This window comes from Pseudomonas sp. P4_B3 (assembly GCF_056402295.1).
This window is the reverse complement of the sequence record NZ_JBFUHR010000014.1, coordinates 1-222730: the sequence shown is the minus strand read 5'-3', so window position 1 is coordinate 222730 and position 222730 is coordinate 1. Positions and strand designations below refer to the sequence as shown.

The following is a 222730-nucleotide window of genomic DNA, read 5'->3' as shown; positions in this document are numbered from 1 at the left end:
CAAAAGCACAGTCAAAAGATCGCAGCCTGCGGCAGCTCCTACAAAATCAAAAGATCAAAAGATCAAAAGCCTGGCAGGCGTGCCGTGCCGGGCCACTGCCCACCCTCCAGCGTCAGCAACAACGCCTTCGCCTCAAGCCCACCGGCAAACCCGGTGAGCTTGCCCGACGCACCAATCACCCGGTGACACGGCGCCACGATCGAAATCGGGTTCTTGCCATTCGCCGCCCCCACCGCCCTGACCGCCGCCGGGTTGCCAATCTGCTCGGCGATCTGGCTGTAGCTGCGGGTCTCGCCGAACGGGATGGTCAGCAGCGCTGCCCAGACCTTCTTCTGAAATTCCGTACCGGCAAAATCCAGTTCCAGTTCGAAGCGATCGCGGGTGCCGGAAAAATATTCGCGCAACTGCGCAGCCGTGTGAACCAGGATCGGGTTGTCCGGCGCTTCGCTCATCGGCCCCAGGCGAACCCGGCCGGGTTTGTCGTTTTCCCAGAGGATGGCCGCCAGTCGTGAACCGTTCGCGACCAGCTTCAACTGGCCCACAGGTGACGCCACGGTGGTGCAGGTATAGGTCATGCCAGGGCTCGCGCAAAATTGCTGAACAGGCGTTAAGGATACTGTCTCGACGGGGAGGCGCAATACGTAATCCCGACCATACTTGGCTACGGCTTTTGAAGCGTTTTCCTACGAAATAACAAGAAGAGACCGACTCATGAAGTACGAACCTTTTGCCAAATCGCTGATTGCGACCTCGTTGGCGCTCAGCTGCCTGACCGCCCATGCCGCCTCCGTGGCCCCGGCTACCGGGGAAAACGGCATGGTGGTCACGGCCCAGCACCTGGCTAGCCATGTGGGCGTGGATGTGCTCAAGAACGGCGGCAACGCCGTGGATGCGGCGGTCGCGGTCGGCTATGCGCTGGCGGTGGTGTACCCCGCGGCAGGCAACCTCGGCGGCGGTGGTTTCATGACCATTCAACTGGCGGACGGGCGCAAGACCTTCCTCGACTTCCGTGAAAAAGCCCCGCTGGCCGCTACCGCCAACATGTACCTGGACAAGGAGGGCAACGTCGTTCCCGATTTGAGTACCCGTGGCCACCTGGCCGTGGGCGTGCCGGGCACCGTTTCGGGCATGGAACTGGCGCTGTCCAAATACGGTACCAAACCGCGCAAGGAAATCATCGCCCCGGCCATCAAGTTGGCTGAAGACGGTTTTGAACTGGAGCAGGGCGACGTCGATCTGCTGGACTACGCCACCGACATGTTCAAGAAGGACATGAAGGATTCCGGCTCGATCTTCTTGAGCAAAGGCGAGCCGATGCAGGTCGGCCAGAAACTGGTGCAAAAGGACCTGAGCAAGACCCTGCGGGAGATCTCCGAGAAAGGCGCCGACGGTTTCTATAAGGGTTGGGTGGCCGACGCCATCGTCACCTCCAGCCAGGCCAACAAGGGCATCATCACCCAGGCCGACCTCGACAAATACAAGACCCGCGAACTGGCGCCCATCGAGTGCGACTACCGTGGCTACCACGTGGTCTCGGCACCGCCACCGAGCTCCGGCGGCGTGGTGATCTGCGAGATCATGAACATCCTCGAAGGTTATCCGATGAAGGATCTGGGCTACCACTCGGCCCAGGGCATGCACTATCAGATCGAAGCGATGCGCCACGCCTATGTGGACCGTAACAGCTACCTGGGTGACCCGGATTTCGTGAAGAACCCGATTGCCCATCTGCTGGATAAAAACTACGCGACCAAGCTGCGCGAAGCGATCAAACCACAAAAAGCCGCGGTTTCCAGCGAACTCAAGCCCGGCGTAGCGCCCCATGAAGGCAACAACACCACCCATTACTCCATCGTCGACAAGTGGGGCAACGCGGTGTCGGTGACCTACACCCTCAACGACTGGTTCGGTGCCGGCGTGATGGCGAGCAAGACCGGGGTCATCCTCAACGATGAAATGGACGACTTCACCTCGAAAATCGGCGTGCCGAACATGTACGGCCTGGTGCAGGGCGAGGCCAATGCCATCGCCCCCGGCAAGGCGCCGTTATCGTCCATGAGCCCGACCATCGTCACCAAGGACGGCAAAGTGGTGATGGTGGTCGGTACGCCGGGTGGCAGCCGGATCATCACCGCGACCTTGCTGACCATGCTCAACGTGATCGACTACGGCATGAACATCCAGGAAGCGGTGGATGCACCGCGGTTCCACCAGCAGTGGCTGCCGGAGGAAACCAACCTGGAAGCCTTCACCACCAGCCCGGACACGGTGAAAATCCTCGAAAGCTGGGGCCACAAGTTCGCCGGTCCCCAGGATGCCAACCACCTGGCGGCGATCCTGGTCGGCGCGCCATCCCTGGGTGGCAAGCCGGTAGGCAAGAACCGTTTCTACGGGGCGAACGACCCACGGCGTAACACCGGGTTGTCGCTGGGTTATTGAGGCTTGTGTCCGGAGGGGGACGGGCTTATGTTCGTCCCCTGATCCATCGACATCACAAGGAAGGAAATCATGACCACTGCGTTGTTAATCATCGACGTCCAACAGGCTTTGTGTTCCGGTGAGTACGAGTGCTTCGAGATTGGACGGGTCATCAACACCATCAATGACCTGTCTGCCCGGGCGCGCAAGGCGGGAGTGCCCGTGGTGCTGATCCAGCACGAAGAAGCGGGCAGTCCGCTGGCACATGGCGCTGCCGGCTGGCAACTGGCCGAAGGGCTGGAAACCTCGCCCAAGGACCACCGCGTGCGCAAGACCACCGGGGATTCGTTCTACCAGACCAACCTGCAAAAACTGTTGCCGAAGGAGGACTTCGAGCGCCTGGTCATCTGCGGCCTGCAGACCGATTACTGCGTCAACGCCACCGTGCGTCAGGCCCTGAAACTGGGCTACGACGTGGTGCTGGCGGGCGATGCGCATTCCACCGTCGACAACGGTAACCTGACCGCCGAAGACATCATCGCCGAGCACAACAAGGACCTGGCGCACCTGACCGGTTCCGTGGCGCGGATCGATGTGATACCGGCCAAGGACATCCATTTCTGAAACCACCACATTTACCTGTGGGAGCGAGCCTGCTCGCGATGGCGTCATTACAGCCAGCATCGGTGTTGACTGACCCACCGCTATCGCGAGCAAGCTCGCCGGTCAACTGGCCGACGGCCCGCGATCTTCAACCTGGCCTCGGCGGAGGTCTTGCGACCGCAGTTGTACGGACTGAACGGCAGTTTGTAACTGTTGATGTCACGGCAAGCTGGACGCCATTCCCGAGCCTATGGCATCGTCGAAGCACCAGACCATGCAGTGAACGGGATCGCCATGATGGAGGAGGGAAAGAAGGTCGACGATACGTCGATGGCCACGCTGAAGGCGTTCAATCATTGCGTATTGCACCTGGGCCGGCTGGCGCGGGACAGCGGGGCGTCGCGGTTCATCGCCGATGGCCTGCAGGCATTCGGTCCCCTGGTGCCGTTCGCTTCTGCCTGGTGGGGCGAGATGTCTACGCCTGGTCCTGATGTGCCCCCTCAGAGCTGGATGCATGGCAGCATCAATCTCCCCGAATCCTTTGCCGCCGAGTGGCATCCGGTGGCAGCCAATGACAAATTCTCCCACGACACGTTGAATCAGCCCGGCGAGGTATTGCGCGACAGCGGCTTCAACGACCCTTGCGAAGCGGTCAATGAGTTCGCCCGGCGCCATGACCTCTACCACCTGATGTGCATCACCTACGAGTTACCCGAAAGTGGCTTGATGTTCTTTGTCTGCCTGTACCGGGGCCGGCATGAGCAGTCGTTCAGCACAACCGAGGCCGGTTTGTTTGCGGCCTTTTGCGATCACCTGTTCCAGCTGTGGCGGTTCCAGGTGCAAGACATGATTCGCTTCGATTCCGAAAACGGCGCGAGTGATTTTGGCGTCGCGCGCATGGACGGCAGTCTGCTGTATGTGGGCGCCAGGTTGTGCACTGCGATCCAGCGCGAATTGCCTGGCTGGAGCGGTTCGACACTGCCGGTCGAAGTCGTTGCGCAATTGTCGAAAGCCCCCTGTGTGATCCGCCTGGGCCGCTGCGCCCTGACCCTCGCTCCCAACGCCGAACACGTCATCCTCTCCCTTGATGCGCCGTCAGGCGGGGATGGCCTGGCACCACGGGAGCGCACCGCAGCGATGCTGTTCGCCGCCGGCCACTCCTACAAGGAAATCGCCAAAATGCTCGCCCTGAGCCCCGCGACCGTGCGCACCTATTTGCGTAACTGCTACTTGCAACTCGGTGTGAAAAGCAAGGTGGAGCTGGGCTCCGTCCTGCGTTCGCCGGGTGCGCTGGCGGAGTCCGTGCGCCGGGATTAATCCCAGCCGTTTCAACTATTTGCCTGACCCCTCCTCATTTGCAGAGGTCCATTCGAACGCTGCGCCCTATAGGGTAGGCCCTGTCTATCAGAGGCTGGCGCAGTCGCTTCGGACCGCTTCAAAACAATAAGAACAGGGGTGAGGCATTTGAGACTTTCCAGGTTGTTTATCGCCGTTGCGGCGACGACGGCATTTTCCGGCATGGCGTTGGCGGCGACACCCGCTGACACGGTCATGCGCAATGGCTACGTCTACACCGTCGATGGCCAGAATTCCGTGCAGCAGGCCATTGCCATTTCGGGGGGCAAGATCGTCTATGTCGGCAGCGATGCCGGGGTCGACGGCTACATCGGCAAGCAAACACAACTGATCGACCTGGCCGGGCGCATGCTGATGCCGGGCTTCGTCGATGCGCACATGCACCCGGGGGATGGCGGCCGCGCCATGACGCTGTGCGACCTGAAATACCAGACCATGACCCGCGCGCAGTTTCAGGCGAACATCCAGGCTTGCCTCGATGCCGACAAGGACAAGGGGCCGGATGTCTGGCTGGAAGTCGGCAGCTGGGATCGCATGGGCATGACCGGGCTCGATGGCGACGCCGACAAATCGACCCTGGACGCGCTCAAGACCCAGCGTCCGATCCAGGTGCGCTCCACCGACTTCCACACCGTGCTGACCAACTCTCGCGGCCTGGAACTGGCCGGCATCAACAAGAACACCGCCGACCCCGAAGACGGCAAATACCGACGCGACAGCGCCGGCAACCCGAACGGCATCAGTGAAGACGGCGCCGCCGAATCGTTGGCCGCCGTGGTCCCGCCTGCGACCGACGCGGAAAAACTCAATCAGGTTCGAGCAGCCCTCGACGCCATGCGCCAGCAAGGCATCACCAGTTTCTTCGACGCGCTGTCCGGCCCGGAAAACGGCAAAGCCTTCACCAGCCTGCAAAAGTCCGGCGAGCTGACAGCCCGGGCCTTGCTGGCGATCAAGCTGGACCCGGCCGCCGCTGCCGCCGACCCGGTGAAAACCATCGCCGAGGCCAAGGCCCTGGCCAGCACCTACGACCAGGGTGAAGTGCATGTCGCGCCGGGCGTGAACATGCGCCACGTCAAACTGTTCATGGACGGCATCATCAATGCCCCGGCGGACACCGGTGCCATGTTGACCCCGTACCTGCACAACAGCGGCACCGACCAGGCGCCGAAGTGGACGCCGGGCAAGAACCTGGGCGAGCTGTACTTCCCGCCGCAAGTGCTCAATCCGTTGTTGCTGCAAGCGGTCAAGGCCGGTCTCGATCCGCACCTGCACGCTACCGGCGAGCGCGCGGTGCGCGATGCACTGGACAGCGTCGCCTACGTGCGCAAGGAACTGCCCGGTACTGATTTCCGTCCGGCCATCGCGCACGCCGAGTCTGTCGATCCTGCCGACTATTCGCGCTTCAAGGCACTGGACGTCACGGCCACCATGTCGTTCCAGTGGGCACAGCAGGCACCGTCCACGGTCGACGGCACCAGTGATCACCTTGGCGCCGCGCGATTTGCGCGTATGGAACCCTCGGGCAGCATCGCCCATGCCGGCGGTCGAGTGGCGTTTGGCAGCGATTGGCCGGTCGATCCGCTGGATGAATTCCTGGCGCTGAAAGTCGGTGTCACCCGTTCCGGCGACCCCACCAATCCGCACAGCTATGGGCCGAAGTATGCCGGGCGACTCAATGCCGATCCGGCGCTGTCGCGAGCCGAAGTGCTGCGCAGCATCACCCTCGGTTCCGCCGAACAGCTGAAGCTGGACGCGGTGCTGGGTTCGGTCGAAGTCGGCAAGTTCGCGGACCTGATCGTGCTCGACAAGAACTTCATGCAGGTGCCCGAGGAGGAACTGGGCCGCAACGACGTGCTGCTGACGCTGGTCGGCGGCAAGGTCGTGTGGGCCAAGGCGCCGTTCCTCGGGCTTGCGCCACACGTGGTTTCCCAAGCGGTTACTTCCCGATCCGCCCCATAAAAACTAGAGAGCGTTCCGATGCGATTGATTCCAAACCTGTTGGCCGCCGCGCTGGCCTTGTCGTCGGTGCAGGCCATGGCCGCCGCTGACCTGGTGTTGTTCAACGGCAAAGTCTTTACCGCCGAACCCGGCCAGGCACTGGTGCAGGCTGTTGCGGTGCAAGACGGCAAGATTCTGAAAGTGGGCAGCGATGCCGAAATCAATGCCCTGGCCGATGCCAAGACCCAGCGCATCGACCTGGCGGGCAAAGTGTTGATGCCGGGCATGATCGACACCCACAGCCACCCGGTCTCGGGCGCCTTCGACAGCATGAAGGCCAACCTGCTGGACGAGGTCAAACCCTTGCCGGAACTGGAGCAATGGTTGATCGAAGAAGACAAGACCGGGCGTGCCCGCTCCGGTGATGTGATCAGCGTGGCGGGGGTCAGTTCGGCCTACTGGGAGAAAAGCCGTGAACTGGGCAAGGTGTTCAACCAGGGACGCTGGGCAGAACAACCGATTGTGTTCAGCGGCATCGACGGCCACACCGGTTGGGCCAACAACGCGATGCTCAAGCGCTTGAGCATCGACGCGGCACTGGTCAAGAGCCTGCCGGAAAAAGAACGCGGCTACATCGGCCATGAAGCAGACTTCACACCGAACGGCTACTTCGCCGAATCCCGCTGGGACGTGGTGCGCAACGGTATTCCGGCGCCCAGCCCGGAGTCCATGCTCAAGGCCGCTCGCGAGGCGGTGAAGATCAACAATCAATTCGGCGTCACCGCCTGGATGGACGCGGCGGCGAACGGCGGCAGTGAAGATTCGCTGTTCGATTTCCATGCCACCGCAGAAAGTGTCGGCGTGCTGCCGCTGTACAAGGAACTGGCGCAGAACGGCGAACTCAGCGCCCACGTCGCCGCGTTGATGGTCACCAACCCGAAGAGCAAACCTGCCGACCTGGAAGTGATCGCCACGGTGATGAAGCAATTCGAGGGCGTGCCTAACCTGACGTTCCCCGGCATCAAGGTGTTTGTCGACGGCATTCTCGAATTCCCGGGGCAGACCGCTGCGGTCATCGTGCCGTTCAAGAACAGCCATAAAAATGGTCAGTTGCTGACCGACCCAGCGCACTTTGGCGAACTGGTGGTGGCGGCGGAAAAACGCGGCTGGATCGTGCACATGCACGCCGTCGGCGACCGTGCGGTGCGTGAAGCGCTCAATGGCGTGGCCTATGCGCGCAAGCTCAGCCCGACGCCCGTGCCCCACAGCATCGCGCACCTGCAACTGGTCAATCCCAAGGAGTTTCCACGCTTCAAGCAACTGGGCGTGATCGCTTCGATGCAACTGCTGTGGGCCACCGGCGAGTCCTACACCGTCGAACTGGTCAAGCCCTACATCAGCGCCTTTGCCTACGGTTACCAGTATCCCGCGCGGTCCCTGCATAACGCCGGCGCGACGATTGCCGGTGGCAGCGACTGGCCGGTGTCGAGCGCCAACCCGTTCAACGCCATTGCCCAGGCCAGCACGCGCAAAGGTCCGTTGGGCGTACTCAATGCCAAGGAAAGCATCGACCGCCAGACCATGTTCTACGCCTACACCCTCAACGCGGCGAAAACCCTGCGCCTGGACAAACAGATCGGTTCGCTGGCACCGGGCAAACAGGCTGACCTGATCATCCTCGACCGTGATGTGTTCAAGGTCAGCGATGACGACCTGTTCGAAACCAAAGTCCTGAACACTTTCTTCGCCGGCAAGCAGGTCTACGCCCCCGCGTCCTGACCTGCGTACACCCAGCACACGCAAAAAACTGCCAGCCCCTCGTAGCGCGAGGGGCCTGGCATCGCCATGCCTGAAATTCCCCGTACGCCATAACAACAAGAGAACTGTATGAACGCATTTTCAGCATTGACCCTCGCCGCGCTGGCACTGGCCCCCCTGACCAGCCAGGCCCTGGCCCTCAACGATGATTTCAGCCTGGACATGACCCTGGGCGTCGTCAGCGACTACCGTACCCGCGGCATCTCGCAAACCCTGGGCGATCCGGCGGTGCAGGGCGGCGCAACGCTGCTGCACAGCAGCGGCCTGTACATCGGCGCCTGGACCTCCAATGTTGATTTCGGTGGCGGCTTCGATACCCGGCAGGAGCTTGAGTACTACGCGGGTTACTACTGGCAGGCGACCGACGCGATCAGCCTGGATCTGGGCTACATCAAGTACGACTACCCGAAGAATTCAGAATTCAACCTCAGCGAGGTCTACGCCGTCCTCGACCTGTACGGCGTGAAGCTGGGTGCCTATTACTCCAAGGACACGCCGAATTTCTTCGGCGAGGACCAGGACACCCTTTACACCTACCTGGGCTACAAAATCGATTTGCCGGCCGAAGTCGGTCTGGACTTGCGCTTTGGGCGCAACGATGTGAATGACCCCGCGTTCTGGTCCGCCAGTGGCGATAGCCGTGAGTCTTACTACGAGTGGGAAGCCAAGCTGACCCGCGACTTCGTCGGCGTCACCTGGGGCCTGAGCTATATCGACACGGACTTGTCGAAAAGCGAGTGCGCCAGTTGGTACGGCTATGACGACCTGTGCTCGGCCACGGTCGTTGCCAGTGCCACCAAGACCTTCTAAGTTCATCCCCGACAACAAAAACAGTTCCTCAAAGGAAACATCGTCATGAGTGCGCAACGCAGTCCCCTGATCGAGACTCGCTCGATTGATTTCATTCCCGAGGCTGAGCGTCACGGCAGCCTCTACAGCCAGTTCACCCTGTGGCTCGGCGCCAACCTGCAGATCACCGCTATCGTCACCGGTGCCCTGGCGGTGGTACTGGGTGGCGATGTGTTCTGGTCGCTGATCGGCTTGCTGATCGGGCAAGTGTTCGGCGGTGCCGTGGTGGCGCTGCACGCGGCACAAGGGCCGAAGCTCGGGCTGCCGCAGATGATCTCCAGCCGAGTGCAGTTCGGCGTGTATGGCGCGGCGATCCCGATTGTCCTGGTGTGCCTGATGTACCTGGGTTTCAGCGCCACCGGCGCAGTGTTGTCGGGGCAGGCGATTGCGCAGTTGATCAGTGTCAGCGACAGCGCCGGCATCCTGATTTTCGCCGCGTGTATCGCGTTCCTGACGATCTTCGGGTATCGGGTGATTCACCTGGTCGGGCGGGTGGCCAGCGTGCTGGGCATCATCGCGTTCGCCTACCTGTTCACCCGGTTGATGACCCTCAACGACATCGGCCTGCTGCTTGACAATCGTCATTTCGGCTGGAGCACCTTCCTGCTGGCGGTGTCGCTCTCGGCGTCCTGGCAGATCGCCTTCGGCCCTTACGTGGCGGACTACTCGCGCTACCTGCCGAGCAAGACTTCGTCGTGGAAAACCTTCGCCGCTGTCGGCCTCGGCACGGTGCTGGGAGCGCAGACTTCGATGGTGCTGGGGGTGTTCGCCGCCGCACTGGCCGGGGCGAATTTCCGTGGGCACGAAGTGGCGACCATTGTCGGCCTGGGCAGCACCGGGGTGATCGCGTCCTTGCTGTACCTGAGCATTGTGTTCGGCAAGGTCACGGTGTCCACCCTCAACGCCTACGGCAGTTTCATGTGCATCGCCACCATCATCAGTGGCTTTCGTCGTCGCCTGGAGATCACCGCCCGCCAGCGCATGTTGTTCGTGCTGCTGATTATCGCGGCATCCACCACGCTGGCATTGCTGGGGCAGTACTCGTTCCTCAGCTCGTTCAAGTACTTCATCCTGTTTTTGCTGACGTTCTTCACCCCGTGGAGCGCGATCAACCTGGTGGATTACTACTTCATCAACAAGGAGCGTTACGACATCCCGGCGCTGTCCGACCCGGCAGGGCGCTACGGTCGCTGGAACGTCTTGGGGATCAGCGTGTACGTGATCGGCGTGTTGATCCAGTTGCCCTTTGTCGATACCCATTTCTACTCCGGGCCGATGGTTGCGCAACTGGGCGGCGTGGACATTTCCTGGATCGTCGGGCTGCTGGTGCCGGGTGTGATCTATTACGCGCTGGCCAAGCCGTCAATGAGTGCGGTGGTGGTTGAGCGGGGTTAATACCAGCTTTTGTGGCGAGGGGGCCAGCGTTGACTAGCGCTTTGGTAGTTTCCAGCGCTCACGCAACCGTTCGTACTGCGCTTCAGGCAGTTGCACCAGCACCGGGGATTTACTTGGGTTGAGCCAATCGAACAACCGTGCGATGTTCGCCGGGTCCATGGCCGTACAGCCACGGGTCGGCGCCGTGGGGCCGCGCCAGATGTGGAAGAAAATGCACGAGCCGGCGGTGGGAGTGGCCGGGGTGTTGTGCTGGATGAAAATGCCCTGGTGGTACAAGTCATCGCTGCGGCGCATGCGTTCGGAACTGCTCCAGTCCTTGGCAACCACCGAGCCATCGACCAGTTGGTTGTAGCGAGCCGATTGGCTGTCATCCACGCATTCGATGGTCGGTGTCAGCGACAGATAGGGCAGGCGGGTGTCGGCGGAAGGCTCGTAGCCAAATGCCGTACCCAGCTTGAACATTCCAGCCGGTGCCTTGCCGTCGCCTTCCTGTTTGACCGGGCCTTCAGGTTGCCCGGTGTCGAGTTGGCCTTTGCCCCAGCCCATGCCGTTTTTGCCGAGCACCACTGCAAACGGCGCTTCGAACTTTTCAAAGGTCTTGCCGCGCCGTTCATAGCGCTGGGCAGTGGCCTGAACGTCATCCCAGTTTTTGCTGGTGACCACGATCAGTTGGTCGCTGCCGTCGAGTCCCTGGGCCATTGCGGCCAGCGGAAAAAACGTCACCAACAGGGTCTTGAGCAGAATGTTCATGGTGCAAGCGGCGTGATGGGGAAGTCCATGACGTCCGGCTTCTGCGGATTCCCGCTGTACGTGAAGTGCCACCACTCGGCCGAATAACCCACAAAGCCTTCCTTGGTCATGGCACTGGTCAGGCGCTGGCGATTGGCTTTGGCCGTGGCGTTGATCAGCGCCGAGTCGGTGTGGGCCCGCTCATCGAAGCAATCGAAACCGGTGCCCATGTCGAGCGCGCCGTCGTGCCAGCGCTGGCCGTAAGGGGCGGTGCAATCCACTGGCGTGACCGAAGGCGTCCAGGTGTCGGCGAGCAGGGCGTCGGGGCCGGTCAGCGTCAGGTCGACGGTGTTGCCTCGGGAGTGGTTGGACACCCGGGCCACATAACCCAGGCGCCAGAAGTCCTGCTTGTCGACCCGTGGATAGAACTCGGTCTTCAGCGGGTCGCCAGGTTCGGTGGCGAAGCGGCCCATGTCCGCCACCGCGCGCTTGGGTCGATAGCAGTCGAATACCTTCAAGCCGTAGCCTTCGGCTTTCAGTGAGCTTTGCACTCGGGCTAATGCCTTTGCAGCGTCCTCCGACAACAGACACTCCGCCGCCTGATAACCGTCGAGCGGGTGCCCGGTGAAATTGTGCGCGCTGGTGTAGCGGATGTCCTGCTCGATGCCCGGGGCGACGCTGCGCACATACACCATGTGCCCGGGTTTCGCCTCGTCGGCCATGCATGGCGTGGCGAGGCTCAGGCACAGCAGCAACAGACAGGGTGAACGCGACATCGGGAACGGCTCCATGCATGACCAGTCATTCCATCATGGCTTGAAACCGTCCGTACCTCCATGAAGTTGTTGATCGGCGTGATAGGACGAACGCACCAGCGGCCCGGACGCCACGTTCTTGAAGCCCATGCGCGTGCCTTCCTCGGCGAACCAGGCAAAGGTGTCGGGATGCACGAAGCGCTGTACCGGCAAGTGACTGCGGGACGGTTGCAGGTACTGGCCGAGGGTCAGCATGTCGATGTCGTGCTCGCGCATGCGTTGCATGACCTCGATGACTTCCTCGTCGGTTTCGCCCAGGCCCAGCATCAGGCCGGACTTGGTCGGCACATGGGGTACCGCGTGCTTGAATTTTTGCAGCAGGTCCAGCGACCACTCGAAGTCCGAACCCGGCCGCGCGGCCTTGTACAGGCGCGGTACGGTTTCCAGGTTGTGGTTGAACACATCCGGCGGCTCATGGGCGGTGATCGCCAGGGCCACGTCCATGCGTCCGCGATAGTCCGGCACCAGGGTTTCCAGTTGCACGCCGGGCGACAGCTTGCGGATTTCCCGCAGGCAATCGACAAAGTGCCGGGCGCCACCGTCGCGCAAATCGTCGCGATCCACTGAGGTGATCACCACGTATTTCAGGCGCAGTTCGGCGATGGCCACGGCCAGGTTCATTGGCTCGTTGGTGTCCAGAGGTTTGGGGCGGCCATGACCGACATCGCAGAACGGGCAACGGCGGGTGCAGATATCGCCCATGATCATGAAGGTCGCGGTGCCACCGGAGAAACATTCACCGAGGTTGGGGCACGAGGCTTCTTCGCAGACGCTGTGCAGCTTGTGCTTGCGCAACAGTTGCTTGATCCGTTCAACCTCGGGGGAGATCGGCATGCGCACGCGAATCCAGTCGGGTTTGCGCGGGAATTCATCCGTGGGAATGATCTTCACCGGAATCCGCGCGACCTTTTCCGCGCCGCGCAGTTTGGTGCCGACCTCCACTTTGGCCGGGCTGTTGCCGGCCGATTCGACAATGGCATTCATCGTTATTTCCTTGTGCACAGAACCTGTAGGAGCGAGCTTGCTCGCGAAGCACCCAAAGGCACCGCGTTAATCCTGAATGCGCGCGTAATCGTTGGCGACCATCGCGAGCAAGCTCGCTCCTACAGGGGTGTGTGTGGTGTGCTTAGTCGCGGTAGACCGGGAAGTCCGCGCACAGGGCGGCCGCTTGCCGTGCGACATTGGCTTCAATATCGGCATCGCCCAGGTGATCGAGGATGTCGCAGATCCAGCCGGCCAACGCAATGCTCTGCGCTTCCTTGAAGCCACGGCTGGTGATCGCTGGCGTACCGATGCGCAGACCGGACGTCACGAATGGCGATTGCGGATCGTTGGGCACGGCGTTCTTGTTCACGGTGATGCCGGCACGGCCGAGGGCGGCGTCGGCGTCCTTGCCGGTCAGGCCCTGGCGGATCAGGCTGACCAGGAACAGGTGGTTATCCGTGCCGCCGGACACCACGTCGTAACCGCGCTCGATAAACACCTGCGCCATGGCCTGGGCGTTACGGATCACTTGCGCCTGATAGGTCTTGAATGCCGGCTCCAGCGCTTCCTTGAAGCACACGGCCTTGGCGGCGATCACGTGCATCAGTGGGCCACCCTGACCGCCGGGGAACACCGCGGCGTTGAGCTTTTTCTCCAATTCGGGATTGGCCTTGGCCAGAATCAGACCGCCACGCGGGCCGCGCAGGGTCTTGTGCGTGGTGGTGGTGACCACATCGGCGAAGGGCAGCGGGTTCGGGTACAGACCCGTGGCCACCAGACCGGCGACGTGGGCCATGTCGACGAAGAACCAGGCGCCGACCTTGTCGGCGATCTGGCGGAAACGCGGGAAGTCCAGAGTCTTCGAATAGGCCGAGAACCCGGCGATGATCATCTTCGGCTGGTGCTCGACCGCCAGGCGCTCGACTTCGTCGTAGTCGATCAGGCCGGTGCTGGTGTCGATGCCGTACTGCACGGCGTTGTACAGCTTGCCGGAAAAACTCACCTTGGCACCGTGGGTCAGGTGACCGCCGTGGGCCAGGCTCATGCCCAGCACGGTGTCGCCGGCTTGCAGCAGGGCCAGGTAAACCGCGGCGTTGGCCTGGCTGCCGGAGTGCGGCTGGACGTTGGCATAATCGGCGCCGAACAGTTGTTTGGCGCGGTCGATGGCCAGTTGCTCGACCACATCGACGTGCTCGCAGCCGCCGTAGTAACGCTTGCCCGGATACCCTTCGGCGTACTTGTTGGTCAGGCCGCTGCCCTGGGCTTGCATCACCCGTTGGCTGGTGTAGTTTTCCGAGGCGATCAGTTCGATATGGTGTTCCTGCCGCGCATCCTCGGCGTTCATCGCCGCCAGCAGTTCGTCGTCGTAGCCTTTGATCTGGTCGTGCTTGCTGAACATGGTGTGGTCCTTTTGCGGATTCGGGGGGGCTTCAAGCGTCGGCGTGTTCTGCAGTCAGGCGTTCATAGGCGTCTTGATCGAGTAAATCGCTCAACGCCAGGGCATCGACCGGTTTGAAGCGAAAGAACCAGCCTTCGCCCAATGGGTCTTCGTTGACCAGTTCAGGGGTGCTCTCCAGCGTCGCGTTAATCTCGACCACTTCACCGTCCAGCGGCATGCCGATACTGCTGGCGGCTTTCACCGATTCCAGCACCGACACTTCAGCACCTGCATCGAAGGCGCCCAGTTCAGGCACCTGAACGAACACCACATCCCCCAGCGCCTGCTGGGCAAATGCGGTGATACCGACGGTGACCAGGCCATTGCTCTCAAGGCGCAACCATTCGTGATCGACGGTAAAACGCAATTGGCTCATATCAACTCCTTATTGTTTTAAGGCTCGTGGCGGGGCGACGAGCGGGGTTGGAGGAGTGATAGCAAGGGCGGTGCCAATGTTTTTTATTTGTTTTAAATCAATGGCTTGGAGTTATTTTATTAAGTGCGAGAGATTTCATCCGTATTGAAATCAATACAGGCAAGCAGGGCTGTGGGTGCAGACGCCGTAATTGCGTGTGGGAAAGGTTTTGTCTTGATTTCGCTACGCTGTATCGATTTGAAGACGCTGACGTCGCGCAGCTCCTACAAAGAGCCGTGTAATGGCTTCAGGGCTTGGCGGGAATCCCGTACTTGCGCAAGCGAATCGCAATCGCGCTATGGGACGTCTGCAACCGCGCCGCCAACAACCGACTGGACGGGTAGCTGCGATACAGCTGTTCCAGCAGGTTCTTTTCAAAGTCGCCCACAGCCTCTTCCAGGCTGCCGACTTCGCCGTCGTTTTGCCGCTCGACGGCGGTGCGGGCGATGTCGAGGTCATCGATGTCCACCAGCGGATTTTCGCAAATCGCCGCCGCGCGAAAGATCACGTTTTGCAGTTGCCGCACGTTGCCCGGCCAGCGGTTGCCGAGCAGGGCGCTGAAGGTACTTGGTGCCAAACGACACGCCGGTCGCTGGATCTGCGCGCAGGCCTGTTGCATGAAGTGATTGGCCATCAGCAGGATGTCGTGCCCGCGCTCGCGCAGCGGCGGCACCTGCAGGTTGAGCACGTTGAGGCGGTAGAACAGGTCTTCGCGAAAACGCCCTTCGGCGACCATTTTCTCCAGGTCGCGGTGGGTGGCGCTGAGCACCCGCACATTGACCCGGACTTCCTTGTCGCCACCGACCCGGCGGAAGCAGCCATCGCTCAAAAAGCGCAGCAATTTGGCTTGCAGGTACGGCGACATTTCCCCTACTTCATCGAGGAACACCGTGCCCTGATCGGCCAGTTCCAGCAGGCCGAGCTTGCCGCCCCGTTGCGCGCCGGTGAAGGCGCCGGGGGCGTAGCCGAACAACTCGCTCTCGGCCAGGCTCTCCGGCAGCGCCGCACAGTTGAGGGCCAGAAACGGCGCATCGTGCCGTGGGCTGATGGCATGGCAGGCGCGGGCCACCAGTTCCTTGCCGGTGCCGGTTTCACCCTGGATCAGCAACGGCGCGTCGAGGGCCGCCACCCGTTGGGCGCGGGCCTTGAGCGCACGGATCGGCGGCGATTCGCCGAGCAGCGCATCGAAGCCTTCGGCATGGTCATGGTGCAGCGCCGACAGGCGTTCGCCAATGCGATTGGGTTGATACAGGGTGAGCAGGGCGCCGGCGTCGGTGATCGGCATCGCGTCGAGGAGCAGCGTCTGGCCACCGAGGCTGACTTCGTGCATCGGCAGGCGGAAATGCTGAGCGATCAAGGTGCGCTGCAAATCGGCATCGTCGAACAGCGCGGTCAGCGATTCACCGGCCGGTTCGCGTCCGCACAGAGCGATCAGCGCCGGGTTGGCCAGCAACACGTGACCTCGGTCATCCACCGCCAGCACGGGGTCGGAACTGGCTGCCAGCAACGCGTCCAGTTGCAGGCGCCGACGCTGGCCGGGAAGGATGTCGACCATGGTCACTGCCTGCACGCCGCGCACATCAAAAAGGGCTTCGCGCAATTCTTCGAGCACCTCGGCGCCCAGGGTCGGCGCATCGATGTAGACGTTCGGCGGCACCATCTCCACGGCGTCCAGGTTGAAACTGCGACCACCGAGCAGGGCCAGCACTTCCTGGGTGATGCCGACGCGGTCGATGAAGGTGACGTGGATGCGCATGACGGGCCTGCAAGGTTGGCGAACCGAATCAGTATGCCCGGCAAAATTTGAATTTGGCGAGTGTCACATCACGGCTGTCCGGTTTTACGGGCGCTGGCGGCCAGGTCTTCAAGGAACGCCTGGAGGATCGGTGGCGGTGCCGTGCCGCGTCGGGTGATCACGTCGAACGGCGATTTCAAACGCAGACTCCCGGGGGCCAACTGGTGCATCTCACCGCTCTTGACCCACTGGGCGGCGAAGTGCTCAGGCAGAAAGCCCAGGTAGGCACCGGAAATGATCAGGATCGCCGTGGCTTCGATGTTGTCCACGGTGGCGGCCGCCTTGCTCACGCCGAGGTGTTCGAGGTCGTATTGCTGCATGTAGCCGCGCACGACGATCCGCCCGGCAGCGACTTCTTCGAGCAGTTCCTCACCTTCGGCGTGGCTGCCGTACAAGGGGTGACGCCGCCCGCAATACAAGCCCAGGGCTTCCTGGTACAGCGGCGATTGCAGCAACCCCGGCACATGGATCGGGAAGTGCCCGATGGCGAGATGAAGGCGACCGTCGAGCACCCGTTCTTCGAGTTCCGCCGGGGTGCCGACGTACACGTTCAGGTGCACGTCATGCCCGCGGGAGACGAAGCGCTGGGTGGTACGCGGGATCGGCGAGTCCGGGTCGGTGATCGTGGTGTCGATGATCCCCAGGTTGAGCTTGCCGCTGATGTGCTGCTTGAGCACGTCGGCGTCCATGCAGAAGTTTTCCACCGCCGACAGCAGGCGCTGGGTGGCTTCATGAATCGCCACCCCTTGTTCGGTCAGGCGGAAGCCACTGCGCCCGCGCTGGCAGAGTTTGACCCCGAGGCGGGTTTCCAGGTGGGTCATCTGTTCGCTGATGGTCGACTGACCGGCATTGAGCGCCGCCTGCGCGGCCGAGAACCCCCCGCAGCGCACAATCGTGGCAAACACCCTGAGCAGTTTCAGGTCGACATCGTGCAGCTGGATCATCTTGGACCTCCGGCCTGTGGATGCATCGGGAATGCCGATATGAGTATCTGATGTTTAGCATTTTTTCCACGAAAACCTGCGCCCATAGTCTTTCCAACGGCGGTCGCCTTGCAGTCCGCCAGGCCGATAACAAGAAGTGGAGAGGCTAGAAATGTCGAACAACGGTTATGAATCCGGTCGCCTGAACCTGCCATTCGTAGGTCATTGCACCTTTGGCAAATCCCCGGTGTGCACCGATTGGGATGCACTGGATGCCGACGTCGCGGTGCTCGGCGTGCCCAACGACATGGGCACCCAGTGGCGCTCCGGCGCACGCTTCGGACCACGCGGGATTCGCGAAGCATCGACGCTGTTTTCCTTCGGCCACGCCGGCGCCTACGACCACGAAGATGACGTGATGTACCTCACCGCATCGGACGTGCGCATGGTCGACGTCGGTGATGCCGACATCGTCCACACCGACATGGTCACCAGCAACAAGAACACCGAATACGCCGTGCGCAAGATCCTCGATGCCGGCGTGATGCCGGTGGTGCTCGGCGGCGATCACTCGGTGCACGCGCCAGTGATCAAGGCCTTCGAAGGCCGCGGCCCGATCCACATCATTCACTTCGATGCGCACCTGGACTTCGTCGACGAACGCCACGGTGTGCGCTACGGCCACGGCAACCCGCTGCGCCGCGCTTCGGAAATGAACCACATTGTCGGCATGACCCAGATGGGCATCCGCAACGTGTCGTCGTCCAACCGCGACGACTACGAAGCGGCCCACGAAGCCGGCTCGAAAATCCTCTCGGTGCGCGATGTGCGCCGCCTCGGTGTCGAGGGTGTGCTGGCGCTGATCCCGCAGAACATCAACTACTACATCACCATCGACATCGACGGTTTCGACCCGTCCATCGCCCCTGGCACCGGCACCCCGAGCCACGGCGGCTTCCTCTACTACGAAGTGCTGGAAATCATCCAGGCCCTGGCCAAGCGCAGCAAAGGCAACATCGTCGGCATGGACCTGGTGGAAGTGGCACCGGTCTACGACCCGACCGGCATGACCTCGATCCTGGCCGCGCAACTGCTGCTCAACAGCATCGGTTTCATCTTCCACGAGCGTGGCAAGGTGCGGGCAGCCGCCGAGAGCGAAGCCGCATCAGCCTGATCATCGAAACCAGTGACCCGGCAGGCTCTGACTGCCGGGCAGAGAGAACAAAAATGGACACGATCGTCAAAAGTTACCTGCAAAAATTCGGCGTCAGCGAAGCCACCCAGACCTTCCTCAGCAAGGTCCAGAAAATGTTCATCGGCGGCGCCTGGGTCGAAGCCAGCGACGGCCAGACTTCCGATGTGATCGAACCGTCGACCGAAGGCCTGATCACCCGTATTCCCATGGGCACCACCGATGATCTGGACCGCGCCGTGCAAGCCGCACGCGCGCAGTTCGACGGCGGCGCCTGGCGCCAGGCCAAACCGGCCGAGCGCGAGCGCATGATGCAGCGCCTGGCTGACCTGATCGAACAGAACGCCGCCGAGCTGGCTGAAATCGAATCCATCGACATGGGCAAGTCCGTGGCCTTCGCCAAGGACGTGGACATCCAGGGCACCGTCGATACCCTGCGTTACTTCGCCGGCTGGGCCACCAAGCTGCACGGCCGTACCGTCGAGCCTTCGCTGCCGGGCAATTACCTGGCCTATACCCGCAAGGAAGCGGTGGGCGTAGTCGGCGCCATCGTGCCGTGGAACTTCCCGCTGCAAACCATGGCCTGGAAGCTCGGCGCGGCGCTGGCGACCGGTTGCACCGTGGTGGTCAAGCCTGCCGAACTGACTTCGTTGTCGGCCCTGCGTTTCGCTGAACTGGTGCAGGAAGCGGGCATTCCCGACGGCGTGATCAACATCGTCACCGGGCGCGGCAGCGTGGTCGGTGCGGCCATGGCCACCCACCCTGGTATCGACAAACTGACCTTCACCGGTTCTACCCCGGTCGGCCAGACTGTCGGCCGCGCAGCGCTGGATGACATGAAGCGCCTGACCCTCGAACTCGGTGGTAAATCACCGGTCATCGTCTGCGCCGACGCCGACATCCCGGCCGCCGCCCAAGCGGTCGCCAATGGCGTGTTTTTCAACTCCGGGCAGGTATGCGACGCCGGTACACGGGCCTATATTCATAGCAGTGTCTACGACGAATTCCTGCGTGAGCTGATCGCCTACACGCGCACCTTGAAAATGGCCCCGGGCCTGGATCCTGATTGCTTCATCGGCCCGCTGGTTTCTGCCCTGCAAAAGCAGCGCGTGACCGAGTACATCGAAACCGGCAAGGCTGAAGGCGCCGAACTGGTCTACGGCGGCCAACCGGTCGATGGCCCTGGCTTCTTCGTCGAGCCGACCATCTTCGCCAACTGCCGCAATGACATGCGCATCGTCCAGGAAGAAATCTTCGGCCCGGTGCTGGTCACCGCACCGTTCGACGATGAAGAAGACGCACTGGCCCTGGCCAATGACTCGCCCTACGGCCTGGCGGCGGCACTGTATTCCAACGACCTGGGCAAGGTGCACAGCCTGATTCCACGCTTGAAAGCAGGCTCGGTCTACGTCAACGCCCACGGCACCCTCGATCCGTCGATGCCGTTCGGTGGCTACAAACAGTCCGGTTTCGGCAAGGATCTGGGCGCCGAGCAGCTCGATTACCTGCTCGAAACCAAGGCGGTGTGGATCACGCTGCCAAGCTGACGCCACCCCTTTGTAGGAGCGAGCTTGCTCGCGAAGGTCGTTAACGAAAACGCGTGCTTGCCGGTTAAACGCGGCGCTCTTGAGACCATCGCGAGCAGGCTCGCTCCTACAGTCCTGTACGGTTCCAGCAACAACGCCAGGTAGGCACGCGTGAGCTCAGCCCTTGTAGGAGCGAGCTCGCTCGCGAAAGACGTCAGAGCGCCGCGCTCACCCAGGCAGCCCTCGTCATCGTTAACGTTTTTTCGCGAGCAGGCTCGCTCCCACAGGGGAGTCGTTCACCCGAAAGAACGCGGTTATCTCGTCATGATCTTCCAACAATAAGAGTCCATCATGAACACTAACGCCAAGTCCGCCACGAGCGTGTCCAGCCTCGACGAAAAATCCGTCGTCGAGGGGCATTCGATTGACTTCATCCCCGAGAACGAGCGCACTGACAAGCTGGCCAGTCAGGGCCCGTTCTGGTTCCTCGGCAATTTCACCTTCTTCACCATGACCATCGGCTTCGTTGGCCCAAGCGTCGGCCTGACCGCGCTGTGGACTACGCTCGCCGGTACGCTGGGCATCATGTTCGGCACACTGTTCATGGCGTTTCACGGCTCCCAGGGCCCGCACCTTGGCCTGCCGCAGATGATCCAGTCCCGCGCGCAGTTCGGCTATCGCGGGGTGATTTTGGTACTGCTCGCAACGCTGTTCGTGTTCGCCGGCTTCAACATCGTCAACCTGGTGCTGATGATGCAGGGGCTGCATACGCTATTCGGGTTCAACCCGGCGGTGATCGCGGTGGCGGTGACCATACCGGCGGCGGTGCTGGCGATTCTCGGCCATGACTGGATGCACCGCAGCTTCAAATGGGCGCTGTACCTGTCGTTGCCGCTGTATGGCCTGGTGACCGTGGCGGTGGTGATGGGCTGGGTGCCGGATGCAGTGCTGCCGGCGCTAGCGGAGGGCGAAGTGGCCCGGGAGCCGCTGGGTTTCAACTGGACCGGTTTCATCGCGCAGTTTGCGGCGGCCGCCAGCTACAACATCGCCTATGCGCCTTATGTGTCGGACTACTCGCGCTACCTGCCGAAAAACACCTCCAGCGGCAAGTTGATCGCTGTGGTGTTCCTCGGGGCTTCGCTGTCTGGCGCGTGGATGATTTCCGTGGGTGGCTGGCTGGCCGATCACCTGCACTCCACAGACGTGCTGGTGGCCCTGGGGCAAGTCGGCAACACCGTGTCGCCGCTGGTGGGCACGGCGGTGGTGATCGTCACCATCCTGGCGTTCCTGCCGGTGATCGCGATGAACATCTACAGCGCCAAACTGACCACGCTGACCTGCGTCGATTCGATCAAGCACATCGAACCCACCCGCAAGGCGCGCATCCTGGCCATCGGCTTCGTGATCCTGCTGCAGCTGGGCGTGGCCCTGAGCATCCAGAGTTCCGGCAAAGGCCTGTCGGTGCTGGGGATCTACCTGGTGGTGATGCTGTATTTCCTGGTGCCCTGGACCTCGGTCAACCTCACCGACTACTTCTTCGTGCGCAAGGGCCGCTACGCCATCCCGCACTTCTTCATGCCCCACGGCAACATCTACGGCAGCTGGGGCCTGCGCGGTATCGCCGCCTATGCCATCGGTTTTATCTCGATGATCCCGTTCTTCTACATCTTCGACGGCGTTGAACAGCGCGAGGTGTATGTCGGCCCGCTCGCCAAGGCGCTGGGCAGCATCGACATCGCCTGGCTGGTCGGGCTGATCGTGTCGGGCCTGGCGTACTACTGGCTGAGCCGCTCGATCGATCTGAAACGCGAAGAAGCGGTGATCCAGCAGATCGAGAAAACCTCCCCGCAATACACCACCGGCGACACGCTGACCCACAAACAGCAACCACTGCCGGTATTCACTGAATCGACGGTCGGGAGATGACCATGGCTACGCAAAAATACGACTACATCATCATTGGCGCAGGCTCGGCAGGTTGTGTGTTGGCCAACCGTCTGAGCGAAGACCCGGCCACCTCGGTGCTGGTCCTGGAATTCGGCGGCAGTGACAAGAGCGTAGTGATCCAGATGCCGAGCGCATTCTCGATCCCGATGAACACCAAGAAGTACAACTGGCGCTACGAAACCGAGCCGGAGACCCACCTCAACGGCCGACGCATTCACTGCCCACGGGGCAAGGTGCTGGGCGGTTCGTCGTCGATCAACGGCCTGGTGTACATCCGTGGCCACGCGCTGGACTTTGACGAGTGGGAATCCCTGGGTGCCGAAGGCTGGGGTTATCGCAACTGCCTGCCGTACTTCAAGCGCGCCGAAAGCTATGAGTCGGGTGGCGACAGCTATCGCGGGCAAACCGGGCCGCTGCACACCACCAACGGCAACCACATGAAAAACCCGCTGTACGGTGCCTGGGTCGAAGCCGGTGCGGAGGCGGGCTACATCAAGACCGAAGACTGCAACGGCTACATGCAGGAAGGTTTCGGCGCCATGCACATGACCGTGAAGAACGGCGTGCGCTGCTCCACGGCCAACGCCTATCTGCGCCCGGCCATGGGCCGTCCGAACCTGACGGTGATCACCCACGCGATGACGCGCCAGATCATTCTTGAAGGCAAGCGCGCGGTGGGGGTCATGTATGACCACGGTGGCCAGACCCACCAGGTGTATTGCAATCGCGAAGTGCTGATCTCGTCCGGGCCAATCGGCTCGCCGCACCTGCTGCAACGCTCGGGCATCGGCCCGGCGGACGTCCTGCGCAAGGCCGGGATCGGCGTAAGCCATGATCTGCCGGGAGTAGGGGAGAACCTGCAGGATCACGCCGAGGTGTACATCCAGTTCGGCTGCAAGGAACCGGTGACCCTCAACAGCAAGATGGACCCGCTGAGCAAGCTGATGATCGGTCTGCGCTGGCTGCTGTTCAAGGACGGCCTGGGCGCCACCAACCACTTCGAAGCCGGTGGTTTCATCCGCTCCGAGAAGGGCCTGCGCTGGCCGGACATCCAGTTTCACTTCCTGCCGGCGGCGATGCGCTACGACGGCAACAAACCGATCAAGGGCCATGGCTTTATGGTGCTCACCGGGCCGAACAAACCGAAAAGTCGTGGTTATGTGCGGGTGCGCTCGGCGGATCCGTACGAGCATCCGGAAATCCGCTTCAACTACCTTGAGCGGGAAGAGGACCGCGAAGGCTTCCGCCGCTGCATTCGCCTGACCCGCGAGATCATCGGCCAGAAAGCCATGGACCGCTTCCGAGACGGCGAAATCGCCCCGGGCGCGCAGGTGACCAGCGATGAAGACCTCGACGCCTTCGTGCGCGACAACCTGGAAAGCACCTACCATCCCTGCGGTTCGTGCCGCATGGGCGAGGACGACATGGCGGTGGTCGATTCCGAGCTGCGCGTGCGCGGTATCGCCGGTCTGCGGGTGATCGATTCGTCGGTGTTCCCGACCGAGCCGAACGGCAACCTCAATGCACCGACCATCATGCTCGCCGAGCGCGCCTCGGATCTGGTGCGTGGCGTGAAGATGCTGCCGGCGTCGGATGTGCCGGTGGGTCTGGTCGAGGGCTGGGAGAGCAGCCAACGTACTTCGTTGCCGGGTCGGAACGTGCGGGTCTGATCCAAAAGCAAAGATCGCAGCCTGCGGCAGCTCCTACAGGGAAACACATTCCAATGTAGGAGCTGCCGCAGGCTGCGATCTTTTGATCTTGCCTGGAAAAATATCCCTTCCTAATCCACACCATTGCTAGTCTGTAATTCCTCGAGACCGCAATGGAGCACCCTCATGGCTATTCAGGCCCTGCGCGCCGACGCATCGCACATCGACCAGATCGCCCCCTTGTTTGACGCCTACCGGATGTTCTACAAGCAGCCGTCGAACCTTGCGCAATCGCGCGCCTTCATCGCTGAGCGACTCGCCCGGGATGAATCGGTGATTTTTCTTGCCCGGGACCCCGGCGGTGAAAACCTCGGCTTCGTCCAACTGTTCCCGACTTTTTCCTCTATCGACGCCTATCGCACCTGGCTGCTTGGTGATCTGTTCACCACGCCCGCCGCCCGGGGCAAAGGGGTCGGTAAGTTGCTGATGAACACCGCCCGGGATTTTGCGAAGCTGGCCGGCGGCAAAGGCATGACCCTGGAAACCGCCACCGACAACTTCACTGCCCAACGCCTGTATGAATCCCTGGGCTGGGTGCGCGACCCCGGTTACTACACCTATTGCCTGGATCTGAAAAAAGTCTGACTCAGCGATCCTGTTCGCCAAATACCGGGCGCATGAATGAACGCTCGTAGCTGAAGATGAACTTCCTCTCTTCGGCGTACTTGAACGCCGCGATGCACTCCGGATCGTTCATCGACTGCTGCCGGTAATGTTCGTACGCCGCCAGGCTGGGGAAGGTGAACAGCGCCAGGGCGATGTTGTTGGCGCCCTCCGACGGCAAAAAGTAGCCGTGGTGCTGGCCGCCGAACTTTTCCACCAAGGGAATCCACAACTTGCCGTAGTGCTCGAACGCTTCGAGCTGGTAGGGATCGAGCACGTATTTCAGGTAGCAGGTCACCATTGTTTCGTTCCTTGATCAGGTTTTGAGGGCAGTCGCCACTGTAATCAACCGTGGGCGCCCGGCACAGCCGCTTGTTCGACATTGACCGGTAACTTTGCGCCAGAGGCATGCGCTGGCGTCGCCGCACTATTGGTTCAGTCAATAGTCACCATCAAGAATCGCAAGTTCTGTTTTTTGCGCAAAGGCGGAAAATTGCCTGCATTGAACACGCTGCTCAAGGAACCTGCGCGATGAAAATCTTGACCCGACTGGCTGTGATTGCCCTGTTGCTGGGCAGTGTTGCATCCACCGCATCGGCCTACGCCGAGGACGCACGCGCCTGCCATCTGCCGCCCATAACCGGGAGCCAGGGCGGGTTGCAATACGGACAGACGGTCGGGGTGCTCTACAGCGAGAACACCGTGGAAAACCTGCAATACCTTGCGCAATACCACTCGGTGGCCGTGAATGGTGCGAAAAACGCACTGGATGCGCGGATTCGCCAAGCCTTCGTCAACAGCTCCGATCCGGACCTGGCCATCGACTGGCTGATGAGTTCGCTGCACCACACCTTTGTGTCGGTGACGGTCTACGACAACCTCGAAGCCCTGGTGCAGGCCCACCCGGACGTGGTGGTGATGCTCGATACCCACAACCAGTTGCTGACCCAGCGTAACGATCGGGTTGAGGCGCGTTTCGCCGCGCGGTTCTACGACGCCAACCTGCAGTACATCGGCAAGGCCGAAGGCGCGGTGGAAAAACAACTGCCGTCGGTGTGGGTGCATGACAAGGCCGCACCCGAGATCGCCGCACAAATCGAACAACAACGCGACCTGCAACTAAGTGCATTGAAACAGTTCGATGTGTCGTTGAAGGCGCTGGTAACCGCCGGATTAACCGCAGCAACCAATTAACAAGCCCGACGTCCGTTGAACGGCGGGCAACCCAATCCATCGTCGATTTCTTTTCAGGACCTGATTCATGCGCACTTTTTTTGCCCCGACCCTGGCCTTCGCTTCGCTGCTGCTGGCCGGTTGTGCCACGCCGAACGATCCGACGCTGACCTTGCAGACCAGCAAGTCGCCCGAGGAGTACACCCATTGCGTGGTGCCGAAGTTGCAGCACGATGCGCTGGTGCCCACGGTATCGCAGACCCAGCGCAGTTACCGGATCGTCGTCCCGAGCAAAGTGGCGGCGGACAATGTGCTTGAAACCTACAAAGCCTCGAATGGCGGCAAGGTGTTCCTGTACGAGCGCAAGCTGCTGGCCTCGGCGTTCGTGCCGTCGACGTTCGAGCGTGCGGCGCAGGAGTGTCTGTAAGCAGAATTTCAGGCAAAAAAAAGCCACCAGAATTGGCAGCAGAAAAGTAAAGCACGCATTGAATGACTTGATTATGCCGCCCGGTTCATGACGATTCGATGACGGTTTGATGGCCATTCATCCGGATGCCGCAAATCCTGCCACTTGTGGTGTGGGTCAGATCTCCAGGCGGTGTCATCTGGGTGTCATCGAAGCAATGGCAAGATCCTCGCAATCCGTCTTGAGTGCCCGACGGCCGCCAGTCCGCCGGCAGATGAATGTGCAAGGAACCCCCTATGAAAGACGCCCCGCTGTTTGCCGCCATCGACCTGGGTTCCAATGCGTTTCGCCTGATGATTGGCCAGTCGGTAAGACGGAACCAGCAGATGGTCATCCAGGAAGTGAAAACCCTGCGTGAACCGGTACGTCTGGCCGAAGGCCTGCAGGGTGGGGCACTCGATGAGTTGGCGCTGGACCGTGGCTGGCAGGCGCTGGCGCGGTTCGGCAAAAAGTTGCGCGGCTTCGAGGCCGGGCGCGTGCGGGCGGTGGCCACCAGTGCCGTGCGCGAAGCGGACAACGCGCCGCTGTTCCTGGCCAGTGCCGAGCGCCACCTGGGCTTTCGCATCGACGTCATTTCCGGTCACGAAGAGGCGCAACTGGTTTACGCCGGCGTGGCCCACACCTTGCCGGCGCAAAGCACACGGCTGGTGGTGGACATCGGCGGTGGCTCCACGGAAATGATCATTGGCCGTGGCGACCAATTGCTGGTCACCGAGAGCATTGCCATCGGCAGCGGCACCTTCGGTGCGCATTATTTCCACGGCGGGCGGATCATGGCCGAAGCGCTGCTGGAGGCCGAACGCGCGGCCACCGTGCAGTTCGAGCGCATTGCCCGCCGTTACCGCGCCATGGGCTGGCAGCAGGCGATCGGTTCTTCCGGGACGGCGCGGATGCTGGCCAAGGTGCTCAAGGCCAATGGCTTGAATGATGACGACCAGAGCGGCATCACCTACGGTGGCCTGTTGCGCCTGTCGTTGCGCCTGCTGGAAGTCAAACATGTGAAACACCTCAAGCTGGCGGGGTTGCCCACCCATCGCCTGAGCATTTTGCCCGGCGGCCTGGTGTTGATGCTGGCAGCGTTCAAGGTGTTTGGCATCACGCATATGATTGCGTCGGAACCGGGTTTGCGGTTCGGCGTGCTGCATGGATTGATGAGCAAACACTGAAACCCTGCCAGCCGAGGTAACCCCATGACCGACCCACGTCGCGTGCTGTTCGTCTGCGCCAGAAACGATGTCCGCTCACCCATGGCCGAAGCCCTGCTGCGCCATACCGATCCTGCCGATTTCCAGGCCTTCAGCGCCGGGCTTGAGGCCACCGGGATCGATCCACGCACCTTCGAATCCCTCGATCACATCGGCGTCGATGCCAGCGGTCTGCGCAGCAAGTCCCTCGAAGATTTCGAAGGTCAGGCGTTCGACTACGTCATCACCCTGTGCGACAAGTCCTCCGAAGAGGTCTCGCGCATACCGTTTACCGGTGAAGTGATGGTCTGGAGCTTCGAAGACCCGACCACCAGCGAAAGACACGACCCATTCCGTCATACCCTCCAGGAAATCGGCGACCGCATCAAAATGTTTGTCACCGTGAAAACCCGCCCCGTGCCCCAGGCGCCGTCAGTCAGCGATTCCTGAAAACTTTGGAGCACCGTCTACCCTCATCGGTCACAACCATCTTGATGAGGGTCGAAACGGTGATGAAAACGGACAAGGTTGACCCAAACGAAGCTTCGGCGCTGATCGACGAGCGAATCCGGGAGCTGGCCGACTGGCGCGGCGAAACCCTGGCCCACGTCCGCCAGATCATCCGCCAGGCCGACCCCGAAGTGATCGAAGAGTGGAAGTGGCGCGGCGTGCCGGTGTGGTCCCATGCCGGCATCATCTGCACCGGCGAGACCTACAAGCAGGTGGTGAAGATGACCTTCGCCAAGGGCGCTTCACTGGACGATCCGTCGAAGTTGTTCAACTCAAGCCTGGAAGGCAATACCCGGCGTGCCATCGATATCCACGAGGGCGAGCAGATCGATGAAAAGGCGCTGAAAGCGTTGATTCAGGCAGCCGTGGCGCTCAATACATCTCGCACCAAAAAATAAACCAGTGCGCATAACCCCTGTAGGAGCTGGCTTGCCAGCGAAGAGACCATCACATCCAGCAGAGAAGGTGACTGATCCATCGCATTCGTCGGAACGCCGCCCGGAGCAAGCCCGCTCCTACAGAATGCACAGGGCTGGCGGACATGTTCCAATAGCGAGCACTCGCAGACTGGAAACGCAACATGAAGAAAATCGCCGCCCTGACCCTCGCCCTGGCGCTCACCGCTGGCCTGTTCAGCACTCCCTCCCTAGCTGCGGGCGATGCACAAGCCGGGGAAAAACTGTTCAAGCGCCTCTGCAGCGGCTGCCATCAGATCGGCGAGTCGGCCCGTGCGTCCTTCGGTCCGCAACTCAATGGCGTGATCGGTCGCCACTCCGCCGTCACCACGGACTACGTGTATTCCGACGCGATGAAATCCGCCCACCTGGTCTGGGACCGCGAAACCCTGATCGCCTACCTCGAAGCGCCGAAGAAAGTTGTCCCTGGCACCCGCATGATTTTCTGGGGCCTCAGCGACCCGGAAAAAATCGAAGACTTGCTGGCCTACCTGCAAACCTTCCCGGCGCAGTAATCACGCCGTGGTCTGCGGCTCGGCCGCCAGGTTGTCGGCCAGCCACTCGGTGAAGGCCCGGGCCATCGGGATGTTCTCGCTGTCGCGGTGGGTGAGCAGTGCCCAGTTCGGGCCACGGATGGTTTGCTCCACCATCGGCAGCAACAGCCCGGTGGCCCGCGCCTGCCGACTCAGCAACTGGCTCACCAGCGCAATGCCCAGCCCGGTGCAGGCCGCGTCCAGCAGCAACCCCGGATCGGAAAAATTCAGCCCCTGATCCATCTGCCCCACATCAATGCCGGACTCCACCGCCCAGTGGCTCCAGTCCATTTCCCGCTCGCCATGCAGGGTGGTGCGCTGTTCCACGGGCACGGCCAACAGGCTCGGGTGACACGCCGGGTAGAGGCGGTCGGCGTGCAGCACCTTGAAGCTGCATTCGGCCTGGGAACCGATGTCGTCGCGCACCGCCAGGTCGATGGTCTGGCTGGCCATGTCCGGCACTTCATCGGTACTGAAAATCCACAGATCGACCTGCGGATGCTGGCGACGGAAATCCCCCAGGCGCGGCAACAACCAGTGCCGGGCAAACGCCGGGGTGGTGTTGAGCACCAGTTGATTGGGTTTCTGGTATTGCCCCAACCGGCGAATGCCCACCGCCAGTTGCTGCAACAGCGCCTGGGTGGTGCTCAGCAGATCGTGCCCGGCATCGGTCAGGCTGACGCTGCGCCCGCTGCGATGGAACAGCGGTTGTTCCAGGTAGGCCTCAAGGCTGCGGATCTGCTGGCTGATCGCCGATTGGGTGAGGTGCAACTCATCGGCAGCCTTGTGAAAACTGCCCAGCCGGGCGGCGGCTTCGAAGCCGCGCAGGGTGCTCAGGGGCGGCCAGTGTTTGAGCATATCGATAAGTTCCTCTAATCAGTTGCCTGCAAAATCCATCGTTTGTTTGCCTGTTTTTCCAGCCGTAGCATGCATGCCAAGACCGCCAAGGCCGTTTTCATTGAACACAATGACTTAACTCAGAGGTGCTTGTCATGCAGCAGAACGAAATTCAAAACAGCGGTTGGAGGATGCCGGCCGAGTGGGTCACCCACGCCGCCACCTGGATGGTCTGGCCGCATAACAAGACCCTTTGGGAGTCAGGCTGGCGGGTGACGCTGCCACAGGTTCAAGAGGACTTCGCCCGGGTGGCCAACGCCATCGCCCGTTTTGAGCCGGTGAAACTGGTGGTCGATCCGTCATCCGTCGCCAGCGCCAAGGCCTTGTGCGGGCCGAACATCGAGTTGATCGAACTGGCGGTCAACGACAGCTGGTGCCGTGACTCCGGCCCGAGCTTCGTTTGCCATCCACAGCAAGGTCTGGCTGGTGTGAGCTGGCGCTTCAACGCCTGGGGCGGCAAGTCGGCCCACGATCTGGACGAAAGCCTGGCCCGCCGTGCGCTCAACCATTTGGGCCTGGAGTGTTTTGGCACCGCGCTGAGCAACGAGGGCGGCGCCATTCACGTGGACGGCGAGGGCACGCTGATCACCACCGAGTCGGTGCTGCTCAACCCCAACCGTAACCCGGGCGTGACCAAGGCCGAGATCGAAGAGATCTTCAGCCGCCTGCTGGGCGTGAAGAAAACCATCTGGCTGCCGGGCGATCCGGACTACGTGACCGGCGACATGACCGATGGCCACGTCGACGGCGTGTGCGCCTTTGCCCGCCCCGGCGTGTTGCTGGTGGACGCCACCCACGACCAGGACTCTGTGTATGCCGCAGTCGCACGGGAAAACCGTCGCGCTCTTGAACTGGCCACCGATGCCCAAGGCCGCAAGTTCGAGCTGATCGAACTCTATGAAGCCTCCGATGCGGTGGACACCGAGGCCGAAGTGTTCTGCGCCTCCTACACCAACTTCTACATCGCCAACGGCGCGATCATCATGCCGGCCTATGGCATCGATGCCGACAAGGTCGCTGCCGAAGTATTGGCGCAGGCATTCCCGGGGCGCGAAGTGGTGCCGGTGCGGATCAACCATCTGGCTCATGGCGGTGGCGGAGTGCATTGCATCACCCAGCAACAGCCGGCCTGGCCGGTGCGGGGTTGATGCCATGACCTTACTCACCATCGCCACCACCCAGATGCCGTGCACCTGGGACTTGAAACACAACCTCGACCAGGCCGAGCAACTGGTCCGCGAAGCCGCAGCCAAGGGCGCGCAGGTCATCCTGTTGCAGGAACTGTTCGCCACGCCGTATTTCTGCATCGAGCAACACCACAAGCACCTGGCACTGGCCGAGGAGTATCGCGACAGCCACGTGCTCCAGCGCTTTGCCGCATTGGCCAAAGAGTTGGGCGTGGTGCTGCCGCTGAGCTGGTACGAGAAGGCCGGCAATGCCTACTTCAACTCACTGAGCGTGGCCGACGCCGACGGGCGCCTGTTGGGGGTGTACCGCAAGACCCACATCCCCAACGCCATCGGCTATCAGGAGAAGGAATACTTCAGCCCCGGCGACAGCGGGTTCCGGGTCTGGGACACCGCGTTCGGACGCATCGGTCTGGGCATCTGCTGGGACCAGTGGTTCCCCGAAACCGCTCGCTGCCTGGCCTTGATGGGCGCCGAAGTGCTGCTGTTCCCCACGGCCATCGGCTCCGAGCCGGGTTGCGCCACGCTCGATTCCCGGGATCACTGGCAAATGACCATGCGCGGCCACGCCGCCGCCAACCTGCTACCTGTAGTGGTGGCCAACCGTGTCGGCCGGGAAGCGGCGACCACCGACCCGACCCTGCAAATGAGCTTCTACGGCTCGTCGTTCATCTGCAATCACAAGGGCAAATTGCTCGCCGAAGCCGACCGCGACAGCACCGGCGTGCTGGTCCACAGCCTGGACCTGGCGGCCATGCGCGAAGACCGCCTGACCTGGGGCATCTACCGCGATCGCCGTCCGGAAATGTACGGCGCCTTGTTGACCCAGGACGGTCGTCAGATCCACTCACGCTGGGCAACCCAAGGGGTGTGACATGAACATGATCAACAGGCTGTGTCTGGCCATGGGGCTGGCGCTGAGCTGTGCGGTGCCTGCGCTGCACGCCGAGGAGAAAACCCTGCGGCTGTACAACTGGGCCGATTATTTTGCCGAGGACACCCTCAGCAAGTTCACCGCCGAAACCGGGATCAAGGTGATCTACGACGTCATGGACGGCAGTGAAACCCTGGAAGCCAAGATGCTTGCCGGTGGCAGTGGCTACGACCTGATCTTCCCCGGCGACACCGTGGCCGAACGCCTGATGCGCGCCGGCAGCCTGCAACCGCTGGATCAGTCCAGAATCACCGCCATCAACGACGTCGAGCCCGGTTTGCAAAAGCTGCGCTCGCACTATGAGCATTCGAGCAAAGCCACGGTCCCGTATACCTGGGGCACCATAGGCCTGACCTACAACGCCGAGCAGATTACCCAGCGTGCGCCGGACGCGCCGGTCAACAGCCTGGACATGCTGTTCAAACCGGAACTGGCGGCGAAATTCGCCGACTGCGGCATCTCGATGATCGACTCGCCGGACGAAGTGCTGGCGGTGGTGCTCAACTACCTCGGCCGCGATCCGCGCAGCGCCAAACCGGCGGACCTGGCGGCGGCCAGTGACTTGCTGATGAAGTTGCGGCCGTACATCCGCAAGTTCCAGTCGCAACCGGTGACCGACCTGGTCAACGGCAACCTGTGCGTGTCCCTGGGCTACAGCGGCGACATGACCCAGGCGCAACGCACGTCGGACAGTGCCGGCAAGAAAACCACCTTCCACTACCGCATTCCCCGCGAAGGCACCACGGTGTGGATGGACACCATGGCCATTCCCGTCGACGCCCGGCACCCGGAGTACGCCTACGCCTTCATCAACTTTGTCATGCGCCCGCAGAACATGGCAGCCATCAGCAACTTCACCGGCTACCCGACCTCCAACGCCAAGGCCCGCCCGGACGTCGATGCCGCGATGCGCAACAACCCGGACATCTACCTCGATGACGCCACCTACGCACGGCTGATTCCCGGCAAGGACATTCCCCAGGCCGACATGCGGGCACGCATGCGCACCTGGACCAAGTTCAAGACCGCTACAGTCAAATGATCAGCGGCCGGCCCGAGGGCCGGCCAAACCCCGGATTTCAGGAAAACACATGCCGACACGTCGAACATTCATCAAGCAGGTATCGGTCATCGCCGGACTGGGCGCGGTGGCGTCCATGGGACTGGGCTTCGGGTCCATGTCGGCGCGAGCGGCCGGTAAAGGCAATTGGTACATGCCCGATGAAGGTGACAAACACCAGCGAGCCTTCATCGCCTTCGGGGCACAGGCCGCGATCTGGGAGGACTTCACGCCCCACGTGCAAGACGCCCTTGGCCGGATCGCCCGCACCATCGCCGAATACGAGCCGGTCACCGTGTTCTGTCGCCAGAGCGAGCGGCGCCTGGCCGAAGCCAAATGCGGCAGCCACAACACCACCTTCGTGATCGCCGATCTGGATGACATCTGGATGCGCGACATCGGCGCCAATTTTGTCGTCGATGGCAACGGCGACCTCGGTGCCGTGGATTTCAACTTCAACGGCTGGGGCAACAAACAGCAGCATGCGGACGATGCGCAACTGGCCGCCCTGGTCGCTGAAAACGCCAAGGCGGATTACCTGCGCAGCGAACTGGTGGGCGAGGGCGGTGGCATCGAAGTCGATGGCCACGGCACCGGGATCATGACCGAAAGCAGCTGGATCAACCGCAATCGCAATCCCGACTGGAGCAAGGCCGAGGTCGAAGCAGAACTGAAAGAACGGCTGGGCCTGCGTAAAATCATCTGGCTGCCGGGCATCAAGGGCAAGGACATCACCGACGCCCATGTCGACTTCTATGCGCGTTTCGTCAAGCCTGGTGTGGTGATCGCCAACCTCGACAACGACCCTGAGTCCTACGACTACAAGGTCACCCGCGCCCATCTGAAAGTCCTGGAAAACGCCACGGATGCCGATGGCCGCAAATTGCAGGTGCATACCGTGTCGCCGCCGCTCAACCCGCGCAACAGCCAGTTCAGCAAAGACAATCAGGACTTCGCCGCCGGCTACATCAACTACTTCGTGATCAACGGCGCGATCATCGCTGCGCAGTTCGGTGACAAGGAAGCGGATGCCAAAGCCTTCGACCTGTTGTCCAAACTCTACCCGGACCGCGAGGTGGTGCAGGTCGACATCGACGCGATCTCCGCCGGTGGTGGAGGGATTCACTGCGTGACCAGTCATCAACCGATGGTGTGAAGTTTCCAGGCTATACACAAAACCTGTAGGAGCGGCGGTGCGGCGATCCGACTTGCCCGCGAAGGCGGAGTGTCAGACGACATTGATGCTGAATGTGCCGGCCCCTTCGCGGGCAAGCCCGCTCCCACAGGGTAATTTGCTGAGTCAGGCTTTTGTGGCCTTCAGATAAGCCCCCAACCGCCGCCCCATTTCCTCACCCAACGCCTGCAAGCCACTCAACGGTCGCACCATCACTTCAAACTCGACAATCTTGCCTTGTTCATTGAAGCGGATCATGTCGATGCCCTTCAGCTCTTTCCCGCCGACCTTGGCGCTGAATTCGAGAATCACGTTCAAGCCATCCGCCGTCGCCAACTCGCGGAGATAGGCAAAGTCCTCGAACACGTTCATGACCGTGTTGAGGATCATCGACACCACCGGCGCTCCCGGATACGGCGTGTGCGCCATCGGCGAACGGAACACCGCCTGCGGATCGAGCAGTTCGGGCAAGGCGCTCAAGTCGCGCTTGCCGATCATCGCGTGCCACTGCTTAAGGGACGCTGCGACATTGGGGTTCAGGTTCAGCTCAGACATCTTCAACTCCTGTTTTTATTGTTGTGGTGCGAAAGCGTTGGTCGATAGCCCTGGCAGCATCGTCGGCCCATTGACGGTAGAGCATCGGCCCCGGATGAAAACCATCGCTGGCCATCAAGCCCGGTTCGGGTGCCAACGGGGTGGTGAGCATCGTACATTGATCCAGGCGTGCGGCCAGATCCGCCAAATGTGCATTGAAACGACGCGCCCTGAACCCCAGAAACCAGCGCAAGGGTTGCGGCAGCGCGGGGAACAGATGCATCGGCGGAAGCGGCGACATCACGATCTGCCTCACCGCGAACTTGTCGCACAGCAGCGCGATCAAGCGCCGTTGCCGGGCGAGCCACTGATCCAGGTTTAGTGAGCTGGTGACATCGTTGACGCCAATCGACAACAGCACCACATCGAACGGCTCGGGGGCGTGCTGTTCGAGCAGCTCCAGCAACCCTTGCGAATCCAGGCCCGAGCGCGCCCAGAGTTTCCACGCCACCTGATAATCATCGGCCAGGCGCTCCACCAACCGACCGCTGAGGGCCTCACCTTGAGTCGCCGCACCCACGCCTGCAGCGGCGCTGTCGCCGACAATCAACAACCGCAGAACGTCGCCGCTGCCGGCATCGCCCTGACGTTCGCCTTCGGCCTCCGGCAACCTCGGCGTCACCCGCCTGGTGTAGAGACCTTGCGCCAGCAACACCGGGCCGAGGAAGATTTTAGCGAGGATTTCAGTATGGCTCATGGACGGGCGCCTGATTGAAGAGGGAGATTATCCAGCGAACTCATCATCGAAAATGCTCTCAATAGGCAGCGCAAATGCCCGGGCAATCTGAAACGCCAAGGGCAGGCTCGGATCATAGCGGCCATTTTCGATGGCATTGATGGTCTGCCGCGAAACATTCAGCAACGCCGCCAGATCGACCTGAGACCACTTGCGTTCGGCACGCAGTTCCTTGAGACGGTTTTTCATTGGTAGCGCCGCTTGGCAAGTCTGAGCCCGATCATCCACATCAGGCCCATCACTGGCCACACACAGACCCAGGACACGTGCGCAAAGCCGACATTCTCCAGAAAACCGTAAGTGAAGGTCAGCAATGCCGAAGCGGCAAAGGCAAAACCGAGAGCTTCGTACTGAATACGCAAATGCATTTCGTCCAGCGCGCGCATATTGCGCACCACCGCCCAACACATCAGCCCCGCAGGAATCACAGGCAACAGCGTGATGATGATCTTCAGCATCATTGCCATTTCTTGCTGGTCTTTAAGCAAGATCACCGACACCAGCAACAACACGGCGTACAACGTAATCGCGACGCCCATTTCGATGTAGTAGCGTTTCAATGCATCCTCCTGATGTAAAAGCCCCTTTACATATTCGCCGGAGATTTCACGAATGTAAAGGGTGTTTTACATTGTTAGGCCAGCCCATGAAAAAGCCCGGCTGATTGGGCCGGGCTCTTCGTCTGGATCACTTCGCTGTGATCGACTCACAACACACAACTCGCCCGTTGCGCGAGGTAGGCACAGAATAGAGCGTACACAGGTTGGCGGTCAGCCGACTGTCTCCGGTTGCCGCGCAGGCGGAGCCTCTTGTGTACGCAACTGATGGCTCATGTCGTTGCAGTTACGCGACCAGTCCGTCAGCCATGGCGGCATCGACGGCGATTGCTCTGGCAAACCCAGTTCCAGCGCGAATTCACCGGGTGCCACCGTGCCTCTGCCCGCGCGGAACAGACCGCGCATCACCACCACGCCGACCACCCAGCCCTTGCTCACGAAACGGTGCTCCATAAAGGTCCACTTGTCGTCCCAGCCAAGCATGCGGGTATGTATTTCAAAGGCTTCGAACAGGCGCAACTCTCGGCGGAACTTGCCCCAGGTATCGCCGACAATCGGCACGGCCTTATGACGAAGCGCCACGCGAAAGGCGCCGCTGCGCAGTACGTAATCCATTCGCCCGATGTCTGCCAGCGTGAAATAGCGACCGTTGGTGACGTGCCGGTTGAGGTCCAGATCCAGCGGCCACACGCGCATGCACACAACGGTGGTCGCCGAGGCGTCCACGGGGTTGCGCCACGGGCGACGCAACAGCATAAGGAAAAGTCGAAACCAGAGATTCATAAGTGCGCCACCGTTGGGTTGATGGCTGCACTTTAGGCCATGGAAATCGGCTAAGGTAGGTGCGCAAATGACATTTTTCATGCGGAAAGTGCAATGGAGTCGCTATGCACATCACCTTGTTACTGGCCGATCAATGCTCCGCCGCCAGCGCAACCATGGCCCTGGAAGTGCTCAGTGCCGCCAACCTGTTCGCCGATAGCGACCCACCACCGTTCAGGGTGGTCAGCGCTTCGCTCGATGGCGCCGATGTGGCCGCCTGGGGCGGGCAGCGCTTGCATGTGAACCGTTCCACTCGCGAGATCCCGCGAACCGATCTGGTCCTGATCCCGGGATTCCTCTTCACCCTCAAGGACGCCTTACCGGCGTTTTGCGCCTATGGACCTTGGCTGCGTGAGCAGCACGCCCAAGGCGCGGTGGTGGCTTCCATGTGCACGGCGGCGTTCATGTTGGGTGAGGCCGGGCTATTGAACGGCACCCGTGCGACCACGCACTGGGCTTTTGCCGAGCTTTTCCGTCGCCGCTATACCGAAGCGTTGCTGGACGAAGGGCAAATCATTTGCGAGGACAATCGCGTGGTCACCAGTGGCGGCGCGAGTGCGGCCATGGACCTGTTGCTGCACCTGGTGCGTCGCTTTGCGTCACTGGAACTGGCGCAAAAGTGTGGCAAGTACCTGTTGGTCGACTCGGTGCGCAGCGAGCAGTCGGTGTATGTGATGTGGTCAATGCCCAAGAGCCATGGTGATGGCGACATCCTGCGGGTGCAAAACTGGCTGGAAGAACGCTTCGATCAGCCGTTGTTGATCGATGATGTGGCCCAACAATTCGGCTTCGGCGTGCGCAACTTCAAGCGACGTTTCAAGGACGCCACCGGCTACACGCCGATTACCTACCTGCAGACCTTGCGTCTGGAAAAGGCCAAACAGTTGCTTGAATCCACACGCATGACGCTGGACAGCATCACCTATGCCGTGGGCTACGAGGATGGCAACTCGTTTCGCAGGCTGTTTCAACAACGCGTCGGGCTACTGCCGGCGGCTTACCGCAAGCGGTTTCAAGCGGCGGCGAACTGAAGAAGAAAGAGCGTCCATGAAAGCCCGGCCGATTGGGCCGGGCTCTTCGTCTGGATCACTTCGCTGTCATCGACCTACAACGCACAGCTCTCCGGTCGCACGAATCATCGCCTGGCCATGCAGGTAATCCTTGATCAGCGCGGAGCGTTCGGTGGCCAGCCATTGCGGGCAGTTCGGGTCTTTGCGGTAGGGCAGGAAATCGGCGTACTGCTGGAGCAGCAGGTTTTGCAACTTGTCGAGCTTGGGCCGGATGTCGTTAATGAGGTCCGGCCGTGGTGTGTCCGGCGCCTTGTGCGCCGCTTGCCATTGCGCGAGCCGGCCGTATTGCACCAGTTTGCTGGCTTCGATCTGCGCAGCGATGAGGTCGGCGACATCGTCGGGGTCGAGCTGGCGCTGGGTGGCTTGCTGGCGGGCGTTGGCGATGACTTGCGCTTCCCGGGCGTTGTCCTGGACCGGTTTACCGCTGTCCCACTTGGTCAGCGCCACCAGCTCACTGATGTACAGCCGCTCATTCATCGTTGCCAGCAAGGGTTGCAAGGCATCGGGCGCCGGGGGCGTCGCGCTGGCCTGGGCACCGCCAACGAACAAACCGAGCAGGGCGCAGGTCAGCCAGTGCGACAGGCGTGGGAAACGGGGCATGGGCAGAACCTCCTTGGACGCAGAAATCACTGCGGCTTGTGTATCACAAGTGCGGCCAGGGAACGACAGGTTGCGAAGGATTCAGGCCAGCAGCCGTTCAATCTGCGCCAGCTCCCAGGTGCTGAGCAGGCTCACCGGGTCGGTGCCGAAGCGCTGCCCGTTGTCGAACACATATTCACGGCCCTCTGGGCTTTGGCCGTGCAGGCAGTGGCGCAAGTGGCCGGTGTCGACGTCGAGCGTCAGGCGCCAGCCGTCGATGTCGACCCGTACATGGCCAGACTCGCAAGCGTCGTCGACTCGCTTGAAGGTGCAAATGCCCTGGGCGGCATCGCGCAACGGCTGGTAAACCTCGCGGGCGGTGAGGGCGGGCACAGGTGACTCCGGTGTGAAATCGGGGGGCACAGGATAGATCATCGCCATAAAAAACCGACACACCGCAATTCCTGTAGGAGCTGGCTTGCCAGCGAAGGGGCCGGCACGTTCAGCATCAATGTCGCCTGACATACCGCCTTCGCGGGCAAGCCCGCTCCTACAGGCCCTTTATTTGCTGTTCAATGCCGCTTCCGCCGCGGCGATTTCGGCCTGGCGCTTGACGATCATGTCGCCCACCGGTGGCCCCTGGAAGCGCCGGGCTTCAAAACCAAACCAGACGATGGCCGTCAGGATCAGGAAACCGATGGTGATGTACAGCGCCCAATCGTTCGGTGGCTGGATGCCGATGATGAAGATGATCACCATCGACAAGACCGAGAGAATGGCGAACACCGAGTACCAGAATCGCCCCATGTTCCACGGTCCCATGATCGGCCACTTCGACGTCCCATAGGTAAACAGGCCGAGCACGATGGGAATGGCGAAGGAGAAGAACAGGAAGATCACCGTGCAGGACACCACGATCGTATAGACCGGCGTTGCCCCGACCGAGATCACCGACGAGCCCCAGTCGAACAGGACGGCAAGGGTGGCACCGGTCCAGATGGCCGCCACCGGGCTGCGAAAGGTCGGCGAGACGGAGGCCAGGGCTTTGGAACAGGGCAGGCCGCCGTCACGTGAGAACGCGAAGATCATCCGTGAAACCGAGGTCACGGTGGCCAGCCCGCAGAGCACCTGCGAGATGAAAATCGCCACGTGAAGCACCAGTTTCAAGGTCGGGTTGACCTGGGTGTTCATGGCCCAGAAAAACACGTTCCAGCCTTGCTTGGCCGCCTCATCCATGTTCGGCAGCATCAGCACGAACGCGCTGAGCATCAGCCAGCCGAACAGCAACGACCAGACCACCGACATGACCATGCCGCGCGGCACCGACATGGCCGCGTTGCGGGTTTCTTCGGAGGTGTGCGCGGAGGCGTCATAGCCGGTGATGGTGTAGATCGGCAACAGCAGGCCGAGCATGAACACCCAGCCATTGGAGACCTGCGGCCAGACGCTGCCACCCGCCTCACCGGAATAGTTGCTGAAGGTCCACAACCGCGCGAATTCATAGCTGGGTGCCGACATCAGGCAGACGATGGTCAGTGCCAGCGCGGTGGCGAAGATCAGGTAGCCGGAGAAGTCGGTGAGCTTGGCCGTCAGGCCGATGCCCAAGTGGTTACACAAGGCCTGCAAGCCCGTGAGGATCGCCAGGAAAATCACCCTGACCGTGGTCGTATCCTCCATGCCCAGTGCCGGTCCGAAGGCGCCGAAAAAGAAGTAGTAGGTGCCGACGTTGATCGCGCCCAGCACCGTGACCAGTCCCAGCAGGTTGAACCAGGCGGTCAGCCAGCCAGTGAAGCGGTTACCGAGAATCGAGCCCCAGTGGTACAGGCCGCCAGCGGTGGGATAGGCCGAGGAAATCTGCGCCATGGCCATGGCGAACACCCCGGAGATCAGGCAGCCGATCGGCCAGCCGATGCCGATGGATATACCCCCCGCGCCCGAAGTGCCTTGGGCCAGCGAGTTGATGCCACCCGAGAGGATACAGATGATCGAAAAGGAAATCGCAAAGTTGGAGAAAACCCCCATTCGTCGTGAGAGTTGCTGGGCATAGCCCATGCTGTGCAGCACCTTGACGTCATCGTCGTGCGTTTCGGTGCCCGGCTGGCTTGCTGGGTTCATGATGTGTGCCCCTTCAGGTTTTGGACAGGTCGAACTGAGCCGCCGTAGGCTCGACCTTGGTTTTCTGTAGGAGCAAGCTCGCTCCTACAGACGGCCGTGAAACGCCGCGTCGAAAATCTTTGCCACGCCGTCCCGGGTCAATGGCAGCGGGTTACCGCTGGCGCAGGGGTCGACAACCGCCATGTCCGCGATCAGGTCGGCCTGCCGGTCATCCACGCCCAGTTCAAACAGGGTATGGGGCACGCCGATGTCCTTGCGCAGCTTGAGGACGAAGGCCATGAAACTGTCGAAGCCGGGTGAGGGCAGGCGCAGGTACGCCGCCAGGCGGGTGATGCGCTCCTCGATGGCCGTGCGATTGAACTGCAGGACATAGGGCATGAAGGTGGCATTGGTCATGCCGTGATGGGTGTCGTACAGCGCACCCACCGGATGCGAGAGCGCATGCATCCCGCCCAGGCCTTTCTGGAATGCCGTGGCGCCCATCGCCGCCGCCGCGAGCATTTGTGCGCGCGCCTCGAGGTCCGACGGCGTGTGTACCGCCTTCACCAGTGAATTGGCTACCAGGCGCATGCCTTCCACGGCAATGCCGTCGGCCAGGGGGTGAAAACCGGGGGCGCAGTAGGCTTCCAGGCAATGGGATAACGCGTCCATGCCAGTGCCGGCGGTGATTTTCGCCGGCATGCCGACGGTGAGGGCCGGGTCGCTGATCACCACGCGCGGCATCATTTTCGGGTGGAAGATGATGCGTTTGGTGTGGGTACGCTCGTCGATGATCACCGCCGCACGACCGACTTCGGAGCCGGTTCCCGCCGTGGTCGGCACGGCAATGATCGGGGCGATGCGGCTGTCGTCGGCGCGGGTCCAGTAGTCACCGATGTCTTCGAAATCCCAGACCGGGCGGGTCTGGCCGCTCATGAAGGCAATCAGCTTGCCCATGTCCAGGCCACTGCCGCCGCCGAACGCGATCACGCCATCGTGCTGGCCGGCACGCCAGGCGTCGAGCCCGCCGGCCAGGTTGGCTTCCACCGGGTTGGGCTTGAGGTCGCAAAACAGCGCCACGCCAAGACCGGCGGCGCGCAACGCATCCAGTGCCGCTGTGGTGATCGGCGCGCGCGCCAGGCCGCTGTCGGTCACCAGCAAGGGGCGCTGGATGCCCTGGCTGCGACAGACGTCGGCCAGCTCGGCGATGCGCCCGACACCGAACCGAACGCTCGTGGGGTAGCTCCAGTTTCCTGTCAGGTTCATGGTCTACACCTCGTGACGCAGATGAAAGGATTTGGCCCGGGTCAGGTGCTCGTAGCCCAATGGCGACAGGGTGACGCCGCGCCCGCTGTTTTTCACGCCGGTCCAGGCCAGAGCCGGGTCCAGGTAATCGCAGCGGTTCATGAACACCGTGCCGGTGGCGATCTCGTTGCCCAGGCGTTCGGCCGCTGCGAGGTCCTGGGTCCAGATGGAAGCGCTGAGCCCGAACTCACTGTCGTTCATCAAGGCGATGGCTTCTTCATCGCTGTCCACCGGCATGATGCCGACCACGGGGCCAAAGCTTTCGTCGCGCATGACCGACATTTGATGGGTCACGTCCACCAGCACTTGCGGCGCGAGGTAGGCGCTGCCCTGCACGTCGGCGGGAAAGGACTTCGGATCGATCAGCGCTTTGGCGCCCTGGGCCATAGCTTCGGCGATCTGGCCACGAACGAAGAATGCGGCGCCCGGTGTCACCAGCGGGCCGAGGGTGGTGGCTTCGTCCAGCGGGTTGCCCAGCACGTATTGGCGGGTCAATTCGGCGAAGCGCTCGACAAACACCGGGAAGATTTTCTGGTCGACATAAATGCGTTCCACGGCACAGCAACTCTGCCCGGAATTGAAGAAGCTGCCGTCCACCAGATTTTCCACCGCATGTTCAAGGTTGGCGTCTGCCCGGACATAGGCCGGGTCTTTTCCGCCGAGCTCCAGGCCCATGCCGAGAAATTGTCCGCTGGCGACGCTTTCCATGACTTTGCCAGCCTCCACGGAACCGGTGAAGTTCACTTGCTGCACGCGCCCGGAAGTAATGATCGCCCCGGTCGACACATGGTTGAGCAGCAGATTCTGGAACAGCCCTTCGGGCAGTTTTGCGCGACGCATGGCCTCGGCGAAACGCTCGCCCACCAGCAGGGTTTGCGACGCGTGCTTGAGGATCACGCTGTTGCCGGCCATCAGCGCCGGGATGATCGTGTTCACCGCCGTCAGATAGGGGTAGTTCCACGGGGCGACCACCAGCACCGTGCCCAGCGGCTCGCGTTTGATGTAGCGTCGAAAACCCGCCTTGGGCGCAGGCTCTACAGCGGCCAGGGCCCGTGGAGCGATGGCGATCATGTGCCGGGCGCGTTCGGCAAAACCGCGCAGCTCGCCGGCGCCGTAACGCACCGGGCGGCCCATCTGCCAGGCCAGCTCCGGCACGATGTCCGCCTGCATCGACAGCATCGCGTCCACCGCGGCACTGCAATAAGCCGCACGCTCGCTCAGTGAGCGGCGTTGCCATGACGCCTGTGCATTGGCAGCGGCCGTCAGTGCCTGCTCGACCTGCTCCGCATCGGCCACCTCGCGTTCGACATACACCCGGCCATCGACCGGGGAGATCAGTTGTACCTTCTCAGTCATGATGTTCTCAGTAGCGCTCGAAACCGCGCTGCAATTCCCAGTCGGTGATTCGCCGGTCGTACTCCTTCTGCTCCCACTCGGCGGTGTGCACGTAATGGTCGACAATCTCGTCGCCAAACGCCTCGCGCAACATGCTTGAGCTCTTGAGGGCGGCGCTTGCCTCGCGCAGAGTCTTGGACACTTCCGGCAAATGCTCATCGAGGTAGGCGTCGCCTTCGAACGGCGGCGCCAGATCGAGCTTCTCGTCGATACCCGCCAAACCCGCCGCGATCAATGCGGCGAAGGCCAGATAGGGGTTGAGGTCGGCACCGCCGATGCGGCATTCGATGCGAATGGCCTTGCTGCCTTCAGCACACAAGCGAAAGCCGGCGGTGCGATTGTCGCGGCTCCACACCGCCCGTGTCGGCGCAAAAGTGCCAGCCTGAAAGCGCTTGTAGGAGTTGATATAGGGCGCGAGAAAGCAGGTGATGTCGTTGGCGTACTTGAGCTGCCCGGCGACCCAGGCACGCATCAGTTTCGACATGCCGAACTCGGCTTTCGCGTCGAAGAACAGCGGCTTTTTGGCGTTCTTGTCCCACAGCGAATTATGGATATGACTGCTGGAACCGGCGGCGTCGTAGCGCCACTTGGCCATGAAGGTGATCGCCTTGCCCTGCAACTGCGCGATCTCTTTGCAGGCGTGCTTGATGATGACGTGGTGGTCGGCCATGGTCATGGCGTCGGCGTAGCGGATGTTGATCTCTTCCTGGCCCGGGCCCCATTCACCCTTGGAGTTTTCCACGGGAATGCCCGAGGCCTGCAAGTGCTTGCGAATCGCCCGCAGCACCGGCTCTTCGCGGGTGGTCTGCAGGATGTTGTAGTCCTCGATGTAATGGCCGGCGGTTTTCGGTTTGTGATAGTTGCGCTCGTGGATCGCTTCGTAACTCTCATCGAACAGATAGAACTCGAGTTCCGAGGCAAACATGCCGGTATAGCCGCGCTCGCGCAGGCGCTCGACCTGCTTTTTCAGAATCGCCCGCGGGCTGTGGGGCAGGTCCTGGCGATGGTGATGATCGAGCACGTCGCACAGCACCAGTGCCGTGCATTCAAGCCAGGGCACGCGCCGCAGGGTGGACATGTCGGGCTTGAGCACGAAATCGCCGTAGCCCTTGCTCCAACTGGCCGCGGCGTAACCCGGCACCGGCTCCATGTCGATGTCATCGGCCAGCAGGTAGTTGCAGCAGTGGGTTTCTTCGTGGCCGCTGTCGATGAAAAACTCGACCTGGAAGCGCTTGCCGACCAGGCGTCCCTGCATGTCGACCATGCAGACCAGCACGGTATCGATTTCGCCGGCAGCCGCGGCGCGCTTGAGTGCATCAAAACTGAGAAGGGGCTCGGTCATCACGGCAATCCTGCGTGAAAGGTTGGGGCCTGTCTGGGATAGCTGTTGCAGACGCTCTCCAGAAAAACCCAAAACCTGCAGAACCGAGCATCATGAGCAACGAGTTGCTCAAAGCTTAGCCTACCGTTGCAATTGTAGGAGCGAGCTTGCTCGCGATGGACTTGAAGACACCGCGATTAATCAGAACCCCCGCGTCATCGTTGACGACCATCGCGAGCAAGCTCGCTCCTACAGGGTTGGTCGCCTTCACTCCGGCAACCCGGCCAGCCGCAGTCCGTCGACGAAACGGGCGAAGTCTTCAGGCCGTTGAATGGGTAGCCAGTCCTTGAGGGTGCCCAGGCGCAAAGAAGAATCCAGCTTTTGCAGACGTTGCATCGCCCACTTCGCTTTATCCATTCGTCCGCCGAGCGCATGACTGGCCGCCACCAGCGCCGCCGCAACCAGCAGACTGGGCAGGTTGCCCAGTCCCTTTTCCGCCCAGTCCGCAGCGGCATTGAAGTGCCCGGCGAAGAAATGCGCGAGCGCCATCCCGACCTGCATCCTGAACATTTCCGGATCCAGCGGACTCAAGCGAACGGCATGGTTCAAATGCTCGATGGCAGCGTCTGTTTCACCGTGCAGCGCCCGCAGGATACCGCCCAGGAACCAGGCGGGGGCGAGGTTGGGATTGAGCAGGCGCGCCCGGTCGAGCAGTGCAATGCCGCCGTCGACTTCGCCGGCGAGGTGAGCCAGCGCATGTCCGCCTCGGGTCAACGCGACGGCATCATCGCGACCGAGGGTCACCGCCAGCCGCGCCAGCCGTATGCCCTCGGCGATTTCTGCAGGCCGATCGACCATCCAGCCATTGAGCTTGCGCCAGAAGTGGCACCAGGCGGCCATGCCATAGGCCGAGGCAAACTCCGGATCGAGTTCGATGGCCTGGTAGAACATCGGCAGCGCCTGCTCGATGGCTTCCCGGGTGCCGCTGTGCAGTTTGGCCATGGCGCGCAGGTAATAGTCGTAGGCGTCCAGGCTGTCCGTCGGCTTACGCTTGGCGCGTTCGATTTCTGCCCGCTCCAGCTGCGGCGCGATCGCGCCGACGACGCTTTCGGCGATCTGGTCCTGCAGTTCGAAGATATCGTCGAGCAGGCCTTCGAAGCGCTCTGCCCAGATGTGCGCCCCGCTTGTCGCGTCGATCAGTTGTCCGGTAATGCGCACCTTGTTCCCGCACTTGCGCACGCTGCCTTCGAGCACGTAGCGAACGCCCAGCTCCAGGCCAACGCCCTGGGCGTCCACGGCCTGGCCCTTGTAGGTGAAGCTCGAATTGCGCGCGATGACGAACAGCCAGCGAATCCGCGACAGGGCGGCGATGATGTCCTCCACGACGCCGTCGGCGAAGTACTCCTGCTCCGGATCGCCGCTCAGGTTCTGGAACGGCAGGACGGTAATCGAGGGTTTATCCGGCAGGGCGAGCGTAGAGGAGGGGATTTGTTTCGGGGTAGCGGTCGAGCGTTCGTCGATGTCAGGCTGTCGCGCTTCCCCGGTCATGGCGCCGTTGATCCGGCCAACGAAACGGTAGCCCTTGCGGGCGACGGTACGCACCAGGCGCTGCTCCTCACCGGTATCACCGATGGCCTTGCGCACCGCATTGATGTGACTGGTGATCGTCGATTCGGAAACGATCCGGCCGCTCCACACTGAATTGAGCAATTCGTCCTTGCTGAGGACTCGATCGGGATTGTTGACGAACAGCAGCAACAGGTCGAAGACCTGCGGGCCGACGGCTACGACCTGCCCGCGCAAGGTCAGCTCCCGGCGCTCCTGATCGAGTACGTAGTCTTCAAACGCAAATGGCAAGTTGAGCATCCCCTGGCAAAGCGCCCTCAACTCCGTGTCCCAGGCGGCGGGTGGTTGGTAACTGAGGCAGATGATACGGCAGCTCGACACCCGCTGCACCGTCAGCGGCAAGGGAGCCTGGAAGAACCTCAGTAGCTTTGGACATAAATCCAAGCGCTCGCCAAGGTAAACCCAAGCCCGGCGCAAGGACTTGCCTGATGCGCGCAGGCAATCTCTCTACACCGACGCAATGGTTGCAGTCGACAAGTGGAGAAAAGTCATGAAGATCGTCGTCATCGGAGGCTCCGGCCTCATCGGATCGAAACTTGTGAATACACTCCGCGAGCGCGGCCACGACGCGCTCGCCGCCAGCCCCAGCACCGGCGTGAACAGCATCACCCGCGAAGGCCTGGCCGAAGCGATGGATGGTGCTGATGTGGTGGTCGACGTGGCGAACGCGCCGTCGTGGGAGGACCAGGCCGTTCTCGATTTCTTTGAAACGTCGAGCCGTAACCTGCTGGCCGCCGAAGCCGCTGCCGGGGTTCGTCATCATGTTGCCCTGTCGATTGTCGGCAGCGAACGGCTTCCCGATACCGGCTATTTCCGCGCCAAGGTCGCGCAGGAAGCCCTTATCAAGGCGTCCGGCATGCCTTACACCATTCTGCGTGCCACGCAGTTCTCCGAGTTTGCCGGCGGCATTGTCCAGTCGTTCGCCGTTGGCGAGGAAATTCATGCTTCGCCGGCGCTGATCCAGCCGATTGCGTCCGACGATGTGGTAGCGGCGCTGGCCGATGTCGTGCTGGCAGCACCGGTCAATGGCACGGTGGAAGTCGGCGGCCCGGAAGCCATGCCGATCGACGAACTGGCCAGGCGTTATCTGCGGGCGACCCAGGACAACCGCAAGGTCGTGCCGGACGTGCATGCGCGTTACTTCGGTGCCGTGCTCAACGATCAATCGCTGGTCACCGGCAAGAACGCACGCCTGGGTGCGATCCGCTTCGACGACTGGCTGGCCCGGTCGACGGCGCAGTAACGGATCGCACCCTCACATATCCCTACGAATCCAGGAGAAATCCCATGGTTACCCGATTGCTGATGGCTGCTGTTTTCGCCGCGCTCTCGATCAGCGCAGCGGCGGCCGCCGAGCCACCTCCCGGCAAGGTGACGGTGGTGTTTGACCGTCCCATTCCCAACATCCCTGGCAAGAGCATGAGAGGCGTGGTCGTCGAGTATGGGCCGGGTGCCGCGTCGCCGGCTCACACCCATCCGAAAACGGCCTTCATCTATGCAACGGTGCTGGAGGGCTCGTTTCGCATCCAGGTCAAAGGCCAGCCGGAAAAGATCTACAAGGCCGGCGAAAACTTCGTAGAAGAGCCGGGTTCCGTGCACCTGGTCAGCGCCAACGCCAGCGACACCCAACCTGCACGCCTGTTGGCGGTGTTCGTCCTCGACACCGAGGAAAAGGTACTCGTCACACCGATCAAACAGTGAGCCGGTCAACCCGCTCATGAAGGCTCGACAGCCGGGCGGCAGACCCTGCCGCCCAGTGGCTGCGTCAGTTCTTGGCACTGAACAGGAAATGAAAAAATGAACTCGCTCCTGGACAAGGCCGCCATTGCAGCCAGTCCCCCAAGCGTCGTGGCACGACGAAACCTGCACAAAACCATCGGCCTGATGCTGTGCGTCGGTGCCCTGGTGGTCGTGGCAGCCTGGGGGGCGCTGGCGTTTTCAAGTGCTGTGACCTCGACCGACAACGCCTATGTCCGCGGGGATGTCACCTCGCTCGCCGCCAAGGTCGCCGGCTATGTCACAGCGGTCGAGGTCGAGGACAACCAGGCCGTGCACGCCGGTGATGTGCTGTTTCGTATCGATGACAGCGACTATCGCGCCAGACTTGCGCAAGCCGAGGCCAATGTCAGCGCCGCCCAGGCGCGCCTGACCCATGTCGATGCGCAGATCCAGCTTCAGCATGCGCTGATCAGGCAGGCCGAAGCGCAAAGGCGCTCTGCCACCGCCGACATGAGCCTGGCGGCCAAGACCCACGACCGCAGCCGCAAACTGATCGTCAGCAACGCGGTCAGCCAGGCCCTGGTCGATGAAACCGGCACGGCGCAATCCAGAGCCGTGGCCTCGGTGTCGGCCGCTTCGGCCACGGTCGAGGCACAACAGCAACGCATCGCGGTGTTTGTGGCCGAGCGCGAGGCTGCCGTGGCCGCCGTGACCCAGGCACAGGCCGCGCGGGATCTCGCCCGGATCGATCTCGATCACACCGTGGTGCACGCGCCGGTGGATGGCGTGGTCGGCAACCGTCAGGTTCGCCTCGGTCGTTTCGTCACGCCGGGCATCTCCCTGCTCGATATCGTTCCGGTCAACGATGTGTGGGTGGTGGCGAATTTCAAGGAAACCCAGCTCGAACGGATTCGCCCCGGTCAGCCCGTGCGCGTCACGGTCGATGGCTACCCCGATACAGCACTGGCTGGCGTGGTCGACAGCTTTGCACCGGGCAGTGGCTCGGCGTTCAGCCTGCTGCCGCCCGACAACGCCACCGGGAACTTTGTGCGTGTCGTGCAGCGCGTGCCGGTGAAGATTCGCCTGGCCCACAATCCGTTGCCGGGGCGCATCGTACCGGGCCTGTCCGCGCGGGTGGAGGTTGCGCAAGGGGCCGGTTCATGAGCAGCGTTGCCTGTGCCACGCCGAGCAGCGCCAGAACGACGAACGGCGTCCTGCTCATGGTGGGCATCGTGCTGGCGACGTTGACGGAAGCGATCGCCAGCACCGTGCTGGCCCTCGGCCGCAGCGACATCATCGGCGACACCTATGCCACGCCTGACGAGTTCGCCTGGCTGGATGTCGGCTACATCGCGTTCAAGCTGATCGGGTTCATGATTGCCCCTTGGCTGATGCAGCGATTTTCTGCGCGCAACGTGATCATCGGCGCCACCCTGGTCATGGGCCTGGCGTGCTGCGTGGCCGCCGTTACCGCCCGGCTGGAGCTGCTGATCGCACTGCGTATCCTGCAAGGCTTCGCCGGCGGTGCTCTGCTGGTGGCGGGCCAGGCAATCATTTTCCGCGGCTATCCGCGTGCCCTTCAGCCGGTCCTGCAAGCCCTGTTCGCCATGGCGGCCGTGGTCGCGTCGGCGACCCTCGCGCCAGCCCTTCAAGGGTGGTTGATCGACAGCCAGTCCTGGACCTGGATTTTCTTCAGCGTGGTGCCGCTGGCCCTGGCGGCGACGGGGCTCTTGCTCATCGCTGACCACCCCGTGCCCGCCAGGGTCCGGCAACGTTCGTTCGACTGGCTCGGCTGTGCACTGATCGGTGCTGTGCTGTTCTGCTTCACTTACGTGCTCAGCCAGGGCAGCCGCTGGGACTGGTTCGAGGAGCCGCGCATCCTGATACTGACGGTGATCGGCGGCGCCGCGCTGCTGGCCTTTCTCGGCCAACAGGTCCTGGCCAACGGCCAGGGGCTGCTCGACTTCAGCCTGTTCAAAACTAGCGATTTCACCTTTGCCTTTATCGTCAGTTTCGTCGCCGGAGCCGCGCTGTTCGGCAGTGCCTACCTGATCCCGGCGTTCGCCCTGTCGGTACTCGCATTCACACCGACCGATGCCGGCCTGCTCCTGTTGCCCAGTGGCGTTTTTTTTGTCGGATCGCTGCTCATCGCTGCCTGGTTGATCAAGGTCCGCCGCGTACCACCGGTGGCGACCGTGCCCTTGGGCATCCTGCTGATCATGGCGGCGATGTGGATGCTGTCCGGTGCCACCAGCGAAAGCGGCAGCGACGACATGATGGCGGCCATCCTGTTGCGCGGCCTGGGCCTTGGCTTGCTGTTTCTGTCGATCACCCTGATTGCTTTCACCCACCTCAACAGCCGCAACCTGGCCAGCGGCATCGGCCTGTTCAATACGGGGCGGCAACTGGGTGGCTTGATGGGCGTCGCCGGGCTGCAGACCTTGATCGACCATCAGGTTGTCAGCAATGGCGTGGTCCTCGGCGCCAACGTCACCCCGGGAGGAAACGCGCTCATCGAACGGCTGATGACCACAACCGCGATGCTGGCGGGAAAGGGTATGGATCAGGTGGCCGCTGGCCGCGCAGCCACGAGCCTGCTGGGCAAAGCGGTGTCAGGTCAGGCCACGGTAATTGCCTTCGATACGGCGTTCTTCGCCGTGGCCCTGTTGTTCGTCTTTGCCGCGCCCATGCTGGTTGGCATCAAGATCGGCCTCTCTCGACACGCGAAAGTGCACGAACAACCGACCCATTGATGACCCACACGAAAAAGCCCGGCGGGTGAGGCCGGGCTTTTCGTTGAGTCCTGCGGTCAAGCACTGCATTCAGACAGCGCGGCTTTCGATCAGGCGGTCGGAGCCACCTTCGGCGACGCGGTTTTGCAGGAGCTTGTCGGAGCCACCTTCGGCGACGCGGTTTTGCAGGAGCTTGTCGGAGCCGCCTTCAGCGACGCGGTTTTGCAGGAGCTTGTCGGAGCCACCTTCGGCGACGCGGTTCTGCAGGAGCTTGTCGGAACCGCCTTCAGCGACGCGGTTCTGCAGGAGCTTGTCGGAGCCACCTTCGGCAACGCGGTTTTCCAGCAGCTTGTCGGAACCGCCTTCAGCGACGCGGTTTTGCAGCAGTTTGTCGGAACCGCCTTCGGCAACACGTTTTTCCAGCAGGCGATCCGAACCACCTTCGGCCACACGGCTTTCAATCAGACGATCCGAGCCGCCTTCAGCGACCACAGATTGAGCAGAGTTTGCGGCGAAAGCGTTAACTGCGAAAACCGAGAAAGCGATGCTGAGGAGGGTCTGGCGTTTCATGATGGTGTGCTCCGGGGTGCTTATGGGTTGGTATGGAGCAGATGTTACGCCGGGGATTTTTTAAGAGAACTTCATTGAATCAATGGTGACTATCGACGCAGTCAATGGATCGAACCCCCCTGTGGGAGCGAGCTTGCTCGCGATGGCAGTTTCACATTCAACAATTGTGTCGACTGACACACAGCAATCGCGAGCAAGCTCGCTCCCACAGGTTTTCATGCACCTGACAACGGGGTCAAGCCTCACTGATCTGACTCACGCTGGTGATCTGCCCATTCCAGACCATCTCGTAATGAGCCGTCTGCACAATCGACGAAACTGGCCTCGGCGTCATCAACGCCCAGCAATGACTGCCCGGCATCCGCACCGAGTGATAACGCAACCCAGGACAACCGGCATCCCGCACCGCGCGCCCCAGAACACGGGAATGGCTGTAGTCGTCCGGCGCATACACCGGATCGCTCATCGGCAGGGCCGCAGCGTCCTTCATCCCGTCATCGCCAAATGCACAAGCCAACCCACGAAACACAAACCGCTCATAGTTCAGGCTCGGCACCTTCGACCAATACAGAGCCTGGTGATGCCGCACCTCGGCCAGCGCCGCCTCCATCGAATCCGCCAGGTACAACACGCCAAAACGACCATCGCTGAAACGCGAACCCGCCGGGTTGACGTGGGTAAAGGGCGCAATCGCGTAGGAGCAACCCGCGATCCCGAACGGAATCTCGCTGCGCGCAATCAACTCCAGCTGACCCACTTCATTCTTCAACCGCGGATTGGTCAGCGCCTGAATCTCGAACAACAGCTCAAACTCATCCGCGTCCGCCACATCATCAAACAACGCAATGGGCGGAAACTTCGAATTGACCAGGCGATAAGCCTGCAACGACTGACCGGCAAACGCGGCCAGCTCATTCGCCATCACCATAACGCACCCCGCAGCATGTCGATGCGGCGGAAGGTTTCATACAGCGCAATCATGTCGCCCTGCGCCATGATCTCCAGCGGCGAACGCCCGTTGAAAAACTCGTTGTCATTGGCCATTGAGGCAAAGCCATACACGTTGTCCGGGTTGTCGAACACCAGCCGCAACGTCGCGTGAATGTTCAGCACAAAACTGATGCGCTGCATCTGGTCCGCATCCAGCGCCACCGCCCACTCCACATCACGCTGCCGCGCGCGGGTGTAGGTGCTGCGGGAAATGCGCAAGATGCGGCAGGCCTGGTCGCTGGTGGCTTTCCACTTCTCCAGAATGCTCACGGCGGCGCGCAGGCCGGTGACGCATTGGTTTTTGCTGAAGGATTGGGGTTGCAGGGGGACGGCCATGTTCGTGTCCTTGGGTTGCATCTATAGATTCAAATGTAGATTTATTGAGTCTGTAGAGCAATGTTGGTGCGACGGGTGGGCCTAACATGCCAATGCAATAGGGCCGCGATCTTGCTGAAGCTATGTGTTACTGAAACCGACGATGCAGGTCTGGAAAGACATCCTGGGCAAACCAGGCGGGCAGGCCGGGGGTCACGATTCTGGATTTTGGCGTCCGGCTTTCTACCAGGCCGACTTTTATAAGCCTGGATAACTCGTTATCAATGATCGATGGAGGCAACGACTCCGGGGGGAGCCGGGTTCAGCCAGGGTTTCGATGTGATTAAGGACACGGCAGTTTGTATCGTCAGAATTGTCTTCACATTTTATTTCATATAGATAATCGTTTAAAAAGCCTTACTTTGTTGGTTTTTGTATGGCTTTGTGGAGCTATTTAACTGAGTTGCCTTCGCGTTTTATTTCACATTTTTATTTAAAAAACTCCAGGATTCTGGAATGCCGATCGCCAGCAAATACAAATCAGGCGCCCGTATTCAATTACTTCGCTGCGACGCCCTCAAGTAGCGCCTGCACTTGCCTGGCCTGCGGGTTGCCCGCCGTTTTTCCATTGGGAATAAACGCCGCGCCCACGACTGCATCACTGATGAAACGTCCGCCCCAGTGCATTCAGCCGAGTCGCAATAGGCGGCAAACGCCGACTGCTCAACGCCAGCGTCTGCACATCATCCGCCGTGTTCTGCGCAATGCTCTGCACCGACTGCAAGCGCCCGACAAGCTCCCTCGCCACAGGTCTTTTAACGCTGAGCCATTTAAGCAAATCGATTTCCGGCGTGGTCGAGGTGTATTTGAGAAACAGTGGAGGGCGTAGCCCTTGGCCGTCATTCCAGGCGGGTACGACGCCGCTTGTGGAAAAACAATGTCCGATATAGAGGCAGTAATGCCGAATTGACGGGGGGAGTACGACAGACTCCAGTGCAAAGCCTGCCGTACATCCGAGGCAATTACGATTTCTTCGGCGGATAGTTGCTGCGCAAGCGACCGGACTTTTTGCCGGTGGTTTTGCTCGGCAGGTTCGGCACCAGCGGACGGGATCTGGGTTGGGGGTTGGAGCGGCTTTGGGGTTGAGGTTGTTTGCTCATGGTTCGCCTCCTGAATTTTCAGGGATTCGCGAAGTGGTTTACTGATGAAGTTTAGCTAATTGACTGTGGGTTGGGTCGATTGGCTCTTGGGGCGTGTGTTGTGAGCGATCGGCTTTTGTTTTCAGCCCCATTGATAGACCCCCTTACGCAATCCTCGGATTTTGCCTACAACTTCGGCAGGAGTATCCCGCTATTCCAAAGATGAAAAACGGGAAATATTGACGGCGTAGAAAGGGGGGATCACCGGCTGTTCGGGGAGAACCTTTTGAACAGCAAAGCGCGAAGGGATGAGCCATGCTACAAAACGACCGCGACAATCTGGAACTCGATAAGCTGCAACTCGAAATCCGAAGGTCCATGGCCGAAACCCGAAAACTCACGGCAGAAGAACGCAAGCTCAGGCAAGAGACCTTCTGGTACCCGATCGCGGTAGGGGCTGGTATGGTGACCGCTATCGTCGCTGCTGTCAGCCTATGGGCGAAGTTTTGAGCATTCGTACCCGCCACAACAGATACGACTCGTGACCCACACAGGAAGTAGCAGCATGTCCACACAACCTACGAATCAAGCCAGCATTGAACAACTGCACCGCGACGTTGCAGCTTTTGTCGAGGAGATGCGTAGTCCCGCCCCGAACGCGATCCGCTCTACTGTGGTGCCGTTCGGCATCGGTGCCGCCCTGGCACTGGCAATCTTTGTTGTCGCCGCCCTGGTAGTCCGACTGGTCTAGTCTTTTACCCTTGCGCCGATGGTTGGGGCGTTTGGGTGAAACAGGTGTAAATCTGTTTCAGGACTAGACCAAAAGAAGAATACAGGCGCCCTCGGCGCCCAAATGTAGTCACTCTCCCACCTGCGCCCGCAACTGCCGCCCATCATCTTTCGTGCGCGACGTATACAGTAAATATTGAAGTATTGAAAATGCTACGTTGTTGCGGCATAACTTTTGCTCTGTCTATTTTATGGAATTGATATTGTGCATGGAGCGCTATATGCAAGAACCAATTACACATTATTCACCTTTAATAACGCCTGAGTCTCGACAGGTTCAAGCTACAGAAGCCCAAGTTTTTCCTTCAAGCTTCGATAGTGTTTTGTTTTGGGATGGGACTGTCCCGGCAGTTACTACGCCCCATAGTATTGAGAGTACCAAAAACCCCAGTAACGCATACCAAAAATTGGAGGCGATAGGACTTTCGGTGCACGATCAGATAACGAGTGTTTTTTCTGGTGCTACACCGAATGTTCGAGATTATCTAGAAAGACGCATGGTCGCAGCCATTGACGGGCAGGGGTTCAATGCGTTGGAAGCTGCCTTAAAAAAAAGCGATCATTGTAGAACTTCTGCAAAGAGCCAGAATCCATAGATGTTGGCTCGATGCACTACTATATAATGGTTTAGACGCATTGTCGCTAGACAGAAAAATGAGTGCCGCGGTATTTGCATCGAATGCGGATGCAGAAGACGATATGGCAGTGCGACAAAGCTTTTATGAAGAATATCTATTATCGCTAACTGCCGCCTACGTTAAACGAATCCTTGTCGAAGCTATCTCCATTCTGGAGGACGCTTCCACAACTGCAGACGCGGCAATCCATAGCGCCTTGGCAAGGGGCGAAGTCGCTTACACCTACAGGTTACACATTGGTAATGGCATAGAGGCGGGCACTGTGGCGGGTGCCATTGCCATCCATGTCGCCGAAGGTTGGACCTTCGGGGCAGTGATCCATGAAGGCATTAAGTTGTTGGCAGGGTTGGGGGAGGCACTTATCAGTCGGGCCGCTGCTGTTGGGATCGGGGCCTTGTTCTATTCACCTGCTCTTGCTAACGGCGAACGCTTTCCTCAAACCGTTCTCACACTTCCCGGTAGCAATTTTTTGCCAAAGCCGCCGTCAAACCTGAATGAAATCGCCGCTACCGAAGGAACCATTGACCTTCCTTATAGGATTTTTGGCGACCTTAACCAATACACACTCGTTGCAACCCCAGCTGGAGGGAGTGTCTCGGCAAAAGTGCCAGTGCGAGCATTGGCATTCGATCCAACGGCCAGCAGCTACAGTTTCACGTCAAACGATACACCGCCCATTATCCTCAGTTTTCCCATTATGCACTTGGGAAACGGATCGACAACTTCGCCCGCCCGACCTGCGCAAGTACCGACTTACACTGGAGTTACGCTGTCGCCATTGCTTGTGCAGCCTGAAACCTTACCCGCGGTCGAATTGCCTGATTTCAGGGATTGCATTTACTGCTTTCCGATTGAAAGCGGTCTACCGCCAATCTACGTTGTTTTTAATAGTCCTTATGAAGGAGCAACCACGAGGGGAAAATACAGCGGTCGATTTTACAATCCCGCAAAAGCTGGAGGCCCAATACTCGATCTCGAATGGACAAGTGCTGCCGTGACCCAAACGGGTATTGACCTGGTCAAATTACATACGGGACGTTTCAGGTCTTCGGATGCCAATGCCATCATGATTGATCGCTTGAAAAAAATTCTGCTGGGTGAATTGGTCATCACAGATGTGGACAAACGCTTCTATACTCATGAAATCAGAGAGCTCGAACGTTTCAGAGCATTAGGTGTAGCTGACGGTGTAAACTCGGATGACGGTGTTATTTGGAACAATACTCACGCCGCGACGCTGGAGGACTACAAAGTCAAAGATGCTTTTGAACTGCTCTATACGCCTGATGCTATAGAAGCGGATCGAAAACAAAGTGAACGAGAGTACAAGGAACTTGGAGGGGTAAAATAATGAGCGTCATTGCAACCATCGTACTTAACGAAAAACCTGAAGAGGTAATTCTATTTCTTACCAAAAATGAATTAGGCATCTCCTTTCCTCGGCTTGATGGCCTTTATAATCTGGCTAACTGGGCGCATGTGGAGAACAACATAGGGTTATTGAACCTTGTCCATAAAATGTGTGATGCCGGTTTTATCAAATATAGTGGGGGCGGAGTTGTGAGAGGGCCCAACTGGAGAGAGCCGGCATTCATGCTAGAAGGCAAATATACCTTTGACTGACAGCACCAAGTGCCTGAACGCAGGTGCCAGAGAACGGTGACAGTCGCCATCAATTCGTGGTCGTCCGGTTCCCTTGTCCGGTCGTTTAAATCATCGAAGGTTTCCCGGGTTGAGCCGCTGCTGCAGCGGCTCTTCTCTTTGTTACGGGCATATTGAGTAGCTTCGCCTGATTGGTTTTTCGCAGCCTCGAATCAAGCTGAGGGGCAACCCCTTTCTGGAGTAGCAATAAAATGGGCGCAAGAGCACCCATTTTCATTTACTCCGCAGCCTGCGCCCGCAACCGCCGCCCAATCACATCCATCAAATCACAACCATCGCGCAAAGGAATGACCAGCAACTTGGAGAAGTCCTCCAGCACCACGGTGTCGCAACCGAGTTCGGATCGGTAGGCGATGTTTTCCAGTACCTGCGTGACTGTGCGAATGCGGTAATCCGCCATGGCTTGCAGGACGTCGAGTGGGGCTTGGGTGTCGATGAGCAGGGAGGCCGGAACCAGGTCGATTCCGGTGAGAGGCATGTATCGATTCATTTTGAAGATCTCTATTTGATTGGCTTAAGCCGTCACTCAGTCGTCGCCAAACGAGGGTGGCAGCTGTGCGCAGGTTGGCGAACCGGCATAGAGAAAACCGGCAGACCCGAAGGTCTCCCGCGCACAGCCGCCATGACAGCGGCTTTGCGGGTGCGATGATACCTGCAATAAAGCGGATAGCCTTCGCATTCTCTATGATCAGGTCGCCAAACCCGAATCGCCATTTAGGGCGACGGCGCCGACTATAAGCCCCATGAGATCAGCGCGGGAAGGTGAGGCATTCCGAGCTTTGTGTAGGACCTTTGATGATGAAACTTCAGACCTTTCACATAACGTCACTGGAAATATAAACACCGACCTGGGATGTTCACAGCCCCTTGGATTCAGCCACCAACGCTATCCTTAATCATCGCTCCCGCCGTCGAGATGGATCTTCCCGAATGCAAACCCCAACCCCCCAACGCCCCCTCTGGAAAACCTACCTGCTGTTCCTCGCCCCCATGGTCCTGTCGAACTTCCTGCAATCCATGTCCGGCACGGTCAACAGCATCTACATCGGCCAAATGCTCGGCACTCAAGCCCTGGCGGCGGTGTCGGGGATGTTCCCCATCGTGTTTTTCTTCATCGCCCTGGTCATCGGCCTCGGCGCTGGCGCGGGTGTGTTGATCGGGCAGGCATGGGGTGCGCGGGAGACGCATCTGGTGAAGGCGATTGCCGGGGCGACAGTGTTGTTGGGGCTGTTGATCGGGTTGGTGGCGGCGGTGGTGGGGAGTGTGTTTGCGCGGTCGGCGTTGGTGGGGTTGGGGACGCCGGCGGATGTGCTGGACGATGCGGTGGCGTATGCCCATGTGATGTTGTGGATCATGCCGTCGCTGTTGGTGTTTGTGCTGTTCACGCAGTTGCTGCGTGGAGTCAGCGATACGTTGTCGCCGTTGCTGGCGCTGGTGGTGTCGACCATGGTCGGGTTGGCGCTGACGCCGGCGTTGATTCGCGGGTGGTTGGGTTTCGCGCCGATGGGGATTCAGAGTGCAGCGGTTGCCGGGTTGGTGGGTAACCTGGTGGCGATGGGGTTGCTGGCGTGGCGCTTGATTGGCAAGGGCCATCCACTGGCGCCGGACCGGGAGTTCTTTGCCGCGATGAAGCTGGACATGGCGATTCTCGGCAAGGTGCTGCGCATCGGTTTGCCCACCGGCTTGCAGATGGTGGTGTTGTCGCTGTCGGAGCTGGTGATTCTGGCGCTGGTGAACCAGCACGGTTCCCAGGCGACGGCGGCGTATGGTGCGGTGACGCAGATCGTCAATTACGTGCAGTTCCCGGCGCTGTCGATTGCGATTACCGCGTCGATCCTCGGGGCGCAGGCGATCGGGGCCGGGCGCATCGAGCGCATGGGGCCGATTTTGAAGACCGGGCTGATGATCAATGTGTGCCTGACCGGTGGTCTGGTGGTGCTCGGGTATTTGCTGTCGCACTGGTTGCTGGCGTCGTTCCTCACCGAAGAGGCGACGCGAACCATGGCCCAGCACCTGTTGCACATCATGCTCTGGAGCCTGTTGGTGTTTGGTTTCCAGGCGATCATCGGCGGCATCATGCGCGCCAGTGGCACGGTGATGGTGCCGGTGGCGATTTCCATTGTCTGCGTGGTGGGGATTCAGTTGCCGGCGGCGTATCTGCTGGATGCGAAGTTCGGGTTGCAGGGGGTGTGGATGGCGTTTCCGGTGGCGTATCTGGGGATGCTGGTGTTGCAGACGCTGTATTACAAACTGGTGTGGCAGCATCAGAAGATTGAGCGGTTGGTTTAGTGGTTTTTTTGATTGCCTGTTCGCGATTGTGGTGGTTCAGTTGATGTAGAGGTTGACTGTACTGACGTCTTCGCGGGCAAGTCGGATCGCCGCATCGCCGCTCCCACAGGGGTAGCGGTGTTCGTAGTACTTGTGCACGACAGGCATGCCTGCCTGGGGAGGTTTTCATATGAACCCCTTGTCCCATTCCATCCTGCAAGACCGGCCAGCGGCCGGGCGGCGTTTGGTAGAGCCGCTGCAGCCTTACGCTAACCGCCCCGATGTGATCGTTCTGGCCTTGCCCCGTGGCGGCGTGCCGGTGGCTTATGAGGTGGCCACGGCGCTGAAGGTTCGCCTGGACCTGATGCTGGTGCGCAAGCTCGGCGTGCCGTCCCACCCGGAGTACGCCATGGGCGCAATTGCCAGCGGCGGTATCCAGATTCGTAATGAAGAGGCACTGCGGGTGCACCCGATTGATCGCGCTGCGTTCGACGCCGTGGTCGAACGTGAAACCGGCGAACTGCTGCGCCGCGAGAAGGTCTACCGCGGCACGCGGCCGCCGGTGCAGCTCAAGGATCAGGTGGTGATCCTGATCGACGACGGCCTGGCCACCGGCGCTTCAATGAGGGCGGCGATCCAGGCGCTGCGGGTGCAGGCGCCTTCGCGCATCGTGGTGGCGGTGCCGGTGGCACCGATCGAGACGGTGCAGGCGCTGCGCGGCGAGGTGGATGAACTGGTCTGCCCGCTGCTGCCCGAGTGGTTCACTTCGATTGGGCATTGGTACATGGATTTTACCCAGACCTCGGATGCCGAGGTGATCGAGCTGTTGCAGCGGGCGTGGCAACGCGGGGAGTGCGGGTAGCGCTGGCGGCCATCTGCAGGTGGTCGCAAATCGCCGCGTGAGGTGGAATAAAGGCCGGTTGTTTGCTTTAGTCAACTGATGCCACCCCTCGTGTGCGGCACGCCAACTCAACACGGGAGCCCTCCCGGAGAGTGTCATGAACCTTCGATCCGCGCGTTGTGTCGCTCTGGCCGGCACGTTGGTGTTCGGCCTGGTGCCGTTCAGCCTGGTGCCGTTCGCTGAAGCCGTGGAATACAAGAAAGTGAACGCCAAGGCCAGCACCTTGAGTTTCACCTATCAGCAGATGGGTTCGCGAAGCTACGGCACTTTCGGCAAGTTCGAGGCCAATCTCGACTTCGACACCGATAACCCTGGCGCCGCCCATGCCGCGCTGACCATCTACCTGAAGAGCATCGACGCCGGCAGCAGCGACGCCAACACCGAGCTGCAAAAAACGGCGTGGTTTGACACCGCGACTTATCCGGTGGCGACGTTCGAGTCGACATCCATCAAGGCCCTGGGCAATAACCGCTACACCATCACCGGCAAACTGTCCCTGCGGGGGCTCACTCGGGAAGTGAGTGTACCGGTGCTGCTGAAATCGGAGAGCGCCATCGGCATCTTCGAGGGCCAACTGGTGCTCAAGCGTGACGACTTCAAGATCGGCGATGGCGAGTGGGCGGACAGTGTGGTGTCCAACGAGATCAATATCCGCTTTCGGATGGTGGCGCCGCAGCGGTGACTCGGGCTGAACGTTAACTTCCGGTCGACGACATTCCTCCTGTGGGCGCGAGCCTGCTCGCGAAGACGGCAGAACTGTCGAAGAGATGTCGCCTGACACTCCGCCATCGCGAGCAGGCTCGCTCCCACATTTGATCCTTGGTGAATGCCAAATCTGTGTACGACGCCGATTCAATGGTGGGAGCGAGTACGCCGGACAAAAAAAGCGCCCGATCCACATTGCATGGACCGGGCGCTGATCAATCCGCTCTAGTTCGCCACTATTGGCACCGTCACGGTTTTGCCGAAGGCTGATTTGATAGTCGCCGTCGGGCTAGCCGACGGGCCACTGCCGACGGTCGTCACCGCTATATTCCAGCGCGCGCCTGTCGCCGTAGGCGTCAGGGTGGCGGTGCCAAGGTTCGCCGTACCGGTTGCGACCGTGGCAGTCGCCGTGATGGTATTGCCCGTGCCACGCGAGGTGGTGCCGGACAGGACCCAATACCAGCGGCTGTTGCTGCGGGCGGTGACGGTAGCGCTGGTGACGATCAGGCTCTCGTTGACCGCTGCCGAGACCGCCACGGACACCGTTGCCGATGCCGACTCCGCGCCCTTCGTATCGGCGGCTTTATAGGTAAAGGTCGCGGTGAACGGCGCGGGGACCGTGGCCGGTGGTGTGTAGATCACGCGCGCACCATCGGTGCTGACCGTGCCCTTGCCGGAATCCGGTTGCGCCAGGCCCACCACTTTAAGTGGCACGTTACCGTCAGGGTCGCTGTCGTTGGCCAGGACGTTGATGGTCAGTGGTTGGCCGTTGTCGCTGACGGCGCTGTCGGGGTTGGCGATCGGGTTTTTGTTATCGCCATCGTTGACACGGGTATCGCCAGTGCGGAAGGTCGGCAGCGCAGCGGAGTTGACATAGGTGACGCCGTCCCAACCTGGGAGGGGCGTTGGCATCAACTGGAACTGGCCGGGGTGCTCGATATCCCAGCGCAGCAGCATGGCGTTGTCCTCGTGCTGGGTGTTGTGGCAGTGCTCCATGTAGGTCCCGGCAAATTCACGGAAGTGGATCGCCATTTCCACTTCCTGCGAGCTGTCGATGCCCTCGCCGATACGATAGACGTCCTTGCGGGCCCATTTTTCCCATTCTGGTGGCTCCTTGCCATCACGGTGGAGGACGATCCCCTCTTCGAAGTGCACGTGCACCGGGTGGCTCCAGCCGTTGCCGCCGTTCTTGATTTTCCACACTTCCAGGGTGCCGTCGCCGGAGAACCCGGCATCGGTCGGGCCGTTGGCCAGTTGCGGAGCGGCGCTGATCCGGCGTGGGTCCATTGTGTAGCCGAAACCGCCGTCGGTCTTGATGGTCCAGGGGGCTGCGTCGGTGCCGTCGGAGCGACCGAAGATGAACTCACGATGCCGCGCTGCCTTGAGCGTGGCCTGCACCACCGGATCGTCGCGGTTGAGAGTCAGCGGGATCATGACCTTGCCGGCCGCTTTACCCGGTTTGGCGGGTTCGTAGTCGGCGGGGTTCATGCTCACGTCCTGGCCGGCATAAGGCTTGACCACCAGCTGCAGGAACTTGCCCACCACCGGGTCGCCGTTGTCCCATTCCAGTCCTTTGCTGCCCGACTTGAGCACCGCTTTGTACTTCCCGGACAGCACATCGGCCAGGCTCAGCGGTGTAATCTCCGGACCCTTGCCGGTCTGGTGCTCCATCAGGTTGACGAAGTACAGCTTGTCACCGGTGTTGATCCCGTTTTTCGCAAAGTTGACGATGATGTCGTAACGTTCGGCGATGCCTATGGTGGGCAGGATGGCGTTGTGGTCCTGCAGGTCGCCGTCACCGTCCAGGTCCATGCTGCCGTCGAACGGCACGGCGTGTTCCATGAGATTGCCGTCGTTGGCAATCATGTGGAACGGCACGCGGGTATAGGACAGGCCGGAGCCTGCCGGGCCGGGGAATTCGCCACCGGTGCCGACGACTTCACGCACCAGCGCGATCCTGAAGAAACGCGACACCGAGCCGTTGAGGATGCGGAAGCGATAGCTGCGCGCCCGCACGTTCAGGCGCGGCTGGTACTGCCAGTTGACCAGGATCTGATCGCCGAGAAAGCCATCGGTGTTGAACGGGTTGAACCACAGCTGGCCATTGGCGTCCCAGGCCTTGTCGGCAATCATCAGGTTCACATCGTAGTCGCGGTTGCCCCAGGGCAACGCCGAACCGCTGGGCAGGCGCAGGTTGACGCCGTCTTCGAAGGCTTCGTTACCGCGGTCCATGGCGCTGTAGTAATTCATCATCACCGCGTTGCCCTTGTAGACGTTTTGCGCAGTGAAATCGAGCATGTGGTCATGGAACCAGTGGGTGCTCATGGTTTCGTGCCAGTCGCCACGGATCTTGATGCTGCCGTTGTTGCACGTCTTCAGGCCCGGAGTGGCGTCGTCGACAAACAGGGTTTCGCCCGGGGCGCAGGGGAACGCCGCGCGCGGATCCTGAGCGCTGGTGTTGATGGTGTCGTAACCGGCCAACTGGATCGGCCAGCGATAGTCGTAGTACTGCCCCGGAAAGAAAAACGCATTGGCATAGCCGTCGCTTTCAGCCGGGGAGTGGCCGTTGTGTTCGTGGGTGGTGAGGGTGTGCAGGCCAAAACCCATGTTGGCTGACGGATCGATCGGCAGGGCGTTGTAGTGACGCATCAGCACCGGTTGGCCGTAACGCACCATCAACAGTTTTGGCGGAAAGGTGCCGTCAAAGGTCCAGAGCGCCTTGTGGTTCTGAATCGGCATGTTGGGGTGAAAACGGGTATCGATGCCTTTGGTGGTGCCTATTATGACCGGGGCGTCCGAGGTCTGGTTGTAGAGCCCGCCAGGCCCGAACTCACCGACGGCGTAGTTGTGCATTTGCCGGCGATCGCGCATGCCGCCGTTGAGCTTGGCGCCCACTTGAGCGGTTTTAAAGGCGACCTGTGGGTAAAACTCGTTCCAGCGCTGGTGCGACCARCCTTTTCCTGGTGGACGACCTTCGGCCGGCGAGCCGACCGGATGGCGGTTGAGGAAGGCTTCGATCTGCGCTTTCCACGGGTTGCGGTCCAGCGAGTTGGAATACTGCGACGGATACGGGTACAGCCCCGGCTGGCGCATGAAGGCTTCCAGCGCCGCGGCCGAAGGGCCGCTGCGGGCGATGCTGTTCGGGTCCTGCACGGGAGCCGGGCCGACGGTCGGAACCGGGAAGGTCAGCGTGGGCGGCGGCAGTGTCGGGTCGAGTTTCTCCGTGCCGAATTCTTCGAACAGCAGCAGCTGCTGAGAGTACGGCGCGGCCCCGAACAATGGGCTGGGCTTGCCATTGGTGGGGATCTTGAAGGATGTTTGCTGGGCCGGCTGCAGCACGTTGTCGGTCGTTGGCGTGGTGCGGGTGCCGTACATACCGTTGGGCAGGGCGATGGCGCCCTGATTGGTGGGCGGCATGGTCAGTATCGAATCCAGCGCGGCCTTGGGATCGGCCGGCGGGTTGGTATACGCCGATGGATCCGTTGGAGGCGGATAGCTGACATCGTCAAGCGGTACGGCGTTTGCGTTGCCGAGGCTGATGTTGATCAGCATCACAGCGGCGATGCTCGGTTTCCTGAAAAGGCCGAGCGACTTGAGGTTAGGCGTGTTTTTCATTTTGTTGCCCTCGGGGCGCGCCGGTGTGGCTGACGTTGGCAAAACGCTCGATGCAAGAGGTGCGCCAAGCGCGGGGAGATCCGGGGGAGACAAATAGCTGATTGATATCAAACGCTTGATGGATTGGACTTTGGTCGTAGTGGCGCAGTGGGTGGGAATCCTCAAAGTTGGGGGGCTCACCCACCCATTCCCCCCCACTCACACCACAGGCCGGTGTGATGGTGGACGCTTTCGCGAACAGGCTCGTTCCCACAGAAAAACCAGTTGTGGGCAAAACCGCTGTCCCTCTGTGGGGACGAGCCGGCTCGCGAATAGCACAGTTCATCCAGCACAAAGTGTGCCTGACTCACTGCTGTCAGCCTCGAAAACGCAACGCCTCCCGTAGTAACGCAAACGCTGGCGAGGTCAGGCGCGCTATGATAGGCGGCCCTTGCCCCCGGAGCCCGTCACCGCAATGCCCCTGATCAGCCACTTCAAGACCCCGTGCCCCGAGCACATCAATAGCCAGATCCTGCAGATGGTGGTCGACAACCTGACCGACATCAGCATGGTCGCGATCCCGCCCAGCAACCTGCTGTACAACCTTTATCAATACGCGATCGGCTATGAGGTGCACCTGTATCTGGAGGCGCTGAACGGTGAAAAAGGCATTGCCGTGGAGCTGATCGTCGCCACTGATGAAGACGACCCGCAAAAGGTGATTGGCTTTGTGCTGTACCTGCCGGTGCAGGACGACCCCGAGGCGTGTGGCGTGGCGTACATGGCGGTGCAGGCCGAGTATCGGCGCCAGGGCGTGGCCCGGCGGATGCTGCGGGAAATGGTCGGCCGCTATCCCCATGCCGAACTGACCTGCGCGGTGGCCAAGGTGCCGTATTTCGAGGCGATGGGCTTTGAGGTGCTGGGCGTGCGTGCGACCCAGGTGTTGATGAACACCCGCGACCACGCCACCGATGGCTTGATGGCCTTGCTGGATGTGGCGTCGATCTACAGCTCGCTGGAAGTGCGGCAGATTCATACCTACCTGCTGCAAAAGCACGGCAAGCGGGCCATGACCGACGCGGAAAAACAGCGCGACCGGCATCTGGACCAGTTGACGCGCAAGGCCAATGAATTTGTGCGGGGGCGCTTGGGTGACGATGCGGTGCCGGCCGCCGGCCCTCGGTTGCGCCTGGTCTGACCGCATTCTGTTTAACACCACAAATCCCCTGCAGGAGGAATGTGTGGTTTTCAGAGGTAAAAAAAGAGCCTCAAAGCTCTTGATGGGGAGGAAGTGGAGCCGTGAGGCTCAAGATGCGCGTAAAACAAGCGGTGAGCTTGGTAGTGGTTCAGTTCACTCACCACCTACGCAGCGGCTTGAGCAAGCAAGCGGCTGCGTAAGTTCATCCTAGAAAGACCGAGTGTTTCACTCAAGTACCGCTAGTCGCATCCCCCGGCCAGCCGGCGCGACGCAACGCCTTGAGCAACGTTTCGGCATCCAGCCCCGGTACCGCATGCCCGTTGCCTTCGGCGGTGTCGGCGGCGAGCAAGGCATTGATGATGGCTTCTTCCACGGCTTCGGTGGCCGCCAGGAACAGCTCGCTGATGTGATCGTTGTTGACCATGCTCAGGTTGTCGGTGGTCGGTGCTTTCTTGCTCTCATAGGCGGCCGGCGGCACGTGTTCATTGCCGGTGGCGAAGGCGATGAAGATGTCGCCGCTGTGGTCTTCATTGCCGCCGCCGGTGCGGGCCAGGCCGAGGCTGGCGCGCTGGGCCAGGCGGGTGCACTGGTGCGGCAGCAACGGCGCATCGGTGGCCAGGCAGACCACGATCGAGCCCATCCCCGGGTGGGGCAACGAGGCCTTGAGGAACGGCGAATCGACCTGTTCCATGTAGCGCCCGACCGGATACCCATCAACGCGCAGTTCATTGCGAATGCCATGGTTGGCCTGGACAATCGCGCCGACCGTCCAGCCACCCTGGGCGCTGTTCAAGCGTCGCGACGCGGTGCCGATGCCGCCCTTGAATTCGTGGCAGATCATGCCGCTGCCACCGCCGACATTACCTTCGGTCACCGGCCCGCCCGCCGCCGAACGCACGGCCTGGGCCACGTGTTCCGGCTTCACGTGAAAGCCGTTGATGTCGTTGAGCAGGCCGTCGAAGGTTTCCAGTACCACCGGCATGTTCCAGTAGAGGCGCCCGTCATCCGGTTGCTGCTCGCGGTCGAGCACGATCAGCGCATCGCGCACCACGCCCAGGCTGTGGGTGTTGGTGAAGGCGATGGGACTGGTCAGCAAGCCGGCCTCGCGAATCCACTCCAGCCCCGTGGCATCGCCGTTGCCGTTGAGCACATGCACACCGGCAAAGCACGGTTGCTGACTGGTGGAGCCGGCACGCGGTTCGATGACGGTGACGCCCGTGAGGATGTCGCGGCCGGTGGCGGTGCGTCCTCGTACATTGCTGTGGCCGACGCGCACGCCGGGGACGTCGGTGATGGCATTGAGCGGGCCGGATTGCAGTTGGCCGATAGGAATGTTCAAGTTGCGGGCGCGTGGTTTCATGGGTTTTCTCATTTTCAATTTTTGGCAGAAAAATGCGGTCAACACCTGTAGGAGCAGCCTTCGGTAGCTCCTACAGGGGGGGGTTATTGGCCGTTTTTGACCTTGCTCCAGATCCGCGTGCGCACTCGTTCGGTGGCCGGCGGCAGGGGCTGGAGGGTGAACAGGGTGGCCATGGCTTCGGCTGGCGGATAGACGGCCGGGTTGCTACGGGTGGCTTCGGCCACCAACGTGGTCGCGCTACGGTTGCCGTTGGGGTAGTTGAGGTGGTCGCTGACCGGGGCGATGACTTCAGGACGCATCAGGTAGTCGATGAAGGCCATCCCTTGTTCCGGGTGCGGGGCGTCCTTGAGCAGTACCAGCGTGTCGAACCACACAGGCGCGCCTTCCTTGGGCAGGCTGTAGGCGATCTTCACGCCGTTGCCGGCCTGCTCGGCGGTGGACTTGGCTTCGAGCATCGCACCGGACCAGCCGACCGCCACGCAGATGTTGCCGTTGGACAGGTCGCTGATGAACTTCGACGAGTTGAAGTAGGCGATGTGCGGGCGCAATTTCAGCAGCAGCGCTTCGGCCTTCTTGTAGTCCTCGGGGTTGGTGCTGTTGGGCGGCAGGCCAAGGTAGTGCAGGGCCACCGGCAGCATCTCCGACGGCGAGTCGAGCATGGCCACGCCGCATTCGCCGAGTTTGGCCAGGTTCTCTTCCTTGAACACCAGGTCCCAGGAATCCACCGGCGCCTTGTCGCCCAGCGCCGCGCGTACTTTGTCGATGTTGTAGCCGATGCCGTTGGTGCCCCACAGGTAAGGCACGGCGTACTGGTTGCCTGGATCGTTGTTGGCCAGTTTCGCCAGCAGATCGGTGTCCATGTTCTTGAAGTCCGGCATCTGCGCACGGGGCAGGGGGGCGAGGGCGCCGGCCTTGATCAGCGTGGGCAAACTGAAGTTGCTGGCCACCACCACGTCGTAGCCGCTGCGGCTGGTGAGCAACTTGCCCTCGAGCACTTCGGCACTGTCGAAGGTGTCGTAGACCGGTGCAATCCCGGTGTCACGCTTGAAGTCCTGCAGGGTGGTGGGGCCGATGTAGTCGTACCAGTTGTACACGTGCACGGTCGGAGCTTCGACAGCAAAGGCCGACAGCGACACCGTCAGGCAGGCGCCAAACCCCAGATTGAAATACAAGCGGTGACGACTCATGATGCGGCACTCCTGGCCTGTTGCGGCCGGTGGTAATCAGGAGTTTGCAGCGTATCGACCGGGGTGGCCTTCACCCATTCCCATCATGGGTTACTCGAAAGGGGTAGTGCGTGGACGCGTTGTTGAAAGAGTTGCCGGTGCACCAGGGGCTGGCGCGGGTTTTCACGGCGGTGGGGCGGGACAGCTTCTGGCGTGCGCTGGTCGATACCTTGCGCTTGCTGGTGCCGCTGGACAACGCGCTGGTAGCGCTGATGCGCCCGGGTCACGTGCCGCGCCTGCTGATTGACTTCGATGCCCAGGGCAGCCCCGACGAGCATGAAGAACTGGCGGACTACAGCGCTGGCATGTACCTGCTCGATCCGTTCTATCAAGCCGCCTGCGCCGGCATCGCCGACGGCTTGCACAGCCTCGAATCGGTGGCCCCCGACCAGTTCCAGCACAGCGAGTACTACCTGAGTTACTTCAGCACCGTGGTCGGTGGGGACGAGTTGCAGTTCATGGTCAACGTCGACGGCGCTGTGCTCGGCCTGTCCCTCGGGCGTTCGACGCGCTTCATCCTCGAGGAGCAGGGCCGCCTAATTTGCGTGCGTGACTGGGTGCTGGCGGCGATGCGCCGACACCTGGATTTGCTGCCGCCGCAAGGGCCGGTCGCCGAACCACCGGCCGGTGATCTGGCGACCTTGCTCGATCGCTTCGACGCACGCCTGACAGTGCGCGAGATCGAAACCGCGCGCCTGATTCTCCAGGGCTTTTCCAGCAAGGCCATCGCCCAGCAAATGGGCATCTCCCCGGAGACGGTGAAAGTGCACCGGCGCAACCTCTATCACAAGCTCAACGTGAACGGGCACGGCGAGTTGTTTGCGCTGGTGTTGCGGCCGCGTTGAACACCTGTGAGTGCTCGCGAAGGACACGACTCGGTATTACTGCCGAAACACCAACGCCTTCAAACCACACTCCACATCCGCATCCGGAAACTCCGGCGGATTCTCCAGACGCTGCTCGAACCGCAGGCTTGGCGCCTCACGGGTAACACCGTCGATCAGGAAGTCGGCACCAAACGCCGGGTCGTTCATGCAGGCCAACACCGTACCTTCAGGGCTGAGCAATTCAGGCAACCGGCGCAGCACGCGCTGGTAATCCTTGGTCAGCAGGAAACTGCCTTTCTGGAACGACGGTGGGTCGATGATCACCAAGTCGTACGGCCCCTTGCCAATCACCTTGCCCCAGGATTTGAACAGGTCGTGACCGAGGAAGCTGACCTTGCTCATGTCGTGGCCGTTGAGCCGGTGGTTGTCGCGGCCACGGTTCAAGGCGGGGCTCGACATGTCGAGGTTGACCACGTGGCTCGCGCCGCCTTCGATGGCCGCCACCGAGAAACCGCAGGTGTAGGCGAACAGGTTCAGCACCCGTTTGCCCTCGGCATTGGCGCGGACCCAATCGCGGCCGTAGCGCATGTCGAGGAACAGCCCGGTGTTCTGTTTGCGGCCCAGGTCGACCCGGTACTTCAGCCTGCCCTCAGTGATCGTCAGTTCGTCGATCTCTTCCCCGAGCAGCCACTCGGTGGTGCTTTGCAGCAGGTAGCGATGTTGCAACAGCAGCGTGTGGGCACCGGATTTTGCCCACTGTTCAGACTGGGTGATCGTCATCAGCACCTGCTTCAAGTCTTCCAGTTGCGCCGCTTCCGGCTCCTTGAACAGCGCCACCAGCACCACGCCCTGCAACCAGTCCACAGTCACTTGCTCCAGCCCCGGCCAGCAGCGGCCACGGCCGTGGAACAGGCGGCGGGTTTCGGCGGGGACGGCCGCGAGGGCGGTCAGCAGGTGCTGGTTGAGGGTGGCGAGGGCTTCAGCGTTCATTGGTCTGGGTCGGCGAATTTCGGGGGCGGCATTTAACCATAATTGCGCAACCGGCGGAGCACACAAAACCCTGTAGGAGCGAGCTTGCTCGCGATGGTGTGTCAGTCGACACAGCGGCGCCTGATACACCTTCGCGAGCAAGCTCGCTCCTACAAGTATCCGGTGGCAGTTATCACGTTTAATTTAACTTTACGTGAGGATTTGGCGATCTTCCGGCTCCCATAATCGGCTCCAACGAACAACAACCGGGAGCCGGACATGTCGCAGAGCACTGCTTCACCCAAGTCCAGTCATCCACGCTGGCTACGCCTGACCCATTGGCTCAACGCCCTGGCGGTGCTGGTGATGGTGACCAGCGGCTGGCGCATCTACAACGCCTCGCCGATCTATGAATTCAGTTTTCCCAAGTCGATCACCCTCGGCGGCTGGCTCGGTGGCGCGCTGCAATGGCATTTCGCGGCGATGTGGTTCCTGGCGATCAACGGTTTGATCTACCTGGCCTTCAACCTGTTCAGCGGGCGCCTGAAGCGGCGTTTCTTCCCGGTTTCACCCAAAGGTGTGCTGCATGACCTGTGGGCCGCCTTGCGCGGAAAACTCGGGCATGCTGACCTCAGTCATTACAACCAGGTGCAACGGGTCGCTTACCTGTTCGTGATGGTCGACATCACGCTGCTGGTGCTCTCCGGGCTGGTGTTGTGGAAGTCGGTGCAGTTCCCGCTGTTGCGTGAATTGCTGTTCGGTTATGAAGGCGCGCGCCGTGTGCACTTTTTCGCCATGGCGCTGTTAGTGGCCTTCGTGGCAGTGCATCTGCTGATGGTCGCGCTGGTTCCGAAAACGCTGTTGGCCATGATCGTCGGCCGCAAGGAGCAGGTATGAAAAAGCGCATTCAGGTCCCCGGGCTGGACGAGGCTTCGATCCTCACCGACGCCCGCAAGATCCTCGCCCCGCAGATCGAAGATCGCTCGCGCCGTTCGTTCCTGCTGCGTGGCCTGACCCTCGGCGGCGTGGCCATGCTGTCCGGCTGCAACATCACCGACAACGAAAGCGTCGAAACCGCGCTGTCGTCCATGTCGCGCTTCAATGACCGGGTGCAAGGCTGGCTGTTCAACCCCAACGCCATGGCGCCGACCTATCCAGAGTCGATGATCACCCGGCCGTTTCCCTTCAATGCCTTTTACGGCATCGACGAGGCGCCGACGGTGGAGGAGGAGGGCTATCGCCTGGAAGTCACCGGCCTGGTCGCCGACAAACGCAGCTGGCGCCTCGAAGAGCTGCGCGCCATGGCCCAGACCGAGCAGATCACCCGGCACATTTGCGTCGAAGGCTGGAGCGCCATCGGGCGTTGGGGCGGCGTGCGCTTCAGTGACTTCCTCAAGCGCATCGGCGCCGACACCGATGCCAAATACGTCGGCTTCAAATGCGCCGACGACTACTACACCAGCATCGACATGGCCACCGCGCTGCATGCGCAGACTCAGTTGACGCTGACTTACGACGGCGCCGTGCTGCCCCGCGAGTACGGCTTCCCGATGAAGCTGCGCATGCCCACCAAGCTGGGCTACAAGAACCCCAAACACATCCAGGCGATTTTCGTCACTAACACCTATCCGGGTGGCTACTGGGAAGACCAGGGTTACAACTGGTTCGGTGGCAGCTGACGGGGGCCGGCCATTTCACACGTCCACAACCCACGTTCCAAGGAGCTTCATCATGAAAAAGTTGACCACCGTTGTTCTGTCCATGTGCCTGGCCGTTGGCGCTGCCTCTGTGTTCGCAGCTGACACGATGAGCAACGACAGCATGAGCAAGGACTCGATGTCCAAGGACGCCATGTCCAAGGATGCGATGAAAAAAGACGCGATGAAGAAGACCGATTCGATGTCCAAGGACGCAATGTCCAAAGACAGCATGTCCAAGGATGCCATGTCCAAGGACGCGATGAAAAAAGACGCGATGTCCAAGGATGCGATGAAAAAAAGCGAAATGTCGCAGTAATTCCAAACAACCGAAATCCCCCTGTGGGAGCGAGCTTGCTCCGGGCGGCGTTCCGACGAAAGCGGTGTGTCAGTCAACGGTGTTGTTGAAGCTGACGGCCTCTTCGCGGGCAAGCCCGCTCCTACACAGGTTTTGCAAACGGCACAGATCTCCGTAGGCGCTGGCTTGCCAGCGAAAGCGCCCTCAAGGTCACTACAAAACCCGGATCGGTCACCTGGCTGTATCAAAAATGAATTTCCACCGATTCCGCTGCTCATACCTTTTAGGTAGCGGATCAAAACCCGCGAAATCATTGAGGCAATCAGGGAGCGGCACGGTCATGAGTCGAGTACCGACGGCGGGTGGAGATCTTCCTGGCGGGTTGATTCTGGTGGTTGAGGACGACCCGCTGATCCTGGAGTTTCTCTGTGAGATTCTTCAGGAGGAAGGTTTTGTCGTCGAGCCGCAAACCAGTGCAGACGCGGCAGTGATGTATCTGGAGCAACATGCGCCGCAGGTGGGCCTGCTGCTGACGGACATCACCATGCCCGGCACGCTCAATGGCGCGGACCTGGCTAACCAGTTCGGCGATCGCTGGCCGGACAAGCCGATCATGATCATGTCCGGTTTCGAAACCCCGGCCAGCTCCGGGGTGCGACATGCCGTTTCGTTCATCAAGAAACCCTGGGCCATCGGTTCGTTGCTCGATTGTGTCGACGGCGCTTTCAAGTCAAAGAGACTCAACTGACTCACTCGCAGGTGTTACATTCCCGGGCAAATCCGTCCGGTAACTGCGAGGTTCTTTTCCTTGTCTGATCACACTGTTTTCAATTCGACTTACCGTGCCTTTCTGTTCGACATGGATGGCACCGTGCTGACGTCCATTGCCGCCGCCGAGCGGGTCTGGACAACCTGGGCGGTGCGCCATGGCGTCGATGTCGACACCTTCCTGCCCACCATTCACGGCGCCCGCGCCGTTGACACCATCAGGCGCCTGGGCTTGCCCGGGGTGGATGCCGAGGCCGAAGCCGCGTGGATTACCGAAGCGGAAATCGACGATGTCGACGGGGTATTCGAAGTGGCTGGCGCGGCGAAGTTCTTGCGGTCGCTGCCTGCCAGCCAATGGGCCATCGTCACTTCCGCGCCACGGGAATTGGCGTTGCGGCGAATGGCGGCGGCGGGGATTCCCGAACCCGCCGTCATGATCACTGCCGAGGATGTGACTGCCGGAAAACCGGACCCCGCGGGTTACCGCCTCGCGGCCCGGCGCCTGGGTGTCGAGCCTGCACAATGTCTGATTTTCGAAGACGCTACGGTGGGCATTCTGGCGGCCGAGGCGGCGGGGGCGGATTTGATGATCGTGACGGCGACTCATGAACAGCCGATCAAGACGTTGCATGCGACGTTGGCGGGTTATGACTTGGTTCGGATTCAGGTGGATGCCGGTGGCTTGATTAGCGGGCTTGCCCGCGAAGGCGTCGGCACATCCAGTATCGATGTGACTGAAGAATCGCTTTCGCGGGCAAGCCCGCTCCTACAGGGGGGATGTATGTCAGTAGAGTCCGGGGATCAGCCGCCAGGAGCGGGCGCAATAGGCCTCGTATTCGCTGCCGAACTGTGCCCGGAGCAAGGCTTCTTCCGAGTGAATGCGCGCGATCAGCGGGATCAGCGTCAGCGCCACCAATATCAGCCCGACACCAGAACGAAAGGCCAATGCCCAACCCATGCCGATGACCATCATCCCCAGGTAACTGGGGTTGCGCAGGTTGCGGTAAATCCCGTCGGTGACCAGCCGATGCCCCGGCTGAATGGCCACCAGCCCGCTGAAGCGCTTGCCCAGCACAAACACCGGCCATAACCGCAGCGCGCCGCCGCCGACGAACAAGAGTGTGCCGAGCCAGCGCACGCCTTCACCGCCAAAAGTCCAGAAATCGATGCGGTCGGTATAAGCCGGCAGAAAGCCGCTCAGTAAGCCGATCACACCGAAGGCCGGAATGACCCAGCGGTTGGCCCGGTCTTCGCGTTCCCCCGAGCTCAGGTTGACCTCGGTGAACAGAGAAGCGACAGCCATGATCAGAGTGGCCAGGGCAACGACGACCAGTGAACCGTGGCTGAAATAGGCTGCGAAACCACCCAGTCCCCAGATCGCCAGGGCGAGGTAGGCGAGGGTGCTGACGACGGCGAAAAATGCCAGTTTGGCCGAGATTTTCATGGTACCTCCGCGAACAGGCTTACGTAGGAGCTGCCGTAGGCTGCGATCTTTTGATCGTTCTTTGGCCTTCGAGTTTCCATGGGTAAAAGATCGCAACCGGCGCCGGACCGCTGAGACGGTCGCCCCGAGACCGGGTGAACTAAGCTTGGGAGAGAGGACCGTTCACCACCGGCTGGCCGAAGTGCTCCGCGAGCCGGTGGCGTGTAACAGGAGCCCATATGCTTCACATCCGAACGCCTTTGATCCTGCACCCTGGCCTGTCGACCCCGTCCCGCCGTATCTGGCTGAAACTGGAAAACCTGCAACCTGGCGGCTCGTTCAAAATACGCGGCATTGGCTTGCTGTGCAGCCGGGCGGCACAGCAGGGCAAGCGCAAGGTGGTCTGTCCCTCCGGCGGTAACGCGGGACTGGCCACGGCCATGGCCGCTGCATGCCTGGGGCTCAAGGCATGCATCGTGGTGCCGCACACCACCCCGCAAAGCACCCGGGAGCGGATCAGCAAGACCGGCGCCGAGGTGATCGTGCACGGCAAGGTCTGGGACGAAGCCAATCAACGGGCACGGGAACTCGCCCAGGACCCACGCAGTGAATTCGTGCCGGCCTTCGACCACCCGGTGTTGTGGGAAGGGCACAGCACTATGGTCGATGAAATCCTTGACGACTGCCCGCCAGTGGATGTGCTGGTGGCATCGGTGGGCGGCGGTGGCTTGCTGGCGGGCCTGCTCACTGGTCTGATTCGTCATCGGCACACCGATTGCCGCATCGTTGCCTGCGAAACCGAAGGCGCGGCATCGTTCGCCGCGGCGGTGGCGGCCGGGTACCCGGTCAAATTGCCGAAAATCGACACTGTCGCCACCTCCCTGGGCGCCGCGCAAGTGGCCGCCTGGCCGGTCAAACACATCGGCGATTTTCCCCATGAATGCGTGGTGCTCAGTGATGATGAGGCGATCATGGGCGTAGTGCGTTACGCCAATGATTTGCGTCAGCTGGTCGAGCCGGCGTGCGGGGTTTCATTGGCGATTGCCTACCTCGATCACCCGGCGATTGCCGACGCCCATGACGTGGTGATCGTGGTGTGCGGCGGGGTGAGTATCAACGCACAACTCGTGGCCGGGTGGGCAAGCTTGTCCACTGGCACGCACGCGAGGTAGGGCTGGAAACGCTATCCCGGCGTCACAAGCCCCACCGCTGGCGATGACGATCTTCAGTGATCGGCGGCAACGCCTTCCTGGACGAGAATGGCGCGGGCCAGGTCTTCGTCGCTTGCGTTGTTGAGGGCGGGATTGTCCTGACGGATCTTTTTCAACACCGCCTCCAGATAGGCACCACGAATCGCACCGCCACTGGCGACGAAGCTGGAAGCGTCATCCCGGGCGGGAATCATGAGTTTGTGGTCTTTGAACGTTGAGTACAGCGAAGCGGAAACCCCGGCGGAAGTGGCGACGTCACCCGCATCCACTTTGGCCAGAGCCGAGCCGAAGGGTAAACAAAGTACCAGGGAAGAAATGATAAACATCCGGCGCATGACGGTGTCCTCCGACAGCATGAAGCATAAGGGAATTACCACATAGTTTAGGATGCGTGGCGGTCGCCGAGAGTTCCCTGGCAATAGCGAGGAACGGGCTGAGAGGGAGGCAAGGTCGTTGAACGTCGATATTCAAAGCGTGGTGATCGGGGCAGGCGTGGTCGGGCTGGCGGTGGCCAGGGCCCTGGCCATGAATGGGCGGGAAGTGCTGGTGGTGGAGGCCGGCGGGGGGATCGGCACGGGCATCAGTTCGCGTAATTCAGAAGTGATTCACGCCGGCATCTATTATCCGGACGGCAGCCTCAAGGCGCGGTTGTGCGTGGAGGGCAAGCAGCGTCTCTACGCCTATTGCGATGAGCGCGGTGTCGATTACCGGCGCGTGGGCAAGCTGATCGTGGCCACCGATGAACAGCAGCGCGCGGCTTTGCAGCGTCTGTTGCAGCAGGGGCGTCTCAATGGTGTCGATGACCTGCAATGGCTGGATGGGGCACAGGCCCGGGCGCTTGAGCCGGCGTTGTCCTGTGTCGCGGCGCTGTGGTCGCCGTCTACTGGCATCGTCGACTCCCACGCCCTGATGCTGGCGCTTCAGGGCGATGCCGAGCGGTTCGCAGCGATGCTGGCCTTGCGCACACCGCTGCTGTCGGCCCGTTGTATGGAGCAGGGCTTCGAGCTGCGCATGGGCGGCATTCAACCCATGACCCTGTACTGCCGCGAATTGATCAATTGCGCGGGGCTGTCCGCTCCCGGGGTGGCGCGCGCTATTGTCGGTCTGCCTGGGCAATTCATTCCCCGGGCGCATTTGTGCAAGGGCAGTTATTTCAGTTTCAGCGGCCGGGCGCCGTTTCGCCACCTGGTGTATCCGGCCCCGGAGAACGCGGGACTGGGTGTGCACATGACGCTCGACCTGGGTGGGCAGGCGCGCTTCGGGCCGGATATCGAATGGGTCGAGCACATCGATTACCGCGTCGAACTCCGCCGGGCCGAAGGGTTCTATCAGGCGATCCGCCGTTATTGGCCGGGTTTGCCGGACAACAGCCTGCAACCGGCCTATAGCGGCATTCGCCCGAAAATCAGCGGGCCGACTGAACCGGCTGCCGACTTTCTCATCAGCGGTCGGGCCGAGCATGGGGTGGAGGGGCTGGTCAATCTGTTCGGCATCGAATCACCGGGGCTGACCAGTTGCCTGGCGCTCGCCGAACACGTAGTAAAACGCCTGGACGACCGATGATCAGGGCTGGCACTGCCTTGCGGGCATTGGGTCTATGCTAGGGAGTGCGCTTACTGCCATCGGAGAACTCTGATGATCACCGTACGCACTGCCTGTCTGCTGGCCGATTACAAACGCTGGGCCAATCAGCGCCTCTTTGACAGCCTCGCAGCGCTCCCTCCGGGCGAAGTCAAAAAAGAACGGGTGTCGGTGTTCAAAAACATGATCGGCACCCTCAATCACGTGTACGTGGTGGATTGCATCTGGCAGGCGCACCTCGAAGGCCGGGGGCATGGCTTCAAGACTTCACACGACCTGCTGCATGCCGATCTGTCCGAACTGCGCCTGGCGCAAAAAGACATCGATCGCTGGTACTGCGACTGGAGCGCCCGGCAAACCGATGCCTCCCTGGACAAGCCCCTGGAATTCACCTTTGTCTCGGGCGAAAGCGGCACCATGAGCGCCGGCGCGATGCTGATGCACGTGGTCAACCACGCCAGCTATCACCGTGGCTGGGTGGTGCAGATGTACTTCGAGATTCCGGCCATGCCACCGGTGACCGACATGCCGGTGTATTTGCGCGAGTCCGAGCCGATAGTCCTGCAGTCGATCAATGCCCCGATAGTGGCGCCGCCATGTGCTGTGCAATTTTCGAGCGCAACCAGCGTTCTGCCGGATCGTTATCGTTGACCCCGTTCCAGACCATCGACAGTTCGGACAGCTTGATATCAAACGGCGCGTCGTCTGCCCGGAGCTGGCTGCTGCCTTCGATCAAGGCACTGGCCGCGTAATCCGGCACGGTGGCGAGCATGTCAGTACCCGCCAGCAAGGCCCGCAACCCCGCGAACTGTGGCACCGCCAGCACCACCCGGCGCGAACGGCCAATCCGTGCCAGGTCGTTGTCGATGGCACCGCTCAAGTCCCCGGAGAACGACACCAGCGCGTGAGGGCGTTCGCAGAACTCGTCCAGGGTCAACGGGCCGGGGCGGTCATCGCCGCGCAGGATCTTCACACTCAAGTCGCGCAATTTCTTGCGCTTGGCATTGGCCGGCAATTCCGTGGTGTAGCTGATGCCGACAGTAATCTCGCCGCTGGCCAGCATTGGCGACATCAGCAGGAAATTCACCCGGCGCACCACCACCACAACGTTCTGCGCTTCCTCACGAATCTGCTTGAGCAGCGGCGGAAACAACCCGAACTCGGTGTCGTCGGACAGACCGATGCGAAACACCTCGCGACTGGTGGAAGGCTCGAAATCCTTGGCCCGGCTGACCGCTCCGGAAATGGTGTCCATCGCCGGTTGCAACTCCTTGAGAATCTGCAAGGCCCGCGGGGTCGGCTCCAGGGTTCGTCCGTTGCGCACCAGCAACGGGTCGTCGAACAGATCGCGCAACTTTGCCAGCGACGCGCTGACAGCGGGCTGGCCGAGGAACAGTTTTTCCCCGGCCCGGGTCAGGTTCTTTTCGAACATCAGGGTTTCGAAAATCACCAGCAGGTTCATGTCCACGCGGCGCAGGTCGTTGCGGTTCATGCCGGGGTTCTCGGTGGTTTTTTGAGTCTTCTCAGTAAAGCACCAAACGTCCAGGAAAGACGCGCAACCTGTGGGAGTGAGCCTGCTCGCGATAGCGGTGGGGCAGTCACATGGATGTTGGATGTGCTGCCGCCATCGCGAGCAGGTTCGCTTGTATGTCTAGACTTGAAGGGCTGGGGACGGGGGATCTTCCTGTCGTCGACAGCCTGGCCATCTGAACCCTGAAACTTGAGAGAGCTCCTTACATGGCAACGGCATCAGCAACGATCGAAGTCCCGGCCTCGGCCGATCAGATCTGGCAATTGATTGGCGGTTTCAATTCGCTGCCGGACTGGATTCCCTTCATTCCCAAAAGTGAGCTGAGTGAAGGCGGGCGGGTACGCCGGCTGGAAACCAGCGATGGCACGGTAGTGGTCGAGCGTTTACAAGTATTCGACAACGCGGCGAAAACCTACAGTTACTCGTTTGTGCACTCGCCATTTCCGGTCACTGATTATTTGGCGACCATCAAGGTTGAAGCGCTTGGCGAGCGTGCGCGGGTGACCTGGTCGGGCCGGTTTGAACCGGTTGGCGTGAGTGATGGGGAAGTGGAGGCGTTGTTTGCGGGTGTGTATCAGGGGGGGATTGAGGCGTTGCGGGCGCGTTATCCGGGCTGAAGCATTTGTCATGTGAATGGTAACTGTGGCGAGGGGGCTTGTCGGATCGCCACAGGTTTTGTGTCAGGCCTGGGTAATCAAGCCCTCCTGGCAGTCCAGCACCAGCCGCGCGCCACCCAGTTCGCTGCTGCCCACTTCCAGGGTAAACCCGTGCAGGCTGACAATCGCCGCGACGATGGACAGCCCCAGCCCGAAGCCGCTTTTCTGATTGCCCGCCTCGGCACGGTAGAAACGCTGGAACACCGCTTCACGTTCCGCCTCGGGAATGCCCGGGCCGGAATCGAGCACTTCGATTCGCGTGTGCCCGCCATCATTGATCCCCCGCAAGATCACCGCGCCACCGGGCGGGGTGAATTTGATCGAGTTGCTGAGCAGGTTCGCCACCGCTTCGAACAGCAGTGCCCGGTCGCCATGGAGGGGTGGCAATGACGCGGGCAGGTGCAGCTGGAATATCAGGCCGTCGTCTTCCGCCAGGGGCAGATAGAACTCATGCAGCTCTTGCAACAACGCCACCGGGTCCACTTGCACGAAACCGGAGCGGCGCTGGCGGTCTTCCAGTTCGGAAATTCGCAGCAATCCACGGAAACGAGCCATCAGTGTGTCGGCCTCGGCCAGCACCAGGTCCAGTTGCATGGCCTGCGGCGAGCCTTCGCCGGCTTGCTGCTGCATGCGGTAAAGCTGCGCGCGCAGACGGGTCAGGGGCGTGCGCAGGTCATGGGCGATGTTGTCGCACACGCCCTTGACCTCGTTCATCAGGCGTTCGATGCGTTCGAGCATGGCGTTGACGATGGCGGCGAGCATGTCCAGTTCGTCTCGCCGATTGGACAGTGGCAAGCGCCGGCTCAGGTCGCCAGCGACGATGGCTTCGGCACTGGCCTGAATCCCGCGAATGCGTCGCAACGGCCGGCGCCGCAGTAAATACCAGCCGACGATGCCCGGCACGATGGTCAGGGTCACACCCCAAAACAGGGCGTGAAGGATAATCCGGGTGACGGCGAACAGCGAGCCGTTGTCGCGAACCAGAATCAGCCACCAACCATCGCGGGTCTGGGTCGCCACGGCGTCGCAGCTGTCGTTGGGCAGGGTCGGGTCGTCGGACTCGGCGCAGTCGCTGAGCGTGTGGATCTTGCCATCGAGCGGCAAGCCATCCGGAATGTAGCGCAGGGCGCCGCTGAGGTAACGCTGCCGGGCATCGAACAGGCCGTAGGCGTCGATGCCACGGATATCGAAGGTCATGCTGACGGCGAGGGCGTCCACCAGTTGCTCGCCCGAGAAGCGCGAAAAAAGGTGCTGGCGTTGCATCAGCGAATGCTTGGCCAGGTTGTCCAGGTAAGCGGAAACCTCGTAGTACATGACCCCCATTAGAATCCCGCTCCAGATCACGAACAGCGAACTGTAGAGCGCCAGCAAACGGCTGCTGGAAGAGCGCCAGCCTTTAGACGGGTTCGGCAATGACATAACCCGAGCCTCGCACGGTCCGAATCAGTGGGACATTGCCAGGCGGGTCGATCTTCTTGCGCAGACGGCCGATGTGGACGTCGATCAGGTTGGTGCCGGGGTCGAAGTGGTAACCCCAGACCTCTTCGAAAATCATCATCCGCGAGAGTATTTGCCCGGTATTGCGCATCAGGAATTCCAGCAGTTTGTACTCGGTGGGCAACAGCGTCAGCAGTTGGCCGTCGCGGCTGGCTTCGTGGCTGATCAGGTTCAGTTCCAGATCCGCCACCCGCAGGGTAGTGGCCTGGGCGGTGACGGTGTTCTGCCGGCGCAGCAGGACTTCGACCCGGGCGGCCATTTCATCGGTGGCGAAGGGTTTGGTCAGGTAGTCGTCGCCGCCGGCACGCAAGCCGCGCACACGTTCATCGACGTCGGACAGTGCGCTGATCATCAGGATCGGCGTGACCACGCCCATGGTCCGCAGCGTGGTGACAATCGCCAGGCCATCGAGCTCGGGCAACATGCGATCGAGGGTGATCAGGTCATAGTTGCCGCTGACCGCACGTTCGAGCCCTTCGCGACCATTGTCGACCCAGTCGACGTCGAGGCCGTGGCTCCTCAGTTCGGCGACAATTTCCCGGGCGGTCACGGCGTCGTCTTCGATGGTCAAGATGCGGGTCATAGGGCTGGCCTGATTAAATGTTCACAACGTTGTGCGGCATTTTGCCAAGAAATGGTCGCAGGCTTTCTAAATAAAAGTTCATGGACGCGACACTGGTGACTGCCCTGGTTTCGTCGGAACGCCGCCCGGAGCCGGGAAATGAATCGGTCAGTCAATCGGCGTACTGATAAACACCTCAAACCCTTCGGCATACGCCGTGAATGCAGCAACCCGCGGAAACTGCGCCGCACTCACCTGATCCGGCACCACCAGGTTGGTGAAGCTCCAGGCTATGGCGAGGGTAATGCCGTCCTGCTCAATCGAACCGTCAGTCTTCAGCGGCTGCTTTTCCAGCTCCCGCTCCAGCGCCGAATAGGCCGCCGTCAGCTGTCCTTCGACGCGCTGCACCCAGGGTTCGAATTGAATTTCCACCGGCCGCAAGTTGCGCTCGTAGTAAAGCTGCACGGACTTTTCGCTGGCGGCCAGCGCCAGGCCAATCAGGCGCAACGCGCGCAGGCGCTGACTCGGTTCGACGGGCATCAGGCTGTTATCGGTCAGGGTTTCCAGGTAGTCGATGATCAGCGTCGAATCCATCAACACTTCACCGTCATCCAGCACCAGCGTGGGCGCCTTGACCACCGGGTTGATCTGCTGGAATTGTTCGAAGTGGCGGAACACCGAGACCGATTGATGTTCCAGGGTGATCCCCAGGCATTTGGCAGAAATGGCGGCGCGCCTGACATAGGGTGAATCCAGCATACCGATCAGCTTCATGGTCCTTTCCTTTATATGGCCATTTCGGGAGGGACAACCTTAGCTGAGGTTCGCAGCCCTGCAAATGACTGTGAATAATGCCCGGTGCAAGCCGTTTGTCTTCTATATACCTACGCTCGATTGAATTTCTTGCTATAAACGCACTCCGATTACCGCCTCAAAGCCTGCCGTAGAGCATTTTCAGGGCTTTGTCGGACAAATTCGCTGTCTTTTCAGTTGCTGAGGCCTCAAGTCGGCCGTAGACTGCCGCCCCTCGTAAATTGAGTGCCGGGTGGCGCTTGGAACAAACGGCGCCTTTCCGATGGCCTGCCCAGGTCTGCCGGAACGCTCCCTTATTCGCCTTAATGCACGTTTTTTTATAGAGATATCAATGACAAAGGACAAGTTGCTGGCCATGCCGGCGGATGACTACATGAATGCCGAGCAACATGCTTTTTTCTCCGAGCTGTTGCAGAACATGAAAGTCGAAACCCATGAGCGCATCGAACAGAACCGCATCGCCATCGAAAGCCTGGACACCCCGGCCGATCCGGCAGACGCGGCTTCGGTCGAAGAAGAGCGCACCTGGCTGGTGAACGCTATCGATCGCGACCAGCGCATGCTGCCTCAGTTGGAACAAGCCCTTGAGCGCATCAAGGAAGACAGCTTTGGCTGGTGCGACGACAGCGGCGAGCCGATTGGCCTCAAGCGCCTGCTGATCAGCCCGACCACCAAGTACTGCATCGAAGCTCAAGAGCGTCACGAGCAAATCGACAAGCACCAGCGTCAGGCCTGATTCTGCAAGGCAGCCCCTTTGATCCGGGCTGCCCTGAAAAGATCGCAGCCTGCGGCAGCCCCAGCGCAATTGACGCAAGGCGCTGTTGCAGGCTGCGATCTTTGTTTTCTGCCGTCTTCGATTTCCCGGTTTTTCTATTGATTTGCTGCAACGCTCACGACTAAAGGCTCATGGATAATGGCTTTATGATGGCGTTTAATGCGAAGACAACAATTAGAAGCTTTCCGGGGTAACGATGATGACGAGAGACGGGTCTCTGGTTGCGGCAGTGCCTGCACCAGTGCTATTGCCGAAAAACCGCTGGCTGACACCGACACTGCAAAGCATCGCCCTGATGCTGTTGTTATGTGGCATGACGCAGGGTTACTGGTCGCTCTACCTTGGCCTGCCCCTGGCCATATTGATTATCTGGCTGCCTCGCCTGCGTTCGCGCGCGACCCCGCAGGCGGCTTCCCCCGACAACCCCGATGCCATCGGCGAGTTGACTCGCGATCTTTCCTACACCACCAGCCATAACGCGCTGTCAGCCGCCGGTGTGGCGTTCTCGGTTCGGCAACTGGCGGACAAACTGCAATCGCAGCTCACGGCGGCGGCACAGATCGTCAGCAACGCCGAGGTCATGATCACCACCGAACAGGCCGCCTCGACGCTCAGTCGCCAGGCGCTCAGTGCCGCCAGCAAGGCTCATCAAAGCGCAGCGGTCGGGCGTACGGAACTGATCGAGTCCATTGCGCGCATGCATCAGCTCAGCCAGCGCGCCAGCAACAGCCGTGAACTGATCGAAGCCTTGAGCCTGCGCAGCAATGATATCCAGCGCGTGACTCTGGTGATTCAGTCCATCGCCAGCCAGACCAATCTGTTGGCGTTGAACGCCGCTATTGAAGCGGCGCGGGCAGGGGAGCACGGTCGCGGGTTTGCAGTGGTGGCCGACGAAGTGCGTGGGCTCGCCGCACGCACGGCAACCGCCACGGGCGAAGTGGGCGAAATGGTGGCCGATATCCAGCAACGCACGGCGCAGGTGGTGGAGCAGATCCGCCAACTGTCCAGCGACCTCGACACCGGCGTCGAGCAGGTCGAACGGACGGGACAGCACCTGGAGAACATTGCCCGTCTGGCGGCCAGTGTCGAGTCCCAGGTCGGGGAAATCGCCCAAGGGGCAGACACCAACCGTGAACAACTCGATAGCCTGTTTCACGCCATCGAACAGATGCGCAGCGACCTGGCTGTCAGCGACCAGCAGACTCAACGTCTGGCCCATGCGGCGGTGCAAATGGAAGGGCAAGCCGAAACCATCAGCGAGCGTCTTGCCGAGGTGGGGCTGGATGACTATCACCAGCGGATCTATGACCTGGCCCGGGAAGGCGCGAGCCAGATTGCAGCGCGTTTCGAGGCGGACATCGATGCCGGTCGAATCAGTCTCGACGATCTGTTCGACCGCAATTACCAGACCCTCCCCAATACCAGCCCGGCCAAGTACCAGACGCGTTTCGACCGCTACACCGATCAGGTTTTGCCAACGATCCAGGAACCGTTGTTACCGCGTCACGAAGGATTGGTGTTCGCCATCGCCTGCACCCAGCAGGGTTATGTGCCGACCCATAACAAGGCGTTCAGCCAGCCACTGACGGGCGATGCACAGATCGATGCCTTGCAGAACCGGACCAAGCGCAAGTTCGCTGACCGCACAGGGATCCGCTGCGGCAGCCATCAGAAGGCCGTGCTGCTGCAAACCTATACGCGCGACACTGGAGAGTTGATGCACGATCTCTCGGTGCCGATCATGCTCAAGGGCCGGCACTGGGGCGGTTTGCGCCTGGGCTACAAACCGCAAAAGCCGCGCTAGAAAGCCCGGGCTGCCGGATGATTGTTACGAATCCTGCAATGAACCTGTGCAGGGAGTTGCTGTTTCCTCGTCGAAAAACTAAATAACATACCTACTAATTAGGTTGCTAATTAATTTCGAGAGGTCAGCATGCAAGGCAAAGTTGATGTCGCGGTCATGATCGGCAGCGGTGTGCCCGCCAATTTGCGATCCATGGGGCGCAGGGTCTGTTGGGTGGTGTTGTTCAATGGCGAGCGCCGGGGCACGGCGTTCTCCAGTCGCGATGAAGCGGAGGAGTGCAAGGCTGCCTGGTTGGCGCAATTGAACGCCGAAGAACCTGGCAGCCTGCATTGAGGTGGTCAGTGCGTCTGGTGCATACGCAGGTTCAGGTCGTCGACCACCCGCGCCCAATCTACGTCTTCGCGCACCGCCAACCCGACAATCAGGCTTTCAGCGCGCCCGCATCGACCGCCGCCTTCAGTTCCCTGGCCGATTCCTGGGCCGCAATGGCGGCGACATCCGGGGTTTTGAACCAGCGATCCTTTTCGACCTGGTAATACGTCACGGTCTTGAGCGGTGGTTTGGCGCGCATGACAATCACGGCCTGGAATTCACCCTCGACTTCTCTGGCTTCACCCCGGATAAAAAACTCGCCGATATCAAATTCCGTCACGTTGCCGACTTCCCCTGGAAATACGTTGTTGTTGTCAACGCGACCCGATTTTCTGCGGATCCGTTTTATTTGGCGGGCAGTATGGCAGTAGTTGCCCGTCGACGGCTCAGATAAGTCGGCGGGCAGACGAAACGTCGATGGCGATGAGTGCGACGGGCATGTCAACAATGTGATTCCAGAAACCGGGCGAGGGCACAGGCTTCGTTATGATCGGCTCGGAAACCTCTTACGCAGCCTGTCGAAATATCCTTGATATGAAAGAAGGCAATGCCCGCCATCACCACCTGAAATCGCGGGCGGGCCGGGACATCGTGATGCGGTTCGTGGTGGCGGAACCGTATCGGATGCGCGGTTGGCGCTGTTTCCGAGTCAGGCACCAACGGATAAGCAAAGTGAGTCAGCGTGCACATATGAAGTCCTTTTCATGGTTTTATCGACGTATGCACGTCGTTTTGGCTAGTCTCCAAGAGCATCGCTGCTCTAGAATCACCCTCACTGGCGGGTGATCGATGTTTATCTAAAGCAATTTTTTGCGGACGATATGTAGGAAAAGATTTTTTCTTGATGAGATTTTTCCCCGAAGTTGATAGTCCATAATTTTCTGGCAGCAGGAAGGGCGTTTTCCTTCAGCCTGTGACGAACGCCAGTCAGGACGACGCGAGTGACGTTCCAGTAGTCTTCTCAAGCTTCGTGATGAATGAGTGCACTGCTCATTCAGGACTTCAATCCGGGTTCTTTGGCGACACCTTCGGCATTGCCGCTTTTTTGGCTGTGCGTTTATTTTTCGCGCACGGCACCATTTTTCAGATGTGGGGATGTTTCCTTGGCAGTAAGTAATCTCGATATGCATGCTTTGTTCGTGCTGGGTGATTTGCGCGCAAAGCTGGTCAAGCAGTTTCAGTCACGTTTCGTTTACATCACCGAACAGAACGCTGAAGGCATCTACATTGCCGAAATCGACACCGAATCAGCCCTGGTGGTGGACGACAAACCCGGACTCAAGCTCAAGGTCGGTGATCATTTCAGCGCGTCCGTGCTGCCCAGTCGCGAAGGCGGCAAGCTGGACATCAAGTTCCGCGACATCAAACTGACGGTTTACGGAATTGGCGATTACGCCTTCGTGACCACGGCCGACGGTCAGGGGATAGTGTTCAAGGAAGGTCACAGCGTGGTGATGGTGTTTGCCGCCCATCAACAGCTGCAGGAAGGCCTGACCAAGACCCTCAAAGCCGTGACCGCCAAAGCGGCCAAGTGGCGCAAGGGCGAGCTGGTGACCTTCAAGGCCAGCGAGTGATGACCCTGACCCGCGCCGATTTCCACGAACAGAACCTGGCCAGCGCTCAAGACGAAGCGCGGCGGCTGTTCGGGCAGAAGGTCATTCTGCAAGGAGCCTGGCTGAATTGGGTGGCGTCACAGCTTTACCAACTGCAACCGGCGGCATACGCCAGCATGGTCAGACGCGAGCTGATGCGTTTGCAGGAAACCTGCGAAAACTGATCCACGCACCTCGAAAGCAGGAACCTCTACTACAGTCATTGGACTGAGTATTCAGAGGCTTGGCGGTCTACTGCCAGGCCATCCTGCTATTGCTGTGAACAGCACGAGGTGCAAAAGCATGAACGGATTTCGACGGTTGCTGGCTGCTGTCCTGGCCACTTTCGGTTTGCTGGCGATTCCCGCCCCGGTGTTTGCCGCCCAGGCGACGATCCACTTCGCCGACCTGAACTGGGAAAGCGGCAGCCTGATTACCGATGTCCTGCGCATCATTGTCGAGAAGGGCTACGGGCTGCCGACCGACACCTTGCCGGGCACCACCATCACCCTGGAAACCGCGCTGGCCAACAATGACATCCAGGTCATTGGCGAAGAGTGGGCCGGTCGCAGCCCGGTCTGGGTCAAGGCGGAAGCCGAAGGCAAAGTCGTCAGCCTCGGCGACACGGTCAAGGGCGCTACAGAAGGCTGGTGGGTGCCGGAATATGTGATCAAGGGCGACCCGGCCAAGGGCATCAAGCCGCTGGCACCGGACCTGCGCAGCGTCAGCGACCTGCCGAAATACAAAAACGTGTTCAAGGACCCGGAAGCCCCGACCAAGGGACGTTTCCTCAACAGCCCCATCGGCTGGACCTCGGAAGTGGTCAACAAGCAGAAGCTCAAGGCCTATGGGCTGGACGACAGCTACGTGAACTTCCGCAGTGGTTCGGGCGCGGCACTGGATGCAGAGATCAGTTCGTCCATTCGTCGTGGCAAGCCGGTACTGTTTTACTACTGGTCGCCCACGCCGTTGCTCGGCCGCTTCAAGCTGATACAACTGGAAGAGCCACCGTTTGACGCCGAAGCCTGGAAGACCCTGACCGACGCCGATAACCCCAACCCACAGCCGACCCGTTCCCTGGCCTCCAAGCTGTCGATCGGTGTGTCCACACCCTTCCAGAAGCAGTATCCGCAGATTGTCGAGTTCTTCGCCAAGGTCGACTTCCCGATCGCCCCCCTGAACAAAGCGCTGGCCGAGATGAGCGAGAAACATACACCGCCGCGTCAGGCGGCGCAGGCGTTCATGAAGGCTCATCCGGACGTCTGGCGGGCCTGGCTGCCCAAGGACGTGGCGGATAAAGTCTCCGCCGCCCTGTAGGAGCTGCCGCAGGCTGCGATCTTTTGATCTTGTCTTAAAAAAACAAAATCAAAAGATCGCAGCCTGCGGCAGCTCCTACAATGTTCAGTTCATATTCCTTTCAAGGATCTCTGAACCATGACTTTGCTGTTGGCTCAGTGGCTGGTGACGATCTTCGCAGTGATCAGTCTGGTGCATGTGTATTGGGCGTTGGGTGGTGAATGGGCGGCGGTGGCGGCGGTCCCGCAAGTGCCGCAGGAGGGCAGCGCGCAACTGCGACCGGCGTTCAAGCCACGAGGCTGGATCACGCTGGTGGTGGCCGGGCTGTTGCTGTTGATTGCCGCGCTGGTGTGCTTGCGGGTGGGTTGGTGGCTGCCACCGTTGCATCACTGGTCGTTGCAGTGGGTGATCAGCGCGATAGCGATTTTGCTGTTTGCCCGGGCCATTGGCGATTCGGAGCTGGTGGGTTTTTTCAAAGAGGTCAAAGGCTCGAAATTTGCCCGGCTGGACACCTGGGTTTACTCGCCGTTGTGTGTGGTGCTGGGGGCGGGGTTGTTGACGGTGGCCTGGGGCTGAGGCACATTGACAGGTCTATCGCTTTCGCGGGCAAGCCCGCTCCTACAGGAGATTTGTGAGCGACACAGCCCCTTGTAGGAGCGGGCTTGGTCCGGGCGGCGATCCGACGAAGAGGCCGGTTCAGACACCAAAAAACTTTGGTCTAACTACCGCTCTCGGTCCGCCGACTGCTCACTTCGGCCGGCACATCATCCCCGGCCATGCGTTTGCGAAACAGCGCCGCCCGGGCCAGCAGCAAGGTGGTCACCGGTACGGTAATCGCCAGCAGGATCGGAATCAGCCAGGCGTGCAATACCGGTGCGGACTTGAGCGCCGAAAAGTAGATGATCGACGCCAGCGCCACGCACCAGGCCCCAAGCGTCGAGGCCAGGGCCGGTGGGTGCATGCGCTGGAAGTAATCCTTCATGCGCAGCAGGCCCGTGGCGCCAATCAACGTAAACAGGCTGCCGAGCACCAGCAGGATCGCCACCGGGATTTCCACCCACAATGACAATGGCGTATTCATTCGATCACCTCACCACGCAGCAGGAATTTCGCCAGGGCGAACGAGCCGACGAAACCGAACAGTGCGATCAGCAGCGCCGCCTCGAAGTACGTGTCACTGGCATAGCGAATACCCAGCGCCAGCATCATCAGCATCGCGACGATATACAGATAGTCCAGCGCCAGGACCCGGTCCTGGGCCGACGGTCCCTTGAACAGGCGGACCAGGGTCAGGATCATCGCCAAAGAAAAGAAGAACAGGCTCAGCAGGATCGCGCTCGACAGCAACGGGCTCATTCGAAGATCTCCATCAAAGGACGTTCGTAGGTCGCCTTGAAGTGCTGGATGAACAGCGCCTCATCGTCCAGGTCGAAGACGTGCAACAGCAGAATGCTGCGGTCCAGCGCCAGCTCCGACCAGACCGTACCGGGCACCACCGTGGTGATCATCGACAGCGCGGCCAGGCCGTTGGCGTCACGCAAGTCCAGCGGCACCTTGATGAATCGCGAGCGGGGCGGGCGGCGACCGGCATTGAGCACGCTCCAGGCCACGGCGAGGTTGGACATCAGCACATCGCGCCCGACCAGCAGGACCAGGCGCAGGATCACTCCAGGTCGACGAATGCGCACCGGCAGCGGACGCAGCCTGCGCATCATCAATGGCGCACAGAACCCCAGCACCGCACCCAGCAGCAGGTTGCCGGGGCTGGTCGACAGGTTCAGCAACAGCCACAGCAGCCACAAGGCCAGCGACAGCAACGGTGCCGGAAACAGGCGCTTCATGGCTGCACCTCCTGCGGGGTTGCATGGGCCGGCGGGTTCGGTACAACGCGCGTGTCGAGCACCGCCATCACGTACTGCTGCGGGTTGTACAAGGCATCGGCGGCGGCCTGGGTGTAGCGCAGCAGCGGATCGGCCTTGAAGGTCAGCGCAATGCTCAAGCCCAGCAGGGCGAAGATCGGCACGCATTCCAGGCGTCGCAGCAGGGGCGAAGGACGTTCGGCTGGCGTCCAGAAGCGCTGGATACCCAAGCGCGAGAACGCGATCAGCGACGCCAACCCGGACACAATCAACAACACCAACAGGCCCCACGCGGCGTTGGAAACCGGTGTGTTGCCGCTGTTGCCCAGGCCCAGCGGATTGAGCAGGGCACCGATCAACCCGAGTTTGCCGATAAAGCCGGAGAGCGGCGGCATGCCGATGATCAGCAAGGCGCAGGCGATGAAGCTCAGGCCAAGAAACGCCATGGTCCAGGGAATCACCTGGCCGACCACGGCTTTTTGTTCGTCGTCGAGGTTGATGCCTTTGGGCGGATGCAGGGATTCCAGTGGCCGCGGCAGCAGTTCGGTTTCGTCTTCGAGCAGGATTTCGTTGGCCGAGCGCGAGCGTTCGATCAGTTCGGCCAGCAGGAACAATGCGCTCAATGCCAGGGTCGAGCTGAACAGGTAGAACAGCGCCGCGCCGACCAGGTTCGGCTGGGCGAAACCGATGGTCGACAACAGAATGCCCGCCGACACCAGAATGCTCAGGCTGGCCATGCGCTCCAGGCGTTGCGCGGCGAGGATCGCCATGGCGGCGCAGACGATGGTCGCCATGCCACCGTAAATCAGCCACTGCCCGCCATAGAACGCCGATGCCCCGGCCTGGGCGGAGAACAGCAGCGTCCACAGGCGCAGCAAGGTGTAGACGCCGACCTTGGTCATGATCGCGAACATCGCCGCCACCGGCGCACTGGCCGAGGAATAGGCCGGCACCAGCCAGAAGTTCAACGGCCACATGCCGGCCTTGGCCAGAAACGCGACGGCCAGAATCCCCGCGCCGGCGTGCAGCAAGCCCCGATCAGCTTCGGACACCAGCGGGATTTTTACCGCCAGGTCAGCCATGTTCAACGTGCCGGTGACGCCATAGATCAGCGCCGCGCCAATCAGGAACAGTGACGAGGCCAACAGGTTGATCGAGATGTAGTGCAGCCCCGACGACACCCGCGCCCGGCCCGAACCGTGGAGCATCAACCCGTAGGACGCCGCCAACAACACTTCGAAGAATACGAACAGGTTGAACAGGTCAGCGGTGAGGAACGCGCCGTAAAGGCCCATCATCTGGATCTGGAACAGCGCGTGAAAACTCGAACCGGCGCCGTCCCAGCGGGCCATGGCAAACAGCAGGGCACAGACGCCTATGATGCCGGTCAGCACCAGCATCAGTGCCGACAGGCGATCGACCACCAACACCAGGCCGAACGGCACTTGCCAGTTGCCCGGCAGGTACACACCGATGGAGCCGGGCACGCCGGTGGTTTGTGTCCATTGCCACAACGCCACGGCAATGCCCAGGCCGAGCAGGCTGGAGAACAGATTGATCTTCGCCTTGAGCGGCCGGTGCTTCTCGCCGAGCATCAGCATGATCGCGGCGGTCAGCAGCGGCAGCAGAATGGGTGCGACGATCAGGTGGGTCATCGCCATCATTCCCTGGGCTCCCGGCCATCCACATGGTCGGTGCCGGTCAGGCCCCGGGAGGCCAGCAGCACCACCAGAAACAGTGCGGTCATGGCAAAGCTGATGACGATCGCCGTCAGCACCAGTGCTTGCGGCAACGGATCGGTGTAATGCAGCAAGTCCTGCGGTACGCCGTCCTTGATGATCGGTTCCTTGCCGATGAACAGGCTGCCCATGCTGAAAATGAACAGATTGACGCCGTAGGACAGCAGGCACAGGCCCATGACCACCTGGAACGTCCGTGGGCGCAGGATCAGCCAGACGCCGGACGCGGCCAGTACGCCGATGGCGATTGCGATGACTTCTTCCATCAGACGACCTCCTTCATGGCAACGGATTTAGGCTGGGCAGCGGTTTTGTGACCCCGCACCGATTGGTGGGCGAGGGCTGTGAGGATCAACAGGGTCGAACCGACCACCACGCCGTATACGCCGATGTCGAAGAACAACGCGCTGGCCAGGTGAATGTCACCCAGCAGCGGCAACGAGAAATGCCAGGTGTGGGTGGTCAGGAACGGATAGCCGACCAGCATCGCACCCAGCCCGGTGGCCGTGGCAAACAGCAGTCCGGTGCCCATCCAGCGCAGTGGCCGCAGGCTCATTTGCGCCTCGACCCACTGCGTGCCGGCGACCATGTATTGCAGGATGAACGCCACCGACATCACCAGCCCCGCAACAAAGCCGCCGCCCGGTTGATTGTGCCCGCGCATGAACAGGTAGAACGACACCACCAGCGCCACCGGCAACAGCAGGCGCACCAGCACCGCCGGCACCATCATGAAGCCGAGTGCGGTGTCGCTGGCATGACGCGGGTTGACCAGGTCGGTGACCACGTCCGGTGCGAGCAAGCGTTGCTGGGCCGGCAGTTGCAGGCTTTCTTTCGGTGGGCGGAAGCGGCGCAGCAGGGCGAACACGGTCAGGGCCACGGCCACCAGCACCGTGATTTCACCGAGGGTGTCGAAACCACGGAAGTCCACCAGCATCACGTTGACCACGTTGCTGCCGCCGCCTTCGGGCAAGGCGCGGCTGAGGTAGAACGAGGAAATATCGTTGGGGGTCTGGCGCGTCAGCATGGCGTAGGCCAGCAACGCCATGCCGACACCGACCGCGGTCGACAGCAGCAAGTCGCGGATCCGCCGTACCCGCGCCCGGCGCAGACTGCCGGGCAACGGCGAGACTTCCTCGATCCGTCGTGGCAACCAGCGCAGGCCCAGCAGGATCAGCACCGTGGTCACCACTTCGACCGCCAGTTGGGTCAGGGCCAGGTCCGGCGCCGAAAACCAGACGAAAGTGACGCAGGTCATCAGGCCGCAGACGCTGACCATGGTCAGGGCCGCGAGCCGGTGATACTTGGCTTGATAGGCCGCGCCCAGGGCGCAGGCGATGGCCAGCAACCACAAGGTGACGAAGACGATCGACCCGGGGATTTTCGGCCGGTCGCCCCAGTGCAGGCTGCTGTGCAGCATGGGGATCAACCCGGCCAGCACGGCGGCGAACACCACCAGGAACAACTGCATTTGCAGGCGCCGGGTGCCAATCCGCGGCTCCAGGCGACGGGCCAGGCGCATGATCGCGACCAGCGCGTATTCGAACAGGTGCTTGCCGTCCAGGCGACCAATGACCGGCGGACGGTTGAAGCGTCCGCGCTTGAATTGATTGCGCAGCAGCAGATAGAGCACGGTGCCGCAGGACAATGCGATCAGGCTCATGATCATCGGCGCGTTCAGGCCATGCCAGATCGCCAGGCTGTACTCGGGCAGCGTGCCGCCGACCACCGGTTGCGCCGCCGTCGCGAGCAGCGGGCCGACCACCTGGGCCGGGAAGATCCCCACCAGCAAACAAGTGAACACCAGCAACTCGACCGGCGCGCGCATCCAGCGCGGTGGCTCGTGGGGCGTGTGGGGCAAGTCGGTCGCGGGCGGACCGAAGAACACATCCACGGTGAAACGCAGGGAGTATGCCACGCTGAAGGTACCGGCAATGGTTGCCACGATCGGCAAGCTGAGTTCGACCCAGCGGGTGGCATTGATGAACACGGTTTCGGCGAAGAACATTTCCTTGGACAGGAAGCCGTTGAGCAACGGTACGCCGGCCATCGAGGCGCTGGCGACCATGGCCAGGGTGGCGGTGAACGGCATCAGCTTGTACAGGCCACTGAGTTTGCGGATGTCGCGGGTGCCGCTTTCGTGGTCGATAATGCCGGCGGCCATGAACAGCGAGGCCTTGAAGGTCGCGTGGTTGAGGATATGGAACACCGCGGCGACGGCGGCCAGCGGACTGTTCAGGCCGAGCAACAGGGTAATCAGGCCGAGGTGGCTGATGGTCGAGTAGGCCAGCAAGCCCTTGAGGTCGTTCTGGAACATTGCGCAGTACGCCCCGAGCAACAGGGTGCAGGCGCCGGCGCCGCTGACGATGTAGAACCATTCTTCACTGCCCGAAAGCGAAGGCCATAGCCGCGCGAGCAGGAAGACCCCGGCCTTGACCATGGTCGCCGAGTGCAGATACGCCGACACGGGCGTCGGCGCGGCCATGGCGTGGGGCAACCAGAAATGAAAGGGAAATTGCGCACTTTTGCTCAAGGCACCGATCAGGATCAGGGGCAATAGAATCGGGTAGAGGCCATGGGCGCGAATCAGGTCGCCGGCGACCAGGACCTTGTCCAGGTCATAGCTGCCGACCACATGGCCGAGCAGCATGGCCCCCGCCAGCAGGCACAAACCGCCCGCACCGGTCACCATCAGCGCCATGTAGGCGCCGCGCCGGGCATCGGCGCGATGGTGCCAGTAGCCAATCAACAGGAACGAGAAGAGGCTGGTCAGCTCCCAGAAAAACACGATCTGGATCAGGTTGCCGGAGATCACCAGCCCGAGCATGGCGCCCATGAAGGCCAGGAAAAACGCGAAGAAACGCGGCACCGGATCGTTCGGCGACATGTAGTAGCGGGCGTACAGCGAAACCAGGGTGCCGATGCCCAGCACCAGCATGGAGAACAGCCAGGCGAAACCGTCCATGCGCAGGACGAAGTTCAGGCCCAGGCTGGGCAGCCATGAAAACTCTTCGCGAATGACGCCGCCATGGGCGATCTGCGGGTACAGGAATGCGACCTGAAGGGTGCCGATCAGGGCGATCAGGCCGGCTAGCAGAGATTCGGCGTTACGGGCATTGTGCGGCAACACGGCCGCCAAACAGCTGCCTATGAAAGGCAGAAGCAGTAGAACTATCAGGGACATAGGCTTCTAATCTGCGGAAGTTTGTGAAGCATCATACGTGCCAGCTCCCGGATCACCAAACGCCAAGCTGTCGCAGAATCCTACACGGTAGACGGAAAAGCCCTGATTCACATTGTTTCATTGGGAGGCAAAAAAGATCGCAGCCTGCGGCAGCTCCTACAAAGTACGCATTTCAATGTAGGAGCTGCCGCAGGCTGCGATCTTTTGATCTTTAATGTTTCAGTTGCCGCTTTCGCTTTCCAGCAGTTCATCAACCGTCGCAGCCTTACCCTTGGTCTTCAACTCACTGACTATCACCGCCGCTACAATCAACCCGGCCCCGACCAGGGCAATCGCCGGCAAACGTTCCCCGGCGATACGCCCGACAATCCCGGCCCATACCGGCTCACCGGCATAGATCAGCGTGGCGCGGGTCGGTGACACGCTTTTCTGTGCCCAGTTCATCGCCACCTGAATCGCCGCGCTTGCCGCCCCAAGGCCCAGCGCGCTACACAGCAGCAACCACGAGAAATCCGGAATCGCCTCGTTGGTCGGCACCACCATCAGGAACGACAGCACCGAAGTCACCGCCAGTTGCACCGCCGTCACCCGGCGCACATCGACCTGGCCGGCATAGGTGCTGATCAGGATGATCTCGGCCGCAATGGCCACGGCGCTGATCAAGGTGGCGATTTCACCGGAGCTGAAGTTGAACGCCGCACCGGACGGCCCGGACAACAGCATCAACCCGCTAAAGGCCAGCATGATGCCGATGCTGGGCATCAACCCCGGGCGCCGCCCCAGCACCAGCCATTGCAGCAACGGCACGAAAGGCACGTACAGCGCGGTAATGAATGCCGATTGGCTGCTGGGAATGCTCTGCAACCCGACCGTCTGCAAGCCGTAGCCGAGCATGATCGCCACGCCGATAAACGACCCCGCCTTGAGTTCGAACAAAGTCATGTCGCGCAGATGACGCCAGGAGAACAGGGCGACGATGCTCGCGGCGGCGGCAAAACGCAGGCCGACGAAAAACATCGGGCCGCTGACGGTCATCGCGTGCTGTACCAACAGGAAGGTACCGCCCCAGACCATCGTGATCAGCACCAGCACGCATTCAGCCTTGCTGAACCGTGTGAAACGGGAGGAAGCCTTTGGGGAGTTCACCAACGTCATGACCTTGCACGCTACTGGAGGGGGACGCACAATGCGTCGAATGTTGCGCAGTATACTGCCCAACCCCACCCAGTGAGCAATATAGTGCACAAAGATTCTACCCAACGGGCTTCGGTCCTCCAGCACGTCAGTCAAAACGTCCGTCGTTTGCGTCATGCCGCCGACCTGAGCCAGAGCGCGCTGGCGGAAAAGTCCGGTGTCAGCCGTCGAATGCTGGTGGCGATCGAGGCGGGGGAAAAGAACGTCAGCCTGACCACCCTCGACCGGGTGGCCGAAGCCCTCGACGTTGCCTTCAGTGATTTGATCCAGGCGCCCGACGCCCGCGATCCCAGTCGTATCAATGAGCTGGCCTGGACCGGTACGATCCCCGGCAGCAAAGCGGTGTTGCTCTCCAAGGCCCAGGCCAGCCGCGAAGTCGAGCAGTGGGAGTGGTGCCTGCAACCGGGCGAGGTGTATCCGTCGGAGCCGGACGCCGATGGCTGGAGCGAGCAGATTTATGTCTTCGAAGGTTGCCTGACCGTTATGCTCGGCGACCAGCCACAGCCTATCGCCGCGGGTGAATTCTTCATGTTCGCCAGCAACCAGCCGCACTGTTATCGCAACGACGGGGCGGTGGCGGCGCGGTTTGTGCGTAACGTGGTGATCTGAACAGGGAGAGCACGATGGACCAGACCTTGACCAATGACGCCGACATCCTGATTGTCGGCGGCGGCCTCAGTGGCGCGATGCTGGCGGCGCAGTTGATGCGCTTGCCGGGCCAGCGCCGGGTGCTGGTGATCGAGCCCCGGGCCGAGTTGGGGCGGGGCGAAGCCTACAGTGCGGTGGAACTGGGCCATACGCTCAACGGCAATGCGGCGCGGATGAGTGTCGATCCGGACAACGCCGACGACCTGACCCAATGGCTGACCGGGTACATCGCGGCGGGCGGCTGGCCGGAATCGGATCAGCAGCATGTGCCGATCAGCGAACTGTTTCCACCACGGGGCGTATTCGGCCTGTACGCCCGACAGCGCCTGGCCGAAGCACAGGCGGTGGGTGCACTGAACGGTTCGACGGTCGAGCATGTGCAGGCCGAGGCGGTCGATTTGCAAACCGATGCCGACACCGTGCGGTTGACCTTGAGCGATGGCCGATGCGTGCAGGGCGCGTTTGCGGTGCTGGCCACCGGAATGTTTCCCGCCGCGCGCACGCCACAAACCGAATCCAGCGGCTTGAATGCGGCCGCCCTCGATCCGTGGGACGTGGCGGCCATGCAGCGGCTCGATCCGCAATCGACGGTCATGATCATCGGCTCGGGCCTGACCATGGTCGACGCCGTGGTGTCCCTGGAACAGGCCGGGCATCGCGGGCCGATCGAAGTGTTTTCCCGCCACGGGCTGCTGCCCCATGTGCGTCGCCAGCCACCGGCCTGGGTGGATTTTCTCGCTGAGGACCTGAGTATCCGCACACCTCGCCAGCTGATGCGCGAACTGCGTCGACACTGCCGGGACGCTATCGCCCAGGGTATCGACTGGCAAGCGCCACTGGACACGGTGCGGGCACATATCTGCCGCTTGTGGCATCAGGCGACGGACGTGCAGCGTCGGCAGTTCGTGCGGCATGTGCGGCCGTGGTGGGAAAGCCATCACCACCGCTCGCCACCCTTGAGCGCCGAATTGGTGGAGCGCCTATATAAAGAAGGGCGGTTACGTATTCACGCGGCTTCGTTCAATGGGCTTGAGCCTTCGCGCAATGGCGAGGTGAGTATCCGCCTTCGACGGCGCGGCGAGGCGCAGACCAGTGTGGTCAGCGGTGCCGCCCTGATCAACTCCAGCGGTATCGAATACGATTGGCGCCGGGTCGCGCGACCACTACCCCGGCAATTGCTCGCCCGCGGCCTGGTGCGGCCGGGGCCTTTGGCCTTGGGCATCGCCGCAGAGGTCGATGGCGCGGTCCTGAACGCCGAGGGTCAGCCCGCGCGCCGTCTGTTTGCCATGGGCCCGCCGTTGCGCGGCATGTGGTGGGAAAGTACCGCCGTTACCGACGTGGCGAGCCAGGCCAAGGCGTTGGCCGAGCGGCTGACGGGACTCGTCGATCAGGTTGTGGGTCTGAGTACATATCCGTTGCTGCGGTAACGGCGGCTGGCGGTTTCGCCCTTACGGCGAGTCCCTTTGGCAAACGCCGGAGTGCCGGCCCAGCCCAAAGGAACCAAAGGTCTCGCCCCTTACGTACGGCCCCTCGCCAAGGCTCGGGGTTCCTTCGCTCCGGCATTCATCCGGGGGCATCGCCTCCGGTCGGCTTCGCTCGACCTCCTCTCGATGTGTTCGGCTGCGCCGAACGGCGCTGCGCGCCTACCCCCGGATGAGCGCCTCCACTCAGCCTTCCGAGGGGGCGGGTGGATCAAGATCAAGAGCTGCAGGCGAGCTAACGCTCGGCCTGATGAGTGGTGAGAAGCGAGGGTGTAGGCCGATCTGCCTTTGCTCTTCTGTAGGAGCGAGCCTGCTCGCGAAGGCGGCCTGACAGCCGACCTGATTTCGCGGATGTATCACTCCGTAGGAGCTGCCGAAGGCTGCGATCTTTTGATCTTGCTTGTAAAAAATAAAGGCAAAAGATCGCAGCCTCGTTGCACTCGACAGCTCCTACAGGGAAACACGCACACATCAGAACCAGGCCGGCCGGTAGGCCGCCTCGGGCGCTGTTGCGGTGTACGCCCCCTCGTGAGGCCGAGAGGAGGTTCTGCGCAGTGGGCAACCCGGCATGGATGCCGGGTTAGCCGCCCCCGGCCATGGATGGCCGATGGCGGCGGGCCCACGGAGCAGGACCGGAGCGAGGGTATGCCGAGCCACGGCGAGGCACCGAATGTCAGGGGCAAGAGCCCTTGGTTACTTGGGGCTCTTCCAAGTGACCCGCCGTAAGGGCGGAACCCTAAGTGGCCGTGACCGAAGAAATGGATATGTACACCCTCAAAAACCCACGTTGCCTGCCACGTCGCCATCGCGAGCTTGATGGCGGCCTGACAGTCGACCTGATTTCACGGATGTATCACTGCGTAGGAGCTGCCGAAGGCTGCGATCTTTTGATCTTGTTTGTAAGTAATAAAGCCAAAAGATCGCAGCCTCGTTGCACTCGACAGCTCCTGCAGGGAAATGCGCACGCATGAAGAACCATGCCGCCTCGGATGCTCGCACTCAGGGGCTTGAGTGATCACAACATCGGGTACAACCGGGACCCAATGTGGGAGCGAGCCTGCTCCGGGCGGCGTTCCGACGATGGCGGCTTGCGAGCCAGCCATTCACTTGCAGTTGTCCCAGCCCAATGGATTGAGCTTGGTTGGGCACCGCTCCAGTGATGGCAGCCAGACCACCGCTGGATTGCTTCCATCAATGCACCCGGCAAAAAACCGCGGCCCCCCACCTGAGGCCGCGGTTTTCCATAGGGTTGAAGCCGGCCCCATCAACCAATGTGGCTAATGGGGCGCGGGCTCAGTTGGCGATCACCGGCACTGTCCGCACGGAGCCTTGGGACGAGGTGATGGTGGCGGTCGGGTTCGCCGACGGAACGACCGTGGTGGTGGTGTTCACCGTCAACCGCCAGCGACCGTTCCCCTGTACGGTGGTGGTGCCCAGGGTGACCAGTCCGGTCGGAGTGGTCACCCTGATGGTGATGGTGTTGCCGGTGGTCACCGATGAAGTGCCGGCAAAGTCCCAGGTGAAGCGGTTATTGGAGCGGGCACTCACCGTTGCGGTGGTCACTGCGAAGGTTTCAACAGCAGGCCGTGGCGAGACCTGCACGGTGACCGTGGCCGGCGACGTCGACAGGGCGCCGAAGCTGTCCCGGGCGATGTAGGTGAAGGTCGTGGTGAAGGCCGTGGTGACGGTGGCCGGCGGAGTGTAGGTGAGCACCGCGCCGTTACTGCTGACAGTGCCGCGACCCGCCGCGGGTTGAGTGAAGCTGGCGACCGCTAGCGGCACGTTGCCTTCCGGGTCGGTGTCGTTGGCCAGCACGTTGATGGGGATCGCCACACCCGGTGTCGTGACGGCATCGGCGACTGCCACCGGAGGCCGGTTAGGCGCCACGGTGAGGGTCACGGTTGCCGAAGTCGTCGAGGCCAGGCCTTTGGCGTCCTGGGCCTTGTAGGTGAAGGTCGTGGTCAGCGGCGCGTTGACGACAGCGGGAGGGGTGTAGACCACCGCCGTAGTGCCGCTCAAGGCCACGGTGCCCTGGCCGGCGGCCGGTTGGGTCAGCGCGGTAATGCTCAGCGGCGTATTGCCGTCCGGGTCCCTGTCGTTAACCAGCAGATTGAGGGTGATCGGCACGCCGAAGCTGGTGCTGGCAGTATCGGCGACAGAGATCGGAGCCTGGTTCGCGCCGGTGTCCGGTGCCGTGCCGACGACTACGACCGGCTCGGTGTCACCGCCGCCGGCGGCGGATTTCACCGTAACGGTTGCAGGGGGTTGAGTCAGGTCAGCCACCGTCAGGCGTTGCAGGGTGCCGGTTTTCGACAGCCGTCCGTAACCCTGGGCGACCATGTCCGGTACCACCACTTCGTCGGTGGAGGTGGCCTCGATCAGCAGGCTGTGGTTGCTCCAGTCGTAACGAGCGGTCTGGATTTTCACCACGTCCGAGAGCTTGCCCGACACCGCGGTCGGGCGGGTGGTCCCGGCGGGGTTGGTGGCGGTGACCACCACGACCGCAGGCACGGTGCCGTTGGTCAGCAGATGCTGACCAAAGAACACGCCGTTGTTATCGCTCAGCATGTTGGTCTGGCAAGGCGACACAGGCGGGCCGGGTACCAGGGCGATGCTTTCGCGAAAGCACAGGGTCGAACCGTTGGCGGCTTGGGCAAACACTTCGACCCGGGTGTTGTTACCGCCCGTGCCGGCTATGCGGCGGTAGGTGGCACGGGTCATGTCCACCGCGGTTTGCGCGCGGTTGTCGAGTACCTTGCCGGACAGGGTGAAGAGGTTGGTCTGGATAGTCCCGGCCGGGGGTGTCGACGTTGAACACTTCGACGCCGTAGGGGTGGGTGATGACATAGGTGCCGGCGACGGGTACATCGATGCGAATACGGATACGGATACGGGCGAAGCTGATCTGGTCGCCCTCCAGCGGATCACCGCCACTGAAGGCAGCTTCGAGCGCCGAGACATCGGTCAGGTCGATGCCCCGGGCGGCATCGACGATGGTCGTTTCACCTGTGGCCCAGAACGCTTCGTCGGGGAAATTGGTCGGGAAGACCAACGGTTGGGTGTCGTCGAAAATACCAAGGGCAGGGATCAACGAGCACATGTAAGTCGGAGCGCCCGGCGCGCTGGCAACCCTGGAACTGACAGCCTTGGATAAACACAGGTCAAGGGTTCGGCCGTGGGTGTCCTGATATCAGGCGGCGAAATTGCCATTGGCTGGCAGGTAGGGTCCGGGGTCTACGGCAAACAGCGCTGCCTGGGCAATACCTTGGGCTAGAGCGGCCACGACCAGGGCGGTCGCGGTTTTGCACAGTAAAGGGTGCATGAGTATTCCCTCTATCGAAGTACCTGCCCCTTGGGGATGGGTCAGTTGGCAGGGAGTTTGGCAACTTCCATACCAATCAGCGAAAACGCCCGGGAGAGCCCCGGAGTAAAGGCGTTGGCGCAGTCGCGGCGCAGACCGGGAGGTTGGGAGACGGGCAGCTGTCCCCAACATTGGGGGTGGATAGGACGGCGGGGAGGGTGGGGAATCGCAGTCCCCAGGTTCGGGCAAACGGCTATGAGTGGGCTATAAACCTATAGGGGGTTTCCGGGAACCGTGTCCATGAACTCAATCACCAAAGTGCTTGTGACCGAAAGCGAAGCCCGCTTGAACACGCGCAAGCGGCCGTTCGATCTGCTGCGCTGGTTTTCGCTGATCAGCATGGCGGTGATCGGCACGGTGGCGGTGGCGCTGGGGGCGGTGTCCTCGCAGTTCGTGATTACCGAAAGCGTGCAGCGCGATGCGCTGTTGACCTCGCAATTCATTCAGGCGATTGCCTCGGTCGAGGTGCGCAATGTGTCGATTCCCAAGATCCGGACCATGGGCGAGTTGCTCGACCCACGAAAAGACAAGGACTTTCCTGACGTCGACCCGCTGTCAAGCGCCAGTGCCCGTGATGATTTCCTCGACCATATCGCAAATTTGCCGGACGTGATCCTGGCCAACATCTATGCCCCCGATCGCAGGGTGATCTGGTCGACCAACCCGGCCTTGATGGGCACCACGATCCATGGCGATGAAGACCTCGACCGGGCGTTCAGCTCCAGGCTTCCCGTGTCGACCAGTTACCACGATGTAGACAAATCCCGCGTGGAACAGAAGTTCGTGGAGCTCCCCAAGTACATCTTCATCGAAAACTACATTCCCCTGTTCGACGCCGATGGCAGCACCGTCACGGCGATGGTCGAGATTTACAAGGAACCGCAGGACCTGATCAACCGCATGGAGCGCGGCCTGGTGCTGATCTGGCTGGCGACCGCCCTGGGCGGCGGTCTGATTTACCTGGGTCTGTACTGGATCGTGCGGCGGGCGGCGATCCTGCTGGCGGCGCAGCAGAAGCAATTGATCACCAACGAGACCTTTGTGGCGCTGGGGGAGGTGTCCTCGGCGGTCGCCCACAGTCTGCGCAATCCGTTGGCGAACATCCGTTCAAGCGCCGAGCTGGCGATAGAGTTCGACAGCGGTCCGGCACACGGGAACATCAACGACATCATTGGTCAGGTCGATCGCATGTCGAAATGGGTACGGGAGTTGCTCCAGTCCCTGCGACCGCTCAATGACGAAGCTGAACCGGTGAATCTGGTGGCGGCACTGCATGACAGCCTGATGGCTTACGAGCATCAGATCAGCAAGGCCAAGGTCAACGTGGTGTTCGAACCGGATCAGACGCCCATGGTCCTGAGCCAGCAGGTGCAACTGACCCAGATCCTCAACAGCCTGCTGTCCAATGCGGTGGAAGCCATGGACAGCGGCGGTACGCTGACCATCCAGATCGAGCCGCGCGATGCCCAGCGCGTCAGCGTGAAGGTGAGCGATACCGGCAAAGGCATGAGCGAGGAGCAGCGCACATTGGCCTTCCGGCCGTTCTTTACCACCAAGCAGAGCGGGCTGGGCGTCGGGCTGGTGCTGGTCAAGCGGATCATGGAACGTTTTGGCGGTGCGGTGACCCTGGATAGTCGTGAAGGCGAGGGCACCACTGTCCGTCTGTTGTTTAATCTGGTCCCCTGAAAAAACGGGGATGAACTATCCCCCAATATTGGGTTTCAATCCCCGGTCATTTCCACGGCCATCGCACATTGATATTGGTAAGTCATTGTTTTGTAAAGTGTTAGTGCTTTTTTACAAGAAAATTACATAATTGGCGAGGTCCTTGCAGAACCCCCATCACCCCCATCACGACATCGAGGCGGCTGGTGATGGAAAAAAAAGGGCAGTACAACTTCAAACGTTCAGGACTGTTAACGCCCTTGAGCGTCCTGCCGCCGGCCGTGCAGCCCCGTTTTAATTACTCCAACAATAACAAGTCCAGCCCGTTGTTCGGTGCGCAGCCATCCACGCAACAACTGCTGTTGTTCGAAGCATTCGGTCCGGCAAAACCTGACCCCGCCACGCCGGCCGCGTCCTTGCCGTTTCCACCGGCGGCCACTGGTCCGTTGCCACAACAGGACGGGTCCTGAAGTGGTTGTCAAACCCTGAACAGGGAGGGCGTCGAGATGAACATGAGGCTGCATTCACCACGCTCACGAGCCTTGGGCATGCACCTGGTGCTGATGATGGTGACCGGTTTGCTGGCCAGCCAGCTGCTGGTCGCCAGCCAGCCGACGTCGACGCCCGCACCTGCTCCTGCATCCACTGCCGAACCCGCTGTCGTTGAAGCCGCCACCCCGTGGGGAGGCGACTATTTCCCCAACACCCTGCTGACCGACCAGGACGGTCAGCAGCTGCGTTTTTTCGATGACATGATCAAAGGCAAGGTGGTGGTGATCAACTTCATCTTCACCTCGTGCAGCGACTCCTGCCCCCTGGAAACCGCGCGCCTGCGCCAGGTGCAGAAACTGCTGGGGGATCGGGTCGGCAAGGACGTCTTCTTCTATTCCATCAGCATCGACCCCTTGAGTGATACCCCCAAGGTGCTCAAAGCCTATGCGCAACGCTTCCAGGTCGGGCCCGGGTGGAAATTCCTCACCGGGGAATTCGCCGACGTCACCGAGCTGCGCAAGAAGCTGGGGCTGTTCATCGAAGGCATCGATAACGGGCGCAACAAGGACCACAACCTCAGCCTGATCGTCGGCAACCAGGCAACGGGCCGCTGGATGAAAGCCTCGCCGTTCGAAAACCCGTGGATTCTGGCCGACCAACTGGCCAATACCTTGCAGAACTGGAAACAGCCCAGTGTGGAAGAAAGCTATGCCGATGCACCGCAAATCCGTCCGCCGAGCAATGGTGAAGAGCTATTCCGCACCCGTTGCGCATCTTGCCACAGCCTCGGTCCGCTGGACGGGCAGGGCATCGGCCTGCACAGCATCGGCCCGGACCTGATCGGCGTGACCCATCAGCGCGATCCGGCCTGGCTCAACCGCTGGATCCGCGAACCGGATCGCATGCTCGCGGAAAAGGACCCGATTGCGATGGAACTGTTCGATCGCTACAACAGGATCCCGATGCCCAACTTGCGGCTGGATGAGCGTTCCGTCCAGTCCATCATCGATTTCCTGCAGGAAGAAACCAACCGTCAGCATCCGCCGGTAGTGCCATTGGCCAGTGGTAACGAGGAGCCTGAACATCATCATTCGGTCGCGCAACCCGACATGACCCAGGTGCAATAGCGTCGAAATAGTTACGTGGGCCAGTCAATTGCTATCAATGTTACCTACACTGACTTGATACCCGGCTGGAAAGGCTCGATCTCAAAGACTCAGGACAAAGCCATGCAGATACTGGAACAACAAAAAGTAGCTGCGCCGCAGGCTCCGGCAGTACCGCGCAAGGGTTGGCGGCCGCAGTTCAACTTGCTGCGCTGGTTCTCCCTGGCAAGCTTTTTCATCATCGCCGTGGTGGCGCTGGGGCTGGGTTACATCTCCACGCGCTTTGTGGTCGATGAAAGCATCGAGCGCGATTCGATGCTGACTGCGCAGTTCATTCAAGCCATTGGCGAGGCCGAAATCCGTCATGCCAGGATTTCGCCGGGCAGAACCATGGGCGAAATGCTCGACCCACGCATGGACCATGCCGATTCCGACATCAACCCCGAAGCCCGGGCCGCCGCGCGCGTTGAGTTTCTCGACCATGTGGAGCATCTGCCGGACATCCTGCTGGCGACGGTGTACGCCCAGGACCGCACCGTGGTCTGGTCGACAAACTCCGAGTTGATTGGCATACGCATCGAAGACGACGAGGAGCTGGATGAATCCTTCGAAATGAAATCGCCGGTGTCCACCCGCTACCACGAGATCGATGAGGAGCGCCCCGAGCAACGCCTGCTGCGCGAACCGGAATACCTGTTCGTCGAGAACTACATTCCGATGTTCAATGCCGACAGAAGCAAAGTGATTGCCATGGTGGAGATCTACAAGGAACCGGTGGACCTGGTGGAACGCATCCAGCGTGGCTTCAAGGCGATCTGGCTGGCCACCCTGATCGGCGGGGCGGTCATTTACCTGGGGCTGTTCTGGATCGTCCGGCGCGCGGCGATACAGCTGCAGAGCCAGCAGAAACAGCTGATCGCCAACGAAACCTTTGTCGCCTTGGGGGAAATGTCCTCGGCGGTCGCCCACAGCCTGCGCAATCCACTGGCGAACATCCGTTCCAGCGCCGAACTGGCCCAAGGCATCGCCAGCCAGACCGCACAGAAAAACATTGGCGACATCATCAGTCAGGTCGACCGCATGTCGCGCTGGGTCCGTGAATTGCTGGTGTCGTTGCGGCCGATGAATGACGACTGTGAAACGGTCGACCTGGTGCTGGCCCTCGATGACACCTTGAGTGCCTTTGAGTCCCTGATCAAACGTTCGAACGTCGAAGTGCGCTTCTCTCCTGTCAGCGTGCCACCGGTCGTCAGCCAACAGGTGCTGCTCACGCAAATACTCAATAGCCTGTTTGCCAACGCACTGGAAGCCATGCCCAAGGGTGGCGTGCTGACGATCGAGATCGATTCCTCTGTGCCCGGCGACTTGAGCATGACCCTGACCGACACCGGCAAGGGCATGTCCAAACAACAGCAACAACTGGTCTTCAAGCCGTTTTTCACCACCAAGCAAGGTGGGTTGGGTGTGGGCCTGGCCCTGGTCAAGAGAATAATGGAGCGGTTTGACGGCTCGGTCGAACTGACCAGCCGGGAGCAGGAAGGAACCCGTGTTTGTCTCAATTTCAAAGTGGCAACGGGAGGGGCATATGGAGCACAGCATTCTGTTGGTCGAGGATGACGAAATCCTCGCCGAGAATATTCAGACTTACCTGGAGCGCAAGGGCTTCGAGGTGACCGTTTGCTACTCGGCTGAAGACGCACTGGAGCAATTGGGTGCTTTCGCTCCTGACGTGGTACTGACCGACAACTCGTTGCCGGGCATGAGTGGTCACGACCTGATCCAGAAGCTGCGCGTCAGCGCGCCGGATCTGAAAGTGATCATGATGACCGGCTACGGCAACGTCGAAGACGCCGTGGTGGCGATGAAAGAGGGCGCCTTTCACTACGTCACCAAACCGGTGGCCCTGCCGGAGCTCAAGCTGCTGCTGGACAAGGCCCTGGCTACCGACCGCATGGAGCGCACGCTGTCGTTTTACCAGGAGCGCGAAGCCCAGAAGTCGGGGTTGCAGGCGCTGATTGGCGAGTCGGCACCGATGGCATACCTCAAGGGCATCATCAGCCAGTTGCTCGACGCCGAACGGCGGATGGCCAACAGTGATCTGCCGCCGGTCCTGGTGGAAGGCGAGACCGGCACCGGCAAGGAACTGGTGGCCCGGGCCCTGCACTTCGACGGCCCGCGCAGCAAAGGCCCGTTCATTGAATTCAACTGCGCTTCGATTCCGTCCAATCTGGTGGAATCGGAACTGTTCGGCCACGAGAAGGGCGCCTTCACCGACGCCAAGGAGCGTCGCATGGGGCTGGTGGAAGCGGCCGATGGCGGCACGCTGTTCCTCGATGAAATCGGTGAAATGGACCTGCTGTTGCAAGCCAAGCTGCTGAAGCTGCTGGAAGACCGGACCATTCGCCGGGTCGGTTCGGTGAAGGAGCGCAAGGTCGATCTGCGGGTGATCAGCGCCACCAACTGCAATCTCGAACAAATGGTCCAGCAAGGCAAATTCCGCCGCGACCTGTTTTTCCGCCTGCGCATCATTTCGATCAAGGTGCCGCGCCTGTATGCCCGGGGTGCCGATATCCTGCTGCTGGCCCGGCACTTCCTGGGGCTGCATGGCAAACGCTACGGCAAGCCGAACCTGCATTTCAGTAATCAGGCCGAAGATTTGCTGCTCAGCTACAGCTGGCCGGGCAACGTGCGGGAATTGCGCAACATGCTGGAGCAAACCGTGTTGCTGGCGCAAAGCGACACCATCGCCGTCCATCAGTTGAACGTCTGCCTGAGCCTGGTGGATGAGCCACCTATGTTTCATCACGAGCCGCAACATTTCAGCGAACCGCGTCCCTCCTACAACGGCAACGAATCCATGAACCTGCCGGAAGTGGAGCGCGACATGGTGCGCAAGATGCTCGACAAGACCGACTGGAACGTCACCAAATCGGCACGCCTGCTGGGTCTTAGCCGGGACATGTTGCGCTACCGGATCGAAAAACTCGGCCTCGCCCGCCCGGACAAACGCCAGTGGTAAGGCTCACTGCAATACCTGGCCTTGCCTCATGCAGGACAGCACGCAACCGGAGTCCTGGACTTCCTGGTTCACGTAGACGCCATGTTCCGGATCGTAGCTGCGGACAAACACGCGAACCGTGGCGTCGGCCACAGTCGGCAGGCGCGAGTCGGAGAACACGTGCTCACTTGAAACCGGAATGAACTCCCCGGGTGCGGTCGGGAGGTACGAACCTGGTGGCACGATGCTCATGGACAGTGGTACGGGGTGCGCGAAGGGTTGGTCGGCGCCGTAATAGTTGAATTCACTGCTGTAGTTGGTGGTGTTTGGCATGTCGTCGGCGTGGGCGACGGCGGTCGCGCTCAGGCAGACGGCGAGCAAAAGCGTCAGATTGGTTTTGTTCATGGCAACACCTGCTAAATCGGTTTAACCACATTTCTCCCAAGGTCATTAACTATAGCTGCCGCCGTGGGCAGCCGTTGGTGCTGTGCGGATTACAAGTTCGCAACACCTGCCAGGAGGAGGTTGATCTAGACTCCGGCCGGTCAAATCGACGACCCGAACCCTGGAGCGTGCAATGGAACTGCCGACAAAAGAACAAGCCATCGCCAGTAACCGCGAGGCCTGGAATGACTCCGCCCGTCACCACAAAGCTTCCTGCGAATGGCAAGCCTTGTTGAAGGACGTGGCGCACGCGGATTTCTCCTGCCTGGATGACACCTTGACCGCCTTGCTGACCCAGACAAGTGTCGACGGCAAGGAGGTGGTGCAACTGGGCTGCAACAACGGTCGCGAAAGTCTGTCGCTGTTTGCCCTGGGCGCGCGTAGCGTGGTGGGCGTCGACCAGTCTGAAGCATTTCTCGAACAGGCACGGGAACTGGCGTCCCGCTCGCCCCATGCGCCGCAATTCATCGAAGCGGACATTCACCATTTGCCTGCGCAACTGCAGGAGCGCTTTGACCTGGCGCTGATCACCATCGGCGTCCTGAACTGGATGCCGGACATCGGCGAATTCTTCCGCCATGTGGCGTGCACGCTGAAGCCGGGTGGGGCGCTGGTGGTGTACGAAACCCACCCGTTCCTGGAAATGTTCGAACCCGAGGCTGCCGATCCTTTTCGCGTGTCCAGCTCATACTTCCGTCGCGAACCGTTCGTGCAGCACGAACCGATCGTCTACGAAGGCAAGGTCGAACAGCCGTCGGCGGCGTCCTACTGGTTTGTCCACACCCTGGGCGACTTCTTCAGCGCCGCCATTGCGGCAGGGCTGCAGATCCGTCACTTCAAGGAGTACCCGCACTCCAATCGCGAAGAACTCTATGACCGCTATCAGCAGCAGGTGGCGCAGTTGCCGTTGTGTTTTACGTGGGTGGTGGTGAAGCCAGCGACATAACGCGGAGAATCAAATCAGAGATTTGAGTGATTGACGGTATGCCCCGGCTGCGCGCAGAGATCTATGCCCAAGGCATGAATGACCTTCAGGACCGTATCGAAACGTGGTTTTGCTCCCGGTGCGAAGGCTTTGTAGAGGCTTTCGCGACCCATTCCCGAGTCTTTGGCTATCTGTGACATGCCACGGGCTTTCACCACATAGCCGATAGCGCGAAGAAACTCCTCATTGTCACCGTCTGCCAGTACCTGAGAGAGGTACTCGCTAATGGCTTCATCACTGTCGAGCAGCGCCGCCATGTCGAAAATCGTCAAAGTCTGGCTCATGGTCAAACCTCCTTTGCCATTTTTTTTGCGCGTTTGATATCGGCGGTTTGAGATGACTTGTCACCTCCGGCCAGCAGGACAATGACGACACCACCTCGCATCGTGAAGTAAACCCGGTATCCGGCACCCACGTCTACGCGCATTTCAGAAACGCCATCACCGACAGCCTTGTTGTCGCCAAGATTACCTGCAGAGGTGCGGTCAATGCGACGAGCGATAGCTACTTTGGCTCGCAAATCGCGAACCGAGGCGTGCCATGTTGCGAAAGTAGCGGTTTGCTGAATAAGATAATTCATTGCTCGATCGTATCCAAATGGATACGAGTGAGCCGTCAGACATTTCCGCGTTCAGGCGGGTTTTTTCCGGGATGTTTGTGGCGTCCCCATCGCGAGCAGGCTCGCGATGGGGCCTGTCAGCCGACTCAATTCTCACAAGCGAACGAACCCCGCGATCAGGCCGGCCGGTCGGCCGCCTCGCTTTTGCTTTTGCGGTACACGCCCCCTCATGAGGCCGAGCGCAGGTTCTGCGCAGTGGGCAACCCGGCATGGATGCCGGGTTAGCCGCCGCCGGCCATGGATGGCCGATGGCGGCGGGCCCACGGAGCAGGACCGGAGCGAGGGCATGCCGAGCCACGGCGAGGCACCGAATGTCAGGGGCAAGAGCCTTTGGTTACTTGGGGCTTTTCCAAGTGACCCGCTGTAAAAGCGGAACCGCCAGAGGCCGTTACCGCAGAAACGGATATGTACACCATCAAAACAGATGCGCCCAACACATAGCCATCGCGGGGCCACGCTCCCACAGGGATTGCGGATTACTCCAGAACGGCCCGCGCACGGTGAGGCGCAGCATCGCCCGCAGCGGTATAGGCTACCCGCGGCACACCCGGCAAGCGCTGTTCCAGCAGTGCACTCAAGGACTCTCCCGGTTCCAGGTAGGCATCGCCGAAGTCGGCGCCGAGCTGGTTCGGGTGGGCGACGATTTCCAGCAGTCCGTCGGGTGGCGGCTCAGCGTTGCGCAGATCCACCGGGGTGCACACGTAGTCGGCGGTGGCGCCGGCCAGGTTGCTCAGGCGACGGTTGAGCAGGTCCTTGAACACGCGCTTGGGCAAGCTGAGGTTTTGCCCCAGGTTGCGCGCCAGACGCACCGGCACCCCCTGGCGGGCGGCGAAGCGCGCGACGATCTCGCCGATCGGCCAGATGTTGTGCACGTGCTGATGAGAGTCCAGGTGGCTGGGGCGCAGGCCGTTGTCCAGGCAGCGCTGCCACTGGGCTTCGAGTTCTTCCAGTACGGCGTGGCGATCCCGGTGCCCGAGCCAGAGGCGGGTGCGGGACAGGTTGAGGTCGAACACGCCGGCACTGTCGCAAAACGTCGGGCGTTGCACAATGCTCTGGCTCAATGGACGGCCGTAGGTCAGGTTGAAGTGCAGGCCGATGCGGCCTTCGAGCAATGGATGCCGGGCCATGGCACAGGCCGCTTCGAACGCCGGCATGTTGGCCATGGCGGTGGCGGAGCTGATGAGCCCGGCCTGGAACGCGCCCAGGATCACTGCGTTTTCGCAGGCACTGAGGCCGAAATCGTCAGCGTTGACTATCACTTGCCGGGGCATGTTTACCCTCCTTGAGGTTTTCCGTAGGCGCAGGCCTTTTGACAACAGGTGTTGCGCCGGGCGCCGGGGTGGCGACTGCGGCCGCCGCGCGCCGGGCGCGCCATTGCTGCAATCGGGGTTTGAAGCGTTGCCAGACCCGCAAGGCCAGTCCCAGCACCAGACCGCCTGGACGCCAGGAGTAAAAACTCCAGCGCCAGTGTTCCAGTTGCCCGGTCATGCGTTCGTGCAGTTGATGGCTGGAGTTTTCCAGGCTGACCCGTGACGCATCGATCCACTGCCAGTTGTCTTCCAGGCCCCAGCGAATCCACTCTTCTAGCAGCACCCGGCCGCTGCCCAGGTCAGCATATTGCGGCAGGAACGCCAGGTTGTAGTCGTACAGTCGGCCCTGTTCCAGCAAGCCGAGGCGATAGCTGATGCAGCGCCCCTCCAGCTCCAGCACCACCACGCGCACCAGGCCTCGGACCGCGAGGGCGGTGAAGGCGCGGTACATCCACTGGCGATGGCGCGCATCGGAAAAGATCCCGACCCCTTCGTCGCCTTTCCAGCTCACCGCTTCGACTTCACTGATGTCCTGCAACAGCGGCCCCATGGTCAGGGCGTCGGGGGTGATCCGCCGCACCTGGGCCCCGCACGCGGCGATGCGTTTGCGTGCGCGGCGCAGTTTGTAGCGCGGGTCGCCGGAGACTTCCTGATGGTCGGCTTCGCTGATCAGGTGCACCGGCACCCGACAGCTGAGGCGTTGTTCGGCGGTCGAACTCAGTGCCTGCCACGGTGCCAGGGCTTGCGCCGTGGAGCCGGCCAGTTCGTTGAGTTGCAGCACGGTATGGGGCAGGTGTTGACGGATCTGCGTCAACGCCTTGCGCATAGCGTCGTCGTCCAGCCTCGTCAGCAGTGCGAGGCGGTCGGCGAGGGGATAGCCCAAATGATGCAGGACCCGAAACGGCAAAAGCGCAAAGCGTTCCACGGACGCCACCAGCGGCAGGCACAGCGCCAGTTCGCCACCCTGCCAGCCGAGCAGCACATGCAATTGCTCGCCGGGCTTGAGTGCCAGTTCCGACGCGTATAGCCAGGCCAGTTTGTTGAACGGCGTGTGGTCCGTTACGCGCTGGCGCAATGCTTCGTAAGCCGCTATCGGAAAGTCGTCGGTGCACAGCGAAGTGCGCCATTCGAATCGTGCAGACATAAGATCAGCTCGCCTCGGCGGGAACAGGAGAGGGTGCCGGTTTGCGCAAGGCATCCAGACGTGAACCGCTGTAGCGGGTTTCGCGGAAGAAGCGCCCGCCGAACAGGTGGTAGATGTTCATGATCCGTCCTTGCTCGCGATACCCCATGCGCATGTGCAGCTTGAGCGCGGGAATGTTGTGGGACTCGCAGATATCCACCACTTTGTTGCAGCCCTGATCAGCCATGGCTTTCCACAGGTTCAGCTGGAAATCGACCGACAGCGTGGTGCCCCGGTAGGCAGGAATCTGCTCGAGAGCGAACTCGAAGAACTCACCTGGCTTCACCGGGAACATGCAGCCGTAGTAATGACGGTCGAAATAATCGCGTGTGCTGCCCCAGATAAAGGCCACGGCATCGCCGTTTTCATCCAGGTACATATGCCCGGTGTACCCTTCGCACGCCAACTCGGCCATGGTGCCCACGCGATCGCCGAAGTGTTTGGCGAACGCCACGGCGTTTTGTGGGGTGATGGTTTCCAGTCGCAGCGGTGTATAGGGTCGAAGCTTGTGTGGCGGTACCGGGCTCACCAGATCGCGCTCCATCCACAACAATTCTTCGTGGAAAAATACGTAGTGTTTCCACAACTTGCCGACGGTGGCGCGCAGGCCTTTTTGCTTGATGTGATCACTGAGTTTTTTCAGAGCATTCATGTTTTTGACTCCTGACGGTGTTGACCGTGAGTGGAGTGACTCAATGCGCGACGCATCGTCCACGCGGTAAAAAATCAATGACGTTCATGAGGTGCTCCAGCTGAGGGCAAACAGGGTTTCTCCTGGTAAATCGAAGGTGATGCGACCCTCCAGGCAGTTGAAAGATGCGTCGCGACTGCGGTTGTCGGCGCCGAAATAGCGCAATGATCCCTGGGACAATGGACATTGCGCGCCGGCCAGTCTCACGCGCTGCAAGCGTGAGCCTTTGTTGACGCCCAGCAGGCTGCGTTGGTGCCCGGCAGACATGGCCAGCACGTCAACCTCGAAGGCGTCGTTCTCCAGGCGCATGACATCGCGTAGCCAATGCTTGCGGATGAATTGCTGCGCCAGGCCTACGGGCTTGAGCTCGAATTCATCCTTGCCGAGCACGCGGAACATGCCCTTGGGATACTCAGGTTCGTCGTCGGCCTGGAACCAGCCGAGCATGTCGAGCAAGCCGTCCTGGGAAGCATTGATGATGACCGAGGCCCACCATAACGAGGCGTAGTGGGTTTCCTGATCGTAAGGGCTGAGGCTGGCCCCGCTGGACATGTTGGTCTGGTCCAGCAACAAGGCTTTGCGCGGTCGTCCCTGGGCGTCGAGCCCCACCAGCTCTGCCGCTTTGCGTACGCTATCGCGGTAGACACGGGTCGCCAGCAGGTCGCGGACCATCCATTCGTGCCATGCCAGCGCATCGATCTTGTCGCCGGACTCGGCCAGCAAGCGTCGGGCCCAGTCGATGCCGCGCTTGTCGGCGGCATTGTCGACGAGCGGGCCATTGACGAACCGGGAGCTGGCCGGCATGGCGATGCGGACGCCGGCTTTGGCGTTGTCCGGGTTGCTGCGCACTTGCCAGGCCATGCTGTTGAAGATGCGCTGGTAGCTGGCGTAGTCCGGGTAGTTGAGGTTCGGTTCGTCGGCAAAGCCGATGTAGTGCGTGCCCTTGCCGCCAAGTGCGCGTGTGGCGGCGAGCCAGGCATTGAGGCCGGCGTTGCTGGTGGCGTCGGCGCGCAGGTCGGCCTTGCGCTGACGGCCGGCCAGCAGGGTGATGTCCTGAGTGATGCCGAAGCGATCCTGATACAGCCGGCGGAACACGTCTTCGTAATGCGGCTGCGTCGCCATGATGTCGACCAGGCTGTAATAGGATCCGGCCTGTGGTTGCAGGGCATCGAGCACGGCGAAACTGGAATCCGGCGGTCGCGCATAGGGCAGGGCGATGCCCAGGTTCGGGGTCTTGCCGAGCACGTCGTTGTGCAGCGTCAGCCGGGTCTGGCCTTCGTCTTCGCGCAAGGGTTTGAGCTGTTGCGGGTTCTGCGCGAACAGGTTGGCCGTGCCGTCGAGCCAGAATGCGACCTTGCCGCTACCGCGCAGTTGCAGGCGCCAGACTTGATCGGTGGTTGCAACGGGCAACTCGACTTTGTCGAACTGCCAATAGGCGGGGTAAGGCTCGAGAGACAGTGAAAGCTGTTGGCCGTCACTCACGCGCTGCGCTTGCAACGCGCCGACGCCACCGTGGAATTTACCGGCCAGCACCGCGTGTTCACCGGCCGCGACCTTGAAATACAACTCGTCACCGTCCCGGGGCTCGGCGCTGAAATGCACCTTGGCCGGGGCGAACAGTGCGACGGTGTGGTCGTCGTGCTCAACCGTATAACGGCGGAAGCTGTAGCCAGGAATTTCCAGTCGATAACTGGCGGCGCCCGGCGCCAGCTCCCAGCGTTGGCTACCGCGGGGCTCATTGGCGGCAATCAGTCGTTCGCTCTGGAGTTTGCCCTGGCCGTCGAGCAAGTAGAGGTGTTCTTCGTTGGCTTCAGCCTGCCACACCGGGGCCCAGAGCACGGTCAGGGTGTCGGGGCGGTCCGTTTGCAGGTACAGGCTGCCGTCGCGGATATCGACCCAACGCATAGGCGCAGCTTCGGCGCTCAGCCCGAGGCCAAGACTCACCAGCAATAACAGGTGTTTCATGCCGACTTCCGTTGCAGCATCAGCAGCATCGGCGCGATGTCGCCGGGCAGGACGATGAGCGTTTGCCAGACCGGCACGTGGCTCAACCGGCAATACACCACCAACAGCGCCAGGGTCACGGCCAGGTACGCGATAGAGGACGCCGCTGCTGCGCCGACGATGCCGTAGGTGGGGATCAGCAGCACATTGAGCGCCAGGTTGAGCAGGGCGCTGAGGCCCATCAACAACGAAATCGTGCCGGGCCGGTTTTTGCCCAGCAGGTCCAGGCGCAGAATGCTCATGTAGCACAGCCCGAACAGGCCTGGCAGCAGCGCCAGCAACGCCGGATAGGCAGGCTGATAGGCCTCGCCAAACAGCGTCACGATCAACCATTCACCGACCACTGCCATGCTCAGGCAAGCGCCGAGCATCACCGTGGCGGTCAAGCGCAAGGCCAGTGGCGTGACTTTTTCGATGCCTTCTTCCTGTTGCAGCAGGCGCTTCATCAGCGGCGTGGTCACTGCTTCCGGAACGATCAGCAGCAACTCGGCGGCCGCGCTGGCCATGGCGTAGTGACCCAGCGCCGTGGTGCCGAGCAGGGCGCCGATGAACAGGTAGTCGGAGCGCAGAATCACTTGCTGGAACAGCAGGTCCGGATGACTGCGAGCGCTGTAGCGCAGCAGTTCGTTCTGGCTGGCGCGGTCCCATTGCAGGCTCAGCGGATGCTCGCGCTTGAGCCAGACCCAACCGGCCAGCACCACCAGGCTGATCCCCGTCAGCCAACTGATCAGCGCCGCTTCCAGGGCCGCGCTTTTCCACATCCAGAACAGGGCAAGGAACACCAGCAGCGGCGCCAGCGACTCGATCAGGCGCAAGGCATTGAAGGCGACCACGCCGCCCGAGGCGTTGTGCAAAGTCAGCAAGCCGCTTTTGAGCACGGTCAGCGGCACCGCCAGCAGCAACAGCCAGGCGAGCAGGCCCAATTGCAGGGTGATGTCCAGTTCTCTGCCGAACTCGCGGGTCAGCGCCACCACCAGCAAGGTCAGCAACGCCGCCAGCAGACAACCGAACAGCAGCACCTGGCTGAGCAGCAAGCCCATCGGTCGTTGCTTGGCCGCCTGGTAGCCCACCGCTGAATTCAAGCCGCCGCTGGTGGCAGCGCTGATCAGGTCGGGCAACGTGTTGAGCAAGGCAAACAAGCCCCGTTCGCTGGGGCCGAGAATCCGCGCCAGCAACACGTTACGCAGCAAGCGCAGGGCAATCATCGCCAGTTTGGTGCCCATGCTCAGGGCCAGGTGCCTGAGGTAGTTGTTGCGGCTCATGGGCGTGCCCCGCGGTAGATGCGCCAGGACAGCAACCCGGGATTGCGCGCGGTACGCTGGCTGACGCCGAAGCGTGGCAGGGCCAGTGGGTCTTCGGCCCCTCGATAAATGCCGGTGCCGGTACCCAGGGCAAACGGGAAGTGATGCCTGGCCACCTGTTGGCGCACCCGCGCATCGTTGTCGCCATTGGGGTAGCAGTAAACCGGCAACGGCTGGTTGCAGCCGTGGAGCAGCGCCTCGCGACTGCGGCTCAGTTCTTCATCCAAGCGTTGATCGTCGAGACCGGTGAGGATGGCGTGGCTGGCACCGTGGGGGCCGAAGCGCACCAGGCCGGACGCTTCCAGGTGGCGCACTTGCTGCCAGTCCAGCGCCTGGGGCAACGACTCCTGCGGGCAGTCGTCGGTCAGGCGATTGAGGTCCAGCGGCGACAGGGTTTTCAGGCTCTGCAAAAAGTTCAGCAACGCCAGGCTGCGGCGTTGCTGATCCGGGTCATCGCACAGTGTCGGCAACGGGCGCCCCAGGTGCTGCAAGTGTTCGATCAGCTGCAGACGTGCCTGTTCGCCATGGCTGTTCCACAGGGTTTCGCCGATGCTTTCCCACCAGAAGCGCTGGCGGCTGCCGATGAAATCGGTGGACAGAAAGATGCTCGCCGGCACCTGGTGTTTTTGCAGCAACGGGAAGGCATTCAGCGCGTTGTCGCGCCAGCCGTCGTCGAAGGTCAGCGCCACTTTCGGCCGCTCCGAACGCGGTGCGCCGGGTTGCAGAATGTCCATCAGCGGCACGCAGTCGAAGTGTTTTTTCAACCACACCAGCAAATGTTCAAAGGCCTTTGGCCCGACGCACAGTTCATTGCGATGGGGCAGTTCGGCGGCCTGGTCGCTGGCCAGCACCCGGTGCAGCATCAGGATCACCCCGGCGCCGTGCAGTTGATTGCGCCCGACCGGGGAGTTGAGGTACAGCCAGCCACTGGTGCGTTTTAACAGTTGCTTGATCGCCATGGCACGCGCCTCTCATCGATTTTGCTCGGGGTTCCATTGGGCGTAACGCTGACCGCGCAGGAACTGCCACAGGCCGATGCTCATCCCGGCAAGGGTCACCAGAAGGAATGCGGCCAGGCGAAAGGGTTTGGGCAAGCGGTGTTGCGAATCCAGCAGGCCGGCAATGGCCATCGTGTAACCGAGCAGTTGTGCGATCAGGCTCAGGCGATAAAAGCCGTGATCCTCCCACAGCCAGAAATTGCTCAGCAGCAACGGCAGCAACAGGATCGGCGCCAGCCGCCGGATCAGCTTGTGGCTGATCAAGGCAATCGCATACAGGCCATGGGTCAGCGGATTCATCAGCTCCCGGCGCTGGGCCAGGCTTTGCAAGCCACCCACCGTGACCCGCTGACGACGGCGAAATTGCTTGTCGGCTTCGTCCACGCCCTGGTCGATCACCCGGGCCTGGGGCACGTAGACAATCCGCTTGAACGCGACGGGTGCGCAGGTGCTGATAAAGAAGTCGTCGTTGACCTCCGCCGGCACGTTCTGGAACAACTCGCGGCGCAGGGCGAGCAATGCGCCGTCGGCGGAGACCATGCAGCCGGTGCGATTTTCCACGTAGCGCAGCCAGCCTTCGTAATGCCGATACAGGCTGTCACCCACGCTCAAGCCCTTGCCGGTCACCGGGATCACCATGTGCCCGGCGCAGCCCCCGACCTGCGGGTCGTTGAGCGGTGCGAGCAAATGGCCGAGGGTGTCGGTGGACCATTGGTTGTCGGCGTCGGTGAACACCAGGATCGCGCCGCTGCTGATCGCGACCCCGGCATTGAGCGTCGCCGCCTTGCCCTGGCGGGGCAGATCGAGCACGGTGATGCGCGCGTCATTGACCTTGTGTGCACAGGCCACGGTGTCGTCGGTCGAGCCGTCACTGGCCAGGATAATGTGCAGTGAGCGGGCCTGATAATCCTGGGCCAGCACGGTGCGCAGTTTTTCTTCGATATGCCGCGCTTCGTTGTGCGCGGCAATCACGATGGTCACGTCCATCGGTTGTGCCGGTCCATGGCGCGGTGCCGGGTAAAACGGTGCCAGCAAGGTCAATAACAGGGGATAACCGAGGTAGGCGTAAACCGGTAGCAACAGGCACAACCAGAAAGTGAATTCAGCCACGGGCGGGCCTCCTCGCATTCCAATGACAAAGGCTGAGGATCAATGCGGCGCCCGCCAGGTGCAGGCGCACCCAGTGCAGGCCCCAGAGTTGCAGGGTCAGGAGCGGGTCGCGGTGCCTGGCACTCTGACGCAGGCTCAGTGCCAGGGCAGGCAGGACGGTCAGCAGCAACATCAGCACCGAATGCTGGGGGAAACCGTCGAACAGGGTGGAAATGGCCAGCAAATCGATGACCCAGGTGGCAATCGACAGCAGTGGAAAACGCAGCAAGCGCAGGCTCGGGCCATGGGTGCGCAGCAGTTGCAGATGACTGCCCTGGCGCCACAATTCCTTGCCCATCCATTCCCGCCAACTGCATTCGTAACCCCAATGCAGCGCCACGCTTTGGTTGACCGAGAGCAGCTTGGCACCGGCGTCGGACAGACGCATGGTCAGTTCCTTGTCCTCGCCGGTTGGCAGTTGTTCATTGAAACCACCGACCTTGTCGAACCAGCGACGGCGCATCAGCAGGTTGGGACTGGGCAGCCACTGCGCGACATGCAGCGGCTGCGTGTCGGGGCGCAAGGTGCGGCGCTGCCAGGCGTCGGCGTACCACGGCGCTTCGGCCGGGGTGTGCAGGTCCAGGCCGATGACATCGGCCTGGCCGCCGGACTCGAGGTCGAACAACGGCTTGAGCCAGTTCTCGGGCATCTCGACGTCGGCATCGATAAAGGCCAGCCATTCACCGCTGGCAATCGCCGCTCCGCGATTGCGTAATGCGCCGATGAGCAGGCCGGGCAGGACCAGAACCTGGGCGCCGAACTGCCGGGCAATGTCCGGGCCCTGGTCATCGGAGCCGTTGTCGACCACGATCAACTCGCATTCGACGTTGGCCGCCTCGGCGGCATGTCGTGCCGCTTGCAGGGTCCGGGCGATGTGCCGGGCCTCGTTGTACATCGGGATGATGATGCTGATGCGGTTCATGCCCTGACCTCTTTCAGCTGGGCCTCATTGGCTTTCGTGCGCTGCACGCCGGTCAACGCCAGCATGATCCACAGGTACTTGTGGTTCGGTGCGCTGAGGAACATCAGGAACAATGTCAACGACAGAAAACTCATGCCCAGGTGGGTCATCAGATCGGCCTGATGCCTGTCTCCTCGCAACAGCCAGGTGTGGCGGGCGCGAATCAGGTTGTACAACCCCAGGGCCAGCATGCCGACGAACATCAGGCCGGCGGGAATCCCCAGTTCACTGAAGATTTCCAGGTAGGTGTTGTGGGCGCGGCGGTACAGGTCGTCGGTCTTGCCGCTGACGGAAAAGGTCTTGGCATAACCGGTGGTGGCGTAGTGCAGCGGGAACGTGCCGGGGCCGGTACCCAGCAAGGGATTCTCGGCGATCATGGCGCTGCCGACCACAATGTAGGAGGCGCGACGGCCCAGGGACGCGTCCTGACTCTTGGCCCCGGAGCTGAGGATGCTCAGTGACTGGATGCGCGCCACGTAACTGGCCGGCATCGCATACAGCCCCAGCGCAATCACAATCGTCAGGCCAAGCATGGCAAAGCCCAGGTGGCGTGGACGAATATGTGGCAACTGCGCGCGGTAGTGCCACGTGCCGATCAACAGGCTGAGGAGCAACACCACTAGCCCCGAACGGGATTCAGTCTTGGTCATGCCGGCCAGCAGCACCAGGGCACAGCCCCCCCAGAACAACCGGTGCAGCCGGTTCGGGCTGCGGATCACCAGCAACAGCGCCATGGGCACGGCGAAGGCGATCATCAGGGCAAATTCATTCGGGTCATTGAGCATGCCGGACGCACGGCCTTCGTCCTGGTATTTGGCCGAGAACATCGCCATGGCGCAGGTCACCGCGACACTGACGGCAACCAGTTTGGCGAACATGTCGAGGTTCAACTCACGCCCGACCAGCAGGGTGATGACAAACAGAATCAGGCCGACGCTCAATTCGCGCAGATGGCCCAGGGACATGTCCATGTTGTCGGTGTTCAACAGGCTGAGCATGTACAGCACCATGAACCCGACCAGGAAACGCCAGATACTGCTGCGCAGGCGCTCGGCCGACCGTTGACGAATCGCCAGTTGCAGCATCAGGATCAGCGCCAGCGAAGCCCCGAGGAACTTGGAGCCCGACAACGCGCTGTCCTTGAACAGGCCCTCGAAAGGCAGGATGGCGACAATGCCCAGCAGGCCCCAGGTCGGCTTGCGGTACAGCACCGCGACACCCACCAGGCCCAGCACCGCTCCCGGCGCCAGATACGGATAAGGGCTGGCCAGCAATCCGAGGCAGACCAGGCCGAGCAAACTGACGATCGAGAGCGGAACAATCACGCGCGTGCCTCCCGTGCAGTCCGGATGTAAAGCTGCGACCAGCGTTCGGCCAGGACCTTGAGGTCGTAGCGATCCCGTTGCGTATGTTTTGCGTTGTCAATCAACTCGCCGGCCAGGGCCGGGTCACCCAGCAGCGCGCCGATCTGGCGGGCGAGGGCGGTGCTGTCGGTGGGCGCGGCCAGCAGGCCGTTGTAGCGGTCCTGCAAGACATCGGGAATCCCGCCGACGCCGAAGGCCACCACCGGCACCCCGGCCTGCATCGCTTCGAGCAGAATCATGGGCGTGCCTTCGGTGCGCGAGCTGATCACCAACGCATCGAGTTGCCGCCACCAGGCGCGCATGTCGGTCTGGTAGCCCGGCAGCGTGATGCGCGCCTGCAATCCGGCTTCGTCTATGCGCGTCTGCAGGCTTTCGCGCTCCGGCCCGTCGCCGAGCATCACCGCGTCCAGTTGCGGGTACTGCTGACACAACGGGATCAGCGCATCGAGAAACAGGTCAGGGCCTTTTTCGCTACTCAGGCGCCCGACGTAGCCGGCCAGCCAGCGTTGACGCTCGCCACTGTGCGGCGGCAAGTCGTGGGCCGCCGGCAGGCCGTTGGGGATCACCTGCAACTTGTCCGTGCGCACATTGGCCTGGCGGTGCAGCGCCGCAATGCTTTCGGCAACACACACCACCCGGTTCACCGAGGCCGTGCGGCACAGTTGCAGGCTCAGCCAGGTGTAGAACTTCTGCTTGCGACTGCGCGGGGTGAAGCCGTGCTGGGTGATGACCAGTGGCAGGCGCAACAGCGTGGCGCCGAGCCAGCCGAACAACAGGCCCTTGAAGTTGTGCGTATTGATCAGTGGCCGCTGGTCCCGTCGCTGGCGCAAATGCCCCAGCAATGCGCCCAGGCCTGCACAGCCGAGGCAATCGACACCGGCCTGGCGAAATCGCGCGATCAGTTCTGGCGGCGCATCGAGAAACAGCACCTGGTGCTGCCCCGGCGTCGCCAGGCAATGATCCAGCAGCATCCGCTCGGCGCCATAGAAGCCGCCACTGCTGAGCAAATGAATGATCGGCAGGTCGTGGGCGGTGCCGAGCGGCGCGTTCAATTGCGCACCCAATGCACGAGGGCCGGTACGCTCCAGTTCTTGTGCGGGTTGTTCGGCAGGGTGCTTTGATCATTGATCACCAGCAGCACCGGCAAGCCCAGTTCATGGGTGATTTGCGCAGGGTGCTTGAAGCGGTGGTCGAAGAACTCACGTACATAGACCAGGGCAATCGCCAGCAGCAAACCGGTGAACAGCCCGAACGGAATGATCAGCATCGGCTTGGGGAACGCCGCTTCGGTCGGTTCGAACGGCGGGCTGAGTACCCGTGCGTTGGACAGGTCGTTGTCCAGCGCGCGTGCGGTGCTGCTTTCGGCGAAGCGCTGGGCATAGGTGGCGAACGCCTTGTGCAGCGCGTTGATCTCGGTGTCCATCTGCCGCAGCTTGCTCCGGGTTTCCTGCAACTGATGGATGCGATTCTTGAACTCGGTAATGCGCGCGGTTTTCTGGTCGATGACCGAGCTGATCGTCGCCAGGTCGCTGGTGCGCTCCTGAATCCGGTTGCTGACAATCTTCAGGAATTGCCCACGGGCCTGGATGATTTGCTCGCGGGCCATTTGCATCGGATCACTGCCGGGCTGCAAGACCGCCAGGTCGTCCATGTAGTGGCTGACCAGGGTCGTCAGTCGCTCACCCAGTTGCTTGATCTCGCGGTCTTCGAAAGCGACGCTGTCGACGGTGGTGGTGAAGGTGTAGGGGAAGGTGTAGTCGTTGAATCTGGCATTGTTGGCGGTCGCCAGGCTGGTTTTCAGGTAATCGAGCCAGCGTTGGCTTTGCAGCAGTCGGTCCTGATACAGGTTGAGCGCCTGTTCCTCGGTGTTGATCGCGTTGAGACGGAACGTGATTTCTTCCTTGGGGTCGGACGAACCGATGCTTTCGAGCAAGGCCAGGCGATTGGCTTCCAGGCCATCGAGACGCACCTGGTACTGCAATTTCTTGGTCTCGTAGAAACTCTGCGGCAGGTCGATCGATTGCATTTCCTGGCGGGTGACCAGGTAGTTTTGCAGCAGGGCAGTGACGAATCGGGTGCCCTGGGCCGGGTCAGGGAAGTGGTAGACGATCGAGATCACGTTGGAGCCCGGCAAGGTTTCAACCTTGAGGGCAGCGGACGCTTGTTGCGTGAGGGCATCGAGCAGGGTGTCGCGTACCGGATCGGTCTGCAGCCCGAGCAGGCTGCGAACCGGGTTGATCACGTGTTCGCGAACGGGATTGATCACAAACCGTTTGAGCGGCTGCACCAGCAGTTTGTTGAAGGCGCTCACGGGCTGCGTGTACTCACCCTTTTCGCGCAACTGGCCGATGGTCTGGCGGATCAAGGCCGGCGAACGCAGGATATTGCTCTCGGTCTCCATGTCGGCCAGCGACGGCGGGATGAAGGAAGCGTTTTCCTGAGTGAGGGTGCTGGTGGCATCCCCCTGGGAGATTTTCTTGGACTGCACGATCACCTGGGCGGTGATATCGAAACTCTGCTTGAGCAACAGCGGCAAGACCACGGCGATCACGGCAAAGATCAGGAAGACTCGCTTCACCAACTGCTTGTTGGCGAAGAAGATCCTGAAGAACTCATGCAGGTAGTTTTCCTTTGGATTCATGTGGGTACCTGAGAGTTAGTTGCTGCTGTCGTCTTTGTTGTCGACGCGGTAGCTGAAGCTGAGGCCCATGCCCTGGAACAACACGACGTCCGCCAGTTGCCGCACGAGCTCACCGGTGCTGGCCAGCTTGGTCTTCGGCACGTACAGCATGTCGTCCGCTTGCAGGTAGGCGATCTGGGTGGCGTCGCCGGACAAGGCTTTTTCCACGTCGTAACGATGCGCGACCACCTGGTTGCCGTTGCGCCGCATGATCATCACCGAGTCCAGGCGTGCCTTGGCGTTGGAACCGCGGGCCATGGTCAGGGCTTCGAGCACCGACACCGGGCGGCGGATCGGATAGGAGCCCGGCTGGCCGACTTCACCCAGTACATAGATTTCGTTGCCGGCGGTGGACTTGAGCAGCACGTCCACGGTCATGCGCCCCGGCAGGGTGGCATAGCGATTATTCAGGTAGGCCTCCAGCTGGTTGATGGTCATGCCTTGCAGCGGCACGGCACCGATTTCCGGGAAGCTGGCGTAGCCGTCGCTGCCCACGGTGATTTCCCGGCTCATGCCGGTGGCGGGGTGGTTGAGCACGGACTTGAGGTTCCATTCACTGGCCAGCGGGTTCACCACCATCACTGACAGCTGATTGCGGTTGGGCTGGAACAGCTGTTTGCGATCGTAGGCGCGCTGAATCGCGTCCCGTGCTTCATCGCGGGTCATGCCCTCGATTTTCACCGTGGTGTGGGCCCCCGGCAGTTCGATGGTGCCATCGGGCAGCACCAACTGGTTGCCGTTGAACTGGCTGGCGGCGGTGAAGTTCAGCGCGATCGTGTCCCCGGACTGCACGCGATAGGCGGCCGAGCCACTGGTGCTGATGTGGAAGATCACGTCCAGCACATCCTGTGGGCGCAGGGTCTGCTCGACCTTGGGCACGTCGGTTGCCTGGGCGTTGGCCGGTGGGGCTGTGAGGATTTGCACCGGCATGCTTTGTGATTCGTCGGAGGAAGTGCTGGAGCAACCTGCAAGGGGCAGCAACAACAGGACAAGCATCTTGGCGTTCATGGCGTCATCCTTGTTTGACTGCTCACAGGTTTTTGTACAGCCATTCGGGCATGTAGTACTTGCGTCGGTTGAACACGCTGCCGACCAGCTTCGCTCCCGCCTGGCTCAAGCGCTTGGCCGCGGCCTGGGCCACTTCCCAGCGGGTGTCTTCCGCGGGCACGACCAGGACCACACCGTCCACCTGGGTGCTGATGACCAGGGAGTCGGAGGCCGAATACACCGCGTCGCCGTCGATCACCACGAAGCGGTAGCGGATGCCGAGTTGATCGAGCAGCGGGCTCAGGCGCTCGGGTGTCAGGTGCTCGTTGCCACGGAAGTATCGGCCGAATGGCAGAACGTGAAAGGGCAGGCTGGAGACGTCCACCACGCAGTCCTGCAACAAGGGCGGGCTCTGGGTGTTGAACATCAAGTCGCGAAACCCCCGTTCCTTGCTCAGCCCCAACTGTTGCGTGAGGTTGGTCGCCGACTGGCTGGCATCCACCAGCAGCACCAGGCCGCTGCTCATCTTCGCCAGTTGACTGGCCAGCGCCAGGGCGCTGGTGGTGGTGCCAGCGCCGGGGTTGGCGGCGGTCAGGAACAGGGTCCGCAGGTTCTGGTCGAGTACGGTCGATGTCAGGTTGGACTCGCTCGGGCTGGCAATGCTGAGGCTTTTAGCCGTTGAACCGTCCATTTAACTTGCTCCGTGACCGCTGAACACTTTGAAAGGGGTTTTCAGCAGAATCTTCAAATCAAGCAGCAGGCTCTGCTGGGCGATGTAGGTGAGGTCCAATTCAACGCGCTGGTCGAAGTCGATATTGCTGCGCCCGGAGATTTGCCACAGGCCGGTCATGCCGGGGTAGATGCTCAGGCGCGCGAGGTGCTTGTCCTCGTAGCGGTAGGCGTTGAACGAAGTCGGCCTGGGGCCTACCAGGCGCATGTCGCCGGTCACCACGTTGAGCAGGTTCGGCAGCTCGTCGAGACTGGTGCGTCGCAGAAAACTGCCGATACCGGTGATGCGCGGGTCCTTGTCGATCTTGAAGTCGATGGCGTCGGCGCCGTGCTTGTTCAGGTGCCGCAGGGACTCCTTGAGCTCCTCGGCGTTGACGACCATGGTGCGGAATTTGTACATGCCGAACAGGCGGCCGCGGTAGCCGGTGCGTTTCTGCACGAACATCACCGGCCCCGGGCTGGTCAGTTTGATGGCCAGCGCCAACCCCAGCAGCACCGGGGAAATCAGCACCAGGACCAGCAGTGCGCCGAAGCCGGCCAGGACGCGGTTGGTGCGCGACAGGGTCCACGGCCGGCCACCTTCGCGACCGGTTATCCAGCCACAACCCTGCATGTGGATGGCGGCATCCATGCGCTTGCGTTGCTCGGGGTCCAGGCGCTTGTCCCTACGCATATTGCTGAGTGGCACACTTTTTTCGTGTTCAGACATAGATTCTCCGCAGAGTTAAGCCGTGTGCGGCATGGGCGACGCAGTCAGTCGTAAGTGCGGGACCAGGCAACGAAGCGCCCCGGTCCCTCATCGGGCACCCATAAAACCGGCTGCTGCGGTGACGAGAATCTTCATGGATGGACGGCCTCGGGCACGATGCGGCGCAAGCCAATGCCGCTGTAATGCAGGCCGGCGGCTGCCACCTGTTCCGGGCTGTAGAGATTGCGTCCGTCCACGATCACCCGTTTACGCAGTTTGCTTGCCAGCATGTCGAAGTCGACCACGCGGAAGTTCTTCCACTCGGTGCAGATCACCAGGGCATCGGCGTCTTCGAGCGTGTCATCGCGGGTGGCGCACAGGTGCAGGTCGTCGCGGTAGCCGTAAAGGCGCCGGCATTCGGACATGGCTTCCGGGTCGTAGGCCTGCACACTCGCGCCTTCGGCCCAGAGTGCTTCCATCAGGTAGCGGCTGGGTGCTTCGCGCATGTCATCGGTGTTGGGTTTGAACGCCAGGCCCCACACGGCGATGGATTTGCCGGCCAGTCCGCCGGGAAATTGCGCCTTGAGTTTGCTGAACAGAATATGCCGCTGGTGGTCGTTGACGTCGGTCACGCTACGCAGCAACTTCAGAGGCATTCCGGCGTGTTCGGCGGTGTGCAGCAGGGCGCGCAGGTCCTTGGGGAAGCATGAACCGCCGAAGCCGCAACCGGGGTAGATGAAGTGGTAACCGATGCGCGGGTCCGAGCCGATGCCTTTGCGCACGGCTTCGATATCAGCCCCCAGCAACTCGGTGAGGTTGGCCAGTTCGTTCATGAAGCTGATGCGCGTGGCCAGCATCGCGTTCGCCGCGTACTTGGTCAGCTCGGCGCTACGGTTGTCCATGAACATCAATTTGTCGTGGTTGCGGCAGAACGGCGCGTAGAGCTCGGTCATCTGGCTGCGGGCTTCATCGTCTGCGGTGCCGACGATGATTCGGTCCGGGCGCATGCAATCGGCCAGGGCACTGCCTTCCTTGAGGAACTCCGGGTTGGACACCACCCGTACCTTCAGCGAACCTTTGCCGCGACGCTGCAACTCTTCGACGGCAGTGGCGCTGACCTGATCCGCCGTGCCGACCGGCACCGTGGACTTGATGATCAGGGTGCGGTCGGTCTCCATGAAACTGGCGATCTGCCGGGCCACGTTCAGCACATGGCTGAGGTCGGCTGAACCGTCTTCGTCGGCGGGTGTACCGACGGCGATGAAAATCAGCTCGGCGTGCTCCACCGCATCGCTGGCCTGGGTGGTGAAGAACAGACGACCGGCCTTGATGTTTTCTTCAAGAGTGCCGGACAGCCCCGGCTCACTGATCGGTGGCACGGCCTGTTGCAGTTGCCGGATCTTGTTCGGATCGATGTCGACACACAGAACGCGGTGTCCGACATCGGCCAGTGCCGCTGCTTGTATCAGGCCAACATAGCCCGTACCAAATACGCTCACGTCCATATTAGCGTGCCTCGTAAGACGGTGGAGAGTTGCAAAACAAGACGGTCAAAAGGGGTATAGACCAGCCTCGGCAAACCGTGTCAGCAAACCGGTATGTAAAAGGGGCAAGACACCCCCAAATGTGGGGGCGATTGCCATCAAAGTCGCACCACTGTTGGGTTTTCCGCCGATTTTGGCTGTTTGGTGAAAATCTCGAGAAAGCGACAGGCGGTCGTAAGCCTTGAAATACAAGGGTTGTAGCTGCTAAGTGTGTCAGGTTTGAGTCGCGGGCTTGATGACAATTTTTAACAGAGTCCGGCAGTTATCACGCACGGCAGGCGTAATGCCGGCGTTAAAAAAATGTCCAACAATCTATTGCTCAAGTGCCTGTCGAGTCATAGCAAATTGCGTGGTTTTTCATTGACCTTGCCGGCTTCGCCAGGCACCCGGCGCGCACCCCAGCCAGCGCAGGCATGCACGGTTGAAGCTTTGCACATCGCTGTAGCCCAGACGGTCGGAAATCTCCACCAGTTCCAGGTCGGTCCCCTGCAGAAAGTCTTCGGCGCGGTAGCGGCGGTATTCGTCGAGCAACTCTGAAAAACTCCAGCCCAACGCCTTCAAGCGTCGGGCGGCGGTGCGCTCGAGCAAATGCTGGGTGGTACAGAATTGCTGCCAGCTGGCCTCGGCGAGGTCGACGATCAAATGGTCGCAGACTTGCTCCAGCAAGGTCGGTTCGCTGTTGCGTCGGGTCTGCTCCAGCAGCTCGACCAGCGTGTGTTCCAGTTCATGATTGCCCGGCGTCAACGGGATCACGAACAGCTGTGGATCGAGGCGGATCGAGTGCTGCGCCTGCCCCCATTGCACCGGTGCGCGAAAAGCTTGTTCATGTTCCTGCGGGTTGGCCGTGCAGGCACCGGCCAGCCCGACGCCCAGAACCGGATCACGCTCCAGGCCGCTGGCGAGGAATTTGCGCCGCAACATGCTGCACAGGCTGATGAGGATGTAATCGGCGGTTGACGCGCTGGTTTTCACGCTGCCGCGGTCGAGCAGGTGCAATTCGACGCTGTCGTCGCCGCGCACGATCCGGGCCTGGAAGTGCCCGTTGAAAAACGGAAAGAAACGCACGAAATACTGGCAGGCGCTGTCCAGTGAGTCGGCCACGTCGAACAGGTACGTCAGGCCGTTGGTGGCGGTGGAAACGAATCGCCGACCGGCCGCCAGGCCAATCAGCGGGTCGCCGGTCTGTTCCAGGGCAAACGCCCAGAAGCGCCGCGACATGAACAGCGGAATGCGCATGAATGGCGTGCGCAACTCGAACAGGCTGCGTCGCAACAGGCCTTCGATGCGTTCCCGGTCCACACCGCGGGCCAGCAACTCTTCGATGGCCGGCAACAGGGTCGGCGCGTAGAACGCGTTGGGTATTGATTGGTCGTGCAGCGGCTGATCGCTTTTTGTCATGTAGGGCTCACAGCTTGTTCCTGAACACTGGTCAGGCTGGCCGACGTTAAGCGATTTGCCGGAGCAAGACCATGCTTGATTTACGCCAGCTCGATTTGAACGTGTTGCTCGCCTTCGATGCGATTTACCAGCAGCGCAGGGTCACTCGTGCCGCCGGGATTTATGCAACTTCTTGAGGGGCCTGGTTCGACGCCAGCAAGCGCCGGTCGACCGTCAACACCGCATCGACCATCGCCAGCGCGGCCGGTGTCAGGGAGTGGCCGGCGCGGCTGACGATGCCGTAGTGCAATTGCAGGCCGGGATCCTCCTTGGGTACATCGGCAAACTCCAGCAGGCGGACCAGACCCTGGTCGACCAGTTCGGCCAAGGCCTCCACGGTGGCGATGCCCACAGCGTCGGAGCGCATCACCACGCGGCGGATGGCGTCGAACTGCGCGCATTCCACGCTCGGATTGAAGTCCGCCTCGCCCTGCACGTCGGCGAGGATCTTGCGGATCGTCGGCGGTATTCGCGTGCCGACCACCGCGTAGTCAAGCAGGGCGCGCAGGGACAGATTCTGCTGCTGCGCCAGGGGATGACCGACACGGCAAAAGAACCACCCGCGCCGGGGGCGCAACAGCTGTACCTGGTATTGCGGGTCGCCGGTGAAGTACCGCGCGTCGGCTACGAGGAATTCGATCTGCTGTTCACGAAGCCAGACCGCCAGTTGTTCCCAGTCGCCCTGGTGGAAACTGATGCGGATCGCCGGATGAGCCTGAATGAACTCCGCCAGCGCTTCGGGCACCAGCACCTGGGCCGGATATGGGCCGCAGCCGAAGCGCAGCTCGCCACCGGTCAGGCCGTTGTATTGCGTCAGTTCGTTGTGCAGGGCCTGGCTGCCAGCGAGCAGGCGCCGGGCATGTTGCAGCACCAGTTCGCCTTGACCGGTCAGGCGGAATTCGCGGCTGCTGCGTTCCACCAGCGCGCAGTCGAGGTCGCGCTCCAGGGTCTGGATGCTGCGACTGAAGGCCGGTTGGCTGAGATTGATCGCCTCGGCGGCACGCCCGAAGTTGCGGTAATCGGCCAGGGCGACAAGGTGGCGGAGCTGTCGTAGGTCCATCATGCGTCTCCTGCATTCAGTGGATACTTTTAATGCATTGGATCGATAGCACAGAGGCTGGCATAAGTACACGCCTGTCCTTTCGCCGTAACCTGCCATGACCAGCCAACCGTTCATTTCCAGCGCCTTCACCCGCACCATTCTCAGCCATGCCCGGCAGTCCGGCCTGTGCCAGGACCAACTGCTGCAACGGGCCGGCATCTGCCTGTCGTTGCTCGAAGGTCAGGACCTGCATGTGCCTGCGCACCTGGTCGAACGCCTGTGGAATGAATGCGAGCGTGCGGGCGCGGGCGCATCGTTTGGCTGCGAACTGGTCAACGGCATGGCGACCACCGCACTGCGAGGTCTGAACATTCTGCTGGACTCCGCAGCGACCCTGCGTGCGAGCCTGGCATGCTTCACCGATTTCCTGCCACGGGTGACCAACTACGTAGTGGCGGAACTGGAGGAGGGTGACGGGCAGGCCCGCCTGCACTTGCGCGGTGCCGGTCAACAGCCGCATTTTTTCGGCCTCGATGCGGCGACCCTGACGTTGGTGCGCAACATCGCCCGACGCCTGGGACGAGCGCCGGCGCAGGTGTTTGTGGCCGTTCGCCTGACGCCGCAACAGGCTGCCGGGCAGTGGTTGCGTAGCGCTGGTATCGAGGTGCTGGAGGGGTCACATCCGTGTTTGAGCCTGCCAGCGGCCAGTCTCGATGAGCCGTTGCTGGGGGCCAATGGGTTTTTGCATCAGAGCATGTTGCGGCACTGGCAGACTGCTGCTGCGCAACATACCCGCAGTGACAGTCTGGAGTTGGCGCGGCACTGGTTGACGGCAGGTGATCAGCCGATTGAGCGGATTGCCGAGCGGTTGGGGTATCGGCAGCCGAGTAATTTCATTCGGGCGTTTCGTAAGCAGTTCGGGATTACGCCCAAGCAGTTTCGCCTCTGTGATGTATCGGGTCGGCCGGTAGGTCGCCTTCGTCGGAACGCCGCCCGGACCAAGCTCGCTCCTTGATCAACGATTTTGCAACCAGCTCAAAAAACCACCTTTCTTGACCGCCACCGGTTTGGCCATCAATGCCATCCGGCTGTTCTGCTGCCGCACCGCTTGCAGCTTGTTCAACGCCCGGTCGACTTCGCGGCGTTGCTCCATGCAACTGCGGGTCAGGGATTTGTCGAGGCGGTAGATGATGCTTGAGGTCAGAGCGGTGAACCGTGCCTGGGACGGCGTGTCGGCAAGAATGCTTTGTTCGCCCATGACTTCACTTGGCCCCATGCGTCCGGCTTCGATCCGCGTGCTGCCATCGGGGACAGTGGCGCTGACCACGCCGGTGGCGATGACGAACAAACTGTCCGGCACTTCCTCCAGATCCAGCACCACCTCACCAGCCGCATATTGCTGTGCCACCATGTTTTGGGCCAGACGATCACGTTCCTCAGCGCTCAGGGAACGGAAGATTTTCACTTCATCGAGCAAGGCCCGTGCGCGGGTCGACGGCTCGATCACGCCATCGGGCTGCCGGGAAATGCCTGCTGCTTCGAGGTGCCGATGGGCCAGGTCGAACAGTTGATTGCGCACTTCGCCCTTTTTGCCCAGTTCGGCGATGAAGCCGCTGGCCACGTATTCGGACATGGTTTCGCCGGCCTCCTTGAGCACGGCTTTCGGCGGTGGGTTGAGCAGCAGACTGCTGCTGCCCTGAAGGGTGCGGTCCAGGGCATCGAGTACCCGACGCGGACGGATGTGGTTGGGCACCTGAATGCTGATCGACACGCCGTGCAGGTTGGTCGGGCGGCTGAGGTTGACGATCTTCGCCTTGGCCGCCACCGAGTTCGGCACCACAGCGGTGCTGCCGGCACTGGTCAGCAGGTGGGTGGCGCGCCAGTCGATGTCCAGCACCTTGCCTTCGACACCGTCGATGGAAACCCAGTCATCGACCTGATACGGCTTGGTGGTGTTGAGCACGATACCGGAGAACACATCGCTCAAGGTGCTCTGCAATGCCAGACCCACCACGATGGCGACGACGCCAGAGGTCGCCAGCAAACCTTTCACTGGCAGCTCCAGCACGTAGCCGGCGGCGGCGACGACGGCAACCAGGAACACCAGTGCGCCGATGACATCCTGCAACAGCCGGCCGCTGTGGCCGATGCGTCGCATCAACACCAGACCGATGACTTCCGTGAGCACCCGCGCGGCGTACAGCCACCACAGAATTCCCAGCGCCGTAGCCCCGAGCTGCGCCACGTGATCATCGGCAAACAATGGCGCCTGCAACGGGCTGACGCCGGCGTTGATGATCACTGCGCTGAACAGCAGAAACAGCGCCAGGCGCACACCGACCCGGCTGACGCGATGCTTGAATGGCGCGAGGTGCCAGAGCAGGGCGTCGATGGCCAGCAGCAGGGTGCTCAGGGAGAGCAAATGAGCGTAGACAAAAGACATTGGGATGCTCCGCTGGAAATGAGGTAGCGCAGATGAAGAGTGCTGTTGTGGGAGCCTGCTCGCGATTGCGGTTCAACATTCAATGAAGATGTCGACTGATATTGCGCATCGTCGGAACGCCGCCCGGAGCAGGCTCGCTCCTACAGAAAAGCCCCTCACCACACCGCAAGTGTGTGGCAAAGGGCAATGTCTCAGTTCAAGTGAACCTTGAGCTCCAGCGCAGCCTGACGCACCGCTGCTTTCACTTCGGGAATCTGGCTCAGCGGATTGAGCAGGCCGAAGTCGTGGATCATGCCGTTGTAGCGGACTGAGGTCACCGGCACACCGGCCGCATCGAGGTGGCGGGCATAACCTTCGCCTTCGTCACGCAGTACGTCGAATTCGGCGGTCTGCACCAGTGCGGCCGGCAGGCCTTTGAGCTGTTCGGTACTGGCGTTGAGCGGTGAGGCATGAATCTGCGCACGTTCGCCAGCGTCGGTGGTGTAGTTGTCCCAGAACCACTTCATCATGTTTTGGGTGAGGAAATGGCCTTCGGCAAATTGCTGGTACGACGCGGTATCGAACTGTGCGTTGGTCACCGGCCACATCAGCAGTTGAAAACGCAGGGCCGGGGCTTTTTGCTCCTTGGCCATCAAGGCCACGACCGCCGCCATGTTGCCGCCGACGCTGTTGCCGGCCACTGCCAGGCGCTGACCATCGACGCCGATCTGTTTGCCATGCTCGGCCACCCAGCGCGTCGCGGCGTAGGCCTGGTTGATCGCGGTCGGGTAATGCGCTTGCGGCGACGGTGTGTAGTCGACGTACACCGCGACCGCGCCGGAACCCACCACCAGGTCACGAATCAGGCGCTGGTGAGTCGGGAAATCCCCCAGTACCCAACCGCCACCGTGGAAGAACATGAACACCGGCAATTCACCTTTGACCTTGGCCGGGCGCACCACTTTGAGGTGGAGTGTCTGCCCGTCGACCTTGATCGCTTTGTCGCTGATTTCGACACCGGACAGGTCAACCTTCACCGACGCCTGGGCACCGGTCAGCACCGCACGGGCGTCTTTCGGGCTCAGTTGTTCAAGCGGTTTGCCACCACCGGCGGCGAGGGCTGCGAGGAAGGCCTGGGTGTTGTGTTCGACACCCGGGCTGCCCGCAGCAAACGCGTTGCCGACGGCAAGGGCGAGCAGGGACGCAGTCAGGGTTTTCTGGACGAGGTTCATGGTCAATTCCTTTTTGATCGTGGGTGTACGCGGTTAGGTAATGCAAGGGTGAATTCAACACCGTGAACACAGATTAATAGGGTGCCTGGAAGGGAAAAAGCGGCTATAAAGTGTTTGACTGTCAACCGGGAAGTGACAATGAACCCCTTCGAAGATATGCGTATTTTTTGCCAGGTGATGGACTCCGGCAGTTTCACGGCTGCCGCCGATCAACTGGGCCTGTCCAAGCAGTTTGTCAGCCGCCGCTTGATGCAACTCGAAGAGCGCCTGGGCGTGCGCTTGCTCAATCGCTCGACCCGGCGGCTGGACGTCACGCCGCTGGGGCAAAGCTATTACGAGTCAGCCTTGCGCCTGCTCAGCGAAGTCGAACAAGTGGAGCAGGGCATCGCCGGCCAGACCACCGAGCCACGGGGGACCATTCGTGCGAGTGCGCCGCTGTCGTTCGCACTGGCGCATCTGGGGTGCCTGTTGCCGGAGTTTTTGCAGCGCTATCGCGAAGTGACGGTGGAGATGGATTTGAGTGATCGCCCTGTGGATTTGCTCGGTGAAGGTTACGACCTGGCATTGCGCATTGGCACACTGGAAGACTCGACGCTGATCGCCCGACGCATTGCCTCCATTGAACGGGTGTACTGCGCAAGCCCCGCGTACCTGGTCGAACGCGGCACGCCGCTCAAGCCTGAAGATTTGCACGGACACGACTGCCTGCCGTACGGCCATGGTCGTCAGGTGCAATGGCGTTTTGCGGGGCAGGGCAAGCCATTGAGCGTCAATGTCAGCGGGCGGATGCGGGTCAACAACGGTGAACTGCTCAAGGACGCAGCGATCGCCGGGCTGGGGATCACCTATTTGCCGACGTTCATTGTCGGTTCGGCGCTGAAGGATGGAAGGCTGGTGGAAGTGCTGGAGGATTTCAGGCCGCAGCCGCTGACGTTGTCTGCGGTCTATCCGCAACACCGGCAGAGTTCGCGGCCGGTGCAGGCGCTGGTCGAGTTCTTGCGCGAGCGGCTGGATCGGGTTGAGGGCAGGTTGTAGAGCGGCTGATTGTCTGATTCACATTGACCACTGTAGGAGCCGGCTTGCCGGCGAAGGCGTTTTTGATGGCGCTGCACGTCCCAAGGCCGCCTTCGCTGCGATGCGGCGACCCGACAAGCCAGCTCCTACAAAAACGGGTACACACCGTCATTTTTTGTGTCCACACATTCCCTGTAGGAGCGAGCCCGCTCGCGATGACATTCGATCATTCAACATTTCTGTTGCCTGACACTCCGCTATCGTCGGAACGCCGCCCGGAGCAAGCTCACTCCCACAGGATATTTGTGTTGTATGGATTTCAGGGGGAATCAGGTCCTTTTGTCATCGCCGGGCTCGGTATGGGCACCACGATCATCGCCGGGCTCACCATTGGCATGGACGCCACGGTCATCGCCGGGCTCACCATTGGCATGGACGCCACGGTCATCGCCGGGCTCACCATTGGCATGGACGCCACGGTCATCGCCGGGCTCGCCATTGGCATGGACGCCACGGTCATCCCCAGGTTCATCATGGGTGCCGCTGCGTCCTGAGGACGAGGCCGTTCCGGAGTGGCTCGAACCGCTGTTGGCACTGCCATGACCGCTGTTGCTGCCATGGTCGCCGCTATGGCCGCTGCCGCTGTTGCCACCACTGCCGCTTCCACCGTGACTGCCACCGCCGCCACTTCCGCCGCCGCCGCCGCCACTACCGCCGCCGCCGCCACCACCACCACCACTACCCCCATCCTTGGCCTGAGCACTGGATACCCCGGACAGGCTGTCCGGAATCAATACGGTAGACGCCGACAGAACCGCGCCAATAGCTACTGCCAGTAAAAGCTTATTGATGAGCATGTCGTTCTCCGTCTTATTGTTCAGATTGGAACGTTGATGAACATTGCAACGTGCTGCATTTTTCCCATGGGAACTTGTTAAACACCTCGACGGACTGATTTATTCAATGGAAGGTTGAAAAGATGCAACGGGCAGCGCGGCCCTGCTCCATGAGGTCAGTGAATGCTCGAGGCCAATTCGAAAATCGGGATGTACATCAGGATCACGATCACCCCGATCAACAGACCGATGAAGGTCATGAGCAGAGGTTCGAACAGCCGTACGAACCATTCGATCCAGCGGCTGATTTCTTCGTCGTAGAAGTCGGCGCTGCGCTCCATCATCTGCCCGAGGTTGCCCGACTGTTCGCCGGCGCGCAGCAGGCGCAGGGATACCGGAGTCACCAGGTGATTGAGTTCCAGCGCGGTAGAAAGCGATTGCCCCTCGCGTACCCGGTCGCAGGCCTGGTCCAGGCGCGCGCGGGAGGCGACGCTGAGCAAGCCACGGACCATGCCCATGGCGGTGACCAGGGGAATGCCGCCTTGCAGCAGTATGCCTAGCGAACGGTAGAAACGCGCCAGCTCATACATGAAGATGCGCTGGTGCACCGCGGGGAGTTTTTCGATCAGGCGGTCCAGCCCCCGACGAAAGGCCGGTTGGCGCTGGAGCAGGGTGAGGGCGACGATGATGGCCAGCAAACCACCGAAGAATTCGCCCTGGTGGGTGTGCAGGAACATGCCGCTGCTCATCAGGACCTGCGACATCCACGGCAGGTTCGACCCCAGCCCTTCGAATACCAGGCTGAAGCGCGGTACGACGTAGCCCATCAAAAACAACACCACGCCACCTCCCACCACCAGCAACAACATGGGGTAGATCGATGCGCTGACGATCTTCTGGCGAACCTCGTCCATGCGCTGGCGATAGCTGACATACCGGCCCAGGGCATCGCCCACGGCGCCGGTCTTCTCACTGGACTGCACCAGCGCCACATACAAAGGCGGGAAAACCGCCGATAGCTGCCCCAAGGCCTGGGAAAACGATTTGCCCTCGTACAGCAAGCGCACCAGCTCGCTCAGGGTTTTGCGGGCTTGTGGCGCGTTTTCCTTTTCCGCCAGGCTTTCCAGCGCATCGATCAACGGCAGGCCGGCGTTGAGCAATGTGGTCAGTTCCTGGCTGAACAATACCAGGTGGAAGGTCTCGCGCTTGTGCAGGCGCAAGGCTCGCCAATGTCGCTCGGCGTGCAGGCTGACGACTCGCAGGCCCTGGTCTTCGGCGATGCGCCTGGCTTCGCTGTGTCCCGGCGCCTCGACGGTCATTGAGACGACACCGGCCTTGCCGACGGCTTTGAGATGAAAGCGCATGGTCGCTTTTTCCGTCAGTTCCAGTTGGTGACTTCGGCGTTCTCGCCTTCGCCGCCGGGTTGCCCGTCCTTGCCTAGGGACAACAGGTCGTACTCGCTGTTTTCACCGGGATAGCGATAGTTGTAGTTGTGGCCCCAGGGGTCTTGCGGGAGTTTTTTCTGCAGGTACGGGCCGGTCCAGCGCGGTTCGTCGGCAGGGGCAGTGACCAGCGCCTGCAAACCCTGTTCGGTCGACGGGTAGTGGCCGACCTCCAGGCGGTAAAGGTCCAGGGCTTTGCTCAAGCCTTCTATTTGCGCCTTGGCCACTTTCACTTCGGAACGGCCCAGTTGGGCGAAGTACTTCGGCGCCACGATGCCGGCCAACAGCCCCAGTACCACCAGCACCACCAACAGTTCGAGCAGGGTGAACCCGCTTTGCGGGCGCCGGGCATAACACGGTCGCTGATTCATGATGACCTCCCTCAGTTGACAGCAGAGTCGCTATACAGGCGCATGCAATTGCCATGCTCATGACTGGACATCCTTCTGCACCCCCTGTGCTACGGGCCTTTTCACTTACGGCACAGTGTTTGCGTATGGCTGTTTTACTACCGGCCACTGGGGCAATACCCCCATTTTTCGGGGCCGGGCAGGGGAGGCATGCCAATGAAAGCCATCACAGCAGGATTGCTCGGATTACTCGCGCTCGCTGGCGCCGCACAGGCCGATGTGTTCGTTTCCCTGGACGCCAAGGGCAACTATGTCCTGTCCAATGTCCACCGCCCCGGACGCCACTATGAACGGGTGATCCATGAGCCCGAAGCGACGGTCGTCAGCCTCGACCAGCAACCGCAGATGATCGCCGCGCAACCCTACGCCGAGCTGGTGTCGGCGGCGGCCACGGCCAATGAACTACCGGCGGCGCTGCTGCACGCAGTGATCAAGACCGAATCCAGCTACAACGCCCGCGCTACCTCACCCAAGGGCGCTCGCGGACTGATGCAGTTGATGCCCGCCATCGCCCGCGAAATGGGTGTGACCAACGCCTACGACCCCAAGGCCAACATCCAGGGTGGCGCCCGCTATCTCAAGCGCCTGATGACGATGTTCGACAACGATATCCGCCTCGCCGTGGCCGCCTACAACGCCGGCCCGCAAGCGGTGCTCAGCCGGGGCAACGTGGTCCCGCCGTTCGCCGAAACCCAGCGTTATGTGCCCAACGTGCTGAACCAGTATCGGCGTTTACAGGGGTTGTCCGCGGATGCGCCGCTGTGATCGAGACCCAGGGGGTGGTTTCCCCAATAGTGGGGAATGGCGGCCCCGGCGAGAAAATGGGGGGTCGGGTGGGGAATATCCCCCCGTTTATCCATTCGTGAATATATCCAGCTGATTAATAAGGTGATTTTTTATGGCATGCGGATTGCTGTGGACAACTTGTCGAGAGGTGTTCACTGATAACCCGCAATGAGGCCCGAGTTCATGATCGGCATATCTCACGCTCCGTCCCTGATTATTTGGCTGTTGTTGGTGACATCGATGCTCGACATCGCGATTGCCAGCTAGCCCCCCCCGTGGGAGCGAAGCTGCACGGGGCACGCAGATTCTGAAGGGGAGTTTTGATATGGACAGGACCACCACAATCGCTGGCAGCGCGGTGATTCTCGGGATGGCCTTGATCGGGTTCGGGGTATGGCGGACCGCGCCCCCGACTGCGCTCGACGAAGTCACCTTGCCCGATACCTGGAGCGACCGGACGCTGGAACGTGACGGGATTGCGGTGGCCCTCGATGTAAAGCCCCTGGCCAAGGACGGCGTACTGCGTGAGGGCGGCATTGCCGACGTGCAATTTCGAGTGACGGACAAAACCTCCGGTCAACCCTTGTCTGGCGTCGCGCCGGGTGTTCGGGCCATTCCCGGCGATACCCACTGAGAGGAAGCTGACATGAACCGATTCGCGCATCGCGGCCTGCTGACGTTCGGTCTGTTGGCCTTCGGTATCGGCCAGGCGCTGGCTCACTCGGCGGACGAGCCCACCGGGCACGACATGGCGGCCAGAGAGGCCAGCCCGGAGACCGCCCGGATCAAGTTTGCCGACGTGACCCTGCTGGACCAGAACGGCAAGGTCGTCAGCCTGGAAAAAGACCTGGTGAGCAACAAGATCGTGGTCATGGGCTTCATCTACACCAGCTGCACTACGGTCTGCCCGGTGGTGTCCTCGATCATGGGCAAGGTGCAGAAACAGTTGGGCGCGCGGGTCGGCACCGAGGTACAGCTGGTGTCGATCAGCATCGACCCGCAGCGTGATGATCCCCAACGCCTGAACGACTACGCCCGCACCTTCCAGCAGGGGCCGGGCTGGAGCTGGCTGACCGGCTCGCCGCAGTCGGTCACTGCCACCCTCATGGGCCTGGGCGCTTACAGCGGTGACGTCGAGAACCACTCGCCGCTGATTCTGGTGGGGGACGGCAACAACCGTTTCTGGACCCGCTACTACGGTTTCACCGACCCGACGGAGCTGGCCCGGGCCGTCGAGAAGCTCAGGGGTGAACGCAACGCCCACGCCAAGCACACCGCCATCGCCATGGAGCATCAGCCATGAGAGTCATCGACTGGTTCGCTCCGGGCGTCTGTTACGGCATTTTCAGTTCAATGGCATTTGCCCACGAAGGGCATGAACAGGCCGCGCCGACGGTGGCCGACGGCATCACCTTTATCTCCCTTACCAGTGATCCGCTGCGGGACACCCCGGCGGTACTCGAGGCTTACACCTTGAAACAGGGCGTCGATGACCCCCACTGGTTTTTTCTTACCGGCGACAAGGCGCAAATGGACCTTGTCTTGGGTCGCATCGGCCAGATCGTGCCGACCCCCGAGCAACACTCCACCCAGTCGATCATCGGTGACGTGGCGAACAAGCTCTGGAGCAAAATCCGTCCCGATGCTCCGGCAGCCGCCATTGCCCAGCGCTTGCAGGTGCTGACAATGCCTGTGGCCGATAGCTGAGCCACGGCCATGAATACTGCCCTCGTCCTTGGCCTGCTACTCCTGAGCGGCATCACGCTCAGCGTCCAGGCGCTGCCGCTGAGCCTCAGCGAAAGTGCCGGCAAGCGCTTGTACGGCGAAGGTCTGTCTGCCAGCGGCGAACCGGTCATGGCCCGGGTCGGTGCATCGAACATGGTGCTGCCGGCCAAGCGCCTGGCCGAAGACCGCGATTCGGGCCTGACCCCCGACAGTCTGTACCTGGGCACGTTGTTGCCGGCCACCGGACCATTGAGCGAAGAGGGCGCCACGGTGGCGTCGGTGCTCAACGGCTGCGTGGCGCGTATCAACGAGGCGGGCGGAATTCATGGCCGGCAGTTGCGCCTGACCATCCTCGACCCCGGCGCCGACCGCGCCAGTGCCGAAAAGGCGCTGGACCGGTTGATCGAAGAAGAGCAGGTGTTTGCCCTGATTGCACCGCTGGCGCCGGCATTGGACATGGACCTCGCCGTGCGTCTGGAAGAGGCCGGCATTCCCCTGATCGGGCCGCTGTCCTTGCAGGGCACGCCCCACCACACCAGCCGGCAGATATTCGAACCGCTGCCGGGGCTTCGCGAGCAATTGATCGCCCTGGCCGATTACGCCGGTGCCAGCCTGCGGGTGCTGCAGGGGCCGACGCTGATCGCCTATCCGGACGAATCCGGCCAACAGCTGGCGGCGCAGGAACTCAACCAGTACTTGCAGGGCCACGCCTGGCAAAAGGTGCGTCTGCAAGCCTACGACCCGACCAGGGATGATTTGCCCTTGGGCTCGCGCTCGGTGTTTTACCTGGGCAGCAGCAGCGGCTTCAGTCGACTGGCCGAGCGCTTGCAAACGGCGGGGCAGGTGCCTTACCTGTTCGCCACCTCGAACCAGGTGGCGGGCAATCTGATGCAGGTGCCCAGCGGATTTTCCCGGCGGGTGTTCCTGGCCTATCCGTTCGTGCCCAGCGACTGGACCCTGGCCGGGCGCCAGGCCTTGACCCAGTTGCGCGAACACCAGGGCCTCGGTGACCAACACGCGGTGCTGCAAGTGGGCGCGTTCAGTTCGATGATGCTGCTCAGCGAAGGCATGAAGCAGGCCGGGCGGGATGCCAGTCGCGAGAAGCTGATCAGTGCGCTGGAAGGCCTGCATGACTTCGATACCGGGCTGACACCACTGATGAGCTTTGGTCCTGGCCGGCGCCTGGGCTTGAGCGGTGCCCATATCGTAACGGTGGATCTGCCGAACCAGCGTTTCTATCTGGTCGCCCCCTATAAACCCGCTGCTGCCACGCCCTGACCGGAGGCCGATCATGAAACCCAACACTTTGCTGGTCCTGCTGCCGCTATGGGTGCCCGGTGCAGACGCTTCCACTGTCGTAGCCGCGCGGCTACGCTTAACCGCAATGAGGGCGTCGGCGCAATTGAGCCCGCGCAATCGAATCGAGCGGATTGACGATGAATAGGGGAGGGTCCCCAATAGTGGGGGAAAAAACGTCAATGCCAATCCGGTCGCTTTCCCCGTTTTTGGGGGATGGAATGGCTGTACGAGAAGGCATTGTTTTTAAATTCAAGGACATGAAGACCTGAAAATACCGGTACCCAGCCTGGCGTGAAGTGTGCATAAGCCCTGTCAAGGCGTGCACTCAGCCAGGTTCAAAACCCGGACCTGAGGTTTCAAGGAGTCCACCTTGTTAAACAAAGTACTGGTTGTTGATGACGAACAGTTGCTGGCGGAAAATCTCCAGGGTTACCTGCAGGCGCAAGCACTGGAAGTCCGGATTGCCCACGACGGTGCACGAGGAATCGCTGTAGCTGACGATTTCGCACCGGATGTGATGGTGTTCGATTACCGCTTGCCCGATATGGAAGGCTTTCAGGTGCTCGATGCCGTCCGCCAGAACAGGATGTGTCATTTTGTGCTGATCACAGGGCACCCCACCGCAGAAGTCTGCGAGCGGGCCCGGCAAATGGGAGTCAGCCATATCCTGTTCAAACCCTTTCCATTGGCGGAATTGGCCCGTGCAGTGCTTGATCTTCTGGGCAGGCGGCGCGAGCCCAAATCGGGTGTGAGCACTTCCGAAGGATTCGTCGAACGACGCCAGAGCAGGACCGAGAGTTTCCCGCTGCAGTTGTACGACGGTAGTTGGGTGCTTGCAGATCGCCGAAAAAGTACATCGGCCTCCATGGCACCAGACGACGAACAATTGCTCACCGGGGAGTAGTGGCGCGACAGGACGTTCCGGCCCCCGCCGAAATGGCTCGCCGCGCCGACAGGGCTCAAAGCCCGGGGCGTTGGAGAGCAAGCCATGGACCGTCTATCCCTTGCCGTAGAACCGGCGCAACCGGAATGTGTACCGACTCGCTTCACCAGTGAACAATTGGCCCAGGCCCGAGCCCTGGCCACCAGTTCCGGCGAGCGGATGCTGGACGCCCTCGCAGCGTTGAGTGAACTGGCTCCCATGCCCTTCATCCGGTGCCTGGGCGTCACTTTGCATTATCCGGTGCTCGACACCGACAGCCTGTTCAGTTCCACCCCGGTGTTCGACCGGGTGACCCTGGCCCAGTGCCTCAAGCGTGAATTCATCCTGCTGCGTCACGACGAGGCGGTCATCGGTGTGTTCGCCGACCCCTTCGACAGTGCGCGCCTGGCCTGGATCGATGAATGCCTGCACGGCGCGCCGCTGTACCTGGTGCATGCCGATGACCTGAAGGCCTACCTGGCGCGCCACGAAGAAAGCTTCCATGCGGTGGAGTCGCTCAACGCCCAGAGCGACGCCGGCGCCGAGATCGATAACCTGCAAAGCCTGTCCCTGACCAGCATCAGCGAAGATTCCAGCGTGGTGGTCAAACTGGTCAACTCGACCCTGTACGACGCGCTGAAAATGCACGCCAGCGACATCCACCTCGGTACCACCGGCAGCGGTCTGGTAATCAAGTACCGGATCGACGGCGTGCTCAACAACATCAGCAAGATCCAGGGCAGCGAGTTCGCCGAGCAGGTGATTTCCCGGGTCAAGGTCATGGCCGAACTGGACATCGGCGAAAAACGCGTGCCTCAGGATGGTCGCTTCAAGATCGGCATCAGTGGCCGGCAGATCGACTTCCGGGTGTCGATCATGCCGAGCATTTTCGGCGAAGACGCAGTGCTGCGGGTGCTCGACAAACAGGACCTCGCCGACAAGGTCTGTGGCGTGCAATTGCAGGCCCTGGGCTTTGAAGAAGAAACCCTGCGCCAGCTGCGCCGACTGGCCGCCGAACCCTACGGCATGGTGCTGGTGACCGGGCCTACCGGTAGCGGCAAGACCACCACCCTGTACGCGATGATCACCGAGATCAACCACGGCGTGGACAAGATCATCACCATCGAAGACCCGGTGGAGTATCAACTGCCGGGCGTGCTGCAAATCCCCGTCAACGAGAAGAAAGGCCTGACGTTCGCCCGGGGCCTGCGCTCGATCCTGCGCCATGACCCGGACAAGATCATGGTCGGTGAAATCCGCGACCCGGACACCGCACAGATCGCTGTGCAATCGGCGCTCACCGGTCACCTGGTGTTCACCACCATTCACGCCAACAACGTGTTCGACGTGATCGGCCGTTTCACCCAGATGGAAATCGATCCCTACAGCCTCGTCTCGGCACTCAACGCCGTGCTGGCCCAGCGGTTGATCCGCCTGGTCTGCACCAGTTGCAGCAGCCCTTACAGCCCGACAGAAGAAGAGCTGGAGGTCTCGGGGCTTGATCCGCAAAAGGTCGCTCACTACCAGTTCGTCCACGGCAAGGGCTGCGGGCATTGCCGGGGCACCGGTTATCGCGGGCGTAGCGCGATTGCCGAGCTGCTGCACCTGGACGACGAACTGCGGCAAATGATCGTCGAGCGCCAACCCATTTCGAAAATCAAGGCGCATGCCTGTAAACGTGGCTTGCGCCTGTTGCGCGAGTCGGCGCTGGAGATGGTGGAACAAGGCCGGACCACTCTCGAGGAGATCAATCGTGTCACTTTTGTCTCGTGAGCAATTCGTTGCCGTGCTCGGCGCCAGCGGTGTTGGCCTGGGGCAACGGCAAGGCAGTGCTACCCGTTGGCTGGGCAGCGTCGGCTACATCGACGAAGGCTTCCAGGCCTGGACGGTGGCTCTCGACACCCTCGACCATTTGCTGGCCGATCACACCGTTGCCAGGGCGGAACTGACCGTGGTGATCTCCGGGCACTTCAGCCGCTATTGCCTGGTGCCCTGGAGCGAGCAGATCAGCAGCCCGGCCGAATTGCTCGGCTTCGCCCAACTGTGTTTCGAAGACCTCTACGGTGCCCCGACGCAACCCTGGAGCCTGGTGCTCTCGCCTGAGCCCGCCGGTTACGACCGCATCGCCACCGCGCTGCCCCAGGACTTGCTCGAACGCCTGCGCACCCTGGTCAGCGCGCGCGGATTGCGCCTGCGTTCGGTGCAGCCGTACCTGATGGCGGCGTTCAACCATTTCGATCAAAGCTTTGATGCCGGGGACTTCCTGTTCGTGGTCGCCGAACCGGTACGCAGCGTGTTGCTGCTGGCCCGGGAAGGGCGCTGGACCTCGGTGCGTTCGGTGGGCAGCGGCGACGGCGATGCCGCGCTGACTGCGCTGATCGGCCGTGAAAACCAGTTGCAGGCTTCCTCGAGCGAACGACCGTTGAATGTCTACCTGCATGCACCGGCGCGCATCGATTCGCCTCCCGACGTGCCCGGTGTGCATCTGCGCAACCTCGAAGAAGACCGGACAGCCGTACGCGATTGCCTGTACGTCATGTCTCGGGCGGTGGCCTGACATGCGCCCCCTGATGCTCGACTTTCAGCCGCGGCGCCGTGCAGGTCCCCTGGGCTGGAGCCTGCTGGCCGGTGGCGTGGTGCTGGCCCTGACTTGCGCTCTGGTGCAACAGCATCTGAGCAACGAGGCCGAACAACAGCAAGGCCACCTGCAAACCACACAGCGGGTGCTCACCGGCGATACCGGCAGCAAGCTCAGCCTGACTCCGGCGCAAATCCGCGAGCAGGCGCAGAACCTGGCCGAAATGCGCAAGGTCTCCCAGCAGTTGCGCCGTCCCTGGGAACGTTTGTTCGCCACCCTCGAAGCCATGCCGCGGGACAACATTGCCCTGCTGACCCTGACCCCGGACGCCCGCAAAGGCCAGGTGCGGATCAGCGCCGAGGCGCTGGACCTGGACGCCATGCTCGATTTCCACCGCCGCCTCGAAGCCAGCGACGAGCTGTCCGACGTGTCGCTGCTGAGCCACGAAATTGTCGCCGACGTGCCGGAACACCCGGTGCAATTCAACCTGTCGGCTACCTGGGAGATCGGCGATGCAAATCCATAAATTGATCGTCCACGAATACCTGCAAGGCCTGGGCGTTCCGGGGCTGGCAGGGTTGGCCATGCTGGTGCTGGCGCTGAGCTATGGCCTGGTCGGGTTGCTGCCGGACTGGGAGTCGCTGCAAAGCCTCAGCCAGCAGACTCGCGAGGCTACCGAGTATCTGGCCAAGGTCGAAGACGGCACCGTAGCTGCGCCGGTGGTGCCGCAGCGCCAGCTCGACGATTTCCGCAGCAAGTTGCCGTCCCAGCCTCAGGCCACCGTGGCCATCGACAAGATCTACGCCCTGGCCGCCCAGGAACACATCACCTTGTCCCGGGGTGAATACTCCCTGGGCGTGGACCCCAAGACGCACCTGGCCCGTTATCAGATTCTGCTGCCGGTACGCGGCAGCTATCCGCAACTGCGGCGTTTCCTGCACGCCTTGCTCGGCCAACTGCCGGCGGTGGTGCTGGAGGATGTGGAGTTTCAGCGCAAGAAGATCGCCGATACCGACCTGACCGGGCGGATCCGCATGACCCTTTACCTGTCGAGGTCATGATGAATACCAGGCGAATGGTGGGGTGGGTGGCGTTCTTCGCAGCAGCGGCAGCGCTCGCCTGGTTCCCCGAATACTTCAAACAGGCTGACGACAGCGACCCTGTGGTGGCCGCCGTGACCACGCCAGCCAAGGTCAAGGCCCCGGGCACATCGGCGGCAGCATCGAGCGCCGCGGCGGTAGCGCCGATCAAGGACCTGAGCCCGGCAGGCGACCTGTTCGCCGCCCGCAGCTGGAAAGCGGCGCCGGCCCCCGGCACCGTCACTGAACAATCGGTTGTCGCGACTCCGGTGGTGCAAGTCCCCACTGCACCGCCATTGCCCTTCCAGTTTGTCGGCAGGCTGGATGACCGTTCCGATTTGCAGGTGTTTTTGCAGAGCGGCGAAAAAATCTACGTCGTGCGCAAAGGGGATGTCATCGACGAAACCTGGCGGATCGAGCGGATTTCCAAAGAGGAACTGAGCCTGGTCTACCTGCCTCTGCATTTATCGCAGACCTTGTCTGTGGGGAGTACGGAATGAACAAATCCCGTTTGCTGATGAGCCTGTGTCTCTGCGCAGGGCTGGCCGCGTGCAGTTCGGCGCAGATTGCCAAGGATGAAGCTTCCGCCCTGATGGAATCCGGCCAATACGAAGCCGGTCTGGCTCGCATCGAACAGGGATTGCGTGAAAACCCTCGCGATACCGATTTGCACATGGCCCTCAACAACGGTCGGGCCCGCGCCGTGACGGCGCTGCTCACCCAGGCCGACATGGACCGGGCCCAGCGCAATTTCGCCGGGGCCCGCATGACTTACAGCCGGGTCTTGAACATCGAACCGAACAACCGTCGTGCCCAGGATTCCCTGCGCCAGCTGGACTACCTGCGCAGCATGGACGAGAAACTCGAACTGGCCCGTGGCGACCTGCGTCGCGGTGACATCTACGGTGCCGACCGCCAGGTCAAACAGATTCTCGAACTGGACCCGAAGAACGACGGCGCCCTGGAACTGCAAGACAGCATCCGCCTGGTGCAGAGCCGCAACGTAGTGCAGTACCCGCAGCTGCGTACGCGCCTGGACCGGCCGGTGACCCTGGAATTTCGCGATGCCAACCTGAAAACCATTTTCGAAGTGCTGTCCCAGGTCGCCGGCCTGAACTTCATCTTCGACAAGGACCTGCGCCCGGACATGAAAGCCACGATCTTCGTGCGTGACGTGCGTATCGAAGACGCCGTGGAACTGCTGCTGCAACAGAACCAGCTGCATCAGAAAGTGGTGAACGAAAACACCTTGCTGATCTACCCGGACTCGCCGCAGAAGATCAAGGATTACCAGGAGCTGGTGATGCGCACCTTCTACCTGACCAGCATCGATGCCAACACGGCGCTGAACATGATCAAGACCATGCTCAAGACCCGCGACGTGTTCGTCGATGAGCGCCTCAACACCTTGACCATGCGCGATACCGGTGATGCGGTACGCATGGCGGAAAAACTCCTGCAATCCCAGGACCAGTCCAACCCGGAAGTGGTGCTGGAAGTGGAAGTGATGGAAGTCGCCCGCCAACGCATTCTCGACCTTGGCCTGCAATGGCCCAACACCTTCGGTGTGGTCAACAGCGACGGGTCGGCGGTGACCATTCTCGATCAGCTCAAGGGCATCGACTCCAGCCGCATCACTATCTCGCCATCGCCGCAGGCCAAGATCAATGCCCAGGACAAGGACATCAACACCCTCGCCAGCCCGGTGATTCGGGTGAGTAACCGCGAACAGGCGCGCATCCACATCGGCCAGCGCGTGCCGATCATCAGTGCCACCTCGGTGCCTTCGACCCAGGGCCCGGTGATCACCGAAAGCGTGACCTACCTCGACGTCGGTCTCAAGCTCGAAGTGCAACCCATCGTGCACCTGAACAACGAAGTGGCGATCAAGATCGCGCTGGAAGTCAGTAACGCCACGCCGCTGACGCCGACCGCTCAGGGCACCATTCCGGTCCAGGTCGATACCCGCAACGCCCAGACCACCCTGCGTCTGCATGACGGCGAAACCCAGATCCTCGCAGGGCTCGTGCGCAACGACCACGGTGCCACCGGCAACAAGATTCCCGGCCTTGGCGACATTCCCGGCCTGGGTCGCCTGTTCGGCAGCAACAAGGACGACGTCAGCAAATCCGAACTGGTGCTGTCGATCACCCCGCGGATCGTGCGCAACCTGCCGTACCAGAGCCCGTCTGACATGGAGTTCCCGACCGGTACCGAAACCAGCATGCACATCCAGGCACCGGACCGTTCGATGAGTACGACGGTTCAGACCGGCCCCATGAGCGCACCGATCGCCACCACCGTTACCGTTGGGAAGCCTTGATCATGAACGCCTCGCAACGCGGTTTCAGCCTGGTCGAAGTCGTGGTGACGCTCGCTCTGGTCGGCCTGCTGGCCGGCATGGCCGCACCGCTGACCGAGACGGTGGTGCGCCGGGGCAAAGAGCAGGAACTGCGGACTGCGCTGTATCAGATCCGCGATGGCATCGACGCCTACAAACGTGCCTTCGACGCCGGCTACATCGAGAAGACGCTCGACAGCAACGGCTACCCGCCGAACCTGAAAGTGCTGGTCGATGGTGTGCGTGACGTGCGCAGCGCCAAGGGTGYCAAGTTCTACTTCCTGCGGCGCATCCCCCGTGACCCGCTGGCAGTCGTCAAGCGTGACGACGAGGGCGGCTGGGGCCTGCGTTCCTATGACAGTTCGGCTGAGAGCCCGCGGGAGGGCCAGGACGTCTTTGACGTTTACTCCAAGGCCCGGGGCAAGGGTCTCAATGGTATTGCCTACCGAGAGTGGTGAGCCTATGCGTCGGCAAAAGGGTTTTACCCTGATTGAACTGATGGTGGTCTTGGCAATCATCGCGACCCTGATGACGATCGCCTTGCCACGCTACTTCACCAGCCTGGAGGCCTCGAAAGAGACCACCCTGCACCAGAGTCTGTCGTCCATGCGCGAGGCGCTGGATCACTACTACGGGGACACCGGGCGTTATCCCGATTCCATCGAACAGCTGGTCGAACTGCGCTACCTGCGTAACCAGCCGCTGGACCCGATTTCCGAGCGCAAGGACACCTGGGTCATGGTCGCGCCACCGGATGGCGTGGCGGGCGGGGTGGCCGATATCAAGAGTGGGGCCGGCGGGAGGGCGCGTGATGGCAGCCTGTATTCCGAGTGGTAAGCCATCGGGCCAGGACGGTTTCACCTATCTGGGTGTGCTGTTTCTGATCGTCGTGATAGGCATGGGCCTGGCCAGTGCCGGCGAGTTGTGGGCCACCGCTTCGCGCCGGGATCGCGAAAACCAGTTGCTCTGGGTCGGTACGCAGTATGCCCAGGCACTGCGCAGCTATTACCGCAGTTCGCCTGGTGTCGCGCTGTACCCGAAAGAACTTGCGGACCTGTTGCAGGACGAGCGTTTCCCGTCGGCCAGGCACCATATCCGGCAGTTGTACCCGGAGCCGATGACCGGTGGTGAATGGGAGCTGATTCGAGGTATCGACGGACGGATCAGCGGTGTGTACTGCCCGTCCACCGAGAAGCCGCTCAAGCAGGTGAATTTTCCCAGCGAGTGGTCGGACTTCAACGGCATGGCCAGCTACAAGGACTGGCAGTTCGTGGCCGAGAAAGCCTCCCTCGAAGATACCGGCGGGCCGCCGAAAGACCCGTCCACCTCGCCTCAGGCATTGCAGCCTTGATCCGCCTTCGCGAGCCTGCTCGCGAAGGCGGCCTGACAGCCGACCTGTCTTTTGTTGACCGCGTACATATCCATTGCTGCGGTAACGGCGACTTATGGTTTCGCCCTTACGGCGAGTCCCTTTTGTCAAACGACACAAAAGGAACCAAAAAGTCTCGCCCCGAACGTACGGCCCCTCGCTAAGGCTCGGGGTTCCTTCGCTCCGGCATTCATCCGGGGGCATCGCCTCCGGTCGGCTTCGCTCGACCTCCTCTCGATGTGTTCGGCTGCGCCGAACGGCGCTGCGCGCCTCCCCCCCGGATGAACGCCTCCGCTCAGCCTGCCGAGGGGGCGGGTGGATCAAGATCAAAAGCTGCAGGCGAGCTAACGCTCGGCCTGTTGAGTGGTGAGAAGCGTGAGTGTACGCCGATCAACTGTAGGAGCTGGCTTGCCAGCGAAGGCGGCCTGCCAGCCGACCAAACTCTCGCAGGTACACGCAACTCAAACTGTAGGAGCGGGCTTGCCCGCGAAGGCGGCCTTACAACCAATGCTAATCCTTTGGTTCACACCACCAATGTGGCAAGGGAGCAAGAGGGGGATAACGGATAGGGTTGTAGGACCAGGAGTGAGGCTACACCGCCTTGCGTCATTGCCTACAACTACGCCAGAATCCGCCGGCTTGTGGGCCTTGGACCCTGACTCTATCGTTGTCGGGTCGCTGCAAATTCAGCGATCGGGTTTCGCAGCCCAGGTTAATCAAGGCGCTCAGCGCCACCGTTTCCTTGCAGTTGGCGCTTTTGTTCGCCCACTGTTTTGCGTTATGGCGGCTGTGCGCGGGAGGCTTTCGGGTCTGCCGGGTTCCTTGATTCCCGGTCTGCGAACCTGCGTATGGCCGCCACCTTCTTCGCTTCGCAGCGAATTGTGGCGGCTCCATCAATCAAGGAGCTTCGTCATGGTCAAACCCGCACCCAATCCCCCCGAATCAGAAACCGGTACCACTCAACGTGCACCCGGTCTGCACCTCAAACCCGCCATCCTCAAAAACAACGCACAGCACAATCCCAGCACGATGTTCATCATCGCTCCGAACATCGAAACCGAAAGCCTTCTGGCTCACGCCTGCGAATCGCTGGCCTCGGCAAGTGTCATGGCCAGCGACTTCGCAACATTCCTGGACGGCCCGCAACGCAGCATGTTGCTGGGCATCCAGCAGGTGATCATGCTGGCCGACCTGGCAGCTAACCGCGCACTGGATAACGTCGCTCCACTGGATTAAGTGCTGAAGCTTGTGGCGCGGGAGCCAGCTTTCTCGCCACAACGCTCGGCTCCATTGTTTTAACCCTGTCAAAAAGCAGCCGCTGCACCTGGCGCCGACAAAATCGCGAATGGTCCTACAGGTACGTTGCATCAACACTCGGACGCATCCTACGCGCGTGCCGGAAGCTTCCTATATCAACCTTTTTTACCTTCCTGAAAGCTGTCGAGCACTTGAACGAGAGGGGTTAACGAACGCCTCCCCATGGGCATCACCGACCAGGAAGGAAAAATACAATGAGCAGACCCGACATTGTCGTGCCAGTCGCGTTGCAGCACACCAATCAGGCCACCTGCACGGCACCCTGGTACGTGTGCAACACCGAATACCACCCGGTGAGCGCTACCTATCAGCCGTTGATCAACGGCGAGGAAGCCTTCCGGGCCGTGCACCAGGCCATTGCGGGGGCCGAGAAAACCGTCGACATCATCTGCTGGGGTTTCCAGCCGTCGATGTACTTCATCCGCGATGGCGAGGCGCCGAGCATCGGTGAGCTGCTCCTGGCCAAGGCCAAAAAAGGCGTCAAGGTGCGGCTGCTGGGCTGGGAAATGCCCTTCAATCTGGCGGGGCTGGGCGGCGAGGCCAACCTGCCCGGCAAAGGCTCGATTCGTATTGCCGATCGGGCGCTGCAGCGCTCCACCGAGGCGCAATACGCCGAAGACCGCGAGTGGTTTGCCCGCTGTGCGGTCGCGGACAACCAGGCGGCGCAACAGGTCGCGAACGGCCTGCCAGCGTTCGTCAGCCGCGGCTTCAGTTGGGAGGAAAGGGCTGAAATTTCCCATTGGGTAAAATATGAAAGCCTCGACCCGCACATCAGCAGCAAGATGCGCCAGGCCCTGAAACTCACCGCCACGCACCATCAAAAGACGGTGTTGGTCGACTACGAACTGCCCGATTGCGCCGTGGGTTTCGTCATGGGCCACAACATGCTCGACGAGTATTGGGACACCAGTGATCACTCGGCGCTGAACCGTGGCAAGGACACCAAACCGGCCCCCAACAAAGGTCCGCGTGGCGATACCCCACGCCAGGACATTTCCAGCCGGGTCAGCGGCCCCATCCTGGAACACCTGCACCACAACTTCGCTGCAGCTTGGCGCAAGGAAACCGGCGAGGACCTGCTCGCTTCGCGTCAGGCCAAGCAAGTCGGACCGCAGCTGCAATGCACCCCGGGCACCATCAAGCAGATCGCCCAGATCCTGCGCACCCAGGCCCAGGAAGGCAAACGCGACATCGAGACGCTGTACCTGCAAGCGGTGAACAACGCGACCCAGTTCATCTACATCGAGAACCAGTACTTTCGCTGGCCGCCCCTGGCCGAGCTGATCAAACAGGCAGTCGCCGCCCAACTCAGGGGCGGGCGCGACCCCGGCCTCCATGGCCCCCTGCACCTGTTCGTCGTCACCAATGCCGGCGACGACAGCGTGGATGCCGGCACCCGCAACACCCAGCGCATGCTCGAAAGCCTCGGACGCGCCGAGACCATCCCCCAAGTCACCAAGTTGCAACGCATCGAAGAAGTGAAAAAAAACGCCCCGTCCCAACCCCGCCCCGAGCCCCGCGACCGCGTCGGACACCGGGAACTGGCCGAGTGGCAGGCCGACCTCGATCGGCACATCCAGAAGATCAAGGACAGCACCATCGAACCGGAGGACGTCCCCGGTCTGAAAGTGCACCTGTGTTCGCTGGTCGCCCCCGACTCACCGGCGGGCAGGGAGTGGATGCCGGTGTACATCCACTCCAAGTTGATGATCGTCGACGACGTCTTCACCACCCACGGCTCGGCCAACATCAACACCCGCAGCATGCAGGTGGACAGTGAGCTGAACATTGCCCATGAGTGGATGAGTGTGACCCAGGCGCTACGGCGGCGGTTGTGGGATCGGCATACGGCTGGGAAGGGGGTGCAGGAAGAAGTGGGTGATGCATTCAAAGCTTGGCAAAACATCATCGAAGACAACAAAGAGCGCGAAGAAGGCGAGATAGAGCCTTGCGCTCCCCTCGTCGAGTTTTTCTACGGCAAGGCCAAACTGTGGGACCTCGACTGATGCGCCGCTTTCTCCTGCTCTCCTGCCTGTTGTTGGCAGCTTGTGATAGCCGCAGTGCTTTTACCTACACGAAGAAGGACCCTCATGTGAAACCTCTGACTGAAATCAAGGCCAAGCTGGCCTTCACCTGCGCCCATGAGAAAATTCCGGAAGCCAGTGCCCAATCCGACCTGCTGTTCCAGTACGCCCGCTGGCTGCAAAAAAACAACCAGCTCAAGCCGGACAAAAGTGTCGATGTGGAAATCGAACGGCTGTACCGCATTGCCGCCGAAAACGGCCATTACAAGGCCAATATCAACCTGCAGAACGGCGCCATGCGCGGTCGCTTCCAGTTGCGTGGCGACGAGCACCTGCGCCTGAGCCAGCAACTGATCGATGCCGGGGTCGCCACGGGGTACTACTTTGTGGGGATCTTCCTCCGGCAGGGCTCGGCCGGGTTGAAGCAGGATCCGCAGATGGCGTTACGTTACTTTCGTAAGGCCGCCGATTATGGCAATGCCCAGGCGCAATACGATGTGGGTGACAAGCTGGCGCCAAAGAGCGTTGCCCCCGATATTGCCCGGCAGATGCGTAGATGTGCAGCAGAACAGGGGCATGGCAGAGCTGCAGTCATGCTTTCGCTCTATTTAAGGAGGAATCAAAAATACAGCGAAGCAATCGAAGTCTTGCAGATGGGTGTTGCCGGGGGCGACGAACATTCTGCCGGCCGCTTGGACGATGCTTTTCGTGGACACCCTCAGACCAACGAAATGGACTACTACGGCCAGACGGAAGACCTTGAGCGCGCCGATCGCTACAAAAAAATCTGGAAAATCCTAGCCGGTTATTCCTACGCCAACCCTAAAGTCCCGGAAATCAACGAAATCCTCCCCCTACCACCGGCCAAGCTCCCCGCCTGGGACGGCAAGCTGCAATGGCTCGAAGCCCGCCTGGCCAATGTCCCGCCAGAAAAACCCAGCGCGACGCTGATCCGGCAACTCGTCGAGGCCAAGGTCCTCGATCCCGCCACCGGCAGGCCTATTCCGGGATCACCGGCGTTCAGCGAGACCAACTTCATCGGGCCGACCTGTGGCAGTGGCGACGCCTGCCCACAGACCGGTTACTGGAAGTTCCATTGGTCCAGCCTGCGGCGTGATTTGTTGATGGACAGAAACGCCCCCCGCCATTTCAAACAGGGCGAAATCATGCCGACAGTGCAGGTCAGTTTCTATCGCCCGCGCATTTGGCCGCTCCCGGACAAGTACGTCGAGATTCAGACCGGGGTGACCTGGGGCCTGCTCGGATGAGGCACCGTCTTGTCATGACGTTACTGAGCTCGGCGCTACTTGGCGCTTGTGCCAATGACGCCCGTTTGACGAAAGCCACGATAGATCCGCTTGACGGGATTAACGCCAATCTGGCCTTCACCTGCGCCCACGAGAAAATCCCTGAAGCCAGTGCCGACGCCGACGTGCTGTTCCAATACGCACGTTGGTTGCAGAAAAACAATCAGCTCAAGCCGGACAAAAGTGTCGATATGGAAATCGAGCGGCTGTACCGCATTGCCGCCGAGAACGGGCATTACAAGGCCAATATCAACCTGCAGAACGGCGCCATGCGTGGTCGTTTCCAGCTGCGTGGCGATGAGCATTTGCGCCTGAGTCAGCAACTGATCGATGCCGGGGTAGCCACGGGATACTACTTCGTGGGGATTTTTCTGCAGCAAGGCTCGGCAGGGTTGAAGCAGGACCCGGAAATGGCCTTGCGTTACTACCGCAAGGCCGCAGATCAGGGCAGTGCTCTAGCCCAGACGTACGTAGGCGACAAGCTGGCTCCAATCCGAAACGCACCAGATATAGCCCGGCAGATGCGTCGTTGTGCGGCCGAGCAAGGTAGTGGCGAGGCTGGCAGAGCTCTTGGAGTCAACTTGTCGACAAAGGGACGTTACCAAGAGGCACTCGAAGCATTCCAACTCGGAGTCGCTGCGGGTGATGAATCTTCTGCTTCCTTCTTGGAAAATGGCTTCCGTGGCCCAAAACCAGATGACCGGTTGTACTATCTCGGCCAACAGGAAGACCTCGAACGCGCCGAACGTTATGAAAAAATCTGGCGAGTGCTCGCTAACGCTTCCTACGCCAAGCCCACAGTCCCCGAAATCAACGAAATTGTCCCCCTCCCGCCGGCCAAACTCCCAGCCTGGGATGGCAAGCTCCAATGGCTCGAAGCCCGCCGGGCCAACGTCCCGCCAGAAAAGCCCAGCGAAGCACTGATCCACCAACTGGCCAAGGCCAAACTCCTCGACCCCGCCTCCGGCCGACCGCTGCCGGACTCTCCCGATTTCATCCGGGAGCCTTACCCCAGGCTGACCTGCAACAGCGGCCAGGCCTGCCCGCAGACTGGCTATTGGAAAGCCGAAGGCATCGTCGACAAGATCCGACGTTTCGAAAAAGGCGAAATCATGCCGACCCTGAATGTCCAGCGCAGCCATAGCCGCTTCCTGCTCGCCGACCGGGTCACCGTCGGAGCAGAAAACATTAGATGGAGTCTGTTCGGTGAGTCCTGAGATTTCCTGATCTGTTTTTGGCTGCGCGCTGGCCGCTTGTTGCGCCAGCAACACAGAAAGCTAAAACACCGCCAATTCCGGCAACTGCAAGGAGCAGCACAATGACCAAACTTAAAGCAGGCAAAATCAACGTCGAGTTTGAGGCAGTCCCACAAGGAGCTGAAACGGCTGCAGGCGATAGCCATGTTCAGGTAGACCGCGAAGGTAACTTCGTTGGCGCCCAGGTTTCTGGCAGCGTGGTGGAGAAGGTAGAGGGCGGCATGAAAGTCACTCGCCCGGACGGGGCAATAGTGTTCCTGCATGAAGCTGGAAATATCACGATCGAGAATCTTATCCCCAAATCAGTAGGGGTCGAGGATCTATTCGAGATTGAATCCTTCGCGATGCGAACCGTGGATCAGTTGCGTATTTATCGCGTGGAGTATGTTGGCGGGGGGTATGTCGAGGTGACGTATTCACAGGAGGGGCAGGTGATAGGCCTCATCGGTCACAATATCAAGCAATCCATCAGCAAGGACAATGAGATTCTGGTTCGCCAAGGTGATTCGGCCAGCGGTCAGGTGCATTGATTCCCTGTAGGAGCGAGGTTTGAACGCGCTGGAAAATCGCCACCAGCGTGTAACGCTCGTTAATTCAGCGCGCTCTCCAGCATCTCGATCAACCTCTCAGGCCAAACCGTTTCGCCTGTCTGCTGTAGCTCGGCCACCGACCACCGACTCGCCTTGTTCAAGTCCTCCACCGGGTGTTGCCCAGTGGTCATGGCCATCGAGGGCATCGCCTTTATGCTGGAAGTGAAACAGTAGAATCTGTTTTGCAGGGTTGATCACCAGTAGCCTGGCGGAATTGCGTTGGCGCATTTTTTCTTTCCATAGAGTGCCGCGAACCGCAGCTTTCACTGCGGCTCGCGACGGTAACGCTCATCCCGATGTGGTTTTAAGCCACCACCCGATAACACGGCACATACGCCGCGCCGCCCGGCAGTTTCATGCGGTGCTGGGCGACGAAGGCTTTGAGCAGCAGGTCCAGCGGGTGCATGATCGCCGCGTCGCCACGGATCTGGTACGGCCCGTGTTCTTCGATCAGGCGGATGCCCTTGTCCTTGACGTTGCCGGCGACGATGCCGGAGAACGCGCGGCGCAGGTTGGCCGCCAGTTCGTGGGACGGCAGGTCGAGGCTCAGTTTCAGGTTGGCCATGTTTTCGTGGGTCGGGTCGAACGGGCGCTGGAAGCCTTCGTCGATTTTCAACAGCCAGTTGAAGTGAAACGCATCGTTGCGCTCGCGACGGAACTGCTTGACCGCTTTGAGGCCCTGGGTCATCTGGCGCGCCACTTCGGCCGGGTCATCGATGATGATCTGGTAGTGCAGCTTGGCGGCGTCGCCCAGGGTGGCGCCGACGAACGCGTCCAGTTGTTCCAGGTACGGCGCGGCATGTTTCGGCCCGGTGAGGATGACCGGGAAGGGCAGGCCTTCATTGTCCGGGTGCATCAGGATGCCGAGCAGGTACAGGAACTCTTCGGCCGTTCCGGCGCCGCCCGGGAAGATGATGATGCCGTGGCCGACGCGGACGAAGGCTTCCAGGCGTTTTTCGATGTCCGGCAGGATCACCAGTTCGTTGACGATCGGGTTCGGCGCTTCGGCGGCGATGATTCCGGGTTCAGTCAGGCCCAGGTAGCGGCCGCCGTGGATGCGTTGCTTGGCGTGGGCGATGGTCGCGCCTTTCATCGGGCCTTTCATCACGCCGGGGCCGCACCCGGTGCAGACGTCCAGGCTACGCAGGCCCAGTTCATGGCCGACTTTCTTGGTGTATTTGTATTCTTCGGTGTTGATCGAGTGCCCGCCCCAGCACACCACGATCTTCGGCTCGACGCCGGGACGCAGGGTGCGGGCGTTGCGCAGCAGGTGGAACACGTAGTCGCTGATGCCCTGGGAGCTGCTCAGGTCGATGCGTTGGCTGTCGAGTTCGTTTTCGGTGTAGACGATGTCACGCAGGGCGCTGAACAGCATTTCCCGGGTGCTGGCGATCATTTCGCCGTCAACGAAGGCGTCGGCCGGAGCGTTCAGCAGTTCCAGGCGTACGCCGCGGTCCTGTTGGTGAATGCGGATCTCAAAATCTTTATAGGCTTCAAGAATGGTCTTGGCGTTGTCGACATGGGCGCCAGTGTTGAGGATGGCCAGGGCGCACTGGCGGAAGAGGGTGTAGGTGCTACCGGAACCGGCTTCGCTCAATTGCTGGACTTCCCGTTGCGAGAGCGTTTCCAGGCTGCCTTTGGGGCTGACGGAGGCGTTGATAACTTGGCGTTGGGTCATTCAATGATCCTTAAAACGATGTCATTCACACAGCAGCCACGAATGGCATCCGAATAATGTGTATTCATGGAAGAAGATGGCACGAACTGCGTGGTCTCGCCACGTCCCTCGCTTGACGATGAAAAGATGAAAAGGACCCCCAGCATAGCTAAATCCCTCGCAGAGGCCATAATGGTCCGTTGTCTTTTTGCCTCAGACCCCTTTTTACCATTGAAGCTCAGGAAACCCGACGCAATGTTCGAAATCCAGCCGATGAACGCCGACACCTACCGGCAACAGACGCGGCGCAGCACGGTCATCATTGCCCTGATCTTTCTGGCGCTGGCGATGATTCTGTCCACGGCGGCGGTGGCTCTGTTCGGCGAGGCTGGGGGCGATAATCTGCGCTTCAATGTCGGTGGCGTGTTTGTTGCGGTGCTGGCGATGGCGGCGCTGATGCGCAAAGTGTTCTGGCGCCAGGAATGGATGGCGCCGGCGGTCTATAGTTGGCAACTCAAGCGCAGCCTGATGAGCATCACCAATGTCATGCATCATGTAACGGCGGCCGTGGAACAGGGTGATCCGGTTGCCATGAAGCTGTTGCGTTTCTACCATTTGGGGTTGAACCAGATGCATCAGCTCGATGGCAACTCCAGCGACCACGGCCAGTTGATCCGCGAAATGGATCAGCACAAGGAACGGATGCAAGCGCTGGGCATCGATACCGGGCAGACGCGCCTGGATCCGGCGTGGCTGGAGGCGGTAAAGCAGGCGGCGCGCTAACATCATTGCGAGCCTGTAGCAGGCATAGTGAGCAAAAGCGGCGATCAGGAAGACTCGCCCTGTCACAGACAATCAGGGAGCACCATGCGACATCCGTCGATCAACGATCATATTGAAATGCTCCGGCCAGCCGTGCCCCGACTCAAAGTCCGTTCGGCGGTGATCCTGCTGGCGGCGGTGTGCCTGTCGATGATGGCTATCGTGATCTGGGAGGTCTGGAGTTCACGCCAGTACCTGCTGCATGACAAGGAAGTGGCGATGTCCAACCTTGCGCAGACCCTGGCCTCGCAAGCGCAGGCAACGATCAAGCAGGCCGACACGCTGCTGTTCACCCTGGTCGATCGTCTGGAGCACGAAGGTGTGGATCAATCCCGGCTGCCACAACTGCTCAACGTCCAGCGCCGTGAGTTGAGCCAGCTCCACGGCCTGTTCGTTTACGACGAAAAAGGGCAGTGGATCGCCAACTCCAATGGCGCAGGCCAAACCGGCGTCAACAATTCCGACCGCGAATACTTCATCTTCCATCGCGATAACCCTAGCCGTGGGCCGCACATCGGGCCGTCGATCAGGAGCCGTTCGAGCGGTGAATGGATCATGACGGTTTCGCGCCGGGTCAATCATCCCGATGGCAGCTTTGCCGGCGTGGCGCTGGCGTCGATTTACCTCAGCCATTTCCTGCAACTCTACGACAGCATCGACATGGGCAGTAACGGGGTGATCAACCTGATCGCCGACAATGCCAGCATTGTCATCCGCAGACCCTTCAAGGAGACGGATATCGGCACCAGCCTCGCCAAGAGCCCATTGTTCACCCAGTTGTTGCCCAAGGGCGACGGGGGCATGGCTACGATCAGGTCGATTGTCGACGGTGTCGAGCGGGTGACGGGATACCGCCGGGTCGAGGGTTATCCGCTGATCGTTTTTACCGCGCTGAACAAGGATGAAGTGCTGGCCAGTTGGCGCCGGGAAACCCTGCTCAGCGTCTGCATCGTCACGCTGTTGCTGAGTTTTCTCGGGGTGCTGGGGTTGCGGCTTATCAAGCTGATGAAGCAGCAGAATCTGGTGCAGGTCGAGTTGCTGGACACCCAGGACAAGCTCCTGGAGGTCAATCGCAACCTCGAGGGCCTGGCCCTCAAGGACGCGCTGACGGGGCTGGCCAACCGGCGTCAGCTCGACGCTTTCATCGATGCCGAAATGGGGCGCGCCCGACGCAGCCAGGCCGAGTTGGCGCTGCTGATGATCGATGTCGATCATTTCAAACCGTTCAACGACCGCTACGGCCACCTGGCCGGTGATGAGTGTTTGCGCAAGGTCAGCGCGATCATCACGGACAACATCAAGCGCCCCGGTGACCTGGCCGCCCGTTATGGTGGCGAAGAGTTCGCCGTGGTGCTGCCTGGCTCCGATTACGTGGGGGCATTTCTGGTGGCGGAGAAAATCCGCCGCGCAGTGCTACAGGCCGAAATTGCCCATAGTGACAGCCCGCAAGGTGCCGTGACCGTCAGCGTCGGCGTGTGTGCCAGCAATGCCGATTCCCAGGTCCGCCCCGAAGACCTGATCGGTGCGGCAGACAAGGCGCTGTACGTGGCCAAGGCCAGTGGGCGGAACATGAGCGTGATTGCCAACTGAACGTCCGGCGTCAGACAAGCCGGTCCGTTCCCTGAACCAGCCACCAGCCCAAGGCGCGACCGTCTGGCTGGTTGAAGATTCAGGCGGCCCATTGCCGGATCACTCGAAGATAAACCAGTACATTGAGTACCAGTACCACGGCGCCCAATCCCAACTGAATGCCGGGTGTCAGGCCTGCCGGGTAAATCACGGGCCAAATGTAATGCTCGATGAATCCTCCGCCATAGCCAGATTGCCCGGCCCCATGACGCATGTGGTTTTCCCAGTCGGTCAGCGGGCAGGGCAAGTGGAAGAACTCCACCGCCATACCCCACAGCGCAGCGGGCGGATGCCACCAGATCAGGTGGCGCCATTTGAGCACCAGCAACCCGCCGAACAACACAAACACAATGAACAACAGGTGAAACAGCATCAGCCCGTCGGCGGCGATTCGGTACAGCATGTCGGTGCCCCTGAAGGCTGAACGAATCGCTCCATGGTACTCGGGCCGCAAGCCGGCGCTCTATCGATTGTCGCGATCCAATGCCCTGAGCACGTCCTTCAAATGCTCGGTCATCGATTCACTGCTGCGTTGCATCGGCTCGCGTAGTTCGTCACCGATCAAGCCTTCCAGGGCCAGCGCGGTTTTCACCGGGGCCGGGTTGGGCTCCAGGAACAGGCTGTTGATCAGCGGCAGCAAACGGAAAAACGTGGCGCGGCCTTCAGCCAATTGGTTGTCGCGGATCTGCCGGTGCAACTGCACGAACAGTTCGGGATGGACATGCGCCGACGCGGCAATCGCGCCTTTGGCGCCAAGGCACAGGGCACTGAAGATCTGGTTGTCTTCGCCGCACAGCACGTCGACCTGGCCGCTATTGAGCAAGGCGAGGGTGTTTGAAAAGTTGCCGCCGCAATCCTTGATTGCGACGATCCGCTCGTGGGCGACGATGTTGAGCAGGGTCGCCTGTTCGAAGGCCACGCCGGTACGGTAAGGAATGTCGTAAAGGATCAACGGAACACTGGAGGCATCGGCGACCGTACGGAAAAACGCTTCGAGGCCGATCTGGGACGGGCGGATGTAATAGGGCGCCGGCACCAGCAGACCTGCCACCGGGCGCTTGAGGATCTCGCTCTGGAACTGCAACAACTCGCTCAGGTTGTTACCGGCCAGGCCCATGACCACCCGTTGCGCCGACACCAGCTCCAGCACCGCATCGAGCACCGCCAGTTGCTCATGTTTGCCCATCGCCGCCGGTTCGCCGGTGGTGCCGCAAACGATGAGGCCGTCGACACCTTTTTCCAGCAAATGGCTGACCAGCCGCCGCAAGCCGACGAAATCGACGGCGCCGTTGTGGAACGGTGTGACCAGTGGAACCCAGATACCTTGAAACGCAGACATGCACTTTCTCCTGATGGTTGACCGATTTCGTCACCGTCAGGAGCGTAGAAGGAGGTAAGCAAGGGGAGGGAGGTCCGTCGCGCTCAATGTCCTGTCAGCTCATCTGACGGGACAGCGCGCCCCGGTCACATGAGCGACTGTTTCTTCGATTTGAGGGCGTGCGCAACGCAATCTTGCGCCTTGGCAATCAAGCCAATGACGGAAGAGTCGAGATTGAAGGTTGCGGACATACTTGCTTACACCCTGAGTGAGGCGCCCAGTTTTAAAAGCCGGCGCGCCGTTTGTCAATCACGAAAATCAGCGAACTCGGCGCGCATCCGGCCATTGTGCTTGGCCTTGTAGAGCAACTGATCGACCTGTTCGACGAATTCCAGGGCCGTGGCATGCGGTGAAACGGCGGTGGTGCCGACACCGAGGCTGACGCTCAGCAGGTTCGACACCCCGGAGAATTCATGGGTAATCTGCTGCTGGCGAATCAGGTGCAGGCATTTGTGCGCCACCAGCCGCGCGGATTCGGCATCGGTTTCCGGCAGCAGCCAGACAAACTCTTCACCGCCGATCCGCGCAATGAAATCCCGTGGCCGGTTCGCCGCCAGGGACAAGGTTTGCGCGACGCGGCGCAGGCATTCGTCGCCCTTGATGTGGCCGTAATGGTCGTTGTACTGCTTGAAGTAGTCGATATCCAGCACCAGCACCGACAATGGCAAACCGGTGCGGTGGGCGTGGTTCCACTCGCGTTCCAGCACGGTGTCGAACATGCGCCGGTTGGCGATGCCAGTGAGGCCGTCCTGGAAGGAATACTCTTCAAGCTGTTTTTGCAGGCGGATCAGGTGTTCTTCGGTTTTCTTGCGCTCGCTGATGTCGAACATGAAACCCACCAGCGCCTCGACTTCGCCGTCCTTGCGCACCACGTGCACCACATCGCGGATCCACACGTACTCGCCGCTTTCGGTGAGTGCGCGATAGTCGGCTTCGTGATCGATACCGGCGCGCGATTGCGAGACGCAGAAGTCCATCACGTAGTCGCGATCATCCGGGTGCATGCGCTCGACCCAGTCATTGACCGAGGCCCAGCTATTCTGCGTCCAGCCCAGCAGTTCTTCGATCTGCGGCCCGATGTAGCTGAAGGTCTTGGTTTTCCAGTCGATGCGCCAGGGAATCGCCCGGGTCGACTCAAGCAAGGTTTTATAAACGTCGCTGTCGGTTTCAACTGAACTCATGAAGGGCCTGCCTCGATGAAAATGCAGCGCCATCATGTTGCTACCACTTTGGCGAATCAAGCGGGTAGCCGATGAATGGCATGCAGTCGTATCAGTGAGCAAGATTGTTCAAGCCATTGAACGCCACAGCTGGCAAAGTCTGGGGTCTTTCCCTGTCTGTAGAGCGTCATGTCCAACTCACTCATGCCCCGCAGTGCCTTTCTGCGCGGCGCCGCAGCGATCATGCCGCTGTCCCTGGCCACCGCGCCCTGGGGACTGCTGGCCGGTTCCATGGCCATCGAGGCCAACCTCACGCCCCTGCAAGGCCAGGGTCTGTCGAGCATTGTGTTTGCCGGTGCCGCGCAACTGGTGGCCATTGGCATGCTCAAGGGTGGTGCCGGGATTTTTTCGATCTTGCTGACTACGCTGCTGCTGACCTCCCAGCATTTGCTCTACGGGATGAGCATGCGCTCGGTGATTGCTCCTTTGCCGGGGCGCTGGCGCGCGGGCCTGGGTTTTTTGCTCACCGACGAGTTGTTCGCCCTGACCAGCCAGCACGACAAACAGCAGTTCAACCGCTGGTACGCCCTGGGCGTGGGCCTGACGTTCTACATCGCCTGGAACCTGTTCACCTTGGCGGGCATCGTCCTTGGCAGCAGCATTCCCGGCCTTGAACACCTGGGCCTGGACTTCTCCATCGCGGCCACCTTCATTGCCCTGATCACCCCGGTGGTACGCAACGTGCCGACCGTGGTGTGCGTGGCGGTGTCGCTGTTCTGCTCGGTGTTGTTCAGCTACTGGCAATGGGGCTCGGCGCTGGTGCTGTCGGGGTTGGCGGGGATGACCGCCGGGTTTGTCTGCAATAAATTCTACGGTGGACGCACATGATGGTCTGGGCAGTGATTGTCGGAATGGGCGTGTTGGTGTTCCTCAACCGCTATGTTTTTCTGGAACCGCGATTGCCGGTGCGCCTGAGCAGCAATGCCCGGCAGTTCCTCGGGTTTGCCGTGCCGGGCATGTTGACCGCCATCTGTGGGCCGATTGTGTTCATGCCGGAAAAACAGCTGAATCTGCACTGGGACAATCCCTATCTGATCAGCTCGCTGGTGGCGGTCGGGCTGGTGCTTTACACGCGCAATACGTTGCTCAGCATGCTGTTGAGCATGGGCTTCTTCTTTTTGTTGCGCTGGTGGCTGTGAGCGGGGCAGGGGAACTGATCTAAGCTTAAGTTGATGACCGATCCCTTCAGGAAGAGAGGTGAACATGGCCAATGAACCCAAGCAACCGGACCCGGAAGAAGACGAGGACGAACCCACGGAAGAAGAGCTTGAACAGCAGAAGCGTTCGGTACCGGACTGGAAGCATCCTGACGACGGTAAGGAACTGTCAGAGCCTGACCGCAAGTTCTGACCGGCACGCGAATACGACAAAGCCCCGCGCCATTGAGCGGGGTTTTGTCGTTATTGATAGGTTCATGGAATTTCTTTAATCAGCGCAGCGCCCTGGTTCCTGACATTGCCAACAGCCTTGTCGACCTTGTACCACTCAAATGCATCACTCACCTCGCCCTGGGATAACGCCATTTCCTCGGCTCGTTCCTTGGGCGTGGCCGGGTCCAGCCATTCCCGGGCCAGCTCGGGCGAGAACACCACCGGTCGTCGGTCATGCACGTCAAGCATCCCGCCCGCGCTGTCGGCCGTCAGGATGACGAAACCGTCGTGCTCCCTGTGAGGGGCTCCGCCGATGGGGTACTGGCCGATCGCCGCGCAGAAAACCGGTGCCCGGTTGCGTCGCCGGATCAGCCACGGTTGTTTGTTGCCGTCACCGGCGTCGACCCATTCGAACCAGTTATCAATCGGGCAGATCGCGCGATGGGGCCAGATCGCCCGGAAGTACGGGCCGTGGGCGACTTTCTCGACCCGGGCATTGATCGGCTCCGTGCGATCCGTCGACCAGTGCGGTCGCCAACCCCAGCGCACGGCGTCGGCGTGCAGTCGCTCATTCTCCAGGTGCAACAGGGCGAGTTGCGTGGTGGGGGCGGCGTTATAGTGCGCCAGGGGTTCGTTGCCGACGTGATTGATCAGCGCGTCGGGGATGCTCAGCACCGCCACGAAGTCGTGAATCCCGCGGTATTGCGACAGTCGTCCGCACATGGCCTGACACTCTGGTTGAGCATTTTTTTCAGTTTAGATGGTGGCGACGAAACAGGCTTGGCAAGCACTTGAACCAAACTGTGTGTACCTTATCCAACCTCGGCCCGCCGTCTCGATGCGGGCCAACGACGGATGAACGGGCGAAGGATTCCTGCCAGTTGAAGTATCGACCGTGATGGTCTGGCCCAAGGCAAAAGATGAAACAATTGTTCAAGTGTTTAACGGTGTGCGCCCTGGCAGTGGGTCTGCTGGGGTGCATCGCAGCACCGATCGAAATGACTGCGCAGACCGAGCAGCGTTTACACGAGCAACCCCCCATCCGCTTTCTGCTGACCTTCGATGACGGTCCCAGTGCATCGAGCTGGTGGAATCCGACCGTGACGGTGCTCGAGAGCCTGGCGCAAAACCCGCTGCAACCGGGCATCAAAGCCGTGTTCTTCGTGCAAACCCGCGCACCGCGGGCTGGCGGCAGCGAGCTGGGCCGGGACATCATGCGCCGCGAACACGCCGAAGGTCATATCCTGGGCTTCCACACCGCCACGCCCTGGCACACCAATCATCGCTCGCTGGAGCCCCAGGAGCTGGAGCAGTCCCTGACCGATGGCAGCGCCGACATCGCGGCGATCACCGGCGCCCCCCCAACCTTGCTGCGCCCGCCATTCTGGAACTACGACAAACGCACCTTCGCCGCTTATCAGCGGCATGGCCTGCATGTGCTGTTGACGGACTTGAGCGCCAATGACGGCAAAATCTGGGGCTTCAACGCCAGCCCCCGGCGCCGGTCGCACATGCTGCGTTCGATGTCCGAAGTTCGCGAACGCATTGCCCGCGGCGAACTGCCGGTGGTCGATGGGGTGATTCCGGTGGTGGTGACCTTCCACGACCTCAACCGTTATACCGCCCGGCATACCCGCGAATACCTGCAGATTCTGCTCGACAGCGCCCGGGAGACCGGAGTGAAAACCGCGGACAAGCCGTTTTACGAGGATCAGGCCGCGTTGCTGCGGGCTGCCATGGCGCGAACCGTGCGCGACGATTCGCAGCCGGTCGAGTTGCCGGGGTTCTGGAATTGGATCTGGGGCGGGAACGCCCATTAGAAAACGTGCAGATAGGGCCGCTACGCAGCCCAGCGGGGCGGTGCGGGGTTCCGACAAGCTCCCTCGACACAGGTATTTACTGCCTTAAATTGCCGGTGGCAGCAGCTCATCTATCATCCGCAAACAATGGTTCAACCCCGGCGACACATCGCCCACCCGTCGGCTGAGAATGATCGGCGAGGTGGCGTTGTCTTCCAGCAATGGTGTGAAACCGATGTCGTCGCGGTGCAGCAACTGCACCGAGGCGGGCACCAGCGTGACCCCGATGCCTGCCCCCACCAGGCCGATCGCCGTTTGCAGCTCGTTGGTCCATTGCGCGACGTGGATGCGCACGCCATAGGACTCAAACAGGGCAATCACATGGTCGGCGTAACTCGGCCGTGGGTTGCCGGGGTACAGCACAAAGGGTTCCTTTGCCAGCTCCCGCAGGCTGATGGGACCGGCGAGCAGCGGATGCCCGGCGGGCAGGGCGGCGACCAGGCGGTCTTCGGTGAGCACGGTCTGGACGATGGCCGGATCGTCGATGCGGATCCGGCCGAAACCGATGTCTATGCGCCCGGCCTTGAGCGCCTGCACCTGTTGCAACGTGGTCATTTCCGACAGCCCCAGTTCCAGCTCCAGCGGCTCGCCGCTGCGCAAGCGGCGGATCAGTTCCGGCAGCACGCCATACAGTGTCGATGGCGCAAAGCCGATCCCCAGCCAGGTTTTCTCACCCAGCCCGATACGCCGCGTGTTGTCGCAGACCTTGTTCAGTTGTTCGAGCAGGGAGGTGGAGTGCTCATGGAAAAACCGCCCGGCGTCGGTCAGCTTCAGCGGTCGGCCGCGCTCCAGCAGCATCACCCCCAGTTCGTCCTCCAGTTGCTGGATCTGCCGGCTCAGGGGCGGTTGGGCGATGTGCAGCAGCTCTGCGGCGCGGGTGAAGTTGAGGGTTTGAGCCAATACCTGGAAATAACGCAGGTGACGCAATTCCATGGAGCCTCCAGATGCTGATCAGTTGCATACCTTTAAGGTATCAAGTCAGACCAATTCTATATTGGCATCGCGAAAAAAGCCGTACGAGAATCGATTCCAGAACTTCAAGAACCTGACGGGTATCGAAATGCTTGCAACAGCCATTGAGTCGATCGAGACGATCATCGTCGATCTGCCGACCATCCGCCCGCACAAGCTGGCGATGCACACCATGCAGAACCAGACCCTGGTGATCATTCGTGTGCGTTGCGCCGACGGCATCGAAGGCATCGGCGAATCCACCACCATCGGTGGCCTGGCCTACGGCAATGAAAGCCCGGACAGCATCAAGACCAACATCGACACGCACTTCGCACCGTTGTTGATCGGCCAGGACAGCGGCAATGTCAATGCCGCCATGTTGCGCCTGGAGCGCAGCATCCGTGGCAACACCTTCGCCAAATCCGGTATCGAAACCGCGCTGCTCGACGCCCAGGGCAAACGCCTCGGCCTGCCGGTGAGCGAGTTGCTCGGCGGCCGTGTGCGTGACGCGCTGCCCGTGGCCTGGACCCTGGCCAGCGGCGACACCGAGAAAGACATCGCCGAAGCGGAAAAAATGCTCGACCTGCGCCGCCACCGCATCTTCAAACTGAAGATCGGCGCCGGTGAGGTCAACCGTGACCTGGCCCACGTGATTGCGATCAAGAAAGCCCTGGGTGACCGCGCCAGCGTGCGGGTCGACGTCAATCAGGCCTGGGACGAAGCGGTGGCGCTACGGGCCTGCCGGATCCTCGGCACCAATGGCATCGACCTGATCGAACAGCCGATCTCGCGCAACAACCGCGCCGGCATGGCCCGCCTCAACGCCATGAGCCCGGCGCCGATCATGGCCGACGAATCCATCGAATGCGTGGAAGATGCGTTCAACCTGGCTCGCGAAGGTGCGGCTTCGGTGTTCGCCCTGAAGATCGCCAAGAACGGTGGCCCACGTGCTGTATTGCGCACCGCCGCCATCGCCGAAGCGGCCGGTATCGCCCTGTACGGCGGCACCATGCTCGAAGGTGGCCTGGGCACCATGGCCTCGGCCCATGCCTTCGTCACCCTGAACAAACTGGCGTGGGACACCGAACTGTTCGGCCCGCTGCTGCTGACCGAAGACATTCTCAGCGAACCGCTGGTGTACCGCGATTTTGAACTGCACGTGCCGAACACCCCGGGTCTGGGCCTGAGCCTGGATGAGGAGCGCCTGGCGTTCTTCCGCCGCGACAAGACCATTCATCAAGCCTGAGGAGAGCATTATGCTGTTCCACGTAAAAATGACCGTGAACCTGCCGGTCGACATGAACCCGGAGGCAGCCGCCAAACTCAAGGCTGACGAAAAAGCCCTGGCCCAGCGTCTGCAAGAGCAGGGCAAGTGGCGCCACCTGTGGCGCATCGCCGGGCACTACGCCAACTACAGCGTGTTCGATGTCGACAGCGTTCAGGAACTGCATGACCTGCTGATGCAATTGCCACTGTTTCCGTACATGGCCATCGAGATCGACGCGATGTGCCGGCATCCTTCTTCCATCCGTGACGATGACCGCTGAGTCCAGCCTGTTCAGCGCGCTACGCTAATAATTACAAGATGAGGAACCCAGAATGAACGTCAAGATTTCCCACACTGCCGAAGTCCAGAAATTTCTCGAAGAAGCCAGCGGCCTGCTCAACGACGCCGGCAATCCACGGACCAAGGCGCTGGTGTACCGCATCCTGCGTGATTCGGTGAACATCATCGAAGACCTGGCCGTGACCCCGGAAGAATTCTGGAAAGCCGTCAACTACCTCAACGTGCTGGGTGCGCGCCAGGAAGCCGGGCTGCTGGTGGCCGGTGTCGGTCTGGAGCATTACCTCGACCTGTTGATGGACGCCGAAGACGAACAGGCCGGCAAGTCCGGCGGCACGCCGCGCACCATCGAAGGCCCGCTGTACGTGGCGGGTGCGCCGCTGTCGGTGGGCGAAGCGCGCCTCGACGATGGCGTCGATCCGGGCGTGACCCTGTTCATGCAAGGCCGCGTGTTCAACACCGCTGGCGAACCCCTGGCTGGTGCCGTGGTAGACGTCTGGCACGCCAATACCGGTGGCACCTACTCGTACTTCGATACCACGCAGTCGGAATTCAACCTGCGTCGCCGCATCGTGACCGATGCCGAAGGCCGCTACCGTTTCCGTAGCATCGTGCCGTCGGGCTACGGCTGCCCGCCGGACGGTCCGACCCAGCAACTGCTCGATCAACTGGGCCGTCATGGCCAGCGTCCGGCGCACGTGCACTTCTTCATTTCCGCGCCGGATCATCGCCACCTGACCACCCAGATCAACCTCGACGGCGATCAGTACCTGCACGACGATTTTGCCTACGCCACCCGTGACGAATTGATCGCCAGGATCACCTTCAGTGACGATCAGCAGCGCGCGGCGGCCCATGGTGTGAGCGGTCGCTTTGCCGAAATCGAGTTCGACTTCACCTTGCAGTCGTCGGCCCAGCCTGAAGAGCAGCAGCGCCACGAGCGGGTCCGCGCACTGGAAGACTGATTATCCGCGCTCCCCTGTAGGAGCTGTCGAGTGCAACGAGGCAGCGATCTTTCAAGATCAAAAGATCGTCCGAACGCGGCCCGAGCCTTCGGCAGCTCCTACAGGGGATTGATGTTGTTCGATGACCCCTTCACAGGTCAGTGCATTGATACACCGCTGCAAGGACTGCCTTAGAATGCCCCGACGCAACCTATAACAACAATGAGAGTGACCCGATGATGCAAGCTCAACTGTTGAGTCAGCGCAGCAGAGTATTCGACCATGCCGACCCTTATGCGGTGTCGGGCTACGTCAATCAGCACGTCGGCAACCACTGCATTCTCATGCCCCGCGCCGGCAGTCCGCTGGCCAGCCTTGATCATCGCAAGTTCGCCAGCCTCGACTTGTGCCGCATCAGCTACGGTGCCAGCGTGCGCGTGACGTCCGGTGCGCTGGACAGCATTTATCACCTGCAAGTGCTGCTGCGCGGCAATTGCCTGTGGCGTGGCCACGGCCAGGAACATTACTTCGCTCCCGGCGAATTGCTGCTGATCAATCCCGATGATCCGGTGGACCTGACGTACTCCGCCGATTGCGAAAAATTCATCCTCAAAGTCCCGACCCGCTTGTTCGAATCGGTCTGCGATGAGCAGCGCTGGCGCTATCCGCGGCAGGGCGTGCGGTTTCTGGAAAACCGTTATCAGCTCAATGAACTGGAAGGTTTCGTCAACCTGTTGGCGATGATCTGCCAGGAGGCTGAATCCACCGAGCAGATCCCCAGGGTGCAGGAGCATTACACGCAGATCATCGTCAGCAAGATGCTCAGCCTGATGAAAACCAATGTCTGCCGCCTCGAACCGGGCTCGCAGACGGCCACGTTCGAGGCGATTGCCGATTACATCGCCAATAACCTCAAGCAGGACATCGACAGCGAAGCACTGGCGCGCCAGGCGCACATGAGCCTGCGCTCGTTGTACGGACTGTTCGAGCGCAATGCCGGCCTTACGCCGAAAAACTACCAGCGCCAGAAACGCCTGGAACGCATCAACGCCTGCCTCAGCGACCCGACCTGCAACGTGCGCAACGTCACCGAAGTGGCGATGGATTACGGCTTCCTGCACCTGGGCCGGTTCTCCGACAGCTATCGCAAGCAGTTCGGCGAATTGCCGTCCGATACCCTCAAACGCCGGCACTGAATCAATATCCCCTGTAGGAGCTGCCGAAGGCTCGGGCCGCGTTCGGACGATCTTTTGATTTTGCTTTAAAGGCAAGATCAAAAGATCGCAGCCTTCGGCAGCTCCTACATGAGTGCGTATTCCATAACGGAGTCGCCGCAAGTAGCGATCGGTGAGCCCTGCACAAAACGGATAAAGGTCTGCACCCCGCGGATACTCCAGCCTGCCCCCCCGTCCTAGCATGGCCCTGCCTGAACAATAACAATGGAGGCGGCGGCCATGTCCCTGCGACCCGAATATTTGCATTCCCTGCTTGAAGACGATCCCGAGCAGGGCCTCTATCGCTGCAAACGCGAAATGTTCACCGACCCCCGGTTGTTCGACCTGGAGATGCAGCACATCTTCGAGGGCAACTGGCTGTACCTGGCACACGAAAGCCAGATCCCCAACATCAACGATTTCTACACCACCACCATGGGGCGCCAGTCGATCTTCATTGCGCGCAACAAGGACGGTGTACTCAACGCCTTCATCAATGCCTGCAGCCATCGCGGCGCGACCCTGTGCCGACACAAGTCCGGCAACAAGAGCTCCTACACCTGCCCGTTCCACGGCTGGACCTTCAACAACTCCGGCAAGCTGCTCAAGGTCAAGGATCCGGCCAACGCCGGCTACCCGTCGAGTTTCAACTGCGAAGGCTCCCACGACCTGACCCGTGTCGCGCGTTTCGAGTCCTATCGCGGCTTCCTGTTCGGCAGCCTCAAGGCCGATGTGCTGCCACTGGTCGAGCACCTGGGCGAGTCGGCGAAGATCATCGACATGATCGTCGACCAGTCCGCCGATGGCCTGGAAGTGCTGCGCGGCTCCTCCAGCTACATCTACGAAGGCAACTGGAAACTCACCGCCGAAAACGGCGCCGACGGCTACCACGTCAGCTCCGTGCACTGGAACTACGCCGCCACCCAGAACCAGCGCAAACAGCGCGAAGCCGGTGACAGCAATCCGACCATGAGCGCCGGCAGCTGGGCCAAGCAGGGCGGTGGTTTCTATTCCTTCGACAAGGGCCACATGCTGCTCTGGACCCGCTGGGCCAACCCGGAGGACCGTCCGCTGTACGAGCGTCGCGATCAGCTGGCGCAAGACTTCGGCAAGGCCCGCGCCGACTGGATGATCGAGAATTCGCGCAACCTGTGCCTGTACCCCAACGTGTACCTGATGGACCAGTTCAGCTCGCAGATCCGTATCGCCCGGCCGATCTCGGTCAACCGCACGGAAATCACCATCTACTGCATCGCCCCCAAGGGCGAGAGCGATCACGCCCGTTCCAGCCGGATTCGTCAGTACGAAGATTTTTTCAACGTCAGCGGCATGGCCACGCCGGACGACCTGGAGGAATTCCGCTCCTGCCAGACCAGCTATCAGGGCAGCGTCACCACCTGGAACGACATGTCCCGGGGAGCCGAGCACTGGATCGAAGGTGCCGACGAAGCCGCCAAAGAGATCGACCTGCATCCGCTGCTCAGTGGCGTGCGCACCGAAGACGAAGGCCTGTTCGTGCTGCAACACAAGTACTGGCAGCAGACCATGCTCAAGGCCCTGGCTGCCGAGCAGTCGAAACTGATCGCCGTGGAGGACGTGCAATGACCATCACCTTTGATGCCGTACGCGATTTCCTCTACCGCGAAGCGCGCTACCTCGACGACCGGCAGTGGGACGAATGGCTGGAAATGTACGCCCCCGACGCGACGTACTGGATGCCGTCCTGGGACGACAACGACGAATTGACCGAGGACCCGCAGCGGGAAGTCTCGCTGATCTGGTACGGCAACCGCACGGGCCTTGAAGACCGCATCTTTCGCATCAAGACCGAGCGCTCCAGCGCCAGCGTGCCGGACACCCGCACCTCCCACAACATCAGCAACATCGAGCTGCTCGAACAGGCCGACGGACTGTGCAAGGTGCGCTTTAACTGGCACACCCTGAGTTTTCGCTACAAGACCGTCGACAGCTATTTCGGCAGCAGTTTCTACACCCTCGACGTGCGCGGTGAAAACCCGTTGATCAAGGCCAAGAAAGTGATCCTGAAGAACGACTACGTTCGTCAGGTCATCGATGTTTACCACCTGTGAGGCGGCCGTCATGACCCATTCCATTGCATTCAACTTTGAAGACGGCGTCACCCGATTCATCGACGCCAATGCCGGCGAAACGGTGGCCGATGCCGCGTACCGCCAGGGCATCAATATTCCGCTGGACTGCCGCGACGGCGCTTGCGGCACCTGCAAGTGTTTTGCCGAAGCCGGCACCTACGACTTGGGTGAGGAGTACATCGAAGACGCCCTCAGCCCTGAAGAGGCCGAGCAGGGTTTTGTCCTGACCTGCCAGATGCGCGCCCAAAGCGATTGCGTGGTGCGCGTACCGACCTCCTCGCAGGTTTGCCGCACCCGTCAGGCCTGCTACGACGCGACCATCAGCGCCGTGCGCCAGTTGTCCGACAGCACCATCGCGCTGTCGATCAAGGGCGAGGCCTTGAGCAAGCTGGCGTTCCTGCCGGGGCAATATGTGAACCTGGGGATCCCCGGCAGCGAGCAGACCCGTGCCTATTCGTTCAGCTCGTTGCAGCGCGACGGCGAGGTCAGCTTCCTGATCCGCAACGTGCCCGGTGGCTTGATGAGCAGTTTCCTGACCGGCATGGCCAAGGCCGGTGACAGCATGAGCCTGGCAGGTCCCTTGGGCAGCTTTTACCTGCGCGACATCCGTCGGCCGCTGTTGCTGTTGGCCGGTGGCACCGGGCTGGCCCCGTTCACCGCGATGCTGGAGAAGATCGCCGAGCAGGGCAGCGATCATCCGCTGCATCTGATCTACGGCGTGACCCACGATTTCGACCTGGTGGAAGTCGACCGCCTCGAAGCCTTCGCCGCGCGCATCCCCAACTTCACCTTCAGCGCTTGCGTCGCCAGCCCCGAGAGTCAGCACCCGCTCAAGGGCTACGTGACCCAGCACATCGAGCCAAAGCATTTGAACGATGGCGACGTCGACGTTTACCTGTGCGGCCCGCCGCCGATGGTCGAGGCCGTCAGCCAGTTCATCCGCGAACAAGGCATCGCACCGGCCAACTTCTACTTCGAGAAATTCGCCGCCAGCGCGGCATAACCGTATTTCGCTGATCCCTGTAGGAGCTGCCGAGTGAAACGAGGCTGCGATCTTTTGATTGTGCTTTTCAAAATCCAGGATCAAAAGATCGCAGCCTTCGGCAGCTCCTACAGAGGGAGGCGTTGGCGTGAGCACGAGGATGACCATGAACCGATTTCACGAAAAAGTCGCACTGATCACCGGCGCTGCCCAAGGCATCGGGCGACGGGTGGCCGAGCGTATGGCCGCCGAAGGGGCGAAGCTGATCCTGGTGGATCGCTCCGACCTGGTATTCGAAGTGCAGCAACAACTGGCTGCGACCACCCAGGTATTAGCCCTGACCGCCGACCTTGAACAATACGAGGAATGCTGTCGGGTGATGCAAACCGCCGTCGAGCGCTTCGATCGCCTCGACGTGCTGGTCAATAACGTCGGCGGGACGATCTGGGCCAAGCCGTTCGAGCACTATGAAGCCTCGCAGATCGAGGCCGAGGTTCGCCGTTCGCTGTTCCCGACCTTGTGGTGTTGCCATGCCGCGCTGCCGTTCATGCTGGAGCAGGGCAGCGGGGCGATCGTCAACGTATCCTCCATCGCCACCCGCAGCCTCAACCGCGTGCCCTATGGCGCGGCAAAAGGCGGGGTGAATGCCTTGACCGCTTGTCTGGCGTTCGAAACCGCCGGTCGTGGCGTGCGGGTCAACGCCACTGCACCTGGCGGCACCGAAGCACCGCCGCGACGCATACCTCGCAACGGTGCCGAGCAGAGTGAGCAGGAAAAGCTCTGGTACCAGCAGATCGTCGACCAGACCCTCGACAGCAGTTTGATGAAACGCTACGGCACCCTGGATGAGCAGGCGGGGGCTATTCTGTTTCTGGCCAGCGACGAAGCGTCCTATATCACCGGCATGGTCATGCCCGTGGGCGGCGGCGATCAGGGCTGAGGCGAGCGACAGACAACCCCATCCGCAAACAACGGAGTCATGGTGATGAGTGACAAACCCACGATCGTGCTGGTCCATGGTTTTTGGGGCGGCGCTGCCCACTGGAACAAGGTCATCGTCAAATTGCTCAGTCGGGGTGACACGAACATTCGTGCCGTCGAGTTACCGCTGACTTCGCTGGCCGAGGATGCCGAGCGTACGCGCAAGATGGTCGCCCAGGTGCCGGGGCCGGTGCTGCTGGTGGGGCATTCCTATGGCGGTGCGGTGATCACTGAAGCGGGTGATTTGCCGAATGTGGTTGGCCTGGTGTATATCGCCGCGTTCGCGCCGGACGCCGGTGAAAGCCCCGGTGGCATCACGCAACGGCATCTGCCAGCGGCGGCGGCCAACCTGGCTCCTGATAGCGACGGTTACCTGTGGGTCAAGCCAGAGCTCTATCACGAAAGCTTCTGTCAGGACCTGCCGGCGACCGAAGGGTTGGTCATGGGCCTCACCCAGAAAGCGCCGCTGGCAAGTACCTTCGGTGACACTATCGGCACGGTGGCCTGGAAGAAAAAACCATCGTGGTATCAGATTTCGACCGGGGACCGGATGATCGCTCCACAAAACCAGCAATGGATGGCTGAGCGGCTGAACGCCCGGGAGATTCTGACCTTGACTGCCAGCCATGCGTCCCTGGCGTCGATGCCCGCCGAAGTGGCGGCATTGATCGACAGGGCAGCGACGGCGTTGGCCAAGGGTTAGGGGCCAAGTGCAAGCGGATTCGGGAATCTTCAAGGCGATGTCTGGTCGGTATTTTGGAGAAGGGTGAGTGTAAGGTAAGTAAGTCAACCTGATATCACTGCCCAGGAGGAGGTGACTATGAGCGTTCCGATACTGAACAAAATGCACATGAACGGCTATGAGGTACTCAGAGTGAGCAACGGCCCCTGGCGGGTATGTACCCAGGGTGACCGACTGGCTTCATTTGACAGTCGGGAAGAAGCACTGGCGTTTGCCGCGTCGCTGCCCGGCTACAGGGCTCGTGCTGGCAGGCTTGCGCGTAGCCATCAAGCAAAGTGAAGTCCAGCCCGAAGCCCCGGTTCTCCGGGGCTTCTTCATGATGCAACGGCGCTAGTAGCCGCCGCCTCCGCTGGGGCGGGAGGGTTCTCGAGCCTTTTGCTGCATGTGGCTCCATTCCGCGCACGTCATAAAGCTTTTGTGGTCGACCATGCCGCGGCCATCGAAACTGACGTTGTACGGCTGCTGATGGTCGGCATGAGTCAGTCTGTAGTCAAAGCACGTACCGGGTTCGACGGTGCGATCGGTGACCGCCAGGGGCTGGCCGCCGATTTGCCGGACTTGCTCCTGGGTCATGCCGGTGTCGACTTTCGCGACCAGCGGCTGATCCTGGTAGATCGAGTTGGTGCTGCAGCCTGCCAACGCGGTCAGTGCGACGACCAGCGTGAATAGAGGCCTGTTCATGGCAGCGCTCCCGCTATTGAGCCTTGTTGCGGCTAATGACCTTGGCTTTCACTTCCTCGGCATAGCCGGACAGTTTTGCTTCATCACCCTGAAACAAAGCACACAGTTTCTGAACGGCTTGCGCGTCGACGTCGTTCCCGAGCAGGCGCAATTGCTGCTCGATGCGCAACAGCTCCACAGCCGACCAGCGCAAATCTGACGCAAGCCCTTGCAGATCACGCCGAAGTTCCTGTTCCGATTCGTTAAGCCACATGACGACCTCCTGAACTCCTCACTCCGGAATTTTAGACCTGTTTACCGCACCAGATGTTGTGTTCGTCTGATTCAGCAGGGTTTCCTTTGGTCGGGAAAATAAATGCGAACATGAAAGTACGCTGTTCTACTCAAGAAAGATGGATGCCTTATCTGAACGCAAGGAACTAACCGGGCAAAGTGATATCAATGAAAGTCGCCGAATCGTTGGGGATGGATGTAGGGGCGACGGCGAGCTACATTCTCTTTTTTCTAATTTAAGGAAGCAGCATGCGGATGTTGATGGGGGGAGTCGCTCTGGCATTGCTGGCCGGGTGTTCGTTGCCGGCGTCGCTGGTACCGGGCGAGCCGAATGTCAGCAAGCACAGCACGAAGGCGCCAAAAGAGTATGCGGCGTGTGTTTTGCCTGCCTGGCAAAAGGAAGTAGCGAATACGACCCAGGTTTCGATATCCAACGGATTTCGCATCACCGCGCCGAGTGTGATCACGGCCGACGAAGTGCTGGATATCGTGAAGTACAAGGACGGCAGCCGGATATCGCTGTATCAGGGGCCACCTTGGGCCAAGTCCGGCGACCTGCGCAAAATCGTGCGTGATTGCTTGTAAGCGCGAGAGAGTGAAAATCGGTCGCCGACCGTTTTTCGCCGAATCGAGAAAAAACCGGATGTCTGGTGTGCATCCGGTTTTTTTTGCGCGCCATTTGCCTGCGTGAAATTTACCGTGTATTTTTTCATGAAATTATAAATAGAAAATTTCATGAGGCTTGCATGTTTCAGCAGTCCGACCAACACGTTGCCAGCTATTACGCCCACACCTGCGCCGATCGTCTGGTCAATCGAGCCGCACTGGAGGGTGAGCAAGACACCGAAGTGCTGATCATCGGGGCCGGTTTCAGTGGTTTGCACACGGCTTTGCGCCTGGCGCTGGCCGGCAAGCGCGTGACCTTGCTCGAAGCCAGTCGGGTGGCCTGGGCCGCGTCCGGGCGTAATGGCGGCCAGGCGATTCTCGGCTGGTCGTGCGACATGCCACCGTTGGAAGCGGCGCTGGGTTACGAACGGGCGCGGCGACTGTGGGACGGCATGCGCTGGGCCGCACGCGAGTTGCGTGATTTGCCCGGCCGCCATGGGTTCGATTGCGACTACCGCGCCGGCCATCTCTGGACTTCGGTGATGCCGCGTCGGGTCGGACTGCTGACGGAGTGGCAACACGAGGCCAGCCACAAGTGGGGCCACGACAAACTGCAATTTATCGAGCGCAGCGATTTGCCGCAGTGGGTGGCCAGCGAGCGTTATCAGGCCGGCCTGTTCGATCCCGAGGGCGGGCATTTGAATCCGCTGAAACTGGCCCTCGGCCTTGCCGATGCGATTGAGCGGGCCGGTGGGCGCATCCACGAGCAAAGCAAGGCGCTGAGCTATGGCGAGGAGGGCGACGGGTTTGTGGTGACCACCGAGCGCGGTCGTATTCGTGCCGATGTGCTGGTGCTGGCGTGCAACGCCTACCTCGACCGGCTCGACCCGCAACTGGCGAGTTGCGTGTTGCCGGTCGGGACCTATCAGGTCGCGACTGCGCCGCTCACCAAGGACCAGGCCACGGCACTGCTGCCGAGCAATGTATGCGTGACCGACAACCAGTTCGTGCTCGATTACTTCCGCCGCACCCCGGACAACCGCCTGCTGTTCGGCGGTGGTTGCACTTACCTGGGCGGGATGCCGAAGGACATCGCCGCGGCGACCCGGCCGTTCCTGGAGCGCGTGTTCCCGCAACTCACCGGCGTCGATCTGGAGTTTGCCTGGGGCGGACACATTGATCTGACCCTCAAACGCACGCCGGATATCGGACGGCGCGGCGATCTTTACTGGATGCAGGGGTATTCCGGGCATGGCGTGTTGCCGACACTGGCCGCGGCGCGGGCGGTGTCCGACGCGATCCTCGGTCAGCCCGACGAGTTGTCCCTGTACCAGGGCCTGAACAACGGCAGTTTTCCCGGCGGCAAATACCTGGCCGCGCCGCTGGAAGCCATCGGCAAGGCCTGGTATCGACTGCGCGACAGCATTTGAAGCGACACTTTCTGGAAGCCTCAAGATGGACATGCAAGAAGAAATCTCGGCGCTGGCGATCCTGATCCAGGACCTGCGCAAACACAAAAAGTACACCCTGAAGGAACTGGCGGACAAAATCGGTCGCTCCGTGGGTTTTCTGTCCCAGGTCGAGCGCGGCCTCTCGCGCCCGACGGTAGCGGACTTGACCGCGATCAGCGAAACCCTCGGCGTGCCGACCACCTATTTCTACAGCCTGCCCAAACCCATGGCCTTGTCCTGGGTCACCCGCCCGGACGAGCGCCGCACGCTGTACTACGCCGAGGGCATCACCGACATCCTCGTTTCGCCAAAAATGCGCGCGTCCTTTTCGATGCTCGAAAGCCAGCTCGAACCCGGCGCCAGTAGCGGTGACCGACACATGAAGGACAGCTCGGAGCAGGGCGGTTACGTCCTGGAAGGGCAGTTGACCCTATGGCTCGACGACAACGAACCGGTGACCCTGCATCCCGGCGACAGCTTTCAACTGGCCAGCCATGCGCACTGCCGCTACGGCAACCGGTCCGACCAACTGACCCGCGTGCTTTGGGTTTACACCTGATAACGACAAGGAACAAATCGATGGATGCTGTGTGCTCTGATCTGCTGGCCGAGGTTCGCAACTTCCGCCACTGCAACCCCGAAGTGCGTTACGTCGACCTGATCTCCCTGGATATTCCAGGGCATTTCTACGGCAAGCGCTACCCGATCGAGATGCTGGAAAAAGTCGCTGCCGGCAGTGCACTGAAGCTGCCGCAAAACTGCGTGCTGCTCGGCACCCAGGGCGGGCTGTTCAAGATCGGTGATTACTGCTTCAACGATGGTGACCCGGACGCGCTGCGCCGTTTGGTGCCCGGTACGCTGAAGCTGGTGAGCTGGGAAAAACAGCCCTTGGGCCAGATGCTGATCACCTCCGACGGCACGGAAAAACCCATCGAATTCGAACCCCGTGAAGTGCTGGCGCAGGTGCTGCAACGGCTCAAGCGCAAGGGCATTCATCCGGTGGTGGCCTTCGAGCTGGAGTTTTACCTGTTCGACAGTCACCTGAAGGACGGCTTGCCGCAGTTCCCCCGTGATGCGTTGACCGGTGATGCCGACGATCAGCCGAACATGCACATCGAACGCTTGTCGCGCTTCGCCCCGGTACTCGATGAAATGGTCGAGACCGCGCGAGCCCAAGGCATCGATGCCACGGTGATTACCGCCGAACTCGGCCCGGGGCAGTTCGAAATCAACTTCGGCCATTGCGATGACGGCCTGCGTGCCGCCGACTGGGCCGCCCTGTTCTGCCGCAGTACCCGGGGCGTGGCGCTCAAGCACAACTACCGCGCCAGCTTCATGGCCAAACCCTACCTGCAGCACCCCGGCAGCGGCATGCACGTGCATGTCAGCCTGTATGACCAGGCCGGCAACAACCTGCTGGCGGCGAACGGCCAGCGGGCGCTGCGCCATGCGGTGGCCGGATGCCTGGAGGTGTTGCCGCACTGCATGCCGATCTTTGCTCCGAACCACAACGCCATGCGCCGCTTGAGCGCCACGGTGAACGTCGCGTCCCGCGCCAGTTGGGGCTTCGAGGATCGCGATGCCTGCTTGCGCATTCCGGAGTCGGACATCAAGAACCTGCGCATTGAACATCGCCTGGCGGGCGCCGATGCCAACCCCTATCTGGCGTTGGCGGCGATTCTGGTGGGGTTGGAGCAAGGCCTGGAAGGGGAGCGCGAGCCGATTGCACCGCTCAACGAAGACCGCAGCAGTGGCATCGATTTTCCGTTGGAAATGCTCGAAGCGGTGCAGGCTATGCAAAGTCATTCAGTGCTGCGCGAAGGCTTGGGGGCGGAGTTCGTGGACGTCTACTGCGAAAACAAGCGTCAGGATCATCTGGCATTTCTGCATGACATCAGCGCGCGGGAGTATCGCTGGTTCCTGTAGTTGCCCTTTGAAAACATGTGGATATTGAAGGGGTTAGAACGTTTAGTAACTGGATGGTGAATAAAAATATCTTGTTACAGGCCGAAATATTCCGTAATATCCGCGCCGCGTTCACCACCACGGTTTATGCATTTTTAAATCCCAGGCGTCCATCAGCTGCCTGGGATTTTTTTTGCCTGAAAATCATTGAGACAGCAGTGGAGCCCTCTCATGGCTATCAGCCGAGAGGCGGGACAGGCGGGGTTTCTCTCGATTCAATCCACTTGACCACTGGCCGAATCGCCTTGGCTAACGATAATTTGGCAGTCTTTGGTGATTGTTTGCTTGAGGTTTCGACCGGTGAATTCCATTACCTGGCCGTCAATGACGTTGCTTTCAAGGACTACTTGAATTGTGCTTTCACCCATTGTAACCACAAGCCTCTTGTGGGCCTGCCACAACGGTAGTTTCTATATTGCCTGCTTTAAATTTTCTCATTGTGCTACTCCCTGTAAGTGCTGGAATTGGCTGTGTTATTTCAGCTGCATCAGGTTTCTGTTTTAACGGTGCATCAGGCTGCATCTTCCTGCAGAGTCGAAGGCCAGAACTCTACAATTCATTGGATAAATGCAGGCCCCGATAGAATTCAGGTCACCAGTGTATTATCACTTTGCTCAGCGGTGGAATGTAAATTCACGGATGTAATGCCATGGGGGTTTTGGCAGCAGTGCAAACTCCGAAGTGCTATCAAAACCCATTCCTCAGTCGAGAGCCTTAATCAATAGTTGTTGCGCTCATAAAATTCAACATCCATTTTAATTAGCTTATCATAATTGTCGACCAACTCGTAGAAGGATTTCTTAGCGTAAAGGTAGGTTTTAGATCTACTCCTGAACATGAACGTGTCTGGCGATACCATACCAGGAAAACGACTAACGCCATTTTCGTGGAGAACAAAAACAGCATCGCCTATCCATCCAATTATTCCATAGTGCAAATTATCATTTTTAATATTTTCGAATTTTTTAACACAAGTGAGCCCGTTTTCCGGGCATCGAACTGGAGTGAATGCACGAAATTGATTCAGCTCAATATTTCCAATCGGCTTCCATTTGGAAAATAATGATTTTCCACTTTGTGAGACGCTGATATTTTTCCACACTTCATCATCCCCAAATGGAAAAACGACTTCAAAATTATTTGGGTCGGCGCCAACAATTTCAATGTTTTGAAAAAAAACTGACTTTTCATCTTTCGCATAATTTGCCATTTGCTCCTGCTGCCAGGTTGCTAGTAGAGGCGCGCTGCCCTCGAGCGCTTTAAACTGAGGAGAGTATGGTGCAACACTCCTGAGTCGGCGTTCCTCAACATGATCGATCTGATTGCTTTCTGATCTAAAACATCTCCACGACATGAGATTGTGGAAAAAAAAAGGCATGCCGAAACCGCAGGGCGTTTCCTTGTGCTCTGTTTTGGTCATCCAGTAAACATGCCCTTTTTTAACAACATAGTTGCTGGAGATAAAACGCAGTTTGGTTGTGCATTTGCCCTGCGAGTCATTGGTGAACTCGCGACAAATTTCTTTACCCGGATTATTCTTGGTTTCTGTCTCCGGTCTATTGGCAGAGGAAGTGTCACAGCCGATCAAGGCGGTGCCCAATATATAGATCAATAAATACTCAGGCTTCACCGAACAGTCTCCATTCGATATTTTCCTCTTCGACCGTCACACGGTCGGCGAGCAGGAAGCGGCTGTGACGATGCTTGACGTTCAGGGTCGGCATGATGTCGCCCTTCTCGAAGCGCCGGGGCTCGCCTTTTTCCAGGCGCGACCAAGATTGACCGGCGATACTTTCCGCCAGCCAATAACCAGTGTGCGTGCAGGCTTGGCCGCTGATGCAGGTCGGTCTTTTGATGTAGTCGATCGGTATAAAGGCCGAGGAGCCCGGCATGGGCCGGCCGGTGGCGGGTTCGAGGACTTTGGCCTTGGCCAGTTGGTGAATCAGTGCTTCGCTGGGCTTTTCTGGTGGGACATTGGCCAGGCGTTCTTCGAGCCATTGGAGCTTGCCGTCCCAAGCAGGCAACGTGGCAGGCGGCAGTGGGACGATCTCGTTGATCTCGGGGACTTTGGGATTGGCGTAGGAGTAACCCGAGAGGATTTTCCAGATTTTTTCGTAGCGATCGGCGCGTTCGAGGTCTTCCTGTTGGCCCAGGTAGTACATCCGATCATCCGGCTCCGGACCACGGAAGCCTTTGCTCAAAAAAGAAGTCGAAGTGCTGTCACCGGCCGCTGCCCCGTGCTGGAATGCTTCGAGTGCTTCCTGATAACGCCCTTTCGTCGATAAATTAATACCTAGTGCTCTTGCCGCTTTGCCGTTTCCTTGCTCCCCAGCGCAACGGCGCATTTGCCGGGCAACGTCCGGGGCAATGTTGATCGGCGCCAACTTGTCTGCGACATAGGCTTGAGCTAGCGCATTACCTTCATCAGCGGCTTTACGGTAGTAACGCAACGCTATTTCGTAATCCTGCTGCAACCCGGCCGCGCCGTGTTGCAGGAAGATACCGACAAAGTAATATCCCGTTGCCACGCCCGCGTTGATCAGTTGCTCACTCATGCGCAAATGCTCTTCACCCCGGAGTTTGAACGTACCGCGCATCGCTCCGTTTTGCAGGTTGATATTGGCTTTGTAATGTCCGCTCTCACTGGCGATGCGATACAGGCGCTCGATTTGCACATCGACGGCTTCGTCTTGCTTGAGCTGGTTGTTCTTTTGCAGCCAGCGCGCGTATTTGAACAGCACATCGGTTTCGGCGGATGGCGCGGGAATCTGCTCGTGCACACAAGTAAAGGCCATATTGGCCTTGGCTTCAGTTAAAGGATTCAAGGGCGTTTCCTTGGTCGAAGTAGAAGTTGGACTACTGGTATCGCAGGCGACCAGCAGTAGATATGAGAGCAACAAGATCCGGCGCATCAGTCGAGGTCCGACAAGTCGGATTCGCCGAAATAGAATTCCACGAGGGGAGCGTAGGGAGTCAATTGTTCCGATTGAAAATCCTTGTTCCGATTTATGATTTCTTCCCACGCTTCGAACGCCTTTTCAGGGTCATCCTGCGCACCCAATCCATTCGTATGCATCTCCCACAACCGCCGCCGCAACCCCTGCGTCACACTCGCCCACTCATGCGCAATGTTCAGCTCGCTATCCACCTGCATGCTGCGGGTGTTGATGTTGGCCGAGCCGTGAGTGGTGAACACATCGTCAACAATCATCAACTTGGAGTGGATGTACACCGGCATCCAGGGCTTACCGGCGGGTGAGTCGGGGGCAACCAGTGAGCACACATGGACTTTCAGGCCGGAGAGTTCCGGGAGTTTGGCAAAAGTCTCTTTCTCGATTGCCTCGATTTGGCTCTGGAGTGCGGTTTTGCGCCAATCGTTGTCCCAATTCTTGCGCCGCTGAGCTTCCTTGGCCTTGTCGCTGAGATCGGTCCCGCCCAATGCGTCGGTGAGTTTCGTCATCGTGACCAAGGCGTACTGCTCCAGCCGTTCGCCCAGGCTGGTTTCCAGTGCCGCGGCGTCAGCTTTTGCCTGTTCAATACGCCGTAACTTGGTGATTGCAGGCATGGTATGGCCGCGCCCGAGGCTTTCGAGCATGCGCTGGGTGTTCACGGTGCCGGAGCCTATGCCGCCCTTGCTTGCATTGGTGATCACAAACAGGTGCAAGGGGCCGTGTATGGCGGGGTCGCGCCCGGCCTTGGTCTGGCCGGCGGCGACGGCCTTGATCAATTCGGCCAGGGGTGGCCAGCGGAAATACTGGTTTTCGATGTAGATGAACTGGGTCGCATTGTTGACGGCTTGCAGGTACAGCTTCTCGATATCGCGCTTGCCCTCCTGGGCCTGGGTGCGCAGGATCTGCGCGATCTGTCGGGTGGCTTGCGGGGCGCATTGCTGTTGCGGCCCGATCTCTTTGGCTTGGCGCAGGTCGAGCAAGTCCTCGCCGGTTTCCTTGCGCCAGGCGCTGGCGAAGTTGTGGTGCAGGTGTTCCAGGATCGGCCCACTGACCTGGCTTGAAATGTCCTGACGTGGGGTATCGCCACGCGGGCTCTTGTTGGGGGCGGGTTTGGTGTCCTTGTCACGGTTCACCGCCAAATGGTCATTGGTGTCCCAGTACTCGTCGAGCATGTTATGACCCATCACGAAACCGACGGCGCGGTCCGGCAGTTCATAATCGACGAGAACGGTTTTTTGATGATGGGTCGCTGTCGCAGTCAGGATGAATTGCGTGGTGGCGCTGACCTGCGGGTCGAGACTTTTGTATTTCGCCTGATGGGCTATTTCGGCCCTCTCAAGTACGCTGAAACCGCGACTGACGAACACTGGAGTGCCGCGAGCCGCCAGATGCGCAGCGGCCATGTTGTCGGCAAGCGCACAGTTGGCAAACCACTGGCGGTCATAAGCATATTGCTCGTCCGTGGAGGGTTGCATCGCCCGGTCGTATATCCGGTACGGGCCTTTACCGGGCAGATTGGATTCGTCGGCAAAGCCCGCGCTGTTAAACGGCATTTCCCACCCCAATATCCGCACCTTGACGCCTTCGCGAGCCATGGCCATCAGCAATTCACCGATACGCGGCGATATTCCGTCGCGGATGAAATACATCGACGGCTGAAAGCCCCAGCAGATGATGTAGACAGTTGCCTTGGCCTTTGAAATGGCCAGGTGCACGGCCCGGAACGTTTCTTCCCCATTGATCAGCGGTTGATACGTCGCCATGGCGGGAGGGTATTCGGTATTGCGCACATACCATGGCGGGGTACAGGTCACCTCTTGGGTGTGCTGGAGTGCGACCGGTGTGACGATCTCGTATTGGCTCATTGTGTTTTCCCTTCCTGATCACCAGCGCCTTCCATCACCGTGGCATACAGGCCGCGGTGATCGGTGTGCGATATGGGCTGGCTCACCTCGGCGTGGGCTTGCGAAGGGTGGTTGTGCAGGCCACGATTGGCGAGTTCCGCCTGCTCGGCGTTGCGGTATTCCGTGGGCACCGGAATCTGGTAGGTCACACCGTTGGCCATCACCAACCGATAGCCCTGGGTGACGACCTGATGGTCGATCGACAGTTGCCCGGTCTTGTCCAGCACGCCCTGCTTGAGCACTGCGCCGTCGGCGTACAAGGTGTAGGGCATGCCTGCCCAGTTCTGGCTGGAGGCATTTGGGGCGGGTGGCAGGTTGACTCGTAAGGTCTGTCTGGACAGGCTTTGCGGATAGTCCGGATGCGTGGCCGTCATGCTCGCCGGGCCGCTGTACTCGAAATGCGCCGCCTTGACCTTGTGATCGCCCGCCGTGCCCGACTCGATGCCACACAGCTCCAGGCTGAGGTAGCTGCCGCCGCCGTTGAGGACGATTTTCTTCTTCGCCGTGATGTGGATTTCATCTTCCGTGCTGGTGATCTCCAACCCATGCCGGGCGATCAGCTCCAGGCGATCGTTTTGCGCCTGCACGCTGACCGGGCCCTGGTTGGCGATCAGCTTGAAGCCGAGCTTGCGCACGAACAGGCTCAGGCCTTGGCCGACGCCGATGAACAGGCGCTTGACCACGCTGAGGTTGGCCTCGCCACCGGCGTTGAGCATCAGGTTGTCTTTTGCCGCCAGTTGCAGGTGCTGGCCGCTGGTCAGGGCGATGCCCTGGGGTGCGCTGAGCAGCAGCACCGCGGCTTTCAGTTCGTCGAGTTGTTGGCGCATCAGCGCCAGTTGCGCGGGCACATCCGCGGGGTCGGCGTGGGCCGTCTGGGCATCTTCCGAGAGTACTTGCAGTTGTTCGCCGGCCTGTCGCAGGCGCTCGATCGCCGGGCCCATTTCCAGCACCGGCCCTTGGGCTTTGCTCTGTTCATCGGCACTGATAAACAGCCCCTTGCCCCCGCGAATCGCGCCCCAGGCATCGGTGCGCAGCTCAAAGCCTTCCCCACGTTTGGCCTTCTTCGCATCCACCACATGCCCAAGGTTGAGCTGGCTCTTGCCACTGTGTTCGGTGCTGAGCTTGATGTGCTCCTGCCCGCGGGTATCGTCCAGGCGCAGCTTGTTGTTGGCCGGGGTGCGCAGCACGTTGCGCTTTTCGTTGTACATCGTGACGGGGTCGGGGTGCTGGCTGTCGTGCAGGGCGTGGGCGATGTACGGCCGGTCGGGGTCGCCCTGTTCGAAGGCCACCGCCACTTCGGTGCCGGCGATCAGCGGCAGGTGCAGGCCGTGGGTGTCGCCGGCGTACACCCGGGCCAGGCGCAGCCAGGTGCTTTCGCGACCGGCGTCCCAGGTGTCGCGGTCGAACAGGAACTGCACTCGGTAGCGGCCCTCGGCGTCGGTATCGGCGTAGGGGTTGTGGGCCTGTGCGCTGCTCACCCGGGCCGGYACGGTGCCGGCGATCAAGGGTTTGGGCGGCACTTTTGGACGGAAGCACACCGTCTGCGCATAGGGGATGGCCTGGAAGCTGCACTCGAAGCTGCGGTCGCGGGCGGCGCCGGCCTTGAGCCCGATGATCACCGCCCGCGGCGCGAAGGCCTGGGGCGCGCCGTCGGTGACTTCCAGCACCTGGCCCGGCGCCAGGCGGGCGCTGCTGCTCATGCCGCGCAGGCGGGTGCGGCGGTTGAGGTAACGCTCGTGGCGCAGGCGCGCATAGAAGTAGCCGCTTTCGCACTGCACGTCTTCGGGGGAAGTCATGGCGGTCGCCGAGCGCGGTGTAGGGTTCGGCGTAGTGATAGGCCTCGCCGTAGGTGCCCTTGGCGCCGCGCGTCTGGTCGATGTCGCCGTCGAGGTGCGCGCGGGCGTCACGGTGGTGGTAGGCGCGGATATTCACGTGCTGTTCCACCACCTGGTGTTCCGACTGCAGGGCCCAGACGCTGTCCTCACCGCTGCTGCTCAACCCGGAGAGCGGCCGCAGCGGCAATTCGACGTCGAACTGGTAGGCGCGCGGGGAGTCGTGGAACTCGACGACGTCGATGCCCAGGCGCTCGTCGCTGGTGAAGCGGTACCAGATGCCGACTTCGGCCAGCAACCGGGCAATGAAGGCCAGGTCGCTTTCGCCGTATTGCATCACCTGTTCACGCCGGGGGTATTCGCGGTGCAGGTGGAAAAGGAAGTCCTGGCCCCGGAAAGCGTGGCGGCCGCGCAGGATGTGCTCGACGATTTCCGGCACCGACCGGTGCTGGTAGATCCGGTATTGCCGGCCCCGCGCGAGCAGCGCCAGACGCGGTTGCAGGGTGACTTCGTAGCGCGCCTCGTCGAGGGAGGCGGACAGGCGTTTGAAGCCACTGATCACCCCGTGCAAGGTGCGCAGCGGCTTGACCTCGGACGGTTCGAAGATCAGGGACGAGACCTTTTCCGGCAGCGCGTGCAGGCTGAAGCTGGCTTGTTGGCCGAGCAGGCGTTCGGCGTCGATGTCGAGCTGGCTGGAGGTGAACTCGATGTAGTAGCTGAAGGGCTGGCTGAGGTGCTCTTCGCCGTGGAAGGCCAGGACGTCGAGGGGGGCGTCTACCTCGCGGACCCAGAGTGTGTGGCGGCTGTGGTCGAAGAAGGTACGCGGTGTGTTGGACAAAATCAGGCCTCCCTGGGCTGTTGAAGCGGACGGGGAGGCTTCGTTGCCTCCCGCGTTCAAGCGCTCGACAGCTTTCAGGAAGCTGAAAATGGTTGATATAGGATGTTTCTGGCAGATGCGTAGGACGCTTCCGTGTATGGATGCGCCTAGGCTGTAGGACGGTTCGCGGCTGGCGTTTGATGGCGTCCAGCCGTTCGGGGCGGGCCGGAGTAGAAGATCAAAAGATCGCAGGCTTCGCCAGCTCCTACGCAGATGTACGCCTTACATTCGTAGGAGCTGCCGCAGGCTGCGATCTTTTATGCCGTCAAATGGTGATTACTACGCTGGCACGCTGACGCGCGTGGTCATTTTCATCAACCAGTAATAACTCAACGCCGGCACCAGCAACCCGACGATCCACGCCAGATCCACCCCATCCAGCGCCGTGGCCACCGGGCCGACGTACAGCGTGGTGTTCATGAACGGAATCTCCAGGGCAATCGCCAGCAGGAAACTGCCGCAGGCAATCCGGTTGACCCGTCCGTAGATCCCGTTCAGGTCAAAGATGTCGTCAATCCGGTACTGGCCTTTGCGCAGGCAGTAGTAGTCCACCAGATTGATCGCCGTCCACGGGATCAGGAAGTAGCTCATGAAGAAGATGAAGTTGAGGAAGAAGTTGATGAAGTCGTCCTGACTGATGGTGCACAGAGCCGTGGCCACCAGGCTGATCAGCAGCATGAACACACCGCGCACCCGCGGCGTCACCTTCAGTCGGGCAAACGGCTCGATCACGGTGATGGTCGACATGAACGCGCCGTACAGGTTGAACACGTTGATCGACACCTGGCCGTAGACGATGAAGGCGAACAGCAGCACCGCGCCAGCGCCGAACAGACCGGCGACATGCCCGCCGACGTTGCTGGAGAAGTCACCGATGCCGACGCTCAGGATCGCCCCGAGAATCATCATCCACGCACCACCGCTGACCGTGCCGGCGTAGCTGTACCAGAACACCTGGGCGGTCGGGGTGCTGCTCGGCAGGTAGCGCGAGTAGTCGGCGACGTAAGGCGCGTAGGACAGTTGCCAGGTCACGGCGATGCTCACCGCCACCAGGAACTTCGACAGCGAGAAGCCGGTTGGCAGCCATTGTTCGGCCGGGATCGGCAACTGCAAGGCGAGCACCGTGGCCGCCACGAACACCACCAGCGACAGAATCGACAGCAGCTTCTGCAAGCGGTGAATCAACCGATAGCCATAGAGCGCGACGACGAAGCACAACGCGCCGATCAGGTAGATATTGCCGGACATCGGCAGCGGGCTGACGGACTCCAGCACCTGGGCCGCGAGCAAGGTGTTGCTGACGAAGAAGCCCAGGTAGATCAGCATCACGAACAGCAACGGCAACACGGCCCCCAACACGCCGAATTGCGCCCGGCTCTGGATCATTTGCGGAATGCCCAGCTTCGGTCCCTGGGCCGAGTGGGAGGCCATGAAAATCGCCCCCAGCAACGAGCCGATGATGATCGCCAACGCACTCCAGAACAGGTTGAGCCCCATCACCACCGGCAACACACCGGAGGCGATGGTGGTGATGTTCATGTTGGCGCCGAACCAGATATAGAACAGCGAACCCGGCTTGCCGTGGCGTTCGGTCTCGGGGATGAAATCGATGCTTCTTTTTTCAACTTGCATGGCGATCACTCCTGAGTCCGGACGAGACGGGATTGCAGACGGGCGATGGTGCTTTGCAGCTCATGAGGCTGGTGGGCAAACAGGTCCGGACGCTCGGGGATCAGGCTGATGTAATCGCGGTGTTCCAGGTCGCGCTGGCACTCGGTCGTGGTGAGGATTTCCAGTGCGTAGACCCAGTTGGCCATGATCAGCAGGGCCGAGTAATGCCCGGCCTCGGTGGTCGTGGTGCAGGCATCGTTGACCAGGCGCACGCGATAACCCAGGGCGAAGGCATCGAACACGCTGGTGAGCACGCAGACGTCGGTCAGCACGCCGCAGACGATCAGCGTGTCGACCTCCATTGCCTTGAGTCGGGCGTCGAGGTCGGTGCGGTGAAAGGCACTGTAACGGCCCTTGTCGATGATCAATTCACCGGGCTGCGGCGTCAGCGACTCGATGATTTCCACTTGCCGGGTGCCGGCGCGGTAACTGCCGGGGCCACCGTCGGCGGCCAGAGGTTCGCCTCGGGGCAGGTCACTGCCGTCGGCCTGATTGACGTGGCGGGTATAGATGACAGGCATCCGCTGACGGCGGACGGTATCGAGCAGGGCGGCGGTATGGGCGACCACCCTGTCGAAGTTTTCCAGGACGAAGCCGTCCTCCTGCTGCATGTCGATGATCAACAGCGCGTTGTTATTGTTCATTGGGCAAACCTGATCAAAGGCGAAACACGATGCACCGCACGCGCCATGCAATGGCGAGACGCGGGGTGCGTGATTGGCTGTTCGGGTGGGCTCAGTGAACTATTTGCCAGAAGCCGTTCTGCTTGGCCGAAACGCTGGCGCTCAGGCGCTTGAAATGCAGGTGCGAAGCGGTCCATTCACCGCGCAGGTAAGCCCGCGCGGCGCCGCAGGGAAGGGCGAGTGGTGGGAGACGACCAGTCATCATTGGAATCGACCCCTGTAGGAGCGAGCTTGCTCGCGAAAAACTCTGGACAACGCGGTCATTCAGATGGCGCGCGTTATCGTTAGCGTCCATCGCGAGCAGGCTCGCTCCCACAGTTGAGGTGTGCTGCAGCAGGACGGCGCAATCAGCGGAACGCTGGCACCACATGCTTGATGAACAGCTCCAGGGATTTTTTCTTTTCCGCGTGGGGCAGGCTGTTATCGCACCAGAAGCTGAATTCGTCGACCCCCAGTTCCTGGTAGTACTTGATGCGCGGAATGATTTCTTCCGGGGTGCCGATCATGGCGGTCTTGTGCAGGCTTTCCAGCTCGAACTCAGGGCGACCGGCGAATTTCTCTTCCGGGCTCGGCGCGAGGAAACCGTTGACCGGGGTGGTCTTGTTGCCGAACCAGGCATCAAAGGTGCGGTAGAACTTCGAGATCGCCTTGGCCCCGACTTCCCAGCCCTGTGGATCGTCAGCGGTGTGCACGTGGGTGTGACGCAGCACCATCAATTGCGGGCGCGGCACGCCAGGATGGTTGTCCAGCGCGGCCTGGAATTTGTTCTTCAGGTCGAGGACTTCTTCGTCGCCTTTCATCAGCGGCGTGACCATGACGTTGCAGCCGTTGGCCACGGCGAAGTTGTGCGAGTCCGGGTCGCGGGCGGCGATCCACATCGGCGGGTTCGGCTGCTGGATCGGCTTGGGCACGCTGGTGGAGGTCGGGAACTTCCAGATGTCGCCGTCGTGGGCGTAGTCGCCGTTCCACAGTGCGCGCACCACCGGAACCATTTCCCGCAGCGCCTGGCCACCGGAGGATGCCGGCATGCCGCCGGCCATGCGGTCGAACTCGATCTGGTAGGCACCACGGGCCAGACCGACTTCCATGCGCCCGTTGCTGATCACGTCGAGCAACGCGCATTCACCGGCCACCCGCAGCGGATGCCAGAACGGCGCAATGATAGTGCCGGCGCCCAGGTGAATGGTGGTGGTCTTGCCTGCCAGATAAGCCAGCAACGGCATCGGGCTTGGCGAGATGGTGTATTCCATGGAGTGGTGTTCGCCGATCCATACGGTGCTGAAACCACCGGCCTCGGCCATCAGCGTCAGCTCGGTCAGGTCTTCGAACAACTGGCGGTGGCTGACGCTTTCGTCCCAACGTTCCATGTGTACGAACAGGGAAAACTTCATGACGCTTACCTCGGATCTTTTGTTGTTGGCCTGTCGACTGCGGGCCTGTTGATTATTGGTATACCATAATACGCATTGAAGGGCAAAAGATCGTCCGAACGCGGCCCGAGCCTTCGGCAGCTCCTACGGGCGAGATGCGTTTGCCCCTGTAGGAGCTGCCGAAGGCTGCGATCTTTTCAATGGTCAGGCCAGAACGGGCAGGGCGCCCATCTTGCCGTGGCAATACACAAGTGGCCCGCTGCTCTGTTGGGGCACGATCAGGTTCTTCACCGCGCCGACCATGATCGCGTGATCACCGCCTTCATATTCGCGCCACAACTCACATTCGATGACCGCCGTGGCGTTGGCCAGAATCGGGTTGCCCAGTTCGCTCAACGTCCATTCGATCCCCTGGGCCTTGTCCTTGCCTTTGCGCGCGAAGGCATAGGCTTCGTTTTGCTGACCGCCGGACAGCACGTGGATGGCAAAACGTTTGTTCTTGATCAGGACCGGGTAGGAATCGGAACTGTAGTTGGGGCAGAACAGCACCAGGGCCGGGTCCATCGACAGCGAGCTGAAGGCGCTGGCGGTCAGGCCGACGATTTGCCCGTCGTCATCCAGGGTGGTGATCACGGTCACTCCGGACGGGAACGAACCCATGACTTGTTTGTAGATGGCGGCATCGATCATTGGACGGTCCTCGGGTGATGTGACGCTTTTTTTATGTGTTTGTAGGTCTGATGGTATACCGTAATACATCGATTGCAAGGTCTTTTTAGGTGAACCGATAAACGTACCGCTTTCGTCGGAAAGTCAATGTTTACGGGGCTTTCAGCTAGCCAGTGCTGGCAGGATTCGGGCAGCATAGCGGCTCAGATGCTTGTTCAAAGACCGGATCAGTCTTGTTTAAAGATTGGAATACCATAATATGGTCCGCATCTGAGGGGCGGCCAAAGAGTCCCCCCGGTTTGGCTTCATACAAAGATAAGAACAGACAAACTCGAGTTCATGCACATGTCCCAGATGTCCCGGCAAGATCCGTTGATCGAGAACCACACGGTCGACTACGTTCCACTCGCAGAGCGCCACGGGAAGGCCCGCGATCTCTTCACCCTGTGGTTCAGCACCAACATCGCGCCACTGCCCATCGTCACCGGCGCGATGGTGGTCCAGGTGTTCCACCTCAACCTGTTCTGGGGCCTGCTGGCGATTGCCCTCGGGCACATGGTCGGCGGTGTGGTGATTGCGCTGGCGTCGGCCCAGGGGCCGTGCATGGGCATCCCGCAGATGGTGCAGAGTCGTGGGCAGTTCGGCCGCTACGGCGCTCTGCTGATCGTGTTCTTCGCGGCGTTGATCTACATCGGTTTCTTCATTTCCAACATCGTGCTGGCAGGCAAATCGATTGTCGGCATTGCGCCGTCGGTTCCGGTGCCGGCCAGCATTCTCATCGGTGCCCTCAGCGCCACCGCCATCGGCGTGATTGGCTACCGCTTCATCCATACCCTGAACCGCATCGGCACCTGGGTGATGGGTAGCGCGTTGCTCGCTGGCTTTCTCTATATCTTCGCCCATGATCTGCCGGCGGACTTCTTCACCCGCGGCGGATTCAACCTGTCCGGCTGGCTGGCCACGGTGTCGCTGGGCATCATCTGGCAGATCAGCTTCTCACCCTATGTGTCGGACTACTCGCGCTACCTGCCGGCGGATATCGGTATCACCCGTCCGTTCTTCGCCACTTACCTGGGGGCGACCCTGGGCACGATCCTGTCGTTCACTTTCGGCGCCGTGGCGGTACTGGCAACCCCGGAAGGCACTGAGGCGATGGCGGCGGTCAAGCAGTCCACCGGTTGGCTGGGGCCGATCCTGATGGTGCTGTTCCTGCTCAACATCATCAGCCACAACGCCTTGAATCTGTATGGCGCGGTGCTGTCGATCATCACTTCGATCCAGACCTTCGCCAGCCAGTGGACGCCGAGCATCAAGGTGCGCGTGGTGTTGTCGGGCATCGTACTGGCCGGTTGCTGCGTGGTGGCGCTGGGCGCTTCGGCGAACTTCATTTCGCAGTTCATCGGCCTGATTCTCGCGCTGTTGCTGGTGTTAGTGCCGTGGGCCTCGATCAACCTGATCGACTTTTACCTGATCAAGCGTCGTCGCTATGACATCGCTTCGATCTTCCGCGCTGACGGCGGCATCTACGGTCGCTTCAATCTGCACGCGATCATTGCCTACTTCATCGGCATCATCGTGCAGCTGCCATTCGCCAATACGTCGCTGTATGTCGGACCGTACGCCAATCTGGTGGACGGCGCGGACCTGTCATGGCTGGTGGGGCTGGTGGTGACGTGTCCGTTGTATTACTGCCTCGCTACGCGAAGCCAGGCGCTGGAAAGCCGTTCGGTGAAGTTCGGCTACACCGACTGATCTATTGGAATGCCGCACTTTGTAGGAGCGAGCCCTGCTCGCGAAAGACTCAAGTACGGCGCGTTTAACCGGTAAGCACGCGTTATCGTTGACGTCCATCGCGAGCAGGGCTCGCTCCTACATAAGCGTCAGCACATCGACCACTCAGGCATCCTTGAACGCATTCAGGCCGCGTTGTACCGCCGGCCTGGCTTCGACCGAGACGAACCAGCGCGATAGTTGCGGAAGCTCTTTCCATTCCAGTCGATCACGGAACGCTGTGGCGATGGTGAACGCCGAAATGTCGGCCATGGAGAACTGCGCTCCGGCCATGAACCCGGCAGTCAAAAAACTTTCCGCGTAGGTGAGTTGCTCGATCACCCGCAGATCGATGATCGCCGCCGCCTTGTCCTGCCCCGCCTGGTGCAGAAAAAACGCGGCATGGCTGGGGGCGATGACATCGGTCACGAAAAAGAAATAGCGGTCAATCACCCGGATACGCTCAGGTCCGGCCTGCGCCGGCGCCAGTCGTCCCGGCGCCTTGGCATCGGCGTACTGGATGATGGCGTTGGACTGATTGATGACCAGCGCCGGCGTGGTCCCGTGGTCGATCAGGGTCGGGACTTTCCCGGCCGGGTTCAGCGCCAGGAAGGCCGGGCCACGGTGTTCCTGCGCATACAGGTCGAGCCTGCGTGCCGTGTAGGCGATGCCGGATTCTTCCAGGGCAATCGCGGCCCGCAGACTGTTGCCGGTGTTCGCGCCGTACAGTTCGATTTGATCGTTCATGGGTCATTGCTCCTGTCGGGACACAGGCAGCCACCGAACACTGCCAATCATGTCAGTATGATGAAAATCCGCCGCACTGATATGCAAAAACAGTGTTCGTCCATACCCCTGTGCGACAAGGCTTATCCCTGTACGAAAACTACTTTCATCGCGTTTGATAATAGCCTCTCGAAATGTTTTAGGCGTTTCACAAGCTCTTCAGTCAACCCTCACCTCGAACTTCCGATGCGCATGTCACTCATCGGGCGCGCCTGATTGCGCGCTCGTGTTGAGCGCTGTTGCGTGGGCGGTCATCGGGTCCTGACTGGCGGTGAAACCTTCAAATAACGATAAGCGGTTCACCCAGGAGGATCTTTATGCCTTCGTGGTGGACTTGAAAACCCAACGGTTTGTCGCTCGCGGCTTTTCGTCCCGGTTGATCGGCACCGACTTCAAGTCACTGCGTTCAGTCGACGACAAGCCTATTGGCGAGGACATCCACAAGCAAATGAGCGCCCATGAAAAAGGGGAAATTGCTTACCTGTGGCGCAACCCCATCACTGGGCAGAACGAATACAAGAGGACTTTTTTGCAGCGGGTGAGCGGTTACGTCGTGGCGGTAGGCTGCCATGCAATCAAGTAATCCGACAGGGACCAACAGCAACCACCGCAAGGAGTGTGAGATCGGTGTTTTCTGCTGGCGCAACAAGCGTTCGCGACGGGGCTGCGCGATGGGCGTCCGCATCGGCGGCTAGCCGAATTGGACGGCACCGAACATTTGAATGAGTTCTACGTGCGGGAAGTACTATCAAGTGATCCGCCAAATCCAATGATTGCCTTGGTTTCCAGGTATTCCTCCAGGCCGTAGACACCATACTCACGACCATTACCAGAACGTTTGTAACCACCGAATGGAGCCATTGGATTCCAGGCGGGGTAATTCAGATGCACTTGCCCCGCGCGGATACGAGAGGCAACTGCACGTGCAAGATCAAGGTTCTGAGACTGAACATGGGCGCCCAGGCCGTATACCGTATCGTTCGCGATAAGGACCGCCTCATCGATCGTCTCATACGGAATGATGCACAGCACCGGCCCGAAAATTTCATCTTGGGCGATCCGCATTGCGGTATCTACGTCGGAGAATACTGTCGGTCGAGTGTAGAAGCCCTTCTCATAACCCGGCACACGTCCTGGTCCGCCGCAAACGAGTTTTGCGCCCTCACTCAGGCCAGCCTCGATCATGGCTTGTACGCGATTGAACTGGGCCTCGTTGGCAATGGGACCGAGCACCGTAGCTTCCGATTGCGGATCACCCACGATGATCGCATTGGCGGTTTCGGCTGCCAGCGATTCAACCTCCGCCAGCCGATCCTTAGGTACGATCATTCGTGTCGGGGCGCTGCACGATTGTCCGACGTTGCGGAACGCTGACATCACGCCCAGTGGGACGGCTTTGGCGAAGTCGGCGTCGGGAAGCAGAATGTTCGGGGATTTTCCTCCAAGTTCTTGTGTAACCCGCTTCACCGTATGGGCGGCCGCCTGTGCGACCAGCGCCCCCGCGCGGTTGGAGCCGGTAATCGAAATCATATCGATATCAGGGTGCGCAGCCATCGCTGCGCCGACCTCGGATCCACTTCCGTTCACGAGGTTGAAGACGCCTGGTGGAAGGCCTGCGTCATGGACCAGTTGTGCAAAAAGAAGGGCGCTCAGAGGCGACAGTTCGCTTGGTTTGAGGACCACAGTGCATCCGGCAGCAATAGCCGGGGCGACTTTCGCGGTGATTTGATAAAGCGGCCAGTTCCACGGGGTGATGAGACCGCAGACGCCGATGGGTTCGCGCTCAATCGCGGTTCCCCCTTCAACCGTCTGGAAACGATAAGTGGACAGCAGATCGCGGGCGACCCGAACGTGTTCGGCCGCGAGAGGCACTTGCATTGCCCGGGCGGAACCGATGGCAGCGCCCATTTCGAGAGAGAGGGCCTGCGCGAGCACTTCTTTTCGCTCAAGGATGAGCTCATGGATCTTTCCAAGGACAAGCGCGCGTGACTCTGCGCGGGTAGCAGACCAACCAGGAAACGCTGCGCGCGCAGCAGCTACTGCCCGATCAACATCCGCGGCGGAGCCTTGCGCGACCTGCGCAACGACCTCTTCAGTTGCCGGATTGACCACCGGCAAACTTGCCGGGATTGCCGGGGAAGACCAACAGCCATTGATATAAAATTTCTGAGCCGTTTGCGGATCAATGCTGTAGCTATTCGAAGATTGTATTGTCATTCAACTGGCTCCCTAGAGCGGTAACAGGCACTGCAAGCAGCAGAGGGCGGTCTGGCTCGCGACCTTGCAAGGCCGCTGAAACAAAGATCAAGCCGAACGTGGAAATCACCAGAACATCGCCGTGGCGACCAGGACATCGCTATGCCGGGTCTTCTCAATAAGCTAGCAAAGCGTGCCAGATAAAATGTGCTGTTCTTCAGGTTTGCAAGGGAGAATCTGCCGTATCTGTCAGGCTGACTTTGTATGAGAACAAGTTGAACCGATTTCGTTAGTAAACCTTCTGATAGACCGCTCAGTGAGACCATTCCTGGTCAGTGCGTTCGTAGGCACATCGGTGGCGGTGATGGGTCATATAGATAGGCAGGTGGGGGCGTGGTGATGCATCGTGCGATGCGCCGCCTTTGTAGAGCTGTCGCGACGCGTACAGATGTTGTTTTGACCGGTATGTCACGGCTATCGCTAATAGAAGCAAGGTTGTCCCAGCGCGCATTGACGCTTGATTGGCCCCGCCTCACCTCGCAGCACAATCAGCGGGCGCGCCTCAGAGAATGCCCTCGTTCTCCTTCCGCCAGCCATAAATACTGCCGCACATTGCATTGTGCGTGGCTTGCCAGCGCACCATAAAAGCCCGCAAAGGCGTAGAAACAGGGGGTGGAGCGCCCGAGTCTGGAGCGTCCCGCAAAGTCTGCTGAGCAAGCCCTGCAAAACGGTGGTTTGTACCAAGCAGCCTATACTTTTAACAGTTTATGCATGGTCTCTTGGTGTTGTAATAAATCCGTGATGCAGCGTTGCACCGATGCTTCCAGAGCGGAGTAACTGCTTGCCCCGTCATGACCTCAACAATCATTAAGGACCGCACTCATGAGCTTTCTTCGACCCAAGTTTATTACCTTTGACTGCTATGGCACGTTGACCAACTTTCAAATGGGAAACATGACGCGCGAACTGTTCGCCGATCGTGTCCCTTTTGAGCAAATGGATCAGTTCGTCAAGGACTTCTCCGCCTATCGTCTGGATCAGGTGATGGGTGACTGGCGGCCGTATGATGAGATCATCAAGACCGCCCTGGCGCGCGTCTGCAAGCGTTGGGGTGTCGAGTACCGGGGTGAAGGCCAACTCTACTACGACGCCGTACCGACTTGGGGGCCACATGCCGACGTACCGGCCGGCCTGGCAAAAATCGCCGACAAGATTCCCTTGGTGATTTTCTCCAACGCGATGGACGAGCAGATCATGTCCAACGTCGACAAGCTCGGCGCTCCCTTCCATAAAGTCTTCACTGCCCAACAAGCCCAGGCCTACAAGCCGCGCCTGGCCGCCTTCGAGTTCATGCTCGATAACCTCGGCTGCGGGCCTGAGGACGTTCTGCATGTGTCCTCGAGCTTCCGTTACGACCTGATGCCGGCCAACGACATGAAGATCAAGAACAAAGCCTTCGTTGCTCGTGGTCATGAACAGCCGGCGAATGCCGTTTATGGCTACCACCAGATCCCGGATATCGGCGCATTGCCCGGGTTGGTCGGTCTCTAAGTCTCAAGGCACTCTTCAAGGCAAAAGGGGTTAGACATGGGCAGTGAGTCCTATTGGCTCGATACCGCACCGCAATTCACCGGTGCACAGCTCGGCGCATTGCCCGGGCAGGTCGATGTGGCCATCGTCGGTGGTGGTCTCACTGGCCTGGCCGCGGCCCGAGCCCTGGCCTTGAAGGGGGCCAGTGTGGTGGTGCTGGAAGGAGGGCGGGTGATTGGCGAGGCTTCGGGGCGCAATGGTGGCCACTGCAGCACCGGCGTTGCCCAGGACTACGCGGCACTCAGCGCCAGCCTCGGCGCTGATAAGGCGCGTGCTTATTACCAAGCCTATGAAAGCGCCGTACAGAGCGTCGTTTCATTGGTGGAGCAGGAGCAGATTGCCTGCGACCTACAGCGCAATGGCAAGCTGAAGCTGGCCGCCAAACCGATGCATTACGAAGGTTTGGCGCGCACCTGCGAATTGATTCGGCGGGAGGTCGACGCCGAGGTCGAGTTGCTCTCTCCAGAAGAAGCCCGTGCTGAAGCCAACTCGACCCAGTTCCATGGAGGCATGCTGCAGCGCAACGGCGTGCAGATGCACGTTGGGCGCTTCGGTGTCGGGTTGGCCGAGGCGGCAGCACGTCACGGCGCATTGATCTTTCAGGGCGTGTCAGTGACGGATTGGAAGGCCAGTGCCGGCGGCTATCAGGTCAATACCACCAAGGGCTCGCTACACGCCACGCAGATTCTGCTGGCCACAGGCACGTGCCAGCAGGGCGGATTGGGCTGGTATCGGCGGCGGATCGTGCCGGTGGGCAGTTTCGTGATCGCCACCGAGGTGCTACCGCAGGCCCTGATCGACAGCTTGCTACCAGCACGGCGTTCCTATGTCACCAGCCGCATGATCGGTAACTACTTCCGCCTGACACCGGACAACCGCTTGCTGTTTGGCGGTCGTGCCCGGTTTGCCATGTCCGACAGCATTTCCGACGCCAAGAGCGGCAAGGTATTGCAGGCGGCGATGGTCCAGATGTTTCCGCAACTGGCTAGCGTGAAGATCGATTACTGCTGGGGTGGCCTGGTGGATATGACCTCCGATCGGTTACCCCGCGCCGGGCAGCATGGAGGGGTTTATTACTCCATGGGTTACAGCGGTCATGGGGTGCAAATGTCGGTGCACATGGGGCAGGTCATGGCTGAGGTAATGGCCGGCAAGGTCGAGGCCAATCCGTGGCGCGAACTCGATTGGCCAGCCATTCCCGGGCATTTCGGAAAACCCTGGTTCCTGCCTCTGGTGGGGGCGTATTACCGCCTGCAGGACTACCTGCACTGAGTTCATGGTGTTGCTTTACGTTTCAACCACGCTGCGCTTAATCAGCAGCACTTGAGCCTGATCATTGACGAAAGGTAGGACTGACATGACTGACAAAAAAAATAATATCGACTCCCAGCTGATCACCGGTGAAGAAAGTCTGCGCGTTTTCGAAGGGCTCAATCGCGGCATGTCACGCCGCAATGCATTGCAGATGCTGGGGTTGGCCGGGGTGGCTGTCGCGGGTGCCAGTAGTCTGTTCGGCGCCGCTGGCAAGCTGTTTGCCGATGATGAGGCTGCAAGCCCTGGCAAAGGCAAGCCCGGCGGTCGTATCCGCGTCTCAGGCTCGTCCAGTTCCACCGCCGACACCCTGGATCCGGCCAAAGGTTCAGGGTCCACCGACTACGTGCGCCATTACATGTTCTACAACGGTCTGACGCGTTTCGACAGCCATATGGTGCCGCAACTGGAGTTGGCCGAGCGTATCGAAACCACTGACGCCACGCTCTGGGTGATCAGCCTGCGCAAGGAAGTGACCTTCCACAACGGCAAGGCGCTGACCGCCGCCGACGTGGTGTTTTCGCTGTTGCGGCACAAGGATCCACTCACCGGTTCCAAGGTCCTGCCGCTGGCGTCGCAGTTCGCCGAGGTCAAGGCCGTCGGTACCCACGAAGTGCAGATACAATTGAGCGGCCCGAATGCTGAATTGCCGTCGGTTCTTGCCGTCTCTCACATGTTGATCGTTCCCGAGGGTACGAGCGATTTCAGCCAGGGCATCGGTACCGGTCCGTTCAAGGCCAAGGAGTTCCAGCCCGGGGTGCGTTCGATTGCTGTGCGCAATACCAATTACTGGAAACCCGGCTTGCCCTATCTGGACGAGATCGAATTTATCTCCATTGCCGATGAGTCGTCACGGATCAACGCCCTGTTGTCGGGCGACGTGCACATCGTCAACGAGGTTAACCCGCGCTCAACGGTTCGCATCAAGGCCAGCCCCAAGCATCGGGTCGTGGACTCGCCGTCGGGTAACTACACTGACCTGATCATCCGTCAAGACCAGATGCCGGGCCAAAGCCCGGAGTTCACCCAGGCCATGAAATACTTGATGGACCGCGAGCAAATCAAGTCGGCGATATTCCGTGGCTACGCCCGGGTTGGCAACGATCACCCGATCGCACCGGGTGCGCGCTTCTTTAACGCCGACCTGCCACAACGTGCCTACGATCCGGAAAAAGCCAAGTTCCTGCTCAAAAAGGCCGGCATGGAAAGCATCACGATGCCGCTGATGTGCTCGCCGGCCGCGACCGGTTCGGTGGACATCGCCGTGCTGTTGCAGCAGTCAGCCAAAGAGGCTGGACTCAAGCTCGACGTCAACCGTCTGCCGAGCGATGGCTACTGGTCCAATCACTGGGCGAAGCACCCGCTGAGCTTCGGCAACATCAACCCGCGCCCCAATGCCGACATGCTTTTCTCGCAGTTCTTCCAGTCGACAGCACCCTGGAATGAATCCGGCTGGAAAAACGAACAGTTCGACCAGCTGTTGGTACAAGCCCGAGGTGAAACCGACGAGGCCAAGCGCGGCAAGATGTACGCAGATATGCAAACCCTGGTGCATGAGCACAGCGGTATCGGCGTGCCAGTGTTCATCAGCAACATCGATGCCGCCGATCAGCGAATCAAGGGCTACGGCACCAACCCTCTAGGCGGTTTCATGGGGTACATGTTTGCCGAGCAGGTCTGGCTGGACGCTTGATGAAAGTCGGGTTTTTGCTGCAGCTACATTGCATGAGGATAGGGTGATGAATAGCAACACACTGTGGTTGATCGGCCGGCGCTTGGGCACGGCGATCGTGACCTTGTTGATTGTGTCCATGGTGGTGTTCGCCATCACGGCGGTGCTGCCGGGAGACGCGGCACAACAGTCTCTGGGGCAATTCGCCACGCCCGAGCAGGTGGCAGCCTTGCGCCTGAAAATGGGGCTGGATCAGCCCGGTGTGTTGCGTTACCTGCACTGGTTGATGAGCCTGCTTGGCGGTGACATGGGGCAGTCGGTATCCAACGCCATGCCGGTCCGCGACTTGATGGCCGGGCGTCTGCCCAACACCCTGATGCTGGCGGCCGCCACGGCGCTGGTATCAGTGCCGGTGGCGTTGATTCTGGGCATCGGTTCGGCCATGGGCCGGGGCGGGCGCATCGACAGTGTCCTCAGCTTTTTTACCTTGACCATGGTGGCGGTGCCAGAGTTTCTGGTTGCGACCCTGGCGGTGCTGATTTTCGCGGTGAACCTGGGTTGGTTGTCGGCGTTGTCCTACGCCAGTGACATCACGTCACCCTGGCAATTCATGCGCACTTACGCCTTACCGGTGATGACGCTGTGCTGCGTGATTGTCGCGCAAATGGCACGCATGACCCGGGCGGCGGTGATCGATCAGCTCGACAGCCCTTACGTGGAAATGGCCCGGCTCAAAGGTGTGAGCAAGATCCGGATCGTTCTACGCCATGCCTTGCCCAACGCCATCGGGCCCATCGCCAATGCCATCGCCTTGAGCCTGTCTTACCTGTTGGGCGGGGTGGTGATCGTTGAAACGATCTTCAACTACCCCGGCATCGCCAGCCTGATGGTCGATGCCGTGACCAACCGCGACATGGCCCTGGTTCAAGCCTGCACCATGTTGTTTTGTACGGCGTATTTGACGTTGGTGCTGATTGCCGACCTGTGCGCGATTCTTTCCAATCCGAGGCTGAGAAATCAATGAACAATCTCATTGTGAAATCGCCGGCTACTACCAAATTGGCGCTGGGCAAGGTTTCCCACGGATCGTCCTGGCTCGGCCTGATCGGCGCTGCGATGTGTGTGATCTGGTTGCTGGTGGCCATCTTCGGCCCATGGCTGGCACCGCATCCGGTGGGGGAAGTGGTCTCCGACAATGTCTTCGACAACCTGAGCGCTGCTTACCCGTTCGGCACCGATTACCTGGGCCGCGACATGCTCAGCCGGATCCTCGTCGGCGCACGATTCACCGTCGGCCTGGCCTTGGTGGCGGCGGTGTTGGCCAGCGGTCTGGGGACCAGCTTCGCGTTGCTGTCGGTGGTGTCGCCGAAGTGGCTGGATGAGTTGATCAGTCGCTTGATGGACGCCTTCATTTCGATCCCCAGCAAGATGCTGGCGTTGATCATGGTCTCGGCCTTCGGCTCCTCGGTCACCTTGCTGATCTGCACGGCGGTATTGAGCTTCACCCCGGGTGCATTCCGCATCGCCCGCAGCATGGCGGTAAACATCGAAGCGCTGGAATATGTGCAAGTGGCCCGTACTCGCGGCGAGCGTCGGCTGTACATCGCCTGCGTGGAAATCCTGCCGAACATGCTCAACCCGGTGCTGACGGACCTGGGCTTGCGCTTTGGCTTCATCGTGCTGCTGCTCAGTGGCATGAGTTTCCTGGGGCTGGGTGTGCAACCGCCGGATGCCGATCTCGGGTCGCTGGTGCGCGAAAACATCGGCGGTCTCAACCAGGGGGCGCCGGCCATCGTGATTCCGGCGTTGGCCATCGGCACCCTGACCATCGGTGTGAATCTGTTTATCGACCGACTGTCGTCGCGACGTAGTCGACGTTCGGGAGGTCATTGAAATGAGTGAGTTAATTAAGGTTCAGGACCTGCGAGTGGTCGCCTGTGGCGAGCTTGGTGAGGTGGAAATCGTCAAGGGCGTAAGCTTCTCCCTGCAGAAAGGCGAAGTGCTGGCGCTGATCGGTGAGTCCGGCTCCGGCAAGACCACTATCGCCCTGGCGTTACTCGGTTATGCCCGACGCGGTTGTCGGTTGGCGGGCGGGGTGGTGCAGATCGGCGAACACGACATGCTGGCGTTGAGCGAAGGCGAGCTGCAAGGCTTGCGCGGCAACCGTGTGTCGTACATCGCCCAGAGCGCCGCCGCGGCGTTCAATCCGGCGAAAAGGCTCATCGACCAAGTGGTGGAGGGTGCGTTGATTCATGGTCTGGGCAGCAGGGCTGTGCTTGAGGCCAAGGCCATCGAGTTGTTCCGCGACCTGGCCCTGCCAGACCCCGATCACATTGGCCAGCGTTACCCTCATCAGGTTTCCGGCGGGCAACTGCAACGGGTGATGGCGGCCATGGCGCTGATCAGCGATCCATTGCTGGTGGTACTCGACGAACCGACGACGGCACTTGATGTGACCACCCAGATTGATGTACTGCGGGCGTTCAAACGGGTGGTCCGTGAACGTGGCGCGACGGCAGTCTACGTGTCCCACGACCTGGCGGTAGTGGCGCAGATGGCCGATCAGATCGTGGTGCTCAATGGCGGCGAGATCTTCGAACAGAGCGCCACGGCACCCTTGCTCAAAGGCCCGACCCACGAATACACCCGCAGCTTGTTGGCGGCAGCACGGCCGGACACCACTATCCGTCCACCCTGCGGTGTTGCTGAAGACACTCCTTTGCTGACCATCCAGGGTCTGACCGCCGGTTACGGCAACAAGAACGCGCATGGCATGCCATCGATCCTCGTATTGGAGGATATTGATCTGACCGTGCGTAGGGGCCAGGCGATTGGCGTCATTGGTGAGTCAGGTTCTGGCAAGTCGACTTTGGCACGGGTGGTGGCCGGGTTGTTGGAGCCGGCGCTCGGGGGACTGACCTTCGATGGCCAGCCCTTGGGTGGCAGCCTGTCGTCGCGCACCGATGAGCAGTTCCGACGCATTCAAATGGTCTTTCAGAATGCCGACACCGCACTCAACCCGATGCACAGCGTCAGCACTATTCTGAGCCGCCCGCTGAAAATGTATTTCGGGCTTAAGGGTGCAGCATTGCGCGAGCGTATCGGTGAGTTGCTGGATCTCGTTCGTTTACCACGCACGATGGCTGAACGTCGTCCGAACGAACTGTCCGGCGGGCAAAAACAACGGGTCAATCTGGCCCGGGCCCTGGCCGCCAAGCCGGATCTGATTCTCTGCGACGAGGTGACCTCGGCACTGGATACCGTGGTCGGTGCAGCGATTCTCGAACTGTTGCGCGACCTGCGTCAGCAACTGGGCGTGTCCTATCTGTTCATCAGCCATGACATCTCCACCGTGCGAGCGCTGTGCGACGACATCGTGGTGATGTACAGCGGCCACAAGATCCAGGCCGGCAGTCGCCAGTCGTACGCCCAGGCACCGTTCCACCCCTACACCGACTTGTTGATCCATTCGGTGCCGGAGTTGCGTCAGGGCTGGCTGGAAAGCTGTGGAACAACGACCTGCGGCACGCTGCCGCCCATTGGTGCAAAAGCCAATGTGCCGGGACTGTGCACGTTCCTCAATCGCTGCCCGGTGCGGGTCGACGGCCTGTGCAATTGTGTACCGCCGGACCGTCGGATGATCGTTGGCGGCAGTGAAGTCCTTTGCCATCACGACAGTGCCGAGCTGCTGAAAACTCAGCAGGATTCCAACAGCATGACCGTGGGAGCCTATGCATGAACGGGCGTTTCGTAAGGCTGGCCGAACAGGGCCGGCCCATCATCAAACTTCAGGTAGACGGCAAACCTATCGAGGCGCTGCAGGGCGATACGCTGATGGTCGCGTTGCTGACTCAGGGTTCGGCCTTGCGCCAATCGGAGTTCGATTCTGGCCGCCGCGCCGGTTTCTGCTTGATGGGCGCGTGTCAGGACTGCTGGGTCTGGACCCGCAGCGGCGAACGTCTACGCGCCTGTTCCAATGAGGTCCGTGAAGGGCTGGATATTGTCACCACACAACCGGAGGCGATATGGCCACTGCGCGGCTGAACCCTCATCGAGTCGTAATCGTCGGCGCCGGGCCGGCCGGTACACGTTGCGCCGAAACCCTGGTCGCCGCTGGATTCAAGCCCATCCTGATCGATGAAAATCGACGGGATGGCGGGCAGATCTACCGGCGCCAACCCGAAAGGTTTACCCGGGATTACGCCACGCTGTATGGCACCGAAGCCGCCAAGGCCAACGACCTGCACCAGAGCTTCGACCGTTTGCGCGGGCAGATTGATTATCGTCCGGACACACTGGTGTGGAACCTGACGCCGGGGCAACTGTGCTGTGTCAGCCAGGGCAAGCACTCGACGGTGGATTACGACGCGCTGATCCTCTGCACCGGCGCCACCGACCGTTTGATGCCGATTGAAGGCTGGCAGTTAGCGGGCACGTATAGCCTGGGCGGTGCGCAGATCGCCCTGAAATCTCAGGCTGTGTCCATCGGCCACAGCGTGGTGTTCATGGGCAGCGGGCCGTTGCTGTATCTGGTTGCCAGTCAGTATGTGAAGGCGGGAGCCAAGGTCGCGGCAGTGCTCGACACTTCGCCGTTGAGCAAACGGATCCTTGCCATGCCGAAACTGCTGGCGCGCCCGGGGTTGCTGTTCACCGGGATGAAACTGTTGGCGCAGCTTTACCGGGCGAAGATCCCGGTGCACCTGGGCATTTCACCGCTTCAAGTGCTAGGCGATGCGGCCAGCGGTGTCAGTGGCGTACGCGTGCGCACGGCGCGCGGTGATACCTTGACGGTGGATTGCGATGCCGTGGCCCTCGGTTATCACCTGCGTCCGGAAACTCAATTGGCCGACCTGGCCGGTTGCCGTATGCGCTTCGATGAAGCGTCGAGCCAATGGTGGCTGGCCACGGATGAAGACGGCCGGACCTCGGTCAGCGGCGTGTATGCCGCCGGTGACGGCTCGAAGATTCGCGGTGCCGATGCGGCCGAACACGCCGGGAGGCTGGTGGCCATGGCGCTGCTGGAGGATCAGCAGCAACCGATGAACGTCGGGTTGCGCGACGAACAACGGCACGCGCTGGCGGTGATGGATGAATTTCGCCTCGGCCTGGCGCAGGCGTTTCCCTGGCCCTCCGCCCAGGCCAAAGCGCTGCCGGACGAGGCGATCGTCTGCCGCTGCGAAATGATCACGGCCGGCGAGTTGCGTCGGACCGTCAGTGAGAAGGGGGCCTGTGAAGTCAATCGGGCCAAGGCCTTCAGCCGGGTCGGCATGGGCCGCTGCCAGGGCCGTTATTGCTCCCAGGCCGGGGCAGAGGTGATTGCCGCCGCCGCGGGCGTCAGCGTGCAACAGGTTGGCCGACAACGGGGTCAAGCGCCGGTCAAACCCCTTTCGATACTCACCGAGGAGGTGTCGCCATGACGGTACAGAAAGCCGATGTCGTGATTGTTGGCGGCGGCCTGATGGGCTCAGCGGCGGCGTTTTTCCTGCGCCTGCGCGGGCAGTCGGTGATCTTGCTGGAGCGCGACCAGATCGGTCAGTACGCCAGCGGTGTGAATTTCGGCAACGTGCGACGTCAAGGGCGATACCTCGGGCAGCTGGAACTGGCCAATCGTTCCTGGGCGTTATGGAAGCGTCTGCCAGAACTGATTGACGATGACCTGGAATTCATCGCCAGTGGGCATATGCGGGTGTGTTACCGCGAAGACGAGATCGCCGAGCTGCAAGCCTACGCAGACGCCCCTGAGGCAGAGCAGCTGGACCTGAAGATCTTTAGTGGCGACGAATTACATAAGCGCTTTCCGTTTCTCGGCCCGGATGTGAAAGGCGGCTCCTATGCCCCCCACGATGGGCACGCCAACCCGCGTCTGGCGGCCCCGGCGTTTGCCCGCGCGGCACGACGCCTCGGTGCGCAGATCGAAGAGCGCACGGAAGTGGCCGAGGTGCAAAAGGTCGGCGGCGAGTTCAGTATCAGCACCACCGACGGTCGTCAGTTCAGCGCCGCCCAGCTGTTGATCACCGCTGGCGCCTGGGGCCAAAAACTCTCGGCGCAATTCGGCGAACCGGTGCCGCTGGAAACCCATGGTCCGCAAATGGCCGTGACCGAGCCAGTGCCTTACGCCTTGCCGACAGTCATCGGTGTCTATACCAAGATTCCCGAGGAAGTGATTTATTTCCGCCAAATACCCCGTGGAAATATCATCATCGGTGGCGGCTATCGCAGCGAGCCGGACATGCTCAACCGCCGGGCCTATGTCGAGCCGCGCAGCATTCTCAATCAATTCGATCAGATGCGTCGCCTGCTGCCGGGTGTCGGCAACCTGAACATCATTCGGGTCTGGAGTGGTATCGAAGGTTACCTGCCTGATTCACTGCCCGTAATGGGGCCGAGCGGCACCGTTGATGGTTTGTTCTATGCGTTCGGTTTCAGCGGTCATGGCTTCCAGCTCGGCCCGGGCGTGGGCGACGTGATGGCGGAACTGATCAGCACCGGCAGCACCAGCACTTCGATTTTGCCGTTCTCCATCAACCGGTTCGCTTCTTCAGTCGAGCAACGGAGCAAGGCCTCATGAAGCCTCGTGTACTGGAGATTCTTAAACACCTGATGGCCTTTGAAACCGTTTCTGCGGAATCGAACATGGCCTTGATTGAGTACGTGCGCGATCTGCTGCTGAGCAAGGGCATCGAGTCGCTGATCGTCAAGGACACCAGCGGCAAAAAGGCCAACCTGTTCGCCAGTACTGGTCCGCGGGAGGTGCCGGGGATTCTGCTGTCCGGCCATACCGACGTGGTGCCGGCAGCGGGGCAGGCCTGGACCTTTCCAGCGTTTCAGGCGACCGTGCAGGACGGTCGGATCTATGGCCGTGGCAGTTGCGATATGAAGGGCTTTGTCGCGTTGGCTATCGACGCCATGCTCGATGCCGCCGATCATCCGTTGAGTCGGCCATTGCAACTGGCGCTGTCCCACGACGAAGAAATCGGCTGCGTGGGTGTTCGACGCTTACTGGATGTATTGCATCTGGCGCCGGTGCGGCCGTTTCTGTGCGTGATCGGTGAGCCGACCAACATGCAGTTCGTGCTCGGGCACAAGGGCAAGGGTTCTTACCGCACTTACTGTCGCGGTCTGGAAGCGCATTCCTCGCTGGCGCCGCGTTCGGTCAATGCGATTCATGTGGCCTGCGATTTCATCGCGGCACTGCGTCAGAGCCAGCAGCAACTGCAAGAGCAGGGCGCCCAGGATGCCGACTATGACGTGCCCTACAGCACCGTGCATGTCGGGCAGATTGTCGGCGGCAAGGCGCTGAATATCGTGCCGAACCTGTGCACCCTGGATTTCGAAGTGCGTAACTTGCCAGCGGACGACCTGGATCAGTTCCTGGAACAGATGCGCGAGCGTGCCGAACTGATCGTTCGCGAAGCCAAAAAGCTGTCCAGCGTGGCGGATATCGAGATCGAAACCCTGAACGTCTATCCGGGCCTCGATACCCACCCGAGCGTTGAAGCGGTGCGTTTTCTGAAAAACTTTGCCGCGCCGGACACCGGCACTGCCAAAGTTTCGTTCGGCACCGAGGGCGGGTTGTTCAAACAACGCCTGGATGTGCCGGTTGTGGTCTGTGGCCCGGGCTCGATAGAACAGGCGCACAAGCCTGACGAGTTCATCGAGATCAGCCAGATGGAAGCCGGCGAGCACTTTCTGCAAGGGTTGTTGGGCTCGATGCGGCTCTAGTGTCCCGCTTGCTGACACCGAACATTGATCGGTGTACATATCCGTTTTTGCGGTCATGGCCGCTGGCGGTTTCGCTTTTACAGCGAGTCACTTTCGAAAAGCGCGAAAGTAACCAAAGCGCTTCTGCCCCTTTCGTTCGGTGCCTCGCCTAGGCTCGGCATGCCCTCGCTCCGGTCCTGCTCCGTGGGCCCGCCGCGATCGGCCATCCATGGCCGTGCGCGGCTAACCCGGCATCCATGCCGGGTTGCCCACTGCGCAGAACCTCCACTCGGCCTCACGAGGGGGCGGTGCGTCAAGATCAAAAGCTGCAGGCGAGCTAACGCTCGGCCTGTTGCGTGGTGAAAAGCAGAGCGGATATGTCTGAATTTTTGTGGGAGCTGGCTTGCCTGCGATGGCGACCTGTCAGCCGGCCCATCTTCCCCGAATGTACCCAGTCCAAGTGTGGGAGCGAGCCTGCTCGCGAAGCTGTTGATCTTGCCGTTGCTGTTGCTGTTGCTGTTGCTGTTGCTGTTGCTGTTGCTGTTGCTGTTGCTGTTGCTGTTGCTGTTGCTGTTGCTGTTGCTGTTGCCGTTGCCATTGCCGTGGCTTTGGCTTTTGATCTTGATCTTGATCTGCCGCCCCTTTCCCAGAGGCCGAACGCAGGCGTTGCGTAGGGGGCACCGCGGCAAGGATGCCGCGGTAGCCGCCCCCGGCCATGGATGGCCGATGGCGGCGGGCCCCCGGAGCAATGCCGGAGTGAGGGCATGCCGAGCCTAGGCGAGGCACCGAATGGCGGGGCAGAAGCGCTTTGGTTACTTTCGCGCTTTTCGAAAGTGACTCGCTGTAAAAGCGAAACCTCCAGCGGCCGTTACCGCAGAAACGGATATGTACTCCCAGCACCAAGCCCCAAGCACCAAGCCCCAAGCCCCGACAGTGAATCGCTGTAGCCCACGGAATGTGTAGATACCTATGCCCTCTCAAAAAAAACGCTAGCCGCTCGTAACTCTTGCGAAATTCCCAGGCGAATGCCGCCGAGCCTTGGCCTGCGAACTGAAATGACATCGTCAAGCACTGCATCGTCTGACCGCGACAGTATCCATCACCCCACCAACAGTAGAGCCTGCCGTCGAATGCCGATTTTCAGCATTCGACGCTGCCGGGGCGGCGCTTTCAGCATCCTCGTCTGTGGCGACACAATAGACTGGAGGCTGTCTCGGAACAGGACTCGACCATGCTCAACAATCGCCTGAAAGACCCCAGCCTGCTGGTAGAACTCGCTTACATCGACGGTCAGTGGATCAGCGCCGACAACGCCGCCACCCTGGACGTTATCGACCCGGCCAGCGGCCAGTTGCTCGCCCGCGTACCCGCGATGCAAGGCAGCGAAACCCGACGCGCCATCGACGCTGCCGAACGCGCCTGGCCGGCCTGGCGCGCCCGCCCGGCGGCAGAACGAGCGGCGCTGCTGGAACGCTGGTATCAGGCGATGATCGACAACCTGGACGATCTCGCGTTGATCATGACCTGCGAGCAAGGCAAGCCGCTGAATGAAGCCAAGGGCGAGGTCCGCTATGGCGCCAGTTTCGTCAAATGGTTCGCCGAAGAAGCCCGTCGGGTTTACGGCGAAACCATCCCGGCACCCAGCGGCGACCGCCGCTTGCTCACGCTTAAACAGCCGGTTGGCGTCTGCGCCGCGATCACCCCGTGGAACTTCCCCAACGCGATGATCACCCGCAAATGCGCACCCGCTTTGGCGGCCGGCTGCCCGGTCATCGTCAAACCCTCGGATCTGACTCCGCTGTCCGCCCTGGCTCTGGCGGTGCTCGCCGAGCGCGTCGGCATTCCGGCCGGGGTGTTCAACGTAGTGACCGGTATGCCTGTCGGCATCGGCGAAGAACTGACCGGCAACCCGACGGTGCGCAAGATCTCCTTCACCGGTTCCACTGCTGTCGGTCGGCTGCTGATGCGCCAGAGCGCCGAACACATCAAGCGCTTGAGCCTGGAACTGGGCGGTAACGCGCCGTTCATTGTGTTCGATGACGCTGATCTGGAACAGGCAGTGGCCGGCATCATGCTCAGCAAGTTCCGCAACGCCGGCCAGACCTGCGTTTGCGCCAACCGGATTCTGGTGCAGGACGGGATCTACGAGCGCTTCGCCCAGCGCCTGGTGGAGGAGGTGGGCAAGCTCAAGGTCGGCAATGGCCTGGACTTTGAGGTGACCATCGGCCCACTGATCAATGCGGCGGCGGTGAGCAAGGTCGCTCGACATATCGACGATGCTTTGAGTCAGGGAGCCCTTCTGCTCTGTGGCGGCATCCCCGAAGGCGACAGCCAGTTCGTCCAGCCGACGGTGCTCGGTGAGGCCCATGCCGGGATGTTGCTGGCCAACGAAGAAACTTTCGGCCCAGTCGCACCGCTGATGCGCTTCACCAGTGAAGAAGAAGCGCTGGCCCTGGCCAATGCCACGCCTTATGGCTTGGGCGCCTATTTCTTCACCCAGGATTTACGCCGTTCATGGCGCTTCGGTGAGGCGCTGGAGTTTGGCATGATCGGTCTCAACACCGGGCTCATCTCCATGGAAGTCGCCCCATTCGGCGGTATCAAACAATCGGGTCTGGGCCGTGAGGGCAGCAAGTACGGGCTGGATGAATACCTTGAAGTCAAAGCCTTCCACATCGGTGGGCTGTGATCCGGTCAGCGTTTGAACAGGACATTGAGGAGCCACGATTGATGAGCAAACCATTCAGAATCGCCGCGATTGCCGGCGATGGTATCGGCAAGGAAGTCTTGCCTGAAGGGCTGCGGGTACTGGAGCAGGCCGCGAAGAAATGGCAGCTGGACTTGAGCATCGAAGTGCTCGATTGGGCCCACTGCGATTACTACCTGGAACACGGGCAGATGATGCCTGCCGACTGGTTCGAACAACTCAAGGGCTTCGATGCGATTTACTTTGGCGCCGTGGGCTGGCCGGACAAAGTGCCGGATCACATTTCCCTGTGGGGTTCGCTGCTGAAGTTTCGCCGTGACTTTGACCAATACGTGAATATCCGTCCGGTGCGGCTGTTTCCTGGTGTGCCGTGTCCGCTGGCCGGGCGCGAAGCCGGGGACATCGATTTCGTGGTGATCCGCGAGAACACTGAGGGCGAGTATTCGTCGGTCGGCGGCAAGATGTTCGAAGGCACCGAGCATGAGTTCGTGCTGCAGGAGTCGGTGTTCACTCGGCGCGGCGTGGACCGGATTCTCAAGTTCGCCTTCGACCTGGCCCAGACCCGGCCGCGCAAACGCCTGACCGCGGCCACCAAGTCCAACGGCATTTCCATCAGCATGCCGTACTGGGATGAACGCACGGCGTTAATGGCGCAGCAGTACCCGGACGTCACTTGGGACAAGCAACACATCGACATTCTCTGTGCGCGCTTCGTGCTGCAACCAGATCGTTTCGATGTGGTGGTGGCGTCGAATTTGTTCGGCGACATTCTGTCCGACCTGGGACCGGCCTGCGCCGGTACCATCGGCATCGCCCCCTCGGCCAACCTCGATCCGGAGCGGCGCTTTCCCTCGCTATTCGAACCGGTCCATGGCTCAGCGCCGGATATCTATGGACAGAACATCGCCAACCCGATTGCGATGATCTGGTCCGGTGCCTTGATGCTGGACTTCCTGGGCAATGGCGATGAGCGCTACCGGGCGGCCCATGACGGTATTCTGAAGGCCATCGAACAGGTCATCTCCGAGGGACCGATCACCCCTGATCTGGGTGGACAGGGCTCGACCCAGGATGTCGGAATGGCAATCGCTGCGGCGCTTTAACTCCAGATAACAACAGGTCGGCTGGAGAGCTCCACCCCTTCTTATGTCTCACCCTTTTAGCCCGTCTCACTGCGGGCTTTTTTTATCGCGTGCCAATACCCCTCTGACAGTCTCTTTTCAAGGTGCCCTGCTGAGCGCCTGCACAGTGGAACTGCTTCTAACGGCTCTTTCCTTCAGTGTTGCGAAGATCCAGAGAGGAGGGATCAAAGGAATGTGAAGGAAGGCGAGTATGCGGTTGTTATTGATGATGTTGGTGGGCTGCGCCATACACGCCAAGAGTTGGGCGAGCGCCCCCTTAGACCTGGTCATTCTCTGTGACGCCGGCTATCCACCATATAGCTATGCCGATGGGGATGAGGCCAAGGGGCTTTACACCGATATTCTGCGCAAAGCCTTTACCCGCATGCCGGAATATAACGTGCAAATTTGTCCCGTACCTTGGGCGCGCGGTCTGGCGGAAGTGGCCAGCCCACCGGCCTATTTACTTGCAACCACCTGCTTTAGCGCCTCTACAAAGCGGCACAGATCGCTCTTCTGCGTGTAGATGCCCGGCGACACCCGAAGTCCGCTGATGTGCCTGATCTGGCGGAATTTGACATGCACCTGGTGGGTTTTTCGAAGCTCCTGCTCAACCCATCGAGCATCACATTGATCGATAGAGAACAGGCTTACTGCGCCCAGCTCGACGGTATCAAGTGGCGTGTGGAGCCTGAAACCGGGAATGTCTTTGGCGAGGTCAACCCAGTAACGGGTCAGCTCCTGTAGGCGCGCGTGAATGACTCGCGTGCTGATTTGTGCATGGAAACGGATAGCCGGGGCAATGCCCGCCTGTATCGCCGAGTTATAGGTGCCGAGATTCCAGTGGTCGAATTTGTCGATCTGTAGCGGCGGCGGATCGAAAGGCCCCAGCAATGGCCAGGTGCTGTCGATTCGGTCACGCCTCACAATTAGCATGCCATTGCCGACCGGCGCCCCCAGCCATTTGTGGAGGCTGGTGATGAAGTAGTCGCAATCCAGGTCGCGGAAGCTGAGCGGTATCTGCGCAAACGTCTGGGCACCGTCCACCACTGTGATAATCGCCCGCGCTCGGGCTAGCGCACAGATGCGCTTGACCGGCAGGACTCGCCCGGTCCAATGCAGCATGTGGGTCAGCTGGATCACCCGGGTACGCGGGGTAATGGCCTGTGCATACGCTTGCACGATGACATTCTCATCGTCCATCAGGTCGAAGTCGACGGTCACCACTTCGATGCCTTCGCGCTGCTGACGCTGCAACCATCCGGCTATCACGCTCGGATAGTCCCACTGTGAGACCAGCACCTGGTCGCCGGCCGTCAATGGAATGCCGAAGATGGCTGTCGACAAGCCTTCGGATGAGTTGCGGTTCAGGGCGATCTCATCGGGATCGCAATCGGCCATGTCAGCCAGCTGTTGCTTGATCGTAGGGAGCTCGGCGTCGAGCTTGCTCCACATATTGACGTCCGGGTTGTGGCTGATCAGCCGATAGGCATCGATCATGGCCTGCTCTACCACCAGCGGTGGCGGACTCACGGCCGCGTTGTTCAGGTTCAATAGGGGGCGCTGCTCTGGATAGGCTGCGCACACGCGCTCCCAGAATGCTTCCTCAGCGACAGACTTGTCTGACATCAGCTGCACTTCCATTTTCGCTTCTCACCTCTGTTTGAATTGTTTACTTGGGCTTGGGCGCTCGCCACGCCGACGAGCTTCAATGGCACGATCAGTGATCTCTTCAGAGCTGTCTGGACCACCAATAGACGTTCGCTAAAGCCGATATAGATTAGGGGTTAGTATTTTTTTACCGAGTCTTCGAGTGTGCGCGCCTGAGCGTCGATGGGTGGGTCGCCGGGCTCCTCGGTGACTGGCTTATCGTCGCCCATGGATTTGCGGAACCCCCTGATCGTGTCGCCGAGATCCGACCCCAAGCCTTTCAGACGCCTGGTTCCGAACAGCATGATCACGATCAACAGGATGATCAGGAGTTTTCCGGTACTGAAGCCACCCAATCCCATTGTCTGTACTCCGCAAGTGATTGATCGGTTTGGTGGTGGGGCCGGAGGAGGAAAATCCGTCTGCCGGCGCTAACTCGGTTCGAGTTATTTGACGACGTAGAACTTGCGTACATAGGCGCTGCTATGCCAGGCGCATGGTGCGCCTCGGGGCACGAATACCGTATCGCCAGTGTTGACTGTCAGATCAATCCCGTCCGCCAGCCGGAGGGTGACGCTACCTTCGATCAGGTGCATCAGTTCATGCAGCAGGTGCGGCCTCGCCCCGCGGGTATAGGGTGTCGAATCCCAGACGCCGATGCGCAGGTTGGTCGCCTCTTCGACATACAAATTGTGCGAGCGACATTGCGGTGGCGGGCTTAGCAGAATTTCTGGCCCCGGTGCCGCCGAGGGAGAGAGCGGGGTTAGCGGGGGGAGCACGGTGAGCCCGGGATGGCGCTCTTCAACGAGCTGGGTATCCGCGCAGAATGCCCAGAGAGAGTCGGGTTGCGCCTCGATCTGGAGCGACGTACCGCGGGCGATCACGGCGCTGTCGCCGGGATTTAGTTGGAGCCTGTGATCCTGGCTCCGCAGGGTGACGCGTCCCGCGTGAACCACGATCGTTTCGCTATAGGGATAGTCATCGACGTTGAACTGTCCGCTCGCCTGGACCACGCCGGCAGCGATGTCATCCGGCCCGAGATAAGCAATGTGCCGGTCGAAAGGATCGGTGGCCCCCAACGAACCGGGGGTGAATTTTGTTGAAGCGAGACTGCCGTCGGCGTGTGCCAACAGCACTGCAGTGGGTTCGAGCATGAAGGTGTTTCTCCAGGAAAATGCATTGGATGTAACGCTGGTTTGTCAGCCGATGGCCTGAGTCACCAGCGCAAACTGGCGCACTGCGCCGATAGCCTGCGGTGGGGTGCCACGAACCATTTGCGCAACGGTGTCGACCTGCTTCAGCCCGGCTTCTTCCAGCCAAGGGGCCAGTCCGCTATCGGACGGTATATCCATGCGCACGAATGCGTCCGGAACTCGGGCCAACAACACCGCGATCAAGTGCTTGGCCTGCTCTGGACTTTCCGCGATGACCGGGCCGATGCAGCGACCACGGCCGAATGGGCGCAGCATGGCGAAGGCGCGTAGCTGACCCTCGCGCTCGATACCGACTGAGTGTTCGACAACATCGAATAGATCATTGAGCACGGCGTGTCTGTTCAGGCCGCTGCCGTCGTTGGCCAGTACGACTTGATCGTTTCTATCGGCTTCGGTCAGCGGGCGACAGCGCTCATCGGCTGGAAGATCATTTGGTACTGGAGACAGCGCATACCCCTGATGTTGTTGAATATGTCCAAAGTCAATGAATCCCTGACTGGCATAAAGTGGGGCACCGGCCAGCGTCGCATTGAGCATGGCGGTACGTGAACCGCAAGCCTCAAGTGCCAGTTCCATCAGCTTGCGACCTATACCCTGGCCCTGGTACTCATCACTGACGATCACCAGGCCGATAGTGGCGTAATCTCCCTGCGCACAGGTGAACGCGGTACCTATCAGGCGACCTCCATCTTCTACGACATAACCCTGCGCGATGCGCTGTAACATGGCCCATTCCTCCAGGCGGTGGGGCCATTTCAGCTGTACGGACAAGGCGTGGGCCAACGGCACATCGGCCGGGGTCATGGGGCGATAGCTATACGTAGGGCGTTGCGAGTTGGACATGACAGATCTCCGTATACAGGGAGCGTGACCGGTCGGATTTCTCCGTGGAAAGTATTTGTATCTCACCTGCTGCGAGGCCTGACAAGAGGCCTCCATTGATTCGGCAGATTCTTTAAGCGACAGCTTTGTAGGCCACATTTACTGCTCAAATGAGAAGCAGGATCGGCAGCAAATACTGGATCGACTTACAGGATGCAGAGCAAAGCAAAAGGCACTTCTGATGGGGAGATTGCTTAAAAAAAGGCGCCCGGATGGGCGCCTCAAGGCTAAGGGCGCGTGGAGCAGACCTTCAATAAAACCGGCCGGTCCACAGGTAAACCGGCCAGGACCAAACGTTACAGAATGCTCAGCGGATACTCGATGATCAGGCGGACCTCGTCGATATCGCTCTCGAACGAGGTCGCGCGGTGTGTAGCCTGGCGCAGGCGGAAGGACAGGTCCTTGGCGGCCCCTCCCTGGACCACGTATTTTGCTTCCAGGTCACGCTCCCACTCCTTCTGGTCGTCACCCACCTTGTTGGCATAGGCACCTTTCGGATCGGCTTTGGTGCCATCGATTTGATCACCTTTGACATAGCGGGCCATAAAGCTCAGCCCCGGTATGCCGAATGGAGCCATGTTCAGGTCATAACGAGCCTGGATGGAGCGCTCGTTGGGAGCGTTGAAGTCGGAATACTGAATCGAGTTGGCCAACCAGATCGAGTCCACACCGATGTAGTCGAAATACTCGTCGCCATCGATCTTCTGATAAGCCAGGGTGAGCTTGTGGGCACCGAAGGAATAGGCTGCCTTCGCCGACCAGCTCGTGGTGTCCAGTTTGCCGGCACGCGCTTCGCCTTGGTCCTGGGTCTTATAGGCTATCAAGCCAAAATTCAGCGACTGCTGGTCAGCCAGAGGAATCGTATAGGAGGCACTGCCGAAGTGCTGACGCCAGACATTCTCGGCCTCACTGGTGTACGCCTTCAGGCTAAGGTTTTCGTTGATTTTATAGGTGCCGCCGATGAAGTCGACGCTGTCAGCTTCGGTCCCTCCGTATGTAGTGAGCAGCTTGTCATTGGAGTTGGTCGAATTGCGATTGTTGAATGCGGTGAAGTGGCCACCCTCGAAGGATAAGGCATCGAATTCGTTGCTCGACAGTTGGAAGCCGGTAGCTGTTTCCGGCAGCAAGCGGTTGTCACCGGGGGCGAATACCGGTGCGGTCGGGCGTTGTTCGCCGTACTTCAGCACGGTGGAGGAAATGCGCATCTTCACTGCACCGCCGATCTCGCCATAGCTATCTGGCACGTCGGCTTCGGCGGTGCGATTGTTGCTGATGGGCAGCAGGCCGTTGCCGACCCGGCCACGGCCAGTGTCCAGCTTGACCCCACCGTACGCGTAGGCATCGGTGCCGAAACCGATGGTGCCCTGGGTGAAACCGGAGGCGAAGTTGAGCATGGCCCCTTGTGCCCACTCCTCGCGATAGCCATTGCGCTCGCTGGCCGGCTTGGAGCCGTTAGTACCTTGGCTATTGCTGCCGCCATTACGGAAGTCGCGATTCATATAGAAATTACGATTGAGCAACCCGAGGCTGCTGTCTTCAATGAAGCCATTGGCTTCCTGTTGCTGACCCGCTATTGCCAGTTGCGTGGTGGCGGCAATGACAGCCAAGGAGAGAGAGCTTAGTTTTGCGATGTTCATCGCTTACCCCATTTGATCTTATTAGTGTTGGTTATCTGCGCGGCAGGCGATGCTCTTGCGGCAGCTCAGGTAAACCACTGCGAAGTAAACCCGGGAGAGTCCTGTCGATCAGCGCCTTGCAGTGGACTTGACCTGCAGCCGGGCTCCGCACAGCGGTGGCTGTATCGCAGTTACGGCGAGGCCTGACAATGGGCTGCAGTCAATTCGGTAGATTGCAAAAGTTATGGCTTAACGGGCCGCAATTACTACTCAATCGGGGGAGGAGATCAGCAGCAAATGTCGGCTGATTTTTTGGGGAGGGTATGCGCAAAAAACAGCAAAGTGGGATGAACAACAGGTTTGTTTTGTATAGCGCCAGATTTGCCTCAGAGAAGTAAAAAATCTGGCGCCGGTCGGTTGTTACCGGTGGGTTGGCAGTCGTTGGTCAGTAACTTCGCTCGCGGTCAACCTGACCAAGCATTGACTCACCGCGTTGATGCCGGCGGATATTCTCCAGCAACACGCTAAACGCACTTTCTGGTTGGGTCATCGCAGCGATATGCGGTGTCAGCAATATCTGCGGATGGTGCCAGAAGGGATGGTCCGGCGCCGCCGGCTCCTGTTCCAGTACGTCGAGCACCGCCGCGCTGAGCTGGCCGCTGGCCAAAGCCTCAAGCAGATCCTCTTCTATCAGGTGCCCACCCCGGCCCATGTTGACCAAGGCAGCACCTTTGGGAAGGTGCTGGAACAACTGTCGGTTGAGAATCCCTTTAGTCTCCTCAGTCAATGGCAAGACACAAACCACGATGTCGCAACGGCCGAGGAAGGTGGGAAGTTGCTCGGCACCGGCAAAGCAGTCCACCCCGGCAATGCGATGCTCACTGCGTGCCCAGCCTGATAAGGCGAATCCAAAGGTCTGCAAGGTGGCTAGAATCTGTTGCGCCTGCGTGCCGAGCCCCATGACACCTACCCGACGTTTGGCTGCAGGTTGCAGCAGGTGAGCCTGCCAGCACCGAGCCATTTGTTGCTGGCGATAACGGAGCATATCCCGGTGCAGGCTGAGCACCGCAAAACTGGCGTACTCGCACATGCCCCGAGTGATGCTCGGGTCGAGTAAACGTACCACCGGCAGGGTCGTTGGCAGGCGGTCAAGGTCAAGCTGGTCGACCCCGGCCGACAAGGCGAACAGTACCTGCAGGTTTGGCAACAATGTTTCGAGATCGTCCGGCGCCTGCCAGGCTGCCAGGTAGCGAATATCCTTCGGATCGCCGATGTCCGGCCAGGCACGCCATTCGATATCCGGAGCGTGCTCAGCGAATAGGCGCTGCCATTGTTCGCCGCGCACCGGGTCAGCTTTATAGAGCAGGGCCATGGGTAACTTCTCGCTTTAGATTGGGAGTATCCAGCATGCCCGAGTGGCAGAGCAGGATATGTCGAAAGAATCTGCGTAAACGCATAACGTTGCGTTGTATGGGGTGCGCGTCGGCAGATTCCATGGGAGCTGGCTACAGCTGAAGGATTCTGCTGTTTACCGGGGTGAAAACAGTCGATCCGAATTTCTCAGAGGCCAAGTTCGGCTTAGACAATTGCGTCGAAAGCTTAACCTTTGGAACACATCGCAGCCGTTTCCCGGTTGCCAGGTTCACTATGGGAGATGCCATGAACAGTAAAGTCGAAGAAACCCCGAGTTTGCTCCGTCAGCGCGATCAATTCGTGCCACGGGGTTTGGTCACGGCACACCCCCTGGTCATCGACCGGGCCCAGGGTTCTGAAGTGTGGGACGTGGACGGGACGCGCTACCTGGACTTCGTCGGCGGCATTGGCGTTTTGAACATCGGTCACAATCACCCGAAGGTGGTCGCGGCAGTGCAGACCCAATTGCAAAAGATCAGCCATGCTTGCTTCCAGGTGGTGGCCTACAAACCCTATATCGACCTGGTACAGCGCTTGTGCGAGTTGGTGGGGGGCCAAGAAGCCTACAAGGCGGCGCTGTTTACGTCTGGTGCAGAGGCTGTGGAGAACGCGGTGAAGATCGCCCGCGCACATACCAATCGCCCAGCCGTTATCTCCTTTCGTGGCGGTTTCCATGGGCGTACTTTACTGGGTACGACCCTGACTGGCATGAGCCAACCCTACAAGCAAAATTTCGGGCCCTTCGCTCCAGAAGTCTTCCATACCCCATACCCTAACGCCTATCGCGGTTTCAGCAGCGAGATGGCTTTGCAAGCTCTTAACGAATTGCTGGCGACCCAAGTCGCTCCGGATCGAGTAGCTGCGATCATCATCGAGCCAGTGCAGGGCGATGGAGGCTTCCTTAGCGCGCCGCCGGAGTTTCTCCAGGCGCTGCGGGCTCTGACCGAACAACATGGCATCGTGCTCATTCTGGATGAAATTCAGACCGGTTTCGGCCGTACCGGCAAATGGTTCGGTTTTCAGCACGCCGGGATTCAGCCGGATCTGGTCACTGTCGCCAAGAGCCTCGCCGGTGGTTTGCCCATATCGGGCGTGGTGGGGCGTGCGCACATCATGGACGCGCCATTACCCGGTGGTCTCGGCGGTACCTACGGCGGTAACGCCCTGGCTTGCGCAGCGGCGTTGGCGGTGATCGAAACTTACGAACAGGATCAGTTGCTCGAGCGTGGTGAGGTATTGGGCGAGCGGCTGCGTCAGGGCCTGCTGCGCTTGCAGGCACGTTACCCTCGTATTGGTGACGTGCGCGGCACCGGCTTCATGCTGGCAATCGAATTGATCAAAGACGATGAGGCCCGCAGCCCCGATGCAGAGCTCACCCAGCAACTGATCGATCAGGCCAGGGTTGGTGGGCTGTTGGTGATCAAATGCGGGGTGTACCGAAATGTGCTGCGCTTCCTTGCTCCTCTGGTAACCGAAGAAAGTCAGATCGACGAAGCGCTGACAATTCTTGAAGCGGCATTGTTGCGAGTGTTGGATTAATCTCAGGTCTCGGTTGGCGCAATGTAGCAATGCGCCGACCGAGGGCATTTAGCGCACATGGATTGATGAATGCATCATGGGAGGCTACACACCATGTACCTGACTGATTATCGTGCACTGTTGATCGATTGCGACGAAGTCCTGGTCGATCGGGATTCCGGTATCTGGACGGCCCTGCAACCTTTGCTCGAAAACCATCCGGGCATGCCAGGCAGGGAAGAGGTATTGGCTGAGTTTGACGAGGCGGTGCGCACGCTCTATCCACGTTTTTCCGAGCTGGGCTTCAGTGGCTTGTTGTGCTTTGCCCATCGTCAGTTGGCCGAGCGTTTTGGGCTCAAGGCCAGTTGGGAAGAGGGCATGAGTTTCGCCCGTTCGGCGTGCAACTGGTCGTTGTTCGAGGACGCGCCCGGTGCCATGTTGTATCTGCGCAAATTCTATCGGCTGCTGGTGTACTGCGATCGAGATGCCGAGGATCGCGAACAGCTCTGCGAGCGTTTGGGGATTGTGCCCGAAGACCTGCATTCCCGAGCCAGTAATCCATTGGAGGACAGCGAGTGGTTGCTGGCCAACAACCTGGAGCCCAAAAATATTCTGCAGATTTCCAGACCTCCTGCGCAGACGCCAAAATTGGCTGGTTTGTGCCTGATCCGCCGTGGTCACGAGAATTATACTCAGGAATATTCCGCAGATTTTCACATCACAAGCATGGCCGACCTGGTCGCTCAGCATCAGCTATCTTTGCGACGTTGAGTTTGCTAAAACCACTGTCTATCTGAACGGCAATCAAGAGGTACCCGATGGAAGGTTTAATTAAACTAGACCGAATTGATATCAGTATCCTGGTTGAGCTTCAAAAAGACGGTCGAATGACCAACGTCAGTCTGGCCGATGCGGTGGGTCTGTCATCCAGTCCATGCTTGCAGCGGGTAAAGCGACTTGAATCGGCCGGCTATATTTCCGGGTATAGAGCTCATCTAAACCTTGCCAAGATCACCGACTCGGTCACGGTATTTACTGAAATCACGCTCAGCGACCATAAACGGGAGGACTTCGCCAAGTTCGAGTCCAATATTCGTTTGGTCGATGAGGTACTGGAGTGCCATTTAGTCAGTGGTGGTTACGATTACCTGGTGCGCTTCATGACCTGCAGTATTCAGCATTATCAGGAAGTGATCGAAGGGCTGCTGGACAAGAATATCGGTATTTCAAAGTACTTCAGTTACATCGTCATTAAATCCCCAGTACTTAAAGATGGGGTCCCGCTACGTAGGCTATTGCGTCACTGATGCCACCCAGAGCAATGGGATCAGACGAAGTTAGAAACAGTACGAAGTCCAAACCCATGTTGCTCAGCCACTTCCGGATATGACTTGTCGTTAAAAGAGCACAACACCATCACGGGCTGGCTTGAGACGTCGGCTGTAGCGCTTGCGAGCCGAGCACGATTAATCAGTGAAAAACAATTAACAAAAACAACTACTCACCGAGGTAAGAAAGATGAGTGCGGCTTCCCTGTATCCCGTTCGTCCCGAGGTTCTGGCTAACACGCTGACCGACGAGGCGACCTACAAGGCCATGTACCAGCAGTCGGTCGTCAACCCGGACGGCTTCTGGCGCGAGCAAGCCAAGCGCCTCGACTGGATCAAGCCTTTCACCACGGTGAAGCAGACTTCCTTCGACGATCACCATGTCGACATCAAGTGGTTCGCCGACGGCACCCTGAACGTGTCCTACAACTGCCTCGACCGGCATCTGGCCGAGCGCGGCGATCAGGTCGCGATCATCTGGGAAGGCGATGACCCTGCCG

The 222730-nt window shown here is 60.7% G+C and carries 217 protein-coding genes and 6 pseudogenes; 124 read left to right on the top strand and 99 right to left on the bottom strand.

All coding sequences use genetic code 11. From position 1 onward, the window contains the following. Positions 1-62 precede the first annotated feature (62 nt). The gene (locus AC1DWG_RS18250) at positions 63-575 is read right to left on the bottom strand and encodes a methylated-DNA--[protein]-cysteine S-methyltransferase (RefSeq protein WP_477764565.1); all 513 of its coding nucleotides are present in this window, start codon (positions 573-575) and stop codon (positions 63-65) included. A gap of 136 nt (positions 576-711) precedes the next feature. Between AC1DWG_RS18250 and ggt the strand changes: the two genes are divergently transcribed. The 7 genes from ggt to AC1DWG_RS18215 all read left to right on the top strand — a co-directional run bounded on the left by ggt (position 712) and on the right by AC1DWG_RS18215 (position 10377). Continuing rightward, positions 712-2439, top strand: a complete 1728-nt coding sequence (ggt, locus tag AC1DWG_RS18245) for a gamma-glutamyltransferase (RefSeq protein WP_477754224.1) — start codon at positions 712-714, stop codon at positions 2437-2439. Between the two features lie 69 nt (positions 2440-2508). After that, positions 2509-3042: a cysteine hydrolase family protein gene (locus AC1DWG_RS18240; protein WP_477764564.1), complete on the top strand. Its 534-nt coding sequence runs from the start codon at positions 2509-2511 to the stop codon at positions 3040-3042. A 276-nt stretch (positions 3043-3318) separates the two neighbouring features. After that, complete coding sequence (locus tag AC1DWG_RS18235) at positions 3319-4338, top strand: helix-turn-helix transcriptional regulator (protein ID WP_477764616.1); 1020 nt, start codon at positions 3319-3321, stop codon at positions 4336-4338. A 201-nt stretch (positions 4339-4539) separates the two neighbouring features. Continuing rightward, positions 4540-6336 carry an amidohydrolase gene (locus tag AC1DWG_RS18230; protein ID WP_477764615.1) on the top strand — a complete coding sequence of 599 codons (1797 nt, stop codon included), beginning with the start codon at positions 4540-4542 and terminating at the stop codon, positions 6334-6336. Positions 6337-6354: 18 nt separating this feature from the next. Next, positions 6355-8094: an amidohydrolase gene (locus AC1DWG_RS18225; RefSeq protein WP_477764563.1), complete on the top strand. Its 1740-nt coding sequence runs from the start codon at positions 6355-6357 to the stop codon at positions 8092-8094. Positions 8095-8202: 108 nt separating this feature from the next. Further along, positions 8203-8943 (top strand): TorF family putative porin, encoded by a 741-nt coding sequence (locus AC1DWG_RS18220; RefSeq protein WP_477754220.1) that lies wholly within the window; start codon positions 8203-8205, stop codon positions 8941-8943. 45 nt (positions 8944-8988) lie between these two features. Further along, positions 8989-10377, top strand: a complete 1389-nt coding sequence (locus tag AC1DWG_RS18215) for a purine-cytosine permease family protein (protein WP_477764561.1) — start codon at positions 8989-8991, stop codon at positions 10375-10377. A 33-nt stretch (positions 10378-10410) separates the two neighbouring features. Here AC1DWG_RS18215 and AC1DWG_RS18210 read toward each other — a convergent pair whose 3' ends face one another. The 7 genes from AC1DWG_RS18210 to AC1DWG_RS18180 all read right to left on the bottom strand — a co-directional run bounded on the left by AC1DWG_RS18210 (position 10411) and on the right by AC1DWG_RS18180 (position 17497). Further along, entirely contained in the window at positions 10411-11127 is a 717-nt protein-coding gene (locus AC1DWG_RS18210) for a L,D-transpeptidase family protein (protein WP_477754218.1), read from the bottom strand. Further along, positions 11124-11882 (bottom strand): M15 family metallopeptidase, encoded by a 759-nt coding sequence (locus AC1DWG_RS18205; RefSeq protein ID WP_477764560.1) that lies wholly within the window; start codon positions 11880-11882, stop codon positions 11124-11126. Before AC1DWG_RS18205 ends, AC1DWG_RS18210 begins: the two co-directional genes overlap by 4 nt. 33 nt (positions 11883-11915) lie before the next feature. Next, entirely contained in the window at positions 11916-12905 is a 990-nt protein-coding gene (gene lipA, locus AC1DWG_RS18200) for a lipoyl synthase (RefSeq protein WP_477764559.1), read from the bottom strand. Positions 12906-13047: 142 nt separating this feature from the next. After that, a complete protein-coding gene (gene glyA / locus AC1DWG_RS18195) occupies positions 13048-14304 on the bottom strand; it encodes a serine hydroxymethyltransferase (protein ID WP_477754216.1) in 1257 nt (418 codons plus the stop codon). 31 nt (positions 14305-14335) lie between these two features. After that, positions 14336-14719: a glycine cleavage system protein GcvH gene (gene gcvH, locus AC1DWG_RS18190; RefSeq protein ID WP_150725972.1), complete on the bottom strand. Its 384-nt coding sequence runs from the start codon at positions 14717-14719 to the stop codon at positions 14336-14338. A 286-nt stretch (positions 14720-15005) separates the two neighbouring features. After that, positions 15006-16514: a sigma-54-dependent transcriptional regulator gene (locus AC1DWG_RS18185; RefSeq protein WP_056723748.1), complete on the bottom strand. Its 1509-nt coding sequence runs from the start codon at positions 16512-16514 to the stop codon at positions 15006-15008. A gap of 68 nt (positions 16515-16582) precedes the next feature. Then, positions 16583-17497: a LysR family transcriptional regulator gene (locus AC1DWG_RS18180; RefSeq protein WP_056723746.1), complete on the bottom strand. Its 915-nt coding sequence runs from the start codon at positions 17495-17497 to the stop codon at positions 16583-16585. A gap of 151 nt (positions 17498-17648) precedes the next feature. On the opposite strand from AC1DWG_RS18180, the gene speB reads away from it, so the two are divergent. The 5 genes from speB (at position 17649) to AC1DWG_RS18155 (ending at position 24435) form a co-directional block, all read left to right on the top strand. Beyond that, positions 17649-18650, top strand: coding sequence for an agmatinase (gene speB / locus AC1DWG_RS18175; protein ID WP_095943760.1), 1002 nt, complete (start codon positions 17649-17651; stop codon positions 18648-18650). 53 nt (positions 18651-18703) lie between these two features. Continuing rightward, the gene (locus AC1DWG_RS18170) at positions 18704-20215 is read left to right on the top strand and encodes an aldehyde dehydrogenase family protein (RefSeq protein WP_477764558.1); all 1512 of its coding nucleotides are present in this window, start codon (positions 18704-18706) and stop codon (positions 20213-20215) included. 330 nt (positions 20216-20545) lie between these two features. Next, positions 20546-22120: a purine-cytosine permease family protein gene (locus tag AC1DWG_RS18165; protein ID WP_477764557.1), complete on the top strand. Its 1575-nt coding sequence runs from the start codon at positions 20546-20548 to the stop codon at positions 22118-22120. A 2-nt stretch (positions 22121-22122) separates the two neighbouring features. Then, positions 22123-23811 carry a choline dehydrogenase gene (gene betA, locus AC1DWG_RS18160; RefSeq protein WP_477764556.1) on the top strand — a complete coding sequence of 563 codons (1689 nt, stop codon included), beginning with the start codon at positions 22123-22125 and terminating at the stop codon, positions 23809-23811. 165 nt (positions 23812-23976) lie between these two features. Beyond that, the gene (locus AC1DWG_RS18155) at positions 23977-24435 is read left to right on the top strand and encodes a GNAT family N-acetyltransferase (RefSeq protein ID WP_477788122.1); all 459 of its coding nucleotides are present in this window, start codon (positions 23977-23979) and stop codon (positions 24433-24435) included. 1 nt (position 24436) lies between these two features. Here the strand turns inward: AC1DWG_RS18155 and AC1DWG_RS18150 are convergent, their stop codons facing one another. Beyond that, positions 24437-24754, bottom strand: coding sequence for an NIPSNAP family protein (locus AC1DWG_RS18150; protein ID WP_477764554.1), 318 nt, complete (start codon positions 24752-24754; stop codon positions 24437-24439). Between the two features lie 230 nt (positions 24755-24984). On the opposite strand from AC1DWG_RS18150, the gene AC1DWG_RS18145 reads away from it, so the two are divergent. The 6 genes from AC1DWG_RS18145 (at position 24985) to AC1DWG_RS18120 (ending at position 28756) form a co-directional block, all read left to right on the top strand. Then, on the top strand, positions 24985-25647 hold the full coding sequence (locus AC1DWG_RS18145) for an ATPase (RefSeq protein ID WP_477764553.1): 663 nt from the start codon (positions 24985-24987) through the stop codon (positions 25645-25647). 67 nt (positions 25648-25714) lie between these two features. Then, positions 25715-26053 (top strand): hypothetical protein, encoded by a 339-nt coding sequence (locus AC1DWG_RS18140; RefSeq protein ID WP_477764552.1) that lies wholly within the window; start codon positions 25715-25717, stop codon positions 26051-26053. A gap of 275 nt (positions 26054-26328) precedes the next feature. Next, positions 26329-27258, top strand: coding sequence for a Ppx/GppA phosphatase family protein (locus tag AC1DWG_RS18135; RefSeq protein ID WP_477764551.1), 930 nt, complete (start codon positions 26329-26331; stop codon positions 27256-27258). Positions 27259-27282: 24 nt separating this feature from the next. Next, positions 27283-27726, top strand: a complete 444-nt coding sequence (locus tag AC1DWG_RS18130; protein WP_477754263.1) for an arsenate reductase ArsC — start codon at positions 27283-27285, stop codon at positions 27724-27726. A 62-nt stretch (positions 27727-27788) separates the two neighbouring features. Beyond that, positions 27789-28184, top strand: a complete 396-nt coding sequence (locus AC1DWG_RS18125; protein WP_477764549.1) for a DUF1801 domain-containing protein — start codon at positions 27789-27791, stop codon at positions 28182-28184. Positions 28185-28366: 182 nt separating this feature from the next. Beyond that, entirely contained in the window at positions 28367-28756 is a 390-nt protein-coding gene (locus tag AC1DWG_RS18120) for a c-type cytochrome (protein WP_477764548.1), read from the top strand. Here the strand turns inward: AC1DWG_RS18120 and AC1DWG_RS18115 are convergent, their stop codons facing one another. Then, entirely contained in the window at positions 28757-29632 is an 876-nt protein-coding gene (locus AC1DWG_RS18115; RefSeq protein ID WP_477764547.1) for a LysR substrate-binding domain-containing protein, read from the bottom strand. A 134-nt stretch (positions 29633-29766) separates the two neighbouring features. On the opposite strand from AC1DWG_RS18115, the gene AC1DWG_RS18110 reads away from it, so the two are divergent. Genes AC1DWG_RS18110 through AC1DWG_RS18095 form a run of 4 tightly spaced genes read left to right on the top strand, consistent with a single transcriptional unit; the run spans position 29767 to position 34008 of the window. Next, entirely contained in the window at positions 29767-30819 is a 1053-nt protein-coding gene (locus tag AC1DWG_RS18110; RefSeq protein WP_477764546.1) for an agmatine deiminase family protein, read from the top strand. A gap of 4 nt (positions 30820-30823) precedes the next feature. Next, positions 30824-31732 carry an N-carbamoylputrescine amidase gene (gene aguB, locus AC1DWG_RS18105; RefSeq protein ID WP_477764545.1) on the top strand — a complete coding sequence of 303 codons (909 nt, stop codon included), beginning with the start codon at positions 30824-30826 and terminating at the stop codon, positions 31730-31732. A gap of 1 nt (position 31733) precedes the next feature. Beyond that, positions 31734-32834 (top strand): extracellular solute-binding protein, encoded by a 1101-nt coding sequence (locus tag AC1DWG_RS18100; protein ID WP_477764544.1) that lies wholly within the window; start codon positions 31734-31736, stop codon positions 32832-32834. 49 nt (positions 32835-32883) lie between these two features. Next, on the top strand, positions 32884-34008 hold the full coding sequence (locus tag AC1DWG_RS18095) for an agmatine deiminase family protein (RefSeq protein ID WP_477764543.1): 1125 nt from the start codon (positions 32884-32886) through the stop codon (positions 34006-34008). Between the two features lie 144 nt (positions 34009-34152). On the opposite strand, the gene AC1DWG_RS18090 is transcribed toward AC1DWG_RS18095, so the two are convergent. From AC1DWG_RS18090 to AC1DWG_RS18070, 5 genes are all read right to left on the bottom strand, one after another. Continuing rightward, positions 34153-34581 (bottom strand): nuclear transport factor 2 family protein, encoded by a 429-nt coding sequence (locus AC1DWG_RS18090; protein ID WP_477788121.1) that lies wholly within the window; start codon positions 34579-34581, stop codon positions 34153-34155. Then, positions 34574-35317, bottom strand: coding sequence for an SGNH/GDSL hydrolase family protein (locus AC1DWG_RS18085; protein WP_477764541.1), 744 nt, complete (start codon positions 35315-35317; stop codon positions 34574-34576). Before AC1DWG_RS18085 ends, AC1DWG_RS18090 begins: the two co-directional genes overlap by 8 nt. Before the next feature lie 27 nt (positions 35318-35344). After that, positions 35345-35545, bottom strand: coding sequence for a helix-turn-helix transcriptional regulator (locus AC1DWG_RS18080; protein WP_007988375.1), 201 nt, complete (start codon positions 35543-35545; stop codon positions 35345-35347). Beyond that, entirely contained in the window at positions 35542-35916 is a 375-nt protein-coding gene (locus AC1DWG_RS18075; RefSeq protein ID WP_477754273.1) for a hypothetical protein, read from the bottom strand. Before AC1DWG_RS18075 ends, AC1DWG_RS18080 begins: the two co-directional genes overlap by 4 nt. Before the next feature lie 210 nt (positions 35917-36126). Continuing rightward, entirely contained in the window at positions 36127-36696 is a 570-nt protein-coding gene (locus tag AC1DWG_RS18070; RefSeq protein ID WP_477788120.1) for a thioesterase family protein, read from the bottom strand. A gap of 104 nt (positions 36697-36800) precedes the next feature. Here AC1DWG_RS18070 and AC1DWG_RS18065 point away from each other — a divergent pair, with 104 nt between their 5' ends. Beyond that, entirely contained in the window at positions 36801-37766 is a 966-nt protein-coding gene (locus AC1DWG_RS18065; protein ID WP_347911768.1) for a GlxA family transcriptional regulator, read from the top strand. Between the two features lie 66 nt (positions 37767-37832). On the opposite strand, the gene AC1DWG_RS18060 is transcribed toward AC1DWG_RS18065, so the two are convergent. The 7 genes from AC1DWG_RS18060 to AC1DWG_RS18030 all read right to left on the bottom strand — a co-directional run bounded on the left by AC1DWG_RS18060 (position 37833) and on the right by AC1DWG_RS18030 (position 46356). Next, positions 37833-38405, bottom strand: coding sequence for a chorismate mutase (locus AC1DWG_RS18060; protein WP_477788119.1), 573 nt, complete (start codon positions 38403-38405; stop codon positions 37833-37835). An 81-nt stretch (positions 38406-38486) separates the two neighbouring features. Next, on the bottom strand, positions 38487-38777 hold the full coding sequence (locus tag AC1DWG_RS18055) for a DUF7693 family protein (RefSeq protein WP_477788118.1): 291 nt from the start codon (positions 38775-38777) through the stop codon (positions 38487-38489). Between the two features lie 168 nt (positions 38778-38945). Next, a complete protein-coding gene (locus AC1DWG_RS18050; RefSeq protein WP_477788117.1) occupies positions 38946-40499 on the bottom strand; it encodes an amino acid permease in 1554 nt (517 codons plus the stop codon). Between the two features lie 84 nt (positions 40500-40583). Continuing rightward, on the bottom strand, positions 40584-41744 hold the full coding sequence (locus AC1DWG_RS18045; RefSeq protein WP_477764536.1) for an iron-containing alcohol dehydrogenase: 1161 nt from the start codon (positions 41742-41744) through the stop codon (positions 40584-40586). Between the two features lie 3 nt (positions 41745-41747). Further along, on the bottom strand, positions 41748-43139 hold the full coding sequence (locus tag AC1DWG_RS18040; RefSeq protein WP_477764535.1) for an aldehyde dehydrogenase family protein: 1392 nt from the start codon (positions 43137-43139) through the stop codon (positions 41748-41750). A gap of 7 nt (positions 43140-43146) precedes the next feature. Then, positions 43147-44520 (bottom strand): glutamine synthetase family protein, encoded by a 1374-nt coding sequence (locus tag AC1DWG_RS18035; protein WP_477754281.1) that lies wholly within the window; start codon positions 44518-44520, stop codon positions 43147-43149. 246 nt (positions 44521-44766) lie between these two features. After that, complete coding sequence (locus tag AC1DWG_RS18030; protein ID WP_477754282.1) at positions 44767-46356, bottom strand: winged helix-turn-helix domain-containing tetratricopeptide repeat protein; 1590 nt, start codon at positions 46354-46356, stop codon at positions 44767-44769. Positions 46357-46615: 259 nt separating this feature from the next. Between AC1DWG_RS18030 and AC1DWG_RS18025 the strand changes: the two genes are divergently transcribed. The 4 genes from AC1DWG_RS18025 to AC1DWG_RS18010 all read left to right on the top strand — a co-directional run bounded on the left by AC1DWG_RS18025 (position 46616) and on the right by AC1DWG_RS18010 (position 50597). Beyond that, a complete protein-coding gene (locus tag AC1DWG_RS18025; protein ID WP_477764534.1) occupies positions 46616-47368 on the top strand; it encodes an SDR family oxidoreductase in 753 nt (250 codons plus the stop codon). Positions 47369-47412: 44 nt separating this feature from the next. Further along, positions 47413-47826, top strand: coding sequence for a cupin domain-containing protein (locus AC1DWG_RS18020; RefSeq protein ID WP_477754284.1), 414 nt, complete (start codon positions 47413-47415; stop codon positions 47824-47826). A gap of 96 nt (positions 47827-47922) precedes the next feature. Then, entirely contained in the window at positions 47923-49008 is a 1086-nt protein-coding gene (locus AC1DWG_RS18015; RefSeq protein ID WP_477788116.1) for an HlyD family secretion protein, read from the top strand. Next, the gene (locus AC1DWG_RS18010) at positions 49005-50597 is read left to right on the top strand and encodes a DHA2 family efflux MFS transporter permease subunit (protein ID WP_477788115.1); all 1593 of its coding nucleotides are present in this window, start codon (positions 49005-49007) and stop codon (positions 50595-50597) included. Before AC1DWG_RS18015 ends, AC1DWG_RS18010 begins: the two co-directional genes overlap by 4 nt. Positions 50598-50666: 69 nt before the next feature. Here AC1DWG_RS18010 and AC1DWG_RS18005 read toward each other — a convergent pair whose 3' ends face one another. From AC1DWG_RS18005 to AC1DWG_RS17990, 4 genes are all read right to left on the bottom strand, one after another. After that, positions 50667-51146, bottom strand: coding sequence for a phage infection protein (locus AC1DWG_RS18005; protein ID WP_477764531.1), 480 nt, complete (start codon positions 51144-51146; stop codon positions 50667-50669). 235 nt (positions 51147-51381) lie between these two features. Beyond that, complete coding sequence (locus AC1DWG_RS18000) at positions 51382-52074, bottom strand: RES family NAD+ phosphorylase (RefSeq protein WP_477788114.1); 693 nt, start codon at positions 52072-52074, stop codon at positions 51382-51384. After that, complete coding sequence (locus tag AC1DWG_RS17995) at positions 52068-52472, bottom strand: antitoxin Xre-like helix-turn-helix domain-containing protein (protein WP_477788113.1); 405 nt, start codon at positions 52470-52472, stop codon at positions 52068-52070. Before AC1DWG_RS17995 ends, AC1DWG_RS18000 begins: the two co-directional genes overlap by 7 nt. Positions 52473-53473: 1001 nt before the next feature. Further along, positions 53474-53611 (bottom strand): hypothetical protein, encoded by a 138-nt coding sequence (locus tag AC1DWG_RS17990; RefSeq protein WP_177413232.1) that lies wholly within the window; start codon positions 53609-53611, stop codon positions 53474-53476. A 294-nt stretch (positions 53612-53905) separates the two neighbouring features. Here AC1DWG_RS17990 and AC1DWG_RS17985 point away from each other — a divergent pair, with 294 nt between their 5' ends. The 5 genes from AC1DWG_RS17985 to AC1DWG_RS17965 all read left to right on the top strand — a co-directional run bounded on the left by AC1DWG_RS17985 (position 53906) and on the right by AC1DWG_RS17965 (position 56640). After that, the gene (locus tag AC1DWG_RS17985) at positions 53906-54100 is read left to right on the top strand and encodes a hypothetical protein (protein WP_477753159.1); all 195 of its coding nucleotides are present in this window, start codon (positions 53906-53908) and stop codon (positions 54098-54100) included. Positions 54101-54155: 55 nt separating this feature from the next. Then, entirely contained in the window at positions 54156-54341 is a 186-nt protein-coding gene (locus tag AC1DWG_RS17980; protein ID WP_477764528.1) for a hypothetical protein, read from the top strand. Between the two features lie 259 nt (positions 54342-54600). Beyond that, positions 54601-54975, top strand: a complete 375-nt coding sequence (locus tag AC1DWG_RS17975; RefSeq protein WP_477788112.1) for a hypothetical protein — start codon at positions 54601-54603, stop codon at positions 54973-54975. Positions 54976-55033: 58 nt separating this feature from the next. Further along, positions 55034-56368 (top strand): S-type pyocin domain-containing protein, encoded by a 1335-nt coding sequence (locus AC1DWG_RS17970; RefSeq protein WP_477788111.1) that lies wholly within the window; start codon positions 55034-55036, stop codon positions 56366-56368. Beyond that, positions 56368-56640 (top strand): hypothetical protein, encoded by a 273-nt coding sequence (locus AC1DWG_RS17965; protein WP_102670468.1) that lies wholly within the window; start codon positions 56368-56370, stop codon positions 56638-56640. Before AC1DWG_RS17970 ends, AC1DWG_RS17965 begins: the two co-directional genes overlap by 1 nt. 256 nt (positions 56641-56896) lie before the next feature. On the opposite strand, the gene AC1DWG_RS17960 is transcribed toward AC1DWG_RS17965, so the two are convergent. Continuing rightward, positions 56897-57169 (bottom strand): hypothetical protein, encoded by a 273-nt coding sequence (locus AC1DWG_RS17960; protein ID WP_095946406.1) that lies wholly within the window; start codon positions 57167-57169, stop codon positions 56897-56899. Positions 57170-57609: 440 nt separating this feature from the next. Here AC1DWG_RS17960 and AC1DWG_RS17955 point away from each other — a divergent pair, with 440 nt between their 5' ends. From AC1DWG_RS17955 to AC1DWG_RS17945, 3 genes are all read left to right on the top strand, one after another. Next, positions 57610-58968 (top strand): MATE family efflux transporter, encoded by a 1359-nt coding sequence (locus tag AC1DWG_RS17955; RefSeq protein ID WP_477788110.1) that lies wholly within the window; start codon positions 57610-57612, stop codon positions 58966-58968. Between the two features lie 169 nt (positions 58969-59137). Further along, positions 59138-59809, top strand: coding sequence for a phosphoribosyltransferase (locus tag AC1DWG_RS17950; RefSeq protein WP_477764524.1), 672 nt, complete (start codon positions 59138-59140; stop codon positions 59807-59809). A 136-nt stretch (positions 59810-59945) separates the two neighbouring features. After that, complete coding sequence (locus AC1DWG_RS17945; RefSeq protein ID WP_477764523.1) at positions 59946-60530, top strand: YceI family protein; 585 nt, start codon at positions 59946-59948, stop codon at positions 60528-60530. A 248-nt stretch (positions 60531-60778) separates the two neighbouring features. Here the strand turns inward: AC1DWG_RS17945 and AC1DWG_RS17940 are convergent, their stop codons facing one another. Next, complete coding sequence (locus AC1DWG_RS17940; protein WP_477788109.1) at positions 60779-64168, bottom strand: Ig-like domain-containing protein; 3390 nt, start codon at positions 64166-64168, stop codon at positions 60779-60781. Between the two features lie 454 nt (positions 64169-64622). On the opposite strand from AC1DWG_RS17940, the gene AC1DWG_RS17935 reads away from it, so the two are divergent. Continuing rightward, positions 64623-65345, top strand: coding sequence for a GNAT family N-acetyltransferase (locus AC1DWG_RS17935; protein ID WP_477788108.1), 723 nt, complete (start codon positions 64623-64625; stop codon positions 65343-65345). 229 nt (positions 65346-65574) lie between these two features. Here the strand turns inward: AC1DWG_RS17935 and AC1DWG_RS17930 are convergent, their stop codons facing one another. Then, the gene (locus tag AC1DWG_RS17930) at positions 65575-66705 is read right to left on the bottom strand and encodes a DmpA family aminopeptidase (RefSeq protein WP_477788107.1); all 1131 of its coding nucleotides are present in this window, start codon (positions 66703-66705) and stop codon (positions 65575-65577) included. Between the two features lie 83 nt (positions 66706-66788). Further along, complete coding sequence (locus tag AC1DWG_RS17925) at positions 66789-67892, bottom strand: extracellular solute-binding protein (protein WP_477788106.1); 1104 nt, start codon at positions 67890-67892, stop codon at positions 66789-66791. A 110-nt stretch (positions 67893-68002) separates the two neighbouring features. Between AC1DWG_RS17925 and AC1DWG_RS17920 the strand changes: the two genes are divergently transcribed. Then, a complete protein-coding gene (locus tag AC1DWG_RS17920) occupies positions 68003-68776 on the top strand; it encodes a helix-turn-helix transcriptional regulator (RefSeq protein WP_477764935.1) in 774 nt (257 codons plus the stop codon). A gap of 36 nt (positions 68777-68812) precedes the next feature. On the opposite strand, the gene AC1DWG_RS17915 is transcribed toward AC1DWG_RS17920, so the two are convergent. Next, positions 68813-69748, bottom strand: a complete 936-nt coding sequence (locus AC1DWG_RS17915; protein ID WP_477764934.1) for a class I SAM-dependent methyltransferase — start codon at positions 69746-69748, stop codon at positions 68813-68815. Positions 69749-70006: 258 nt separating this feature from the next. Between AC1DWG_RS17915 and AC1DWG_RS17910 the strand changes: the two genes are divergently transcribed. The 5 genes and pseudogenes from AC1DWG_RS17910 to AC1DWG_RS17890 form a co-directional block, all read left to right on the top strand. Further along, complete coding sequence (locus tag AC1DWG_RS17910; protein WP_477753147.1) at positions 70007-70624, top strand: cytochrome b/b6 domain-containing protein; 618 nt, start codon at positions 70007-70009, stop codon at positions 70622-70624. After that, a complete protein-coding gene (locus AC1DWG_RS17905; protein ID WP_477764933.1) occupies positions 70621-71406 on the top strand; it encodes a molybdopterin-dependent oxidoreductase in 786 nt (261 codons plus the stop codon). Before AC1DWG_RS17910 ends, AC1DWG_RS17905 begins: the two co-directional genes overlap by 4 nt. A 52-nt stretch (positions 71407-71458) precedes the next feature. Beyond that, positions 71459-71743, top strand: a complete 285-nt coding sequence (locus AC1DWG_RS17900; protein WP_477788105.1) for a pentapeptide MXKDX repeat protein — start codon at positions 71459-71461, stop codon at positions 71741-71743. A 319-nt stretch (positions 71744-72062) separates the two neighbouring features. After that, positions 72063-72470, top strand: a complete 408-nt coding sequence (locus AC1DWG_RS17895; protein WP_477764931.1) for a response regulator — start codon at positions 72063-72065, stop codon at positions 72468-72470. A 60-nt stretch (positions 72471-72530) separates the two neighbouring features. Further along, positions 72531-73178: pseudogene (locus AC1DWG_RS17890) on the top strand (HAD-IA family hydrolase); the annotation flags it as partial. A gap of 96 nt (positions 73179-73274) precedes the next feature. Here AC1DWG_RS17890 and AC1DWG_RS17885 read toward each other — a convergent pair. Continuing rightward, the gene (locus AC1DWG_RS17885; RefSeq protein WP_477788104.1) at positions 73275-73934 is read right to left on the bottom strand and encodes a methyltransferase family protein; all 660 of its coding nucleotides are present in this window, start codon (positions 73932-73934) and stop codon (positions 73275-73277) included. 218 nt (positions 73935-74152) lie between these two features. On the opposite strand from AC1DWG_RS17885, the gene AC1DWG_RS17880 reads away from it, so the two are divergent. Then, positions 74153-75085, top strand: a complete 933-nt coding sequence (locus tag AC1DWG_RS17880; protein ID WP_477764928.1) for a pyridoxal-phosphate dependent enzyme — start codon at positions 74153-74155, stop codon at positions 75083-75085. 53 nt (positions 75086-75138) lie between these two features. On the opposite strand, the gene AC1DWG_RS17875 is transcribed toward AC1DWG_RS17880, so the two are convergent. Beyond that, positions 75139-75459 carry a DUF2388 domain-containing protein gene (locus AC1DWG_RS17875; protein WP_477753140.1) on the bottom strand — a complete coding sequence of 107 codons (321 nt, stop codon included), beginning with the start codon at positions 75457-75459 and terminating at the stop codon, positions 75139-75141. Between the two features lie 118 nt (positions 75460-75577). Here AC1DWG_RS17875 and AC1DWG_RS17870 point away from each other — a divergent pair, with 118 nt between their 5' ends. Further along, on the top strand, positions 75578-76687 hold the full coding sequence (locus AC1DWG_RS17870) for an NAD(P)/FAD-dependent oxidoreductase (protein ID WP_477788103.1): 1110 nt from the start codon (positions 75578-75580) through the stop codon (positions 76685-76687). Between the two features lie 72 nt (positions 76688-76759). Continuing rightward, positions 76760-77356, top strand: a complete 597-nt coding sequence (locus AC1DWG_RS17865; RefSeq protein WP_477753138.1) for a DinB family protein — start codon at positions 76760-76762, stop codon at positions 77354-77356. Here the strand turns inward: AC1DWG_RS17865 and AC1DWG_RS17860 are convergent. Continuing rightward, positions 77277-78197: a LysR substrate-binding domain-containing protein gene (locus tag AC1DWG_RS17860; RefSeq protein ID WP_477764926.1), complete on the bottom strand. Its 921-nt coding sequence runs from the start codon at positions 78195-78197 to the stop codon at positions 77277-77279. The genes AC1DWG_RS17865 and AC1DWG_RS17860 overlap by 80 nt on opposite strands. Positions 78198-78442: 245 nt before the next feature. On the opposite strand from AC1DWG_RS17860, the gene AC1DWG_RS17855 reads away from it, so the two are divergent. After that, positions 78443-78853 (top strand): SRPBCC family protein, encoded by a 411-nt coding sequence (locus tag AC1DWG_RS17855; protein ID WP_477764925.1) that lies wholly within the window; start codon positions 78443-78445, stop codon positions 78851-78853. Between the two features lie 63 nt (positions 78854-78916). Here the strand turns inward: AC1DWG_RS17855 and AC1DWG_RS17850 are convergent, their stop codons facing one another. The 3 genes from AC1DWG_RS17850 to AC1DWG_RS17840 form a co-directional block, all read right to left on the bottom strand. Beyond that, positions 78917-80311, bottom strand: coding sequence for a sensor histidine kinase (locus AC1DWG_RS17850; protein ID WP_477764924.1), 1395 nt, complete (start codon positions 80309-80311; stop codon positions 78917-78919). Next, on the bottom strand, positions 80289-80972 hold the full coding sequence (locus AC1DWG_RS17845) for a response regulator transcription factor (RefSeq protein ID WP_477764923.1): 684 nt from the start codon (positions 80970-80972) through the stop codon (positions 80289-80291). The genes AC1DWG_RS17850 and AC1DWG_RS17845 overlap by 23 nt, the downstream gene beginning before the upstream one ends. Before the next feature lie 147 nt (positions 80973-81119). Next, entirely contained in the window at positions 81120-81725 is a 606-nt protein-coding gene (locus AC1DWG_RS17840; RefSeq protein WP_477764922.1) for a glutathione S-transferase, read from the bottom strand. A 370-nt stretch (positions 81726-82095) separates the two neighbouring features. On the opposite strand from AC1DWG_RS17840, the gene AC1DWG_RS17835 reads away from it, so the two are divergent. The 3 genes from AC1DWG_RS17835 to AC1DWG_RS17825 all read left to right on the top strand — a co-directional run bounded on the left by AC1DWG_RS17835 (position 82096) and on the right by AC1DWG_RS17825 (position 84676). Further along, positions 82096-82500 carry a TraR/DksA family transcriptional regulator gene (locus AC1DWG_RS17835; RefSeq protein WP_007935965.1) on the top strand — a complete coding sequence of 135 codons (405 nt, stop codon included), beginning with the start codon at positions 82096-82098 and terminating at the stop codon, positions 82498-82500. A gap of 235 nt (positions 82501-82735) precedes the next feature. Further along, complete coding sequence (locus AC1DWG_RS17830) at positions 82736-84343, top strand: methyl-accepting chemotaxis protein (protein WP_477764921.1); 1608 nt, start codon at positions 82736-82738, stop codon at positions 84341-84343. 129 nt (positions 84344-84472) lie between these two features. Beyond that, the gene (locus AC1DWG_RS17825) at positions 84473-84676 is read left to right on the top strand and encodes a hypothetical protein (protein ID WP_477753132.1); all 204 of its coding nucleotides are present in this window, start codon (positions 84473-84475) and stop codon (positions 84674-84676) included. Positions 84677-84764: 88 nt separating this feature from the next. On the opposite strand, the gene AC1DWG_RS17820 is transcribed toward AC1DWG_RS17825, so the two are convergent. Together AC1DWG_RS17820 and AC1DWG_RS17815 are read right to left on the bottom strand one after the other, a co-directional pair. Next, positions 84765-84995 (bottom strand): hypothetical protein, encoded by a 231-nt coding sequence (locus tag AC1DWG_RS17820; RefSeq protein ID WP_477753131.1) that lies wholly within the window; start codon positions 84993-84995, stop codon positions 84765-84767. A gap of 161 nt (positions 84996-85156) precedes the next feature. Further along, positions 85157-85405: a hypothetical protein gene (locus tag AC1DWG_RS17815; RefSeq protein WP_477753130.1), complete on the bottom strand. Its 249-nt coding sequence runs from the start codon at positions 85403-85405 to the stop codon at positions 85157-85159. Positions 85406-85818: 413 nt separating this feature from the next. On the opposite strand from AC1DWG_RS17815, the gene AC1DWG_RS17810 reads away from it, so the two are divergent. From AC1DWG_RS17810 to AC1DWG_RS17795, 4 genes are all read left to right on the top strand, one after another. After that, positions 85819-86289 carry a hypothetical protein gene (locus tag AC1DWG_RS17810; protein ID WP_007986246.1) on the top strand — a complete coding sequence of 157 codons (471 nt, stop codon included), beginning with the start codon at positions 85819-85821 and terminating at the stop codon, positions 86287-86289. Then, positions 86289-86492 (top strand): hypothetical protein, encoded by a 204-nt coding sequence (locus tag AC1DWG_RS17805; RefSeq protein ID WP_477753129.1) that lies wholly within the window; start codon positions 86289-86291, stop codon positions 86490-86492. The genes AC1DWG_RS17810 and AC1DWG_RS17805 overlap by 1 nt, the downstream gene beginning before the upstream one ends. A 118-nt stretch (positions 86493-86610) precedes the next feature. Then, a complete protein-coding gene (locus tag AC1DWG_RS17800) occupies positions 86611-87624 on the top strand; it encodes an ABC transporter substrate-binding protein (protein ID WP_477764920.1) in 1014 nt (337 codons plus the stop codon). A 117-nt stretch (positions 87625-87741) separates the two neighbouring features. Next, positions 87742-88179 (top strand): DUF3995 domain-containing protein, encoded by a 438-nt coding sequence (locus AC1DWG_RS17795; RefSeq protein WP_477764919.1) that lies wholly within the window; start codon positions 87742-87744, stop codon positions 88177-88179. 142 nt (positions 88180-88321) lie between these two features. On the opposite strand, the gene AC1DWG_RS17790 is transcribed toward AC1DWG_RS17795, so the two are convergent. The 7 genes from AC1DWG_RS17790 to AC1DWG_RS17760 all read right to left on the bottom strand — a co-directional run bounded on the left by AC1DWG_RS17790 (position 88322) and on the right by AC1DWG_RS17760 (position 95630). Further along, positions 88322-88684 (bottom strand): Na+/H+ antiporter subunit G, encoded by a 363-nt coding sequence (locus AC1DWG_RS17790; RefSeq protein WP_477764918.1) that lies wholly within the window; start codon positions 88682-88684, stop codon positions 88322-88324. Beyond that, a complete protein-coding gene (locus AC1DWG_RS17785) occupies positions 88681-88959 on the bottom strand; it encodes a K+/H+ antiporter subunit F (protein ID WP_414925130.1) in 279 nt (92 codons plus the stop codon). Before AC1DWG_RS17785 ends, AC1DWG_RS17790 begins: the two co-directional genes overlap by 4 nt. Beyond that, the gene (locus tag AC1DWG_RS17780) at positions 88956-89444 is read right to left on the bottom strand and encodes a Na+/H+ antiporter subunit E (protein ID WP_477753127.1); all 489 of its coding nucleotides are present in this window, start codon (positions 89442-89444) and stop codon (positions 88956-88958) included. The genes AC1DWG_RS17785 and AC1DWG_RS17780 overlap by 4 nt, the downstream gene beginning before the upstream one ends. Further along, the gene (locus AC1DWG_RS17775; protein ID WP_477764916.1) at positions 89441-91126 is read right to left on the bottom strand and encodes a monovalent cation/H+ antiporter subunit D; all 1686 of its coding nucleotides are present in this window, start codon (positions 91124-91126) and stop codon (positions 89441-89443) included. The genes AC1DWG_RS17780 and AC1DWG_RS17775 overlap by 4 nt, the downstream gene beginning before the upstream one ends. After that, on the bottom strand, positions 91123-91467 hold the full coding sequence (locus AC1DWG_RS17770; protein WP_007973781.1) for a Na+/H+ antiporter subunit C: 345 nt from the start codon (positions 91465-91467) through the stop codon (positions 91123-91125). The genes AC1DWG_RS17775 and AC1DWG_RS17770 overlap by 4 nt, the downstream gene beginning before the upstream one ends. Beyond that, complete coding sequence (locus tag AC1DWG_RS17765) at positions 91467-94385, bottom strand: monovalent cation/H+ antiporter subunit A (RefSeq protein ID WP_477764915.1); 2919 nt, start codon at positions 94383-94385, stop codon at positions 91467-91469. Before AC1DWG_RS17765 ends, AC1DWG_RS17770 begins: the two co-directional genes overlap by 1 nt. A 219-nt stretch (positions 94386-94604) precedes the next feature. Continuing rightward, positions 94605-95630, bottom strand: coding sequence for a DMT family transporter (locus AC1DWG_RS17760; RefSeq protein WP_477764914.1), 1026 nt, complete (start codon positions 95628-95630; stop codon positions 94605-94607). Between AC1DWG_RS17760 and AC1DWG_RS17755 the strand changes: the two genes are divergently transcribed. Together AC1DWG_RS17755 and AC1DWG_RS17750 are read left to right on the top strand one after the other, a co-directional pair. Next, positions 95625-96188 carry a helix-turn-helix domain-containing protein gene (locus AC1DWG_RS17755; RefSeq protein ID WP_477756461.1) on the top strand — a complete coding sequence of 188 codons (564 nt, stop codon included), beginning with the start codon at positions 95625-95627 and terminating at the stop codon, positions 96186-96188. The genes AC1DWG_RS17760 and AC1DWG_RS17755 overlap by 6 nt on opposite strands. Positions 96189-96202: 14 nt before the next feature. Next, positions 96203-97654, top strand: coding sequence for an FAD/NAD(P)-binding protein (locus tag AC1DWG_RS17750; RefSeq protein ID WP_477788102.1), 1452 nt, complete (start codon positions 96203-96205; stop codon positions 97652-97654). Between the two features lie 1347 nt (positions 97655-99001). Here the strand turns inward: AC1DWG_RS17750 and AC1DWG_RS17745 are convergent. Both AC1DWG_RS17745 and AC1DWG_RS17740 read right to left on the bottom strand, forming a co-directional pair. Beyond that, a complete protein-coding gene (locus AC1DWG_RS17745; RefSeq protein ID WP_477788101.1) occupies positions 99002-100429 on the bottom strand; it encodes an Ig-like domain-containing protein in 1428 nt (475 codons plus the stop codon). A gap of 70 nt (positions 100430-100499) precedes the next feature. After that, positions 100500-101030: pseudogene (locus tag AC1DWG_RS17740) on the bottom strand (hypothetical protein); the annotation flags it as partial. 279 nt (positions 101031-101309) lie between these two features. Here AC1DWG_RS17740 and AC1DWG_RS17735 point away from each other — a divergent pair. The 5 genes and pseudogenes from AC1DWG_RS17735 to AC1DWG_RS17715 all read left to right on the top strand — a co-directional run bounded on the left by AC1DWG_RS17735 (position 101310) and on the right by AC1DWG_RS17715 (position 107351). Beyond that, positions 101310-102755: a sensor histidine kinase gene (locus AC1DWG_RS17735; RefSeq protein ID WP_477764911.1), complete on the top strand. Its 1446-nt coding sequence runs from the start codon at positions 101310-101312 to the stop codon at positions 102753-102755. A gap of 242 nt (positions 102756-102997) precedes the next feature. After that, a pseudogene (locus AC1DWG_RS17730) lies at positions 102998-103195 on the top strand (hypothetical protein); the annotation flags it as partial. Between the two features lie 45 nt (positions 103196-103240). Continuing rightward, positions 103241-104353 (top strand): SCO family protein, encoded by a 1113-nt coding sequence (locus tag AC1DWG_RS17725; RefSeq protein ID WP_477756086.1) that lies wholly within the window; start codon positions 103241-103243, stop codon positions 104351-104353. 102 nt (positions 104354-104455) lie between these two features. Next, positions 104456-105949, top strand: coding sequence for a sensor histidine kinase (locus AC1DWG_RS17720; protein WP_477764910.1), 1494 nt, complete (start codon positions 104456-104458; stop codon positions 105947-105949). Then, positions 105918-107351, top strand: coding sequence for a sigma-54-dependent transcriptional regulator (locus AC1DWG_RS17715; protein WP_477764909.1), 1434 nt, complete (start codon positions 105918-105920; stop codon positions 107349-107351). The genes AC1DWG_RS17720 and AC1DWG_RS17715 overlap by 32 nt, the downstream gene beginning before the upstream one ends. A gap of 3 nt (positions 107352-107354) precedes the next feature. Here the strand turns inward: AC1DWG_RS17715 and AC1DWG_RS17710 are convergent, their stop codons facing one another. Further along, a complete protein-coding gene (locus tag AC1DWG_RS17710; RefSeq protein WP_477764908.1) occupies positions 107355-107735 on the bottom strand; it encodes a hypothetical protein in 381 nt (126 codons plus the stop codon). 172 nt (positions 107736-107907) lie between these two features. On the opposite strand from AC1DWG_RS17710, the gene AC1DWG_RS17705 reads away from it, so the two are divergent. Continuing rightward, positions 107908-108720, top strand: a complete 813-nt coding sequence (locus AC1DWG_RS17705; protein ID WP_477788100.1) for a class I SAM-dependent methyltransferase — start codon at positions 107908-107910, stop codon at positions 108718-108720. Positions 108721-108734: 14 nt separating this feature from the next. Here the strand turns inward: AC1DWG_RS17705 and AC1DWG_RS17700 are convergent, their stop codons facing one another. From AC1DWG_RS17700 to AC1DWG_RS17610, 19 genes are all read right to left on the bottom strand, one after another. Beyond that, positions 108735-109043, bottom strand: coding sequence for an addiction module antidote protein (locus AC1DWG_RS17700; protein WP_477764906.1), 309 nt, complete (start codon positions 109041-109043; stop codon positions 108735-108737). Between the two features lie 2 nt (positions 109044-109045). Continuing rightward, positions 109046-109339, bottom strand: a complete 294-nt coding sequence (locus AC1DWG_RS17695) for a type II toxin-antitoxin system RelE/ParE family toxin (protein WP_477764905.1) — start codon at positions 109337-109339, stop codon at positions 109046-109048. A 515-nt stretch (positions 109340-109854) separates the two neighbouring features. Then, on the bottom strand, positions 109855-110649 hold the full coding sequence (locus tag AC1DWG_RS17690; protein ID WP_477788099.1) for a ChbG/HpnK family deacetylase: 795 nt from the start codon (positions 110647-110649) through the stop codon (positions 109855-109857). Next, the gene (locus tag AC1DWG_RS17685) at positions 110621-111832 is read right to left on the bottom strand and encodes a GNAT family N-acetyltransferase (protein WP_477788098.1); all 1212 of its coding nucleotides are present in this window, start codon (positions 111830-111832) and stop codon (positions 110621-110623) included. The genes AC1DWG_RS17690 and AC1DWG_RS17685 overlap by 29 nt, the downstream gene beginning before the upstream one ends. Before the next feature lie 4 nt (positions 111833-111836). After that, positions 111837-112523 (bottom strand): N-acetyltransferase, encoded by a 687-nt coding sequence (locus AC1DWG_RS17680; protein WP_477788097.1) that lies wholly within the window; start codon positions 112521-112523, stop codon positions 111837-111839. A gap of 84 nt (positions 112524-112607) precedes the next feature. Continuing rightward, positions 112608-114527 (bottom strand): hypothetical protein, encoded by a 1920-nt coding sequence (locus tag AC1DWG_RS17675; RefSeq protein WP_477764901.1) that lies wholly within the window; start codon positions 114525-114527, stop codon positions 112608-112610. Then, positions 114524-115828, bottom strand: coding sequence for a lipopolysaccharide biosynthesis protein (locus AC1DWG_RS17670; RefSeq protein ID WP_477764900.1), 1305 nt, complete (start codon positions 115826-115828; stop codon positions 114524-114526). The genes AC1DWG_RS17675 and AC1DWG_RS17670 overlap by 4 nt, the downstream gene beginning before the upstream one ends. Further along, positions 115825-116826: a polysaccharide deacetylase family protein gene (locus AC1DWG_RS17665; protein ID WP_477764899.1), complete on the bottom strand. Its 1002-nt coding sequence runs from the start codon at positions 116824-116826 to the stop codon at positions 115825-115827. Before AC1DWG_RS17665 ends, AC1DWG_RS17670 begins: the two co-directional genes overlap by 4 nt. A 12-nt stretch (positions 116827-116838) precedes the next feature. Further along, complete coding sequence (locus tag AC1DWG_RS17660; RefSeq protein WP_477788096.1) at positions 116839-117975, bottom strand: glycosyltransferase; 1137 nt, start codon at positions 117973-117975, stop codon at positions 116839-116841. Beyond that, a complete protein-coding gene (locus AC1DWG_RS17655; protein WP_477788095.1) occupies positions 117968-118936 on the bottom strand; it encodes a glycosyltransferase in 969 nt (322 codons plus the stop codon). Before AC1DWG_RS17655 ends, AC1DWG_RS17660 begins: the two co-directional genes overlap by 8 nt. Continuing rightward, positions 118933-120300 carry an O-antigen ligase family protein gene (locus tag AC1DWG_RS17650; protein ID WP_477788094.1) on the bottom strand — a complete coding sequence of 456 codons (1368 nt, stop codon included), beginning with the start codon at positions 120298-120300 and terminating at the stop codon, positions 118933-118935. Before AC1DWG_RS17650 ends, AC1DWG_RS17655 begins: the two co-directional genes overlap by 4 nt. Next, positions 120297-121391: a glycosyltransferase family 4 protein gene (locus AC1DWG_RS17645; protein ID WP_477764895.1), complete on the bottom strand. Its 1095-nt coding sequence runs from the start codon at positions 121389-121391 to the stop codon at positions 120297-120299. The genes AC1DWG_RS17650 and AC1DWG_RS17645 overlap by 4 nt, the downstream gene beginning before the upstream one ends. After that, on the bottom strand, positions 121388-122980 hold the full coding sequence (locus AC1DWG_RS17640; RefSeq protein WP_477788093.1) for a GumC family protein: 1593 nt from the start codon (positions 122978-122980) through the stop codon (positions 121388-121390). The genes AC1DWG_RS17645 and AC1DWG_RS17640 overlap by 4 nt, the downstream gene beginning before the upstream one ends. Before the next feature lie 15 nt (positions 122981-122995). After that, positions 122996-124027: a polysaccharide biosynthesis/export family protein gene (locus tag AC1DWG_RS17635; RefSeq protein WP_477764893.1), complete on the bottom strand. Its 1032-nt coding sequence runs from the start codon at positions 124025-124027 to the stop codon at positions 122996-122998. 22 nt (positions 124028-124049) lie between these two features. After that, positions 124050-124697 carry a CpsD/CapB family tyrosine-protein kinase gene (locus AC1DWG_RS17630; protein WP_477764892.1) on the bottom strand — a complete coding sequence of 216 codons (648 nt, stop codon included), beginning with the start codon at positions 124695-124697 and terminating at the stop codon, positions 124050-124052. After that, positions 124698-125444, bottom strand: a complete 747-nt coding sequence (locus tag AC1DWG_RS17625; protein WP_477764891.1) for a sugar transferase — start codon at positions 125442-125444, stop codon at positions 124698-124700. Between the two features lie 131 nt (positions 125445-125575). Then, positions 125576-126928 carry a UDP-glucose dehydrogenase family protein gene (locus tag AC1DWG_RS17620; protein WP_477764890.1) on the bottom strand — a complete coding sequence of 451 codons (1353 nt, stop codon included), beginning with the start codon at positions 126926-126928 and terminating at the stop codon, positions 125576-125578. Positions 126929-127324: 396 nt separating this feature from the next. Then, positions 127325-128365 (bottom strand): AraC family transcriptional regulator, encoded by a 1041-nt coding sequence (locus tag AC1DWG_RS17615; protein WP_477764889.1) that lies wholly within the window; start codon positions 128363-128365, stop codon positions 127325-127327. A gap of 160 nt (positions 128366-128525) precedes the next feature. Next, entirely contained in the window at positions 128526-129464 is a 939-nt protein-coding gene (locus tag AC1DWG_RS17610; protein WP_477754188.1) for a LysR family transcriptional regulator, read from the bottom strand. A gap of 97 nt (positions 129465-129561) precedes the next feature. Between AC1DWG_RS17610 and AC1DWG_RS17605 the strand changes: the two genes are divergently transcribed. After that, complete coding sequence (locus AC1DWG_RS17605) at positions 129562-130461, top strand: AraC family transcriptional regulator (protein WP_477764887.1); 900 nt, start codon at positions 129562-129564, stop codon at positions 130459-130461. On the opposite strand, the gene AC1DWG_RS17600 is transcribed toward AC1DWG_RS17605, so the two are convergent. Next, entirely contained in the window at positions 130462-131889 is a 1428-nt protein-coding gene (locus AC1DWG_RS17600; RefSeq protein ID WP_477764886.1) for a mechanosensitive ion channel domain-containing protein, read from the bottom strand. A gap of 191 nt (positions 131890-132080) precedes the next feature. Continuing rightward, complete coding sequence (locus AC1DWG_RS17595; RefSeq protein ID WP_477764885.1) at positions 132081-133100, bottom strand: alpha/beta hydrolase; 1020 nt, start codon at positions 133098-133100, stop codon at positions 132081-132083. Positions 133101-133238: 138 nt separating this feature from the next. Between AC1DWG_RS17595 and AC1DWG_RS17590 the strand changes: the two genes are divergently transcribed. Then, positions 133239-134135, top strand: a complete 897-nt coding sequence (locus tag AC1DWG_RS17590) for a LysR family transcriptional regulator (protein ID WP_477764884.1) — start codon at positions 133239-133241, stop codon at positions 134133-134135. A 308-nt stretch (positions 134136-134443) separates the two neighbouring features. Here AC1DWG_RS17590 and AC1DWG_RS17585 read toward each other — a convergent pair whose 3' ends face one another. The 3 genes from AC1DWG_RS17585 to gspG form a co-directional block, all read right to left on the bottom strand. Next, positions 134444-134971: a hypothetical protein gene (locus AC1DWG_RS17585; protein ID WP_477788092.1), complete on the bottom strand. Its 528-nt coding sequence runs from the start codon at positions 134969-134971 to the stop codon at positions 134444-134446. A 155-nt stretch (positions 134972-135126) separates the two neighbouring features. After that, positions 135127-136314 (bottom strand): type II secretion system F family protein, encoded by a 1188-nt coding sequence (locus AC1DWG_RS17580; protein WP_477754194.1) that lies wholly within the window; start codon positions 136312-136314, stop codon positions 135127-135129. A gap of 14 nt (positions 136315-136328) precedes the next feature. Next, a complete protein-coding gene (gene gspG / locus AC1DWG_RS17575) occupies positions 136329-136763 on the bottom strand; it encodes a type II secretion system major pseudopilin GspG (RefSeq protein WP_477764882.1) in 435 nt (144 codons plus the stop codon). Between the two features lie 195 nt (positions 136764-136958). Here gspG and AC1DWG_RS17570 point away from each other — a divergent pair, with 195 nt between their 5' ends. The 21 genes and pseudogenes from AC1DWG_RS17570 to AC1DWG_RS17470 all read left to right on the top strand — a co-directional run bounded on the left by AC1DWG_RS17570 (position 136959) and on the right by AC1DWG_RS17470 (position 155335). Beyond that, positions 136959-137567 (top strand): lytic transglycosylase domain-containing protein, encoded by a 609-nt coding sequence (locus AC1DWG_RS17570; protein ID WP_477754196.1) that lies wholly within the window; start codon positions 136959-136961, stop codon positions 137565-137567. A gap of 346 nt (positions 137568-137913) precedes the next feature. Next, positions 137914-138192: pseudogene (locus tag AC1DWG_RS17565) on the top strand (hypothetical protein); the annotation flags it as partial. Positions 138193-138234: 42 nt separating this feature from the next. Further along, positions 138235-138891: an SCO family protein gene (locus AC1DWG_RS17560; protein ID WP_477764881.1), complete on the top strand. Its 657-nt coding sequence runs from the start codon at positions 138235-138237 to the stop codon at positions 138889-138891. Then, positions 138888-139295 (top strand): SCO family protein, encoded by a 408-nt coding sequence (locus AC1DWG_RS17555; protein ID WP_477764880.1) that lies wholly within the window; start codon positions 138888-138890, stop codon positions 139293-139295. Before AC1DWG_RS17560 ends, AC1DWG_RS17555 begins: the two co-directional genes overlap by 4 nt. Before the next feature lie 9 nt (positions 139296-139304). Next, positions 139305-140591 carry an ABC transporter substrate-binding protein gene (locus AC1DWG_RS17550; protein ID WP_477788091.1) on the top strand — a complete coding sequence of 429 codons (1287 nt, stop codon included), beginning with the start codon at positions 139305-139307 and terminating at the stop codon, positions 140589-140591. Positions 140592-140604: 13 nt separating this feature from the next. After that, on the top strand, positions 140605-140757 hold the full coding sequence (locus AC1DWG_RS17545) for a hypothetical protein (protein ID WP_477764878.1): 153 nt from the start codon (positions 140605-140607) through the stop codon (positions 140755-140757). A gap of 225 nt (positions 140758-140982) precedes the next feature. Beyond that, on the top strand, positions 140983-141516 hold the full coding sequence (locus tag AC1DWG_RS17540; protein WP_477764877.1) for a response regulator: 534 nt from the start codon (positions 140983-140985) through the stop codon (positions 141514-141516). A gap of 84 nt (positions 141517-141600) precedes the next feature. Then, positions 141601-143307, top strand: coding sequence for a GspE/PulE family protein (locus AC1DWG_RS17535; protein ID WP_477764876.1), 1707 nt, complete (start codon positions 141601-141603; stop codon positions 143305-143307). After that, positions 143288-144091: a hypothetical protein gene (locus tag AC1DWG_RS17530; RefSeq protein WP_477764875.1), complete on the top strand. Its 804-nt coding sequence runs from the start codon at positions 143288-143290 to the stop codon at positions 144089-144091. Before AC1DWG_RS17535 ends, AC1DWG_RS17530 begins: the two co-directional genes overlap by 20 nt. A gap of 1 nt (position 144092) precedes the next feature. Beyond that, positions 144093-144638 carry a PilN domain-containing protein gene (locus AC1DWG_RS17525; protein ID WP_477788090.1) on the top strand — a complete coding sequence of 182 codons (546 nt, stop codon included), beginning with the start codon at positions 144093-144095 and terminating at the stop codon, positions 144636-144638. After that, entirely contained in the window at positions 144625-145173 is a 549-nt protein-coding gene (locus AC1DWG_RS17520; RefSeq protein ID WP_477754205.1) for a pilus assembly protein PilO, read from the top strand. Before AC1DWG_RS17525 ends, AC1DWG_RS17520 begins: the two co-directional genes overlap by 14 nt. Further along, on the top strand, positions 145173-145691 hold the full coding sequence (locus tag AC1DWG_RS17515; protein ID WP_477754206.1) for a hypothetical protein: 519 nt from the start codon (positions 145173-145175) through the stop codon (positions 145689-145691). Before AC1DWG_RS17520 ends, AC1DWG_RS17515 begins: the two co-directional genes overlap by 1 nt. After that, positions 145688-147514 (top strand): secretin N-terminal domain-containing protein, encoded by a 1827-nt coding sequence (locus tag AC1DWG_RS17510; RefSeq protein ID WP_477754207.1) that lies wholly within the window; start codon positions 145688-145690, stop codon positions 147512-147514. The genes AC1DWG_RS17515 and AC1DWG_RS17510 overlap by 4 nt, the downstream gene beginning before the upstream one ends. A 2-nt stretch (positions 147515-147516) precedes the next feature. Beyond that, a complete protein-coding gene (locus AC1DWG_RS17505; RefSeq protein ID WP_477788089.1) occupies positions 147517-147990 on the top strand; it encodes a type II secretion system protein in 474 nt (157 codons plus the stop codon). Between the two features lie 4 nt (positions 147991-147994). Next, positions 147995-148369, top strand: a complete 375-nt coding sequence (locus AC1DWG_RS17500; protein WP_477764873.1) for a type II secretion system protein — start codon at positions 147995-147997, stop codon at positions 148367-148369. After that, the gene (locus tag AC1DWG_RS17495) at positions 148344-148883 is read left to right on the top strand and encodes a type II secretion system protein (RefSeq protein WP_477764872.1); all 540 of its coding nucleotides are present in this window, start codon (positions 148344-148346) and stop codon (positions 148881-148883) included. Before AC1DWG_RS17500 ends, AC1DWG_RS17495 begins: the two co-directional genes overlap by 26 nt. A gap of 930 nt (positions 148884-149813) precedes the next feature. Beyond that, positions 149814-150137, top strand: coding sequence for a DUF6124 family protein (locus AC1DWG_RS17490; RefSeq protein WP_477788088.1), 324 nt, complete (start codon positions 149814-149816; stop codon positions 150135-150137). A gap of 275 nt (positions 150138-150412) precedes the next feature. Further along, complete coding sequence (locus tag AC1DWG_RS17485; protein ID WP_477788087.1) at positions 150413-152224, top strand: phospholipase D-like domain-containing protein; 1812 nt, start codon at positions 150413-150415, stop codon at positions 152222-152224. Beyond that, entirely contained in the window at positions 152224-153510 is a 1287-nt protein-coding gene (locus AC1DWG_RS17480; protein ID WP_477764939.1) for an SEL1-like repeat protein, read from the top strand. The genes AC1DWG_RS17485 and AC1DWG_RS17480 overlap by 1 nt, the downstream gene beginning before the upstream one ends. Before the next feature lie 14 nt (positions 153511-153524). Beyond that, positions 153525-154766, top strand: a complete 1242-nt coding sequence (locus AC1DWG_RS17475) for an SEL1-like repeat protein (RefSeq protein ID WP_477764870.1) — start codon at positions 153525-153527, stop codon at positions 154764-154766. A 101-nt stretch (positions 154767-154867) separates the two neighbouring features. Next, positions 154868-155335 (top strand): hypothetical protein, encoded by a 468-nt coding sequence (locus tag AC1DWG_RS17470; RefSeq protein WP_477764869.1) that lies wholly within the window; start codon positions 154868-154870, stop codon positions 155333-155335. A gap of 144 nt (positions 155336-155479) precedes the next feature. On the opposite strand, the pseudogene AC1DWG_RS17465 reads toward AC1DWG_RS17470, so the two are convergent. Beyond that, a pseudogene (locus AC1DWG_RS17465) lies at positions 155480-155623 on the bottom strand (DNA mismatch repair protein MutT); the annotation flags it as partial. Positions 155624-155699: 76 nt separating this feature from the next. After that, positions 155700-157073: a nucleotide 5'-monophosphate nucleosidase PpnN gene (gene ppnN / locus AC1DWG_RS17460; RefSeq protein WP_477788086.1), complete on the bottom strand. Its 1374-nt coding sequence runs from the start codon at positions 157071-157073 to the stop codon at positions 155700-155702. A 234-nt stretch (positions 157074-157307) separates the two neighbouring features. On the opposite strand from ppnN, the gene AC1DWG_RS17455 reads away from it, so the two are divergent. Then, the gene (locus AC1DWG_RS17455) at positions 157308-157835 is read left to right on the top strand and encodes a DUF3087 domain-containing protein (protein WP_477764867.1); all 528 of its coding nucleotides are present in this window, start codon (positions 157308-157310) and stop codon (positions 157833-157835) included. 84 nt (positions 157836-157919) lie between these two features. After that, complete coding sequence (locus tag AC1DWG_RS17450) at positions 157920-159464, top strand: sensor domain-containing diguanylate cyclase (RefSeq protein ID WP_477764866.1); 1545 nt, start codon at positions 157920-157922, stop codon at positions 159462-159464. Positions 159465-159543: 79 nt separating this feature from the next. Here the strand turns inward: AC1DWG_RS17450 and AC1DWG_RS17445 are convergent, their stop codons facing one another. The 3 genes from AC1DWG_RS17445 to AC1DWG_RS17435 all read right to left on the bottom strand — a co-directional run bounded on the left by AC1DWG_RS17445 (position 159544) and on the right by AC1DWG_RS17435 (position 162062). Continuing rightward, on the bottom strand, positions 159544-159906 hold the full coding sequence (locus AC1DWG_RS17445; RefSeq protein WP_477788085.1) for a DUF2784 domain-containing protein: 363 nt from the start codon (positions 159904-159906) through the stop codon (positions 159544-159546). 60 nt (positions 159907-159966) lie between these two features. Then, positions 159967-160842, bottom strand: coding sequence for a 4-hydroxy-tetrahydrodipicolinate synthase (gene dapA, locus AC1DWG_RS17440; RefSeq protein WP_477788084.1), 876 nt, complete (start codon positions 160840-160842; stop codon positions 159967-159969). Between the two features lie 284 nt (positions 160843-161126). Further along, entirely contained in the window at positions 161127-162062 is a 936-nt protein-coding gene (locus tag AC1DWG_RS17435) for a sensor domain-containing diguanylate cyclase (protein WP_477764863.1), read from the bottom strand. Between the two features lie 168 nt (positions 162063-162230). Between AC1DWG_RS17435 and AC1DWG_RS17430 the strand changes: the two genes are divergently transcribed. The 3 genes from AC1DWG_RS17430 (at position 162231) to AC1DWG_RS17420 (ending at position 163451) form a co-directional block, all read left to right on the top strand. Beyond that, positions 162231-162929: an AzlC family ABC transporter permease gene (locus tag AC1DWG_RS17430; RefSeq protein ID WP_477764862.1), complete on the top strand. Its 699-nt coding sequence runs from the start codon at positions 162231-162233 to the stop codon at positions 162927-162929. Further along, positions 162929-163240 (top strand): AzlD domain-containing protein, encoded by a 312-nt coding sequence (locus tag AC1DWG_RS17425; protein ID WP_015095729.1) that lies wholly within the window; start codon positions 162929-162931, stop codon positions 163238-163240. The genes AC1DWG_RS17430 and AC1DWG_RS17425 overlap by 1 nt, the downstream gene beginning before the upstream one ends. Before the next feature lie 64 nt (positions 163241-163304). Further along, positions 163305-163451 (top strand): hypothetical protein, encoded by a 147-nt coding sequence (locus tag AC1DWG_RS17420; protein ID WP_477788083.1) that lies wholly within the window; start codon positions 163305-163307, stop codon positions 163449-163451. 62 nt (positions 163452-163513) lie between these two features. On the opposite strand, the gene AC1DWG_RS17415 is transcribed toward AC1DWG_RS17420, so the two are convergent. Beyond that, a complete protein-coding gene (locus AC1DWG_RS17415; protein ID WP_477764860.1) occupies positions 163514-164194 on the bottom strand; it encodes an SOS response-associated peptidase family protein in 681 nt (226 codons plus the stop codon). A gap of 197 nt (positions 164195-164391) precedes the next feature. Between AC1DWG_RS17415 and AC1DWG_RS17410 the strand changes: the two genes are divergently transcribed. Then, positions 164392-165291, top strand: a complete 900-nt coding sequence (locus tag AC1DWG_RS17410) for a polysaccharide deacetylase family protein (protein ID WP_477764859.1) — start codon at positions 164392-164394, stop codon at positions 165289-165291. A gap of 84 nt (positions 165292-165375) precedes the next feature. Here the strand turns inward: AC1DWG_RS17410 and AC1DWG_RS17405 are convergent, their stop codons facing one another. Beyond that, entirely contained in the window at positions 165376-166263 is an 888-nt protein-coding gene (locus AC1DWG_RS17405) for a LysR family transcriptional regulator (protein ID WP_477788082.1), read from the bottom strand. Positions 166264-166390: 127 nt separating this feature from the next. Here AC1DWG_RS17405 and AC1DWG_RS17400 point away from each other — a divergent pair, with 127 nt between their 5' ends. The 10 genes from AC1DWG_RS17400 to AC1DWG_RS17355 all read left to right on the top strand — a co-directional run bounded on the left by AC1DWG_RS17400 (position 166391) and on the right by AC1DWG_RS17355 (position 175101). Then, positions 166391-167530, top strand: a complete 1140-nt coding sequence (locus AC1DWG_RS17400) for a muconate cycloisomerase family protein (RefSeq protein WP_477788081.1) — start codon at positions 166391-166393, stop codon at positions 167528-167530. 10 nt (positions 167531-167540) lie between these two features. Next, positions 167541-167831, top strand: a complete 291-nt coding sequence (gene catC, locus AC1DWG_RS17395; protein ID WP_008053771.1) for a muconolactone Delta-isomerase — start codon at positions 167541-167543, stop codon at positions 167829-167831. 52 nt (positions 167832-167883) lie between these two features. Further along, positions 167884-168813: a catechol 1,2-dioxygenase gene (gene catA, locus AC1DWG_RS17390; protein ID WP_477764857.1), complete on the top strand. Its 930-nt coding sequence runs from the start codon at positions 167884-167886 to the stop codon at positions 168811-168813. A 215-nt stretch (positions 168814-169028) separates the two neighbouring features. After that, positions 169029-169988, top strand: a complete 960-nt coding sequence (locus tag AC1DWG_RS17385) for an AraC family transcriptional regulator (RefSeq protein WP_477753869.1) — start codon at positions 169029-169031, stop codon at positions 169986-169988. A 258-nt stretch (positions 169989-170246) separates the two neighbouring features. Further along, positions 170247-171611 (top strand): benzoate 1,2-dioxygenase large subunit, encoded by a 1365-nt coding sequence (gene benA / locus AC1DWG_RS17380; protein ID WP_477764855.1) that lies wholly within the window; start codon positions 170247-170249, stop codon positions 171609-171611. Next, a complete protein-coding gene (benB, locus tag AC1DWG_RS17375; protein WP_477788080.1) occupies positions 171608-172096 on the top strand; it encodes a benzoate 1,2-dioxygenase small subunit in 489 nt (162 codons plus the stop codon). The genes benA and benB overlap by 4 nt, the downstream gene beginning before the upstream one ends. A 10-nt stretch (positions 172097-172106) precedes the next feature. Next, positions 172107-173120, top strand: a complete 1014-nt coding sequence (gene benC, locus AC1DWG_RS17370) for a benzoate 1,2-dioxygenase electron transfer component BenC (RefSeq protein ID WP_477764853.1) — start codon at positions 172107-172109, stop codon at positions 173118-173120. A 145-nt stretch (positions 173121-173265) separates the two neighbouring features. Then, positions 173266-174039: a 1,6-dihydroxycyclohexa-2,4-diene-1-carboxylate dehydrogenase gene (locus AC1DWG_RS17365; RefSeq protein WP_477764852.1), complete on the top strand. Its 774-nt coding sequence runs from the start codon at positions 173266-173268 to the stop codon at positions 174037-174039. Positions 174040-174084: 45 nt separating this feature from the next. Further along, on the top strand, positions 174085-174783 hold the full coding sequence (locus tag AC1DWG_RS17360) for an alpha/beta hydrolase (RefSeq protein ID WP_477753864.1): 699 nt from the start codon (positions 174085-174087) through the stop codon (positions 174781-174783). 117 nt (positions 174784-174900) lie between these two features. Then, a complete protein-coding gene (locus AC1DWG_RS17355) occupies positions 174901-175101 on the top strand; it encodes a DUF2188 domain-containing protein (RefSeq protein WP_477764851.1) in 201 nt (66 codons plus the stop codon). 51 nt (positions 175102-175152) lie between these two features. Here the strand turns inward: AC1DWG_RS17355 and osmE are convergent, their stop codons facing one another. Further along, the gene (gene osmE, locus AC1DWG_RS17350; protein WP_477764850.1) at positions 175153-175503 is read right to left on the bottom strand and encodes an osmotically-inducible lipoprotein OsmE; all 351 of its coding nucleotides are present in this window, start codon (positions 175501-175503) and stop codon (positions 175153-175155) included. A 13-nt stretch (positions 175504-175516) separates the two neighbouring features. Further along, positions 175517-175756 carry a hypothetical protein gene (locus AC1DWG_RS17345; protein WP_477753861.1) on the bottom strand — a complete coding sequence of 80 codons (240 nt, stop codon included), beginning with the start codon at positions 175754-175756 and terminating at the stop codon, positions 175517-175519. A gap of 269 nt (positions 175757-176025) precedes the next feature. On the opposite strand from AC1DWG_RS17345, the gene AC1DWG_RS17340 reads away from it, so the two are divergent. From AC1DWG_RS17340 to AC1DWG_RS17320, 5 genes are all read left to right on the top strand, one after another. Then, positions 176026-176361 carry a hypothetical protein gene (locus AC1DWG_RS17340; RefSeq protein WP_477764849.1) on the top strand — a complete coding sequence of 112 codons (336 nt, stop codon included), beginning with the start codon at positions 176026-176028 and terminating at the stop codon, positions 176359-176361. Between the two features lie 161 nt (positions 176362-176522). Further along, positions 176523-177812, top strand: a complete 1290-nt coding sequence (locus tag AC1DWG_RS17335; RefSeq protein WP_477788079.1) for an NAD(P)/FAD-dependent oxidoreductase — start codon at positions 176523-176525, stop codon at positions 177810-177812. Positions 177813-177837: 25 nt separating this feature from the next. Further along, entirely contained in the window at positions 177838-178392 is a 555-nt protein-coding gene (locus tag AC1DWG_RS17330) for a helix-turn-helix domain-containing protein (RefSeq protein ID WP_477764847.1), read from the top strand. Positions 178393-178412: 20 nt separating this feature from the next. Then, entirely contained in the window at positions 178413-179759 is a 1347-nt protein-coding gene (locus tag AC1DWG_RS17325; protein WP_477753857.1) for a glutamine synthetase family protein, read from the top strand. Positions 179760-179776: 17 nt separating this feature from the next. Next, positions 179777-180205 (top strand): hypothetical protein, encoded by a 429-nt coding sequence (locus tag AC1DWG_RS17320; RefSeq protein WP_477788078.1) that lies wholly within the window; start codon positions 179777-179779, stop codon positions 180203-180205. Between the two features lie 311 nt (positions 180206-180516). On the opposite strand, the gene AC1DWG_RS17315 is transcribed toward AC1DWG_RS17320, so the two are convergent. The 9 genes and pseudogenes from AC1DWG_RS17315 to AC1DWG_RS17275 all read right to left on the bottom strand — a co-directional run bounded on the left by AC1DWG_RS17315 (position 180517) and on the right by AC1DWG_RS17275 (position 191776). Beyond that, a complete protein-coding gene (locus tag AC1DWG_RS17315) occupies positions 180517-181428 on the bottom strand; it encodes a hypothetical protein (RefSeq protein ID WP_477788077.1) in 912 nt (303 codons plus the stop codon). Continuing rightward, the gene (locus AC1DWG_RS17310; RefSeq protein ID WP_477788076.1) at positions 181418-182623 is read right to left on the bottom strand and encodes an SEL1-like repeat protein; all 1206 of its coding nucleotides are present in this window, start codon (positions 182621-182623) and stop codon (positions 181418-181420) included. Before AC1DWG_RS17310 ends, AC1DWG_RS17315 begins: the two co-directional genes overlap by 11 nt. Positions 182624-182709: 86 nt before the next feature. After that, entirely contained in the window at positions 182710-184614 is a 1905-nt protein-coding gene (locus AC1DWG_RS17305; protein ID WP_477788075.1) for a phospholipase D-like domain-containing protein, read from the bottom strand. Then, positions 184611-187323 (bottom strand): annotated as a pseudogene (locus tag AC1DWG_RS17300) (type VI secretion system Vgr family protein). Before AC1DWG_RS17300 ends, AC1DWG_RS17305 begins: the two are co-directional and overlap by 4 nt. Before the next feature lie 318 nt (positions 187324-187641). Further along, a complete protein-coding gene (locus AC1DWG_RS17295; RefSeq protein WP_477788074.1) occupies positions 187642-188994 on the bottom strand; it encodes a purine-cytosine permease family protein in 1353 nt (450 codons plus the stop codon). Between the two features lie 5 nt (positions 188995-188999). Next, on the bottom strand, positions 189000-189677 hold the full coding sequence (locus AC1DWG_RS17290) for a cysteine hydrolase family protein (RefSeq protein WP_477788073.1): 678 nt from the start codon (positions 189675-189677) through the stop codon (positions 189000-189002). A 91-nt stretch (positions 189678-189768) separates the two neighbouring features. Beyond that, a complete protein-coding gene (locus AC1DWG_RS17285; RefSeq protein WP_477788123.1) occupies positions 189769-189918 on the bottom strand; it encodes a hypothetical protein in 150 nt (49 codons plus the stop codon). Positions 189919-190063: 145 nt separating this feature from the next. Further along, on the bottom strand, positions 190064-191107 hold the full coding sequence (locus AC1DWG_RS17280; protein ID WP_477765492.1) for an LLM class flavin-dependent oxidoreductase: 1044 nt from the start codon (positions 191105-191107) through the stop codon (positions 190064-190066). Between the two features lie 183 nt (positions 191108-191290). Beyond that, entirely contained in the window at positions 191291-191776 is a 486-nt protein-coding gene (locus tag AC1DWG_RS17275) for a flavin reductase family protein (protein ID WP_477753854.1), read from the bottom strand. 324 nt (positions 191777-192100) lie between these two features. Here AC1DWG_RS17275 and AC1DWG_RS17270 point away from each other — a divergent pair, with 324 nt between their 5' ends. Continuing rightward, entirely contained in the window at positions 192101-193507 is a 1407-nt protein-coding gene (locus AC1DWG_RS17270; protein ID WP_477788072.1) for a purine-cytosine permease family protein, read from the top strand. A 144-nt stretch (positions 193508-193651) separates the two neighbouring features. Here AC1DWG_RS17270 and AC1DWG_RS17265 read toward each other — a convergent pair whose 3' ends face one another. Beyond that, positions 193652-194272, bottom strand: a complete 621-nt coding sequence (locus AC1DWG_RS17265) for a glutathione S-transferase family protein (RefSeq protein ID WP_477765494.1) — start codon at positions 194270-194272, stop codon at positions 193652-193654. Between the two features lie 310 nt (positions 194273-194582). Here AC1DWG_RS17265 and AC1DWG_RS17260 point away from each other — a divergent pair, with 310 nt between their 5' ends. After that, on the top strand, positions 194583-194894 hold the full coding sequence (locus tag AC1DWG_RS17260; RefSeq protein ID WP_477765495.1) for a cache domain-containing protein: 312 nt from the start codon (positions 194583-194585) through the stop codon (positions 194892-194894). Positions 194895-195040: 146 nt separating this feature from the next. Here AC1DWG_RS17260 and AC1DWG_RS17255 read toward each other — a convergent pair whose 3' ends face one another. Next, positions 195041-196528: an aldehyde dehydrogenase family protein gene (locus AC1DWG_RS17255; protein WP_477788071.1), complete on the bottom strand. Its 1488-nt coding sequence runs from the start codon at positions 196526-196528 to the stop codon at positions 195041-195043. Between the two features lie 861 nt (positions 196529-197389). Between AC1DWG_RS17255 and AC1DWG_RS17250 the strand changes: the two genes are divergently transcribed. The 13 genes from AC1DWG_RS17250 to AC1DWG_RS17190 all read left to right on the top strand — a co-directional run bounded on the left by AC1DWG_RS17250 (position 197390) and on the right by AC1DWG_RS17190 (position 212591). Then, positions 197390-198058: a haloacid dehalogenase type II gene (locus AC1DWG_RS17250; protein ID WP_150752413.1), complete on the top strand. Its 669-nt coding sequence runs from the start codon at positions 197390-197392 to the stop codon at positions 198056-198058. A 36-nt stretch (positions 198059-198094) separates the two neighbouring features. After that, positions 198095-199369, top strand: a complete 1275-nt coding sequence (locus AC1DWG_RS17245; RefSeq protein ID WP_477765497.1) for an NAD(P)/FAD-dependent oxidoreductase — start codon at positions 198095-198097, stop codon at positions 199367-199369. 85 nt (positions 199370-199454) lie between these two features. Beyond that, entirely contained in the window at positions 199455-201101 is a 1647-nt protein-coding gene (locus tag AC1DWG_RS17240) for an ABC transporter substrate-binding protein (protein WP_477765498.1), read from the top strand. Between the two features lie 46 nt (positions 201102-201147). Next, entirely contained in the window at positions 201148-202104 is a 957-nt protein-coding gene (locus tag AC1DWG_RS17235) for an ABC transporter permease (RefSeq protein WP_477755196.1), read from the top strand. After that, positions 202101-202973, top strand: a complete 873-nt coding sequence (locus AC1DWG_RS17230) for an ABC transporter permease (protein WP_477765500.1) — start codon at positions 202101-202103, stop codon at positions 202971-202973. The genes AC1DWG_RS17235 and AC1DWG_RS17230 overlap by 4 nt, the downstream gene beginning before the upstream one ends. 1 nt (position 202974) lies before the next feature. Next, positions 202975-204819 (top strand): ABC transporter ATP-binding protein, encoded by a 1845-nt coding sequence (locus AC1DWG_RS17225; RefSeq protein WP_477760490.1) that lies wholly within the window; start codon positions 202975-202977, stop codon positions 204817-204819. Beyond that, entirely contained in the window at positions 204816-205124 is a 309-nt protein-coding gene (locus tag AC1DWG_RS17220; RefSeq protein WP_052964739.1) for a (2Fe-2S)-binding protein, read from the top strand. The genes AC1DWG_RS17225 and AC1DWG_RS17220 overlap by 4 nt, the downstream gene beginning before the upstream one ends. Further along, positions 205106-206497 carry an FAD/NAD(P)-dependent oxidoreductase gene (locus AC1DWG_RS17215; RefSeq protein ID WP_477765502.1) on the top strand — a complete coding sequence of 464 codons (1392 nt, stop codon included), beginning with the start codon at positions 205106-205108 and terminating at the stop codon, positions 206495-206497. The genes AC1DWG_RS17220 and AC1DWG_RS17215 overlap by 19 nt, the downstream gene beginning before the upstream one ends. Next, positions 206494-207648 carry an NAD(P)/FAD-dependent oxidoreductase gene (locus AC1DWG_RS17210; protein ID WP_477765503.1) on the top strand — a complete coding sequence of 385 codons (1155 nt, stop codon included), beginning with the start codon at positions 206494-206496 and terminating at the stop codon, positions 207646-207648. The genes AC1DWG_RS17215 and AC1DWG_RS17210 overlap by 4 nt, the downstream gene beginning before the upstream one ends. Beyond that, positions 207645-208802 carry an acetylornithine deacetylase gene (gene argE / locus AC1DWG_RS17205; RefSeq protein ID WP_477765504.1) on the top strand — a complete coding sequence of 386 codons (1158 nt, stop codon included), beginning with the start codon at positions 207645-207647 and terminating at the stop codon, positions 208800-208802. The genes AC1DWG_RS17210 and argE overlap by 4 nt, the downstream gene beginning before the upstream one ends. Before the next feature lie 356 nt (positions 208803-209158). Further along, complete coding sequence (locus tag AC1DWG_RS17200; RefSeq protein ID WP_477788070.1) at positions 209159-209455, top strand: hypothetical protein; 297 nt, start codon at positions 209159-209161, stop codon at positions 209453-209455. 557 nt (positions 209456-210012) lie between these two features. Then, positions 210013-211470 (top strand): NAD-dependent succinate-semialdehyde dehydrogenase, encoded by a 1458-nt coding sequence (locus tag AC1DWG_RS17195; protein ID WP_477788069.1) that lies wholly within the window; start codon positions 210013-210015, stop codon positions 211468-211470. A 41-nt stretch (positions 211471-211511) separates the two neighbouring features. Continuing rightward, positions 211512-212591 carry a tartrate dehydrogenase gene (locus AC1DWG_RS17190; RefSeq protein ID WP_477756522.1) on the top strand — a complete coding sequence of 360 codons (1080 nt, stop codon included), beginning with the start codon at positions 211512-211514 and terminating at the stop codon, positions 212589-212591. 477 nt (positions 212592-213068) lie between these two features. On the opposite strand, the gene AC1DWG_RS17185 is transcribed toward AC1DWG_RS17190, so the two are convergent. The 6 genes from AC1DWG_RS17185 to AC1DWG_RS17160 all read right to left on the bottom strand — a co-directional run bounded on the left by AC1DWG_RS17185 (position 213069) and on the right by AC1DWG_RS17160 (position 219343). Continuing rightward, a complete protein-coding gene (locus AC1DWG_RS17185; RefSeq protein WP_477788068.1) occupies positions 213069-214253 on the bottom strand; it encodes an aminotransferase class V-fold PLP-dependent enzyme in 1185 nt (394 codons plus the stop codon). A gap of 143 nt (positions 214254-214396) precedes the next feature. Continuing rightward, on the bottom strand, positions 214397-214621 hold the full coding sequence (tatA, locus tag AC1DWG_RS17180) for a twin-arginine translocase TatA/TatE family subunit (RefSeq protein ID WP_477765508.1): 225 nt from the start codon (positions 214619-214621) through the stop codon (positions 214397-214399). 84 nt (positions 214622-214705) lie between these two features. Then, a complete protein-coding gene (locus AC1DWG_RS17175; RefSeq protein ID WP_477765509.1) occupies positions 214706-215413 on the bottom strand; it encodes a cupin domain-containing protein in 708 nt (235 codons plus the stop codon). 45 nt (positions 215414-215458) lie between these two features. After that, positions 215459-216316, bottom strand: coding sequence for a GNAT family N-acetyltransferase (locus AC1DWG_RS17170; RefSeq protein ID WP_477765510.1), 858 nt, complete (start codon positions 216314-216316; stop codon positions 215459-215461). Between the two features lie 335 nt (positions 216317-216651). Beyond that, a complete protein-coding gene (locus AC1DWG_RS17165) occupies positions 216652-217992 on the bottom strand; it encodes an OprD family porin (protein WP_477752796.1) in 1341 nt (446 codons plus the stop codon). Between the two features lie 424 nt (positions 217993-218416). After that, positions 218417-219343, bottom strand: coding sequence for a 2-hydroxyacid dehydrogenase (locus AC1DWG_RS17160; RefSeq protein WP_477788067.1), 927 nt, complete (start codon positions 219341-219343; stop codon positions 218417-218419). A gap of 287 nt (positions 219344-219630) precedes the next feature. On the opposite strand from AC1DWG_RS17160, the gene gabT reads away from it, so the two are divergent. From gabT to AC1DWG_RS17140, 4 genes are all read left to right on the top strand, one after another. Next, positions 219631-220923, top strand: a complete 1293-nt coding sequence (gene gabT / locus AC1DWG_RS17155; RefSeq protein WP_477752794.1) for a 4-aminobutyrate--2-oxoglutarate transaminase — start codon at positions 219631-219633, stop codon at positions 220921-220923. A 93-nt stretch (positions 220924-221016) separates the two neighbouring features. Then, positions 221017-221673: an HAD family hydrolase gene (locus AC1DWG_RS17150; RefSeq protein WP_477765512.1), complete on the top strand. Its 657-nt coding sequence runs from the start codon at positions 221017-221019 to the stop codon at positions 221671-221673. Positions 221674-221720: 47 nt separating this feature from the next. Beyond that, positions 221721-222209, top strand: coding sequence for an Lrp/AsnC family transcriptional regulator (locus AC1DWG_RS17145; RefSeq protein WP_008017091.1), 489 nt, complete (start codon positions 221721-221723; stop codon positions 222207-222209). Between the two features lie 211 nt (positions 222210-222420). Then, a partial coding sequence (locus AC1DWG_RS17140) for an acetyl-coenzyme A synthetase N-terminal domain-containing protein (protein ID WP_477788066.1) occupies positions 222421-222730 on the top strand: 310 nt, incomplete at its 3' end.

What these genes read in the sequence shown, in the direction of transcription:
- AC1DWG_RS18250 (WP_477764565.1), bottom strand. Translation starts at nt 575, where the DNA reads ATGACCTATACCTGCACCACCGTGGCGTCACCTGTGGGCCAGTTGAAG.
- ggt (WP_477754224.1), top strand. Translation starts at nt 712, where the DNA reads ATGAAGTACGAACCTTTTGCCAAATCGCTGATTGCGACCTCGTTGGCG.
- AC1DWG_RS18240 (WP_477764564.1), top strand. Translation starts at nt 2,509, where the DNA reads ATGACCACTGCGTTGTTAATCATCGACGTCCAACAGGCTTTGTGTTCC.
- AC1DWG_RS18235 (WP_477764616.1), top strand. Translation starts at nt 3,319, where the DNA reads ATGGAGGAGGGAAAGAAGGTCGACGATACGTCGATGGCCACGCTGAAG.
- AC1DWG_RS18230 (WP_477764615.1), top strand. Translation starts at nt 4,540, where the DNA reads ATGGCGTTGGCGGCGACACCCGCTGACACGGTCATGCGCAATGGCTAC.
- AC1DWG_RS18225 (WP_477764563.1), top strand. Translation starts at nt 6,355, where the DNA reads ATGCGATTGATTCCAAACCTGTTGGCCGCCGCGCTGGCCTTGTCGTCG.
- AC1DWG_RS18220 (WP_477754220.1), top strand. Translation starts at nt 8,203, where the DNA reads ATGAACGCATTTTCAGCATTGACCCTCGCCGCGCTGGCACTGGCCCCC.
- AC1DWG_RS18215 (WP_477764561.1), top strand. Translation starts at nt 8,989, where the DNA reads ATGAGTGCGCAACGCAGTCCCCTGATCGAGACTCGCTCGATTGATTTC.
- AC1DWG_RS18210 (WP_477754218.1), bottom strand. Translation starts at nt 11,127, where the DNA reads ATGAACATTCTGCTCAAGACCCTGTTGGTGACGTTTTTTCCGCTGGCC.
- AC1DWG_RS18205 (WP_477764560.1), bottom strand. Translation starts at nt 11,882, where the DNA reads ATGTCGCGTTCACCCTGTCTGTTGCTGCTGTGCCTGAGCCTCGCCACG.
- lipA (WP_477764559.1), bottom strand. Translation starts at nt 12,905, where the DNA reads ATGAATGCCATTGTCGAATCGGCCGGCAACAGCCCGGCCAAAGTGGAG.
- glyA (WP_477754216.1), bottom strand. Translation starts at nt 14,304, where the DNA reads ATGTTCAGCAAGCACGACCAGATCAAAGGCTACGACGACGAACTGCTG.
- gcvH (WP_150725972.1), bottom strand. Translation starts at nt 14,719, where the DNA reads ATGAGCCAATTGCGTTTTACCGTCGATCACGAATGGTTGCGCCTTGAG.
- AC1DWG_RS18185 (WP_056723748.1), bottom strand. Translation starts at nt 16,514, where the DNA reads ATGCGCATCCACGTCACCTTCATCGACCGCGTCGGCATCACCCAGGAA.
- AC1DWG_RS18180 (WP_056723746.1), bottom strand. Translation starts at nt 17,497, where the DNA reads ATGATCCAGCTGCACGATGTCGACCTGAAACTGCTCAGGGTGTTTGCC.
- speB (WP_095943760.1), top strand. Translation starts at nt 17,649, where the DNA reads ATGTCGAACAACGGTTATGAATCCGGTCGCCTGAACCTGCCATTCGTA.
- AC1DWG_RS18170 (WP_477764558.1), top strand. Translation starts at nt 18,704, where the DNA reads ATGGACACGATCGTCAAAAGTTACCTGCAAAAATTCGGCGTCAGCGAA.
- AC1DWG_RS18165 (WP_477764557.1), top strand. Translation starts at nt 20,546, where the DNA reads ATGAACACTAACGCCAAGTCCGCCACGAGCGTGTCCAGCCTCGACGAA.
- betA (WP_477764556.1), top strand. Translation starts at nt 22,123, where the DNA reads ATGGCTACGCAAAAATACGACTACATCATCATTGGCGCAGGCTCGGCA.
- AC1DWG_RS18155 (WP_477788122.1), top strand. Translation starts at nt 23,977, where the DNA reads ATGGCTATTCAGGCCCTGCGCGCCGACGCATCGCACATCGACCAGATC.
- AC1DWG_RS18150 (WP_477764554.1), bottom strand. Translation starts at nt 24,754, where the DNA reads ATGGTGACCTGCTACCTGAAATACGTGCTCGATCCCTACCAGCTCGAA.
- AC1DWG_RS18145 (WP_477764553.1), top strand. Translation starts at nt 24,985, where the DNA reads ATGAAAATCTTGACCCGACTGGCTGTGATTGCCCTGTTGCTGGGCAGT.
- AC1DWG_RS18140 (WP_477764552.1), top strand. Translation starts at nt 25,715, where the DNA reads ATGCGCACTTTTTTTGCCCCGACCCTGGCCTTCGCTTCGCTGCTGCTG.
- AC1DWG_RS18135 (WP_477764551.1), top strand. Translation starts at nt 26,329, where the DNA reads ATGAAAGACGCCCCGCTGTTTGCCGCCATCGACCTGGGTTCCAATGCG.
- AC1DWG_RS18130 (WP_477754263.1), top strand. Translation starts at nt 27,283, where the DNA reads ATGACCGACCCACGTCGCGTGCTGTTCGTCTGCGCCAGAAACGATGTC.
- AC1DWG_RS18125 (WP_477764549.1), top strand. Translation starts at nt 27,789, where the DNA reads ATGAAAACGGACAAGGTTGACCCAAACGAAGCTTCGGCGCTGATCGAC.
- AC1DWG_RS18120 (WP_477764548.1), top strand. Translation starts at nt 28,367, where the DNA reads ATGAAGAAAATCGCCGCCCTGACCCTCGCCCTGGCGCTCACCGCTGGC.
- AC1DWG_RS18115 (WP_477764547.1), bottom strand. Translation starts at nt 29,632, where the DNA reads ATGCTCAAACACTGGCCGCCCCTGAGCACCCTGCGCGGCTTCGAAGCC.
- AC1DWG_RS18110 (WP_477764546.1), top strand. Translation starts at nt 29,767, where the DNA reads ATGCAGCAGAACGAAATTCAAAACAGCGGTTGGAGGATGCCGGCCGAG.
- aguB (WP_477764545.1), top strand. Translation starts at nt 30,824, where the DNA reads ATGACCTTACTCACCATCGCCACCACCCAGATGCCGTGCACCTGGGAC.
- AC1DWG_RS18100 (WP_477764544.1), top strand. Translation starts at nt 31,734, where the DNA reads ATGAACATGATCAACAGGCTGTGTCTGGCCATGGGGCTGGCGCTGAGC.
- AC1DWG_RS18095 (WP_477764543.1), top strand. Translation starts at nt 32,884, where the DNA reads ATGCCGACACGTCGAACATTCATCAAGCAGGTATCGGTCATCGCCGGA.
- AC1DWG_RS18090 (WP_477788121.1), bottom strand. Translation starts at nt 34,581, where the DNA reads ATGTCTGAGCTGAACCTGAACCCCAATGTCGCAGCGTCCCTTAAGCAG.
- AC1DWG_RS18085 (WP_477764541.1), bottom strand. Translation starts at nt 35,317, where the DNA reads ATGAGCCATACTGAAATCCTCGCTAAAATCTTCCTCGGCCCGGTGTTG.
- AC1DWG_RS18080 (WP_007988375.1), bottom strand. Translation starts at nt 35,545, where the DNA reads ATGAAAAACCGTCTCAAGGAACTGCGTGCCGAACGCAAGTGGTCTCAG.
- AC1DWG_RS18070 (WP_477788120.1), bottom strand. Translation starts at nt 36,696, where the DNA reads ATGAATCTCTGGTTTCGACTTTTCCTTATGCTGTTGCGTCGCCCGTGG.
- AC1DWG_RS18065 (WP_347911768.1), top strand. Translation starts at nt 36,801, where the DNA reads ATGCACATCACCTTGTTACTGGCCGATCAATGCTCCGCCGCCAGCGCA.
- AC1DWG_RS18060 (WP_477788119.1), bottom strand. Translation starts at nt 38,405, where the DNA reads ATGCCCCGTTTCCCACGCCTGTCGCACTGGCTGACCTGCGCCCTGCTC.
- AC1DWG_RS18050 (WP_477788117.1), bottom strand. Translation starts at nt 40,499, where the DNA reads ATGAACCCAGCAAGCCAGCCGGGCACCGAAACGCACGACGATGACGTC.
- AC1DWG_RS18045 (WP_477764536.1), bottom strand. Translation starts at nt 41,744, where the DNA reads ATGAACCTGACAGGAAACTGGAGCTACCCCACGAGCGTTCGGTTCGGT.
- AC1DWG_RS18040 (WP_477764535.1), bottom strand. Translation starts at nt 43,139, where the DNA reads ATGACTGAGAAGGTACAACTGATCTCCCCGGTCGATGGCCGGGTGTAT.
- AC1DWG_RS18035 (WP_477754281.1), bottom strand. Translation starts at nt 44,520, where the DNA reads ATGACCGAGCCCCTTCTCAGTTTTGATGCACTCAAGCGCGCCGCGGCT.
- AC1DWG_RS18025 (WP_477764534.1), top strand. Translation starts at nt 46,616, where the DNA reads ATGAAGATCGTCGTCATCGGAGGCTCCGGCCTCATCGGATCGAAACTT.
- AC1DWG_RS18020 (WP_477754284.1), top strand. Translation starts at nt 47,413, where the DNA reads ATGGTTACCCGATTGCTGATGGCTGCTGTTTTCGCCGCGCTCTCGATC.
- AC1DWG_RS18015 (WP_477788116.1), top strand. Translation starts at nt 47,923, where the DNA reads ATGAACTCGCTCCTGGACAAGGCCGCCATTGCAGCCAGTCCCCCAAGC.
- AC1DWG_RS18010 (WP_477788115.1), top strand. Translation starts at nt 49,005, where the DNA reads ATGAGCAGCGTTGCCTGTGCCACGCCGAGCAGCGCCAGAACGACGAAC.
- AC1DWG_RS18005 (WP_477764531.1), bottom strand. Translation starts at nt 51,146, where the DNA reads ATGAAACGCCAGACCCTCCTCAGCATCGCTTTCTCGGTTTTCGCAGTT.
- AC1DWG_RS18000 (WP_477788114.1), bottom strand. Translation starts at nt 52,074, where the DNA reads ATGGTGATGGCGAATGAGCTGGCCGCGTTTGCCGGTCAGTCGTTGCAG.
- AC1DWG_RS17995 (WP_477788113.1), bottom strand. Translation starts at nt 52,472, where the DNA reads ATGGCCGTCCCCCTGCAACCCCAATCCTTCAGCAAAAACCAATGCGTC.
- AC1DWG_RS17990 (WP_177413232.1), bottom strand. Translation starts at nt 53,611, where the DNA reads ATGAGCAAACAACCTCAACCCCAAAGCCGCTCCAACCCCCAACCCAGA.
- AC1DWG_RS17985 (WP_477753159.1), top strand. Translation starts at nt 53,906, where the DNA reads ATGCTACAAAACGACCGCGACAATCTGGAACTCGATAAGCTGCAACTC.
- AC1DWG_RS17980 (WP_477764528.1), top strand. Translation starts at nt 54,156, where the DNA reads ATGTCCACACAACCTACGAATCAAGCCAGCATTGAACAACTGCACCGC.
- AC1DWG_RS17975 (WP_477788112.1), top strand. Translation starts at nt 54,601, where the DNA reads ATGCAAGAACCAATTACACATTATTCACCTTTAATAACGCCTGAGTCT.
- AC1DWG_RS17970 (WP_477788111.1), top strand. Translation starts at nt 55,034, where the DNA reads ATGAGTGCCGCGGTATTTGCATCGAATGCGGATGCAGAAGACGATATG.
- AC1DWG_RS17965 (WP_102670468.1), top strand. Translation starts at nt 56,368, where the DNA reads ATGAGCGTCATTGCAACCATCGTACTTAACGAAAAACCTGAAGAGGTA.
- AC1DWG_RS17960 (WP_095946406.1), bottom strand. Translation starts at nt 57,169, where the DNA reads ATGAATCGATACATGCCTCTCACCGGAATCGACCTGGTTCCGGCCTCC.
- AC1DWG_RS17955 (WP_477788110.1), top strand. Translation starts at nt 57,610, where the DNA reads ATGCAAACCCCAACCCCCCAACGCCCCCTCTGGAAAACCTACCTGCTG.
- AC1DWG_RS17950 (WP_477764524.1), top strand. Translation starts at nt 59,138, where the DNA reads ATGAACCCCTTGTCCCATTCCATCCTGCAAGACCGGCCAGCGGCCGGG.
- AC1DWG_RS17945 (WP_477764523.1), top strand. Translation starts at nt 59,946, where the DNA reads ATGAACCTTCGATCCGCGCGTTGTGTCGCTCTGGCCGGCACGTTGGTG.
- AC1DWG_RS17935 (WP_477788108.1), top strand. Translation starts at nt 64,623, where the DNA reads ATGCCCCTGATCAGCCACTTCAAGACCCCGTGCCCCGAGCACATCAAT.
- AC1DWG_RS17930 (WP_477788107.1), bottom strand. Translation starts at nt 66,705, where the DNA reads ATGAAACCACGCGCCCGCAACTTGAACATTCCTATCGGCCAACTGCAA.
- AC1DWG_RS17925 (WP_477788106.1), bottom strand. Translation starts at nt 67,892, where the DNA reads ATGAGTCGTCACCGCTTGTATTTCAATCTGGGGTTTGGCGCCTGCCTG.
- AC1DWG_RS17915 (WP_477764934.1), bottom strand. Translation starts at nt 69,748, where the DNA reads ATGAACGCTGAAGCCCTCGCCACCCTCAACCAGCACCTGCTGACCGCC.
- AC1DWG_RS17910 (WP_477753147.1), top strand. Translation starts at nt 70,007, where the DNA reads ATGTCGCAGAGCACTGCTTCACCCAAGTCCAGTCATCCACGCTGGCTA.
- AC1DWG_RS17905 (WP_477764933.1), top strand. Translation starts at nt 70,621, where the DNA reads ATGAAAAAGCGCATTCAGGTCCCCGGGCTGGACGAGGCTTCGATCCTC.
- AC1DWG_RS17900 (WP_477788105.1), top strand. Translation starts at nt 71,459, where the DNA reads ATGAAAAAGTTGACCACCGTTGTTCTGTCCATGTGCCTGGCCGTTGGC.
- AC1DWG_RS17895 (WP_477764931.1), top strand. Translation starts at nt 72,063, where the DNA reads ATGAGTCGAGTACCGACGGCGGGTGGAGATCTTCCTGGCGGGTTGATT.
- AC1DWG_RS17885 (WP_477788104.1), bottom strand. Translation starts at nt 73,934, where the DNA reads ATGAAAATCTCGGCCAAACTGGCATTTTTCGCCGTCGTCAGCACCCTC.
- AC1DWG_RS17880 (WP_477764928.1), top strand. Translation starts at nt 74,153, where the DNA reads ATGCTTCACATCCGAACGCCTTTGATCCTGCACCCTGGCCTGTCGACC.
- AC1DWG_RS17875 (WP_477753140.1), bottom strand. Translation starts at nt 75,459, where the DNA reads ATGCGCCGGATGTTTATCATTTCTTCCCTGGTACTTTGTTTACCCTTC.
- AC1DWG_RS17865 (WP_477753138.1), top strand. Translation starts at nt 76,760, where the DNA reads ATGATCACCGTACGCACTGCCTGTCTGCTGGCCGATTACAAACGCTGG.
- AC1DWG_RS17860 (WP_477764926.1), bottom strand. Translation starts at nt 78,197, where the DNA reads ATGAACCGCAACGACCTGCGCCGCGTGGACATGAACCTGCTGGTGATT.
- AC1DWG_RS17855 (WP_477764925.1), top strand. Translation starts at nt 78,443, where the DNA reads ATGGCAACGGCATCAGCAACGATCGAAGTCCCGGCCTCGGCCGATCAG.
- AC1DWG_RS17850 (WP_477764924.1), bottom strand. Translation starts at nt 80,311, where the DNA reads ATGTCATTGCCGAACCCGTCTAAAGGCTGGCGCTCTTCCAGCAGCCGT.
- AC1DWG_RS17845 (WP_477764923.1), bottom strand. Translation starts at nt 80,972, where the DNA reads ATGACCCGCATCTTGACCATCGAAGACGACGCCGTGACCGCCCGGGAA.
- AC1DWG_RS17840 (WP_477764922.1), bottom strand. Translation starts at nt 81,725, where the DNA reads ATGAAGCTGATCGGTATGCTGGATTCACCCTATGTCAGGCGCGCCGCC.
- AC1DWG_RS17835 (WP_007935965.1), top strand. Translation starts at nt 82,096, where the DNA reads ATGACAAAGGACAAGTTGCTGGCCATGCCGGCGGATGACTACATGAAT.
- AC1DWG_RS17830 (WP_477764921.1), top strand. Translation starts at nt 82,736, where the DNA reads ATGATGACGAGAGACGGGTCTCTGGTTGCGGCAGTGCCTGCACCAGTG.
- AC1DWG_RS17825 (WP_477753132.1), top strand. Translation starts at nt 84,473, where the DNA reads ATGCAAGGCAAAGTTGATGTCGCGGTCATGATCGGCAGCGGTGTGCCC.
- AC1DWG_RS17815 (WP_477753130.1), bottom strand. Translation starts at nt 85,405, where the DNA reads ATGTGCACGCTGACTCACTTTGCTTATCCGTTGGTGCCTGACTCGGAA.
- AC1DWG_RS17805 (WP_477753129.1), top strand. Translation starts at nt 86,289, where the DNA reads ATGACCCTGACCCGCGCCGATTTCCACGAACAGAACCTGGCCAGCGCT.
- AC1DWG_RS17800 (WP_477764920.1), top strand. Translation starts at nt 86,611, where the DNA reads ATGAACGGATTTCGACGGTTGCTGGCTGCTGTCCTGGCCACTTTCGGT.
- AC1DWG_RS17795 (WP_477764919.1), top strand. Translation starts at nt 87,742, where the DNA reads ATGACTTTGCTGTTGGCTCAGTGGCTGGTGACGATCTTCGCAGTGATC.
- AC1DWG_RS17790 (WP_477764918.1), bottom strand. Translation starts at nt 88,684, where the DNA reads ATGAATACGCCATTGTCATTGTGGGTGGAAATCCCGGTGGCGATCCTG.
- AC1DWG_RS17785 (WP_414925130.1), bottom strand. Translation starts at nt 88,959, where the DNA reads ATGAGCCCGTTGCTGTCGAGCGCGATCCTGCTGAGCCTGTTCTTCTTT.
- AC1DWG_RS17780 (WP_477753127.1), bottom strand. Translation starts at nt 89,444, where the DNA reads ATGAAGCGCCTGTTTCCGGCACCGTTGCTGTCGCTGGCCTTGTGGCTG.
- AC1DWG_RS17775 (WP_477764916.1), bottom strand. Translation starts at nt 91,126, where the DNA reads ATGATGGCGATGACCCACCTGATCGTCGCACCCATTCTGCTGCCGCTG.
- AC1DWG_RS17770 (WP_007973781.1), bottom strand. Translation starts at nt 91,467, where the DNA reads ATGGAAGAAGTCATCGCAATCGCCATCGGCGTACTGGCCGCGTCCGGC.
- AC1DWG_RS17765 (WP_477764915.1), bottom strand. Translation starts at nt 94,385, where the DNA reads ATGTCCCTGATAGTTCTACTGCTTCTGCCTTTCATAGGCAGCTGTTTG.
- AC1DWG_RS17750 (WP_477788102.1), top strand. Translation starts at nt 96,203, where the DNA reads ATGGACCAGACCTTGACCAATGACGCCGACATCCTGATTGTCGGCGGC.
- AC1DWG_RS17745 (WP_477788101.1), bottom strand. Translation starts at nt 100,429, where the DNA reads ATGACCCGTGCCACCTACCGCCGCATAGCCGGCACGGGCGGTAACAAC.
- AC1DWG_RS17735 (WP_477764911.1), top strand. Translation starts at nt 101,310, where the DNA reads ATGAACTCAATCACCAAAGTGCTTGTGACCGAAAGCGAAGCCCGCTTG.
- AC1DWG_RS17725 (WP_477756086.1), top strand. Translation starts at nt 103,241, where the DNA reads ATGAACATGAGGCTGCATTCACCACGCTCACGAGCCTTGGGCATGCAC.
- AC1DWG_RS17720 (WP_477764910.1), top strand. Translation starts at nt 104,456, where the DNA reads ATGCAGATACTGGAACAACAAAAAGTAGCTGCGCCGCAGGCTCCGGCA.
- AC1DWG_RS17715 (WP_477764909.1), top strand. Translation starts at nt 105,918, where the DNA reads ATGGAGCACAGCATTCTGTTGGTCGAGGATGACGAAATCCTCGCCGAG.
- AC1DWG_RS17710 (WP_477764908.1), bottom strand. Translation starts at nt 107,735, where the DNA reads ATGAACAAAACCAATCTGACGCTTTTGCTCGCCGTCTGCCTGAGCGCG.
- AC1DWG_RS17705 (WP_477788100.1), top strand. Translation starts at nt 107,908, where the DNA reads ATGGAACTGCCGACAAAAGAACAAGCCATCGCCAGTAACCGCGAGGCC.
- AC1DWG_RS17700 (WP_477764906.1), bottom strand. Translation starts at nt 109,043, where the DNA reads ATGAGCCAGACTTTGACGATTTTCGACATGGCGGCGCTGCTCGACAGT.
- AC1DWG_RS17695 (WP_477764905.1), bottom strand. Translation starts at nt 109,339, where the DNA reads ATGAATTATCTTATTCAGCAAACCGCTACTTTCGCAACATGGCACGCC.
- AC1DWG_RS17690 (WP_477788099.1), bottom strand. Translation starts at nt 110,649, where the DNA reads ATGCCCCGGCAAGTGATAGTCAACGCTGACGATTTCGGCCTCAGTGCC.
- AC1DWG_RS17685 (WP_477788098.1), bottom strand. Translation starts at nt 111,832, where the DNA reads ATGTCTGCACGATTCGAATGGCGCACTTCGCTGTGCACCGACGACTTT.
- AC1DWG_RS17680 (WP_477788097.1), bottom strand. Translation starts at nt 112,523, where the DNA reads ATGAATGCTCTGAAAAAACTCAGTGATCACATCAAGCAAAAAGGCCTG.
- AC1DWG_RS17675 (WP_477764901.1), bottom strand. Translation starts at nt 114,527, where the DNA reads ATGAAACACCTGTTATTGCTGGTGAGTCTTGGCCTCGGGCTGAGCGCC.
- AC1DWG_RS17670 (WP_477764900.1), bottom strand. Translation starts at nt 115,828, where the DNA reads ATGAGCCGCAACAACTACCTCAGGCACCTGGCCCTGAGCATGGGCACC.
- AC1DWG_RS17665 (WP_477764899.1), bottom strand. Translation starts at nt 116,826, where the DNA reads ATGGCGATCAAGCAACTGTTAAAACGCACCAGTGGCTGGCTGTACCTC.
- AC1DWG_RS17655 (WP_477788095.1), bottom strand. Translation starts at nt 118,936, where the DNA reads ATGAACCGCATCAGCATCATCATCCCGATGTACAACGAGGCCCGGCAC.
- AC1DWG_RS17640 (WP_477788093.1), bottom strand. Translation starts at nt 122,980, where the DNA reads ATGAATCCAAAGGAAAACTACCTGCATGAGTTCTTCAGGATCTTCTTC.
- AC1DWG_RS17635 (WP_477764893.1), bottom strand. Translation starts at nt 124,027, where the DNA reads ATGAACGCCAAGATGCTTGTCCTGTTGTTGCTGCCCCTTGCAGGTTGC.
- AC1DWG_RS17630 (WP_477764892.1), bottom strand. Translation starts at nt 124,697, where the DNA reads ATGGACGGTTCAACGGCTAAAAGCCTCAGCATTGCCAGCCCGAGCGAG.
- AC1DWG_RS17625 (WP_477764891.1), bottom strand. Translation starts at nt 125,444, where the DNA reads ATGTCTGAACACGAAAAAAGTGTGCCACTCAGCAATATGCGTAGGGAC.
- AC1DWG_RS17620 (WP_477764890.1), bottom strand. Translation starts at nt 126,928, where the DNA reads ATGGACGTGAGCGTATTTGGTACGGGCTATGTTGGCCTGATACAAGCA.
- AC1DWG_RS17615 (WP_477764889.1), bottom strand. Translation starts at nt 128,365, where the DNA reads ATGACAAAAAGCGATCAGCCGCTGCACGACCAATCAATACCCAACGCG.
- AC1DWG_RS17610 (WP_477754188.1), bottom strand. Translation starts at nt 129,464, where the DNA reads ATGGACCTACGACAGCTCCGCCACCTTGTCGCCCTGGCCGATTACCGC.
- AC1DWG_RS17605 (WP_477764887.1), top strand. Translation starts at nt 129,562, where the DNA reads ATGACCAGCCAACCGTTCATTTCCAGCGCCTTCACCCGCACCATTCTC.
- AC1DWG_RS17600 (WP_477764886.1), bottom strand. Translation starts at nt 131,889, where the DNA reads ATGTCTTTTGTCTACGCTCATTTGCTCTCCCTGAGCACCCTGCTGCTG.
- AC1DWG_RS17595 (WP_477764885.1), bottom strand. Translation starts at nt 133,100, where the DNA reads ATGAACCTCGTCCAGAAAACCCTGACTGCGTCCCTGCTCGCCCTTGCC.
- AC1DWG_RS17590 (WP_477764884.1), top strand. Translation starts at nt 133,239, where the DNA reads ATGAACCCCTTCGAAGATATGCGTATTTTTTGCCAGGTGATGGACTCC.
- AC1DWG_RS17585 (WP_477788092.1), bottom strand. Translation starts at nt 134,971, where the DNA reads ATGCTCATCAATAAGCTTTTACTGGCAGTAGCTATTGGCGCGGTTCTG.
- AC1DWG_RS17580 (WP_477754194.1), bottom strand. Translation starts at nt 136,314, where the DNA reads ATGCGCTTTCATCTCAAAGCCGTCGGCAAGGCCGGTGTCGTCTCAATG.
- gspG (WP_477764882.1), bottom strand. Translation starts at nt 136,763, where the DNA reads ATGAATCAGCGACCGTGTTATGCCCGGCGCCCGCAAAGCGGGTTCACC.
- AC1DWG_RS17570 (WP_477754196.1), top strand. Translation starts at nt 136,959, where the DNA reads ATGAAAGCCATCACAGCAGGATTGCTCGGATTACTCGCGCTCGCTGGC.
- AC1DWG_RS17560 (WP_477764881.1), top strand. Translation starts at nt 138,235, where the DNA reads ATGAACCGATTCGCGCATCGCGGCCTGCTGACGTTCGGTCTGTTGGCC.
- AC1DWG_RS17555 (WP_477764880.1), top strand. Translation starts at nt 138,888, where the DNA reads ATGAGAGTCATCGACTGGTTCGCTCCGGGCGTCTGTTACGGCATTTTC.
- AC1DWG_RS17550 (WP_477788091.1), top strand. Translation starts at nt 139,305, where the DNA reads ATGAATACTGCCCTCGTCCTTGGCCTGCTACTCCTGAGCGGCATCACG.
- AC1DWG_RS17545 (WP_477764878.1), top strand. Translation starts at nt 140,605, where the DNA reads ATGAAACCCAACACTTTGCTGGTCCTGCTGCCGCTATGGGTGCCCGGT.
- AC1DWG_RS17535 (WP_477764876.1), top strand. Translation starts at nt 141,601, where the DNA reads ATGGACCGTCTATCCCTTGCCGTAGAACCGGCGCAACCGGAATGTGTA.
- AC1DWG_RS17525 (WP_477788090.1), top strand. Translation starts at nt 144,093, where the DNA reads ATGCGCCCCCTGATGCTCGACTTTCAGCCGCGGCGCCGTGCAGGTCCC.
- AC1DWG_RS17520 (WP_477754205.1), top strand. Translation starts at nt 144,625, where the DNA reads ATGCAAATCCATAAATTGATCGTCCACGAATACCTGCAAGGCCTGGGC.
- AC1DWG_RS17515 (WP_477754206.1), top strand. Translation starts at nt 145,173, where the DNA reads ATGAATACCAGGCGAATGGTGGGGTGGGTGGCGTTCTTCGCAGCAGCG.
- AC1DWG_RS17510 (WP_477754207.1), top strand. Translation starts at nt 145,688, where the DNA reads ATGAACAAATCCCGTTTGCTGATGAGCCTGTGTCTCTGCGCAGGGCTG.
- AC1DWG_RS17500 (WP_477764873.1), top strand. Translation starts at nt 147,995, where the DNA reads ATGCGTCGGCAAAAGGGTTTTACCCTGATTGAACTGATGGTGGTCTTG.
- AC1DWG_RS17495 (WP_477764872.1), top strand. Translation starts at nt 148,344, where the DNA reads ATGGCAGCCTGTATTCCGAGTGGTAAGCCATCGGGCCAGGACGGTTTC.
- AC1DWG_RS17490 (WP_477788088.1), top strand. Translation starts at nt 149,814, where the DNA reads ATGGTCAAACCCGCACCCAATCCCCCCGAATCAGAAACCGGTACCACT.
- AC1DWG_RS17485 (WP_477788087.1), top strand. Translation starts at nt 150,413, where the DNA reads ATGAGCAGACCCGACATTGTCGTGCCAGTCGCGTTGCAGCACACCAAT.
- AC1DWG_RS17480 (WP_477764939.1), top strand. Translation starts at nt 152,224, where the DNA reads ATGCGCCGCTTTCTCCTGCTCTCCTGCCTGTTGTTGGCAGCTTGTGAT.
- AC1DWG_RS17475 (WP_477764870.1), top strand. Translation starts at nt 153,525, where the DNA reads ATGACGTTACTGAGCTCGGCGCTACTTGGCGCTTGTGCCAATGACGCC.
- AC1DWG_RS17470 (WP_477764869.1), top strand. Translation starts at nt 154,868, where the DNA reads ATGACCAAACTTAAAGCAGGCAAAATCAACGTCGAGTTTGAGGCAGTC.
- ppnN (WP_477788086.1), bottom strand. Translation starts at nt 157,073, where the DNA reads ATGACCCAACGCCAAGTTATCAACGCCTCCGTCAGCCCCAAAGGCAGC.
- AC1DWG_RS17455 (WP_477764867.1), top strand. Translation starts at nt 157,308, where the DNA reads ATGTTCGAAATCCAGCCGATGAACGCCGACACCTACCGGCAACAGACG.
- AC1DWG_RS17450 (WP_477764866.1), top strand. Translation starts at nt 157,920, where the DNA reads ATGCGACATCCGTCGATCAACGATCATATTGAAATGCTCCGGCCAGCC.
- AC1DWG_RS17445 (WP_477788085.1), bottom strand. Translation starts at nt 159,906, where the DNA reads ATGCTGTACCGAATCGCCGCCGACGGGCTGATGCTGTTTCACCTGTTG.
- dapA (WP_477788084.1), bottom strand. Translation starts at nt 160,842, where the DNA reads ATGTCTGCGTTTCAAGGTATCTGGGTTCCACTGGTCACACCGTTCCAC.
- AC1DWG_RS17435 (WP_477764863.1), bottom strand. Translation starts at nt 162,062, where the DNA reads ATGAGTTCAGTTGAAACCGACAGCGACGTTTATAAAACCTTGCTTGAG.
- AC1DWG_RS17430 (WP_477764862.1), top strand. Translation starts at nt 162,231, where the DNA reads ATGTCCAACTCACTCATGCCCCGCAGTGCCTTTCTGCGCGGCGCCGCA.
- AC1DWG_RS17425 (WP_015095729.1), top strand. Translation starts at nt 162,929, where the DNA reads ATGGTCTGGGCAGTGATTGTCGGAATGGGCGTGTTGGTGTTCCTCAAC.
- AC1DWG_RS17420 (WP_477788083.1), top strand. Translation starts at nt 163,305, where the DNA reads ATGGCCAATGAACCCAAGCAACCGGACCCGGAAGAAGACGAGGACGAA.
- AC1DWG_RS17415 (WP_477764860.1), bottom strand. Translation starts at nt 164,194, where the DNA reads ATGTGCGGACGACTGTCGCAATACCGCGGGATTCACGACTTCGTGGCG.
- AC1DWG_RS17410 (WP_477764859.1), top strand. Translation starts at nt 164,392, where the DNA reads ATGAAACAATTGTTCAAGTGTTTAACGGTGTGCGCCCTGGCAGTGGGT.
- AC1DWG_RS17405 (WP_477788082.1), bottom strand. Translation starts at nt 166,263, where the DNA reads ATGGAATTGCGTCACCTGCGTTATTTCCAGGTATTGGCTCAAACCCTC.
- AC1DWG_RS17400 (WP_477788081.1), top strand. Translation starts at nt 166,391, where the DNA reads ATGCTTGCAACAGCCATTGAGTCGATCGAGACGATCATCGTCGATCTG.
- catC (WP_008053771.1), top strand. Translation starts at nt 167,541, where the DNA reads ATGCTGTTCCACGTAAAAATGACCGTGAACCTGCCGGTCGACATGAAC.
- catA (WP_477764857.1), top strand. Translation starts at nt 167,884, where the DNA reads ATGAACGTCAAGATTTCCCACACTGCCGAAGTCCAGAAATTTCTCGAA.
- AC1DWG_RS17385 (WP_477753869.1), top strand. Translation starts at nt 169,029, where the DNA reads ATGATGCAAGCTCAACTGTTGAGTCAGCGCAGCAGAGTATTCGACCAT.
- benA (WP_477764855.1), top strand. Translation starts at nt 170,247, where the DNA reads ATGTCCCTGCGACCCGAATATTTGCATTCCCTGCTTGAAGACGATCCC.
- benB (WP_477788080.1), top strand. Translation starts at nt 171,608, where the DNA reads ATGACCATCACCTTTGATGCCGTACGCGATTTCCTCTACCGCGAAGCG.
- benC (WP_477764853.1), top strand. Translation starts at nt 172,107, where the DNA reads ATGACCCATTCCATTGCATTCAACTTTGAAGACGGCGTCACCCGATTC.
- AC1DWG_RS17365 (WP_477764852.1), top strand. Translation starts at nt 173,266, where the DNA reads ATGAACCGATTTCACGAAAAAGTCGCACTGATCACCGGCGCTGCCCAA.
- AC1DWG_RS17360 (WP_477753864.1), top strand. Translation starts at nt 174,085, where the DNA reads ATGAGTGACAAACCCACGATCGTGCTGGTCCATGGTTTTTGGGGCGGC.
- AC1DWG_RS17355 (WP_477764851.1), top strand. Translation starts at nt 174,901, where the DNA reads ATGAGCGTTCCGATACTGAACAAAATGCACATGAACGGCTATGAGGTA.
- osmE (WP_477764850.1), bottom strand. Translation starts at nt 175,503, where the DNA reads ATGAACAGGCCTCTATTCACGCTGGTCGTCGCACTGACCGCGTTGGCA.
- AC1DWG_RS17345 (WP_477753861.1), bottom strand. Translation starts at nt 175,756, where the DNA reads ATGTGGCTTAACGAATCGGAACAGGAACTTCGGCGTGATCTGCAAGGG.
- AC1DWG_RS17340 (WP_477764849.1), top strand. Translation starts at nt 176,026, where the DNA reads ATGCGGATGTTGATGGGGGGAGTCGCTCTGGCATTGCTGGCCGGGTGT.
- AC1DWG_RS17335 (WP_477788079.1), top strand. Translation starts at nt 176,523, where the DNA reads ATGTTTCAGCAGTCCGACCAACACGTTGCCAGCTATTACGCCCACACC.
- AC1DWG_RS17330 (WP_477764847.1), top strand. Translation starts at nt 177,838, where the DNA reads ATGGACATGCAAGAAGAAATCTCGGCGCTGGCGATCCTGATCCAGGAC.
- AC1DWG_RS17325 (WP_477753857.1), top strand. Translation starts at nt 178,413, where the DNA reads ATGGATGCTGTGTGCTCTGATCTGCTGGCCGAGGTTCGCAACTTCCGC.
- AC1DWG_RS17305 (WP_477788075.1), bottom strand. Translation starts at nt 184,614, where the DNA reads ATGAGCCAATACGAGATCGTCACACCGGTCGCACTCCAGCACACCCAA.
- AC1DWG_RS17295 (WP_477788074.1), bottom strand. Translation starts at nt 188,994, where the DNA reads ATGCAAGTTGAAAAAAGAAGCATCGATTTCATCCCCGAGACCGAACGC.
- AC1DWG_RS17290 (WP_477788073.1), bottom strand. Translation starts at nt 189,677, where the DNA reads ATGAACAATAACAACGCGCTGTTGATCATCGACATGCAGCAGGAGGAC.
- AC1DWG_RS17285 (WP_477788123.1), bottom strand. Translation starts at nt 189,918, where the DNA reads ATGACTGGTCGTCTCCCACCACTCGCCCTTCCCTGCGGCGCCGCGCGG.
- AC1DWG_RS17280 (WP_477765492.1), bottom strand. Translation starts at nt 191,107, where the DNA reads ATGAAGTTTTCCCTGTTCGTACACATGGAACGTTGGGACGAAAGCGTC.
- AC1DWG_RS17275 (WP_477753854.1), bottom strand. Translation starts at nt 191,776, where the DNA reads ATGATCGATGCCGCCATCTACAAACAAGTCATGGGTTCGTTCCCGTCC.
- AC1DWG_RS17270 (WP_477788072.1), top strand. Translation starts at nt 192,101, where the DNA reads ATGTCCCAGATGTCCCGGCAAGATCCGTTGATCGAGAACCACACGGTC.
- AC1DWG_RS17265 (WP_477765494.1), bottom strand. Translation starts at nt 194,272, where the DNA reads ATGAACGATCAAATCGAACTGTACGGCGCGAACACCGGCAACAGTCTG.
- AC1DWG_RS17255 (WP_477788071.1), bottom strand. Translation starts at nt 196,528, where the DNA reads ATGACAATACAATCTTCGAATAGCTACAGCATTGATCCGCAAACGGCT.
- AC1DWG_RS17250 (WP_150752413.1), top strand. Translation starts at nt 197,390, where the DNA reads ATGAGCTTTCTTCGACCCAAGTTTATTACCTTTGACTGCTATGGCACG.
- AC1DWG_RS17245 (WP_477765497.1), top strand. Translation starts at nt 198,095, where the DNA reads ATGGGCAGTGAGTCCTATTGGCTCGATACCGCACCGCAATTCACCGGT.
- AC1DWG_RS17240 (WP_477765498.1), top strand. Translation starts at nt 199,455, where the DNA reads ATGACTGACAAAAAAAATAATATCGACTCCCAGCTGATCACCGGTGAA.
- AC1DWG_RS17235 (WP_477755196.1), top strand. Translation starts at nt 201,148, where the DNA reads ATGAATAGCAACACACTGTGGTTGATCGGCCGGCGCTTGGGCACGGCG.
- AC1DWG_RS17230 (WP_477765500.1), top strand. Translation starts at nt 202,101, where the DNA reads ATGAACAATCTCATTGTGAAATCGCCGGCTACTACCAAATTGGCGCTG.
- AC1DWG_RS17225 (WP_477760490.1), top strand. Translation starts at nt 202,975, where the DNA reads ATGAGTGAGTTAATTAAGGTTCAGGACCTGCGAGTGGTCGCCTGTGGC.
- AC1DWG_RS17220 (WP_052964739.1), top strand. Translation starts at nt 204,816, where the DNA reads ATGAACGGGCGTTTCGTAAGGCTGGCCGAACAGGGCCGGCCCATCATC.
- AC1DWG_RS17215 (WP_477765502.1), top strand. Translation starts at nt 205,106, where the DNA reads ATGGCCACTGCGCGGCTGAACCCTCATCGAGTCGTAATCGTCGGCGCC.
- AC1DWG_RS17210 (WP_477765503.1), top strand. Translation starts at nt 206,494, where the DNA reads ATGACGGTACAGAAAGCCGATGTCGTGATTGTTGGCGGCGGCCTGATG.
- argE (WP_477765504.1), top strand. Translation starts at nt 207,645, where the DNA reads ATGAAGCCTCGTGTACTGGAGATTCTTAAACACCTGATGGCCTTTGAA.
- AC1DWG_RS17200 (WP_477788070.1), top strand. Translation starts at nt 209,159, where the DNA reads ATGTCTGAATTTTTGTGGGAGCTGGCTTGCCTGCGATGGCGACCTGTC.
- AC1DWG_RS17195 (WP_477788069.1), top strand. Translation starts at nt 210,013, where the DNA reads ATGCTCAACAATCGCCTGAAAGACCCCAGCCTGCTGGTAGAACTCGCT.
- AC1DWG_RS17190 (WP_477756522.1), top strand. Translation starts at nt 211,512, where the DNA reads ATGAGCAAACCATTCAGAATCGCCGCGATTGCCGGCGATGGTATCGGC.
- AC1DWG_RS17185 (WP_477788068.1), bottom strand. Translation starts at nt 214,253, where the DNA reads ATGGAAGTGCAGCTGATGTCAGACAAGTCTGTCGCTGAGGAAGCATTC.
- tatA (WP_477765508.1), bottom strand. Translation starts at nt 214,621, where the DNA reads ATGGGATTGGGTGGCTTCAGTACCGGAAAACTCCTGATCATCCTGTTG.
- AC1DWG_RS17175 (WP_477765509.1), bottom strand. Translation starts at nt 215,413, where the DNA reads ATGCTCGAACCCACTGCAGTGCTGTTGGCACACGCCGACGGCAGTCTC.
- AC1DWG_RS17170 (WP_477765510.1), bottom strand. Translation starts at nt 216,316, where the DNA reads ATGTCCAACTCGCAACGCCCTACGTATAGCTATCGCCCCATGACCCCG.
- AC1DWG_RS17165 (WP_477752796.1), bottom strand. Translation starts at nt 217,992, where the DNA reads ATGAACATCGCAAAACTAAGCTCTCTCTCCTTGGCTGTCATTGCCGCC.
- AC1DWG_RS17160 (WP_477788067.1), bottom strand. Translation starts at nt 219,343, where the DNA reads ATGGCCCTGCTCTATAAAGCTGACCCGGTGCGCGGCGAACAATGGCAG.
- gabT (WP_477752794.1), top strand. Translation starts at nt 219,631, where the DNA reads ATGAACAGTAAAGTCGAAGAAACCCCGAGTTTGCTCCGTCAGCGCGAT.
- AC1DWG_RS17150 (WP_477765512.1), top strand. Translation starts at nt 221,017, where the DNA reads ATGTACCTGACTGATTATCGTGCACTGTTGATCGATTGCGACGAAGTC.
- AC1DWG_RS17145 (WP_008017091.1), top strand. Translation starts at nt 221,721, where the DNA reads ATGGAAGGTTTAATTAAACTAGACCGAATTGATATCAGTATCCTGGTT.